This window comes from Streptomyces sp. NPDC033216, assembly GCF_055577115.1.
The window spans coordinates 1-162,478 of record NZ_JBVIQK010000017.1; the positions used below are offsets into that span (position 1 = coordinate 1).

Consider the following 162,478-nt stretch of genomic DNA (forward strand, 5'->3'; position numbering starts at 1 on the left):
GACCAGTGGGGCGTGGAGCTGGGCAAGGTCCTCGCCAAGCGCGTCGAACCCGCCCTGACCGAGGGCGCCGACGTCCCCGGCCTGGACGCCTCCACGAAGGCCCTCGTCGCGGCGTACCGGGAGCTGCGCGGCCGGTCGTGACCACTCGCCGTGGGACGGGGCTCGGCCGCCCCGTCCCGCCGCGGCCGAGCCCGGCGCTCTCAGGTCACCGCGCTCAACGTGTCCGCGAGTCGCCGGCGGGCGGCGCGGGTCGCCGGTACCGCGGCGACGGCGGTCGCGCCCAGTACCGCCGCGGTGCCGAACAGCAGCAGCAGGACGGGTGAGGGAGCGTGGGCGATCCCGGCGCCGATGCCGCTCGACCTGCCCTGGGCGTCGATCAGCCAGTGCGCGAGAGGCATGCCCAGGGCCGTGCCGACGAGCACCGCGGCCAGCGCGGTACAGCCGGTGGCCGTGACCGTGATGGCGGTGATCTGGCGCGGGGACAGGCCGATGGCCTTCAGCGCGAGCAGATCCCGTTCACCCTCGCGCACGGTGCCGCCGATCGTGGTCAGCAGCTCGATGAGCCCGATCAGGGCGAGGACCGCGATCAGACCGACGAACACCCCGCGCAGCGGGGACAGCCCCTCGGCCGGGTTCGTCACGGCGTGCACGTCCAGACGCCCCTGCCCGGCCGTGGCCAGCCGCCCGGCCACCGTGTCGGGGTCGGCTCCCGGGCGCAGCCGTAGCTGGTACAGCGTCGGGCCGAGCCCGGGGTCGTTCTCGCGGAGGGTGTCGAGCGAGGTGGAGATGACCCGCCCGGCGTTCGCCGGCTCGATGCTGCGGCCCACGATGTGCAGGATCTGCGGCTGCTCGCCCACCGTCATCCGCACCCAGTCGCCGACGCGCACGTCGAGAAGGTCGAGCAGTCCCTGGCCGGCCACGGCCTCGTCCGGGCCGCGCGCGGGACGGCCGTCGGCCAGGGTGTACGGGTAGGGGTCCCGGCGGGTACCGAGGCCGCGCAGGGCGATCGTGGCCGTCTGGCCGGGCACCAGGGCGGCCACCTCGACGCCTGGGTAGGCGGCGGCGACCTGCGGGTCGCGCTCCAGCAGGGCGCGGGTGTCCCGGTCGGACAGGCCGGCGTCGGCGTGGACGGTGAGCGCGGTCGGCAGGCCGGTCTCCTCGGGGCTGCCGCGGAAGCGGTCGATGGTGGTCCAGGCGCTCAGGGCGACCACTATCAGCAGCAGCGGCAGTGCCAGCCGGGCCACGGTCGCCACCGAGCGCGGCCGCCGGGTGAACGCCGTGTGCCAGCCCAGGACCAGCGCGGGCGGCAGCCGCAGCCCCAGCGCCCGGCGCGCCACGCCCGACAGCCTTCCGCCCGCCGGAGCGGCGGGCCGGGGCACCGGCACCGGAGGCACCCGCCCCGCCCGCCAGGCGGCGAGCCCGGTGGTCGCGCCGATGAACAGCACCACCGCCACCGGCACCGAGACCAGCGCCACCGCGTGTCCGGGCAGCCCCTGCCACACGCCGACGGCGTCGCCCAGCCGCCCCAGGATCCGGCTGCCCAGTGCCTGGACGAGCGCCGCCGCGGCCGTGGCCCCCAGCAGGGCGTAGGCGATGTGCTGGAGCAGGAAGATCCGCACGACCTGGCCGGGCGTGAAGCCGATCGCCTTCAGCACCGAGATGTCCCGCAGATGCCCGCGGATACGGGTACCGATGGCGCCGTGCACGGCGAGGCCGGCGGCGACCAGGGCGCCCAGGCCGAACAGTGCCAGCACCTGCCCGAGCAGCCGGTTGTCGCCCTGGGCCTCGGCGCGGGCCTGCTGCCAGGTGGAGACCTCGCTGACCGCGCCGGCGCCCAGGACGGTGACGGCCCGCTGGACGGCGTAGTCGGTGTCGACGGGATCGGTCAGTCGCAGTCCGGTCACCTGGCCGTCCGGGTCCGGCACGGCGGAGGGCAGTGCCCAGACGAGGCCGGGCCGGTCGCCGGGGCGGTACCGCGGTTCGGCGCTGTCGGCGATGCCGAGGACGGACAGTCTCCGCGTGGTGCCGGGCAGGGTGAGGGTGTCGCCGGGTTCGGCCACCAGGGAGCGGGCGAGACGGCCGTCCAGTACGACCCCGTCGGGGGTCGCCGGGTCCAGCCACCGACCGGCGGTGAGGAGGGGACGGCCCACCGCGGGCGGCTCGGGGGTGCCGCGCAGTTCGACGGAGGCGCGGGCGCCGCGGGAGGTGACGGTGACGGAGGCGACCGGGTAGGGACCGGCGACGGACTCGACGCCGTCCAGTGCCACGAGTCTGTCGGCGGCGGCCGTCGGACCGGTGTGGAGCCACACGTGCGCGCCGCGCGCCTGTGTGAACACCCGCTGCCAGGGGTTGGTGGCGTACCCGAACAGGGCCGTGGCCAGCAGCAGGGAGGCGACGATGCCCGCCGTGGCGAGTACGAGGAACAGCGCCTCGCCGCGGTGGGTGCGCAGATCGGAGTGGGCCCAGCGCAGGGTGGCTCGCACCGGCTCAGCCCTTCCGGGGATCGTGGTACGCCCGCATGTCAGTCCTTCAGCTCCAGTACGCCGGATATGCCGGTGGCGCGCGACGGCGTGCCGTCGAGTTCCGCGTCGTCGGCTATCCGGCCGTCGAAGAAACTGATCACCCGGTCCGCGGCGCTGGCGAGCCGTGCGTCATGGGTGACCAGCACGATCGTCTGCCCGCGCTGGTGGAAGCGGGACAGCAGCCGCATCACCTCGCGGGTGCCCTTGCTGTCGAGGCTGCCCGCGGGCTCGTCGGCGAGGAGCAGGGGCGGACGGTTGACCAGGGCGCGGGCCAGCGCGACCCGCTGCTGTTCGCCGCCGGACAGCTCGCCCGGCATGCTCCGGCCCTTGCCGGCGAGCCCCAGCTCGGCCAGCAGTCCCTCCCGCTCGGCACGCGCCTGCCGGGGGGAGGCACCGGCGAGCAGGGCGGGCAGTTCGACGTTGTCGGCGACCGACAGGTTGGAGACCAGGTTGAAGAACTGGAAGACGATGCCGATGCGCTTCCTGCGCTCGACCGCCCAGCGTGCCTCGCCGTAGGCGTCGGTGCGTTCGCCGTCCAGCCAGAGGCTGCCGCTGTCGGGCCGCTGGAGTCCGCCCAGCAGGTGCAGCAGGGTCGACTTCCCGGCACCGGAGGGGCCGGTGATCGCCACGAACTCGCCCCGGCGTACACGCAGGTCGACGCCGCGCACCGCGTGTGCCGGGGCGCCCTCGCCGTGGTGCGTCTTGACCAGGCCCTCGGCGCGCAGCACGGGAACGGGGCTGTCGCTCACTGCGGCTCCTCCAGCTCTTCCTGGCACCGCTCCAGCCAGTCGAGGTCGGCCTGTAGGTGCAGCATCGCGCCCTCGATCAGCAGCTGGGAGATGCGGTTGTTCCGGTTCTCGGCGGCCGCCAGCTTCGACAGGCTGCGCATGGTGTTGAGGTACTGGCGCCGCTGCTTGTTGATGAGGGCGATCTGGTCGGCGAGTCCGGTCTGCGGGGCGAGCGCCAGCTTCATGAAGAACTCGTCCCGCACGCGCGGCTCGTCCGCCGTCTCCTCGTACCAGGCGCGCAGCTCGTCCCGTCCGGCGTCGGTGAGGTGGTAGATCTTCTTGTTGGGCCGGCTCGACTGCTCGACCTCTTCGCCCTCGATCAGGCCCGTTCTCTCCAGGCGGCCGAGGGTGACATAGATCTGGCCGACGTTCGGCTGAGGGTACGCGGAGCCCAGCAGTTGCTCAAGGTCCTGTTTGAGCTCGTAGCCGTGGGCCGGGCCGCGCGCGAGAAGAGCCAGGAGGGGCAGGCGCACTCGTGCTGTCCTCCTAGTCCTCGTAAATTGTTCCAGGCCCTAGTATCGCGCATACCTAACGGGTATACATGGCCTCTGACCGGGCGAGGACGCCCGTGCCGGTGTACAGGGAGGAACCTATGCGGTGGATACACGCCGCCGGTAGGGGCCTCCTCGTCCTTGTCGTGATCCTCACCGGCCACGTCGCCTCGGGCGCCGGTGCGCACCAGGCGAGCACGGGCGGCCGGGGGCCGCTGACCCTCGCCACGGCCGGAGACCTCACCGGCTATCTGGGCCCGCTGCTGGAGGGCTGGAACCGCACCCACCCCGGTGAGCGGGTCACGCTCGTCGAGCTGCCGGACTCCGCCGACGAGACCCACGCGCAGATGACCACCGACCTGCGCGGCGGCGACCGCGGCCGCTTCGACGTCCTCAACATCGACGTGAACTGGACGCCGGAGTTCGCCGCGGCGGGCTGGATCCGTCCGCTGCCCCGCGACCGCTTCCCCCTGAGGACCTTCCTGCCGCCCGTCGTGGACACGGCCACCTACGACGGACGGCTCTACGCCGTCCCGTACGTCACGAACGCCGGGCTCCTCCTCTACCGCAAGGACGTGCTGGACGAGGAGGGCGTCGCGCCGCCGCGCACCTGGGCCGAACTGGAACGGGCCGCGAGGACCATCGCCCCGAGGCACGGGCTCGACGGCTACGCCGGGCAGTTCCTGCCGTACGAGGGCCTCACCGTCAACGCGGCCGAGGCGGTCTACTCGGCGGGCGGCACCATCCTCGGCGACGAGGGGACCCGCGTCACCGTGAACTCGGCCGGCGCCCGCGAGGGCATCGCGTTCCTCGCCCGCGGCGTGCGCGAGGGCTGGATACCCAAGGAGGCGCTGACGTACAAGGAGGAGGAGTCCAAGCGGGCCTTCCAGGACGGCCGGCTCCTCTTCCTGCGCAACTGGCCGTACGCCTATGTCGCCGCCTCGGCCGAGGGCTCGCCGGTCGCCGGGCGGATCGGCGCCCTGCCGCTGCCGGGTCCGGACGGTCCGGGGACCAGCGTCCTCGGCGGCTCCAACCTGGCCGTCAACACGCATGCCCGGCACTCCGACTCGGCCGCCCGGCTGATCGCCTACCTCACCAGCGAGCCGGTCCAGCGCCAGGTCCTCACCCGCGGCGCCCTGCCGCCCGTGCGGGCCGCGCTCTACGAGGACCCCGCGCTGATCCGGGACTTCCCCTACCTGCCGACCCTGCGCGAGAGCGTCCTCGCCGCCGCGCCGCGCCCCAAGAGCGCGCGCTACGACCAGGTGAGCCTGGTGGTGCAGGCGGTGGTGCACGACGCGATGACCGGGCACGAGAGGCCCGAGGCCGCGGTGCGGCGACTGGCGCGAGAACTCGCGGCCGTTTCGTCCCGATAGGGGCGAGCACCCCGCCCCGCTCTACTTACGTGTTAGGTAACACACCGGTCTCACCTGACCTCTCTGTGCCCACTTAGGTCCCTGTTTGTCTGGCCAACTTCTGGGAAGTTTCTGCCTACTCGTTGACACCTTCGCGACGCTGCTACCTAACATGCATGCATAACGTCAGCTCGCACAGACAGGTCAACGGGGTGACTCTCCAGCGCATCGAGGCCCACCACTGGTGGCGCGACGCAGTGATCTACCAGGTGTACGTCCGCAGCTTCCTGGACAGCACCGGCGACGGCGTCGGCGACCTCGCCGGCGTCCGGGCCGGACTGCCGTACCTCAAGAAGCTCGGTGTGGACGGGATCTGGCTGAGCCCCTTCTACCCCTCCCCGCAGCACGACCACGGCTACGACGTGGCCGACTACTGCGACGTGGACCCGGTCTTCGGCGACCTCGCCGAGTTCGACCTGCTGGTGACGGCCGCCCGCCGGCTCGGCGTCAAGGTGCTCCTCGACATCGTGCCGAACCACTGCTCCAGCGAGCACCCCTGGTTCCGTGAGGCCCTCACCGCCGAGCCCGGCAGCCCGGCCCGCGCCCGCTTCCACTTCGCCGACGGCCGCGGCCCCGACGGCTCCGAGCCGCCCAACAACTGGCACGCCATGTTCGGCGGCCCGGCCTGGAGCCGGGTCACCGAGCCCGACGGCCGCCCCGGTCAGTGGTACCTGCACATGTTCACCCCCGAGCAGCCCGACTGGAACTGGCGCACCCCCAAGGTGCCCGCCGAGTTCGACCGGGTCCTCCGTTTCTGGCTGGACCGGGGCGTCGACGGCTTCCGCATCGACGTCGCCGCCGGTCTGTTCAAGCACCCGGACCTGCCCGACTCCCCGGACCCCGAGGCCGACGCCCGCACCCGCGACTCGGTCAACCCGCTCGCCTGGAACCAGCCCGAGGTGCACGACGTGTGGCGGCACTGGCGGGCGGTCTGCGAGGAGTACACGGCACGCGACGGCCGCGAACGCCTCCTCGTCGGCGAGGTCTCGGTCCCCACCGCACGTGAACACGCCCGCTACGTCCGCCCGGACGAGCTGCACCAGGCCTTCTTCTTCGACCTGCTGAGCGCGCCCTGGAGCGCCGACGCCTTCCGCAAGGTCGTCTCCGAGGCCATGCAGGACATCGCCGGCACGGGCTCGACGGTCACCTGGGTCCTCAACAACCACGACCAGGTCCGCACCGTCACCCGCTACGGCGAGCCCGCCGGGGGCAGCGGACTCGGTACCGCCCGCGCCCGCGCCGCCGCTCTGCTGATGCTGGCGCTGCCCGGCGCCGCGTACATCTACCAGGGCGAGGAACTGGGACTGCCCGAGGTCGTGGACCTGCCCGACGACGTGCTCACCGACCCCATCTTCCGGCGCACCGGCAGCCGCGCCCGGATCCGCGACGGCTGCCGTGTCCCGCTGCCGTGGTCCGGACAGGCGTCGCCGTTCGGCTTCACCTCCGGCACCGAGGGCGCCAAACCGTGGCTGCCGCAGCCGGACTACTTCGCCGAGTACGCCACCGACCGTGCTCTCGCGGACACCCGGTCCTTCTGGCACCTGTACCGCGACGGCCTCCAACTCCGTTCAGCACTACCGCAATTGGGCGAGGGAACGCTGCGCTGGCTGGACTCCCCGCCCGGCGTCCTCGCCTTCGCCCGCGGCGACGGACTCGTCTGCGCCGTCAACTTCGGTACGGCGCCCACCCCGGCGCCGGTCTCCGGCACACCCCTGCTGTCCAGCGGTCCCTGCCCGGCCGGCGTCCTGCCCGGCTCCACCTCGGCCTGGTGGCTCAGCGACCTCTGACTGCCGTCGACTTCCCACTCTCCGAGAGGACATCAACGATGATGCGACGACGTACGACCCTCCTCACCGGCTGCACCGCCCTCGCCCTGACGTTCGGCGCCACCGCCTGCGGCTCGGGTGACCCGGTCGCGGCGGGCGGCGGTGACAAGGCCCTCGGCGGCCAGACCGTCACCGTCGCCGGCGTCTGGTCCGGGAGCGAGCAGAAGAACTTCCAGAAGGTGCTGGACGCGTTCGCCGAGAAGACCGGCGCGAAGACCCAGTTCGTGTCCACCGGCGACAACGTCTCCACCGTCGTCGGCAGCAAGATCGAGGGCGGCAACGCCCCCGACGTGGTGATGGTCCCGCAGGTGGGCGTGCTCCAGCAGTTCGCCGGGAACGGCTGGCTCAGGCCGCTGTCCGGCACCACCGAGAAGGCGGTCGACACGAACTTCGCCCCCGTCTGGAAGACGTACGGCAGCGTCGACGGCACCCTCTACGGCCTCTACTTCAAGGCCGCCCACAAGTCGACCGTGTGGTACAGCCCTGACGCCCTCGCCCAGGCGGGGGTCGAGCCGCCGACCACCTACGACGACCTGCTGAAGGCCGGACACACCGTCTCCGACTCCGGGCTGGCCGCCTTCTCGGTCGCCGGGCAGGACGGTTGGACCCTCACCGACTGGTTCGAGAACATCTACCTCTCCCAGGCCGGACCCGAGAAGTACGACGCCCTCGCCGCCCACGAGCTGAAGTGGACCGACCCCTCCGTGGTGCAGGCGCTCACCACCCTCGGCAAGCTGTTCAAGGACAAGCAGCTGCTGGCGGGCGGCCAGAAGGGCGCCCTGAACACCGACTTCCCGGGCTCCGTGGAGAAGGTGTTCGGACCGAAGCCCGAAGCGGGCATGGTCTACGAGGGCGACTTCGTCGCCGGCGTCGCCAAGGACCAGTTCGGCAGGGCGATCGGCAAGGACGCCGACTTCTTCCCGTTCCCGGCGGTCGGCGGCGGCGAGGCGCCCGTCGTCAGCGGCGGCGACGCGGCGGTCGTCCTCAAGGACGGCAAGAACGCCAAGGGGGGCATGGCCCTCCTGGAGTACCTGGCCACCCCCGAGGCCGCCGCCGTGTGGGCGAAGGCGGGCGGCTTCCTGTCCCCGAACAAGAAGCTCGACCTCGCCTCCTACGGCGACGACGTCACGCGCGCCACCGCCAAGTCCCTCGTCGACGCCGGGGACTCGGTCCGCTTCGACATGTCCGACCAGGCGCCGGCCGCGTTCGGCGGCACGAAGGGCGCGGGGGAGTGGAAACTGCTCCAGGACTTCCTGCGCGACCCGTCCGACCCGAAGGCGACGGCGGCCGCGCTGGAGACCGCGGCGGCCAAGGCCTACAAGGGCTGACCGGCGATGACCGCGACCCTGGTCAAAGAGGCGGCCGCACCGCCCGTCGGCGTCGCCGACCGCGCGCGGCGCCTGCGCCGGCGGGGAAGGATCGTCGCCCTGCTGTTCGCCCTCCCCGCGCTGCTCCTGCTGGGCGCCCTCGTCGTCTACCCGGTGCTGTTCTCGATCGGCCGCAGCTTCTTCGACGCGTCCGGTACCCGGTTCGTCGGCGGCGAGAACTACACCGAGATGTTCCGCGACCCCGCCACCGTCAGGGCCGTACGCAACACGGCGATCTGGGTCGTCGTGGCGCCCGCCCTGCTCACCGGCCTCGGCCTGATCCTCGCCGTGCTGGTGGAGAAGGTGCGCTGGGCCACCGCCTTCAAGCTGCTGTTGTTCATGCCGATGGCGGTGTCCTTTCTCGCGGCCGGCATCATCTTCCGCCTCGCCTACGACGAGGACCCCGACAAGGGCGTCCTGAACGCCGCCGCCGTCTCCGTCCACGACGTCTTCGAGGACACGTCCGCGTACCCGACGGCGCGGGCCCGCGACGGCCAGGGCCTCACCCGGGCGGCGGACGGTTCGTACCGGACCGACGCGAGCGCCTCTCCGGGCGACCTGGTGACGCTCCCTCTGGTCGGCGTCCCGCCGAAGGACCTGCCCGACGGCACCCGGCCCGCGTACCAGGCCGCCGGCCGCACGGCCGCGCCGGACGAACTGCGGGGCGTCGTCTACCTCGACTTCACGCCCGGCGGGGGAGGAAAGGCCGGCGAGATCGACCGGCGGGAGAGCGGGCTGCCGCGGATGAAGGTCGAGGCGGTCCGCGACGGACGCACGGCCGCGACCACCACCACGGCCTCCGACGGCTCCTTCCGCTTCACCGGACTCGACGCGGGCTCGTACGCCATGCGCCTCCCGGCGTCCAACTTCGCGCCGCCCTACGACGGGATCTCCTGGCTCGGGCCCGCGCTGGTCACCCCCGCGATCATCGGGGCGTACCTGTGGATCTGGACCGGCTTCGCCATGGTGCTGATCGGCGCCGGGCTCTCCACACTGCCGCGGGACGCGCTGGAGGCGGCCCGCATGGACGGCGCCAACGAGTGGCAGATCTTCCGCCGGATCACCGTCCCGCTGCTGGCGCCCGTCCTCACCGTCGTCTTCGTGACCCTGGTGATCAACGTGATGAAGGTCTTCGACCTCGTCTACATCATCGCGCCCGGACCGGTGCAGCAGGACGCCACCGTTCTGGCGACACAGATGTGGCTGGTGTCGTTCGGCGGCGGCAACAACCAGGGGCTCGGCAGCGCCCTCGGCGTACTGCTCCTGCTGCTCGTCGTCCCGGCGATGGTCTTCAACGTCCGCCGCTTCCGAAGGAGTCAGCGATGAACGCGGTACGACGCGGCCTCGGCAACGGCCTCGTGCAGGCCGTCCTCGTGGTGATCGGGCTCGTCTGGGTCACCCCGCTCGCCGGACTCTTCCTGTCCTCGCTGCGGTCGGCCGAGGACACCGCCCAGGGCGGCTGGTGGACGGTCTTCGCCAGTCCCGGCCAACTGTCCTTCGACAACTACTCCGAATTGCTGGGGAACGCCGGGATGACCCAGGCGTTCTGGAACACCGTCCTGATCTCGGTCCCGACCACCGTCCTGGTCGTGGTCCTCGCGGCGCTCGCCGGATACGCCTTCGCCTGGCTCGACTTCCCCGGACGCGAGGCCGTCTTCCTGGGCGTGGTCGCGCTGTTGGTGGTGCCCGTGCAGATCGGGCTGCTGCCGGTCGCCAAACTCTTCGGCCGGCTCGGCCTGTTCGGGACGATCCCGGGCGTCGTCCTCTTCCACGTGGCGTACGGCCTGCCGTTCGCGGTCTTCCTGCTGCGCAACTACTTCGTCGAGATACCGAAGGAGATGCTGGAGGCGGCCCGGATGGACGGCGGCAGCGAATGGCGGATCTTCACCCGCCTGGTCCTCCCGGTGGGCAGGCCGGCCCTCGCCAGCCTGGCCATCTTCCAGTTCCTGTGGGTGTGGAACGACATGCTGGTCGCGCTGCTCTTCGCCGACGGCTCCTCACAGCCACTGACCGTGCAACTCCAGTCGCAGATACGCCAGTTCGGAAGCAACATCGACGTACTGGCGCCGGGGGCCTTCCTGTCCCTGGTGGTGCCGGTGGCCGTGTTCTTCGCGTTCCAGCGGCACTTCGTGCAGGGGGTGATGGCCGGCTCGGTGAAGTGAGCGGCCCACGAGCGAGGACGGCGGGCCGGGAAGCCCGCCGCCCTCGCTCGTCTCACGGCGAAGCCGGCGGATACAGCGAGCGCGGCAGCTGCGACGCCGCCGCCGAGTCCAGCAGCCACAGGGTGCGGGAGCGGCCCCGGGCACCCGCGGCCGGGGCCTGGATCTCGCCCGCCCCGGACAGGGCGATGGCCGCCGCCTGCGCCTTGTCCTCGCCGGCCGCCAGCAGCCACACCTCACGTGCCGCCCGGATCGCCGGGAGGGTGAGGGTGGTGCGGGTCGGCGGCGGCTTGGGCGCGCCACGCACGCCGACCACCGTTCGCTCGGTCTCCCGGACGGCCGGCAACTCGGGGAAGAGCGAGGCCACATGCGTGTCCGGACCGACGCCCAGCATCAGGACGTCGAAGGTGGGCACGAACGCGCCCGCGGCGTCAGCCGCTGACTTCATCGTCTCCGGACCGGCCGCTCGTGCCAGCTCCTCCGCGTAGCCGGCCGCGGCCGCCTCGACGTCGGAGCCGTAGGGGCCGTCCGACGCGGGCATGGCGTGCACGCGCTTCGGGTCCAGGGGCACGGAGTCCAGCAGGGCCTCGCGGGCCTGCGTGACATTGCGGTCCGGGTCGCCCTCCGGCAGGAACCGCTCGTCGCCCCACCACAGGTCGAGCCGGCCCCAGTCCACGGCGTCGCGGGCGGGCGCCGCCGCCAGCGCGGCCAGCAGACCGTTGCCGTTGCGGCCACCCGTCAGGACCACGGACGCATGACCCTGGGAGGCCTGCGCGTCCACGATCTTCGTGATGAGACGGGCCGCGGCGGCCTGGGCCATCAGGTCCTTGTCCCGGTGCACGACGAGCTGAGGCGTACTCACTTCGCGGCCGCCTTCTTCACCGGGGCCTGCGCCGTCGATTCCTTCGCGGGAGCTTTCGCAGCCGCTTCGACGGGAGTGGGAACCGCGACCGGTTCTCCTTCGGCTTCTCCTTTGGCCACGGCTTCCGGAGCGTCGGTCGAAGCCCGCGGAGCGTCGGCGGAGCCCTGACCGCTCCTGCCGGCCGAGGAGTTCAAGCGCTCCACCCCGAACCGCAGCGCCGAGGCGTACGTGTCGTCCGGGTCGAGCCGCCGCAGCTCCTCCGCGATCAGCTCCGCCGTCTCGCGGCGCTTGAGCGCCACCGCACGATCGGGCTGGCCCTCGATGGACAGCGTGGCCAGCGAGCCGTCGGCCCGGTCCAGCACGATCGGGCCGCAGTCCGTGGACAGCCGGACCGCCGTGAGACCCGGCCCGCCGGACAGCGAGCGCTGGACGGGCACACCCAGCCGGTCGCCGAGCCACATCGCCAGCAGCTCGCAGCTCGGGTTGAACTCCTCGCCCTCCACCTCGACCGACTCGACCTCGCAGGTGACCTGGTCGAGGGCCGCGGCCAGCATCGAACGCCAAGGGGTGATGCGGGTCCACGACAGGTCGGTGTCGCCGGGGGTGTAGGTCTCGGAGCGGGCCGTGAGATCCCGTACCGGCTGCTCGGCGGCGTAGGTGTCGGTGACGCGGCGCTGGGCCAGCGCGCCGAGCGGGTCGGCGGCCGGGTCGAGCGGGGCGTTCACCGGCCACCAGACGACGACGGGGGCGTCCGGCAGCAGCAGCGGCAGCACCACCGACTGCGCGTGGTCGGCCACCTCGCCGTACAGCCGCAGCACGACCGTCTCGCCGGTGCCCGCGTCCGCGCCCACCCGCACCTCGGCGTCCAGGCGGGACTGGGTCCGGTCGCGCGGGGAGCGGGAGACGCGCTTGACGACCACGAGCGTGCGCGAGGGGTGCTCGCGCGAGGCGTCGCCCGCGGCCTTCAGCGCGTCGTACGCGTTCTCCTCGTCCGTGACGATGACCAGGGTGAGCACCATGCCCACGGCCGGCGTGCCGATGGCCCGGCGGGCCATCACCAGCGCCTTGTTGATCTTGCTGGACGTGGTGTCCGTCAGGTCTGTCTTCATGGCCGGCGCCAGCTCCGTCCGTCTCGCTCGAGCATCTCGTCCGCCTCGACGGGTCCCCACGTACCGGACTGGTACTGGGCGGGCTTGCCGTGCGCGTCCCAGTACTGCTCGATCGGGTCGAGGATCTTCCAGGACAGCTCGACCTCCTCGGTGCGCGGGAAGAGGTTCGAGTCGCCGAGCAGCACGTCCAGGAGAAGGCGCTCGTACGCCTCCGGGCTGGACTCCGTGAAGGACTCGCCGTACGCGAAGTCCATCGACACGTCCCGGATCTCCATGGAGGTGCCGGGAACCTTGGAGCCGAAGCGGACGGTGACGCCCTCGTCGGGCTGGACCCGGATGACGATCGCGTTCTTGCCCAGCTCCTCCGTCGCCGTGTGGTCGAAGGGCGAGTGCGGGGCGCCCTGGAAGACGACCGCGATCTCGGTGACGCGGCGGCCGAGGCGCTTGCCCGCGCGCAGGTAGAAGGGGACGCCCGCCCAGCGGCGGTTGTCCACCTCCAGCTTGATGGCCGCGTAGGTGTCGGTCTTCGACGCGGGGTCGATGCCCTCCTCCTGGAGGTAGCCGACCGCCTTCTCGCCGCCCTGCCAGCCGGCCCCGTACTGAGCGCGCACGGTGTCGCGCCCCAGGTCCTTCGGCAGCCGGACGGCACCGAGCACCTTGGTCTTCTCCGCGGCGAGCGCGTCCGCGTCGAAGGAGGCGGGCTCCTCCATCGCGGTCAGCGCCATCAGCTGGAGGAGGTGGTTCTGGATCACGTCACGGGCGGCGCCGATGCCGTCGTAGTAGCCGGCCCGGCCGCCGATGCCGATGTCCTCGGCCATCGTGATCTGGACGTGGTCCACGAAGGACCGGTTCCAGATCGGCTCGAACATCGTGTTGGCGAAGCGCAGCGCCAGGATGTTCTGGACGGTCTCCTTGCCCAGGTAGTGGTCGATGCGGAAGACCTGGTCCGGGGCGAAGACCTCCTCGACCGTCGCGTTCAGCTCCTCGGCCGACTTCAGGTCGTGGCCGAACGGCTTCTCGATGACCGCGCGCCGCCACGACCCCTTGGACTGGTCGGCCAGCTGGTGCTTCTTCAGCTGCTGGATGACCACGGGGAAGGCGCCCGGGGGCACCGACAGGTAGAAGGCGAAATTGCCGCCCGTTCCCTGTGCCTTGTCGAGTTCCTCGATCGTCGAGCGCAGCCGCTCGAAGGCGTCGTCGTCGTCGAAGGTGCCCTGCACGAAGCGCATGCCCTGGATGAGCTGCTGCCAGACCTCCTCGCGGAAGGGGGTGCGGGCGTGCTCCTTCACCGCGTCGTGGACCTCCTGCGCGAAGTCCTCGTTGGCCCATTCACGGCGCGCGAACCCGACCAGCGCGAAGCCCGGCGGCAACAGGCCCCGGTTGGCGAGGTCGTACACCGCGGGCATCAGCTTTTTACGTGACAAATCGCCCGTGACACCAAAGATGACCAGGCCCGACGGCCCCGCGATACGCGGGAGCCGTCGGTCTGCGGGGTCACGCAGCGGATTGCTGCTCGACAAGTTCTCAGCCCTCCGAAGGGGCGAGGCGCTGGAGTTCCGCCTCGGTCGACTTGAGCAGGTCGTTCCAGGACGCCTCGAACTTCTCGACGCCCTCGTCTTCCAGCAGCTGCACCACGTCGTCGTACGAGATCCCGAGCTTCTCGACGGCGTCGAGGTCGGCGCGGGCCTGCTCGTAGGTGCCGGCCACGGCGTTGCCGGTGACCTCGCCGTGGTCCTCGGTGGCGAACAGGGTCGCCTCCGGCATGGTGTTCACCGTGTTCGGCGCCACCAGGTCGACGACGTACATCGTGTCCCGGTACGCCGGGTCCTTCACGCCGGTGGAGGCCCACAGCGGACGCTGCTTGTTGGCACCCGCCTTCTCCAGCGCGCTCCAGCGGTCACCCGCGAAGACCTCCTCGTACGCCTGGTAGGCGAGCCGGGCGTTGGCGACGCCGGCCTTGCCGCGGGCGGCCTTGGCCTCGTCGGTGCCGAGCGCGTCGAGCCGCTTGTCGATCTCGGTGTCCACGCGCGACACGAAGAAGGACGCCACGGAGTGGATCTTCGACAGGTCCAGGCCGCGCTCCTTGGCCTTCTCCAGTCCGGCCAGGTAGGCGTCCATGACCTGGCGGTAACGCTCGAGGGAGAAGATCAGCGTGACGTTGACGCTGATGCCGAGGCCGATGACCTCGGTGATGGCCGGCAGGCCGCCCATCGTGGCCGGGATCTTGATCAGCGTGTTGGGGCGGTCGACCAGCCAGGCCAGCTGCTTGGCCTCGGCGACCGTCGCCTTGGTGTCGTGGGCCAGCCGCGGGTCGACCTCGATGGACACCCGGCCGTCCTGACCGCCGGTGGCGTCGAAGACCGGGCGCAGGATGTCGGCGGCGTCGCGGACGTCCGCCGTCGTGATCATGCGGATGGCCTCTTCGACGGTGACCTTGCGGGCGGCGAGGTCGGAGACCTGCTGGTCGTAGCCGTCGCCCTGCGAGATCGCCTTCTGGAAGATCGACGGGTTGGTGGTGACGCCCACGACGTGCTGCTGGTCGATCAGTTCGGTGAGGTTGCCGGACGTGATCCGCTTGCGCGACAGGTCGTCCAGCCAGATCGCGACGCCCTCCTCGGAGAGGCGCTTGAGTGCGTCTGTCATGGAATTACATCTCCTACGTGTCGTATATGGGCGTCAGCGCTGGGCGGCCGCGAGGGATTCCCGGGCCTTGTCGGCCACGTTCTCGGCGGTGAAGCCGAACTCGCGGAAGAGGACCTTGCCGTCCGCCGAAGCACCGAAGTGCTCCAGGGAAACGATGCGGCCGGCGTCCCCCACGTACTTGTGCCAGGTGAGACCGATGCCCGCCTCGACGGCGACCCGGGCCTTCACCGAGGGCGGCAGCACGCTGTCCCGGTACCCCTGGTCCTGCTCCTCGAACCATTCCACGGAGGGCATCGACACGACCCGCGTCGGCACCCCGTCGGCCTCCAGCTGCTCGCGCGCCTCGACGGCCACGTGCACTTCGGAACCGGTCGCGAGGAGGATCACCTCGGGCGTCCCTGTGGAGGCCTCGAACAGGACGTAGCCGCCCTTGGCCGCGTCCTCGCTGGGCGCGTACGTCGGCACGCCCTGACGGGTGAGGACCAGACCGTGCGGGGCACCCTTGCCGAAGACCTTGGTGTAGCGCTTGAGGATCTCCCGCCAGGCGATCGCGGTCTCGTTGGCGTCCGCGGGACGGACGACGTTCAGGCCGGGGATCGCGCGCAGCGCGGCCAGGTGCTCGACCGGCTGGTGCGTCGGGCCGTCCTCGCCGAGACCGATGGAGTCGTGCGTCCACACGTACGTCACCGGCAGGTGCATCAGGGCCGACAGCCGCACCGCGTTGCGCATGTAGTCGGAGAAGACGAGGAAGGTGCCGCCGTAGACACGGGTGTTGCCGTGCAGCGCGATGCCGTTCATCTCCGCGGCCATGGAGTGCTCGCGGATGCCGAAGTGCACCGTGCGGCCGTAGGGGCTCGCTTCCGGCAGCGGGTTGTCCGCCGGGAGGAACGACGACGTCTTGTCGATCGTCGTGTTGTTGGAGCCCGCCAGGTCGGCCGACCCGCCCCACAGCTCGGGGATGACCGCGCCGAGCGCCTGGAGCACCTTGCCGGACGCGGCACGGGTGGCGACACCCTTGCCCGTCTCGAAGACCGGGATCTTCTCCTCCCAGCCCGCCGGCAGCTCGGTCGCGGCGACGCGGTCGAACTCGGCCGCGCGCTCGGGGTTGTCGTCCCGCCACAGCTGGAAGGACTTCTCCCACTCCGCCTTCGCCTGGGCACCGCGCTCCAGGGCCCGCCGGGTGTGGGTGATGACCTCGTCGGAGACCTCGAAGGACTGCTCCGGGTCGAAGCCCAGGACGCGCTTGGTGGCCGCCACCTCCTCGTCGCCGAGCGCCGAGCCGTGCGCGGCCTCGGTGTTCTGCGCGTTCGGGGCGGGCCAGGCGATGATCGAGCGCATCGCGATGAAGGACGGCCGGTCCGTGACCTGCTTGGCGGCCTCGATCGCGTCGTACAGGGCGTGCGGGTCGAGGTCGCCGTCCGGCTTCGGGGCGACGCGCTGCACGTGCCAGCCGTACGCCTCGTACCGCTTGACGGTGTCCTCGGAGACGGCGGTCTCGGTGTCGCCCTCGATCGAGATGTGGTTGTCGTCCCACAGCAGCACGAGGTTGCCGAGCTTCTGGTGACCGGCCAGCGAGGACGCCTCGGCGGAGATGCCCTCCTGGAGGCAGCCGTCACCGGCGATGCAGAAGACGAAGTGGTCGAAGGGGGACTCGCCCTGCGGGGCCTCCGGGTCGAACAGACCGCGCTCGTAGCGGGCGGCCATCGCCATGCCCACCGCGTTGGCGACACCCTGGCCCAGCGGACCGGTGGTGGTCTCGACACCCACGGTGTGCCCGTACTCCGGGTGACCGGGGGTCTTCGAGCCCCACGTCCTGAAGGACTTCAGATCGTCCAGCTCCAGGCCGAAACCGGCGAGGTACAACTGGGTGTAGAGCGTCAGGGAAGAGTGGCCCGCGGACAGCACGAAGCGGTCGCGGCCGACCCAGTCGGCGTCGGCGGGGTCGTGGCGCATCACCTTCTGGAAGAGGGTGTACGCGGCAGGAGCCAGGCTCATCGCCGTACCGGGATGGCCGTTGCCGACCTTCTGTACGGCGTCGGCGGCCAGGACGCGGGCGGTGTCCACGGCCCGCTGGTCCAACTCGGTCCACTCGAGGTCTGTGGTGGTCGGCTTGGTGCTCACCCTGGGTCAGGGCTCCTCTCCACATGTCGAATACCGGTTGCTTCGGGCGCGCGCCCACCGGCTGCCGGTGACGGGAAAACCACCGGCCGTCGTCGAGCCTACCCCCGTGAGGACGTGCGTTTATTCGAGTCATTCCAGACTGCCGGGCCATCCGGGGATCCGCCTCCCGACCGGCCGAAGTCGCATTCGGCACATGAATACGGAGCCGCTCATCTGACTGCTCAATCGAGCCTCAGTACGAGGAATGAGCGCACCCCCGCAGGAGCGCCGAACGGCCGCTGGGCGACCCCTCCCAACACGACCCCACCCCCGCTGAGGCCGGGGTATGGGCAACGTCTACAGTGGCGTGGTACGCGCGAGCCTTTACCCCGACTTCACACGGGGAGGCTTGCTGGGATGTCTCTGTCAGGGGTGTGCGTGACGGCCGTTGAATCCCGTCCAGCGGGGGCTATCGGGACGAGCCGGAGCCCGAGCCGGCGGCCGGTGGTGGCCCGCGTCATGGCGTTCGTGGCGCTGACCAAGCCGCGGATCATCGAGCTGCTGCTCATCACCACCGTTCCGGTGATGTTCTTGGCGCAGCAAGGAGTGCCGGACCTCGGCCTGGTGCTGCTCACCTGCCTGGGCGGCTACCTCTCCGCGGGCGGCGCCAACGCGCTGAACATGTACATCGACCGCGACATCGACGCTCTGATGGACCGCACCTCGCAGCGTCCGCTGGTCACCGGAATGGTCAGCCCCCGCGAGTGCCTCGCCTTCGGCATCACCCTCGCGATCGCCTCGACGCTCCTGTTCGGCCTGACCGTGAACTGGCTGTCCGCCTGGCTCGCCCTCGGCGCGCTCCTCTTCTACGTCGTCGTCTACACGATGATCCTCAAGCGCCGTACCTCGCAGAACATCGTCTGGGGCGGAATCGCCGGCTGCATGCCGGTCCTCATCGGCTGGTCCGCCGTCACCGACTCCCTCTCGTGGGCGCCGGTCGTCCTCTTCCTCGTCATGTTCTTCTGGACTCCGCCGCACTACTGGCCGCTGTCCATGAAGGTGCGCGAGGACTACGCGCGCGTGGGCGTGCCGATGCTGCCGGTCATCGCCTCCAACAAGGTGGTCGCCAAGCAGATCGTCATCTACAGCTGGGTGATGGTCGTCGTCTCGCTGCTGCTGACCCCGCTCGGCTACACCGGCTGGTTCTACACCACGGTCGCCCTCGCGGCCGGCGGCTGGTGGCTGTGGGAGGCGCACGCCCTCCAGAACCGGGCGAAGGCGGAGGCTGCCGGCGGGAAGCTCAAGGAGATGCGGCTGTTCCACTGGTCCATCACCTACGTCTCGCTGCTGTTCGTGGCGGTCGCGGTGGACCCCTTCCTGCGGTAGCCGACTCCCGGGGCGGCCGGGGTGCGTGGTCAAGGCCACGCACCCCGGCCGTCGCCGTTTGATCTACCCGTCGGTAGCATCCTGGGCATGGCAGACACCAAGCAGGTTGACGAGACCGCGGACGCCAAGCGGGCCGCCAAGGCCGAGCGCACGGCGGCCCGCCTCGCCAAGCGGATCGGCACCTTCTCCAAGGCACACGGCGGCGCCGAGGGCCAGGTCGCCCACCTCGGGGAGCGTGGCGCCCGGATCGTGCTCGTCGGCGAGGACGGCGGCTGGGGCGACCTCGTGGCGCCCAGCGTGGAGATCGCCGCCAAGGCGGTCGAGAAGTCCGGGATCACCGTCCACGAGGACTTCGACGGCGAGTTCGCCGCCAAGGTGACGACCGGGCCCTACGAGTGGAGCCGGATGGCCGGCATCCAGGTCGGCGGACCGCGCAACACCTGAGCAACACCTGACGCCGGGTTCACCCGTTAGGACGTGTGAGGAGTACACCGAGCACACGGTCCAGCCGCGGGAGTCCCGGATGATCGAAACACCGTCCCTGGTGGACCAGTACTGCCACGGCGTCCTGAGAACGGAGCTGGGCCTCGGCACCTTCGAGGCCCAGCTGGCCCGCACCGAGGGCCCGCCCGCGCCCGGCACCACCCTCTTCGACACCCAGACCGGCTTCGCGGTACGCCGCTGGTGCCCCCCGCTGCTCGGCCTGGAACCGCACTGCCCGCCCGCCCGCTATCTCGCCCGGCGCCGCGAACTCGGCGTACCGGAGGCGGGCCGCCGGCTGCTGCGCGGCAGTGGCATCACCACCTACCTCGTCGACACGGGCCTGCCCGGCGACCTCACGGGCCCCGCCGAGATCGCCGCCGCGGGTGACGCCGAGGCCCGCGAGATCGTGCGGCTCGAACTCCTGGCCGAACAGGTCGCCGACACCTCCGGCACCGTGGAGTCCTTCCTCGCCAACCTCGCGGAAGCCGTGCACAGCGCGGCGGTGACCGCCGTGGCCTTCACGTCCGTGGCCGGCGTGCGCCACGGCCTCGCCCTCGCTCCCGAGCCGCCCGGACCGGGGGAGGTCCGCGGCGCGGCGGGCCGCTGGCTCGCCGGGCGCAGGGCCGGCGGGGAACTGAGCGATCCGGTGCTGCTGCGACACCTGCTGTGGATCGCCGTCGCCTCCGGGCGGCCCCTGCAACTGCACGCCGGTCTCGGCGAGCCCGGCCTGCGCGTCGACCGAACCGACCCCGTCCTGCTGACCGACTTCGTCCGCGCCACGGCCGGCCTCGGCACCGACCTGGTCCTGCTGCACGGCTATCCGTACCACCGGCACGCCGCCCACCTCGCGGGCGTCTTCCCGCACGTGTACGCCGACTGCGGTGCCGCCCTCGTCCGCACCGGTGCCCGCGCGGCGACGGTCCTCGCGGAGATCCTGGAGCTGGCCCCCTTCGGCAAGATCCTCTTCTCCAGCGGGGCCCGCGGCCTGCCCGAGCTGCACGTCGTGGGGGCCCAGCTGTTCCGCGAGGCCCTGGGACGGGTGCTGGGCGGCTGGGTGGCGGAGGACGCGTGGTCGCTCACGGACGCCCAGCGGGTCGCGGGGCTGGTCGCGGCGGGGAACGCGCGGCGGGTCTACGGGCTGGAATGAGCGATTCACCCACCCGGTCGGAGCGGGCGGCACCAGACTGGGCGGATGCAGACCGACGTCCTGCTCGACCGCTTCCTCGGCGCCCTGGCGCCCCTCGATCCGCTCGCCGTCTGGGCGCACGGCTCGCTCGCCGGGGGCGACTACCAGGAGGGCCGCAGCGATCTCGACCTGATCGCCGTGCTGCCCGGACCCGTGCGCCCCGGCACGACGTGGCGGGTGGCCGTTCTGCACCAGGGGCTGCGTGCCCATCCGCTCGCGGCCGGCCTGCACTGCACCTACCTGACCCCGGCCACCGCCGCGGACCCCGACCGCCGGCATCCGACCTGGGCGCACCAGCAACTGATGCGCCGCCCGGTCACCCCCGTCACCCGTCGCGAACTGCACGAGTTCGGACGGGTCCTGCGCGGCCGCGCTCCCGACGAGCTGCTGCCCGAGGTCCGCGATCGTGAGCTGGCCGAGTTCGTCGTGTCCGACCAGCGGGACTTCTGGCGGACCGCCGTGAACGAGGCGCACCTGTGGACCCGGGACGTCTGGGTCGACATGGGGCTGGTGACCTTCGCACGGGCGACGGTCACGCTGCGGGAGGGGCGGCTGATCTCCAAGCGCGAGGCACTGGCGGAGCTGCCCGGCCTCGGGGCGCCCGCCGAGATCGTCGAGGACATCCGACGGCGCCGCTACGGCGGGCCCGCTTCCGCACCCTCCTCCGGGTCGGAGGAGGGATGGCGGATGCGCAGGGCCGAGCTGGCGCGCGGCTGGCTGGGACCGGCGATCGACGGCCTGGTGGCGGCATACGCCTGAGTCGGGGGCGTATGCGAGGAGGGTGCGGACGGGTGCCCGGAGCGGAGCGTCAGGCGCGGGTGCCGACCGTCGCCTCCGTCGCGGGGCCCGGCAGGCCGATGCCCGGTTCGGGCCGCTCGCGCAGCGCCAGCAGCACGCGGAGCACCGCGATCCACACCAGCGCCGACCCGAGCATGTGCAGGCCGACCAGGAGCTCCGGAAGGTCCGTGAAGTACTGGACGTACCCGATGACGCCCTGCGCGAGCAGGACCAGGAACAGGTCGCGGGTCCGGTGAAGCGGGCCTTCGGGGGAGTCGACCGCCTTGAGGACGAACCACAGGGCGAAGGTCAACGTCACCACGATCCAGGCCAGCACGGCGTGCGCCTTGCTGACGGTCTCCCAGTCCAGCGGCATCCGTTCGACCTCGCTGGAGTCGCCCGCATGCGGGCCCGCGCCGGTCACCACCGTGCCCACCAGGATCAGCAGGACCGTGGCCGCGACCAGGGCCCAGACGAGCTGCCGGACGGACCCGCCGACCAGCGGGCGGGCCTCCGTGTCGGCCTCCCGCGCGCGCTGCCACATGACCACGGCGATCGCGATCAGCGCCGACGTCGCCACGAAGTGCGCCGCGACCGTGTACGGGTTGAGGCCGACCAGGACCACAATGCCGCCCAGCACGGCGTTGCTCATGACCACCCAGAACTGGGCCCAGCCCAGGCGGGTGAGGCCGCGCCGGTACGGCTTCTGCGAGCGGGCGGCGATGATCGCCCAGCCCACCGCGGCGCACAGCACGTACGTCAGCATGCGGTTGCCGAACTCGATGGCGCCGTGGAAGCCCATCGCGCCGGTCGTGGTGAGCGAGTCGTCGGTGCACTTCGGCCAGGTCGGGCAGCCGAGACCGGAGCCGGTGAGGCGTACGGCACCGCCGGTGACCACGATGACCACGGCCATCACGAGCGCGGTGAGGGCCGCCCGCTGAACCGTCCGAGGGGCGGGGGTCCAGCGTTCGGCGATGAAGGCGAGGGGGTTGCGCACGGCTGCTACGGCGTCGGCGCGGGTCACGTTCGGCACGCCGTCCATCGTAAGGGCCCGCTTGTGCACGCTTTCACGAGGGTCCCGGGACCGGGTCATTCCCAGCGGAAGAAACGGCCGGCGGCGGCCAGAGCGGCCACTGCCCACACGGTGAGGATCCCCAGGTCGCCCCACGGCATCCCGGACCCGTGCTGGAGCACGTCCCGCAGGCCGTCCGACAGCGCGGAGATCGGCAGCAGCCCGAGCACGTCCTGGACGCCCGAGGGGAACTCGTCCAGCGGCACGATCACCCCGCCGCCCACCAGCAGCAGCAGGAACACCAGGTTGGCGGCGCCCAGCGTGGCCTCCGCCTTCAGCGTGCCCGCCATCAGCAGACCGAGCCCCGAGAAGGCGGCCGTGCCGAGGACCAGCAGAAGCAGCACGGCGAACGGGTTGCCGTGCGGCGACCAGCCCAGCGCGAAGGCGATCGCCGTCAGCAGGACGACCTGGAGGACCTCCGTGACCAGCACGGCGAGCGTTTTCGCGGTCATCAGTGCCCAGCGGGGGAGCGGGGAGGCCGCCAGCCGCTTGAGGACGCCGTAACGACGCTCGAAGCCCGTCGCGATGGCCTGCCCCGTGAACGCCGTCGACATCACGGCGAGCGCGAGGATGCCCGGGGTCAGGAAGTCGACCGCCGCACCGGCGCCGGTGTCGATGATGTCCACCGAGCTGAACAGCGCCAGCAGCAGGGTCGGGATCGCGACGGTGAGCAGCAACTGCTCACCGTTGCGCAGGAGCATCCTCGTCTCCAGCGCCGCCTGAGCCCGGATCATGCGGGGCAGAGGCGCGGCCCCCGGCTTCGGCGTGTACGTGCCGGTCGTCGTCATGGGCGCGGCTCCTTGCCTGTCGGTTCGAGGCTGTGTCGTTCCGGGGGGCGACCCCCGGACCGCCGGCCGACCTCGCGGCGTGCTGGGGTCATGAGCGCAGCTCCTTGCCCGTCAGCTCGAGGCTGTGTCGTTCCGGGGGGCGACCCCCGGACCCCCGGCCGATCTCACGGCGTGCTGGGGTCATGAGCGCAGCTCCTTGCCCGTCAGCTCGAGGAAGACGTCCTCGAGGGTGTGCCGCTCCACCGAGATCCGGTCCGGCATCACCCCGTGCTGCGCGCACCACGAGGTCACCGTCGCCAGCATCTGCGGGTCGACCTTGCCGGCGATCCGGTACGAGCCCGGCGTCAGTTCGGCGGCCACGCTGTCTGCGGGCAGCGCCTTGAGCAGGGAGGCCACGTCGAGGCCGGGGCGGCCGCTGAAACGGAGCGTGTTCTCGGCGCCGCCGCGGCACAGCTCCTCGGGGGAGCCCTGGGCGACGACCCTGCCCGCGTCGATGATCGCGACGTCGTCGGCGAGCTGCTCGGCCTCGTCCATGTGGTGGGTGGTCAGGATGACCGAGACCCCGTCCGTGCGCAGGTCCCGGACCAGGTCCCAGGTGGCCCGACGGGCCTGCGGGTCGAGACCGGCGGTCGGCTCGTCGAGGAACACCAGCTCCGGGCGTCCCACCACGGCCATCGCGAGCGCGAGGCGCTGCTGCTGGCCCCCGGACAGGCGCCGGTACGTCGTCCGGCCGCAACCGCCCAGCCCCAGCCGCTCGACGAGCGCGTCCACGTCCAGCGGATGCGCGTGCAGCCTGGCGACGTGCCGGAGCATCTCTTCGGCCCGCGCGCCCGAGTAGACACCTCCGGACTGAAGCATCACACCGATTCGGGGGCGCAGGTCGGCGGCCTGACCCACCGGGTCGAGGCCCAGGACGCGGACGGTGCCGGAGTCCGGCTCCCGGTACCCCTCACACGTCTCGACGGTGGTCGTCTTGCCCGCGCCGTTGGGGCCGAGCACGGCTGTCACGCCGGCCCTGGCCACCAGGTCGAGGCCGTCCACCGCGGTCTTCGTGCCGTACCGCTTCACCAGGGCCTGGACCTGGACCACGGGCTCGCTTCGCATGGGTCCAGAGTCTAGGTTCGCCCGCGGGCGCCCGGACGGGCGGGGGCGAGAAGCGGCCGCCGGCTGGACGGGCCTCAGAGCTCGTCCTCGCGCGAGCGGTGCACCGACAGCCACCGCTGCGCGTAGGCCACCGCGTCCGCCACCGGGAACAGCCGGGCCTCGGCCGCTCCCACCCCCCCCCCGCGCAGGACGGGACGGTCACGTTCGAAGTCGTGGCCCAGCTCGTCGAAGCGGTGCGCGTCGATCGACACCTCCGTCACCACCTCCCAGCCCGCCGGCCCCGGCCGCCCCACCCGCACCAGCGGCGCCGCTACGCGGTACTCGGCCAGGTGGAAGCTGGTGCACGTGTCGTAACCGGCGCCCAGCAGGAGCACCCGGGCGCCGAGGGCCTCCAGGCGGGCCAGCGGGCTCCGCTCGCCGAGCCGGCAGTCTCGGGCATGTCCCCCGGTCACCTCCGCCGCGCGCGGGCCGAGCGCGGCGAACGAGGTCCGGGGGTGGGCGCTGCGCAGGGCGCCCGGCCAGGTCCTTACGGTCTCCGGGAACCACGCCGACCCCGTGGGTGGGGGTGACGAGGGGGTCGTAGGCGGGCAGGGCGGCCCGGATGGTGTCCCACCAGGCCTGGGGTACGGGCGGGTCTGCCCAGTCGGCCGGGTCAGAGAGGTCGCCGGACTGGGCGGGGACCACCAGGGTGCCGTCCGGGCCGAGCGTGTCGAGCAGTCCTCGCGCCACCGCGACGGCCCCTCGCGCACCCAGCCGAGAGAGCTGAGGGAGGAGTGGACGAGGACGATTTCGCCGGGTTCGACCCCTGGCGCGCGCGGCTCGGTCGCAAGGGTGTTCCGGGTGGCAAGTGGGCCGATGGGAGGGGGTGCGGGCATGGTCCGGGAGTCTCGCGGATCGGCCCTGCCGACGTGATCGGGTTGATCGATCAAAGATCGTTCGCGCAGGTCAGATTAGGTATACCTAAGTGACGCAGGGCACCGAGCGGTGATCTGGGCGCGGCTTGCCTGCTCCTGCGGAATTACGCAACAATGGCGTTGTGAAAAACGTCGGCGAGGCTCGGGTGACCCCCGCGGGGTCCCCCCAGGAAGAGCTGGCGACCGGTGAGCGCTCCACGCGCAACCGCGTCGCGCGCTCCATCCTGGACCACGGGCCGTCGACCGTCGCCGAGCTGGCCGGACGGCTGGGGCTCACCCAGGCGGCCGTACGCCGGCATCTGGACGCACTGGTCGCCGACGCCGTCGTGGCGGCACGCGAGCAGCGGGTGTACGGGGCGCGGACGCGCGGACGTCCCGCGAAGGTCTTCGCCCTCACCGACTGCGGCCGCGACGCCTTCGACCAGTCCTACGACAAGCTCGCCGCGGACGCCCTGCGCTTCATTCAGGAGCGGTTCGGCGGGAACGAGGCCGTCGTCGCCTTCGCGCGCGCCCGGATCGCCGAACAGGCCGCCGGGTACCGTGAGGCGATCGAGGCCGCCGCCCCCGAACAGCGCACCCAAGCCCTGGCCAAGGCCCTGAGCGCCGACGGGTACGCTGCTACGGCGCGCAGCGCACCGGTCGGCGAGCAACTGTGCCAGCACCACTGCCCCGTCGCCCACGTCGCGGAGAAGTTCCCTCAGCTCTGCGAAGCGGAGACCGAGATCTTCTCCCAGCTGCTCGGAACGCACGTCCAGCGACTGGCGACCATCGCGCACGGTGACGGCGTCTGCACGACGTTCATCCCCAAGGTTTCCCACAACACCGATATGGCATCTGCAAGCACGGCCGGGAGGAACCCCGCATGACTCTCCCCACGGAGACTGCCCACCCCGAACTCGAGGGCCTGGGTAAGTACGAATACGGCTGGGCCGACTCCGACACGGCCGGCGCCTCTGCCAAGCGCGGCATCAACGAGGACGTCGTCCGCGACATCTCGGCGAAGAAGAACGAGCCGGAGTGGATGACTAAGCTCCGTCTCAAGGGCCTGCGCCTGTTCGAGAAGAAGCCCATGCCGAACTGGGGCTCGGACCTGTCGGGCATCGACTTCGACAACATCAAGTACTTCGTGCGTTCCACGGAGAAGCAGGCGGAGTCCTGGGAGGACCTGCCCGAGGACATCAAGAACACGTACGACAAGCTCGGCATCCCCGAGGCGGAGAAGCAGCGCCTCGTCGCCGGTGTCGCGGCCCAGTACGAGTCCGAGGTCGTCTACCACCAGATCCGCGAGGACCTGGAGGAGCAGGGCGTCATCTTCCTCGACACCGACACCGCGCTGAAGGAGCACCCGGAGCTCTTCAAGGAGTACTTCGGCACCGTCATCCCGGTCGGTGACAACAAGTTCGCCTCCCTGAACACCGCCGTCTGGTCGGGCGGCTCCTTCATCTACGTGCCGCCGGGCGTGCACGTCGAGATCCCGCTCCAGGCCTACTTCCGCATCAACACGGAGAACATGGGTCAGTTCGAGCGGACGCTGATCATCGTCGACGAGGGTGCCTACGTGCACTACGTCGAGGGATGCACGGCGCCGATCTACAAGTCGGACTCCCTGCACTCCGCGGTCGTCGAGATCATCGTCAAGAAGAACGCCCGCTGCCGTTACACGACCATCCAGAACTGGTCGAACAACGTCTACAACCTGGTCACCAAGCGCGCCGTCGCCTACGAGGGCGCGACCATGGAGTGGATCGACGGCAACATCGGCTCCAAGGTGACGATGAAGTACCCGGCCGTCTACCTGATGGGCGAGCACGCCAAGGGCGAGACCCTGTCCATCGCCTTCGCGGGCGAGGGCCAGCACCAGGACGCCGGCTCCAAGATGGTCCACATGGCGCCGAACACCTCGTCCAACATCGTGTCGAAGTCCGTCGCCCGCGGTGGCGGCCGTACCTCCTACCGTGGTCTGGTGGAGATCGGCGAGGGCGCCCACGGCTCCAAGTCCAACGTGCTGTGCGACGCGCTGCTCGTGGACACGATCTCCCGCTCCGACACGTACCCGTACGTGGACGTCCGCGAGGACGACGTGTCCATGGGGCACGAGGCGACCGTCTCCAAGGTCTCCGAGGACCAGCTCTTCTATCTGATGAGCCGTGGTCTGAGCGAGTTCGAGGCGATGGCCATGATCGTGCGCGGCTTCGTGGAGCCCATCGCCAAGGAGCTCCCGATGGAGTACGCGCTGGAACTCAACCGGCTGATCGAGCTGCAGATGGAAGGCGCGGTCGGTTAAGACCGCCCCCGGACAGCCAGCGAATTTCTGACGTAGGAAGAGAGCAGACCGACAGCCATGGCTGAGGCTCAGAACGCCCCCACCCTCAACTCCATCCAGGCGGGGGGTCGCCCACCCGCGGGCTCCACCACCGCCGGCCAGATCGCGGTGGCCGCCGAGTCCACCGTCGCCACGCGCATGAGCGCACCCGCGTCCTTCGACGTGGCGGACTTCCCGGTCCCGCACGGCCGCGAGGAGGAGTGGCGGTTCACCCCGCTGGAGCGGCTGCGCGGTCTGCACGACGGCACCGCGGTCGCCACCGGCGACGGTGTGAGGATCGACATCCAGGCCCCCGAGGGCGTCGCCGTCGAGACCGTCGGCCGCGACGACGCGCGCCTCGGCAGGGCGGGCACCCCGGTGGACCGTGTGGCCGCCCAGGCCTACTCGGCGTTCGAGAAGGCCGGTGTCGTCACCGTCCCCAAGGAGACGGTCCTCACCGAACCGATCCGCATCGCCGTGCACGGCGAGGGCGGGGTCTCCTTCGGCCATCAGGTGATCGAGCTGGGCGCCTTCGCCGAGGCGGTCGTCGTCATCGACCACACCGGTGACGCCGTGCTGGCCGCCAACGTCGACTACATCCTCGGGGACGGCGCCAAGCTGACCGTCGTCTCCGTGCAGGACTGGGACGACAAGGCCGTGCACGTGGCCCAGCACAACGCGCTGATCGGCCGCGACGCCACCTTCAAGTCGTTCGTGGTGACCTTCGGCGGGGACCTCGTACGGCTGCACCCGCGCGTCGCCTACGCCGGCACCGGCGGCGAGGCCGAGCTGTTCGGCCTGTACTTCACCGACGCGGGCCAGCACCAGGAGCACCGTCTCCTCGTCGACCACAACACCCCGCACTGCAAGTCGAACGTCGCCTACAAGGGAGCCCTCCAGGGCGACGGCGCGCACGCGGTGTGGATCGGCGACGTGCTGATCGAGGCCAAGGCCGAGGGCACCGACACCTACGAGATGAACCGCAACCTGGTTCTCACCGACGGCGCCCGCGTCGACTCCGTGCCCAACCTCGAGATCGAGACCGGTGAGATCGTCGGCGCCGGGCACGCCTCGGCGACCGGCCGCTTCGACGACGAGCAGCTGTTCTACCTGATGGCCCGCGGCATCCCCGCCGACGACGCCCGCCGTCTGGTGGTCCGCGGCTTCTTCGCCGAGCTGGTGCAGCAGATCGGTGTCGACGACATCGAAGAGCGTCTCCTCGTGAAGATCGACGAAGAGCTGGAGGCCACGGTCTGATGGCCTTCGTACGCGCCTGTGGGCTGAGTGAGCTGGAGGAGGACACCCCGAAGCGGGTGGAACTCGACGGCACGCCGGTCTCGGTCGTGCAGACCGAGGGGGAGGTGTTCGCCATCCACGACATCTGCTCCCACGCGAACGTCTCGCTCTCGGAGGGCGAGGTGGAGGACTGCCAGATCGAGTGCTGGCTGCACGGCTCCGCGTTCGACCTCCGCACCGGCAAGCCGTCCGGTCTTCCCGCGACGCGCCCCGTCCCCGTATACCCCGTAAAGATCGAAGGGGACGACGTGCTCGTCTCCCTCACCCAGGAGTCCTGAGGCACCCATGGCAACGCTTGAAATCCGAGACCTGCACGTCACCGTCGAGGCCGACAACGCCACGAAGGAGATCCTCAAGGGTGTCGACCTGACCGTGAAGCAGGGCGAGACGCACGCCATCATGGGCCCCAACGGCTCGGGCAAGTCCACCCTCGCCTACTCGCTCGCGGGTCACCCCAAGTACACGATCACCGGGGGCACCGTCACCCTCGACGGCGAGGACGTCCTGGAGATGTCCGTCGACGAGCGGGCCCGCGCCGGCCTGTTCCTCGCGATGCAGTACCCCGTCGAGGTCCCCGGCGTCTCGGTCTCCAACTTCCTGCGCACCTCCGCCACCGCCATCCGCGGCGAGGCCCCCAAGCTGCGCACCTGGGTGAAGGAGGTCCGGGAGGCCATGGAGCGCCTCCACATGGACCCGGCCTTCGCCGAGCGCAACGTCAACGAGGGTTTCTCCGGCGGTGAGAAGAAGCGCCACGAGATCCTCCAGCTGGAGCTGCTCAGGCCGAAGGTCGCGATCCTCGACGAGACGGACTCCGGCCTGGACGTCGACGCCCTGCGCGTCGTCTCCGAGGGGGTGAACCGCGTCCGCGAGAGCGGTGAGGTCGGCACCCTGCTGATCACGCACTACACGCGCATCCTGCGCTACATCAAGCCCGACTACGTGCATGTCTTCTCCGGCGGCCGGATCGTCGAGTCCGGCGGCGCCGAGCTGGCCGACAAGCTGGAGAACGAGGGCTACGAGGTCTACGCGAAGCACGACGGAGCCGACACGAAGGGTGGCGCATCAGCGTGACGCAGCTGCCGGGCCTCCTCGACACCGAGGCGATCCGCAAGGACTTCCCCATCCTGGACCGTGTGGTCCACGACGACCGGAAGCTCGTGTACCTGGACAACGCGGCGACCTCGCAGAAGCCGCGCCAGGTGCTGGACGCCCTCAACGAGTACTACGAGCGGTACAACGCCAACGTCCACCGCGGTGTGCATGTGCTCGCCGAGGAGGCCACGGCGCTGTACGAGGGCGCGCGTGACAAGGTGGCCGAGTTCATCAACGCGCCCAGCCGTGACGAGGTGATCTTCACCAAGAACGCCTCGGAGTCGCTGAACCTGGTCGCGAACATGCTGGGCTGGGCCGACGAGCCCTACCGCGTGGACTCCGAGACCGAGATCGTCATCACCGAGATGGAGCACCACTCCAACATCGTGCCGTGGCAGCTGCTGTCGCAGCGCACCGGCGCGAAGCTGAAGTGGTTCGGTCTCACCGACGACGGCCGCCTCGACCTGTCCAACATCGACGAGATCATCACCGAGAAGACGAAGATCGTCTCCTTCGTGCTGGTGTCGAACATCCTGGGCACGGTCAACCCGGTCGAGGCGATCGTGCGCCGCGCCCAGGAGGTCGGCGCGCTGGTGTGCATCGACGCCTCGCAGGCCGCGCCGCACATGCCGATGGACGTCCAGGCCCTCCAGGCCGACTTCGTGGCCTTCACCGGTCACAAGATGTGCGGTCCGACCGGCATCGGCGTCCTGTGGGGCCGCCAGGAGCTGCTGGAGGACCTGCCCCCGTTCCTGGGCGGCGGCGAGATGATCGAGACGGTGTCGATGCACTCCTCGACCTACGCGCCCGCCCCCCACAAGTTCGAGGCGGGTACCCCGCCGGTCGCGCAGGCGGTCGGTCTGGGCGCGGCGATCGACTACCTGTCCGCGATCGGCATGGACAAGATCCTCGCCCATGAGCACGCCATCACCGAGTACGCGGTGAAGCGGCTCGGCGAGGTCCCCGACCTGCGGATCATCGGCCCGGCCACGGCCGAGGACCGCGGCGCCGCGATCTCCTTCACGCTCGGCGACATCCACCCGCACGACGTGGGCCAGGTCCTCGACGAGCAGGGCATCGCGGTCCGTGTCGGACACCACTGCGCGCGCCCGGTCTGCCTGCGCTACGGAATTCCCGCGACCACGCGAGCGTCGTTCTATCTGTACTCCACGCCTGCCGAGATCGACGCGTTGGTCGAGGGCCTGGAGCACGTACGGAACTTCTTCGGCTGAGGGGCGTGCTGACAAGGTGAAACTGGACTCCATGTACCAGGAAGTCATCCTGGACCACTACAAGAACCCGCACGGGCGGGGCTTGCGGGATGGCGACGCCGAGGTGCACCACGTCAATCCGACGTGCGGCGACGAGATCACCCTGCGTGTGAAGTACGACGGCACGACCGTCTCGGACGTGTCGTACGAGGGCCAGGGCTGCTCCATCAGCCAGGCCTCGGCCTCCGTACTGAACGAGCTCCTCGTCGGCAAGAGCCTGTCCGAGGCGCAGCGGATCCAGGAGACCTTCCTGGAACTGATGCAGTCCAAGGGCCAGGTCGAGCCGGACGACGTGATGGAGGAGGTGCTGGAGGACGCGGTCGCGTTCGCCGGTGTCTCCAAGTACCCGGCACGGGTCAAGTGCGCCCTCCTCAGCTGGATGGCGTGGAAGGACGCGACGGCCCAGGCGCTGGGCGCCGAGGCCGAAAGGAAGACGGCATGAGCGAGACCGTTGAGATGAAGCCGGCCTCCGAGGAGGAAGTGCGCGAGGCGCTGTACGACGTCGTCGACCCCGAGCTGGGCATCGACGTCGTCAACCTCGGGCTGATCTACGGCATCCACATCGACGACGCGAACATCGCGACGATCGACATGACCCTGACCTCCGCGGCCTGCCCGCTGACGGACGTCATCGAGGACCAGGCGAAGTCCGCCACGGACGGCCTGGTCAACGAGTTGCGCATCAACTGGGTCTGGATGCCGCCGTGGGGCCCCGACAAGATCACGGACGACGGGCGCGAGCAGCTTCGCGCGCTCGGCTTCAACGTCTGAGCCCCGACAGGCACCGCAGCACCCCCGTGCGGGAAACGGCGACGTCCGCGAGGACGCCGCCGTTTCCCGTTCTGTCTTCCGCTACTTCCGAGCCAGCCCGTCCACGAGCCGGAAGGCGAAGTCGCCGGCGTACCGGCCGCCGTGCTGATACCGCTCCAGCTTCACCTGGAAGCTCTGGTGGCGCAGGAAGTGCCCCGGATAGTTCACCGACTCCAGCACGACCGCGCCGGAGCCGGCGCCGCGGGGGCAGAAGGTGGCGTCCTGCCGGAACAGCGGGGAGCCGTCGTCACGTTCCGCGCGCAGTACGAAGTCGCGGTGGCGCAGGTGGGTCCCGTCGGAGGCGCGGAACGAGTAGCACGAGCCGCCCGCCAGACCGGTCACCATGGTGAAGGTGGCGTCCTCGCGGAACTCCGGGCCCCCCGCCCCTTCGAGCCGCACCTGTCCGCCGCCCACCCGCCAGTAGCGGTCGGGGTAGTTGACGGACTGCACCGACCGCCGCACGGTCACGGGCTCCGGATCGGAACCGCCCCCGGCAGCCGGGGCCGAGGGAGAGGGCACGGCGGAACCGCGCGGCGAGGGGCTGCCGTCGGGCGACGGCGAGGAAGAGGCGGAGGCCGACGTGGACGGCGAAGCGCTCACCTTCGTGGCCGACGCCGAGGGCGGGCCGCTCACCGAGGGCGAGGCGAACGAGATGAGCCCCGGCGAGGTCTCCCTGTCGGAGACGGTCAGCCCTTCCCGGACGGCTGACCTGTCGTCAGAATGGTTGCCGGTGAGCGAGATGGTGGCGACGCAGGCCACGACGGTGGCGACGGCGAGGGCGCCGGCCAGCCACAGCCGTCGCGTTCCGGGCGCCCGGGAGGTGTCCGGTGCCCAGCCGTTCTCCCAGGGACGCTCCTGGAGAGGCCGGGACTTGTTGTCTGGCATGCGCTGTTCCTCCAGCGGCGCCCGAGTGGGCGAACACGGCTGCGACGGCCCGGTATGTGAACGGTGAAACAGTAGTGGAACGGGTGACTCCCGAGCAGCCGTTTGAGTGAGCGGTTTCTATAACGGTTTCCCAGTGCTGCGCGGGGACCGGAGCGGCCGGCCGCGATCGACCGGGACGGGCCGGGAGCGGACCCCCTCGGGCCCTCGCCCACCCCCCTTCACCGTGCACCCGACCGCCCCTCGCCCGCCCTCTCACCGCCCACGCTTCCACCCTTCTCCGCCCACGCGTCCACCCCCGCACCGCACACTCGACCGTCCCCAGCCCGCCACCTGAGACACCACCCCGCGGGTTAGCCTCCACCCGCCCCCGCCGGTTAGGTTTCCCTCATGACCGACACGACTCGCACCACCGGCGCCGCGGCCGCCGGCCTCGCCACCCTCGCCGCCGACGGCACCGTTCTCGACACCTGGTTCCCCGCCCCCCGGCTCACCGACGAGGCCGGCCCGTCCGGCACCGAGCGCCTGTCCGCCGAGAAGGCCGCGGAACTGCTCGGCGAGGGAGCGGCCCGGGCGATCGGCCCGGACGTCCGCCGGGGCGTCGAGGTGGTCGCGGTGCGCACGGTCATCAGTTCCCTCGACGACAAGCCGATCGACACGCACGACGCCTACCTGCGCCTGCACCTGCTCTCCCACCGCCTGGTCAGGCCGCACGGCCAGAGCCTGGACGGCATCTTCGGCCTGCTCGCCAACGTCGCCTGGACCTCCCTCGGCCCGGTCGCCGTGGACGACATCGAGAAGGTCCGGCTGAACGCCCGCGCCGAGGGCCTGCACCTCCAGGTGACGTCGATCGACAAGTTCCCGCGCATGACGGACTACGTGGCCCCCAAGGGCGTCCGGATCGCCGACGCGGACCGGGTCCGCCTGGGCGCGCACCTGGCCGAGGGCACGACGGTCATGCACGAGGGCTTCGTCAACTTCAACGCCGGCACGCTCGGCACGTCGATGGTCGAGGGCCGTATCTCGGCGGGCGTCGTCGTGGGCGACGGCTCGGACATCGGCGGCGGTGCCTCCACGATGGGCACGCTTTCCGGCGGCGGCAACGTGATCATCGCCATCGGTGAGCGCTGCCTGATCGGCGCCGAGGCCGGTGTGGGCATCGCCCTGGGCGACGAATGCGTGGTGGAGGCCGGCCTCTACGTCACGGCGGGCACCCGCGTGACGATGCCCGACGGCCAGATCGTCAAGGCCCGCGAACTCTCCGGCGCCTCCAACATCCTGTTCCGCCGCAACTCGGTGACCGGCACGGTGGAGGCCCGCCCGAACAACGCGGTGTGGGGCGGCCTGAACGAGATCCTGCACAGCCACAACTGATCTCGACGCCGGCCCCGGTACCTCTATCCGCCCACGCACGCCGTGTACGCCGCCAGCAGCCCGTCGACCGTGTCGCGGTCGGCGGGCCGCAGCGGTGCCCGGACGGGACCGGCGGGCAGGCCGAGTTCGCCCAGCAGTGCCTTCGCGGTGACGGCGCCGGGAAGCCCCGAGGCCATCATCGACTCGATGAGGTCCATGGCGCGTCGCTGCCGGAGTGCGGCCCCGCCCGTGTCGCCGGTGTCGAACGTGTCGAGGACGGCGCGGAGCCGGCGGGGGACGACGTTCGCGACCGTACTGATGTAGCCGGCCGCACCCACCGCGTACAGCGCGAGGATCTGCTCGTCGCAGCCGGCGTAGTAGGCCAACTCGGTGTTTGACAGCACCTTCTGGGTGCCGAGGAGGTCGTAGGAGCAGTCCTTGACGCCCACGATCCGGGGGTGGTCCGCGAGCCGGATCAGCGTCTCCGGCTCGATGCGGGTGCCGGTGCGGCCCGGGATGTCGTAGAGCAGGACCGGCAGCCCGCAGGCGTCGGCGACCTCGCGGAAGTGGGCCTCCAGGGCATCCTGCGGGGGGCGGCTGTAGTACGGACTGACCACCAGCACCCCGTCGGCACCCGCCTTCTCGGCGGCGAGGGCCAGTTCGACGGTGTGCCGGGTGTCGGCGGTGCCCACGCCCGCCACCAGGGGGACCCGGTCCCCGACCGCCGCCCGCACGGCCCGCACCAGCTCCGCCTTCTCGGCGTCCGTTGTGGTCGGCGACTCGCCCGTCGTACCGGACAGCACGAGCCCGTCGCAGCCCTCCGCCACCAGGTGCGCGGCGAGCCGCTGCGCACCGTCGGGGTCGAGCGCCCCGGACGCGGTGAAGGGCGTGACCATCGCGCAGAGCGCGCGGCCGAAGGGGGCGGCGGAGCAGGCTGCGTTCGTCATGGCAGCAGTGTCGGCCCCGTGATCGTGAAGCTCCACTTAAATCTTCTACGAGGTACGGGTAAGCACCGCTGCGTCGTCGTGCGAGTCCCGCCGCACCGGCGGGGGGTAGGTGTCGGTCGTGCGGGTACTCGTGTCGTCCGAACCGAGAGGAGGCGGAACACGTGACCGGGACCACGCAGACCCGGCCCGTCCATGACGGGCACCGCACGGTCGGAGAACTGGTCGGACAGGCGAGCGAACAGCTCTCCCGGCTCGTCCGGCAGGAGATGGCCCTCGCCAAGCAGGAGCTGGCCGAGAAGGGCCGCCGCGCCGGCCGCGGCGGCGGCATGCTCGGGGCCGCGGGCGCGTTCGCGTACGCCGGCCTGCTCGCCCTCGCCGGGACCGGCGTCGCCGCCCTCTCACTGGTGCTGCCGGTGTGGGCCGCCGCGTTGATCGTGACAGCGGTGCTGTTCGTGATCGCGGCCGTGCTGGGCGTGACCGGCCGCAGCCAGCTGCGGAAGGCGACGCCGCCTACCCCCGAGGCGGCTCTCGGCAGCGTCAAGGCCGATGTCGAGGAGATCAGGGAAAGGGCGCACCGATGACGCACAGGGCGACCGCGGACGGCGCCGCGGAGCTGCGCAGCCAGATTGCGCAGACCAGGAGCCAGCTCGGCATCACGATCGAGGAACTGGCGGCGAAGACGGACCTCCGCGGTCGGGCCAAGGCCCGCGCGGCGGACCTCAAGGACCGCGCGGGCGCGATGACGGTCCAGCTCCGCAGCACGGCGGCCCAGGCGGGCCAGACGGTCCAGGAACGGGCCGGCCGCGCGGGCCACACGGTCCAGGAGAAGGCGAAGGGCGCCGGACACACCGTCCAGGACAAGGGCGCGCACCTCGCGACCGGAGTGCAGGACACGGCGTCCCGCGTGGAACGAAGCGTCCCCGCGTCGCTGCGCCCACCGGTCCGGTTCGTCATGCGGCACCCGTGGCCGGTGCTGATCGTGGCGGCGGCGGGCACGGGGCTCGTGACCGCCGGAGTACTCGGCCGCCGACGAGCCGCACGCTGAGGTGAGGGCCCGGTACCCCCTGCGGGTGTCGGGTCCTTCTCTGTCCGCACCGGGGCCCGACCACGGCGCGACCACCGGACACCCGCTCCGCCCGGACGAAGAAATGTGCGGCCGAGTGCCGGGACGGCGGCCGCCGCGCCCCGGTGGGGGAGGTGCACAGCGGCATCCTCACCGCGACGGGACCATCGGTACGACGGCCCGAACAGGCACACACATTTCTCTCTGCAACCGTGCGCGGGACCAGACGCACTTCGCGCCGCGCCCGGAGGCCTTCAACAGCCGTCGAGGGGCCCGAGGAGTCCAAGAGGCCCCGGACGCGTTCGACGCCGTGGGTGGAGCGCTCGCTCTGGCCGACGATCACCCCCGCCGGCGAGCGGGTGGCGGTCCCCGGCCCCGAGCGGCAACTCGGCGACGCCGTGACGGGCTTGCGCAACGTCCCCTTCGCCGGGCTGCGCACGGACGAGGCGCTCATCCGCTTCCTCGGGCAACCACCGGGTTGCGCCGTCCTCGGCATCGGCGTCCACGACTTCGCCCCGGACGCCGGTGCCGACGACCTGCCCTGACGGCAAGCGCCTACACGGTCACGGCTTGAACCGCAGCACCTGCGGGTCGTGGTCGCTGATCTGGTCGTGGAACTCCGAGTTGATGTGCACGCTGTCGTACTCGAAGTCGCAGCCGCGCCGGATCGACGGGCTGACCAGGATCTGATCGAGGACCTGGCTGTTGCCCTGGTAGACGTACGAGTAACGCTCGCTCCTGGGCAGCGACTTGACCGCCGACCACAGCTCGCCGTCACCCTCGAGAAGCTTCGCGGTGTCGGAGAACTCGAAGTCGTTGATGTCGCCGAGCGCGATGACGTCCGCGTTCTTCTGGGTGTCGAGGATGTCCTTGACGAAGGCGTTGACCAGCGTCGCCTGCTGGTGGCGCTGGATCTCCGAGCTGCGCGGCACCGGCTGGTACTGCGCGGTCAGCCCCTGGTCGCCGCCCTTGGAGTTGAAGTGGTTGGCGATCACGAAGACCGTGCGGCCACGGAAGACGAACTCGCCGACCAGCGGCTTCCGGCTGGAGTTCCAGGCCGCGTTCCCCGGGTCGATCCGGCCCGGGGAGACGGTCAGGGCCGCCTTGCCGCGCACCTCGGTGACGTCGGCCGCGGTGGTGGCGTCGCCGCCCGCGCGGTCGGTGAAGGAGACCCGCTGCGGGTTGAACAGGAACACCTGGCGGATGTTTCCGCCCGGCTCACCGCCGTCGGTGTTGTTCGCCGGGTCGATCGAGCGCCAGTCGTAGCGGGGGCCGCCCGCCGCGACGATCGCGTCGATCAGCTTGGTCACCGTCAGGTCGGCGGCCACCGTGCCGTCGTTCGTCGCACCGTTGTTGTCCTGGATCTCCTCCAGGGACACGATGTCGGGCGACTTCAGGTTGTTCACGATCGCGGCGGCGTGCTCGGCGAAGGTGGCGTCGGACGGGTCGAGGTTCTCGACGTTGTACGTCGCGACCGCCAGCTCGCCGTTCTTCTGCCTCTCCGTCGTCTCCCGCTCCACACCGGCGCTCTCGAGCGCGCCGATCTGGTTGGCGACGACGGTGTAACCGCCGAACTGGTTGTAGTCCAGCGGGCCCGCCGTGGCGCCGGTCAGCTTGTCGCCGACGTTCGCCGCCGGGAAGTCGGCGACCTTGCCGAGCGACTGGATCTGGAGCCGGCCGGTGTTCTGGGCGTCGTAGGAGCCGTAGACCGTGCCGCCGCGGCGGTTGCGGTTCTCCCACGGCTTCACCGTGACCCACAGCTCGGTGTACGGGTCGGAGGCGCCGACCACCCGGACATCGGAGACCTGGACGTTCATGCCCTCCAGGGACTCGTAGTGGTCGAGGGCGTAGGTGCCGGGCCGCAGGGGGAGGGCGTTGATCGAGTTGTTCGCGGCGGCGTCGCCGGCCGGGGCGTACGCCGCCGGCACCGACTTGGCGTCGACGACCGTCGCCGCCGGGACCGCGTTGCCGCCGGAGACCACGGTCACCGTCGGACGGACGATCTCCGTCACGGCCTGGTTGCCGGACGAAGTGCCGCCCGGGACGAACTCCGAGACCGTGCCGGAGACGCTGACCGCGTCCCCGACGGCCACCTTCGGGACCGAGCTGGTGAAGACGAAGACACCCTCACTGGTGGCCGGGTCGGCGTCCGGGTTCGGATCCTGCATCCAGAAGCCTCTGGACGAGCCGTAGGCGCGCACGCCGGTGACGATTCCGGTCACGTCCGTGACCTGCTTGCCGGCGTACGGCGAGACGCGGGTGGTGCCCTGGATGTCGTGGATGCGCGCCGAGTCCGCGTGCGCGGGCGAGGCGACGGCGACGGCCGACGCGGCGGAGCAGACGGCGGCGACGGTGAGCGCGGCGAGGCGCGCGGAAGACCTGCTGGGCAAGGGGTTCCCTCCGGGGACGTGCGTGAGCGCCGGGACGAGGGTGGGACCTGGGGCGCGGATGACGCGCGTAGAAACCAGTGAACACCTGTCCCCCCAACTTCTACGCGCGTCAATCTCCTGCCTGGCCAACCCGGTTGTCAAGGTTTCGGCCATGGACGAGACCTGACCGGAAGATGAACCGGGCGGCATGGGTCGAAACCCGTCTAGGCTGAGTGACCGAGTGGCACCACGCGTCCGAGGAGAACAGCCGATGTCAGACAGCTCCCCCCTGCCGCCGGTGCGGCTGCACCCCGAAGCGGAGCTGGCGCGCGACGCGCTGTCCACGCCGTTGCTCTCCCGGGCCGTCCGCCTCGCCCGCTGGGCCAGACCCGACACCCGCGTCGACGCCGGCGGCGGACTCGTCGACGAGCAGCTGCCGGCCGCAGCCGAACTCCTCGGACTCACCGGCGACGACGCCGCCGCCCACGCCGGCGAGGCCTGGCGGGTCGCCGTGGACACGGGGCTCGTCGAGGTCACCGACGAGGAGGCCGGCACCGTCACCGCGGGCGCGGACCTGCCCCTGCTCACGGGCGGCTCCCCGCACGACGTGCTCGCCGTCTGGCTCGCCGCGCTGGAGGCCGTCCTCGCCGACGCGACCGTGCCCGACCTCGACGACCTGGCCGACGCCCTGGACGAGGGCGGCGAGATCGACTTCTCCCAGCTGGACTGGGACCCGGAGGGCGAGGCCGCCTTCCTCGACGGCGTGCTGGGCAACCTCTACCTGCTCACCGTCACCGAGGACGGCCCCGGCGACGGCCCCGTCCCACTGCCCGCCCTCGCCGCCTCCATGATCGTCCCCGGCGACCTGGGCGAGCCCACCAACGACATGCTGGAGCAGATCTCCGACGCGATGATGCGTCTCGACGATCAGTTCCGACTCCTGGAGCCCATCGGACTGGTCGCCTACCAGCCCGTCGACGAGGCGCTGATGGGCGACCCCGACGAGGAGCCCGCCGCCCCCCTCGACGACACCGACGTCACCCGCTACGGCATGGTCCGCCTCACCCCGCTCGGCCTCTACGGGCTCCGCGCCCGGCTGCTGGAGGCCGGCTTCGACGCTCCCGCCGTCGGCGACCTCGTCGACAAGGGCGCCGACGCCCTCCTCGACGGCAGCGCCGGCTACGGACCGCACGCCGCCCGCGCCGAGACCGAGCAGTGGCTCGACCGGCGCGAGCCCCTCGCCGCCGCCCGCGAACTGCTCGCCGCCGCCCGCGGCTCGGACGAGGGCGCGCCACTGCGACGGCTGCGCTGCCAGCAGGCGTTGTCCCTCGTCGGCGCGCAGGCCGAACCCGCCGTACGGGAAGTCCTCGACGACCCCGAACTCGGCGGGCTCGCCCGGGTCTGGCTGAGTGAGCTGGGCGCCGCCGACGTACCGCCGCCCTCCGAGGACCTGATCTACTGGCTCACCATCGACACCCTCGCCGCCCAGCTGGCCGCCGAGGGCAACTCCGAGGAACTCCAGGCCCTCGTCGAGGGACTCGCGCAGCAGCACGACGGGTTCTTCGCGGCGGCCTGGCGGGTCGGGCACCCGGCCACGGCCGACGTCCTGGAGGCCATGGGACGCCTGCACCCGGACAAGCGCATCGCCAAGGAGGCCCGAAAGGCCGCGTTCAAGGCGCGCTCGCAGCAGGGGGGATGAGACCGGGGGAGCCGTGCGGGCGGGTGCGCGGTCCCTCTGGCCGTTGGGTGGGTGTCTTCCTGGTCGGTCGTGCGTTGAGGCGGGACGGTAGTTCGCCGGGCGCCTGACCGGGCGCCGCTCCCTGTTCAGCCGGTGTTCAGGGGCGGGGGGGACGGTTGCGCCGACCGAGGTCCGCCACCCTCCACGGCACACCAGCGTCTCAGGAGACAACATGTCGCTCACCCGCAGGGACTTCGCCAGAAAATCCGCGGTAACCGGTGCCGGTGTCGCGCTGGCGGGCAGCGTCGGCGCGCTCGCCAGCGCGCCGAACGCCCTCGCGTCCACCGACACCGACAGCGTGGACACCGCGAGCGCGGGGCAGGAGTCGGCGGCGCACCACGGCGGAATCGGCTACGGACCGCTGCTTTCCGACCCGGACGGCATCCTCGCCCTGCCCGCCGGCTTCGACTACCGGATCATCACCTACAGCGGCAGGACCAGGCTGGAGTCGGGCGAGACCACCCCCTCCAACCACGACGGCACGGCCGCCTTCGACGGCCCGCGCGGCACCACCCTGCTCGTCAACAACCACGAGCTGAAGGGCCCGCGCGCCAACTGGAAGTACCCCGTGCCGCTCACCGAGGGCCTCGTGTACGACCCGGCCGCCTCGGGCGGCTGCACGGTCGTCGAGGTCCGTCCCGGCGGCCAGGTCGCCGAGTGGGTGGGCATCGCCGGCACCTCCACCAACTGCGCGGGCGGCAGCACTCCGTGGGGCACCTGGTTGACCTGCGAGGAGAACTCCGACCGGGCCGGTACCAACGGCATGACCAAGGACCACGGCTACGTCTTCGAGGTCGACCCCCGCGACCGGCGCGCCAACCGGGACCCCAAGCCGCTGAAGTTCTTCGGCCGTTACGATCACGAGGCCGTCGTCATCGACCCCAGGCGCGGCCACGCGTACCTCACCGAGGACGCCGCGAACCCCAACGGCCTGTTCTTCCGCTGGACCCCGCCGCGTGGCTTCGAGCACGGCCGCGGCAAGTTCCGCACCCTCGCCGACGACGCCGGCGTCCTCCAGGCGCCCAGGTGCTTCGACTCCGGCGGCCAGTTCGTCGACGACCTCTCCCGCGCCACCAGGACCGGCACGGTGTACGGCGTCGACTGGGTGGACGTACCCGACCGCGACGCCAGGACGGTCGCGGTGCGCAAGCAGTTCGGCGCCGACGCGATCACCCGCGCCCGCAAGCTGGAGGGCATGTGGTGGGGTGACGGCGGCGCGTACATCGTCTCCTCGTACGCCCGTGCCGAGAGCCCCGTCCAGCACGACGGCCAGGTGTGGTTCTACGACCCCAAGCGCCGCACTCTCACCCTGAAGGTCCTCCTCGGCGTCAACCCCGACCCGTCGGCCGACGGCGCCTTCGACGGTCCCGACAACATCACCGTCTCCCCGTACGGCGGCCTGGTCATCGCCGAGGACGGCGAGGGCGTCTCCCACCTGTTCGGCGCCACCGACAGCGGCCGCACCTATCCGATCGCCCGCAACGACCTGAACATCGGCACCGAAGAGGCGCCCGAGTACAGCGAGTTCACCGGCGTCACCTTCTCTCCCGACGGAAAGACCCTGTTCGCCAACATCCAGCAGCCGGGCATCATGCTGGCGATCACGGGGCCGTGGAAGCGGCAGAAGCGCGGCTGATCGGCCGACCGGTCGGCTCGCATCACGCGTGCGGCGCCTCCTGCGGTGGGATTCTCCTGATCCCGAGTGAAACGGTGGAGCATGCGGGCGGCACGAGCCGCCCGCAGAGGTGAGCGGGGATGGTCTCCGTTCGGCCCTCGGTAACATGCGGAGAGAGTCCCCGGTTCGCAAGGAGTTACCAGATGACGCGGGTCAGGCCCATGCGTGCGGACGCTCGCCGCAACTACGAACGGTTGCTGAAGGCGGCGGCGGAGGCCTTCGCCGAGCATGGGGAGGGCGCGTCCCTCGACGACATCGCCAAGCGGGCGGGGGTGGGCTCCGGCACGCTGTACCGGCACTTCCCCACCCGTCGGGCGCTGTTGGAGGCGGCGTACGTCGACCGGATCGAGGCCCTCGCCGTGCGCGCCGACGAACTCGCCGCGCGACTGCCGCCCGGCGAAGCACTGGTGGAGTGGCTGAACGAGCTGTGCGCCGGCACCATCCAGGTGCGCGGCATGAAGGCACTGCTGGGGTCCGCCGTCACCGACAGCAGTATCGCCGCGGTCACCACCTGCGGTACGACCGTGCAGGGCGCGGCGGCCCGGCTGGTGGAGGCGGCGCAGCGGGAGGGGACCCTGCGAGCGGACATCGAGCCCGTGGAGGTGCTGCGGCTGGCGCACGGGGTGTCGACGGCGGCGGAGCTGGCCGACGGGGACGGCGGCAGCATCCGCCGGTACGTGTCGCTGCTGACGGAGGGCTTGAGCGCCGTGCGGTGAGCCGGGAGGGCCGGCGGTCGGCGGTGGGCGCCCCTGTCGTAGGGGCGCCCGCGCGCGTCGAGAGCCGGGCCGACCCGCAGGTCAGAGTGACTGCGCCGCCGGCTTCACCATGTTGCGCACCGTGCGGGCCTTGACGAACTCGCCCATGGCCGTCATCTCCCACTCGCCGGTGAACTGGCGGATCAGTTTGGCCATCATCACGCCGGTCTGCGGCTCGGCGCTGGTCAGGTCGAAGCGGACCAGCTCCTCACCGGTCGCGGCGTCCAGGAGCCGGCAGTACGCCTTGGCGACCTCGGTGAACTTCTGACCCGAGAACGAGTTGACGGTGAAGACCAGGCCGGTGACCTCCTGCGGCAGACGGCCCAGGTCGACCGTGATCACCTCGTCGTCGCCGCCGCCCTCACCGGTGAGGTTGTCGCCGGAGTGCTTGATCGCGCCGTTGACGATCGAGAGCTTGCCGAAGTAGCAGCTGTCGATGTGGTTGCGCTGAGGACCGTAGGCGATCACCGAGGCGTCCAGGTCGATGTCCTTGCCCCGGTACGCCGGCTCCCAGCCGAGCCCCATCTTGACCTGCGACAGCAGCGGGCTGCCGCCCTTCACCAGGGAGACGGTCTGGTTCTTCTGGAGGCTGACCCGGCCCTTGTCCAGGTTGATCTTCCCGGCGCCGGGGGCCGGGGGAGCGGGCGGGGCGGCCATCGGCGGAGCGGACGGGGTGACCGGGGGCTGCGTCGTGGGCATGGGCGGGGCGACCGGCTGGGCCGGGGCGGCGGCCGCGGGCTCCTCCACCGAGACGCCGAAGTCGGTGGCGATGCCGGCCAGCCCGTCGGCGTACCCCTGGCCGACCGCGCGGGCCTTCCAGGCGCCGTTGCGCAGGTAGATCTCCACGACGACCAGGGCCGTCTCGCCGCCCAGCCGCGGAGGCGTGAACGTGGCCAGCACGGTGTTGTCGTCCGCGCCGCGGATCGTGGCCGTCGGCTCGATGCCCTGGAAGGTCTGGCCGGCCGCGTCCGGGCTCGCGGTCACGACGATCTTCTCGATACCCGGGGGCAGCGCGGAGGTGTCGACGATGATCGCGTCCGGGGCTGTGCCGCCGCCGGAGCGGTAGGTCACGCCGGGGCCGGCCGGCTGGTTGTAGAAGATGAAGTCGTCGTCGGAGCGCACCTTGCCGTCGGCGGTGAGCAGCAGGCCCGAAACGTCGAGGCGCACGGGGGCGGCGACGTCCACCGCCACTCGGGCGACGGGGAGAGGGATGTTCGAGCCGGGGGTCATAGCTGTCATGTCGGGTGAACGAGCGAGGCCGTTTTGCCGTTCCCTTACTTTCGCCATTCGAGGAACCCTTACGGCACCACCACGATCTTGCGGCCCACACCGGCCGCGAACTGGTCCAGGGCCTCGGGGTAGCGGGCCAGGGGCAGGCGGTCGCTGATGAAGACCCCGGGGTCGAGCACACCGTTCGCGAACAGCTCCGCCGCGCGCTCGAAGCTGTGCAGCACCGCCATCGACCCCGTGATGGTGATCTCCTGGTTGTAGACGCGGTACGGATCGATGCTCACCCGCGTCGCGTAGTCGGCCACCCCGAACTGGAGGAACGTACCGGCCTTGGCCACCCGCTCCAGTCCGTCCTGGATCGCCGCCGCGTTCCCGGTGGCGTCCACCACCACGTCCCAGCCCTGAGGCCGCTCCAGCTCGTCCGCGTTCGCCGCCGACCCCGAGACCCCCAGCCGACGGGCGGTCTCCAGCCGGTCCGGGTTGACGTCGACCATGTCCACGCTCGCCGCACCCGTGCGCTTGGCCAGCTCCAGCATCATCAGGCCCATCGTCCCCGAGCCGTAGATCAGCACGTGCGCGCCCAGCCTGGAGCGCAGGACGTCGTAACCGCGCACGGCGCACGACAGGGGCTCCACCAGGGCCGCGTCCTCGGTGCGGACGTGCTCGGGCAGCTTGACGCAGTTCGCCGCCGGCGCCACCGCGTACTGGGCCGCGCCGCCGGCCGTCGTCACGCCGATCGCCGCCCAGCGCTCGCAGAGGTTGTTGTGGCCGGCACGGCAGTAACGGCACTCGTAGCAGTACAGGGACGGGTCGACGGCCACCCGGTCTCCCACCGCCACCTCGGTGACCCGGGTGCCGGTCCCTACCACCGTGCCGGCGAACTCGTGGCCCGGCACCACCGGCAGCTCGGGGGCGAACTCGCCCTGGAGGATGTGCAGATCGGTGCCGCACAGTCCGCAGGCGGCGACCTCGACGACGACCTCGCGGGGACCGGGCGTCGGATCCGGGACCTCGGTGACGACGGCGCGGCCCACGGACTCGATGACGGCGGCCTTCATTTCACTGCTCCCAGGGACAGGCCCTGGACCAGTTTGTCCTGGGCGGCGAACCCCGCGGCGAGCACCGGCAGGGAGACGACGAGCGACGCGGCGCACACCTTGGCCAGGAACAGGCCCTGGCTGGTGATGAACCCGGTCAGGAAGACGGGGGCGGTCTCGGCGACGACCCCCGTGAGGACCCGGGCGAACAGCAGCTCGTTCCAGCTGAAGATGAGGCAGATGAGTGCCGTCGCGGCGATGCCGGGCAGGGCGATCGGGGCCACCACGCGGGTGAGGACGGTGGGCAGACGCGCCCCGTCCACCCGTGCCGCCTCGATGACCGCCACCGGCACCTCGGCGAGGAACGACTGCATCATCCACACCGCGATCGGCAGGTTCATCGAGGTGTGGAGCACGACCAGCAGCCAGATGTTGTCGAGCAGGCCGGTGTTCTTCGCGAAGAGGTAGATCGGCAGCAGCCCCGCCACGGCCGGGAGCATCTTCGTCGACAGGAAGAAGAACAGGACGTCCGTCCACTTGCGCACCGGGCGGATCGAGAGGGCGTAGGCAGCCGGGAGGGCCAGCAGCAGCACCAGCAGGGTGGACGCCACCGAGGCCACCGTCGAGTTGATCAGCGCCGGCCAGGGGCTCGCGCCGCCCCCCGTACCGAAGAACTCGCGGTAGCCGTCCACGGTCAGCGAGGCGGTGAGGGAGGGCGGGTTGGTCGCCGCGTCCTCCTCCGAGTGGAAGGAGGTCAGCGCCATCCACGCGATCGGCAGGAAGAAGACGACGCCGGCCAGCCAGGCCAGCAGGCCGAGGCCGGTGCCCTTGCGCCGGGCCGCTACGGTCGGTGCGCTCATGCGCGCGACACCTCCTCCTGGAACAGGGACGACACCACGCGCAGCGCGAAGGTGGCGATGACGATCGAGCCGACGACCACCAGGACGCCCGCGGCCGAGGCCAGGCCGTTCTCGTGGGCCTGGTAGAAGCTCTGGTACACCGTGTAGGGCAGGTTCGCGGTGCCCAGGCCGCCCGACGTGAGGGTGAAGACCGCGTCGAAGTTCTGCACGATGTGGACGGAGCCGAGCAGGGCGCCCAGTTCGAGGTAGCGGCGCAGATGCGGGAGCGTCAGGTGGCGGAAGATCTGCCAGTCGTTCGCCCCGTCCACCCGCGCGGCCTCCGTCTGCTGCTGGTCCCGGCTCTGTAGACCGGCCAGCAGGATCAGCATCATGAACGGTGTCCACTGCCAGACGAGCGAGGCCTCCACCGCGAGCAGCGGGGTGGCGGAGATCCAGTCGGGCTGCGGGCCGCCGACGTAGTGCAACAGGCCGTTCAGCAGGCCGTACTCGGGGTTGTAGAGGACGTGTTTCCACAGCAGGGCCGCCGCCACCGGGACCACCAGGAAGGGCGCGATGAGCAGGGTGCGGACCACGCCCCGGCCGCGGAACCGCCGGTCCAGGAGCAGGGCGAGGGCCAGGCCCAGGACCAGGCTGGCCAGCACGACCGCGACGGTCAGCAGGACCGTCGTCCACACCGAACGGCGCAGGTCGGCGTCGGTCAGCACGTGCCGGTAGTTGTCGAGGCCGGTGAAGCTGCGGGCGTCGGGGTAGAGGGCGTTCCAGTCGAAGAAGGAGATCACCAGCGTGGCCACGAACGGCAGCTGGGTCACGGCGATCATGAAGATCAGAGCGGGCAGCAGCGGGGCACGGGTGGCCCAGGCGCGCAGCCGGGCGGAGGGCCGGCGCCCGGTCCGTACGGGTGGGGTGGCCACGGGGGCCGCGGTCGTGGCGGTCATCGTCCCTCGTACTCCTCGGAGACGCGCTCGGCCAGCTGCTGGGACTTCCTCAGGGCCGACTCGACGGACTGGCGTCCGGCGATGGCCGCGCTGATCTCCTGGGAGACCTTGGTGCCGAGGTCGGTGAACTCGGGGATGCCGACGAACTGGATGCCGGGCGCGGGCCGCGGCTGCACGCCGGGGTCGTGGGGGCGGGCGCCCTCGATGGCCTCCTTCGTCCTGGCCTGGAAGGCGGACGCCTCGGCGCGGTAGGCGGCGTTGGCGTACGTCGAGGCGCGCTTGCCGGCGGGGACGTTCGACCAGCCGATCCGCTCGCCGACCAGTTCCTCGTACTCCTTGCCGGAGGCCCAGGAGACGAACTGCCAGGCCTTGTCGGCGTTGCGGGAGGCCTTCTGGATGCCCCAGGCCCAGGTGTACAGCCAGCCGGAGGTGTCGGTCTTCTCGACGGGGGCGGGGGCGTAGCCGATCCTTCCCTTGACCGGGGAGTTCGCCGCCTCCAGGGAACCGGCGGCGGAGGTGGCGTCGTACCACATGGCGACCTTGCCCTGGGTCATGTTGTTCAGGCACTCGGCGAAGCCGGACTGGGCGGCGCCGGACTGGCCGTGCTCGCGGACCAGGTCGACGTAGAACTCGGTCGCCCTCTCGAACTCGGGGGAGTCGAGGCGTGCCTTCCAGTCCTTGTCGAACCAGGTGCCGCCGAAGGTGTTGACGACGGTGGTGAGGGGGGCCATGACCTCGCCCCAGCCGGGCAGTCCGCGCAGGCAGATGCCCCTCATGCCGGGCTCGGCCCCGTCGGCCTTCGCGGCGAGATCGGCGACCTGGGTCCACGTGGGGCGCTCCGGCATCGTCAGCCCGGCCTTCGCGAAGACGTCCTTGCGGTACATCAGGAAGGACGACTCGCCGTAGAAGGGCTGGCCGTAGAGCCTGCCGTCGTCGGCGGTGAGCGATGCGCGCATCGGGGCGAGGATGTCCCGCTCGTCGTAGGCCGGGTCTTTCGCGACGTAGGAGTCCATCTCGTGCAGCCAGCCGTTGCGGGCGTAGATCGGTATCTCGTAGTTGGACAGGGACGCCACGTCGTACTGGCCCGCCTGGTTGGCGAAGTCCTGGCTGATCTTGTCGCGGACGTCGTTCTCGGGCAGGACGGTGAAGTTGACCTCGATGCCGGTGTCCTTGGTGAAATGGGCGGCGGTGGGTTTCCGCAGCTCGGTCATCTGGGGGTTGTTGACCATGAGGACGTTGAGGGAATCGCCGCCTGATCCGGCCCCGCCGGCTCCGGCCCAGCAGCCGGAGAGCAACGGGGCGACCAGCGTCCCTGCGACGGCCAGGGCGAGCGGGGCTCGCGGCAGCCGTCGTCGGCTCGGGATTCGCATGGATCACTCCTGGACGTATGGGGAGATAGGGGGCGCGTGAGGGTAGAGGGTGCCCTCGGCGGGGCAGTGGGCCGATTCCTCAGACGCGGATGACCTGTGGACCCAGCAAGGAGTAGCGGTGGGCCTCGGGGGCCGGCAGCAGCGTGCTCGTCACGATCGCCTCCAGCGTGCCGACCTCGGCGAACCGGCAGAAGCCGACCGCGCCGAACTTGGTGTGCACGCCGACGAAGACCGTGCGGCGCGCGGCCCGTACCGCCTGCGCCTTGACCTCTCCGACGGCCGGGTCGGGGGTGGTCAGGCCGTGTTCGCGGGAGATGCCGTTGGCGCCGATGTAGGCGAGGTCGACGACGAAGCCGGCGAGCATCTTCGTCGTCCAGTGGTCCACCGTCGCCAGCGTGCCGGGCCGGACCCGGCCGCCCAGCAGCAGGACGGACACGTTGCCCGCCTCCGCGAGGGCGCCCGCGACCGGAAGGGACGCGGTGACCACGGTCAGCGGCCGGTCGCGGGGCAGCGCCTCGGCGATGAGCTGCGGGGTGAAGCCCTCGTCGACGAAGACCGTCTCGGCGTCCCCGAGGAGTCCGGCCGCCGCTCTGGCGATCCGGCGTTTCTCGGGCACGTGACTGGTGGCGCGGAAGGCGAGGGTCGTCTCGAAACCGGCGCTCTCCACCGGGTAGGCGCCGCCGTGCGTGCGCCGCACCAGACCGTGGTCCTCCAGGACGCGCAGATCCCGCCGTACGGTCTCCTTGGCCACGCCCAGTGCGGTGGCGAGCGCGGCCACGTCGACCGAGCCGGTGGCGCGCGCGGCCCGCACGATCTCCCGCCGGCGCTCCTCCGCCGTCCTCGGGATCAACGCCGTCACCTCGCTTCCTGCCCGTTCGGGCCCGGTGGGGCCCATGGGGGAAGTTCTACAGCGGCGGTCGGGCGGTGACCAGGCCTGTCGCGGGCCCCATCCGGCCCGCCTGTGCCCGTTTCCCGTGGGCGCCGCCCGCCGCGGACCTGCGCGGCCGCGACGCCGGGCGGCGGAACGGGCGGCGCGGGTGCCCGGACACGGCTGCGGGCGGGCCCGTTCGGTGCCCGCCCGCCCCCGTCGTGCTCCGCGCGGGTGTCAGTACGGCCAGATCGGCGGGTCGCTGACGAAGTGGCCGCCGAGGTGGGCGTGCGCGATGTTCTCGGGATCCAGCTCTCCCTGCTCGGCGATCAGCTTCTCGGCGTACGGCTCGGAGTCGTCCTGCGGTTCGTAGCCGAGCGCCCGCGCGCTGGTCAGGTCCCACCACAGCCGGGTGTTGGCGGAGGAGCCGTGGACGACCGTGTGGCCGACGTCCTCGGCGGTGAGGGCGGCGTGGAGGAGGCGGGCGCCGTCGGCCGGGCTCATCCACACCGACAGCATCCGCACACTGGTCGGCTCGGGGAAGCAGGAGCCGATACGCACGGACACGGTCTCCAGGCCGTGCTTGTCCCAGTAGAACTGGGCGAGGTCCTCGCCGAAGGCCTTGGACAGGCCGTAGAAGGTGTCCGGGCGGTGCGGGGTCTCGACGGGGATGAGGGGGTCGTCGCCCCGGGGACGGGGGGTGAAGCCCACCGCGTGGTTGGAGGAGGCGAAGACGATGCGTCGCACGCCCTCCTCACGGGCCGCCTCGTACAGGTGGTAGGTGCCGACGATGTTGGCGTCGAGGATCTTGTCGAAGGGGGCTTCCAGGGAGATGCCCGCCAGGTGGATGATCGCGTCGACGCCCCGCACGGCCTCCCGTACGGCGTCCCGGTCGGCGAGGTCGGCGACGATCGCGTCCGGCTCGCCCTCGATCGGGCGCAGGTCCAGCAGGCGCAGTTCGTAGCCGTACGCGGGGAGCAGGTCGCGCATCAGGGTGCCGAGGCCTCCGGCGGCGCCGGTGAGCAGGACGGTGCGCGGAGCGGGCATCCTCGGGTCTCCTTGGGTCGACGGGTGTGGCGAACGAGGTCCATGGCCGTATGTATGGACGTTATTCACATGCGTGGACACGCTAAGGATGTCCCGACGGTTGCGTCAAGTCTCTCGCGGAGCCGGAGAATCCGCCCTTGTCTGGAGGTTTGCGCGCTTGACCGGGGCTCGATGGCCTTCATAGGGTGAGCTTGTTCATGAATGTGGACATCAATCAGAAGAACGTACGCGTCGTCCCCAGGGAGAGCCCGTGACGCCAGCCCCGCTCGCCGCACGTCTGCGCGTCCCCACCGGACCGCTGTTCTTCCCCGTCACCGCCTACGGCCCCGACGGCTCCCTCGACCTCGACACCTTCCGCGCGCACGTCCGCAGGGGGATCGAGGCCGGGGCGGCGGCGGTCTTCGCCTGCTGCGGCACCGGGGAGTTCCACGCGCTCGCCCCCGAGGAGTTCGAGACGTGCGTGCGCGCGGCGGTGGACGAGACGGCGGGACGCGTGCCCGTCGTCGCGGGCGCCGGCTACGGGACCGCGCTCGCGGTGCGTTACGCGCGCCTGGCCCGGGCCGCGGGCGCGGACGGGCTGCTCGCCATGCCGCCGTACCTGGTCGTCGCCGGCCAGGAGGGACTGCTGCGGCACTACCGGGAGGTGGCCGCCGCGACCCCGCTCCCGGTGATCGTCTACCAGCGCGACAACGCCGTCTTCACCCCCGAGACGGTCGTCGAACTGGCACGCACGGACGGGATCATCGGGCTGAAGGACGGGCTCGGTGACCTCGACCTCATGCAGCGCATCGTCAGTGCCGTCCGCACCGAGACCTCCGGCGACTTCCTCTACTTCAACGGCCTGCCGACCGCCGAACAGACCCAGCTCGCCTACGCCGCCATCGGCGTCACCCTCTACTCGTCCGCCGTGTTCTGCTTCGCCCCCGAGATCGCCCTCGCCTTCCACCGGGCGCTCGCCACCGGCGACGAGGCCACCGCGCACCGCCTGCTGGACGGCTTCTACCGCCCCTTCGTCGAACTGCGCGCGCGGGGCCGCGGCTACGCCGTCTCGCTCGTCAAGGCAGGCGTACGGCTGCGCGGTCTCGACGTGGGCGAGGTGCGGCCTCCGCTGCACGAGCCCGGCGCGGACCACGTCAAGCAGCTCGCGCAGCTGATCGAGCGCGGGTACGCGGTGCTGGAGGAGGGCGAGTGAAGGCGTCGGCGTTCGTCTACCCCTGGGACGTCAACGGCGACCCGCGGGCCCCGGGCCGCATCGCCGCCCTCGGCGTCGGGCAGGTCACCCTGGCCGCCGCCTACCACTCCACCCGCGCGCTGACCCCGCGCCACCCCCGCCATCGCATCGTCACCGCCGAACACGCGGCCGTGCTGTACCCGGTGGACGGCCGCTGGGACGGCCGCGCCCTGCGCCCCTGCCCGGCGGGCGACTGGGCCCCTGGCGACGCCTACGGCGAGGCCGCCGCCGCGCTCACGGAGGCCGGTCTGGAGGTGCACAGCTGGGTCGTCCTCGCGCACAACTCCCGCCTGGGCGCCGAGCACCCGGAGACCTCCGTCGTCAACGCGTACGGCGACCGCTACCCGTGGGCCCCGTGCATCGCGCAGCCCGCCACGCGCGCGTATCTCGTCGACCTGGCCGCCGAGGCCGCGGTACGGCCCGGCACGGCCGGCACCGAACTGGAGTCCCTCGGCTGGTACGGCCTCCAGCATCTGCACGCCCACGACAAGACCGGCGGGGTCGGCCTCGGCGAGGCCGGGCAGTACCTGATGTCGCTCTGCTTCTGCCCCTGGTGCCGGACCGGGTACGACAGCCTGGGCCTGGACGCCGAGGGGCTGGCCGCGGCCGTTCGGACCGCGCTGCACCCGGTGTGGCAGGGGCTGCCGGAGGACGGGGGCTGGGCCGGGGTGGAGAAGCTGCTCGGCGCGGAGCCCGCGGCGGCCACACGGGTGTGGCGTGACGCGACCGCCCGCTCGCTCCAGGAGGCGGCGGTCGCGGCCGTCCGCGCCGCGGCACCCGCGGGCTTCCAGGTACTGCTGCACGCCGACCCGGTGTCCTACCACGTGGGCGCCAACCCGGGCGTCGACCCCGCGCACATCCTGTCCGTCGCCGACGGCGTGGTCGTGCCCTGCACGGGCGGCCCCGCCCTGCTGACACCCTTCGCCGAACAGCGCCGCGAGGCGGCCGTGATCGCGGCCAACCTCACCGTCGTCTCCGGCATGGGCGGCAGTCCCGGCACGCTCGGCACGGACGCGGCACGCGCGCGTGAACTGGGCGCCACGGAGATCCGGCTCTATCACGCGGGGCTGGCGTCGGACGCCGACCTGGAGGCGGTCCGCGAGGGACTCGGGGCGCTCTGAGCCGTCAGGACCCCGGATCCGGCGTCGAGCCGGCCCCGCCGCGCCGCTTCCTTGCCGTGCTCGTCCACATGGTCCCCCTCCTCGGCATGTGCCTCCCGCGCGCACTGCGCGCACCGCACCGGCGCCGCCCGCCCCGGCGGGAGGGGGACTACGGACGGCGGAGCTCTTCCGGCGGGCGGAAAGACATCGCACGTCGCCCCGCGATGATGCGGCGCCGCCCCGCCGGTCTCTCCTTCCGGCACGGACGGACGAAATCCGGGCGCGGTGCGCCGACGGCGGTCCGTATTCTTCCCCCATGCCTCTGACCCTCACCGTCCTCGGTACCGCCTCTCCGCACCCCGGGCCGGGGCGGCCCTGTTCCGGGTACCTGGTGCGGGGCGGGGATGCCGAGGTGTGGGTGGACGCGGGGCCCGGGACCTTCGCGGAGTTGCGCAGGCACACCGATCCGCGTCGGCTCGCCGCGATCTGGATCTCCCATCTGCACGCCGATCACAGCGCCGATCTCCTCGCCGCCGCCTACGCCTTCGCCTACGGCGGCATGACTCCGCCGGTTCCGGTCCCGGTGTACGCGCCGCGCGACTGCGCCCGCCGCCTGGCGGGCTTCCTCGGGCGGCCGGACCCACGGTTCCTGGACGGAATCCTCGATTTCAGGCCGCTGTACGACGGTCACACCGTCCGGCACCGGAACCTGCGGCTCACCTCCCGCGCGGTGGTCCACGACACCGAGGCGTACGGGCTGCGTGCGGAGTGCCGGGGCAGCGTCCTCGCCTACTCGGGGGACAGCGGACCGTGCGACGCCCTCACCGAACTCGCGCGGGGCGCGGACCTGTTCCTGTGCGAGGCCGACATCGACGCACATCGCGAAGGCGAACAGCGCGTGCACCTCACCCCGGAGGACGCGGGAGCCTGCGCGAAGGGCGCGCGGGAACTGCTCATCACCCACGTGGGACCCACGCTCACCCGTGAGGCCGCGGCCGGCCGCGCCGCCCTGGTCTTCGGCGGACGGACCGCCGCCGCGCGCGAGGGCGACACGGTCACGATCTGAGAAGCGGTCTCCGCTTCCTTTGTCAGAGGCATTGACGAAACACAGGGCCCCTCCTACGTTCATCCCGTCGTACTTCGTACGTCATATATGAGACGCGATACGCGAGATCAGATACGCGACACCGAGAGGCGCGCATGACCTCTGTGCCCACGCCGATCCCCTCCCGCACGCAGTACGTGCTGGAGGAGATCAAACGCCGCATCCTCACCGGGCGGCTTTCGCCAGGTCAGGCGCTGGTGGAGACCGAGCTGGCCGCGCAGTTCGGGGTCTCCAAGACCCCGGTGCGCGAGGCGCTCAAGACCCTGGCCGGTACCGGACTGGTCGTCATGAGCCAGTACAAGGGCGTCACGGTGCGCATGGTGGACGCGGACATGGCGCGCGAGGTATACGACGTGCGACTGCTCCTCGAACCCGAGGCGCTGAAGCGGGCCGTGAGGCGCGGCGCCTCCCTGGACGCCGCCCGCGCGGCGCTGACCATGGCCGACGAGGCGACCGACACCGCCGAACGCTCCCTGGCCAACCGGGAGTTCCACCGCGCCCTGTATCTGCCGTGCGGCAACCCGCTGCTGGGCCGGATGCTCGACGAGGTCCGTGACCAGGCCGCCCTGGTCTCGGCCGTCGCCTGGGCCGCCTCGCCCTCGTGGGAACGGGAGGCGGGCGAGCACCGCGAGATCCTGCGGCTCGCCCTGGACGGCGACGCCGACGGCGCTGCCCGCGCCCTGCACGCCCACATCGCGTCGTTCGTGCGCAGAGCGTTCCCCGACGCCCAGGCAGAGGAAGGTCAGGAATGAGCAGCGTGGCGTTCGAGACCCAACGTGCGGCGCTGGCCGACGTCGTGGCCATCCCGGTGACCCCCTACGCCGAGGACGGCTCCGTCGACCAGGACGTCCACCGGGCTCTGTCGCGCCGTCTGCTCGACGCCGGGATCAGGACCCTCACCCCCAACGGCAACACCGGCGAGTTCTACGCCCTCACCCCCGAGGAGCGCCGTCTCGTCACGGAGTTGACGATCGACGAGAGCGCGGACCGCGCGGTGATCCTGGTCGGCGTCGGACACGACGTGCCCACCGCCGTCGCCTCCGCCCGGCACGCCCGTGAGCTGGGCGCGGGGATGGTGATGGTCCACCAGCCCGTCCACCCCTATGTCTCGCAGAGCGGCTGGGTCGACTACCACCGTGCCATCGCCGAGTCGGTGCCCGAGCTGGGTGTCGTCCCCTACATCCGCAACGCGCAGCTCGCCGGCGCCCGCCTCGCCGAACTCGCCGACGTCTGCCCGAACGTGATCGGCGTGAAGTACGCCGTCCCCGACGCCGCCCGCTTCGCCGCGTTCGCCCGTGACGCGGGGCTGGAACGGTTCGTCTGGGTGGCCGGGCTCGCCGAACCGTACGCCCCCTCCTACTTCTCCGCGGGGGCCACCGGCTTCACCTCGGGGCTGGTGAACGTCGCCCCGGCCGTCTCCCTGAACATGATCGAGGCGCTCCGGTCCGGCGACTACCCGGCCGCGATGAAGGTCTGGGAGCAGATCCGCCGCTTCGAGGAGCTGCGTGCGGCCAACGGCTCCGCCAACAACGTCACCGTCGTCAAGGAGGCCCTCGCCTCCCTCGGACTGTGCCGCCGCGAGGTCCGCCCGCCGAGCCGTCCGCTGCCCGAGGCGGAGCGCGCCGAGGTCGCCGCCATCGCCGCGGGGTGGTCCATATGACCGAGCCCGTCCGCAGGCGCCCGGAGGACCTGCGCAGCCACCAGTGGTACGGCACGGACGGCCTGCGTTCCTTCAGCCACCGCGCCCGCACCCGCCAGCTCGGCTACCTCCCCGAGGAGCACCTCGGCAAGCCGGTCGTCGCGATCCTCAACACCTGGTCGGACATCAACCCCTGCCATGTGCACCTGCGTGACCGGGCGCAGGCGGTCAAGCGGGGCGTGTGGCAGGCGGGCGGTTTCCCGCTGGAGTTCCCGGTCTCCACCCTGAGCGAGACATTCCAGAAGCCGACCCCCATGCTCTACCGCAACCTGCTGGCGATGGAGACCGAGGAGCTGCTGCGGTCGTACCCGGTGGACGGAGCCGTCCTGATGGGCGGCTGTGACAAGACCACCCCCGCCCTCCTCATGGGCGCCGCCAGCGTCGACCTGCCGGCGGTCTTCGTGCCGGCCGGCCCGATGCTGCCGGGTCACTGGCGCGACGAGGTCCTCGGCTCCGGCACCGACATGTGGAAGTACTGGGACGACAAGCGGGCCGGCCTGATCGGCGACTGCGAGATGGCCGAGCTGGAGAACGGACTCGCCCGCTCGCCCGGTCACTGCATGACGATGGGTACGGCCTCCACGCTGACGGCGGCCGCCGAGGCGCTCGGTGTCACCGTCCCCGGTGCCTCCAGCATCCCGGCGGTGGACTCCGGGCACGACCGGATGGCGGCCAGGGCCGGCATGACGATCGTCGACCTGGTCCACCGGGACCGCAGGCTGTCGGGCATCCTCACGCGCGACGCCTTCGAGGACGCGGTGACGACCGTCCTCGGCCTCGGCGGCTCCACCAACGCGGTCATCCACCTGATCGCCATGGCGGGCCGGGCGGGTGTCGCCCTCACGCTGGACGACTTCGACCGCATCGCCCGCACGGTGCCGGTGCTCGCCAACGTGCGGCCCGGCGGACAGACCTACCTGATGGAGGACTTCCACTTCGCCGGCGGGCTGCCCGGGTTCCTCTCCCGGATCCCCGACCTGCTCCACCTGGAGCGGCCGACCGTGTCGTACGACACGATGCGCGAGCAGCTCACCGGTGCGCGGGTGCACAACGACGACGTCATCCGGCTCCGGGACGACCCGGTCGCCGACGAGGGCGGGGTCGCCGTCCTGCGCGGCAACCTCTGCCCGGACGGCGCGGTCATCAAGCACATCTCCGCCGAGCCGCACCTGCTCAAGCACACCGGCCCCGCGGTCGTCTTCGACGACTACCGGACCATGCAGCGCACCATCAACGACCCGGGCCTCGGCATCACCGCCGACAGTGTCCTGGTCCTGCGCAACGCCGGCCCGAAGGGCGGGCCGGGCATGCCGGAGTACGGCATGCTGCCCATCCCCGACCACCTGCTCCGGCAGGGCGTGCGGGACATGGTCCGTATCTCCGACGCCCGGATGAGCGGGACGAGTTACGGCGCCTGCGTGCTGCACGTGGCGCCCGAGTCGTACGTCGGCGGACCCCTCGCCCTGGTTCGTACGGGCGACTCGATCACCCTCGACGTCGAGGCCCGTGCCCTTCAGCTCAACGTGGACGACGAGGAGTTGGAGCGGCGCCGGGCCGAGTGGACGCCACCGCCCAACCGGTTCGAGCGGGGCTACGGCGCGCTCTACAACCAACAGATCACCCAGGCCGACACCGGCTGCGACTTCGAGTTCCTGGCCCGCCCGGGCACCGTGCGGGACCCGTACGCGGGCTGACCCGCACAGCAGAACCACCCCGCAGACCCCTGCCCGGGGAGAAAGCGCTTCCTGTACGACGCGGGCAAGACCCGAGCACCACGCCAGCACGACGTACGACGACGTACCCAGAAACGGAGAACAGTCATGGCCCAAGCCGCAGCCGTGGCGAAACCGCCCGCGCAAGCCCGGCGGCGCCGTGCCTCCGCCACGCCGCGCAGGCTGCCGTACCTGCTGATCGCGCCGGCGGCCCTGCTCATGCTGGGCTTCATCGCCTACCCGGTCATCAGCGTCTTCTACTACAGCCTTCAGAACTACAACCCCACCAAACCGTGGCGCAACGGCTACGCGGGCTTCGACAACTTCGTCCACGCCTTCACCGACGACCCGGTGTTCTGGGACACGCTGACCTTCAGCGCCAAGTGGGTCTTCGTCGAGGTCGGGCTCCAGCTGCTGTTCGGCCTGGCACTGGCACTCATCGTCAACCAGACCTTCGTTGGCCGCTCGCTCGGCCGCGCCCTGGTCTTCTCCCCGTGGGCCGTCTCCGGCGTGCTGACCTCCGCGATCTGGGTGCTGCTCTACAACTCCCAGACCGGCATCACCCGCTACCTCGCGGACCTGGGCATCGGCAGCTACGGCACCAGCTGGCTGTCGGACACCTCCACGGTGTTCCCGGCCGCGATCGTCGCCGACCTGTGGCGCGGTGTCCCCTTCTTCGCGATCCTCATCCTCGCCGACCTCCAGTCCGTGTCGAAGGACCTGTACGAGGCGGCCGAGGTCGACGGTGCCGGCAAGATCAAGCAGTTCTGGCACATCACACTGCCCCATCTGAAGGACGCGATCGTCCTGTCCACGCTGCTGCGCGCGGTGTGGGAGTTCAACAACGTCGACCTGCTGTACACGCTGACCGGCGGCGGACCCGCGGGCGAGACCACGACGCTCCCCCTCTACATCGCCAACACCTCCGTGGACGCCCACAACTTCGGCTACGCGTCCGCGCTGACCACCGTCGCGTTCGTGATCCTGCTCTTCTGCTCGATGGTCTATCTGCGGCTGAGCAAGTTCGGAAGTGAGGCCAAGTGATCACCAAGGAGGCCACCGAGGTGGCGCCCACGCCCGTGAGCGCCCCCACCGGGTCCGAGCAGCGCCCGCGCCGCGGCGAGAACCGCGCCTGGGACGAGGCCCCGCGCTGGCAGATCTATCTGCCCCTGTCGATCTACCTCGTCTTCACGCTGATCCCCTTCTACTGGATCCTGCTGTTCGCGCTGCGCCCGGCCGGCTCCACCTCACTCGTGCCCTGGCCGATCACCTTCGACCACTTCGAGAAGGTCTGGACGGACCGAAGCTTCGGCACCTACTTCCAGAACAGCCTGCTCGTCGGCGTCGCCACGCTGCTGATGACGACCCTCGTCGCACTGGCCGGCGGCTACGCCCTGGCCCGCTTCGACTTCAAGGTCAAGCGCGCCTTCATGCTGGCCCTGCTCTGTTCCCAGTTCGTGCCCGGCGCGCTGCTCCTGGTCCCGCTGTTCGAGATCTTCGCCGAACTCCAGATGATCAACTCGCTGACCAGTGTGATCATCGCAGAGACGGTGTTCCAGCTGCCGCTGTCGATGATCCTGATCAGCAACTTCATCAAGAACGTGCCGTACTCCCTGGAGGAGGCGGCCTGGGTCGACGGCTGCAACCGCCTGACGGCCTTCCGCATCGTCGTGCTGCCGCTGCTGCGGCCCGGCCTGATCGCCGTCGGTTCCTTCGCCTTCGTGCACTCCTGGAACCACTTCCTGTTCGCCCTGATGTTCCTCAACAACCAGGGCAAGCAGACGATCCCGGTCGGCCTCAACACCCTGATGAGCGCGGACAGCGTCGACCTCGGCGCGCTCGCCGCCGGCGGCATCATCGCGGCCGTCCCGGTGGTGCTGGTGTTCGCCTTCATCCAGAAGTGGCTGATCACCGGTTTCAGCGCGGGGGCGGTGAAGGGATGAGACTCCGTCACATCACCGTCTCCTGGAGCCGGTTCACCGGCCACGACAAGGCGATCCTCATCGGCAACGGCGACACCGTCGCGGGCGACCGCGGCAGGCTGCGGGTCACCCTGCACCACAACGCGTTCGAGTCCATCGTCCAGCGCGCGCCCCGTGTCCGCTTCGGACAGGTGCACCTCTACAACAACCGGTACGAGGTCACCGACGGCCACCGGTACTCCCTCGGCGTGTCGACCGAGTCCGGCATCCACGCCGAGAACAACGCCTTCCACGCCCCCGGCCACATCGAGGTCGCCGACCTGGTCAAGAGCTGGAACGGCACCGCCCTGCACCAGACCGGCACCCTGTTCAACGGGTACCCCGTCGACCTCCTCGCGATCCACAACGCCTACAACGGCGGCAGCGAACGCGACCTCACGGCGGACGTCGGCTGGACACCTACCCTGCACACAGAGATCGACAGCGCCGCGGCGGCCGACCGCGAGGTGGCACGCGGCGCGGGCGCAGGGAGGATCCCGTGAACACCCCCGAACCGGTGAACACCCCCGGACCGATGAGCACCGGCGCCCCCGCGAGCACCGGCCTCCCCGTCGTCCTCGCCGGCGCGCGAGGCCACGGCCGCTGGCACCTGGACAACATCCGCCGGCTCCAGGACCAGGGCATCGTCCACCTCGCGGGCATCTGCGAGCTGACGCCGCTCACCCCCAACGAGATCCCGGAGGGCCTCGGCGCGCCCGAGCAGTCCGCCGACTTCGGCGCGCTGCTGGACTCCACCGGCGCCCGGATCGCCGTCGTCTGCACCCCGATCCCCACCCACACCGACCTGGCCCTGACCGCGGCCCGCAAGGGCGTGCACCTGCTGCTGGAGAAGCCGCCGGCGCCGTCGTACGCGGAGTTCCGCCGGATGGCCGACGGCGTCGCCGAGGCGGGCGTCGTCTGCCAGATCGGTTTCCAGTCGCTGGGCTCGCACGCCGTGCCCGCGGTCCGCCGGATGATCGGCGACGGGGTGATCGGCGAGGTCGCCGGGGTCGGCGGAGCCGGCGCCTGGGCGCGCCCGGAGGCCTACTTCCGGCGCGCGCCCTGGGCCGGGAAGCGGCGGCTGAACGGCGTCGACGTGATCGACGGCGCCCTCACCAACCCGCTCGCCCACGCCGTCGCCACCGCCCTCGCGCTGGCCGGCGTCACCCGCGCCGAGGACGTCACCGGCATCGAGACGGAGCTGGCGCACGCCAACGCCATCGAGTCCGACGACACCTCCTGCGTCCGGGTGACCACCGCCGCCGGACGCCCGGTCGTCGTCGCCGCCACCCTGTGCGCCGAGGACCCCGGCGACCCGTACGTCGTCGTCCACGGCAGCCAGGGCCGGATCACCTTCTGGTACAAGCAGGACCGCGTCCTGCTCCAGCGCGCCGGCCACGGCCCCGAGGAGTTCGAGTACGGCCGCACCGACCTGTTGGAGAACCTCGTCGAGCACCTCGCCCACGGCGCCGACCTGCTGGTCCCGCCGGCCGCCACCGAGGCGTTCATGCGGGTCGTCGAGGCGATCCGGGTCGCCCCCGACCCGCTCGAGCTGCCCGACGAGGCCTGGCACCGGCTTCCCGGCGAGGACCGCCGGGTCGTCCCCGGTGTCGACGATCTGGTCGCGTCCGCCGCCGACACCCTCGCCCTCTTCTCCGAACTGGGCGCCGCCTGGGCGTCCCCGACCGCGCATCCGAAAGAGGTGAGCACCTGATGGCACAGGCACCCGACGCCCCCGTCGCGCTGCGTGTCGCGGGCCGCCCGGTCGGCCGCTACGTCACCCGGCCCGAGCTGCCCGCCCGGCTCTCCCCGCGCCCCTTCCTGCACCCTGTCACCACCCTGGCCGGTACGGCGGTCACCGAACTGAGCCCCGCCGACCACACCCACCACCTCGGCGTCGGTGTCGCCGTTCCCGACGTCGAGGGACACAACTTCTGGGGCGGCCGCACCTACGTCCGCGACCAGGGTCCGACCGAACTCGACAACCACGGCACCCAGCGGCACACCGGCTTCGCACTGTGCGACCCCGACGGGTTCGTGGAGGAGCTTCGCTGGACGGCCGCCGGAACCGAGCTGCTGCGCGAGCGCCGTACGGTCGCGGCCACCGCACTCACCGGCACCGCCTGGGCGCTGGACTTCACCTTCTCCCTCACCAACGCCAGCGCGGACCCGGTGACCATCGGCAGCCCGGCGACGAACGGGCGCCCCGGCGCGGCCTACGGCGGCTTCTTCTGGCGTGCCCGCAAGGAGGACCGTGCCCCCGACGTGTTCACCGCCGACGCCGAGGGCGAGGCGGAGGTGCACGGCGGGCGCGCCGACTGGCTCGCTCTGACCGGCACCGGATGGAGCCTGGTGTTCGCGGGCGCCACGGACGCCACCCGTCGCGACCCCTGGTTCGTGCGTACCACCGAGTACCCGGGCGTCGGTTCCTCGCTCGCGTCCGCCGAGCGGCTCACGATCGCGCCGGGCGACACCGCCGTGCGCCGCGTCGTCACCGTCGTCGCCGACGGCCGTCTCGGCCGCGACGAGGCGGCCACCCTCGTCCGGAAGGCGGTCACCCAGTGACACCAGGCGGAGCAGCGACCGACGAAGCAGTGACCGAGGAAACGTACGAGAACCCGATCCTGGACGCCGACTGGTCCGACCCGGACGTGGTGCGCGTCGGCGACGACTTCTACCTCACCGCCTCCAGCTTCGGGCGCGCCCCCGGCCTGCCGCTGCTGCACTCACGCGACCTGGTCAACTGGACCCTGGTCGGGCACGCCCTCGAACGCCTGGAACCGGTGGCGGAGTTCCGGTCCCCTCGGCACGACTGCGGGGTCTGGGCGCCCTCGCTGCGCCACCACGACGACCGCTTCTGGATCTTCTGGGGCGATCCCGACCAGGGCATATTCCAGGTCAACGCTCCCGAGATCAGAGGCCCCTGGACGCGTCCGCACCTGGTGAAGGGGGGCAAGGGCCTGATCGACCCCTGCCCCCTGTGGGACGAGGAGACCGGCGAGGCCTACCTGGTCCACGCCTGGGCGAAGTCCCGCTCCGGGGTGAAGAACCGCCTCACCGGCCACCGCATGCACCCCGACGGCACCTCGCTCCTCGACGACGGCAAGCTGATCGTCGACGGGGACCGCATCCCCGGCTGGTTCACCCTCGAGGGTCCCAAGCTGTACAAGCACGACGGCTGGTTCTGGATCCTCGCCCCGGCCGGGGGAGTGGACACCGGCTGGCAGGGCGCCTTCCGCGCCCGGGACTTCTTCGGCCCCTACGAGGAGAAGATCGTCCTGGAGCAGAAGGACACCGACGTCAACGGCCCCCACCAGGGCGGCTGGGTGCGCACCCCGTCGGGGGAGGACTGGTTCCTGCACTTCCAGCAGCGCGGCGCCTACGGCAGGGTCGTGCACCTCCAGCCCATGCGCTGGGGTGATGAGGGCACTTCCCGCTCGGGCGAAGCCGGGAGCGGGGGAGGCTGGCCGGTGATCGGAGACCAGGGTGCTCCCGTCGCCGTGCACCGCAGGCCCGATCTGCCGCCGCAGCCGGCCGCGGCGCCCGCCACCGACGACGACTTCCCCGGCGGGCGCTTCGGAAGGCAATGGCAGTGGACGGCCAACCCGCAGGACGGCTGGGCCACCCAGCACGCCGGCGACGGACTGCGCCTCGCCTGCGTCCGCACGGCCGACGCGCACGACCTGCGCAAGCTGCCCCACGTGCTCACCCAGCGGCTGCCCGGTATCCCGTCGGCCGTCGAGGTGGAGCTGGAGCTGCACGGTGAGGAGCCCGGCGCGCGGGCCGGACTCGCGGTGCTCGGGGACGCCTTCGCCTGGATCGGACTGCAACGCGGCACCGACGGCACGGTCCACCTCGTGCACCGCTTCGCCGAGGCCGTCGCCGAGGGGGAACGGGACGCCGCCCACCCACGGCCCGCCCCGCACGGCAGGGTCCGCCTGCGCGTCGAGATCGGTGCCGGCGCCCGCTGCCGTTTCGCCCACGACCTCGGCGACGGCCCGCGGTACTCGGGCCCCGTCTTCGCCGCCACCCCCTGGCGCTGGGTCGGCGCACTGCTCGGCCTGTTCGCCCTCGCCCCCGACGGGCCGGGAAGGGCCGGGGCGGCCACGTTCACCCGCTTCAGGATCAGCACCCTCTAACCCACCCCCGTCATGAGCCTGTTGGGAGCCGCAATGACGCACTTCCCTAGCAAGCGCTTGTCGAGACCCGGCGTCGTCCTGGCCGCCGTGTCCGGCCTGGTCGCCGCGCTGGGCCTCGGCGCGGTCGGCGAGGCGCACTCCGCGTCGGCCACGGCCACGGCCACCGCCGCCGAGCCCCGCTGGTCCGACCGGGCCCACGGCTTCGCCTCCCTGGCCGGAGGCACCACCGGCGGGGCCGGCGGCAAGGTCGTCACGGTCACCGACCAGGCCTCCCTCGCCGCGTACGCCGCGGCGGAGGAGCCGTACGTCATCCGGATCGCCGGATCGATCGCGGTCGATCCGTTCGGCGCGGACATCGCCGTCGCCTCCGACAAGACACTGATCGGCGTCGGTGACACCGGCGAGGTCGTGCACGGGGAACTGCACCTGGCTCCCGGCACCCACAACGTGATCATCCGCAACCTGACGATCCGCGACTCCGCGGTCGAGGGCGACTGGGACTGCAAGGACACCGACTTCGACGGCATCCAGATGGACACCGTCGACCACGTGTGGGTGGACCACAACCGCTTCTCGAACATCTGCGACGGACAGCTCGACGTCCGCAAGGACAGCGAGTACATCACCGTCTCCTACAACCGGTTCGAGAACAACAACAAGACGTTCGGACTCGGCTGGACCACCGACGTCAGGACGCAGATCACCGTCGACCACAACCTGTTCGCCAACACCAAACAGCGCAACCCGTCCGTCGACAACGCCGCCTACGCCCACCTCTACAACAACTACCTGACGGCGCAGGCCGATCCGGGCGACCCGGTGTGGACGTACGGGAACTGGTCACGGGGCCGGACGAGGATGGTCATCGAGAACAGCTACTACCGGGACGTCCAGCACCCCTACCAGGCGGACGCCACCGCCCAGTTGGTGCAGCGCGGGTCGATCCTGAGGAACACCTCGGGCCGGCACGACGAGTGGGGCGCCGCCTTCGAGCCGCGTGGCTTCTACGCCTACCGGCTGGACCCGGCGGCGGCCGTGCCCGCGCTGGTCACGAGGTTCTCCGGACCGCAGAAGCGGGTCGGCGGCGCGGTGACGCTCCGCGTGCCGGGTGACTACCCGACCGTCCAGGCGGCCGTGGACGCCGTGCCCGAGGGCAACTCCGTCCCCGTCACCGTCGCCGTCGCTCCGGGCACCTACCGCGAGAAGGTGTTCATCCCGGCGGGCAGGCCGAACATCTTGTTGCAGGGCACTGGACAGGACCGCTCCGACACCGTCATCGTCTACGACACGCCTGCGGCGTACGGGGGTTCGACGGGCAGCGCCACGGTCCGGATCGCGGCCCACGACGTCACCGCCCGTCACCTCACGTTCAGCAACGACTTCGACGAGGCCGCGCACGAGCTGAACGGCGAGCAGGCGCTGGCGGTGAAGACGACCGGCGACCGGATCGTCTTCGAGGACACGGCCTTCCTGGGCAACCAGGACACGCTGATGACGGACAGCCCCAAGCTGGACGTGACCAGCCGGGTCTACATCCGTGACTCCTACATCGAGGGCGACGTCGACTTCGTCTACGGACGGGCGACCACCGTCGTCGAGCGGTCCGTGATCCGGGCCCTCAGCCGCGGGTCGGACACCAACAACGGCTACATCACGGCCGCCTCCACCTGGACGGGCAACCCGTACGGGTTCCTGATCACCGGGTCCAGGATCGTGAGCGACGCGCCGGCCGGGACCTTCCACCTCGGACGGCCCTGGCACCCGGGCGGTGAACCCGCCGCGGTCGCCCAGGTGTTGATCCGCGACACCGCGCTGCCCGCCGCGGTCAAGGCCGCCCCGTGGACCGACATGAGCGGCTTCTCGTGGCGGGACGCGCGGTTCGCCGAGTACCGGAACCACGGACCGGGTGCGGCGGTGACCGCGGACCGGCCGCAGATGAGCGACACCGAGGCGCGGACACACACCGTCGCCGACTACCTCAGGGGCACCGACGACTGGGCTCCCCACGCCCGCCGCTGACCTCGCGCCCCCCACAGACCCGCACAGTCCGTTGGATCCAGAAGAGAAGAAGAAGAGAGCCGACCAATGAAGATCAGCATCCACAGAAGCAGGCGCGCCGCCACGGCCGTAGCCCTGGGGGCCGCGCTCGCCCTGACCGCCACCGCCTGCGGTGACGACGGCAGCGGCGCCGGCGGGGACAAGGGGTCCGACGGCAGCGGCAAGGGCAAGATCGTCTTCTGGGACAACAACGGCGGTGTCCGCACCGACATCTGGAAGGAGGTCATCGCCGACTTCGAGAAGGCCAACCCGGACATCGACGTCGAGTACGTCGGCATCGCCTCCACCGAGTACGGGTCCAAGGTCGACACCGCCATCCAGGGCGGCGGCCTGCCGGACGTCGGCGGTGTCGGCGCGTCGATGGCGGCCGGGATCGCGGCGCAGGACGCGTTGGAGCCCCTGGACGACCGTCTCGCCAAGTCCTCCCTCAACGGCAAGCTCAACGCGTCCATGGTCGAGTCGCTGAAGTCCGCCGGCGGCGGCGACGCGCTGTACTCGATCCCCACCTCCGCCAACAACGGTGTCCTCTATTACCGCACCGACCTGTTCAAGGCGGCGGGGCTGGCCGAGCCGACCACCTGGGACGCGTTCTACACGGCGGCGGAGAAGCTGACGGACACGGGCAAGAACCAGTTCGGGTACACCATCCGCGGTGGCGCCGGATCCATCGCGCAGGCCCTGGACGCGATGTACGGGCAGAGCGGGATCACCTCGTTCTGGGACGGTGACAAGACCACCGTCAACGACCCGAAGAACGTCGAGGCGCTGGAGAAGTACGCCGCCCTCTACAAGAAGGTCACCCCCGCCGCCGACCTCAACAACGACTTCACCAAGATGGTCGCCCAGTGGGACTCGGGCACCATCGGCATGCTGAACCACAACCTTGGCTCCTACCAGGACCACGTGAAGGCGCTCGGCGTCGACAAGTTCCGGGGTGTTCCGCAGCCGATCGGCTCCTCCGGCAAGCGGGTCCAGGTGTCCAACCCGGTCGACGGGCTCGGCCTGTTCAAGAGCTCGAAGAACAAGGACGCCGCCTGGAAGTTCATCGAGTTCGCCACCTCGCAGGCGGAGAACTCGAAGTTCAACGAGTCGGCGGGGCAGGTGCCGTCGAACATCGGGGCGGCGAAGGACGCGTGGATCTCCAAGGCCGAGCCGACGAAGCTGGCCGCCCAGGCACTGTCCGACGGGTCCACGACGATCGTGCAGCTGCCGTACTACCTCCCGGACTGGGGCACCATCTCCAAGTCCGACAACGAGCCCAACTTCCAGAAGGTCCTGCTGGGCAAGCTCAGCGCGAAGGACTTCCTGGACACCTTCGCGGAGCAGCTGAACACGGCGCAGGCGGAGTGGAAGGAACAGAAGGGCTAGGACCTCGGATCGTGGCGGCCGGCCGCGCGCTCTCGCGCGGCCGGCCGTGATCCTCGCGGCCGAGCCGCATCCGTGTACCGCCCCGCGCCCCTGAAGGGGCGCGGCCCCCCTCCCTGGTGAAAGGTGCACCCCCGTGTCCCTTACCCGCAGACAGGTCACGTCCGCGGCCCTCGCCGCTCTCCCTCTCGCCGCCGCGGCCACCGGAACCGCTCAGGCCGCGCGGCGACCCCGCACCCTGTACCTCGCCGGTGACTCCACCGCCGCCCAGAAGTTCGCCGACGCCGCGCCCGAGACAGGGTGGGGGATGGCACTGCCGTTCTTCCTGCACAAGGACCGGCCGGTCGCCAACCACGCGGTCAACGGCCGGAGTTCCAAGAGCTTCGTCGACGAGGGACGGCTCGACGTCATCCTCGCCTCGATCCGGCCGGGCGACTTCCTCCTGATCCAGTTCGCGCACAACGACGAGAAGGCCACCGACCCGGCCCGCTACACCGAGCCGTGGACGACGTACCGGGACTACCTGCGGCTGTACGTCGACGGAGCGCGCGCCCGCGGGGCGCGGCCCGTGCTGGCGACGGCCGTGGAGCGGCGCCGGTTCGACGCGGGCGGCAACGCCCTGCCCACACACGGCGACTATCCGGCGGCGATGCGCGCCCTCGCCGCGGAGGAGGACGTGGCGCTGCTCGACCTCCAGGCCCTGTCACTCGCCCTGTGGCAGAAGCTCGGGGCCGAGGAGACCAAGGCCTACTTCAACTGGACCGGTACCGAACAGGACAACACCCACTTCAACCCGCCGGGCGCCATCGCCGTGGCCCGGCTCGTCGCCGCCGAGCTGCTGCGCCGCCGGGTGCTGTCGGCACGGGACGTGCGCCGGCTCGACGCGGAGATCCCGGCGTCCTGGGTCAGCTGGCCCCCGGCCACCGTGTAACCACCTTCTTCCCTGGAAAGAGAGCCGCACAGTGAACGCACAGCAATGGCATGGGCATGCCACTAAGGTCGCCGTCGTGGTCGGTTGCACCGCTCTCGCCCTGACGGTCACCGGCACCACCGCCCAGGCACACTCCGCCCGTGACGTCGCCCGGCAGACCCTGCCGGCCGACGACGGCTGGGCGGCGTACGGGACCGGCACCACCGGCGGTGCCGCCGCCGACACCGAGCACGTGTACACCGTCACCACCTGGGCGCAGTTCAGGGCCGCCCTGGAGAGCGGCGGAAGCGCCCCGAAGATCATCAAGGTCAAGGGCGTGATCGACGCGGTCTCCGAAGGGTGCGACGCCTTCGCCGCACGCGGATACGACTTCGACGCCTACCTCGCCGCGTACGCGCCCGAGGTCTGGGGCCTCGACACCGACCTGAGCGCCGAGCCCGCCGACAGTCCCGAGGGCCTGCGGCGCACCTCCGCCGCCAACCAGGACAAGGCGATCAAGGTGAACGTCCCCGCCAACACCACCGTCATCGGCGTGGGCAGGAACGCGGGCATCAAGGGTGCCAGCCTCCAGATCAAGGCCGTCGACAACGTGATCATCCGCAACCTCGCCTTCGAGAGCCCCGTCGACTGCTTCCCGCAGTGGGACCCCACCGACGGTTCCAAGGGCAACTGGAACTCCGAGTACGACACCGCCGTCGTCTACGGGTCCACGCATGTGTGGCTGGACCACAACACCTTCACCGACGGCTCCCACCCCGACAGCGCGGCGCCGACCTACTTCGGCATGCTCTACCAGCAGCACGACGGCGAACTGGACGTCGTACGCGGCTCGAACTACGTCACCGCCTCCTGGAACGTCTTCACCGAGCACGACAAGACGATCCTCATCGGCAACAGCGACAGCGAGTCCACCGCCGTGGGCGACCGGGGGAAGCTGAAGGTCACCTTCCACCACAACCTGTTCTCCAAGCTCGTCGAGCGCGCGCCCCGCGTCCGGTTCGGGCAGGTCGACTCCTACAACAACCACTTCGTCGCCGACACCTCCTACGCGTACAGCTTCGGCATCGGCAAGGAGTCCCAGCTGGTCGCCCAGCACAACGCGTTCACGCTTCCCGCCGGCGTCAGCGCGGCGAAGGCGCTGAAGAAGTGGAGCGAGGCCCCGGTCACGGCCGACGGCAACTACGTCAACGGCAGGCCCGTCGACCTGATCGCCGTGCACAACGCGGAGATCCCCGCCGAGACCCTCCAGTCCGGTGCGGGCTGGACGCCCACCCTGCGCACCAAGGTCGACCCCGCCAAGGCCGTCCCCGGCATCGTCACCGGCCGGGCCGGCGCCGGAAAGATCTGCTGACGTCCGCACCGCACGGGCCGGGGCCCCGCGCCCCGGCCCGCACCCACCAGCCGAGGTCCCCTCCCGCGAACCGTCCCTGAAGGAGCCCCGCATGCCCTCGCCCCGCGTCCGACTCCCGCTGTCCAGAAGGGGTTTCCTCACGGCGAGTGCCGGTGCGGGCGCCGCGCTCGGTCTGTCGGCCGGCCCGGTCCGGGCCGGCACCCGCCGGCCGTTCGGCCGCTTCGGTTCCCCGTCCGCCCGCCTCACCCCGGCGACCCTGTACGTCGACGCGCGCGGACGCGGTGACCACACCTGCGTCCGGGACGCCGTGGCCGCCGCCACCGGCACCGGCCGCACCCTCGTCATCGCACCCGGCACCTACCGGGAGACCCTCGCGGTCGACATCACCCGCACCGAGGCGACCTGGATCGGCGCCTCGGAGAACCCCCGCGACGTCGTGATCGTGTACGACAACGCGGCCGGCACCCCCAAGCCCGGCGGCGGCACCTACGGCACCACCGGCTCGGCCACCACCACCGTGCAGGCCGACGGCTTCACCGCCCGCTGGATCACCTTCGCCAACGACTGGCTGCGGGCCGACCACCCCGGCGTCACCGGCACCCAGGCCGTCGCGATCAAGGTCCAGGGCGACCGCTCCGCCTTCCACCACTGCCGCTTCCTCGGCCATCAGGACACGCTCTACGCCGACTCCACGGCCCTCGGCACCTTCGCCCGGCAGTACTTCTCCCACTGCTACGCCGAAGGAGACGTCGACTTCGTCTTCGGGCGGGCCACCGCCGTCTTCCAGCACTGCCACTTCCGCACGCTGAACCGCACGGACCTGACCAGCGCCCCCTACGGCTTCGTCTTCGCCCCCTCCACGGCCGGCGCCAACCCGCGTGGTTACCTCGTGACCGGCAGCCGTGTCACGAGCGAAGCCCCGGACTCCTTCTACAAGCTGGCCCGCCCCTGGGTGCCCAGCTCCGACACCACCGCCCGCCCCATGCTCACCGTCCGCGACACCCACCTCGCCGCCGGCATCGACGCGGTCGCGCCCTACACCAACATGTCGGCCTCCTTCCCCTGGCAGGGCCAGCGGTTCGCCGAGTACCGCAACTACGGACCCGGTGCGGTGATCACCGTCCCGGAGAACCGGCCCCAACTCACCCCTCGGCAGGCCGGGTCGGCGACCCGCTCCGCACACCTCGGCGGCTGGGAGCCGTGGAAGGAGGCCTGTTGACATGCGCAGACGCACCCTCCTGATCGGCCCCGCCGCGGGCCCGGCGGCCACCGCCGCCCCCGCCGTCGCGGCCGGCCCTGGCACCCTGGGCCGCCGGTTCCCGCACGACACGACCACGGGAGGGGTCACGCCGCGGCCGGCGGCCGGACCCTGATCAGCACGTCCGCCCCGGCGGCTCCGTCCCGGGCCGCGGTGGACGCGGTCCGCGCCGGTCGTGCGGGGACAGTTGGATCCGCCCCGGCGGCGACGCGGTCGGACCGTACAACGACACGGAGGCCCACCCCTGGCGGACCATGCGCTTCCGTGAGCACGGCAACTCGGGCCCCGGCGCGGTGATCTCCCGGCCGGAGACCGGCCGCGGCCGACGCCGGCGGAGGCGCGAGCGGCGCGGGGGACCGCCGCCGCCCGTACGAGTGGTCCGCCGGCGACAACCGGGAGTCCGGTGCACGGCGACGCCCGCGTTCCGGTCCACGGACGCGTACGGCACGCGGCACCCCGGCCTGCGGGACGACGGAGGCGACGGCGTACGGCGCCCGCAAGGCGGACGGGTCGCCGCCCGCGGCGAGTTCAAGACCACCGGGGCCGCCGCGTCCCGCTCCGCCATGAAGCGGCCGGACAGCCGAACGCCCCCGCCGGTGACCGCCGACGGGGGCGTTCTTCCCGGCCGGCCCGAGAGGGGCTCGGGCCGGCAGGTCCATGCGGTCCGACGGCGGGCCCGGACGCAGGTCAGGTGTCACGCGCGAGCGGTCGGGACCGGGCCGACCCGCTCACTTGTACGTGATGTCGGACGATGAGAACCTGCACGTCTTGCCGTCCGCGCCGGTGCCCAGCTCGGTGGGCTCCTTGCCGGTGTCGTTGCCCTTGAAGCGGACGCAGGTCTTCGTCTTCTTCTTGGTGTCGCCCTGGATGCGGATCTTCGACAGGGTCGCGGTGTCGCCGAAGTTGGCGTTGACGCCGACGATGGCCTTCAGGGGCGCCACGATGTCGATGTCGTTCAGCACGATCGTGCGCTTGTACTGCGTCTTGCAGTTGCCGCAGGAGCGGACCAGCTTGCCGGAGTTCTCCACCCGGAAGCCGGTCACGGTCAGCGTGCCGGCGCCGTTGAACTGGAGCACCTTGTCGGCGCCGTTCTTCGCGCCGCCGCCGATGACCTTGTACACCGACGAGGCGGACTTGCCCTTGAAGCTCGCGGCGTCCTCGCCGACGTCCAGCCACCACACGTTCTGGAGCGTGCAGGAGCCCTTGCAGTGGACGCCGTCGGCACCCGGCGTGCCGATGATCACGTTCTTCAGGACGGCGCCGTCGGCCAGTTCGAAGATCGGGTCCTGGCCCTCGTCCTGGCCGCTGCCGCCCAGCTCACCGGCACCGGAGAACTTCGTCAGCTTGCCGTCGTACGTGCCCGTGACCTTGATCGTCGACGACACGGCCTTGTTGCCGGTGGCCGTGGGCCAGGTCGACGCGGCGCCCGCCGACGAGAGCATCGCGGTGGTGACGATCGCCGCTCCGGAGATGGCGAAGGCGGCGGACCCCGCGATCAGCGCACGCCGCTTGGTGACCTTGCGGCGGTGCCGGACGCGCGGTTCTGCTGGTGCAGTCATGTACCGATTCCTCGAGTGGGTGGTGACTCTTGCGCCTTGTGGTCGTCACCGGTGAGGAAAGGGTTGCCGAGTCGTCGAAACTTTTCTTTCCACGAGATTCCTACGGCGCCCTCGGCGTCCGCGGCTTCTACGAGTCGCCCTCGTCGTCGTCCTCGGCCGCGAAGCCGCCGCCCACGGAACCCGTCCGGCCGTCCGCCGCGCCCGCGATCACGTAACCGTCGTCCTTGGCGTCCCGGCCGCCGCGGTCATGGTCGTACTGCCCGGCGAACACCCATTCGCCCTTGGGGACCGTACGGCCCTCCTTGAGCACCCACGTGTAGACCAGGAAGCCGTCCTTCTCCTCGACCGTGAACGTGAAGTCGCCCTCCGGCAGCGAGCGCCAGGCACCCGCCGAGGACACTCCGCCGGTCTGTGCGACCTTCAACTGCACCGTCAGATCCGTGAGTTGCGCGGAGGTCTTGAGCGTCACATTGCTCTGTGCCCAGAAGTCGTTGCTGTGCGGGTCCACCGAGCCGTCCGACCACAGCGGACCGTCCTCGGTGTCGTCGACGCCCGGCAGCAGGCGCGGCGCGGAGGCGGAAGGCTTCGCCTCCGCCGACTTCGTCGGCGAACCGCTCGGCCCGGCCACGTCCTTACCGCCGCCTCCCGAACCGGGCGTCGCCTTCGGCGAGGCCGGCGGGCGGCTCGTCGCGTCCGGGGACTCCACCGGTGGCGGGGAGACGGCGACCGTCTGCCGCGGCGCCGGGTCGTCCTTCACCGCGGACGCCACCGCGTAGCCGCCGGCCGCGAGCATGCCCGCGACCGCGGCGGTGGCGCTCACGATCCGCGTCCAGCCCCACAGGGCGGGCCGGGTCGCCCGGTGACCGCCGGGCCGTTCCTGCTCCACCATGCCGCGCTCGATCCGGGCGAGGATCCGCTCGCGGTTCGGCTCGTACGCCTCGGCCGCCTCGTGCAACCGGGCGCGCAACTCGCCGTGCACGTCCCGCTGCGTCGTCATCGGTCCCTCCCTCCGGCCTCACCTGTGCGCGCCGCCATCGCGGCGTGCACCCTCCGCGGACCCGCTGTGGCACCGAGCAGCCTCTGCAACTCGGCCATTCCCTTCGAGGTCTGGCTCTTCACCGTACCCACCGAGACTCCCAGGGCGAGCGCGGTGTCCTTCTCCGAGAGGTCGAAGGCGTGCCGGAGCACCACGCAGGCCCGTTTGCGGAACGGGAGTCTACGCAGCGCGGACTGGACGTCCACCACGCCCGCGACGTCCGGATTCTCCGCCGTCTCCTCGCGCTGCGACCAGAACAGGGCGATCCTTCGGCGTTCGCGGACCGCGCTGCGGATCCGGGTACGGGCCAGGTTGGCGACGACGCCACGCGCGTACGCCACCGGGTGATCGGCCGCGCGGACCCGGTCCCAGCGGTGCCACAGCGCGAGCAGCGCGTCGGCCGCCAGATCGTCGGCCGCGTCCGCCTCGCCGGTCAACAGGTGGGCGAGCCGAGCCAGTTCGGCATGGTGGCGTTCGAAGAAGGCATGGAACTCCACGGAGGCGGCGTCGTCGACGACTGTGCCCACGGGTGACCTCTTCTCGGTGCGGATTCTGCACCCCGGCGGGGGGTGGATGCTGTGCGTGTCATGTGAATGACATGGGGATGCCCCGGGGAGGTGGTCGAGGCGAGATCCGGAAGCGTAGCAGTGGACAACTGCCTGATCGGTACAGGGGTTCGAACGCGGTCTGACGGACCGAACCCTCGATTCCGTAACACGGTGAAAACCTCGAGTGGGTTCGACGAGGGAACGATCCAGCCAGCCTCCGCACCCAGATCACCAGGTCAAGAGGAGTGCCGGTCATGTCCGAAACACAGAGGGCGGCCGCTCGGCCGAGTTCCCGCCCCCGGCGGTGAACAGCTACGACCGGTTCTTCACGATCTCCGAACGGGGGTCGACGTGCGGCCGGGAGACACGCGGCGGCTTCGCCACGTGAACGGGCCGCGACCGACTGCTCCACGACCACCGCCACCGGCACTCTCGGCGGGTGGCCGATCCTCGTCTTCTGTCTCGGCGTGCTGCTGACGGTCGGACTGCTCGCCCGCAAGGTCGTGTACTTCGCCATCGACCCGATCGAGCAGGTGCTGGGCGCCAGGTGACGTGCGGCGCGTGACCGGTCCGCGGCTCCGTCGCGGCCGGTCGCGCCCACGCGGCCAGGCTGCGTGTCCGGTACGGCCACGCCCCTTCACGTGTCCCGGCTGAGCGCCGCCCGCATCATCGCCGCCGCCAACGGTGCCGCCGAGCGTCGTCCCGGAGGTCAGCCCTCCAGCACCATGACGACCTCGTCGATCTCCGCACCCCGCGCGTGGGCGTAGCCCGTGGCGCGCGCGATCAGCCGGAAGCCGCACTTCTCCAGGACGCGCCGGGACCCGGAGTTGTCTTCGGCCGCGCGCGCGTACAGCGGGCGTTCGGACACCTCGGTGAGGAGCGCCGTCAGCGCGGCCGTGGCGATGCCGCGCCCCCAGTGGGCGCGGTCGACCCAGTAGGTGACCTCGCGCTCACCCGGTTCGCCGTAGACCGACGCGCTGCCCACCACGTCCCCGTCGGCCAGGATCGTGCGCACCACGTGGGCGGAGGCGCGGATCCGTTTCCAGCGGGCGTCGAAGGCGTCCCGGTCGGCCGGTGCCTCCGGGGTGAACGCGGCCATCCGCAGGGACTCGGGGTCGTTCGTCTGCCGGTAGAACACCGGCAGATCGCTGTCGTGGACCGGGCGCAGGGCGATCTGCATGCCTCAGAGCCTACGGGTCGCCAGGGTCAGCCGGTCACGCGCGTCGAACAGCGCGTCCTTCACCATCTGTTCGTGCGCGGGCGTGAGCCTCGCCACCGGCACCGAGCAGCTGATCGCGTCCCGCGCGGGGGTGCGGTAGGGGATCGCGACGCCGAAGCAGCGCAGGCCCAGTGTGTTCTCCTCGCGGTCCACCGCGAAGCCCTGCTCACGGACCTGGTGCAGTTCCTCGATGAGCTTCTCGCGGTCGGTGATGGTGTGCTCGGTCAGCGCGGGCAGCGTCTCCGGGAGCAGCTTGCGGACCTGCTCGTCCGTGTAGGTGCTCAGCAGCGCCTTGCCGAGGGAGGTGGAGTGGGCCGGCAGCCGGCGCCCGACACGGGTGAAGGGGCGCAGGTAGTGCTGCGACTGGCGGGTGGCGAGGTAGACCACGTTGGTGCCGTCCAGCCGCGCCAGGTGGATGGTCTCGGTGGTGTCGTCCGACAGCCGGTCCAGCGTGGGACGGGCGGCCGCGACCACCTCGTCGCCGTCGATGTAGGAGGTGCCCACCAACAGGGCCCGTACGCCGATGCCGTACCGCGTGCCCGTCGCGTCCGTCTCGACCCAGCCCAGCTCCACCAGCGTGCGCAGCAGCATGTAGAGGCTGGACTTGGGGTATCCGACGGCCTCCTGGACCGACGCGAGGGAGTGCATTCCGGGGCGGCCGGCGAAGTACTCGAGCAGCTCAACCGTCCGCACCGCGGACTTGACCTGCGCCCCGCCCCCCGTCTCGCCAGCCGACATCGCCCTTGACCCCTTCGTTCGACGGGAAATAGTCTCCACAGCATATTCATCATCAGAGACAGCGTTCAGTATATCGAACATCCCTGGTGGTGAGGTCAAGACAGCGGCATTGCGATGCGGCGACGAACGTGGAGGGACCCGCGGTGGCAGCAGCACCAGTCTGGAGTGTCGACCCCCGAACCGGGAAGCAGCGTGAACAGGTCGCGGTGGAGGCCACGGCCCAGGAGGTGGACTCCGTCGTCCGCGCCGCGCACGGCACGCGCGCGGCCCTCGCCGACCGCGCCGTCCGCACGGCCTTCCTGCGTGCCGCCGCGGACCGGCTGGAGGCGGCCCGCGACCAGCTCGTCGAGGTGGCCGACGCCGAGACCGCCCTCGGTCCGGTCCGGCTGACCGGCGAACTCGCCCGCACCTGCTACCAGCTGCGCGCCTTCGCCGACATCGTCGAGGAGGGTGCCTTCCTCGACGTCGTGATCAACCACCCCGACGACACCGCGACCCCGCCCGTGCCCGACCTGCGCCGCTACAAGGTGCCGCTGGGCGTCGTCGCCGTCTACTCGGCGTCCAACTTCCCCTTCGCGTTCTCCGTCGCCGGCGGCGACACCGCGAGCGCGCTCGCCGCGGGCAACCCGGTCGTCGTCAAGTCCCACCCCGACCATCCCGGCCTGTCCGAGCTGGTCGCCAAGGTGGTCCGCCGGGCCGCCGCCGAGCACGGCATCCCCGACGACGTGCTCGGTCTGGTGCACGGCTTCGAGGCGGGCGTCGAGCTGATCAAGCACCCGCTGATCGCCGCCGCCGGCTTCACCGGGTCCATCCGGGGCGGCCGCGCGCTGTTCGACGCGGCGGCCGCGCGGCCCGTGCCGATCCCCTTCCACGGCGAGCTGGGCTCGCTCAACCCGGTCGTCGTGACCGAGGCCGCCGCCGCCGAGCGCGCGGAGACCATCGGAACCGGCCTGGCCGGCTCGATGACGCTGGGCGTCGGACAGTTCTGCGTGAAGCCGGGCCTGGTCCTCGTGCCGTCCGGCGCGGCCGGTGACGGCCTCGTCAAGTCGCTGACCGACGCGGTCAGCGACACCGACGCGGGCGTCCTCCTCGACCACCGCATGCGCGACAACTTCCTCGCCGGTGTGGCCGAGCGGGCGCAGCTGCCCGAGGTCGAGACGCCGGTCACCCCCGGAGCGGGCGGCGAGCACACCGTGAGCGCGGGCTTCCTGACGGTTCCGGCGGACAAGCTCACCGACGAGGGGGCGTACGACCTGCTCCTCGAGGAGTGCTTCGGCCCGGTGACCGTGGTGGCGCGCTACGACGACGACGAGCAGGCGCGGTCCGTCCTCTCGCGGCTGCCCGGCAACCTCACCGCCACCGTGCACCTGTCGACGCAGGAGGCCGCCGGCGAGGGCCGCGGAGCCGAGATCCTCGCCGAACTCACCCCGCTCGCGGGCCGCGTGCTGGTGAACGGCTGGCCGACCGGCGTCGCCGTGGCCCCCGCACAGCACCACGGCGGCCCCTACCCGGCGACCACCTCCACCTCCACCTCGGTGGGCGGCACGGCCATCGAGCGCTGGCTGCGCCCGGTCGCCTACCAGAACACCCCCGAGGCCCTGCTGCCGCCCGAGCTGCGCGACGACAACCCCCTCGGCCTGCCCCGTCGCTTCAACAACCACCTCGAACGCTGACGGGCGCCGGACGGCGGAAGGAATCTGGAAGACTTCGGGTATGGACCTCGAACTCGCCGAACTCCCCTTCACCTTGCGCACCTACGGGCCCGACGGGCACTGGAGCTACGAGAACGGGGTCCTCACCGGCTGGGCCGGTCCCCGCCAGGACCGGTTCGTGTCACCCACCGCGGAGGCGCTGGACCCGGCCGGTGACGCACCCCGGCTGCTCGGGGCACCGGAGGGCGACTTCCAGTTCATCGCCCGGGTGACCGTCGGTTTCAACAGCGGCTTCGACGCGGGGGTGTTGTACGTCCACGTCGGCGAACGGGCCTGGGCCAAGCTCTGCCTGGAGTACTCCCCGGACGTGCCCACCGTCTGCACGGTGGTCACCCGAGGCCACTCCGACGACGCCAATTCCTTCACTGTGGACGGCAGTTCGGTCTGGCTCCGGGTGAGCCGGACCGGCCGTGCCTTCGCCTTCCACGCCTCCCGCGACGGCAAGCGCTGGATCTTCGTCCGGCTGTTCACGCTGGGCGACGAGAGGGAGACGGGCGCGGCCCTCGTCGGTTTCATGGCGCAGGCGCCGATGGGGGAGGGGTGCGTCGTCACCTACGACCACCTGGAGTTCCGGCCGAGCTGGCCGGACGACCTCCGCGACGGCAGCTGACCGGGGCCGTCCGTGCCCGCCTCGCACGGCCCGGCTCCTCGAAGGAACCGGACCGGCGGGCGGGCACGTCCTCCGTGGCGTGACGAGGGCTCGAGTTTCCGGGGCGGGCGTGACGACGGCGCGAGGGATCCGTACCGGTTCTCGGTGAGCGGGGAATGAGTCCGAGCGTTTGAACGTTCACATATTCGCCGGAGGGAGTCTCCGCACCCGCACGACCTGGAGAGAGCCGAGACATGCGCGTCGAGATCTGGAGCGACATCGCCTGCCCGTGGTGCTACGTGGGCAAGGCCCGCTTCGAGAAGGCGCTCGACGCCTTCCCGCACCGTGACCAGGTCGAGGTCGTGCACCGCTCCTTCGAGCTGGACCCCGGCCGCGCCAAGGACGACGTCCAGCCCGTGCTGGCCATGCTGACCAAGAAGTACGGCATGAGCGAGGCCCAGGCGCAGGCCGGCGAGGACGACCTCGGCGCCCAGGCCGCCGCCGAGGGCCTCGCCTACCGCACCCGCGACCGCGACCACGGCAACACCTTCGACATGCACCGCCTGCTGCACTTCGCCAAGGAGCGGGACCGCCAGGACGAACTGATCCAGCTCCTGTACCGGGCCAACTTCGCCGAGGAGCGGTCCCTGTTCGGCGAGGGCGACGAGCGGCTCGTGGAACTGGCCGTCGAGGCCGGTCTCGACGCCGACGCGGTGCGCGGGGTGCTCGCCGACCCGGCCGCCTACGCCGACGAGGTCCGCGCCGACGAGCGCGAGGCCGCCCAGCTCGGTGCGAACGGCGTCCCCTTCTTCGTCCTGGACCGCAAGTACGGCGTCTCCGGCGCCCAGCCCACCGAGGTCTTCGCCCAGGCGCTCACCCGGGCCTGGGGCGAGCGCTCCCCGCTCCGGCTCGTCGGCCAGGACGATGCCGAGGTCTGCGGCCCGGACGGATGCGCGGTACCGCAGCACTGAAACACCGCGGCATTCGACCGCGACGCCAGGACAAAACGCAGGTGAGAGCGCATCTATAAGCGTTCCTTGGTAAAGTCGCTTAGAAATTCGCGATGGACTTCTACTTGGCCGCGCCGCACAGTGGAGCCATGGAGACCTTCGAGACCCTCGTCCACGCCGAGTTCGCCCCGAAGAGCACGTACCTCAACACCGCGAGCAACGGTCTGCTGCCCGCCCGTACCGTCGCCGCCCTGCACGAGGCGGCGCTGTTGCGGGCCGAGGGCAGCCCGCTGACCTCGCTGTACGAGGACGTGGAGGCGAGCCGCGCGGCCTACGCCCGGCTCGCCGGCGTCCCGGTCACCCGGGTCGCGACCGGCGCGTCCGTCGCCGCGCACACCGGTGTCATCGCCGCCTCACTGCCGGCGGGCGCCGAGGTCCTCACCGCGGAGGGCGACTTCACCTCGGTGCTGAACCCGTTCCACGTCCGCGGCGACCTCAAGGTCCGCGCGGTCCCGCTGGAGCGGATCGCGGAGGCCGTGCGCCCCGGCACCGCGCTCGTCGCGGTCGGCGCAGCCCAGTCCGCCGACGGACGGATCGCGGACCTGCCCGCCCTGCGCGAGGCCGCCCGCACCCACGGCGCACGCACCTACGTCGACTTCTCCCAGTCCGCCGGCTGGCTGCCGATGGACGCCGACGCGTACGACTACTCCGTCTCCGTCTCCTTCAAGTGGCTGCTGGGCCCGCACGGGGCCGCCTTCCTGGTCGTCCCGGAGGACTTCGGCGGGCTCACGCCGGTCCTGGCCGGCTGGGTCGCCGCCGAGAGGCCGTGGGACAGCTGTTACGGCCCCGTCGCCGAACTCGCCCACTCCGCACGGCGGTTCGACCTCAGCCACGCCCTGTTCACCTACGCCGGGCTGCGCCGCTCCCTCGATCTGATCGAGGAACTCGGTGTCGCCGCCGTGCGCGAACACGATCTGGCCCTCGCCGACCGGTTCCGGGCCGGGCTCGCGGCACTCGGCCACGAACCCGTGCCCGCACCCGGCTCGGCGATCGTCTCGGTGCCCGGACTCGGTGCCCGGCAGCCGGAGTTGAGCCGCGCGGGCATCGAGGTCTCCAACCGCGCGGGCAACCTGCGCGCCGCCTTCCACCTGTTCAACACGACGGCGGACGTGGACCGGCTGCTGGACGTGCTGTCCGGCTGAGCGCCTCCCGTGCGGTGGGACGGGAGCCCGTCAGCGCATCGGGGTGGGCGTGCCCACCGGCGTGAGCCCGTCAACGCAGGGGAGTGGGCGTGCTCAGCGCACCGGTGTGAAGTCGCGGGCGCCGACGAACTCCGGCCGCCGCACGGGTGCCGCGAACGGCTCCACCGCCGCGTTCTCCACGCTGTCGAACACGATGAAGACGTTGCTGCGCGGGAACGGCGTGATGTTGTCGCCGGACCCGTGCATGCAGTTGCAGTCGAACCAAATCGCCGAACCGGCCCGGCCCGTGAACAGCTTGATGCCGTACGCGGACGCCATGTCGGTCAGCGCCTCGTCGGAGGGTGTGCCCGCGTCCTGCATCTGGAGCGACTGCTTGTAGTTGTCCTTCGGCGTGGCGCCGGCGCAGCCCAGGAACGTCTTGTGCGAACCCGGCCTGATCATCAGGCCGCCGTCGGTACGCCGACTTCGTCGTCCGTGAGGAGTCGGTCGACCGTGGCGAAGCCGTCCCGCTCGAACGCGTAGAGGTCGAGCGGCTCGAACGGGCCGGGCGCGTCCGGGGCGCCCCAGACGACCGGGTCCTGGCGGGGGACGCTCACCTCGGCGGCGCCGCGGCTGGGGTAGAGATCGGTGACGTGGGTGCCGGTGACGGTGGTCATGGTGTGGTCACACCTCCTCTGGCTCGGTGAGCAGGGGGTAGACGCCGTTCTCGTCGTGGTCCTCCCGTCCGGTGACGGGCGGGTTGAACACGCAGATGCAGCGGAAGTCCTCCTTGACGCGGAGCGTGTGCCGCTCGTGCCCGTCGAGGAGGTACATGGTCCCGGGCGTGACGGTGTGCGTCGTCCCGGTCTCGTGGTCGGTGAGTTCGGCCTCGCCCTCCACGCAGACCACGGCCTCGACGTGGTTCGCGTACCACATCGACGTCTCCGTGCCGGCGTACAGGATCGTCTCGTGCAGCGAGAATCCGACCCTTTCCTTGGCGAGGACGATGCGCTTGCTCTCCCAGGTGCCGGACGCGGACCTCACATGCCGGTCGGTGCCCTCGATGTCCTTGAACGAACGGACTATCACGGTGTCGCGATGCCTCCTAGACAGGTGGTGCCCGAGTGGGTCAGGCGGTCTCCCGTACGGCGCGGGCGAGGACGCTCATGCCCTCGTCCAGCTCCTCGGGCGTGACGGTGAGTGCCGGCAGCAACTTGACGACCTCGCTCTCCGGCCCGGACGTCTCGATCAGCAACCCGAGTTCGAAGGCGCGGTGCGCCACCCTCGCGGCCCGCCCCTTGTCGTGGAACTCCAGGCCCCAGACCAGACCCCTGCCCCGGTACTCCTTGATGTCGGCGAGGTTCTCCTCGGTGATCGAGATCAGCTCCTGCTCGACCTGTTCGCCGCGTCGGCGGGTCTGCTTCTCCATCGCCGACCCGTCGGCCCAGTACGTCTCCAGGGCGGCGGTGGCCGTGACGAACGCCGGGTTGTTGCCGCGGAAGGTGCCGTTGTGCTCGCCCGGCTCCCACACGTCCAGCTCGGGCTTGAAAAGGCACAGCGACATGGGCAGGCCGTAGCCGCTGATGGACTTGGACACGGTGACGATGTCCGGCGTGATGCCCGCCTCCTCGAAGGAGAAGAAGGCACCGGTGCGCCCGCACCCCATCTGGATGTCGTCGACGATCAGCAGCATGTCCTGCCGTTCGCACAGCTCCGCCAGCGCCCGCAGCCACTCCGGACGCGCCACGTTGATGCCGCCCTCGCCCTGCACCGTCTCGACGATCACGGCGGCCGGCTTGTTGAGCCCGGAGCCGTGGTCCTCGAGCAGCCGCTCGAACCACAGGAAGTCCGGGACCTGGCCGGCGAAGTAGTTGTCGAACGGCATCGGGGTGCCGTGCACCAGCGGGATGCCCGCACCGGCCCGCTTGAAGGCGTTTCCGGTGACGGCGAGGGAGCCCAGCGACATCCCGTGGAAGGCGTTGGTGAACGACACGATCGCTTCGCGTCCCTTCACCTTCCGCGCCAGCTTCAGCGCGGACTCCACGGCGTTGGTGCCGGTCGGACCCGGGAACATGACCTTGTACGGCAGGTCACGGGGGCGCAGCACCAGGTCCTGGAAGGTCTGGAGGAAGGTCCGCTTGGCGACGGTGGACATGTCGAGGCCGTGGGTGACGCCGTCGCGCATCAGGTAGTCGATCAGCGCCCGTTTCAGTACCGGGTTGTTGTGCCCGTAGTTCAACGACCCGGCACCGGCGAAGAAGTCGAGGTACTGGTGTCCGTCCTCGTCGTGCATCCGGCTGCCCCGCGCCCGGTCGAAGACGACGGGCCAGCCGCGGCAGTAGCTGCGCACCTCGGACTCCAGGGTCTCGAACACGCTGAGGTCGGGCTGGGTGATGGTCACGGCGAAAACGCTCCTCGTTGCGGTGGGGGGAGTCGTGCGGAGATCGGCGACGGGGGAGTCGCGGAAGTGGCCGGGGTGCTGCCTCAGCCGATGGTCAAGGGGCCGATGCGGTACAGGACCTCGGGGTCGTGCGGGCTGTCCGGGAACAGGTCCGTGCCGAACAGGACCTCACGGGTGACGTCCGCGCCGTGCCGGGCGGCGTAGGACGTGAAAAGCCGCTCCGAGGCGGTGTTGCCCGGCGTGATCGTGGTCTCGACGGTGGCGAGGGGGCGCTCGGCGGCGACCCGGGCGGTCAGCGCGTCGAGCAGCGCGGCGGCCAGACCGCGGCCGCGGTACGCGCCGTCGACCGCCACCTGCCAGACAAGCAGCGTCTCGGGCGTTTCCGGGCGGACGTAGCCGGTGACGAAGCCGACCGGTACGCCGTCCTCGGCGCGCGCCACCGCCGAGGTGCCGGCGAAGTCCCGGCACCACAGCAGATAGCTGTAGGAGGAGTTCAGATCAAGGGTCCCGGATTCCTTCGCGATTCGCCAGAGAGCGGCCCCGTCCGCCACCGAAGGGCGGTCGATCCGCAGGTCTGCTTGTGTGGCAGTCATGCGGATTGAACTTACCGAGCGCAATTAGAAAATGCATGGAGAGCCGGCGACGGTTTGGTGATGCCGCCGCGACCTGGTGACCTTATGTACCTTTTGGGCCGTACGAAAACGGATGAATCGACCTTGCTGTGGAATGCGTCACGCATTCTCGACGCGCTCGGCAAATTCTCGCGTTTGCGTCCGGGGGATCCGGGCAGGAGAGCGAGGGGAAAGCTATCCAGGCAATAGGTGCGGGAAAGGGCGGGGGAAAGAAGAAGCGGAATTGCCTGGAATTCAGGCTCCGGTGAATCCGTCGATACGCTCCCGCAGGATGTCCGCGTGGCCGTTGTGCCGCGCGTACTCCTCGATGAGGTGGATCAGCACCCAGCGCAGACTGACCTGCGCCCCGGCCGCCGGCCCGTCGGCGATCCGCCCGGTGTCCTCGAGGGAGCGTCCCGCGGTCAGCTCGCGCCCCCGCGAGCCGGCTGTCGAGCATGGCCCGCTCGTCACCGGTCATCAGGGGGACGGGGCGGCCGTCGGGAAGAGTGGTCATGCCGCGAGCATGGCAGCCACCACCGACAGGCCGGGGCGGGTGCGCGGACCGTCGGCCCGCCCGGTCACCTCCGCCCGACGGCCCTCACCGCCAGGCCTGCTCCGCCGCGCGCAGCGCGCCCGTCAGGTCCACGTCCAGACCCCTCTCCGCGAGAACCGCGCCCAGTGCCGTCAGGCTTGCGCGGACCGCGCCCGGCGTCGCGTCCGCCCCGTAGTGGTTGACCCGGATCATCTCCGTGGCCAGCGCACCCCCGCCCGCTGCCAGCGGCAACGCCGGGTCGCTCGCCAGCGCCCGGGCCACGAGTTCCGAGGCGACGGCACCCGCCGGCGCCCTCAGCGTCGTGGCGACGGGCGCCGCCTCGCGCGCCTCGTGGACGTACGGTTCCAGCCCGCCCCCCAACGCCACCGCGCCCGCGCGGGTCGCGGCGGCGGCACACGCGTGCCGGGCCATCACCGTCTCCAGCCCCTCCGCCTCGATGCGCTCCAGGCACGCCTCGAGCGCCAGCATCTCCAGCTGGGCCGGAGCGTGCGGCAGTGCCTTGCGGCCGGCGTCGACCCACCGCTCCTTCCAGTCCAGCAGCGACAGGTAGGAACGGCGCGGCGCCTTCGGGTTCGCCGCCATCCGGGCCCACGCCCGTTCGCTCACCGACACCGCCGAAACGCCCGCCGGCCCGCCCATCGCCTTCTGCGCGCCGATCACGCACAGGTCGACGCCCCAGGCGTCCGGCAGCACCGGCTCGGCGGCCACGGAGGCCACCGCGTCCAGGTAGAACAGGGCGCCGTGCTCCCTGACCACCTCGCCGATCTCCGCGACCGGGTTGGTGTTGCCGGTGGCCGCCTCGGCGTGCACCAGCGACACGAAGTCGATCTCCGGGTGCTCGGCGAAGGCCGCGCGGACCTGCTCGGTGGTGACCGCCGTACGGAAGGGCACCGCCAGATCGATCACCGTGGCGCCGCAGTCGCGCAGCCAGTCCCCGAAGGTCTGCCCGTAGGGGCCCGTGATCACGTTCAACGCGGTGGTGCCCGGCCCGGCCGTCCCGCGGATCGCCCCCTCGAGCGGCAGCAGTGCCTCGCCCTGCGTGATCACGACGTCCTGCCGGGTGTCCAGCAGCCGTGCCACCCGGTCCTCGACGGAGGCGAACCGGGCGGCGGTCAGCGGAGCGAGATCAAGGAAGGGGTGCGTCACAGCGGTGCTCTCTTCACTCACGGGGTAATGGTGACGAGAGTAACCGGCGGGGCTCCCGCCCTCCGGACCGGCGACTTCTCAGGCGGAAGGACCCGGCTGTCAACGGTTTGTTTTGAGAGCCTCAAACTTCTCCTTATAATCGGAAGCTACAGTTCCCCCACAGGAAGGCCCGCCGTGAACACGCTCCTCGGGCGTCGCACCCGTGTCCTGGCCGCCACCACCGCTACGGCCGGGCTCATGCTCGTGGCCGCCTGTACCTCCAGCGACGACGGCGGCAGCGGCTCCAAGACCGCGGCGGGCGGTGTGGAGCTGGTCAAGGCGGGTCAGCTCACCACCTGCACCCACCTGCCCTACCCGCCGTTCCAGTCGGAGATCGACGGCAAGGTGCAGGGCTTCGACGTCTCCCTGATTGACCTGGTCGCGAAGGACCTGGGCGTGAAACAGGAGATCCGCGACACGCCGTTCGAGAACTTCAAGACCGGCGCCTTCCTGAACTCCGGCGAGTGCGACCTGGCCGCGGCCGGCATGACCATCACCGACGAGCGCAAGAAGAACGTGGACTTCTCCGACCCGTACTTCGACGCCACGCAGGCCGTCCTGGTCGACAAGAACGCCGGCGTGAACTCCCTCGCCGACGTCAAGTCCAAGAACGTCAAGATCGGCGCGCAGGCGCAGACCACCGGCGAGGACTACGTGACCAAGCAGGGCTTCGACCCGGTCTCCTTCGAGTCCTCCGACGCCGTCCTCAACGGCCTGCGCACCGGCCAGGTCAAGGCCGTCGTCATCGACTACCCGGTCGTCCAGGGCTGGCTGAAGGACAAGGCCAACGCGGACGCCTTCAAGGTCGTCGACAACCTCAACACCGGTGAGCAGTACGGCTTCACGGTGAAGAAGGGCAACACCAAGCTGGTCGAGGCCATCAACAAGGCGATCGCCGACGCCAGGGCCGACGGCACGTACAAGAAGCTCTACGAGCAGTGGATCGGCCCGTACGACGCGTCCGCGGCCTCCCCGTCCGCCTCATGAGCGACACCACCAAGCTGGAGGTCCCGCCCCGCAGGAAAGGCCTGACGAGGAGTCAGAAGCGCAGGCTGTCGCGTGCGATCCAGTACGTCGTCTTCGCCGCCGCCCTGATCGCGTTCGCGGTCTCGGCGGACTGGGACCGGCTCCAGAACCAGTTCGCGCAGGCGGACATCGCCGAGCGGATGTTCCCGGACGTCATCACGCTGGCGCTGAAGAACACCGTGCTGTACACCCTGTCCGGCTTCCTCGTCGGCCTGGCCCTCGGCATGGTCATCGCCCTGATGCGGCTGTCCTCCGTCGGCCCCTACCGCTGGCTCGCCGGCATCTACATCGAGATCTTCCGCGGCCTTCCCGCGCTGCTGATCTTCATCTTCATCGGCGTCGCCGTGCCGCTCGCCTTCCCCGGCACGGAGATCGTCGGCGGCACGTACGGCAAGGTCGCCCTGGCCCTCGGCCTGGTCGCGGCGGCGTACATGGCGGAGACCATCCGCGCGGGCATCCAGGCGGTTCCCAAGGGGCAGATGGAGGCGGCCCGCTCACTGGGATTCTCCCCCGCCCGCGCCATGATCTCGATCATCATCCCGCAGGCCTTCCGCATCATCCTCCCGCCGCTCACCAACGAGCTGGTGCTCCTGTTCAAGGACTCCTCGCTGGTGCTGTTCCTCGGCGTCACCCTGGAGGAGCGCGAACTGTCCAAGTACGGCCGTGACCTGGCCAGTACCACCGCCAACTCCACACCGATCCTCGTCGCCGGCCTGTGCTACCTGCTGGTGACGATCCCGCTCGGCTTCGTCGTGCGCCGTATGGAGGCCAAGGCCCAGGAGGCCGTGAAATGAGCCGACCGGAGATCGAAGTCCGCGGCCTGCGCAAGTCGTTCGGCGAGAACGAGGTGCTGCGCGGCATCGACCTGGAGATCGGCCAGGGCGACGTCGTCTGCGTCATCGGCCCCTCCGGCTCGGGCAAGTCGACCCTGCTGCGCTGTGTGAACCTCCTGGAGGAGCCCACCGAGGGCCAGGTGGTCGTCGGCGGCATCGAACTGACCGACCCCGACGTCGACATCGACGCCGTCCGCCGCCGTATCGGCATGGTCTTCCAGCAGTTCAACCTCTTCCCGCACCTGACGGTCACCGAGAACCTGACGCTGCCGCAGCGCAGGGTGCTCGGGCGCGGCAAGGCGGAGGCGGCCAGGGTCGCCGCCGAGAACCTGGAGCGGGTGGGGCTGTCGGAGAAGGCGGCCGCCTACCCGTCCTCCCTCTCCGGCGGCCAGCAGCAGCGCGTGGCGATCGCCCGCGCGCTGGCGATGGGCCCCCAGGTGATGCTCTTCGACGAGCCCACCTCGGCACTCGACCCCGAGCTGGTCGGTGACGTCCTCGCGGTCATGCGCATGCTCGCCAACGAGGGCATGACCATGATGGTCGTCACCCATGAGATGACCTTCGCCCGCGAGGTCGCCGACCGGGTCGTCTTCATGGACGGCGGAGTGATCGTCGAGGACGGCACCCCCGCGCAGGTGATCGGCGCCCCCCGCCACGAACGCACCCGCCACTTCCTCGCCCGCCTCCTCGACCCCGCGATGGCCGAGGTGGAGGAGGGGACCTCGGACCGGGCCGGCGGCGACGCCTGACTAAGGTGCCGTGCATGAGCGACGACACGGTGCTGCACGTGAAGGGCAGGGTCCTCGCCGGACCGGACGAGGACCAGGTCCGCGACGAGCTGTGGGTGATCGACGGACGCGTCTCCTACGACCGTCCCGCCGGCGCGCGTGACATCCGCACGGTGACGGGCTGGGCGCTGCCCGGCCTGGTCGACGCCCACTGCCATGTCGGCCTCGGCGCCCACGGGCCGGTCGACGCCGACGTCGCCGAGAAGCAGGCGCTCACCGACCGCGACGCCGGGACCCTGCTGATCCGCGACGCCGGCTCGCCCTCCGACACCCGCTGGGTCGACGACCGCGAGGACCTCCCGAAGATCATCAGGGCGGGCCGGCACATCGCCCGCGCGCGCCGCTACATCCGCGGCTACGCCCACGAGATCGAGCCGGACGACCTCGTCGCGTACGTCGCCCGGGAGGCCCGGCGCGGCGACGGCTGGGTGAAACTGGTCGGCGACTGGATCGACCGCGAGGCCGGCGACCTGACGGCCTGCTGGCCGCGCGACGCGGTGGAGGCGGCGATCACCGAGGCCCACCGTCTGGGCGCCCGGGTGACGGCCCACTGCTTCGCCGAGTCCTCCCTCCGCGACCTCGTCGAAGCGGGCATCGACTGCATCGAGCACGCCACGGGCCTCACCGACGACCTGATCCCCCTGTTCGCCTCCCGCGGCGTCGCGATCGTCCCGACCCTGGTGAACATCGCGACGTTCCCGCAGCTCGCGGACGCCGGCGAGACCAAGTACCCCCTCTGGTCCAGCCACATGCGCCGCCTCCACGCCCGCCGCTACGACACCGTCCGCAACGCCTACGACGCCGGCATCCCGGTCTTCGTCGGCACCGACGCGGGCGGGACCCTGCCCCACGGCCTGGTCGCCGCGGAGGTCGCGGAACTGGTGAAGGCGGGCATCCCCCCGGTTCAGGCCCTGGCCGCGACGACCTGGTCCGCCCGCACCTGGCTGGGCCGGCCCAACCTGACCGAGGGCGCCCCGGCCGACCTGGTGGTCTACGAACAGGATCCCCGGGCGGACGTACGGGTACTGGCGGCACCGTCACGACTGGTCCTGAACGGGCGGATCGTGGGCTGAACCGGCCGAAGGGGGGTGCGGGTGCGCCGCGTCGGGTGGACCCGGGCCGGGGCGCCCCGCCGAACGCACGGCGGCGCGACACCCCTCGGGGCTTCCCCTCCCCGGACGGGCCCGTGCCCCTTCACCGCGGGGCGGCGTTCGAGGACGGGGCGCGAAGCGCCGGCAGCGAGGGCCCGGCGGCGCGGCCCGCAGGGACGGGAAGGGGGCGGCGGGGGCGAGAAACACCCCCGGAGTCATCCCGCGCCCACCACCACCTCCACCGCCCGCAGGAACCCGTCCACCGTTCCCCGGTCCCGCACGGCGACCCGCAGCCACTCCTCCCCGAGCCCGGGAAACGTGTCCCCACGCCGCACGGCGTATCCGAGGGCACGCAGCTCACGCCGTACCGCCACCGCCCGCGGCAGCCGCACCAGCACGAACGGCCCTTCCGCCGGCCCGACCACCCGCACCCCCGCGAACTCCCCGAGGCCGGCCACCAGATGCGCCCGGTCGGCGGCGACACGGTGCGCCGCGTGCGCCGCCTCCGCCAGCGCCCGCGGCGACACGCACGCCTGCGCCGCCGCCAGCGCGGGCGTGGACACCGGCCACAGCGGCTGGGCCCGCTCCAGCTCCCGGATGATCTCCGGCGCGGCGAGGACGTACCCGACGCGCAGCCCCGCCAGTCCCCACGTCTTCGTCAAGCTGCGCAGCACGACCAGTCCGGGCACGTCCGTCCGCCCGGCCAGGGCCTCCCGCTCGCCCGGCACCGCGTCCATGAACGCCTCGTCGACGACCAGCGTCCGCCCGTTCCGGGCGAGCCCGGCGACCGTCTCGGCGGGATGCAGCACCGACGTCGGGTTCGTCGGGTTGCCGATCACCACCAGGTCGGCGTCCTCGGGCACGGCCGCCGGACCGAGCCGGAAGCCGTCCTCCTCCCGCAGCAGCACCCGGTCGACGCTGTGCCCGGCGTCCCGCAGCGCGGCCTCGGGTTCCGTGAACTGGGGGTGCACCACGACGGGTCGACGGACCTTCAGGGCGCGGGCCAGCAGCACGAACGCCTCCGCCGCGCCCGCCGTCAGCAGCACCCGTTCGACGGGCAGCCCGTGCCGCGCCGCCACCGCCGCCCGCGCCGCCCGCCCGTCGGGGTAGGCGGCGAGGCCGGTGAGGGAAGCGGCCACGTGCTCGCGCAGCCACGCGGGCGGTGTGTCCGCGCGGACGTTGACGGCGAGGTCGACCAGCGCCGAGCCGTCGTCGCGTACCTCCGCGTCACCGTGGTGGCGCAGGTCGTGCCCGTCAGTGTGCATGCGAATGCGAGTGCCCTCCGTGATGGTGATGCCCGTGACCGTGGTCGTGCCCCTCGTCGTCGGGGTGGAAGTGCGGCTGCTGCGGCAGCCCCACCTTGTCCTCGAAGCCGGGCAGCGCGACGCGGTACACGCACGAGTCGCAGTTCATCCGCAGATCGCCCTTGACGGCCTCCTCGTACCGTTCCATCACGAGGTCCAGCAGCTCCGGCTCGGGCCCGATGACGTCCGCCGACCGCACCTCGACCTCCGGGTGGGCGGCCGCCCAGTCCTGCGTCTGGTGCCGTACCCGGTCCGGCAGGATCCCGGTGAACAGGAAGTAGGGCAGCACGACGATCCGCCGCGCGCCGAGCCTGACGCACCGGTCGAGGCCGCTGGGCACGTCCGGCGCCGCCAGCGACACGAACGCGGTCTCCACACCCGCGTACCCGCGCCCCTCCCACAGCAGCCGGGCCGCCTTGTACACCTCCGCGTTGGCGTCCGGGTCCGTCGACCCGCGCCCGACCAGCAGCACGGTCACCTCGGCCAGGTCCGCGGGCGTGCGCCCCACCGTGCCCAGCGCCTCGTCCAGCCGCCGCTCCAGCACGTTCAGCAGCGCCGGGTGCGGGCCCAGCGGACGGCCGTACGTGTAGGAGATCCCGGGGTGCCGCTCCTTCTCGCGGGCCAGCGCAGCCGGGATGTCGCCCTTGGCGTGACCGGCGGACACCAGCATCAGCGGTACGGCCGCGAACCGGCGCACGCCGCGCTCCACCAGTTCCGTCACCGCCTCGCCCAGCGGCGGCGGGGACAGCTCGATGAAACCGCCCGCGACGGGCAGTTCGGGGTGGCGGCGGCCCAACTCCCGGACGAAGTCACGGAACGCCTCGGCTCCGGCATCGTCCCGGGTGCCATGGCCGGCGATGAGCAGGGCGGGCGGCGGGGTGGTCACTGTTTCTCCTCGGAGTGCGAAAGGGGGGTGTACAGCAGGGCGTTGAGCGCGGCGGCGGCGACCGCCGAGCCGCCCTTCTCGGACACGTTGCTCACGGCCGGCAGGCCGCTCTCGCGCAGCGCGGCCTTGGACTCGGCCGCGCCGACGAAACCGACGGGCAGGCCGATGACGAGCGCGGGGGAGGCGTCGAGGGTGAGCAGTTCCTCCAGGGCGGTCGGCGCACAGCCGATCACCCAGAGTGCACCGGGCCCGACCTGCTCGTACGCCAGCCGGACCGCGTGCGCCGAACGCGTCAGTCCGGAACCGGGGACGGCGTCCCTGAGCCGGCAGACGGTCTCCCGCCGGGTGATGCCGGCGGCCACCATCTCCACGTCCACGACCACCGGCGCCCCGGCGTGCAGCGCGGCGTGCGCCTTCTCCAACGCGTCCTCGTCCATGACGAGGTCGCTCGCGTACTCCAGGTCGGCGGCGGAGTGGATGACCCGCTCCACCACGGCCCGTGTCAGCGGCGGAAAGTGCGAGGTGTCCAGACGGGCGCGCAGCCGCCGGAACGACTCCTGCTCGATCGGGTGGACCACACGGTTCACTTCGGATCCTCCTGCCAGCGGTAGCCGCGCGGCGTCACCATGCGGCCCGCGATGTCCCGGGTCGCCGTGTTGCCCACCGTCACGACCGTCATCATGTCCACCGTCGCCGGGTCGAGCAGCGCGAGCGTCGTCACCCGCGCGGTCCCGTCCGGCCGTGAGGCGTTGCGCACGACACCCACCGGCGTCGTCGGCTCCCGGTGCCCGGCGAGGATCGCGAGCGCCTTCGGCAGCTGCCAGTCGCGGCCCCGGCTGCGCGGGTTGTAGAACGTCACGACGAGGTCCGCCTCGGCCGCCGCCCGCACCCGCCGCTCGATGATCTCCCACGGGGTGTGCAGGTCGGACAGGCTGATCGACACGTGGTCGTGGCCCAGCGGCGCGCCCAGGATCGCGGCGGCGGCCAGCGCGGCGGTCACCCCCGGCACGCCGACCACGTCGATGTCGTCGGACGCCTCGGCGAGCGCGGGCGAGGCCATGGCGTACACGCCGGCGTCCCCGCTGCCGATCAGCGCGACGGCGTGCCCGCGCCGCGCCTCGGCGACGGCGGTGCGCGCCCGCTCCTCCTCGGCGCCGAGCCCGGACTCCAGGATGCGCGTGCCGGGTCGCAGCAGGTCGCGGATCTGGTCGACGTACTGGTCGAGCCCGACGAGCACCGAGGCGCGCCGCAGTTCGGCCTTCGCGCGCGGCGTGAGCAGGTCGCGGGCGCCGGGCCCGAGCCCGACCACCGCCAGCCGACCGCGTCCGGGCCGCCGTACGACGGCACAGGTCGCCGTCGCCGGGACGTCGGCCGACTTGCGCTTGGGCACGAGGAGTTCGCCGCCGCCGACCAGCGCGGCGGCCTCGGCGACCGAGGGCGTACCCACGGCGGCGAGCGGCGCGGCGGACGGGTTCGGCACCTCCACGGCGGCCAGTTCCTGGGCGGAGTACGTCACGACGGGCACCCCGAGCCGCGCGGCGGCCCGCACGATGCCGGGCTCGTCCGCCTTCGCCTCGACGGTGGCCAGTTCGGCGACGCTGCGAGGGGACAGGCCCGCGTCCCGCAGGGCGCCCTCGATCACGCCGAGGACCTCCTCGACCGGCGCGCCCCTGGAGGCGCCGACGCCGACGACCAGGGACGGCGGACGCAGCAGCACCTCGCGGTCGGCGGGCTCGACGGCCCGGTCCGTGAGGCGCACCGTGCAGGCGCCCCGCCCGGCGAACGGGACCGGCGGCAACGGCCACACCACCTCCGCGTCCAGCGCGACCGGCTCACCGTCCAGGAGCGCCCGCGTCACGCCCGCGACATCGCCCTCCACCGGCAGCCCGAGGGTGTCGAGACCGGGGATGCCGACGGCGTCCGTGGCCGTCGTCACCACGGGCACCGCGTCCAGCAAGTCGGCTACCTCGCGGGCGAGTTCGTTGGCGCCGCCCGCGTGTCCGCCGACCAGCGGGACCGCGAACCGGCCTGCCTCGTCGACGCACACCACACCCGGATCGGACGCCTTGTCGGACAGCAGGGGCGCGACGAGCCGTACGACCGCGCCCGTCGCCAGGAAGCACACGAGCTGCTCGCACTCCGCGAACGCCCGCCGGACGGCGTCCCCGACGGGCCCGTCGTACACGCGCGTGCGGTCCGGCCACGCCGCGGCCAGCCGGTCGCGCGCCGCCGCCCCCGCCGCGGTGGCGGAAATGAGGCCGATCACTGAGCAACTCCTTCTTCAGGGACGGGGGTTCTGGACCCCCACAGCAGGAATACGGGGTTGGTCGCCGCCAGCCGGGTCACGTCCCCGGGCAGCGGTGCCAGTCGCGAGGACTGGAGCAGTACGCCGTCGACGTCGAACCCGGCGTCCGTGAGCGCGGCCCGCGTCGCCGGCACCCGGTCCAGCGCGGCCATCGCGACGACCACGCTCCGCCGGGCCCGACGCGCGCACGCGCCGACGATGCCGGCCAGCTCGCGCCCGCCGCCGCCGACGAAGACCGCGTCGGGGTCGTCGAGCCCGTCGAGTGCCTCCGGCGCGCTGCCGTGCACCACATGGACGTCGACCTCGTGCGCGGCGGCGTTGGCGCGGATCCGGCCGACACCGTCCGCGGTCCTCTCCACGGCACTGACGGCGGCGCCCAGCCGCGCGCACTCCACGGCCACCGACCCCGAACCGGCGCCCACGTCCCAGACCAGGTCGCCGGGGCGCGGCCCGAGCCGGGCCAGGGCCAGCGCCCGCACCTCGAACTTGGTGATCATCGAGTCGCGGTGGGCGAAGTCGCCCTCGCCCAGGGCCCACCCGGCGGGCCGGCGCACCGGCCCCGCGAGCGTGCGCACGGGACCGAGCGCACGCGCCTCGTCCAGGCACAGCACGACACTCACCGCCGGCCCCCAGTCGCGGACCGCCGCCTCGGCGGGCGTCACCCGCTCCACGCGTTCACGCGCCGGGTCGCCCAGCGCGGAGGCGACGACGAGAGCCCGGCCGGGGGCGGTCCGGGCCAACGCGGCGCCCAGCTCCGCGGGACCGGTGCCGGGCCCGGTGAGGACCGCGACCTTCGGATACGCCCGGCACACCTGGACGGCCGTCCGTGGCTCCCGCCCGTGCGCGCTGACGACGACGGCGTCCTCCCAGGTCAGCCCGAGCCGCGCGAAGGCCGCGGCGACGGAGGACACCCCCGGCACGACCTCCAGCCGATCCGCGCCGAACCGCTCGGCGAGCGCCCGCACGATCCCGAAGAACCCGGGGTCACCCGACGCCAGCACCACCACCCGCCGCTCCCCGGCGACGTACCGCTCGATGGCGTCGAGAGCGGGCGCCAGCGGCCCGAGCACGATCCGCTCGACGCCCTCCGGCAGCGCTGCGGCGTCCAGATGCCGCCGCCCGCCGACGACGAGTTCCGCTCCCGCCGTCAGCTCCGCGGGGACGGGCGCCCCGGTTCCCGTGCCGACGACGGTGATCGCACGGCTCACGTACTGGCACCCCGCTCGCGCAGGGCCCTGCGGGCCTCGGGGTCGGCCTTGCGGTAGCCGTGGAAGTGACCGGGGTGGTACAGGTGCGAGCGGGTGCCGTGCGCGGCGAGCGCCGGGCCGACCAGGAACAGCGTGTGCTTCCACAGCTTGTGCTCCTTGACCGTCTCCTCCAGCGTGGCGATCGTGCACCGCACGACCAGTTCCTCCGGCCAGGTCGCCTGATAGGCGATGACGACGGGCGTCGAGGTGGGGTAGCCGCCTTCCAGCAGCTCCCGTACCAGCTGCCCGCTGCGCGCGGCCGACAGGAAGACCGCCATGGTCGTGCCGTGCTTGGCGAACTCCCGCACCTCCTCACCGGGAGGCATCGGTGTCTTGCCGCCGCCGAGCCGGGTGAGGATCACGGACTGCGCGACCTCCGGAATCGTCAGCTCGCGCCGGGCGAGCGCGGCGACGGCGGAGAAGGAGGACACTCCGGGCACGATCTCGGTGTCGATGCCGATCTCGTCGCAGCGGTCCACCTGCTCCTGCGTACCACCCCAGAGGGCGGGGTCGCCGGAGTGGATCCTGGCCACCTTGACGCCCTCCCGGTGGGCCCGCTCGTAGACGGCGACGACGTCCTCCAGGGACATGGTCGCCGAGTCGAGGATCTCCGCGTCCTCGCGCGCGTGCTCCAGGACCTCCGCCTGGACCAGGCTCGCGGCCCAGATCACGACGTCGGCCTCGGCGATGGCACGCGCGGCACGGAACGTCAGCAGGTCGGCGGCGCCGGGACCGGCGCCTACGAAGGTCACCTTGCCGGTGGGGGCGTCGGCCATGGGTTCGGGTCCTCTCATGACGGGGTGGTGTGGGGGACGGGACACGGGTGGTGGTGAAGGTGCGTGGCCCTGGCCCGATCGGATACGAAGGGCACATGGCGGTGTTCGTCGCGCTCGGCGCGTTCCTGATGACGTTGGCCGGCGGCTGGACGGCACAGCGCGTGACCGACCGCCGCCACCTGGTACTGGGCCTGGCCGGAGGCCTGATGCTGGGCGTGGTCGGCCTGGACCTGCTGCCGGAGGCACTGGAGGCGGCCGGCTGGGAGGTCTTCGGCGTCCCCGCCGCCCTGCTGCTGTTCGTGGCGGGCTTTCTGCTGGCCCATCTGGTGGAACGTCTGCTGGCCCATCGGCAGGCCTCCCACGGCGGCGCCGAACACGACGGCCGCAGCCCCGAGGTGGGTCTCACGGCGGCCGCGGCGATGGTCGGTCACAGCGCCATGGACGGCGTCGCGATCGGCGCCGCCTTCCAGGTCGGCGGCGGCATGGGTACGGCCGTCGCGCTGGCCGTCATCGCCCACGACTTCGCGGACGGCTTCAACACGTACACCATCACGAGCCTGTACGGAAACGCCCGTCGCAGAGCCCTGACCATGCTGTTCGCGGACGCCGTCGCACCGGTCGCCGGCGCCGCCTCGACCGCGTTCGTCACCATCCCCGAGCCGCTCCTCGGGGGCTACCTCGGCTTCTTCGCCGGCGCACTCCTCTACCTGGCAGCGGCCGAGATCCTCCCCGAGGCCCACCACGAACACCCCGCCCGCTCGACGGTCCTGTGCACGATCGCGGGCGCGTCCTTCATCTGGCTGGTGGTGGGCCTGGCGGAGTGAGCAGCCGACGGCCCGGAGAAGGGCGGCGAGGGGCGAGGGGGCGGCCTGGGTACGGGTGCCGACACGCGAGGGGGCGGCGGGCTGGTGTCGGGCGTCGACGGGCGAGGGCGATGCCGGCCGACGGCGGGCGTCGACCACCGAGCCCACGGCGGGCCGATGACGGGTGTGGACGGGTTCGCGCACGGCCGCCCGCCGGCGGGGCCGGGTGGCCCAGCCAGCGGTCGATGGCCGGCCGGGCTCGGTGTCCGAGTACCCGGTCGACCGGTGGCCGGGCTCGGTGGCCGGCCACCGCGTCGCGGACCGTCTCACAGCTTGCCGCCTCGTCCGCCGTCGCGGCGGGCCGGGGCGATGAGCGTGGAGAGGTAGGGGAGGGGCTCCCCGTCCAGCTCGGCGGCGGGGCGGATGGACTCCTCCGTGAGGCCGAGCGCCGACCCCCACACCGCGTCCTCCAGCCGCCCGGTCTCGCGCAGCGCCTCGGCGACCTCGGCGGCCTGCCTGCCGAACTTGTAGGCGACGACGGTGCCGGGACCGGCCAGCGCGTCCTTCAGCACGGCCGACCCCGCCGTCACGGGCACGAGCGTCAACGGCTCGGTCCCCTCCGTCAGTACGGCGCCCGACCGCGCCGCGAGATCCTGCATGGCGGTGATGCCGGGCACGGTCTCCACGACGGTGCCGGGCACCAGCTCCCCGACGGTCTGGGCGAGATACGTGAACGTCGAGTACACGTTCGGGTCGCCGATGGTGGCGAAGGCGACGCTGTCGTACTGCGCGAGCAGCTGCGCCACCCGCTCCCCGGCGGCGTCCCACGCGGCCTCCCGCCGGCCCCGGTCGGTCCGCTCGTTCAGCGCGAAAACCACCCGGACGACCTTCTCCTCGGGCACGTAGTGGAGCACCGTCGCCTCGGCGCGCCCCCGCTCCCCGCTCGCTGTTCCATCGGGCGCGGCCATCACCGGTACGACGACCACGTCGGCGGCCCGCAGAGCGTTGACGCCCTTCACGGTCACCAGCTCCGGATCCCCGGGGCCGACCCCGATCCCGATCAGCCTGCTGCTCATGACGTCCGGCACCTCTCCACGAACCGACGGGCCACACCGGGCGACGACGCCCAGTGCGTGTGCAGGTAACTCGCGTGCACACCGCGTTCCACAAAGCCCTCGAGCCGCTTCGCGGGAGCGAGGACCCCCCAGGCGGGAGCCGCCCCGGCGCCCGGTTCGACGACGGTCCGGTGGAACTCGTGTCCCCGCGTCCGCGTCCCCGCCTCCGCGAGCACGCTGTCGCTCACGGCGACGGCGTCCCGGTACCCGAGGGTGAGCCGCCCGGTCATGCGGGCACCGGCGTCGAGCACCCCGCACATGGGTCGCCCGTCCAGCTCACGGCACAGATAGAGCAGGCCCGCACACTCGGCGGCGACGGGCGCACCGCTCTCCGCGAGCGCGGCGACCTCCTTGCGGAGCACCTCGTTCGCGGACAACTCGGCGGCGTACACCTCGGGAAACCCGCCTCCGACGACCAGTCCGCCCGTCCCCGGCGGGAGGTGCTCGTCCCGCAGCGGATCGAAGGTCACGACCTCGGCCCCGGCGGCGGCGAGCAGCTCACCGTGCTCGGCGTAGGAGAACGTGAACGCGGCCCCACCGGCGACGGCGATCGTGGGCGCCGGCGTCCCGGCAGACCGAGCCGGGCTGTCGCCGGCGGGCGACGCCGCGGCCTCAGCCGCGTCCCAGGCCGCGCCCGACAACGCGCCGGCCCCCCGCGCCAACGCCACCAGCCCCTCCAGATCACAACCCTCGGAGACCTGCGCGGCCATCGCCGCGACCGCCGCCACCGCGGCGGCCCCCCGCTCCGCCACCGGCACCAGCCCCAGGTGCCGTGACGGCGTCTCCACCGGCGCGGCCCGCCGCAGCGCGCCCAGCACCGGCACCCCCACCGACTCCAATGCCTCCCGCAGCAACGCCTCGTGCCGGTCCGAGGCGACCTTGTTCAGGATCACGCCCCCGATCCGCACCTGCGGGTCCCAGGAAACGAACCCGTGCACCAGCGCCGCCACCGACCGCGACTGCGAGGACGCGTCCACGACCAGCACCACCGGCGCCCGCAACGCCTTCGCCACCTGCGCCGTGGACGCCAGTTCACCCTGCCCCGCGGCCCCGTCGTACAGCCCCATCACACCCTCGACGACGGCGATGTCACACCCCCGCGCCCCGTGCAGGAACAGCGGAGCGAGCAGCTCCGGTCCGCACAGATACGCGTCGAGGTTCCGTCCCACCCGCCCGGTCGCGAGCGCGTGGTACCCGGGATCGATGTAGTCCGGCCCGACCTTGTGCGGGGACACGGCGAGCCCCCGCGCGGCGAACGCGGCCATCAGCCCCGTGGCCACGGTGGTCTTGCCGCTGCCCGACGAGGGCGCGGCGATGACCAGCCGTGGGACGGAGGACGTCACCACTCGATGCCCCTCTGCCCCTTCTGCCCCACGTCCATGGGGTGTTTGACCTTGGACATGTCGGTCACCAGGTCGGCGAACTCCACCAGCCGCTCCGGCGCGTTCCGCCCGGTGATCACGACGTGCTGGTTCCCCGGCCGCTCCCGCAGCACGGACACGACCTCGTCGGTGTCGATCCACCCCCAGTGCAGGGGGTAGGCGAACTCGTCCAGCACATACAGCTGGTACGTCTGCGCGGCGAGGTCCCGCTTGACCTGCTCCCAGCCCTCGCGGGCCTTCTCCTCGTTGTCCATCTGGGAGTCCCGCTGCACCCAGGACCATCCTTCGCCCATCTTGTGCCAGGCGACCGACCCGCCCTCGCCGGAGTCCCCGAGCACCCGCAGCGCCCGTTCCTCGCCGACCTTCCACTTCGCCGACTTGACGAACTGGAACACCCCGATGGGCCAACCCTGGTTCCAGGCGCGCAGGGCGAGCCCGAACGCGGCGGTCGACTTCCCCTTGCCGACCCCGGTGTGCACGACGACGAGCGGACGGTTCCGCCGCTGGCGTGTCGTCAGTCCGTCGTCCGGTACGACACTCGGCTGCCCCTGCGGCATTACGCGGCCCTCCTCGAAGTTCCCTGCACGTTCCTGACCAGCCCGGCGATCGAGTCCGCCCGCAGCTCGTCGAGCGTGACGGCGCTGCCGCCCAGCTCGCCCGCGAGCTGCCCGGCGAGCCCCAGCCGTACGGGCCCCGACTCGCAGTCCACGACCACGGACGCGACCCCGTCGGCCGCGAACAGCCGGGCCGCCCGCCCGGCGAGGGCGACGGGCTCGGGCCCGCCGGTCGCCCGGCCGTCCGTCACCACGACGACCAGCGCCCGACGGGCGGGGTCCCGCAGCCGCTCCACCCGCAGCACGTCGTGCGCCCGGAGCAGCCCGGCCGCGAGCGGTGTCCGCCCTCCGGTCGGCAGCGACTCCAGCCGTACGGCCGCCGCGTCCACGGACGAGGTCGGCGGCAGTGCCACGTCGGCGGCCGACCCGCGGAACGTCACCAGCCCCACCTTGTCCCGCCGCTGATAGGCGTCGAGGAGCAGCGACAGCACGGCACCCTTCACCGCGCCCATCCGCTGCCGGGCCGCCATGGACCCGGACGCGTCGACGACGAACAGCACCAGATTGCCCTCACGCCCCTCCCGCGTCGCCTGGCGCAGATCGTCTCGGCGTACGACGAGTCCGCGCCCGGAGCGCCCGCGCGCCCGCTGGTGCGGCGCCGCCGCCTGCACGGTCGCCGCCAGGTGCAGCTTGGTCAGCGTCCCGCGGGGCCGCCGGGCCCCGGTGGTCCGCCCGTGCTCGGTCCGCGCCCGCGACCGCCGCCCGGCGGCACCCTCGCCGATTCCGGGCACGCTCAGCACCTTCGTCCGGAAGGGCTCGGCGGCACGCGCGGGCTGCCGCTCACCGGCGCCGCCCCCAGGGGTCTGCGGCTCCCCGCTCTCCCCGGCCTCGGGACGCGCCCCCGTGTCCCCGCCCTCCGGCCCCTCCGACGGCGGCTGCCCGCCACCCCCGCCGGGCCCGTCCGGGCCGGGATCGGGATCGGGGTCCCCGTCGTCGGAGCCGCCGAACTCCTCCAGCGTCTCGTCGAGCTTGTCCTCGTCGAGTCCGGGCGCGTCGAAGGGATTGCGGCGGCGCCGGTGCGGCAGCGCGAGCAGCGCCGCCTGCCGGACGTCCTCCGCGAGCACCTCGGTCCGCCCGGCCCAGGCCGCCAGCGCCGTCGCCGTCCGCGCCATCACGATGTCGGCCCGCATGCCGTCCACCTCGAACGCGGCACACGTCGCCGCGATCTGCCGCAACGCCCCGTCGCCCAGCCGCACCGACGGCAGCAGCGCGCGGGCCGCCACGATCCGCGCCCGTACGGAGGCCTCCTCGTCCGCCCACCGCTCGGCGAAGCCGGCCGGGTCGTCGTCGTAGGCGAGCCGCCGCCGTACGACCTCCACGCGCTGGTCGGGCTCGCGCGAGGCGGCGACCTCGACGGTCAGCCCGAACCGGTCGAGCAACTGCGGGCGCAGCTCGCCCTCCTCGGGGTTCATGGTCCCGACGAGCAGGAACTTCGACGCGTGCCGGACGGAGACTCCCTCGCGTTCGACGTACGAGGCGCCCATCGCCGCCGCGTCCAGCAGCAGGTCCACCAGGTGGTCGTGGAGGAGGTTGACCTCGTCGACGTAGAGGATCCCGCGGTGCGCGTCGGCGAGCAGACCGGGCTCGAAGGCCTTCACGCCCTCCGAGAGCGCCCGCTCGATGTCCAGCGCCCCCACGAGGCGGTCCTCGGAGGCGCCGACGGGCAACTCCACCATCCGCGCGGGCCGTTCGGCCCCTGCCCCCGGCTCGTGCGGCCCGTCCGGGCACGCGGGGTCCGGACGGTCGGGATCACAGGAGAAACGGCATCCGGGAACCACCGAGACCGCCGGCAGCAGCACCGAGAGGGCGCGCACCGCCGTCGACTTGGCGGTGCCCTTCTCGCCGCGCACCAGCACCCCGCCGACCGCCGGCGACACGGCGTTCAGCAACAGCGCGAGCCGCAGGTCGTCCTGGCCGACGACGGCCGTGAACGGGAACGGGGTACTCACTGGTCGTCGCCCTCCAAGTCGCCTTCCAGCTCCAGGTAGGTGGCCCGGAGCCGCTCGATCGTGTCCGCGTCGGGCTCGGCCCACAGCCCGCGCTCGGCGGCCTCCAGAAGCCGCTCGGTGATGCCGCGCAGCGCCCACGGGTTGGACTTCTTCATGAAGTCCCGGTTCTCCGCGTCGAAGACGTACTCGGCGCTGAGCTTCTCGTACATCCAGTCGTCGACCACGCCCGCCGTGGCGTCGTAGCCGAAGAGGTAGTCGACGGTCGCCGCCATCTCGAAGGCGCCCTTGTAGCCGTGCCGCCGCATCGCCGCCATCCAGCGCGGGTTCACCACCCGCGCGCGGAACACGCGGTGGGTCTCCTCGCCGAGCGTGCGGGTCTTCACCTGGTCGGGGGTGGCCGAGTCGCCGACGTACGCCTCGGGGGAGGCGCCCGTCAGGTGGCGGACCATGGCGACCATGCCGCCGTGGTACTGGAAGTAGTCGTCGGCGTCGACGAGGTCGTGCTCGCGCGTGTCCACGTTCTTCGCGGCGACGGCGATCCGCTTGAACGCGGTCTCCATGTCCCCGCGCGCCGCCCGCCCGTCGAGCCCGCGCCCGTAGGCGTACCCGCCCCACACGGCGTACACCTCGGCGAGGTCGGCGTCCGAGCGCCAGTTTCGGGCGTCGATCAGCGGCAGCAGACCGGCACCGTACGCGCCGGGCTTGGAGCCGAAGACACGGGCCGTCGCCCGGCGCCGGTCGCCGTGCCCGGCGGTGTCCTCGTCGGCGTGCGCCTTCACGTAGTTCACGTCGGCCGGCTCGTCCAGCTCGGCCACCGCCCGTACCGCGTCGTCGATCAGCCCGACGACGTGCGGGAACGCGTCCCGGAAGAACCCGGAGATGCGGACCGTGACGTCGATGCGGGGCCGACCCAGCTCGGCCGCGGGCACGACCTCGAAGCCGGTCACCCGGCGCGAGGCGTCGTCCCACACCGGGCGGCAGCCCAGCAGCGCGAGGATCTCCGCGATGTCGTCACCCTGGGTGCGCATGGCGGACGTTCCCCACACCGTGAGGCCGACCGACTTCGGGTACTCGCCGGTGTCCTGGAGGTACCGCTGCACGAGCGAGTCCGCGAGGGCCTGCCCGACCTCCCAGCTCAGCCGGGACGGAATGGCCTTGGGGTCGACCGAGTAGAAGTTGCGCCCGGTCGGCAGGACGTTGACCAGGCCGCGCGTCGGCGAACCGGACGGACCGGCCGGGACGTACCCACCGTCCAGGGCCTTGAGGATGTGCCCGATCTCGTCGGTGGTCCTCTCCAGCCGGGGCACGACCTCCGCGCAGGCGAACTCCACCACCGCGACCGCGTCGGGGAGTTCGGTGCCCAGGACCTCCCGGACGAGCGCACGGCTCTCGCCGACCGCCCATCCCCGTGCTTCCATACCCTCCGCGATCCGCCGGCACAGCTGCTCCAGCAGGTCGATCGCGTCGGCGGCCGAGCGGGACGGCCCCGTCACGAGGTCCGTCAGCTCCACCGGGACCTTGACCGGCGCCCCCGGCTCGGCGAGCAACTCCTTCTCGACCAGCCCGAAGTGCTCCGCGAGGCAGGCCCGCAGGCCGGGCAGCGCGTTGGCCCGCCCGCCCCACACCTGTGAGGCCCGCAGCACGGCCAGCACCAGGTTGACGCGCGGCTCGCCTACCGGACCGCCGCCGAGGATGTGGAGGCCGTCGCGGATCTGCACGTCCTTGATCTCGCACAGATAGCCGTCGATGTGCATGACGAACTCGTCGAACGCCTCGTCGTCGGGCTGGTCGTCGACATGCAGGTCGTGGTGCAGCTCGGCCGCCTTCACCAGCGTCCAGATCTGCGCGCGCACGGCCGGCGCCTTCGTCGGGTCCAGGTCGGAGACGAGCGCGTACTCGTCGAGGAGCTGCTCCAGCTTGGCCAGGTCGCCGTAGGTGTCGGCCCGCGCCATCGGCGGCACCAGATGATCGACGACCGTGGCGTGCCCGCGCCGCTTGGCCTGCGTGCCCTCGCCGGGATCGTTCACGATGAACGGGTAGATCAGCGGGAGTTCACCGAGTACGGCGTCGGGGGCGCAGCCGCCGCTGAGCCCCAGCCCCTTGCCCGGCAGCCACTCCATCGTGCCGTGCTTGCCCATGTGGACGATCGCGTCGGCACCGAAACCGTTCTCCAGCCACCGGTACGCCGCCATGTAGTGGTGCGACGGCGGCATGTCCGGGTCGTGGTAGATCGCGATCGGGTTCTCACCGAAGCCGCGCGGCGGCTGGATCATCACGACGACGTTGCCGAACTGGAGCGAGGCCAGCACGATGTCGTCGCCGTCGACGTAGAGACCGCCCGGCGGCTCCCCCCACGCGTCCAGCATGCCCTGCCTGAGGTCGGGATCGAGCCGGTCGAACCAGGCCCGGTAGTCCGCCAGCGGCACCCGCGCGGGCGCGGCGGCGAGCTGCTCCTCGGTGAGCCATTCGACGTCGTGGCCGCCGGCGTCGATCAGCCGGTGGATCAACTCGTCGCCGTTGTCGGGGTACTCGGTGAGCGAGTAGCCGGCCGCCTTGAGGGCGTCCAGGACCTGGACGGCCGAGGCGGGCGTGTCGAGGCCGACCGCGTTGCCGACCCGCGAGTGCTTGGTCGGGTAGGCGGTGAAGACGAGCGCGAGCTTCTTGTCGGCGTTCGCCTTGTGCCTCAGCCGGGCGTGCCGTACGGCGATTCCGGCGACGCGCGCGGCCCGCTCGGGGTCGGCGACGTACACGGGGACGTCGTCCGGCCCCTGCTCCTTGAAGGAGAACGGGACCGTGATCAGCCGCCCGTCGAACTCCGGGATCGCGACCTGCATCGCCGCGTCCATGGGGGAGAGGGCGGCGTCGGAGGCGTCCCAGGCCGCCTTCGACGAGGTCAGGCAGAGTCCTTGCAGGACAGGAACATCGAGGTCCTTCAGCGCTCCGATGTCCCAGGCCTCCTCGTCGCCGCCGGCCGAGGCCTGCGAGGCGTGCGTGCCGCCCGCGGCGAGGACGGTGGCGACCAGGGTGTCCGCCGAGCCGAGGATCTCGTACAGACCGGGATCGGCGTCGCGCAGCGAACCGCAGTACACCGGCAGGGCGTTGGAGCCCGTCGCCTCGATCGCGTCGCACAGCGTGTCCACGAAGGCGGTGTTGCCGCTCAGCTCATGCGCGCGGTAGAAGAGCACGCCTACGGTCGGACGGCCGTCCCGGAGCACCCGGTCCCCGTGGACGCCGTACTCGGGCATCTTCCGCGGCTCCTCGAACCCCTCGCCCGTCAGGAGCACGGTGTCGGAGAGGAACCGCGCCAGCTCGGTGAGGTTGGCCGGCCCGCCCTCGACGAGATACCTGAGCGCCTCCGCCACCACGCCGGCGGGCACGGACGACTCGGCCATCAACTCCGCGTCGGGCACGGCCTCCCCGCCCAGCAGCACCGTGGGGATGCCCGACGCCCTGAGCGCGGCGAGCCCGTCCTCCCAGGCGCGCTTCCCGCCGAGCAGCCGCACGACGGCGACGTCCGAGCCCTCGATCAGGCCGGGAAGTTCCTCCGCGACGTCCACGCGGGTCGGGTTGCCGATCCGGTAGGAGGCACCGCCGGCGGCGCGGGCCGCCAGCAGATCGGTGTCGGCGGTCGACAACAACAACACTGTGCTCATGCGGGCGCTCCCGGTGGAATGAAAGGCAGTCCTTGCGGCGCGCCCGACTCGATGAGCCGCCACAGCGCGTCGGTGTCCGCGTGCTGTTCGATGAGGTCGCCGAGCCGGTCGAGCTGCTCCTCGCGCAGCGCGGCGAAGGAGGTGTCGGCGGCCGGCACGAAACGGCGGCCCGCGGCGGCCGCCACCTCCCGCAGGAACGCCCGGCGGAAACCGTCCGACTCCAGTGAGCCGTGCCAGTGCGTGCCCCAGGTCTGTCCGACCCGGCAGCCGTCCAGGAAGGGTTCACCGCCACTGATCTCGGCGATCCCGTGATGGATCTCGTACCCCTCGACCGGTTCGCCGAGGGCTTCTCCCACCGGCCGGGTGAGCGTCTTCTCGTGGGCGAACCGCACCCGGACCGGCAGCACCCCGAGGCCGTCGACATGGCCTCGCCGGCTCTCGACGTCGTCCTCGATGTGCTCACCGAGGATCTGGAAGCCGCCGCAGACGCCGAGGACGGGCCGGCCTTCGGCGACTCTGCGCCCGATGGCCTGGGCGAGCCCCCGCTCCCGCAGCCACTCCAGCGCCCGCACCGTCCCCCGGGTCCCGGGGATCACCACGAGGTCGGCGTCGGCCAGCTCCTCCGGCCGGTCCACGAACCGCACGACGACGCCCGGTTCGGCGGCCAGCGCGTCCACGTCGGTGAAGTTGGACATGAGCGGAATCGCGCAGACGGCGATCCGCAGCACGTCCTCGCCCACGGGCGGGGAGACGTTCGACTCCCGGACGGTGCCCCGCAGGGAGACCCGCAGTCCGTCCTCCTCGTCGATCCCGAGCCCGTGCCGGAACGGCAGCACGCCGTACGTCCGCCGCCCGGTGAGCCCGTGCAGCATGTCCAGGCCCGGCTCCAGCAGCGAGACGTCACCGCGGAACTTGTTCACGAGGAACCCCGCGACCAGCTCCTGGTCCTCCGGCGAGAGCAGCGCGACGGTCCCGAAGAAGGAGGCGAAGACGCCGCCGCGGTCGATGTCGCCGACGACGAGCACGGGGAGCCGGGCGTTGCGGGCGATCCCCATGTTCACGATGTCGGTCCGCCGCAGGTTGATCTCGGCTGGGCTTCCCGCCCCCTCACAGATCACCGCGTCATACGTGCCCCGCAACTCGGCGAGACAGTCGAGAACGGTTCCGAGGAGCCTCTCCTGCCGGCCCCCGTGGTAACCGCGAGCGCTCAACTCGCCGACGGGTTTGCCGAGCAGCACGACCTGGCTGCTCCGCTCGCCGCCCGGCTTGAGCAGCACCGGATTCATCAGCGCCGTCGGCTCCACCCGGCAGGCCTGCGCCTGCATGGCCTGCGCCCGCCCGATCTCGGCGCCCTCGCGGGTCACGAACGAATTGAGGGACATGTTCTGCGCCTTGAACGGCGCGACCTTGACCCCCTGCCGCACGAGCCACCGGCAGATCCCGGCCGTGACGACGCTCTTGCCGGCGTCGGAGGTGGTGCCGGCGACGAGGAGACCCCCGCTCATGACGTACGCCCCTTCGCTCCCGCGGCGACGAGGCGCGCGGTGATGACGCGCGCGGCGACCGTGGCGCCGAGCGCGAGCAGGCCGACACGGCGGGAGAGCCGCGCGGCACGTTCGATGTCGTGGGGCACGACGGGCCGTCCCCGCTCCCCGTTCAGCACGGGCCGGTGCTCGACCCGCCCGCCGTACGACAGCGTCCCGCCCAGCCGCACCCCGAGGGCGCCGGCGAACGACGCCTCCACGGGACCGGCGTTGGGGCTGGGGTGCCTGTGAGCGTCGGCCCGCCAGGCCCGCACCGCACCCCGCGGATCGTCCCCGGCCACGGCGGCGAGTACGGCGGTCAGCCGCGCCCCCGGCCAGCCGGCGACGTCGTCCAGCCGGGCCGAGGCCCACCCGAACCGGCGGTGGCGCGGCGACCGGTGGCCCACCATGGCGTCCAGGGTGTTGACGGCCCGGAACCCGAGCAGCCCCGGCACTCCGCCGACGGCCCCCCACACCAGGGCTCCCACGACCGCGTCGGAGGTGTTCTCGGCGACGGACTCGACGACCGCGCGGGCGATGCCGTCGGCGTCCAGGGTCTGCGGGTCCCGTCCGCACAGATGCGGCAGCCGGGCCCGCGCGCCCTCGACGTCCCCCGCTTCCAGGGCCCGCCCGACGGTCCGGGCCTCCCGCACCAGCGAGGTCCCGCCGACGACGGCCCAGGCGGCGGCACCGGTCAACGCGACGGAGGCGGCGGGGGAGCGGCGTACGGCATGCGTGGCGGCGGCCCCGAGGGCCACGGCGCCACCGGCGCACACGGCGGCGTGCAACGCGCCCCACCCTCGGTGGTCCCGCCACAGCACGCGCTCCACGCCGGCCGCGGCCCGTCCGAAGACGGCGACCGGATGCCCCCGGCGCGGATCGCCGAGGATCAGGTCCCCCAGGAGGCCGGCGGCGGCACCGTACGCGTAGCGGCGATCGGCACCCATCGGCTCAGCCGGCCGACGGGTCGGGGAACGACCTGGTGCTGAACCTCGAACGGCAGCCGAGCATGGCGTTATGTCCTCACTCAGGGTGTCCACGCCCTGGTTCGACGAGACCGGCGACGAGAGTTCCTGGCTCCCGGGGCTTTCTACCCCGGTGACAGTGGCGGGACCGCGCCGGATTCACACCGGCTTCCTCTTCTGTCGCCGTACATGGCCCCGGCAGTCCACCACGGTCCCCGAACGGCCGTCAACTCACCCTTGACCTGCGGCGGGTCAGTGTGCAGAACCCCACATGCCCTGGGTCACGGCCGTCACGCACGCGTGGGGCGCGGGACGGTGACCCGTCCCGCGCCCCACGCGTGCGCGTGCCGTCCGTCAGACGACGATCAGCGAGATGCCGTACGCCACCGCCGCGGCGCACGCCGCGAAGCACGCGTACGCGCCGGTGACCGCCAGGGTGGCGGAGTCGCCCTGGGCCGCCGCCCGCTCGCGGCGGGAGAGGCCCATGATGCCGAGGGTGAACAGGGCCACGAGGGCCACGGTCACCAAGAGGCTGACACCGAAGACGGATCCGAGAGCCGCCCAGTCGATCTTCATGCTGCTTCTTCCTTCGTACCGGTGGGGGCGGGGCTCAGACGGTGGTGACGGTGGGGGCGACCGGCGGGGCGGGTTCCGCCACGGGGGCGGGGATGGTGGCCGTCAGGTCCTCGGTGACCGTACCCGCCGGGGGCGGGGTCACGGCGGCGATCGCGGCGGTCACCACGCCGGCCGGCTCCTCGTCCTCCTCGACGACGTTGGTGTGGTCGATGACCTCGCGGCGCGAGATCTTCCAGATCGCGGCGCTGGAGGCGATGAGGAACACCGCGACGAGCGCCGTACCCCAGCTGCCGAAGCCGGTCACGTACTCGGCCAGGGCGCCGACCAGGGCCGCGGCCGGCAGCGTCAGGCCCCAGGCGACGAACATCCGGGTGGCGGTCGACCAGCGGACGACCCCGCCCTTGCGGCCCAGGCCCGCGCCCATCACCGAGCCGGAGACGGAGTGCGTGGTGGAGAGCGAGAAGCCGAGGTGGGAGGAGGCCAGGATGACGGTGGCCGCGCTCGTCTGGGCGGCGAAGCCCTGCTGCGGCTGAAGGTCGGTCAGACCCTTGCCCATGGTGCGGATGATGCGCCAGCCGCCGAGGTAGGTGCCGAGCGCGATCGCCAGACCCGCGGACAGGATGACCCACAGCGGCGGGTCGGAGTCGGGAGCGACGGCGCCGCCGGCGACCAGGGCGAGGGTGATGATGCCCATCGTCTTCTGCGCGTCGTTGGTGCCGTGGGCCAGTGAGACCAGGCCCGCGGAGGCGATCTGGCCGGTGCGGTAGCCCTTCGCGGCGGCCTTGCCGTCGGCCTTCTTGCCCAGCGTGTAGGACAGCCGGGTCGCGAGCATCGCGGCGACGCCCGCCACGATCGGCGCGGCGATCGCCGGGATCAGGACCTTGGTGACCAGTACGTCACCGTGGACCGCGCCGACACCGGCCGAGGCGATGGTGGCACCGATGAGACCGCCCATCAGGGCGTGGGAGGAGCTGGAGGGGAGCCCGACCAGCCAGGTCAGCAGATTCCAGAGGATCGCGCCGACCAGGGCGGCGAAGATGACCTCGGGACGGATGCCGGTCTCGTCGACGAGACCCTTGGAGATCGTGTTGGCGACCTCCACGGAGAGAAAGGCGCCTACAAGGTTCAGTACGGCGGACATGGCCACCGCGACCTTGGGCTTGAGCGCACCGGTCGAGATGGTGGTGGCCATCGCGTTGGCGGTGTCGTGGAAACCGTTCGTGAAATCGAACGCGAGTGCGGTTACTACCACAATCGCGAGGATCAGCGAGAAGCTTTCCATTTACCCAGGCAATCGTTCGAGGTCATTGGCAGGATGAACGTAGGTAACCCGAGTGAACGGAAGGTGAACTGGGACGGGCTTCATGGTGTCCACAATCGGCGGCATGCGTTCCGCTCCGTCGTGACGCCCCAGGCGCCGCACGGGCCGGGGTCCCGGGCCCGCTTCTCCGGGGGTCCCGAGGGGCCCTGAAAGAGACATTGGTCACCTGGCAGGATCACGGCATGACCGACCAGCGACACGACACCGGTGACAGCGCCCACGACCTCCGCGCCGAGGAGGTCGAGCACGCCTGGGAACAGCTCGTGGCGACGGCCCGCCGCACCGTCGCGGACCGGCTCGTCGTCGGCACCTCGGGCAACGTCTCCGTCCGGGTCGGAGACCTCGTCCTGGTCACGCCCTCGGGCGTCCCCTACGACCGCCTCACCCCGGACGACGTCACCGGCGTCGACCTCGACGGCCGACAGGTCCTCGGCGTCCTCACCCCGACCAGCGAGCTGCCCATGCACCTCGCCGTCCACCGCACCACCGACGCCCGCGCCGTCGTCCACACCCACGCCGTGCACGCCACCGCCGTCTCGACCCTCGTGACCGAACTCCCGCCCGTCCACTACATGACGGGCGCCCTCGGCGGCCCCGTCCGCGTCGCCCCCTACGCGACCTACGGCACCGAGGAACTCGCCCGCAACCTCCTCCGCGCCCTCACCGACCGCACGGCCTGCCTCCTCCAGAACCACGGCACCCTCACCTACGGCACCACCCTCGACGAGGCCTACGACCGCACGGCCCAGCTCGAATGGATGTGCCACCTGTGGCTGACCGCGTCCTCGGTCCCGGGCCGCACCCCGAACCTCCTGACGGAGGCGCAGCTGAGGGAGGCGGGCGAGAAGCTGAGTGGATACGGCCAGAAGGACGTGAGGTGAGCCCTTCACGGCGGACGGGGCTGTGGCGCTGCACGACCGCGCCGCGTCTCGCGCGACCAGCCGCACCGGCTCGCGGCCCCCGCAGAAGCGAAGGCGCTCGGGGACACAGCCACTCACCCGCCCCGCCCGCGACCCCACGCCGCAGGGGGCACAGCCACTGACCCGCGGCCCTCACGCGGCGGAGGCGGAGGTGCCCTGGACGACCGGCCCGCCGCCCACGCGGCAGAGACGACCCGCCCGCGGCCCCACGCGGCAGAGGAGAAGGCGCCCCCAGGCACAACACGCACCCGCCCCCGACACGGCCCCCACCACTGGCCGCGATCACGATCGGCCAGGACACTGGACACGTGCGCCCCGTCACCGCAACCGCCGTCACCGCAGTCGCAGCCCTCGCCGCCGGCGCGGCGAGCGTGGCCGCAGGCCGCCTCGCCAGCGACGCGGCGCTGAAGGCGTCGCCCGGCCGCCCCCTGCCCACCGAACCCCGGCTCACCGTGCACGGCACGGCCGCCGGCCAGGTGACCCTCACCCGCCACCTCGCCGCCCTGCGCCCCGGTACCTACGGCCTCGCGGGCGACGGCTCCCACGCGGTCGTCGGCCCCGTCCTGGCCAACGCCCCGCACTCCGCCGACACCGTCGTACGCCGTCTGGAGCGCGTCACCCACGGCACGCTCAGCGCCGGCGACGCGGTGTGGCTCACCCCGAACCTGTTCGTCGGCAACCCGAGCACCGCGCTCGGCCTCGACCACGCCGACGTGGACGTGCCCGGCGAGCTGGGCCCGCTGCCTGCCTGGTTAGTCCCCGGCGCTCGCCGCACCTGGGTGATCGCGGTGCACGGCCTGGGCACCACCCGCGAGCACACCCTGAACCTGACCGGCTTCCTGCACCGCCGCCGCTTCCCCGTCCTCGCCCTCGCCCACCGTGGCGACCTGGGCGCGCCCCCCTCCCCGGACGGCCTCAACCACCTCGGCGAGACCGAGTGGCGCGACCTGGACGCGGCCATGCGCTACGCCGTCCGCCAGGGCGCCGAACGCCTCGTCCTGCTCGGCTGGTCCACCGGCGCCACCATGGCCCTGCGCGCCGCCGCCCGCTCGGGGCTGCGCGACCGCGTGTCGGGTCTGGTGCTGGACTCCCCGGTGCTCGACTGGCAGGCCACCCTGAGGGCCCTCGCCTCCGCCCGGCACACCCCCGGCGCGCTTCTGCCACTGGCCGTCCGCGCGGCCGAGGGCCGCGCCGGCCTGAGCGCCGACGGGGCCGCCGACCCGGCCGCGCCCGCCGTGCCCACCCTCGTCCTCCACGGACCCGACGACACCGTGGCCCCCTGGGAGGCCTCCCGTCGCTTCGCCGCCGGCCGCCCCGGCCTGGTCACCCTTCACCCCGTCCCGCACGCCCCGCACGCCGCCATGTGGAACCCCGACCCGGCCGCCTACGAGGAAGCCCTGCGCCGCTTCCTCACGCCCCTCATGTGAGGCACCGGAGCGGTCCCGACGGTTCCGTTTAGCGCTGTACCGCTGGCCTGAACACGCCTGCTCACCCGTCTCCGGACCCCGTGCCTTGGCCAGTCCCACACCCGGCCGTGACATTCCGTTTGGGATTTCGGACCGTCAACCGGAAGACTGCACCCGTGACGTCCCGTATTCCGCGCGACTCCAGGCTTCGACTCGTCCGCCCACGACCCCTGGCCGCCGCCCCCTCAGCTGTGAACCAGCGGCGCCCACGCCGCCCCGCGCCCCGCCCGCCGGAGGGCACCCCCGCCCCGGCGGAGCTGGCCAGAATGGCGCGCTCCGGTCTGGCCGCCGCGGCCTGTGTCGCCCGCTGGGCCGACAACGCCCTCGGCCCCGGCCGGGACGCGGCCACCGACGACGGCAAGGCCACGCTCTCCGAGGCGACTGCCGAACGCGCGGCGGCCGACCTGGGTCTGACCGCGGCTCAGGTCCGCGCGGACTGGGACACCGCCCGCCTCGCCGGCCTCGTCGAGGTGCACGGCGACAGCGCCCGCCCCGGTTGGCGGCTGCGCGCCTGGAACCGTGACGACAGCGCCGTCCTGCGCGGCTGGGTCGCCCTCTTCGACGCCTGGTCGCTGGCCACTGCGGAACCCGCCGGCCAGGAGCCCGGCGCCGTCGCCGAGGTCGTCTCGGCCATGCCGCAGGTGCTCTCCTTCCTCCAACTGTCCGCCGGCCCCGTCCCCGTGGACCAGCTCCTCGACCTGCTCCGCCAGCGCGTCACCGAACTGCGCACCGAGCGCTGCGAGGTCTCCTACGGCGGACCCGAGGACGCCGACACCGCGGGCCCCAGACCACCCCGCCCCTCCGCGGACGCCGACCCGGCGGAGCCCGCCCGCGCCGGCGAACTCGCCCCCCTCCTCGACTGGGCCCTGCACGCCCTCGCCTCGGTGGGCGCTCTCACCTACGGTGACGGCCACGCCACGCTCACCCCGCTCGGCAGCTGGGCGGTCTGGGTCAAGCTGGAGCAGATCTGCGTCGCCGCGCAGAGCCCCGCCGGCAACATCGAGGTCGCAGCCGAGGAGATGCTCCGGGGCTGCGCCCAGCTCCGCCCGAACGCCGCCCGCGCCGAGTACCGCGCCTGGCTCGCCGCCCGCACCGTCGGCAGCGCCGTCGGCGAACTGCTCGCCGCCGCCCGCGGCGAGGACGCCCTGCTGCGCGGCCTCGCCTTCGAGGCGCTGCGCGTCGTCGGCGCCCCCGCCGAGCCCGACGTGCGCGCCGTCGTCGAGGAGCCCGCCCTGCGGCCGTACGCCCTGCTGTGGCTGGCCGAGCACGACGGGGTGGACCCGGAGGACGCCCACGAGGTGCTCACCCGCGAGGAGGCCACCTGGCTGTGGGTCGACACCGCCGCGGCCGTCGCCGACCACGGTGAGGCTTCGATGCTGGTGCGGCACCTGGAGTCCGCGCTCCAGCCGACCGTGCCCGCGCTGCTGGCCGAGGTCCGCTCCGTCGGGCACCCGCGTACCGTGCAGGTCCTGGTGGCGCTCGCCGCCGCGCACCCCGACCCGGCCCTGGCCAAGGCCGTCCGCCGGGCCGCCTTCCAGGTCCACACCGGGCGCTGAACCCGGCGCCGGGCGTCAGCCCTGGATCTCGGGCGCGTACGTGCCGAAGCTCCAGATGTTGCCCTCGACGTCCCGGGCCATGTAGTCCCGCGAGCCGTACTCCTGGTCCGTCGGGGGCATCAGGATCTCCGCGCCGTGCTCCACGGCCCGCCGGTGGTGGGCGTCGACGTCGTCCACGACGACGTACACCCCGGCCGGGCCGGCGTCCCTCATCGCCGCGTCGAAGGGACCGCCGCGGCCCTTCGACCCGAGCATCACCGCGCCGTTGCCCTGCACCAGCTCGGCGTGCAGCACCGAGCCGTCCTCGCCCTCGAACACCGACAGCTCGGAGAAGCCGAAGGCCTCCGTGAGCTGCCGGATCGCCGCTTTGGCATCCCGGTACAACACCGTCGGAAAGATGCTGGGGCGCCCGCCGCTCGTGCCTGCCATGCCGATCACTCCCTTGGGATCCCAGCGCGATCCCTGCCGGAAATCTCCCTCACGGCCCAGTCTGGCAGCGACCGCCGACCATGCCTCCGGAGCGGATCCCGCGCCCGTCAGCGGAAGGTGTCGCACCGCGTCATGTCCCCGCTCCGGTACCCCACGTCGAACCACTGCTGCCGCTGCGCCGCCGACCCGTGCGTCCACGTGTCCGGCGTCACCCGCCCCTGGTAGCGCTCCTGGATCCGGTCGTCGCCCACGGCCGCCGCCGCGTCCAGTCCGTCGGCGATGTCCGCGGCGGTGAGGCTGGTGATCAGCGGCCGCCCGGTCGACTCGTCCGGTGTCGTGGTCGCGTGGTGGGCCCACACGCCCGCGTAGCAGTCCGCCTGGAGTTCCACGCTCACCGAGGCGCTGTCCGCGCCGGTCCGCCCGTCCTGGGAGCGGCTCAGCGTGCCCATGAGGTCCTGCACGTGGTGCCCGTACTCGTGCGCCATGACGTACGCCTGCGCGAAGGGCCCGCCGGTGGCGCCGAAATCCGACCGCAGCTCGTCGAAGAAACCCAGGTCCAGGTAGACGGTCCGGTCGCCCGGACAGTAGAACGGCCCGACCGCCGAGGTCGCCGTCCCGCACGCCGTTCCCACACGCTGGCTGAAGAACACCGTGGAAGAGCGCGTGTAGGTCCCGTGCCGCCGCTGCAACTCCTCGTCCCAGAAGTCCTGCACGCTGTTGACCACCGCCACCGCCCGGCAGTCGTCCCGCGTGTTCGCGTCCCGCCCGGTACGGCAGCTCCGCTGCACCTGCGCGAGCCCCGACGCGGTCGCCGCGGGCTCGTCGCCGCCCGAGGAGAGCCCGAGCTGGTCCGGCCCGACCCCGAGGAACAGCGCCAGCAGCAGCGCGATCAGTCCGCCGATCCCACCGCCCACGGTGGCGCGCCCGCCCGGAATCCGGCTGCCGCGCACATCCCGCACCTCGGACGTGTCCAGCCGGGCGTCATCGTCGAACTGCACGGGGCCACCACCTCCGTCTACGGCGGCCCCCTGGCCGCCATCCTCACCCGCCACCCGCCCCACGCCCGCGAGCCGGCCGACCGCCCCGCGCCCGCAGAACCGGACACCGCGCACCTTCCCGCAGCGACGCCCCGTACGCATGGTGGGCCGACCCCCACTTGCCCACCCACCAGCGGAACCCACCTGCCGCGGAACCTCGTCCGCCCGCTACGCCCGCGGAACCGCACACCCCCCTCGGCCCGCGGGGACCGGCCCCGTGGGGACGCCCGGCCCGGCGCCCACGCCGCCGGGCCCGAGGCGGGCCGTGTGTGGTCCGGTCACGCCCGTCGGCGGCCCGCGCGCAGCGCCTCGCGCGGAGATCGACGGGCTCGCCAGAAAAAGTGCTTGCACGCCCCCGTTAGAATGGCGGCATGGCCATTCTCCTCGCGCATTAGACGGCGGGAACGTCCTCAGCCGTCCATCCCGCCCCCACCCGCTCTGGAGTCTGTCCGTGATCTCCGCCTCCGGCATCGAGCTGCGCGCCGGTGCCCGCATCCTCATCGAGAACGCCTCCTTCCGTATCGCCAAGGGCGACCGCATCGGCCTGGTCGGGCGCAACGGCGCCGGCAAGACCACGCTGACCAAGGTCCTCGCCGGTGAGGGCATCCCCGCCGCGGGCCAGGTCACCCGTTCCGGCGAGGTCGGCTACCTCCCGCAGGACCCCCGCACCGGAGACCTCGACGTCCTCGCCCGCGACCGCATCCTCTCCGCCCGCGGTCTCGACGTACTCATCCGCAAGATGCGCGACAACGAGCAGCGCATCGCCAACGGCCAGGGCGCCACCCGCGAGAAGGCCATGAGGCAGTACGAGCGCCACGAGACGGAGTTCCTCACCAAGGGCGGGTACGCCGCCGAGGCCGAGGCCGCCACCATCGCCGCAGCGCTGAACCTGCCCGACCGCGTGCTCGGCCAGCCCCTGCACACCCTGTCCGGCGGTCAGCGACGCCGTGTCGAGCTGGCCCGGATCCTGTTCTCCGACGCGGACACCCTGCTCCTCGACGAGCCGACGAACCACCTGGACGCCGACTCGATCGTCTGGCTGCGGGACTACCTCAAGACCTACCGCGGCGGTTTCATCGTCATCTCCCACGACGTCGACCTGGTCGAGACGGTGGTCAACAAGGTGTTCTACCTGGACGCCAACCGCTCCCAGATCGACGTGTACAACATGGGCTGGAAGCTCTACCAGCAACAGCGCGAGGCCGACGAGAAGCGTCGCAAGCGCGAGCGGCAGAACGCCGAGAAGAAGGCCGCCGCACTGCACACGCAGGCCGACAAGATGCGCGCCAAGGCCACCAAGACGGTCGCCGCGCAGAACATGGCCAAGCGGGCCGACCGGCTGCTCGCCGGGCTCGAGGCGGTGCGGGCCTCCGACAAGGTCGCCAAGCTGCGCTTCCCGGAGCCCGCGCCCTGCGGCAAGACCCCGCTGATGGCGGAGGGCCTGTCGAAGTCGTACGGCTCGCTGGAGATCTTCACGGACGTCGACCTGGCCATCGACAAGGGCTCCCGCGTCGTCATCCTCGGCCTCAACGGCGCCGGCAAGACCACCCTGCTCCGCCTGCTCGGCGGCGTGGAGACCCCCGACACCGGCGAGGTGCGCCCCGGCCACGGACTCAAGCTCGGCTACTACGCGCAGGAGCACGAGACCCTCGATCCCGAGCGCTCGGTCCTGGAGAACATGCGCTCCGCCGCCCCCGACCTGGACCTCGTGGAGGTCCGCAAGGTGCTCGGGTCGTTCCTGTTCTCCGGCGACGACGTCGACAAGCCGGCCGGCGTCCTGTCCGGCGGTGAGAAGACCCGGCTGGCCCTGGCCACGCTCGTGGTCTCCTCGGCCAACGTGCTGCTGCTCGACGAGCCCACCAACAACCTCGACCCGGCCAGCCGCGAGGAGATCCTGGGCGCGCTGCGCACCTACAAGGGCGCGGTCGTCCTCGTCACCCACGACGAGGGCGCCGTGCAGGCGCTCCAGCCCGAGCGGATCATCCTGCTGCCCGACGGCGTCGAGGACCTGTGGGGCTCCGACTACGCGGACCTCGTCGCCCTGGCTTGATCGAATGCGTGATCCACGGCGTATGGATCATTCGGCCCACCGGTGATCCCTCATCTGTGTGAGATGGCCTCGTACCGAGGTGTGTCCTACACCGATTTCGCGGCCGACCCCTTTGACACCAGGGGGTCGGCCGTCGTGCGTCCCTGACCTGGCACTTCGCGGAAGGACCCGTTCGGGCGTACGAACATCCGCCACTGGAATGACAGGTTCCGTTCGTGGGTACGCGCTCCTGTCGTCAAAACCCTGTCGCACGGACCTTGCCGAATGGGTGGCCATCGGGCCCCGGAGGGGTGATCATGAGGGGACCAGAGCGCACTTCCCATGAGGAGGCACGGGTGGCCGAGACTCTGAAGAAGGGCAGCCGGGTGACCGGCGCCGCGCGCGACAAGCTCGCGGCAGACCTGAAGAAGAAGTACGACTCCGGTGCGAGCATCCGGGCACTGGCCGAGGAGACCGGCCGCTCGTATGGCTTCGTGCACCGGATGCTCAGCGAGTCGGGCGTCACGCTTCGTGGGCGTGGCGGAGCGACGCGCGGCAAGAAGGCCGCCTCGTCCTGATCCGGGCGGCCCATCGGCTTCGATGGTGGCCACCCGGTCGGTCTTCCGATCGGCCGGGTGGTTACTGTGCAGTCACTTAGCTGACCGCTAGCTGACCGCACCCACCGGAGGCGCCCCATGGCCACGCCCGACCAGGAACTCGTTCCCCTGCTCGACAAGGACGGCGTACGGCTCACCGTCGACGACGCACTCGCCACGGTGACGCTGACCCATCCGGCCAAGCGCAACGCGCAGAGCCCTGCGATGTGGCGCGCGCTGGCCGAAGCGGGCCGGAACCTGCCGGGCTCCGTCCGCGTGGTCGTGCTGCGCGGCGAGGGCAAGTCCTTCTCCGCCGGTCTCGACCGGCAGATGTTCACGCCCGAGGGGATCGAGGGGGAGCCGTCCTTCGTCGATCTCGCACGCAGTGGCGACGCCGAACTCGACGCTGCCATCGCCGAGTTCCAGGAGGGCTTCACCTGGTGGCGGCGCAACGACCTCGTGTCGATCGCCGCCGTTCAGGGCCACGCCATCGGCGCGGGCTTCCAACTGGCCCTCGCCTGTGATCTGCGCGTCGTCGCCGACGACGTGCAGTTCGCCATGCGCGAGACCGGACTCGGCCTGGTACCGGACCTCACCGGCACACACCCCCTCGTCTCCCTCGTGGGGTACGGCCGTGCCGTCGAGATCTGCCTGACCGGCCGCTTCGTACACGCCCAGGAAGCGGTCGCCACCGGCCTCGCCAACGTCTCCGTGCCGGCCGCCGAGCTGGACGCGACGGTCCGGGAACTGGCCGCGGCGATCCTGGCCGCGCCGCGCGACGCCGTCGTCGAGACGAAGACGCTGCTGCGCGGCGCCGGCGACCGGACGTACGACGAGCAGCGGGCGGCCGAGCGCGCCTCCCAGGCCCGCCGCCTGCGGGACCTGGCCGGCCTCGGAGAGTGAGCGCGGCGGGCCAGGTGGGCGGGGTGGGCGTTCAGCCCGCCCACGTCACCAGCACCGCCACCGTCGGCTGATCCGGCAGCGCGTCCGACACCGCCGCGCGGACCTCCCGGGCCACGTCCAACGCCCGGTGGTCCACCCGCACGGCGATCTCCACGCGCGCGTGGAGGCGCGGCAGGACGGCCGTCCCGTCCCGCCGCTCCTCCAGGCGCACCGCCCGCCCGAGCACGTCCGTCAGCGCGGACACCCCCGGCACCGAGGCGACGGCCTCGGCGACGCGCGCCTCGGCGCCCTCCCGCGCCACCGCGGCCGACCGGGGCGGCCGCTCCGCCTCCGGCACGGGCTCCGGCCGCTCTTCCTCCTCGTCGAGCAGGCCCGTCACCCGCAGATCCACCTCGGCCACCACCAGCCCGAGCCGCTCCGTGGCCGCCACCGCCAGCGCCGTACGCAGCCGGGACGCGGTCGTGGGCAGGGGTTCGGAGGCCGTCGCCGCGAAGTCCGCCGTCACCCGCAACGGCCCCGGCGGCAGCGCGCTCGGTGGCGCCGGGACCACCGGCTCGTACGTCATCTCGGGGTCCGCGACCGCGATCCGCAACAGGCCCAGGCGCACGCCGGGCAGCTCCCGTGCCACCCCGCGCAGCACCGCCTCCGCCGCGTCCTCCGCGATCCACGCGCCGTCCCGCGGCCCGCCCAGGGGGAGCAACCGGCCCATCGAGAGCTGTTCGCGCACCGTGTGCGTCCATCTGTCCGCCGTCATTCCCCCAGCCTGCCGTATCCCTGGGGCGAAGACGGTGAACCGCGCTTACGGTGGCAGAAGGACGACGACCGAAAAGGACGTACGGTGATGAGCGAGACGACGGAACAGAGCAGGACGCACCTCCCGGACGGCGGCAGCGAGACGGTGTCGACCCGAAAGGCGGCGCGGCGCGGCGGCGGAGACCCGGCGTCCCGCGGACGCACCACCATCGCCGACGGCGTCGTGGAGAAGATCGCCGGATTGGCGGCCCGTGACGTGGTCGGCGTGCACGCCATGGGCAGCGGGATGAGCCGCACCTTCGGAGCGGTGCGCGACCGGGTGCCCGGTGGCACGAAGTCCGTCACCCGAGGCGTCAAGGCCGAGGTCGGTGAGGTGCAGACGGCGCTCGACCTGGAGATCGTGGTCGACTACGGCGTGTCCATCACCGAGGTCTCCGGGGACGTGCGCGAGAACGTCATCGCGGCCGTCGAGCGGATGACCGGCCTAGAGGTGGTCGAGGTCAACATCGCGGTCAGCGACGTCAAGCTTCCCGAGGAAGAGGACGAGGAGCCGGAGTCCCGGCTCCAGTGACACACCGGCCACCGGGCGACCGGGCCGCTGAGGGGAGTGCACCGTGAATCTGGCCGTGGTGGGCATGATCGCCGGCATGGCACTGGGCTTCGCCGGATACTTCGGCGGGTTCGGGGCCTTCCTGCTGGTGGCGGCGCTGGGCGCCGTCGGGTTCGTCGTGGGCCGGTTCCTGGAAGGGGACCTGGAACTCGGCGACTTCTTCCGCGCGCGCGACGGCCGGCGCCGGTGACGTCCGTGGGACAGGGGACCGGGGCGCCCGGCACCCGTGCGGTGGTTCCGCCGGGAGAACGGGGCGCCACCCGGATCACCGACCGGGTCGTGGCCAAGGTCGCCGCGCAGGCCGCGCGCGAGGCGGTGGGGCCGCTGCCGCCCGGCGCCGCCCGTCCGCACGCCGGCGTGGTCGTCCATCACGACGCCGCTCACATCCGCGTCCACCTCGAACTCGGCTATCCGACCGACATCGGTCCGCGCTGCCAGGCGGTGCGTCGTCATGTCACCGAGCGGGTGGGCGCACTGGTGGGAATGGAGGTGCGGGAAGTCGCCGTCCAGGTCGAACGCCTGCACCTGGCGGCGGAACACGGCCTGGCACACGGGAGGACGCCATGAGCGAGCCCCTGGGCTCCGAGGGCACCACACGACGACTGCCGGTCCTCGAGAAGACCGACGGCGACGTACCCGAGCCCGAACCCGCCCCCGCGCCGAGCAGCGGACGCTTCTGGTCGGCCCGCCGCGTCCCGGCGGCCGTCGTCGCGCTGCTCCTCGCCGCCCTCGCGGGCGTGCTCCTCTACGACGTCGCCGCCGTACGTGCCGACCGACCCGCCCTGCACGTGCGCCGGGAGCTGGCGCGACAGCTCGCCGACCGGCCCCTGGACGACACCTGGGTCCTGGTCGGCGCGGGCGTCGCCGCGGCCCTCGGCCTGTGGCTGGTCCTCCTCGCCGTCACGCCCGGACTGCGTGATGTCCTGCCCATGCGGCGCCCCCACCCCGATGTCCGAGCCGGGCTTCACCGGGGTGCCGCCGGGCTGGTGCTGCGCGACCGGGCCATGGAGGTCGCCGGTGTGCAGTCGGCGCACGTCCGCGCCGGGCGCCGCCGGGCCGATGTGCGGGCGGTCGCCCACTTCCGCGACCTGGACGAGGTGCGCGCCGACCTGGACGAGGTGCTCGGCGACGCCGTCCGCGGGCTGGGGCTCGTCCGGCCACCCAGGCTGTCCGTGCACGTGCGCCGGCCCGGACGGAAGGGATGAGAACGATGCTGAGGACCGTCAACCGCGTGGGCCTGGGACTCGTCGGCCTCGTCCTGCTGGCCGTCGGCGGTGCCGTCCTCGCCGTCGGTCTGGGCGCGAACCCGCCCTCCTGGTGGATCCACGACGGCAGGCACGACGTCCTGCTCAGCACCGCCGAGCGCACCCGCTGGCGGCGGGAGGACTGGTGGTGGCCGACCGTCCTCGCCGTACTGACGGTGCTCGTCCTGCTCGCGCTGTGGTGGCTGGTCGCCGTCCTGCGCCGACGCCGCCTCGGCGAGGTCCTCGTCGACACCGGCGACGGCGCGGGCGCGGTGCTGCGCGGCCGGGCCCTGGAGGGCGTCCTGGCCGGCGACGCGGCCCGCCTGGACGGCGTGTCCGACAGCCACGCCCACCTCACGGGCCGCCGGGACGCCCCCGAGGCCCACGTACGGCTCCGGCTGGAACCGCACGTGGACCCGGCCGTGGCCCTGGACCATGTGACGAACGAGTCCCTGGCCCACGTGCGGGACTCGGCGGCGCTGACCTCGCTCCCGGCGGAGGTCCGCCTGAGGACGGCCAAGCACAAGGCGGAACGGGTGAGTTGACGCCGGCCCCAGGCGGGGCTGTCGGGCTGAGGGGCCAGTGGGCTGCCGTCGGGCTGAGGTGGGGCCGGCGCGCTGCCGCAGGGGCGAGGTGGGGCTCGCGCCGCCGGCGCGCGGCCGGGTTCGGCGACCCCTCAGAACCCGTGTCGCATCCCGCCGTCCACGGGAACCATGATGCCGGTCAGATAGGACGCGGCCGGCGACAGCAGAAAGGCCGCCACCCGGCCGAACTCCTCCGGAGTCCCGTACCGCCGCAGCGGGATACGGGACTCGTTCGCGGTCCGGGTCGCCTTCGGATCCGCCGACAGTGCGTCCAGCTCGCGTACGCGGTCCGTGTCGATCCGCGCGGGCAGCAGCCCCACGACCCGGATCCCACGCGGCCCCAGCTCGTCGGCGAGCGACTTGGCGAACCCGGCCAGTCCCGGCCGCAGCCCGTTGGAGATCGTCAGCCCCGGAACCGGCTCGTGCACCGATCCGGACAGCACGAACCCGACGACACCCCCGGCCTCCAGTTCGGCGGCGGCCGCGCGCGCCAGCCGCACGGCGCCGAGGAACACCGACTCGAACGCTGTCCGCCACTGTTCGTCGGTGGTGTCGGCGGCGAACCCGGGCGGCGGCCCGCCCACGCTCACCAGTACACCGTCGAAGCGGCCGAAGGACTCCCGCGCGGCCCCGATCAGCCGTGCGGGCGCCTCGGGGTCGGCGTTGTCGACGGCGAGGCCGACCGCGTCCGGCCCCAGCGCCCTCGCCGCCTCGGCGGCGCGCTCCTCGTCCCGCCCCGTGACGACCACCTTCGCGCCGTCCGCGACCAGCTCGCGCGCGGCGGCGTTGCCGAGGCCGCGGGTGGCCCCGGTGACGACGTACACCCGGTCCTTCAGTCCAAGATCCATGGCCCCTATCCTGCCTGCTCGCCGCCGTACAGCGTGAGGGCGGTGTTGACGAGGCCGATATGACTGAACGCCTGCGGGTAGTTCCCCAGGTGGCGGCAGGCCTTCGGGTCGTACTCCTCCGCCAGCAGCCCCACGTCGTTGGCCAGGGCCACCAGGCGGTCGAACAACTCCCGCGCCTCCTGGGTCCGGCCCGTCATGTGGAGGGCGTCCGCGAGCCAGAAGGAGCACGCCAGGAAGACGCCCTCGTCGCCGGGCAGGCCGTCCACGGCCTGCCCGGCGGTGCTGTAGCGGCGCAGCAGGCCGTTGTGCCCGAGTTCCTCGCGGACGGCGTCGACGGTGCCGATCACCCGCGGGTCGTCGGGCGGCAGGAAGCCGACGCGCGGGATGAGGAGCAGGGAGGCGTCCAGGTCTTGCGAGCCGTAGAACTGCGTGAAGGTGTTGCGTTCGGGGTCGTAACCCTTCTCGCAGACCTCGCGGTGCACCTCGTCGCGCAGCGCACGCCATGCGTCCACGTCGCCGTTGAGCCGTGGGTACCGCTCCACCGCGCGGACGGCGCGGTCGGCGGCCACCCACACCATCACCTTCGAGTGCACGAACTGACGGCGGCCGCCGCGCACCTCCCACAGCCCCTCGTCGGGCTGCCGCCAGTTCTCGCACAGCCAGTTCATCAACGCGCACTGGAGCGACCACATGTGCGGCTTGGGCGACATCCCCGAGAGGCGGGCCAGTGACAGCGAGTCCATCACCTCGCCGTAGACGTCCAGCTGAAGCTGGCTCACGGCACCGTTGCCGATGCGTACGGGGCGGGAGCCGCCGTAGCCGGACAGCCACGGCAGCTCGCACTCGGGCAGTCGGCGCTCACCCGCCAGCCCGTACATGATCTGGAGGTCCGCCGGGTCGCCCGCGACGGCACGCAGCAGCCAGTCCCGCCAGGCCTCGGCCTCCTCCTCGTATCCGGCCGCCAGCAGGGCGCCGAGGGTGAGGGTGGAGTCGCGCAGCCAGCAGTAGCGGTAGTCCCAGTTGCGGATCCCGCCCATCTCCTCGGGCAGGGACGTGGTGAGCGCGGCGGCGATACCGCCCGTGGGCACGTAGGTGAGGGCCTTCAGGGTGATGAGGGAGCGGACCACGGCGTCCCGGTGGGGCCCGTCGTAGCGGCAGCGCCCCGCCCACGCCTGCCAGTCCGCGACGCTCACCCGCAGCGCCTCGTACGGATCGACGAGCGGCGGGCGGGCGTGGTGCGAGGGATGCCACGTCAGCACGAAAGCGACCGTCTCGCCCGCGGCGACGGTGAACTCCGAGTGGGTGCCGAAGTCCTCGCCCCACGTGCGCACCTCCGGCTCGCTGCGGAACCACACCGCGTCCGGCCCGGCGACCGCCACCCGGTGGCCGTCGACCCGGCGCATCCACGGGACGACCCAGCCGTAGTCGAAGCGCAGCCGCAGAGCGCTGTGGACGGTGACACGCCCGCGCAGTCCCTCGACGATGCGTACGACGTCGGGGGCTCTGTCGCGCTGCGGCATCAGGTCGGTGACACGGATCGCGCCCTCGTCCGTCTCCCACTCGGTGTCCAGCACGAGCGTGTCGGGGCGGTAGGCGCGGCGGGTGCAGTACTTCCCGTCGGCGCCCTTGGGCGCGATGCGCCAGTGGCCGTTCTCCTCGTCGCCCAGGAGCCGGGCGAAGCAGGCCCCGGAGTCGAAGCGGGGCAGGCACAACCAGTCGACCGAGCCGTCCATGCCGACCAGGGCCGCGGTCTGTTCGTCGCCGATGACGGCGTAGTCCTCGATACGGGGGTGCACGGGGTGCGGGTTCCCGGCGAGGGGGCAGGGCAACCCGGGCGGGGGCCGCGCGGGTGACCGGGGTCCCGGGCGGCTCACATTTTCGGTGGCACCCCCTACCCCCCGGGGTATCTGCGTGGAGGGATCCGCCCGGCCACGGTCCCACCGCGCGGCCGGGCGGAACCGGGGCGCACCGGCCCCGGAGACGCGCCCGAGGCGCTCAGACGGCCGCCGGCTGCGCCTGTGCCGTCCCCTGCGAGGCGGCGGCCTCCCGGCGGTCGCGCAGCTCCCGCCGGACCAGGACCACCCAGCCGATCGGTACACCCGCGGAGAACAGCCACCACTGGATCGCGTAGGCGTAGTTGAGCGCGGCGTCCTCGTGGCCCGGCCTGCCGATCAGCTCCGGGGTGCCCCTCTCGGGCTCGGGCGCCGTCTGCGCGATGTAGCCGCCGAGGACCTGCGCGCCGAGGCGCCGCGCCTCCTGTTCGCTGTTGATCAGCATGACCTGCCGGTCCGGCAGCCCCTTGAGGTTCTTGATACCGCTCGCGGCCGTCGTCTCGTCGGGCATCAGCCGCCCCGTCACGGTGACCTGCCCGGCGGGCGGCGCCGGGACCTCGGGGAACGTGGTCTGGCTGGGGGCGTCGGCGGGGATCCAGCCGCGGTTGACGAGCAGTACCCTGCCGTCCGTCAGGACGAACGGGGTGAGGACGTGGAAGCCGACCTCCTCGTCGCCGTTGACCCGCCGCCGTACGACGACCTCCCGCCCGGTGTCGAAGTGGCCCACGGCGGTCACGGAGCGGTACCGCTGGCCGGTGCTCACGGTGTGGCCCGGGGAGGTCATCTTCTCCACCGGCACGGGGGCGGCGGTGAGCGCGTCGGAGACCAGCTGATTGCGGGCGGTGCGCTCGTCGTAGCGGTGCATCTGCCAGATGCCCAGCCTGATCATCGTGGGGATCAGGAGGAGGGCGACGAGCGTGATGATCACCCACTGCCGGGACAACAGGAAGCGGTACACCCCACGACCGTACCTCCCGGTCGTGGGGTGTCCTCGGGTGGGGGCCGCTTCAGACCCGGTCGACGATGCCCGCCTTTCCCTCCGCGCGGGCGCAGTGGGCGCCGCAGAACCACTGCCCCTCGACCTCCACGCCCTGGCCGATGATCTGCACCCGGCAGTGCTCGCAGATCGGGGCCATGCGGTGGATCGCACAGGAGAAGCAGTCGAAGACGTGCACCGCGCCCTGCGCGTGCACCTCGAAGGTCATTCCGTAGTTGTTGCCGCAAACTTCGCATGTCGCCATGCGCCACAGGGTGAGCCGTCGGCACGGCGCGGGCGAGACGGCGCCGGGCGAGTCGCCCGCCAATCACCCGTCCGTACGGTCACTGGCGCACAGCCGGCTCGACATCGCGCAGCAATTGGCCGAACGCCGCCTCGTCCACCACCGGCGTGCCGAACTGGCGGGCCTTGACCACCTTGGAGGTGCCCGAGTCCGGATCGTTGGTGACGAGCAGGCTGGTCAGCCGGGAGACCGACGTGGCGACATGCAGCCCGGCCTCGGTCGCGCGGTCCTCCAGCAGCTCGCGCTCGACCGACGTGTCCCCGGAGAACGCGATCCGCATGCCCTGCTTGAGACGTTTGCCGTCTTCGTACCGCCCCGGATTGGGGTAGGGGCACGCGGGTCGCTTACGGGCCGGACGCCAACTGGTCGGCCGGGGGCCGCCGGGGCCGCTCGCCTGCCGGCCGATCCACGGCGCGGGCCGGTCCTGCCACTCCGTCAGCGGCCGGCACTCGTGCAGCGGCAGCCGTACGCCGCCCGCCGCCGCGGCCCGCAGGCTCGGCCGGAACGCCTCCGCCAGCACGCGCGCGTCGTCCAGCGCGTGGTGCGCCCGCCGCTGGACGACACCGAAATGCGCGGCCAGCGACTCCAGCTTGTGGTTGGGCAGCGGCAGGGCCAGCTCCTTGGAGAGCGCGATGGTGCACAGCCGCTGCCGCACCGGGGCCTCGCGCTTCGCGCGCGCGTATTCGCGGGCGATCATCTGCCAGTCGAACACCGCGTTGTGCGCGACCAGGACCCGGCCGTCCAGCCGGTCCGCGAACTCCTGGGCCACGTCCTGGAAGAGGGGCGCGCCCTCCAGCGCCTCGCTCGTCAGGCCGTGGATCCACACCGGGCCGGGGTCGCGCTCCGGGTTGACCAGGGTGTACCAGTGGTCCTCGACCTCACCGCGCGCGTCCAGCCGGTAGACGGCGGCGGAGATGATCCGGTCGTCGCGGGCCAGGCCGGTGGTCTCCACGTCAACGACCGCGTATCCCTGGGGATACGCGGCCGGCCACTCCGTGGGGGAGGACGCTGTGAGCGTACGGTCTTCGAGCATGGTCAATGAGGATACGGGCCGCCACTGACAGCGGAAGCACGCCTGCGCCCCACCGCCCGGCACCTCCACACACGCGTGCGAGACGAAGCCGGACGGAAGACGCCCGCGGCGTGGGGGAGTTCGGCACCAGGCCGGGGCGGGGCGGGGGCGGCTTCGGTCACCGCCTTCGCAGCGGGCGCCGATCCCCGTCCCGGCAGGCCCGATTCGCGTACGCGTGCGTGGAGCGGTGGAGCGGCGGTCCGAGGCCCCGCCGTCCTGGACGCGATGTGTCCCCGTGCGACGGGGCCGACCGGCGACGAGGCGAACGCCGGGTCCCCCGGGCTCCGGCTCCACCACGGGGACCGGCTCAGCCGTCGGCCCCGTTCCGCACCCAGCGCGCCGGGTCCGCTCCCCACGGGCCCGGCGGTCGCGCCCAGTCGCCCGGCCCGCCGTCGAAGGACACCGGTGGCAGGGCGTACCGCAGCCGTCCGACCGGACTGACGGTCTCGGCGAGCCAGGACCGCGGCGGGTCGCCGCCGATGCCTCCCTCACCCGGCGTCGTGCCGCCCGTGAGCCATGCCGCCGTCCGCGCCAACGCCAGCCGCACGACACGGCCGTAGCCCTCGGACGACTGCTCGGTGAGAGCCCGCAGGACCGCCGCCGCCAGGAGGTGGCCGGTGCCGTGGTCGAGCACCTGGGCCGGCAGCGCGCCGGGCCGTTCGGCGGTCCCCTCGATGACCGCGATGCCGGTCGCGGCCTGCACCAGGCTGTCGAACCCGCGTCGCTCGGCCCAGGGTCCGTACGCGCCCCACGCCGACAACTGCGCCACGACCAGCCCCGGCCGGCGCGCGGTCAGTTCCTCCGCCGAGAGCCCGAACCGGTCCAGGGCGCCGGGCCGGTATCCCGTGACGACGACGTCCGCCGCGGTCAGCAACTCCTCGAACGTCCGCCGGTCGACGGCGAGATCGAGCGTCGCCGACCGCTTTCCGAAGCCGGTGTCGGCGTGCTGACCGGGCAGTTCGGGCGAGCCGGGGGCGTCGAGGCGGAGCACGTCCGCGCCCAGCAGGGCGAGGGTGCGGGTGGCGACCGGACCGGCGATCACGCGGGTGAGGTCCAGGACGCGCAGCCCGGCGGCAGGCAGCAGGGGAGTGCCGGTGAGCGACGGGAGCACGCGCGCGCGTGCGGTGTCGAGGCGCTCGGTCTCGACGAGGGGCCGCCGGGCGACCGCCGCCGCCTGCTCGTGCGCGGCCCACTGGGCGGGCGTACGCGTCGCGACGGCCAGGCCCCCGGCGGCGCACACCGTCTCCTCCACCTCCAGGGCGGACCGCTCGGCGAGGGCCTCCTCGACGGCGGCCGGGTCCTCGGACAGGTCCAGCGCCCGCAGCAGCCGTTCCCGGTGGTGCGGATAGTTGGCGTGCGTGCGCACCCAGCCGTCGGCCGTCCGCCAGAACCGTGACAGCGGCGCGAACGTGACCGGCGCCCGCCCGTCGATCAGCAGGTGCCGCTCACTGGTGAACGAGGTGGCCACCGCTGCGTCGTCCAGACGCACCCGCGGCACCGCGGCGAGCCCGGCCCGCCGTGCCCCCAGTTCGGCCGCGGCCAGCGCGCACACCCCGACCGAGGCCCGTGCCACCTCCCGTACCGGAAGCCGGGCCGGGAGCGTGCCCTGCCGCACGACGGTCGACACGCGCGCGAGGAGGGCGGGATCGCCGCCCAGCCGGGACCAGGCGAACTCGATGTCGGTCATGACTGGATGCATGACTGAACTATGCATGATTGATCGGATCAATATATGGGGTCGACTGGTGGGTCGTCCGGCCCGCCGCGGGTACCGGGACGGCTCCGGCGTCCGGAGATGCCGCGAGGCCGGGCGGATCCGCTCCGCCCGGCCTCCTGGGAACCGCCGGCTACTTCACCGCGCGCAGGGCGTTCACCACGCCGAAGCCGAAGAAGCCGTTGACGCGCTTGCCGCCCTCGCAGGTCGCGTCCACCACCCCGTCACCATTGCCGTCGTACGGCTCGGCCGGGCAGCCCGGGTTGTCGGCCTGCGCCTTGAGCAGCGCCTGGAGCGCCGCCGGAGAGGCCCACGGGTGGGTGGACTTCAGCAGCGCGGCCACACCGGCGACGTGCGGGGACGCCATCGAGGTGCCCTGGAGGAAGCCGTACGCGTTGTTCGGCATCGTCGACAGGATCCGGCCGTTGGCCGACGGGGTCTCCGGGATCTGGTACCGGTCGCCACCCGGCGCGGCCACGTCGACGACGCCCAGACCGTACGTGGAGTAGTACGACTTGGCGCCCTTGACGCCCGTCGCGCTCACCGTGACGACCCCCGGCAGCTGGGTCGGCACGTCGAAGCACTCGTGCGGGTCGATCGTCCGCGTGACCGGAGTGGAGTCGTCCGGGCTGGAGGAGTCGACGATCGCGTCGGAGTCCAGGTCGTGGTTGGAGTTGCCGGCCGAGGCGACGTTGAGCGTGCCCTTCTTCTGGGCGTACAGCTGCGCCCTGTTGACCGCGTCGACGATGGCCTTCTGGTCGGGGTCGTCCATGCAGTTGTACAGCCACGGGTCCACGTAGTAGCTGTTGTTCGTGATCTCGACCCCGTGGTCGGCGGCGAACACGAAGGCGCAGACGACGTTCTCCGGGTAGAAGAGGCCGTCCTTCGGGTCGCTCACCTTGATGCCGGCGACCTTCACGCCGGGCGCGACACCGGCCACGCCGATGCCGTTGCGGGCCGCCGCGATCTCACCGGCGACGTGCGTGCCGTGGTAGTCGTCGGTCGGGTTGTACGGCCGCCAGGCGCCCTCGCTGGTGTCGGCGACGCCGCCGACGCAGTTCGCCGACTGGGACGCGGAGAAGTTCGGGGCCAGGTCCGGGTGCGTGTCGTCCACACCGGTGTCGATGACGGCGACGGTCACCTTGCTGCTGCCCGGATTGATCTCGGCGGCCTTGTCGGCGCCGATGGCGCGCAGGTCCCACTGGTCGGCCTCGAGGGGCTCGCTCGCGCCCGCAGCGGCGGACGCGCTCGCCGTCCTCGCGGCCTCGGCCGCGGACATCAGCTTGGCGGCGCCCTCGTCGGTCGTCCCCGCCGGACTCAGCGGCGCGGTGCGGGTCGCGCCCGCCGACTGCACCCCGCGCACCGCTCGTATCCGCGCGCCGAAGTCGGGGTTCGCCGAGTGCACGACGATGACGCCGATCTTCGCGTAGGTCGCGACGACCGTGCCGTCGGCCGCGGCGATCGCCTTCTTCACCGACTCGATCGTGCGGTGGTCCACCTTGGTGTTGACGACGTACGCCAGCGTTGCGGCGTCGGCCGTCCGGGTGGCCGGAGCCGCGACCGGAGCCGCCGAGGCCGCCGTCGGCAGGAAGCCGAGGGAGGCGGTCAGTGACAGCACGACGGGCACCGCGAGGGCGAGGCGGCGTCTGGAAGGCAGATGAGCCATGGGGTCTCCACATCATCCGGAAGCGAGACCTGCCCCGGCACGGATCGTGCCTGAACAGGTACATGACGGGTGGTGCTCGCCCGAAGCTATCTCCCCGACTCACCGGCCAGCAATGACCTACGGGAGCCGAGTTCACCGGGCATCACCCACGGGCGCCGGTCCCCGGGCATGACCTACGGCGGCCGCCGCTCGTTGCCCAGGAGCCGCCGAGGCCACTTCGGAAACCCGTGCGAGGTGTTGAACCCGTCGCCGTGCGCCGCCGTGACCTTGGGCAGGGACGGGCGAGGACCCTCGCCCGCCCCTTTACCCACCGCATCCGCAACGCGAGGAGACTCCGTGGCCACCGAGACACCGCCCCCCTCGAAACCCCCAGCCCGACTCCCCTCCACCGAGGAGTTCGTCGCGGTGCAGGAGAGCGCGGAGTTCGGTGAACTGCGCCGCTCCTACCGCGGCTTCGCCTTCCCGCTGACCTTCGCCTTCATCGCCTGGTACCTGCTGTACGTCCTGCTGTCCAGCTACGCGGGCGACTTCATGGGGACCAAGCTGTTCGGCAACTTCAACGTCGCCATGACGCTGGGTCTCGCCCAGTTCCTCACCACGTTCCTCATCGCCTGGTGGTACGCGCGCGTGGCCGCCGACAAGTTCGATCCCAAGGCCGACGCCATCAAGTCCCGGATGGAGGGCGGCGCATGAGCACCGCGCACACGTTCCTCGCCGCCGGCGAGGCCGGCGAGCACCGCACGCTGATCATCACTCTGTTCGCCGTCTTCGTCGCCGCGACCCTCGTCATCACCGTGTGGGCGGGCCGTCAGACGAAGGACGCCGCCGACTTCTACGCGGGCGGCCGCCAGTTCACCGGTTTCCAGAACGGTCTCGCCGTCTCCGGCGACTACATGTCGGCCGCTTCCTTCCTCGGCATCGCCGGCGCGATCGCCCTCTTCGGCTACGACGGCTTCCTGTACTCCATCGGCTTCCTGGTCGCCTGGCTGGTCGCCCTGCTCCTGGTCGCCGAACCGCTGCGCAACTCGGGCCGCTACACCATGGGCGACGTCCTCGCGTACCGCATGCGCCAGCGCCCGGTCCGTACGGCGGCCGGCACCTCCACGATCGTCGTGTCGATCTTCTACCTGCTGGCCCAGATGGCGGGCGCGGGCGTCCTCGTCTCCCTGCTCCTCGGCATCACCAGCGACGGCGGCAAGATCGGCATCGTCGCCCTCGTGGGCGTCCTGATGATCGTCTACGTCACCATCGGCGGCATGAAGGGCACCACCTGGGTCCAGATGGTCAAGGCCGTCCTGCTGATCGCCGGCGCCCTGCTGCTCACCTTCCTGGTGCTGCTGAAGTTCGACTTCAACGTCTCCGACCTGCTGGGCTCGGCCGCCGACAACAGCGGCAAGGGCGCCGCCTTCCTGGAGCCGGGCCTGAAATACGGCGTCACCGGCACCACGAAGCTGGACTTCATCTCCCTCGGCATCGCCCTGGTCCTCGGCACCGCCGGCCTGCCGCACATCCTGATCCGCTTCTACACCGTCCCCACCGCGAAGGCCGCCCGTAAGTCGGTCCTGTGGGCCATCGGCCTCATCGGCTCCTTCTACCTGATGACCCTCGCCCTCGGCTTCGGCGCCGCCGCGCTCATCGAGCCGGACGAGGTCACCGCCTCCAACAAGGCGGGCAACACGGCCGCCCCCCTGCTGGCGCTCCATCTCGGCGGCGTCGACTCCAACTGGGGCGCCATCCTGCTCGCCACCATCTCCGCCGTCGCCTTCGCCACGATCCTCGCGGTCGTCGCGGGCCTGACCCTGGCCTCCTCCTCCTCGTTCGCCCACGACATCTACGCGAACGTCATCAAGAGGGGCACGGCCACCGAGAAGCAGGAGATCAACGCGGCCCGGTACGCCACGGTGGGCATCGGCGCCGTCTCCATCCTGCTGGGCGCCCTCGCCAGGGATTTGAACGTCGCCGGACTGGTCGCCCTGGCCTTCGCGGTCGCCGCCTCCGCAAACCTGCCGACCATCCTCTACAGCCTGTTCTGGAAGCGGTTCACCACCGCCGGAGCCCTGTGGTCCATCTACGGCGGGCTGGTCGCCGCCGTCGGTCTCGTGCTGTTCTCCCCGGTCGTCTCGGGCAAGCCCACCTCGATGTTCCCCGACGTCGACTTCCACTGGTTCCCGCTGGAGAACCCCGGCATCATCTCGATCCCCGTGGGCTTCCTGCTCGGCTGGCTCGGCACGGTCATCTCCAAGGAGGAGCCCGACACCGGAAAGTACGCGGAGCTGGAGGTGCGGTCCATGACCGGCACCGGCGCTCACTGATACGCCCTCCCTCGAAGGGGCCGCGTCGCGGGTGATCCGTAGATCCCTACGACGCGGCCCCTTCGTACCTCGAGGAGATCGGGCCCCCTCGTTTGTCGGCGGTGTCACGTAGGCTCACAGGTGACGGAACACCTTCGATCCGCTACGAGGGAGGGGGCCCGCGTGCTCATCGACACCTACGGCCGGGTGGCCACCGACCTGCGCGTCTCGCTGACCGACCGGTGCAATCTGCGCTGCACGTACTGCATGCCCGAAGAGGGCTTGCAGTGGCTGGCCAAGCCGGACCTGCTCACGGACGACGAGATCGTCCGCCTGATCGACATCGCCGTCACCTCCCTCGGCATCGAGGAGGTCCGTTTCACCGGCGGAGAGCCCCTGCTGCGCCCCGGCCTGGTCGGCATCGTCGAGCGGGTCGCTGCCCTGAGCCGGCGCCCCCAGATGTCGCTGACCACCAACGGCATCGGCCTCAGGCGCACGGCGCCGGCCCTCAAGGCCGCGGGCCTGGACCGGGTCAACGTCTCCCTCGACACCCTGCGCCCGGACGTCTTCAAGACCCTCACCCGCCGCGACCGCCACAAGGACGTCCTCGAAGGCCTCCAGGCCGCCCGGGACGCGGGCCTGACCCCGGTCAAGGTGAACTCGGTCCTGATGCCGGGCCTCAACGCCGACGAGGCCCCCGACCTCCTCGCCTGGGCCGTCGAGAACGACTACGAACTGCGGTTCATCGAGCAGATGCCCCTGGACGCCCAGCACGGCTGGAAGCGCGACGGCATGGTCACGGCGGGCGACATCCTCGCCTCCCTGCGCGCCCGCTTCGACCTCACCGAGGAGGGTGCGCAGGAGCGCGGCTCGGCTCCGGCCGAACGCTGGATCGTCGACGGCGGCCCGCACCGCGTCGGCGTCATCGCCTCCGTCACCCGTCCGTTCTGCGCGGCCTGCGACCGCACCCGCCTCACGGCGGACGGCCAGGTCCGCACCTGCCTCTTCGCCCGCGAGGAGACCGACCTGCGCACCGCCCTGCGCTCCGACGCCTCCGACGCGGAGATCGCGCGCATCTGGCGCCTGGCGATGTGGGGCAAGAAGGCGGGCGCGGGCCTGGACGACCCGGCCTTCGTCCAGCCGGACCGGCCGATGTCGGCGATCGGCGGCTAGGAATCGGCGCCAGGCGGCCGGTGGCCGGGATTCCCCCGCGCGGAGCCCCCGCTGGATTCCGCGGGGGCCTCGGCCACCTCGGGGGAGTGCCACTCCGTCAGCAGGACCACGTCCTTCAGGAAGCCGCGCACCCCGAGGAACCGGGACAGGTGCTCCCGGTGCTCCTCGCACGCCAGCCACGTCTTGCGGCGCTCCGGCGTGTGGATCGTGGGGTTGTTCCACGCCAGCACCCACACGGCGTCGGCGCGGCAGCCCTTCGCGGAACAGACCGGGGTCTCGTCACTCACAGGTTCGTCTCACAAGTGCGCTGAAAAGGCGACGCCGAGCAGCCACGGGGGGAGCTGCCCGGCGTCGGTCCGTCGCTCCGACGGGGGATGCGGAGCGCGTACGAAGTATGTCACGGCGACCCGGCGCCACGGCACTGGAACAACAGCTTTTTGTTGGGCTCGGCGCACAGTCGGCTCATGACCGCCGCTCGGTCGGACCGGCCTCCACGTCCCCCGACAGTGGCGCGGACTCCCCGCGCGCGGACTCCGGTTCCGCCCGGGCGGATTCCGGGGCGGGCTCCTCCTGCGGCGCCCGCTCCGCCGCCTGTTCCTCCGCGTGCCCAGGAGCGATCATCGGCGGCAGCGGAGCGGTCACGAACGTCGACGGGAGTCCCGGCGCGTTCTCCCGCCCCGCGTTGGCGATCACCACCGCGACGTACGGCAGGACCAGGCCCAGGACCAGCGCCACTATCGCGACATGCCGTTCCACGTTCCACAGTGTCGCCCCGAGAATCACCGCCACGGTACGGACCGACATCGAGATCACGTACCGCCGTTGCCGGCCCCGCACATCGTCCTGGAGCCCTTGACGTGCCCCGGTGATCCGGAACACCTGGACGTCGCCGCCGCCGTGCCGCTTCCGCATCACATTCCACCATCCGACCACTAGAACTCTCCCCGTCCACCACGGTACGCCGCGGCCGGGCCGCCCTGGAGACCGGGTCGGCGCCGGTCCGGGGTGAAGTGGTGCGCCGTAGCGCGTACGGCGTCACCCGACATGCGGCGTACCGCGGTCGGGCCGACACTGAGGTCAATGCTGGCGTAGAGCCGTACGAGGAGGCAGCCATGGGCTGGTTGTGGGCGATCATCGTGGGATTCGTGCTGGGCCTGATCGCGAAGGCGATCATCCCGGGCAAGCAGCACAGCCCACTGTGGCTGACCACCATCTTCGGCATCCTGGGCGCGGTCGTCGGCAATGCCGTCGCCCGCGGCTTCGGAGTCGACGAGACCCCCGGCATCGACTGGAGCCGGCACATCTTCCAGCTGGTCGCCGCGGTCGTCATCGTGGCCTTCGGCGACATGCTCTACATGGCGACGCTGGGCAAGCGCAAGCACCGCGCCTGAACGAGCGCAGCGCCGCGGGCCACGGCGACCGGCCGGCGAAACCACCGACCGGTCACGGAACCCGACACCGACACCCTGGTCGGCGGGCCGCAGGGCGCCGCAGCCCGCGCCCCCTGCGGCGCCTTACGCTCCCGTCACCTCGACGGCGGCAAGGTTCTTCTTGCCGCGCCGCAGCACCAGCCAGCGACCGTGCAGCAGGTCGTCCGCCGTCGGGACGGCGTCCTCGGCGGCGACCTTGACGTTGTTCACGTAGGCCCCGCCCTCCTTCACCGTCCGCCGGGCCGCGGACTTGCTGGCCACCAGGCCGACCTCGGCGAAGAGGTCGACGACCGGCGCCGGCTCGGCGACCCGGATGTGCGGCACCTCGGAGAGGGCCGCGGCCAGGGTCCGCTCGTCGAGCTCCGCCAGTTCGCCCTGCCCGAACAGCGCCTTTGACGCGGCGATCACGGCGGTCGTCTGCTCAGCGCCGTGCACCAGCGTCGTCAGCTCCTCGGCCAGCGCCCGCTGCGCGGCCCGCGCCTGCGGCCGCTCCTCGGTCTGCCGCTCCAGCTCCTCGATCTCCTCGCGCGACCTGAAGCTGAAGATGCGCAGGAACTTGGAGGCGTCCCGGTCGTCCGCGTTCAGCCAGAACTGGTAGAAGGCGTACGGCGTGGTCATCTCGGGGTCGAGCCAGACCGTGCCGGACTCCGTCTTGCCGAACTTGGTGCCGTCGGCCTTGGTGATCAGCGGCGTGCCCAGCGCGTGCACCACGGCGTCGGGCTCGACCTTGTGGATCAGCTCGGTGCCCGAGGTGAGGTTGCCCCACTGGTCGCTGCCGCCGGTCTGTAGCGTGCAGCCGTACCGCCGGTACAGCTCCAGGAAGTCCATGCCCTGGAGGATCTGGTAGCTGAACTCGGTGTAGCTGATGCCCGCGTCGGAGTTGAGCCGCCGGGCGACGGCCTCCTTCGCGATCATCTTGTTGACCCGGAAGTACTTGCCGACGTCCCGCAGGAACTCGATGGCCGACAGGCCCTGCGTCCAGTCCAGGTTGTCGACCATGACCGCCGCGTTCGGGCCCTCGAAGTCCAGCAGCGGGGCGATCTGCGCGCGCAGCCGCTCGACCCACTGGGCGACGACCTCGGGCGCGTTCAGCGAGCGCTCGGAGTTCGGCTTCGGGTCACCGATCAGACCGGTGGCGCCCCCGACCAGGCCCAGCGGACGGTTGCCCGCCAGCTGGATCCGGCGCATCGTGAGGATCTGCACGAGGTTGCCGAGATGCAGGCTGGGCGCGGTCGGGTCGAAGCCGCAATAGAACGTGACAGGACCGTCCGCGAACGCCTTGCGCAACGCGTCCTCGTCGGTGGAGAGGGCGATCAGCCCGCGCCACTTCAGCTCGTCGACGATGTCCGTCACTGTTCTCGTATCTCCTTGATGGTCCTCGGGCGGTCGAGCGACCACCGGCTACGAGGTTATACGCCCTGACTGACAGAGCTCATGTTGAAGTCCGGCACCCGCAGCGCGGGCATCGCGGACCTGGTGAACCAGTCGCTCCACTCCCTGGGCAGCGTCTTCTCCGTGCGCCCGGCCTCGGTGGCCCGGCCCAGCAGCCCGACCGGGGACTCGTTGAACCGGAAGTTGGTGACCTCGCCGACGACCTCGCCGTCCTCGACGAGGTAGACGCCGTCCCGGGTCAGCCCGGTCAGCAGCAAGGTCGCCGGGTCCACCTCGCGGATGTACCACAGGCAGGTCAGCAGCAGGCCCCGCCCGGTGCTCGCGACCATGTCCTCCAGGGACCGGTCGGACCCGCCGTCCAGGATCAGGTTGTCGGCTCCGGGAGCCACCGGCAGGCCGGTCAGGGCCGCGCTGTGCCGACTGGTGGTGAGCTGCTTCAGCTCGCCGCCGCTGATCCACTCGGTGGCCCGGATCGGCAGCCCGTTGTCGAACACCGACTGGTCGCCGCCCGAGGAGTGCGCCACGACGAACGGCGCCGACTCCAGGCCCGGCTCGTTCGGGTCGCTGCGCAGGGTCAGCGGCAGTTCGGTCAGCCTCTCGCCGAGCCGGGTGCCGCCGCCCGGCTTGGAGAACACCGTCCGCCCCTCGGCCGCGTCCCGGCCCGACGCCGACCACAGCTGGTAGATCATCAGGTCCGCGACCGCGGTCGGCGGCAGCAGGGTCTCGTACCGGCCCGCCGGCAGGTCGATCCGCCGCTCGGCCCAGCCGAGCCGCACGGCCAGCTCGGCGTCGAGCGCCGCCGGGTCGACGTCCTCGAAGTCCCGCGTCGAGCGGCCCGCCCACGCCGAACGCGTACGGTCCGGCGACTTGGCGTTCAACTCCAGGGTTCCGGTGGGCTGGTCGTGTCGCAGCCGCAGCCCCGTCGACGTGCCCAGGTAGGTCGAGACCAGCTCGTGGTTGGCGAAGCCGTACAGCTCGCGGCCGCCCGCACGCGCGCGGGCGAACGCCTCGCCCAGCGCCGGCGCGAAGTCGGCGAACACCGCGGACGAGGTCTCGACGGGCGCCTCGGTGAACTCGGGGGACTGCGCCCCGCCCGTCACCAGCGGCTGCGCGTCCTCGGCGGGCGCGGCACCGCGCGCGGCGTCCTCGGCGGCCCGCACCAGCGGCTCCAGCTCGTCGGCGGTCACCGCCGACCGCGAGACGACGCCGGAGGCGGTGCCCTCCTTGCCGTCCACCGTCGCGATCACGGTGAGGGTGCGCCCGCGCGTGACGCCGTTGGTGGTCAGCGCGTTGCCCGCCCAGCGCAGGTTGGCGGTCGACCGCTCGTCGGCGATCACGACACAGCCGTCGGCCCGCGACAGCTCCAGCGCGCGCTCGACGACCTCGTGCGGCTTGTCGGTACGGGCGCTCATCGGCCGGCCTCCTGCGTCGTGTCGAGACTGTGCTTTCCCGGGGGGCGACCCCCGGACCCCCGGCCGATGCCTGCCCTGGCGCTCATCGGCCGGCCTCCTGCGTCGTGTTGAGGATGTTGACACCCTTGAACAGGGCGGACGGGCAGCCGTGCGACACGGCCGCGACCTGGCCCGGCTGTGCCTTGCCGCAGTTGAAGGCTCCGCCCAGGACGTACGTCTGCGGCCCGCCGACGGCCGCCATGGAGCCCCAGAAGTCGGTGGTCGTCGCCTGGTAGGCCACGTCCCGCAACTGCCCGGTGATCCGCCCGTTCTCGATCCGGAAGAACCGCTGCCCGGTGAACTGGAAGTTGTAGCGCTGCATGTCGATCGACCAGGACCGGTCCCCGACGACGTAGATCCCGCGGTCCACGCTCCCGATCAGTCCCTCGGTGGACATTCCCGCCGGATCCGGCTGCAACGACACGTTGGCCATGCGCTGCACCGGCACGTGCGCGGGGGAGTCGGCGAACGCGCACCCGTTGGAGCGCTCGAACCCGGTCAGCTTCGCGATCCGGCGGTCCAGCTGGTAGCCGACGAGCGTGCCGTCCTTGACCAGGTCCCAGGACTGCGCCTCGACGCCCTCGTCGTCGAAGCCGACGGTCGCCAGGCCGTGCTCGGCGGTGCGGTCGCCGGTCACGTTCATCAGGTGCGAGCCGTAGCGCAGCTCGCCGAGCTGGTCGAAGGTGGCGAAGGAGGTGCCCGCGTAGGCGGCCTCGTAGCCGAGCGCCCGGTCCAGCTCGGTGGCGTGCCCGATGGACTCGTGGATGGTCAGCCAGAGGTTGGACGGGTCGACCACCAGGTCGTACAGCCCCGGCTCGACACTGGGCGCCCGCATCTTCTCGGCGAGCAGCTCCGGGATCCGCTCCAGCTCCTCGTCCCAGTCCCAGCCGGTGCCGGTGAGGTACTCCCAGCCGCGCCCGGCCGGCGGCGCGATCGTCCGCATCGAGTCGAACTCACCACTGGACTCGTCGACCGACACCGCCGTCAGCGCCGGGTGCAGCCGTACCCGCTGCTGGGTGGTCACCGTCCCCGCGGTGTCGGCGTAGAACTTGTTCTCGTGGACGGTGAGCAGCGAGGCGTCGACATGGTTGATCCCGTCGGTCGCCAGCAGCCGCGCGCTCCAGTCCGCCAGCAGCGCCGCCTTCTCCTCGTCGGGCACCGTGAACGGATCGATCTCGTACGACGAGATCCACGTGCGGTCGGCGTGCACGGGTTCGTCGGCCAGCTCCACCCTCTCCTCGGACCCGGCCGCCCTGATCACCTGCGCGGACAGCTTCGCCATCGCCACCGCCTGCGAGGCGACCTTGGCGGCGGCGTCCATCGTCAGATCCACACCGGAGGCGAACCCCCAGGTCCCACCGTGCACCACCCGCACCGCGTATCCGAGGTCGGTGGTGTCCGAGGACCCGGAAGGCCTGGCGTCCCGGAGCCGCCAGGACGCGCTGCGCACCCGCTCGAACCGGAAGTCCGCATGGTCCGCGCCGAGCGCACGCGCGCGTGCCAGGGCGGCGTCCGCGAGGGCCCGCAGGGGTAGTGCCAGAAATGCCTGGTCGATTTCATGGGGCACGGGTGCGATCCCTCCGACTGCTCGCCTGTGATGTACGCCGCAAGCAGTGAATCATGGCGCACCGCGCCCTTTCGCCGGAGATGCACGCGACGGTTCCCGCCGGTACGGCGAGGAACGAGAGCCCTGTGGCAAGCGCACCGTCGCCGCGCGACGACCTGACCGCGCCGGTGACGTACACGACCGCACGACCGCAGGATCCTCGAGACGGCACGCGCCGAAGGCCTGCCCGCTCATGCCCCGTAATGGCGGACCGCTCTGGCGTCCGACTGTAGAAACCCGACAGTCCCCTGTGCGAGCGACTGTCGGTGCCCGATTCCTTGTCCACGGGCCCGGACCGATAGGTTTCGAGGGAAGCCGCCTGCCCGTCAGGTCTCGGGCGGTGTGTCAGGACCCCTACGGAAAGGGTGATTCGTTGAGCCGCTCGGTTCTCGTCACCGGAGGTAACCGGGGCATCGGCCTCGCCATCGCCCGCGCGTTCGCCGACACCGGCGACAAGGTCGCGATCACGTACCGGTCGGGGGAGCCGCCGGCCGCCCTCGTCGAACTCGGCTGCCTCGCCGTCAGGTGCGACATCACCGACCCCGAGCAGGTGGAGCAGGCCTACAAGGAGATCGAGGCCGAGCACGGCCCGGTCGAGGTCCTGGTCGCCAACGCCGGCGTCACCAAGGACCAGCTGCTGATGCGCATGTCCGAGGAGGACTTCACCTCGGTCGTCGACACCAACCTCACCGGCACCTTCCGGGTCGTCAAGCGCGCCAACCGCGGCATGCTGCGCGCCCGCAAGGGCCGTGTCGTGCTCATCTCGTCGGTGGTCGGGCTGCTCGGCTCCGCGGGGCAGGCGAACTACGCCGCCTCCAAGGCCGGCCTCGTCGGCTTCGCGCGTTCCCTGGCCCGTGAGCTGGGCTCGCGCAACATCACCTTCAACGTCGTCGCGCCGGGCTTCGTCGACACCGACATGACGCAGGCGCTGACCGACGAGCAGCGCGCGAACATCGTCTCGCAGGTGCCGCTCGGCCGTTACGCGCAGCCCGACGAGATCGCCGCGACCGTGCGGTTCCTCGCCTCGGACGACGCCTCGTACATCACTGGAGCCGTCATCCCCGTAGACGGCGGACTGGGAATGGGTCACTGATCACCATGAGCGGAATTCTCGAGGGCAAGCGCGTCCTGATCACCGGTGTGCTGACGGAGGCCTCCATCGCCTTCCACGCTGCCAGGCTGGCCCAGGAGCAGGGTGCCGAGATCATCCTGACCGCGTTCCCGCGGCCCACGCTGACCGAGCGCATCGCCAAGAAGCTCCCGAAGCCCACCCGGGTCATCGAGCTGGACGTCACCAACGACGAGCACCTCGGTCGGCTGGCCGACGTCGTCGGTGAGGAGCTGGGCGGCCTGGACGGCGTCGTGCACTCCATCGGCTTCGCGCCGCAGGACGCGCTCGGCGGCAACTTCCTCAACACGCCGTTCGAGTCCGTGGCCACGGCCATGCACGTCTCGGCGTTCTCCCTGAAGTCGCTCACCATGGCCTGCCTGCCGCTGATGCAGAACGGCGGCTCCGTCGTCGGCCTCACCTTCGACGCGCAGTACGCCTGGCCGCAGTACGACTGGATGGGCCCGGCCAAGGCCGCCCTGGAGGCCACCAGCCGTTACATGGCCCGCGACCTGGGCAAGCAGAACATCCGCTGCAACCTCATCTCCGCGGGCCCGCTCGGCTCGATGGCCGCCAAGTCCATCCCGGGCTTCGGTGACCTGGCCGCCGTGTGGGACAGCCGCTCCCCGCTGGAGTGGGACCTCAAGGACCCCGAGCCGGCCGGCAAGGGTGTCGTCGCCCTGCTGAGCGACTGGTTCCCGAAGACCACCGGCGAGATCATCCACGTGGACGGCGGCCTGCACGCCATCGGCGCCTGATCCTCCGGCACCCGGTCGACGCCCCGCCGCCCGCATCGCGCGGGAAGCGGGGCGTCACCCGTTCGGCGCACCCGGCCGGGCGCCGGAGCACCCGCGCGAGGCACTCTGAAGTACGCGTCCGTCAAGCGCTTCCCTCCCCAGCCCGGCCGAGGAGGTTCCCTTGTGCGCCTGTTCCGCAGCGTGGCCCCAGTGATCGTCGCCGTCTGCCTCGTCGTGTCCCTGCCGCACGACGCGCTGCCCCACGCGCGCGTGGGGGAACGGCGTGCCGCCGCCGCGACCGAGGACCCGTTCGGCGCGGAGTGCCGGACCAGCGTCGACGGGTCGCGGGTGACCGCCTACTGCCACAACCCCTACGCCGCCACCGACCGGGTGCGCCTGCACATCGAGTGCGCGCGCTGGTGGGACCTCGACAGCGACGGCGCCGCCGCCGACGTGGGACCCGCGGTGACCGTACGGCTCACCGGGCGCTGCTGGAAGGAGGTCGGCACGGCCTGGGTCAGCCACCAGCGGGCGTGAACCGTCCGGGCCGGCACCGGAAGGGGTAGCTCGCCGCCTCGACGGCCGCCAGCTCCGCGTCGCCCGCGCGGATCGCGTCGACCAGCCGCGTGTGGTCCATGTGCGTCTCCGGCGTCAGCTCCTCGCCGACGTCGTCGCGCAGCCAGTCCCGCAGGACCTCGCCCAGGTCGGCGTACATGGCCGTCATCGCGTCGTTGTGGGAGGCGGCCACCACCGCCAGGTGGAAGGTCGCGTCCGCCGTCACGAAGGCCTCGGCGTCACCCGACTCCCACGCCCGCTCGCGGCGCAGCAGCAGCGTGTCGAGCTGCCTGAGGTCCTTCTCCGTGCGCCGCTCGGCTGCCAGCCGTGCCGCGCCCGACTCCAGGGTCGCGCGCAGTTCCGCGATGTGCCGCGGGTCGGCGTCCGCGAAGCGGCGGTGCATCACTCCCGCCAGTTCGCTCGTCGCCACCACATAGGTGCCCGAGCCCTGCCGGATGTCCAGCAGGCCGTTGTGCGCGAGCGCGCGGACGGCCTCGCGCACGGTGTTGCGCGCGACGCCCAACTGCCCGACCAGTTCGGGCTCCGTCGGAATGCGCGAGCCCACCGGCCACTCGCCCGACGTGATCTGGGTGCGCAGCGCGGCGATGACCTGTTCGGACAGTGCCGAGCGGCGGGGCTGGCTCAGGGGCATGGCACACCTTCGCACGGGCGGGGCCGGTGACGGACAGCCGGAGATGGACAACCAATCATCCCATGATTCTATGATGGTCCGCATGGCGAGCAAGGACACCACGAGCATGCGCGAGACGGCCCCCACGACCGACGGACACCCCCGGCCGTCGGCCCCGCGCGCGTGGACGACGCGCCTGGTCGTCGTCGGCATCGTGCTGGCCGCCCTCAACCTCCGTCCCGCCATCACCAGCCTCGGGGCCCTCCTCGAAGAGGTCCGCGACGGCCTCGGCATGAGCGGCAGCGTGGCCGGCCTCCTCACCTCCGTGCCCCCGCTCTGCTTCGCCGTCTTCGGGGTCATGGCGCCCCGCCTCGCCCGCCGCTTCGGCGCCGGCGCGGTGGTCTGCGCCGGCATGGCCGCCATCACCGCGGGCCTGCTGCTGCGGCCCTACGCGGGCGGTACGGCGGGCTTCCTCGCCGCCAGCGCCCTCGCCCTCATGGGCATCGCGGTCGGCAACGTGCTGATGCCGGTCATCGTCAAGCGCTGGTTCCCCGACCGCGTCGGCTCCATGACCGGCCTCTACTCGATGGCCCTCGCCCTCGGCACCTCGACCGCCGCCGCCGTCACCGTGCCCATGACCGACGCGCTCGGCGGCAGCTGGCAGTCCGGGCTGGCGGTCTGGGCGGTCCTCGCGGCAGCGGCCGTAGTGCCGTGGCTGCCGCTGGCCCGGGAACGCGGGGCGACGACCCCCGCGCAGGCCTCCGCGCGCCCGGAGGCACCCGCCGCACTGCGCATCACCCGCAGCCGCACCGCCTGGGCACTCGCCGTCTTCTTCGGGCTCCAGGCCACCGCCGCCTACATCACCATGGGCTGGATGCCGCAGATCTTCCGCGACGCGGGCGTGCCCGCGGGCACGGCCGGACTGCTCCTGGCCGTCACCATGGTCATGGGGGTGCCGCTGGCCTTCGTCATCCCGCGCGTCGCGACACGGCTGCCGCACCAGGGCCCGATCGTCGTCGTACTCGGTCTGTGCGGCCTCGCCGGGTACGCGGGCCTGCATTTCGCCCCCGCCGCCGGCGCCTGGGCCTGGGCCCTGCTGCTCGGCGTCTCCAACTGCGCCTTCCCGCTGGCGCTGACCATGGTCGGGATGCGGGCCCGGACCGGCGGGGGAGTGGCCCAGCTGTCGGCCTTCGCGCAGAGCGCCGGCTACCTGCTGTCGATCCCGGGCCCGCTGCTGGTGGGCGTGCTCTACCAGCACAGCGGCGGCTGGGGTCTGCCCCTCGCGCTGATGGCGGCGCTCATGGTCCCGCAGATGGCCGTGGGTGTCCTCGCCGGCCGTGACCGCACGGTGGAGGACGAGGCCGCCCGCTGACACCGCTGCCCCTTGCCCCTGCCCCTTGCCCTTCGCGGTCCCGGGCCCGGTGTCCCTGGGTTTCTCGGGAGCCTGCCGCCCCTCCCTCCGCTGCCCCCGGCGCTCCGAGCCCGTTCCCCCTGCGACCCTCACAGCCCGCTGACCCCGCGGAGACCGCCCCGTGCGCCGGGTGCGAGACTGGGCCCATGCCAGTGCTCGACCCGAACCCTGAGAACGGCCAGAAGAAGATGCTGATCGTCTTCGGCTCGTTCCTCCTCATTTTTGTGATCATCGCGATCATCGCCTCCATCGCCTCCCCCTGACGCGACGCGCCCCGGCCGGCGACAGGGGGGTAACCCCCCTGACCCCTAGGGGGTGAGGGTCAGGGTCAGGTGGGTGGATCACCGGATGGGACGGCCGCCGCCGGTTCCGTACCTTCGAGATGTGGCCGCGCGACGCGGCCGGGACCCCTCGGAGACCAGCGGAGGCACCCATGTCCGCCCCTACGCACACCCGGCCCCACCCGGCCGCCCAGGGCAGGGGCGTCGGCACCCGGCTGCCCTGGTGGGCGCTGGCCCTGCCGACCCTCGCCTTCGTGGCCCTCCTCGCGCTGATACTGAACCCGTCCGACGCCCAGGCGGCATCGGGCGACCCGGCGTTCACCGACCTCGTCGACCGCGTACGGCAGCTCGTCGCGCGCTAGCGCTGTCGATCACGCCCCGGGCGCACGCTTCACACCCCGAGCCCAGGTGGAGGCGCACGTCAACTCCCTGCGCCCCGTGGCCTGTTTCATGCGAAGCTGGGAGTCATGAGCGTCGCAGAATTCCGCAGGATCATCCTCTTCCGGCATGCGAAAGCCGACTGGCCACAGGTGACCGACCACGAGCGACCGCTCGCTGAGCGGGGCCGCCAGGACGCAGCCGTCGCCGGACGCAAGCTGACCGACACCGGAATCCCCGTCGACCTGGCCCTGTGCTCCACAGCGACCCGCACCCGCGAGACGTGGAAGCTCGCCGTCCACGAGTTCCCGCACCGGCCGAAGACGGTGTACGAGGAGCGGATCTACGAGGCCTCCCCGGGCGAGCTGATCGCCCTGCTCAACGAAGCCCCGGACGACGTGCACAACGTCCTCCTGGTCGGCCACAATCCGGGGATCCAGGGACTGGCCGAGATCCTCTCCGGTACCGCCGAGGGCGACGCACGCGAGCGGATGACCCGCCGCGGTTTCCCCGCCGCCGCCTTCGCCGTCGTGTCCTTCGACGGATCCTGGAAATCCCTGGAGCCGGGTGTGGCCACGCTCGTCGACTACTGGGCGCCCTCCGAGTGAGGTCGGCACGGCCTACGTGGGGCCCGGTGGCACGCCGGCCCCACGGGGCGGCCGCGGCCGCTATCCCTCGTCGTTCGTGTCCGCCGCCTCGACCTCTTCGCGGGTGACGCCCAGCAGATACAGGACGGTGTCCAGGAACGGCACGTTGACCGCCGCGTGCGCGGCCTCGCGCACCACCGGTTTGGCATTGAAGGCGACCCCGAGACCCGCCGCGTTCAGCATGTCCAGATCGTTCGCGCCGTCACCGATCGCCACCGTCTGCGACAGCGGTACCCCCGCCTCCGCGGCGAACCTGCGCAGCAGCCGCGCCTTGCCCGCGCGGTCCACGATCTCCCCGATGACGCGGCCGGTCAGTTTCCCGTCGACGATCTCCAGGGTGTTGGCCTGCGCGAAATCCAGTCCCAGCCGTTCCTTCAGGTCGTCGGTGACCTGGGTGAAGCCGCCGGAGACGACACCCACCTGGTAACCCAGCCGCTTCAGGGTGCGGATCAGCGTGCGCGCGCCCGGCGTCAGCCGCACCTCGGCACGCACCTTGTCCACGACCGAGGAGTCGAGGCCCTCCAGGAGCGCCACGCGCGCGTGCAGGGACTGCTCGAAGTCCAGCTCGCCGCGCATCGCGGCCGCCGTCACCTCGGCGACCTCGTCCTCGCAGCCGGCGTGACCCGCGAAGAGTTCGATCACCTCGTCCTGGATGAGTGTGGAGTCGACGTCCATGACGACCAGCCGCTGGGCGCGCCGGTGCAGACCCGCGGCCACTACGGCGACGTCGACACCCAGTGCCGCCGCGTCGGTGACCAGCGCGGTGCGCAGCGTCGCGGTCTCCACCCCGGAGACCGCGAACTCGACGGCCGTGACCGGATACTTGGCCAGCCGGAAGATACGGTCGATGTTGCCGCCGGACTTGGTGATCTTAGCGGCGACGGAGGCCGTGGCCTCCGCGGTGAGCGGATGCCCGAGCACGGTGACCAGCGACCGCCCGAGACCGCGCGGCCGGTTGTCCCCGAGGCCCGAGATGATCTCCGCCTGCATCTTCATGGACTCCGCCCAGCTGTGGACGGTCGACCGCAGATCCCCCTCCAGCCCGCGCGGCGGCTCGGTCACGAGCGCGCACAGCACCATGCGGCCACGGGTGACGACCTGCTCGATGTCGACCACGTCGACGGAGTAGGCGGCGAGGGTGTCGAAGAGGCCGGCCGTGATGCCCGGCCTGTCCTTGCCGAAGACCTTGACAAGGAGGGTCGGGACATCGGAGGACGAGGTCGGCGAGGTCTGCGAAGCGCTCATGGTGTGACCACCGTATCCGGCACCCGGTGCCTCCCGCCGCCTAGGTCCGCCCTGCGGACACGGAACGGCGTCGGCGCGGCCGTACCGGCGCCGCCGTACTTCGCCCAGGCGTTCGCCGTTCCGCGGGTCACGCTGCTGGGGCCTGCGGCCGGGGGCCCCGCAGCCGCACCGGCCGTGTCCCTCTGCCTCGACCGCTCCCCCATGGGGCTCACCGGCCGCCGCCCGGCCGGCCCGGTGGCGGGGGAGGCGGTGGCGGGGGTGGTGGCGTGGGGCCGTCGTCCGGTGACCGCTCCCTGGTGCGGCGGGACCCGGACGGACGCCGCGGTGGTCGGGCGGGGGGCTCGATGGGGCCCGCCATCGTCGGTGCGTCGAAAGGATCGTCTCCGGACCGCGTGACCTCGGGTTCCCTCCGCCCTCCCGGCATCCGCAGATACGGGTTGGTCGCCGGGTCGGGCGGGCGGTACGGCGTACCCGGCGCGTACGGCCCGGAGCGGCCGCCTGCCCCCTCCGGGGTTCCGGCCGGCTCGGCCGTCCTCCCCGGAGCGTGCCCGCAGGAGTGCGGCCCTGCGCGCCCGGGTGCCCCGGCCGCCCGCTCACCAGCCGGCCTCGCCGCCTTGTCACGCGCCGTCGACGTCCCCCGCTCACCAGCCGGCCTCGCCGCCATGTCACGCGGTACCGGCGCCGCCGCGCGTGTTCCCGCCGCCCCGGTCGCCCGGGCGAGCAGCGCGCCCGCCGCGCCGGCCCCGGCGCCCCAGGCAGCCCCGAGCAGCAAGGCCATGCCGAGACGCCCGTGCAGGTCCAGGCCCGCGCCGAAGGCGTCGAACCCGAGCACGGACAGGGAGGCGTTCACGGAGACGTCCGTCAGCAGGGCGAGCAGCGGCAGGGCCGGCGCGGTCACGATCCCCAGCCGCACCGCGCACCGCCCGGCGAACCCGGCCACCTCCGCACCCCGTACCGCACCGGAACCGGAACCGGAGGCCACGGCGACCGCCCTCGGACCCGCCACAGGGCTGCGCACCGCCGTCAGCACCCCCGCCAGCAGCATCATCACCGCCGCCGCGACCGCCAACAGCCACACCCGCCCGTCCAGTTCGGCAAGCCGGCCCAGTGTCACCGACCGATCGGTGCCGCTGCCCAGCAGGTCGTCGAGCGGAGCGGGCAGCACCCGCGTCAGGACACCCGTCGCCCCGCCGTCCCACGGCACGAACAGACCGACGTCCACCCCGAGCCACACCCCGTTGGGCGCGCCGAGCAGTGCCGCGCCCGCGATCCGCTTCGGGTGGTCGTCACCTGTCGCCGCGTACACGGCCGCCGCGAACCCGGCGGCCACCGCGACCAGCAGTACCGTGACGAGGGCGGACACGGCGGGCCGTACCACCCGGCCCACGCCGTCCCAACCGTGCGGAAGTGGCGTACGGCGGGAGGCCAGCAGGGCGATCAGCAGTACGGCGGCCGACCAGACGAGCCCGCCGAGGAGCGTCGCGGACCTGTCGACGGTGAACCCGACCGCGGCCTGCGCGTCCACCAGGCCTGCGAGCCGGTCGGGCAGCAGAGCGCCGACGTCCCCGAGGTCGCCCGGCCCGGGGACGACGCCGCCCCCGCCGGGCAGGCCGTCCAGCCCCAGCGCCCCGCCGTCGACCGTGACGACGTCGTGCGCGGCCCAGGCCAGGCCGCCCAGCACGGCCACGAAGACCGCGACCACCGTGCCCGCACGCGCGAGGAGTTCGGCCGGCGCGACCACGACGCCGGCCGCGCGCAGGGACCTCAGGAAGAACCACGACAGGAGCACCGCTCCGGCCAGGCTCACACCCAGTGGCGTGATCTCGATGGCGGTGTACGCCTCCGCGCCCGTCAGCCCGAAGGTGGACACATCGCCCGACGGCGTCACGGAACCGCCCGCGCCGAGTGCCACGACAGCCACCGTCATCGACCCCAGCGAACCCGCGGTGTCCGCCCCCAGCAGATGCAGGCCGAGCGCCGCCGTCCCCGCCATCCCGATCAACGCCCAGCTCACCGCGGCGATCGCGGACACCAGCACGTCCGGCCACGGCACACCCTTGCCGTACGCCGCGCTCGCGCCGTTCCCGACACTCGTGCCGGCACTCATGCAGACCCCCCGATCCGCGGTGCGGAGCGGTGAAGATCACCGCTTCCGTCCCCCTCGCGTGCGTTTACCACTCTCCGGCCCGGTTTCGACCCCCGTCAATGCGAAGGGCCGATGAGACCGCGTGAGCCCGCGCGGCCCCTTCGCAAGGCCCGACTTTCGGTCAGGGGGCCGGGCCTGAAATAGTTCCCGACGATGTTCGACATCCCTAGACTCCCTGCGACGGGGGTAACTCGGGGGACTACTCAGTGGGGCATGGAGTGCCGGAACTCGTACTGGAATTGAACGGACGCACCTGGACGCTCGATCCGTCCAGGTCCTACACCCTCGGACGGGATCCGCAGGGGGACGTCGTCCTCGACGACGCCAGGGTCTCGTGGCGTCACGCCACGGTCAGCTTCAACGGCCGCGGCTGGATACTGGAGGACCACGGCAGCACGAACGGAACGTTCGTACAGGGGCGGCGCGTCCACCAGGTGGACATAGGGCCCGGCGCGGCGGTCCACCTGGGCAACGCGACCGACGGACCGCGCCTGAACCTCTCCGCCGCGCAGGCGGCGGTCGCGCGGCCGCAGCAGCCGTACGCCGCTCAGGCCGCGAACCCCGGCTGGGCGCAGCAGGCTCCGCCCCAGCAGCCGATGCCGCAGCAGCAGGTGTCGCCGCCCGGATGGGAGCCGCCGCAGAAGGTCTCCGCGCCCATCCCGCAGCAGCAGGGCCCCGGCGTCGGCGCGGGGGCGCCGCCGGTCCACGGCGACCGCAGCCCGACCACGTTCCACCAGTTCTCCCTCGGCCGCGTCATGCGCATCGGTCGTGCCCTGGAGAACGACCTGGTCGTCTCCGACCTCCAGGTCTCGCGCAACCACGCCGAGTTCCACTCGATGCCCGACGGGCGCATGGAGATCCGCGACCTCGGGTCGCACAACGGCACGTACGTCAACGGCCAGCCCATGGCCAAGGGCGGCTCGCAACTGCTCGGTCCCACCGACGTCGTGGGCGTCGGTCACTCGACGTTCCGGATCGTCGGCGACCGGCTCGAGGAGTTCGTCGACACCGGTGAGGTCTCCTTCTCCGCACGTCATCTGACCGTGACGGTCGACGGCGGCAAGCAGATCCTGAAGGACGTCTCCTTCGGTGTTCCGGAGAAGTCGTTGATCGCCGTCATCGGCCCGTCCGGCTCCGGCAAGTCCACCCTGCTCAAGGCCCTCACCGGCTACCGGCCCGCCAATGAGGGCGACGTCCTCTACGACAACCGGAACCTCTACAAGCAGTTCGCCGAGCTGCGCCAGCGCATCGGTCTGGTCCCGCAGGACGACATCCTGCACAAGGAACTGACCGTCAAGAAGGCCCTCAAGTACGCGGCCAAGCTCCGCTTCCCCGCCGACACCACGGCCGCCGAGCGCGACGCCCGCATCGACGAGGTGCTGCGCGAGCTGAAGCTGGACATCCACAAGGAGAAGAAGGTCACCTCCCTCTCCGGCGGCCAGCGCAAGCGCGTGTCGGTCGCCCTGGAGCTGCTGACCAAGCCGTCCTTGATCTTCCTCGACGAGCCCACCTCCGGTCTCGACCCGGGCATGGACCGCGATGTCATGCAGCTGCTGCGCGGTCTCGCCGACGACGGCCGCACGGTCCTCGTGGTCACGCACTCGGTGGCCGAACTCGCGATCTGCGACAAGCTGCTCGTGATGGCGCCCGGCGGCAGCGTCGCCTACTTCGGTCCGCCCGAGGAGGCGCTGAACTTCTTCGGCTACGACACCTGGGCCGACGTCTTCTCCGCCTTCGAGAACTACCGCGACTACGACTGGGCGGGCCGCTGGAAGGGCTCCCAGCACTACCAGATGTACGCCGCGGACATCGACGCCATCGCGCCGCAGTCCGTGTCGATGACGCCCATGCAGGCGATGAAGCCGCCGAAGCCGCAGGGCTGGATGTCCCAGTTGGTCACGCTGGTGCGCCGTTATGTCTCGGTGATCGCCTCCGACAAGGGCTTCCTGGCCCTGACGGTGATCCTGCCGGCCGTTCTCGGCGCGGTGAGCCTGCTCATCGACTCCGGCAACAGCCTGCTGCCCAACCCGGTCAACCCGAAGACCGGCCGGATCATCCCCAACGGCACCGCCACCACCGTCCTGCTGATCCTCGCGGTCGGTGCCTGCTTCGCCGGCGCGGCCAACTCCGTCCGTGAGCTGATCAAGGAACGGGTCATCTACGAGCGGGAACGCGCCACCGGCCTGTCCCGCTCCGCGTACCTGATGTCCAAGGTGTTCGTGCTCGGCGTCATCACCGTGCTCCAGGGCCTGCTGGTCGGCGTCATCGGCTTCGCGAGCCGGGAGATCCCGACGGAGGGCCTGGTTCTCGGCAGCGCAACGATGATCGAGCTGTCCATCCCGATCATGGCGCTGGGCTTCACTTCGATGATGTTCGGCCTGGTCATCTCGTCGTTGGTGAAGACGGCCGAGAAGACCATGCCGTTGCTGGTCATGTTCGCGATCATCCAGGTCGTGTTCACCGGCTGCCTGTTCACTCTGAACGGCGCGGTCGGCGTCAACGAGTTCTCGTACCTCATGCCCTCGCGCTGGGCGGTCGCCGCCGCGGGCGCCACGCTGGACTTCAACAGGATCAGCCCGCCCAAGGACGGCGGCGGGACGGACCCGCTGTGGGAGCACACCGCCGGCGCCTGGGGCATGGACATGGCGGCCCTGATCGTCCTCGGCGTGGTCTGCGGCTTCTTCGTGGCCCGCTTCCTGCGCCGCCACGAGCCCGAGGTCATGCGCAAGTAGTCGCGAGCGGTCGTACGACAACGCCGAAGGGCGGCCCCCCGGTCGGGGTGCCGCCCTTCGGCGCGTGGTGCCCGGCGACGACTCGGGACGCTCAGTACGCGCTGTTGACGTTGTCGATCGTGCCGTACCGGTCGGCCGCGTAGTTGGCGGCGGCGGTGATGTTGGCGACCGGGTCGTAGATGTTCCAGGACGTGCCCGGGACGTGGTACGCCTTGAAGGTCGGCGGGATCACCTGGAGCAGACCCTTCGACGGGACGCCGTTGATGGCGTTGATGTCCCAGTCGTTGATGGCCTTCGGGTTGCCCGAGGACTCCCGGATGATGTTCTTGTGCAGCCCGTGGTAGGAGCCCGGGATGCCCTTCTTCTTCATGATGGCGAGAGACTCGCGGATCCAGCCGTCGAGGTTGTTCGGGTAGCTCTTGACGACGACGTGCTTGACCACGGGACGCTTGGCGGCCCGGCTCGCGGTGGCCTTGGCCTTGGCCTTGGCCTTGCGCGCGGCGGCGGCCTTCTTCGCGGCGGCAGCGGCGGCCGCCTTCTTCTTCGCCGCGGCGGTGGCGGCTGCCTTCTTCGCGGCCACCTCGTCGGCGGCGGCCTTCTTCTTGGCCTCGATGGCCTCGACCTTCAGGCTGGCGCCGGCCAGCTGGTCGGTCACGCCGGCCTTGACGTCACGCACCTGCTCGGAGCTGTAGGCCACACGGGACGAGGAAAGGGAGTCCGTCGTGGTCGTCTGACCGTCGGCCGGAACCACGGTGAAGGCGATGGCGGCGGCGCCGAGGGTGGCGACACCAGCGATCGCGATCTTGTGAGTGTTCTTGGGCATGGCGGAAGGACCTCTTCGAATAGCGCGGAGGCCGCTCTCTTCGTCCGGCGGCGGGTGCTTTCGGCACGAACGCCGCGGGGAGAAACCCGCGGCGCTGAGCGACGAGAGCCATTGTTAGCGGCCGCAAAATGCCCAGGCAAAGGTGTGACGTACTATCCCCGGTAGTGGATCGGGGAAGGGCAAAACGGGACAGATCAGACCATCTGTCCCGTTCAGGTGGGTCCCTTTTGACTCCTATCGCCTTTCGTACGTGATGTGCGCCCTATGTGCGGGCTCACAGGGCCGAGGAGGTTTTGTCACCAACAGTTGCTCACGCAATGCTCAGTGTGAGCAGGCTCCTCCGGTAGGAGGAGATGAACGTCCCCGAACTCGTGCCACAGGTAGAAACCCCGCAACGCCGCCTCGTAACCCCGGTCGATCGCGTCCCGCCCGGCCACCGCCTCCAGCATCAGCAGATGCGAGGCCTGCGGCTCGTGCAGCCCCGTCAGCATCCCGTCCACCACCCGCACCCCACGCTGGGGCGTGACGACGAGGTCCGTCCACCCCGCATGCGCGCGTACGACCCCGTCGGCTCCCGCCGCCGACTCCACGGCCCGCACGGCGGTCGTCCCCACGGCGATGACCCGGCCCGCTCCCGCCCGCGCCGCGTTGATCAGCCGGGCGGACGCCTCCGGCACCGCGAACCGCTCCGGATACGGCGGCTCGTGCGCCTCCGCCGACGCCACCCCGGTGTGCAACGTGACGGGTGCGAACTGCACCCCCCGGCTCACCAGCTCCACCACCAGCCGTGCCGTGAACGGCCGCGCCGCGCTCGGCATCTCCGCGCTGCCCGCCCCGTCGGCCGACGGCAGCGCGAACACCGTCTGGTACGCCGACAGCGGCTGATCCTGTTCCGTGTAGGAGTAACGGATGGGCCGCCCGTGCTCGCGCAGCAGACCCGGCACCGCCCCCTCGGCCACCCGCGCCCACCACAACCGCCCGCCAGGCCCGCTCAGCGCCTCCTCCAGCACCAGCCGCACCCCGGCGGGCAGCCGCACCTCCGCCCCGGCCGGACCACCCGCCCGCGGACGCGTGGTGCCCCGCCCGTCGGGTTCCCGCAGCTCGACCGCCCACCGACCGTCGTCCCCCAGCGTGGAGAAGTGCACCACCACGCGCGCGTGCCCGATGCGCCCGTCCACGGCGGCTGCCAGCGTGGGCGAGGTGTTCACCACGAGCAGATCCCCGGCCCGCAGCAGGTCCGGCAGCTCCCCGAACACGTGATGCGCCGGCTCACTCCCACGCGACACCAGCAGCCGTACGCAGTCCCGGTCGCGGCCGGGCCCGCGCTGCTCCGCCGGGATCCGCGCCGACAGCTCCTCGGGCACCCTCCCCCACTCCCGGCCGCGTTCGAGCGGGGGGACCCCCGCGGCCGCCGTCATCGCCGTCCCTCCAGCAGGGCCGGTGCCGCGTAGCGCCCGCTCGGCGGCCGCTCGTCCAGCAACCGCAGAAAGGCCGGCACCACACTGTCGGGCTCCGGCCGCGCCCCGCCGTCCTCCGGTACGGCCGCCGCGTACAGGTCCGTCGCCATGTCCCCGGGGTCCACCGCCCACACCCGCAGCTCCGGCTCCTCCTCGCCGAACACCGCGGCGAGCTGGTCGAGGGCCGCCTTCGACGCCCCGTACCCGCCCCACGTCCCGTACGCCTCCGCCGCCGCGTCCGAACTGACCGTGACCACCGCGCCGTCCGGCCCCCCGCGCAACAGTGGCAGCGCCTCCTGGACCAGGCCCAGCGCGGCCACCACGTTCACCTCAAGGGCCCGCCGCAGCCCGTCCAGGGGCAGCTCCGCCAGCCGAAGCAGCGGCTCGGCGCCCAGCGCGCTCGCGTTGTTCACCAGCAGCCGGCACCCCCCGAGCTGCCGGGCGGCGGCCACCAGCGCGGCCCGGTGCACGGGATCGGTCACGTCCCCCGCGAGTGCCTCTACCCTCGTCCCGTGCTCCGCGAGCGCGGCCGCCGCCTCCTTCAGCACCTCCGCCGTCCTGGCGTCCAGCACCAGGTCCCAGCCCCTCACGGCCAGGGCCTCGGCGAGTGCCCGTCCCAGCCCCTTCGAAGCCCCCGTGATGATCGCAACCGGCATGACAACCGTCCCCTCGTCGACCCGCCGCTCGGCGGTGATCTCACCGTAGGAACGCGACCGTCCCGCCCGCCTCGGACGCGGGACGGGGTCCACCGGGGTCCTTCGGCGTACGCCTCGGGCACCGGGGACGCCGGGCCTAGGACTTGCGGCCTACCCCGCCGCGTCACAGGTCCGATGCCTCCGGTCGCACCCCGCCGGTACCGTGAGGGCATGAGTCAAGGCCCCCGGTCCGGCCTCGCCGCGGTCAGTTCCGCGCTGCTGGCCATGAGCAGGCACCTCGAGGTGCGCGACGTGCTCAAGACGATCGTCGCCTCGGCCCGCGAGCTGCTCGACGCGCAGTACGCCGCGCTCGGCGTCCCGGACGATCACGGAGGTTTCGCCCAGTTCGTCGTCGACGGGATCGACGAGGAGCAGTGGAAGGCCATCGGCCCGCTCCCCAGGCAGCACGGCATCCTCGCGGCGATGCTGCACGAGGCCAAGCCCGAGCGTCTCGCCGACGTGCGCGAGGACCCGCGCTTCGAGGGCTGGCCGTCCGCTCACCCGGACATGTCCGACTTCCTGGGCCTGCCCGTCCGCGACGGCGACGAGGTCATCGGCGCCCTCTTCCTCGCGAACAAGCTGTGCCCTGCGGGAGGAAACCCCCCACAGCCCCCGCGCCCCGGGCCCCGGGGCGGTTGCGGTTTCACCGAGGACGACGAGGAGCTGCTCTCGATCCTCGCCCAGCACGCCGCGATCGCCCTCACCAACGCCCGCCTGTACGAGCGCAGCCGCGAGCTCACCATCGCCGAGGAGCGCTCCCGGCTCGCCCACGAACTGCACGACGCCGTCAGCCAGAAGCTGTTCTCCCTGCGCCTGACCGCCCAGGCCGCCGCCACCCTCGTCGACCGGGACCCCTCCCGCGCCAAGGGCGAACTCCAGCAGGTCGCCGCCCTCGCCGCCGAGGCCGCCGACGAACTGCGTGCCGCCGTCGTCGAGTTGCGCCCCGCCGCGCTCGACGAGGACGGCCTGGTGGCCACCCTCCGCACCCACATCCAGGTCCTGGACCGCGCCCACTCCGCGCGCGTGACCTTCACCGGCCACGGCGTCCGCGCCCTCCCCGCCGCACAGGAGGAGGCATTCCTGCGCGTAGCCCAGGAGGCGCTGCACAACGCGCTGCGCCACTCCGGCGCCGAGCACGTCGACGTGACCCTCCACAGGCGCGGCCCGGACACGGTCCTGCGCGTCACGGACGACGGCAGCGGATTCGACCCCACGACGGTCCGCAGGGCCGGCCGCCATCTCGGCCTGGTGTCCATGCGGGACCGGGCGGGCGGGATCGGCGGCAGCCTGACGGTGGAATCGGCGCCCGGCAAGGGCACCACGATAGAGATGGAGGCTCCCGGTGGCTGACGCGATCAAGGTGCTGCTCGTCGACGACCACCAGGTCGTCCGCCGGGGCCTGCGCACCTTCCTGGAGGTGCAGGACGACATCGAGGTCGTCGGAGAGGCGTCCGACGGCGCCGAGGGAGTCGCCCGTGCCGAGGAGTTGAAGCCCGACGTCGTCCTGATGGACGTCAAGATGCCGGGCATGGACGGCGTGGAAGCCCTCCGCAGACTCCGCGAACTGGCCAACCCCGCGCGCGTGCTCATCGTCACCAGCTTCACCGAGCAGCGCACGGTGGTCCCCGCCCTGCGCGCGGGCGCCGCCGGGTACGTCTACAAGGACGTGGACCCCGACGCCCTGGCCGGCGCCATCCGCTCGGTGCACGCCGGCCACATCCTGCTCCAGCCCGAGGTCGCCGGTGCCCTGCTCTCCCAGGAGGAGGCCCACTCGGGCCAGGGCCGGGGCGGATCCCTCACGGAACGGGAGCGCGAGGTGCTCGGCCTGATAGCGGACGGCCGCTCCAACCGCGAGATCGCCCGCGCCCTCGTCCTCTCCGAGAAGACCGTCAAGACCCACGTCTCGAACATCCTCATGAAGCTCGACCTCGCCGACCGCACCCAGGCCGCCCTGTGGGCCGTGCGCCACGGTATGGCCGGCTGACCGACAGCACAACGGACGCCATCCGGATGCGTCGCCTCCGGTCCGAGATTCATACCGTCGTGGGAATGTCCCCCAAATGGCGCACCCTCCGCCGGTTCCCGGCGTTCTCCAGTGCGTGCCGCGGCGATTGCCGCGGCAATCGCCAGGAGGGGTCAGAAGTGAAGAACCTGAAGAAGGCAGCGGCCGTGACGATGGTGGCCGGTGGGCTGGTGGCCGCGGGCGCCGGGATGGCCTCCGCCACCGGCGGCGCGTCGGCCGACGGCGTGGCCGAGCGCTCGCCGGGCGTCGTCTCGGGCAACGTCATCCAGGCCCCGGTACACATCCCGGTCAACGCCGTCGGCAACAGCGTCAACGTCATCGGAGTGCTGAACCCGGCCTTCGGCAACCTGGGCGCCAACCACTGAGGCACCAGTGAGGGACCATCTCGTCCCTTCCGGCCTCTCCCGGCCCCACTCCGGGGGAGGCCGGTCCGCGTTGTCGCCCGACGGCCCGAAGGGGGAGACCGGCGCCGGGCTCAGTACCCCGCGCGGCCCTTCCACATGGATCAGCACACCGCGGGCGCCCACGCAAGATGAGGAGGAACCCTCCTCATGAACACCGCTCCCGCCGCCCGCTCCGGCGCTCACCGTCGCCGGTGTCGCGGCCGGTGCCCCAGCCGGTGCCACTGTCGCCGACGCGGGCGCCGGGGGAGCACGGCCGTGAAGTCCGCCCGGCGTCGTCTCGGGCGACACCGTCCAGGCCTCGGTGAACATCCCGGTCAACGTCGTCGGCAACAGCGTCGACGTCATCGGAGTGCTTCAGCTCACGCTCACCCGCCTCCCGCGGCAGGCCCCGGCGGCCACCCCCGCACACCCACCGACCGCGCGACCCACCCTCACCGCACCCCCCGCTCCCGCTCCTCCACATACGCGTTGTACGCGGCCACCTGCGCCCGCCGCCCCGTCCGCTCCACCGGCCGCAGGGCGGCAACCCGAGCCCCCATCTCCGAAGCACTCACCGCACCCCCATGCCCGTTCTCGTACGCCAGCGACACCAACAACCCCACCCGCTGCGCAAGCTCCAGCACCCGCACCGCCCGCGGCGGATACCCCGGCGCCAACACCTCCCGCCCCCGCTCCGCCCGAGCCCGGTACGCCTCGACCGCCGCCTCCGCCACCGGCCCCGAGCCGGCCACGTCCAACCGTGCCAGCACAGCCGTGGCGTCGCGCAGCGCCTCCGCCAGCTCCCGCTCGGCCTCACCCAGCGACGGCACGTCCGCCGGCGGAGCCTCCCGCACCGGGAGGCAGTGCCACACCACTTCCGCGTGCACATCGCCGTCGGGCCCGGCCTCGTGCACCTCGGGCACCAGCCCCAGCGCGGCACCGTGACAGACCACCGCCTCCTCGGCCTCCAGCGCCCGCGCGTTGAACTCCGGCGGCCCGCTCAGCCCCAGCGGATGCCCCGGCGCCGGCAGCGCCACCCGCAGCCCGGTCACCCCGAGCGCCCGCAGCCGCCCCAGCGCGAGCGTGAGTCCGACGGGCGCGGACTCGCCGGGGAGCCCGTCCACCCGGTGCACGGCGTCCGACCCGACGATGGCGAGGACGGCGTCGTCGGGAGAGACGAGTCCGGCCAAAAGGGCATTTCCCCAAGCGGCAAGGCGACCAGAGCGCGGTTCCGAAAGCATGCCCCCAGCCTAAGGACCGGACCGATGGAACGGCCCACCCGGCCGGTGGCGTAGATTTTCCTGGAGGGCCGCGCCCACCCGCGCGCGGCGGTCCGAGCCACTGGCGTACGACAACCGAGACCGGCCACACTGCAAGGGGAGACAACGCGCTCATGAGCGATGTTCTGGAGCTTCAGGACGTATCCGTGGTCCGTGAGGGCCGGGCTCTGGTGGACCAGGTCTCCTGGTCGGTCAAGGAAGGCGAGCGCTGGGTCATCCTCGGCCCCAACGGAGCCGGCAAGACGACCCTGCTGAACGTCGCGTCCAGCTACCTCTACCCCAGCAACGGCACCGCCACCATCCTCGGCGAGACCCTCGGCAAGCCCGGCACCGACGTCTTCGAACTGCGCCCCCGCATCGGGATGGCCGGCATCGCCATGGCCGACAAGCTCCCCAAGCGTCAGACCGTGCTCCAGACCGTCCTGACCGCCGCGTACGGCATGACGGCCAGCTGGCAGGAGGCCTACGAGGAGATCGACGAGCAGCGCGCCCGCGCCTTCCTCGACCGCCTCGGCATGACCGACTACCTGGACCGCAGGTTCGGCACCCTCTCCGAGGGCGAGCGCAAGCGCACACTCATCGCCCGTGCCCTGATGACCGACCCCGAACTGCTGCTGCTGGACGAGCCGGCCGCCGGCCTCGACCTCGGCGGCCGCGAGGACCTCGTCCGCCGCCTCGGCCGCCTCGCCCGCGACCCGATCGCCCCCTCGATGATCATGGTCACGCACCATGTCGAGGAGATCGCCCCCGGCTTCACGCACGTCCTCATGATCCGTCAGGGCAAGGTCCTCGCCGCCGGTCCGGTCGAACTCGAACTGACCTCCCGCAACCTCTCCCTCTGCTTCGGCCTCCCCCTCGTCGTGGAACAGGTCGGTGACCGCTGGACGGCCCAGGGACTGCCGCTCGCCTGACCGCCCCCGTCCGCGCCCTGTCGGCGGCACACCCGCCGGACCTACCATGAACGCGTGAACGACATCGACGCGTGGGTGTGGTGGCTCGTAGGCGCGGCAGCGCTCGGAATCCCGCTGGTGGTCACCGCGATGCCGGAGTTCGGCATGCTCGCGGTCGGCGCGGTGGCGGCGGCCATCGCGGCCGGGCTCGGCTTCGACGTGGTCGCCCAGGTACTCGTCTTCGTGGTCATCTCCGTCGCCCTCATCGCCGTCGTACGTCCCATCGCGGCCCGGCACAGCGCGCAGCGACCCCAATTCGCCAGCGGCGTGGACGGGTTGAAGGGAAAGAGAGCCGTCGTACTGGAACGGGTCGACGGCGCGGGCGGACGCATCAAGCTCGCCGGGGAAGTCTGGTCGGCGCGCGCTCTCGACACCGACCGCGCCTACGAGGTGGGGCAGGAGGTCGATGTCGTGGACATCGAGGGGGCCACGGCGATCGTCATCTGACCTTGTCAACTCCCGCACCGTACAAGTGAACCGAACACCCCACGAACCGGACGACGGTCTGTCACACTCGACCAGCAAGATCTTCAACAAGCCTAAGATCTTCCGAAAGCGCCGAGGCGGAGAAGGGTACGGGGAGCACGATGGAACCGGTCATCATCGTCTTGATCATCCTGGTGGTGTTGGTCTTCATCGCCCTGATCAAGACGATCCAGGTCATCCCACAGGCGAGCGCCGCGATCGTGGAGCGGTTCGGCCGCTACACACGGACGCTCAACGCGGGCCTCAACATCGTCGTTCCGTTCATCGACACCATCCGCAACCGCATCGACCTCCGCGAACAGGTCGTGCCGTTCCCGCCGCAGCCGGTGATCACCCAGGACAACCTGGTCGTCAACATCGACACCGTCATCTACTACCAGGTGACCGACGCCCGCGCCGCGACCTACGAAGTCGCCAGCTACATCCAGGCGATCGAGCAGCTCACCGTCACCACCCTGCGCAACATCATCGGTGGCATGGACCTGGAGCGCACCCTCACCTCCCGCGAGGAGATCAACGCGGCCCTGCGCGGAGTCCTCGACGAGGCCACCGGCAAGTGGGGGATCCGCGTCAACCGCGTGGAGTTGAAGGCGATCGAGCCGCCGACCTCCATCCAGGACTCGATGGAGAAGCAGATGCGCGCCGACCGCGACAAGCGCGCCGCGATCCTCACCGCCGAAGGTACGCGCCAGGCCGCGATCCTCACTGCCGAGGGTGAGAAGCAGTCGGCCATCCTCAAAGCCGAGGGCGAGGCCAAGGCCGCCGCCCTGCGCGCCGAGGGCGAGGCCCAGGCCGTCCGCACGGTGTTCGAGGCGATCCACGCAGGCGACGCGGACCAGAAACTGCTCTCCTACCAGTACCTCCAGATGCTTCCGAAGATCGCCGAGGGCGACGCGAACAAGCTCTGGATCGTCCCCAGCGAAATCGGCGACGCCCTCAAGGGCCTGTCCGGTGCCATGGGCAACTTCGGCCCCATGGGCGGCGGTTCGGGCTCCAACGGCGGCGGCTCGGACAGTCCGAAGGAACGCCGCGAGAAGCCGTCGATCGACTGACGCAACCCCCGGTGACGAACAGTTCCCCGCGCCTCCTCCGTCAGGAGACGCGGGGAACCGCGCGTCCAGCCCCGTCGGACGACCCGCGAACGGGCCGCGAACGACGGCGAGTCCGTCAGGCCGCGTCCGAGGTCAGCCACTCCGGCAGCGCCGCCAGATCCTCCTGCCCCAGGGCAAGCAGCATCGCGTCCTGCGGGGTCGGCTCGAACGGCTGCCGCAGCAACGGCATCCCCGCCTGGTCCGGAGTCCGGTCCGCCTTACGGTGGTTGTCCTCCGCGCACGAGGCGACCGTGTTGAGCCAGGAGTCCTGACCCCCCTGAGCCCGCGGCACGACGTGGTCCACCGTGGTCGCCCGGCGACCGCAGTAGGCGCACCGGTGCCGGTCCCTGACCAGCACACCCCGCCTCGACCACGGAGCTTGTCTTCGGAACGGCACGCGTACGTACCTGCACAGCCGGATGACCCGGGGCGCCGGTATGTCCACCTCGGCTCCCCTCATCCGCAGTTCGGGGTGGGCCTGCTCGACGACGGCCTTGTCCTGGAGCACCAGAACGACGGCACGGTTCAACGTCACCGTCGACAGCGGCTCGAAGCTCGCGTTCAGCACCAGCGTGTCCCGCATACCAGCCCACCTCCTGTGTGCACCGGCCCACCCCCTGGCGGGCTGGATCAACTCTGGCCGGGCACGCCGAGATGGACAACGCAATATCTGCTGCTCCCACGGGGGGTGCCCCCCCCGCGCCCCCGGCAACAAAATGCCCGCCCCTGATCACTTCCAAGACCAGGGACGGGCAAAACGTTGGAGGAACGAGGAGCGGACTCAGCCGAGGGCAGCCTCAGCCCGCCGCCGGGTTCTCGTACTCACCGATCAGCTGGGCCCGCGCGATCGTGTGGAACCGCAGGTTGAACCCGACGGCGGCGGGCGAGGCGTCGGAATCCGGACCGAGTTTCTCCTGGTCCACCGCGTACACCGTGAAGACGTACCGGTGCGGACCGTCCCCGGGCGGCGGCGCGGCTCCACCGAAGTCCTTCGTCCCGTAGTCGTTGCGCGCGTGGACGGTACCTTCGGGCAGGCCTTCGAACTTGCCGCCGCCGGCACCCGCCGGCAGCTCGGTCACCGAGGCGGGGATGTCGAACAGGACCCAGTGCCAGAACCCGCTGCCGGTGGGCGCGTCCGGGTCGTAACAGGTCACCGCGAAGCTCTTGGTCTCCGGCGGGAAACCCTCCCACCGCAGGTGCGGCGAGGTGTTCCCGCCCGCCTGGACCTGGTCGTTCCTGAGGGTCGCGCCCTCCTCGACGTCCTCACTCGTCACCGTGAACGACGGCACGGATGGATGGAAGTCGTGGGGGAGCGGCCGCCGCTTGAGCTCGGTCACCTCGGTACCTCCTGCATCGGTTCTGGAGTCAGTGGTTCCGAGCCTAGAACCAGTTGCGCTTGCTGCCGACCTCGGACAGCCACTGGTTGAGGTACGCCGCCCAGTCGGTCCCCTGGAAGTCGTTCAGCCCGACCTGGAACGAGCGGAAGGTGTCGCTGCTCTCGCTGAACAGCCCCGGCTTCTTGTCCATCTCCAGTACGACGTCCATCGTGTGCTCGTCGGCGACGAAGCTCAGCTCGACCTGGTTGAGCCCCCGGTACTGCGCCGGCGGGAAGAACTCGATCTCCTGGTAGAACGGCAGCTTCTGCCGCGTGCCCCGGATGTGACCGCGCTCCAGGTCCGCGTTCTTGAAGCGGAAGCCCAGCTGGAGGAAGGCGTCCAGGATCGCCTTCTGCGCCGGCAGCGGGTGCACGTTGACCGGGTCCAGGTCACCGGAGTCCACGGCCCGCGCGATCTCCAGCTCGGTGGTCACCCCGATGTTCATCCCGCGCAGGGCCTGCCCGTCGATCATGGTGATCGGCGTCTCCCACGGGATCTCCAGACCGAACGGCACGGCGTGCACGGCGTTCGCCTGGAGCTCGAAGGCTCCGCCCAGACGCTGCTTGACGAACTCGATGTCCTGCTTGTACTCCTCGTCACCGCTCTCGACCTCGACCTTGGCCTGAAGCCCGACCGACAGTCCCTCGATCTGCTGGTTGACGGACCCGCCCTGGATCCGCACCTCGCCCTGCACCACGCCACCCGGAACGACGTTGACCTCGGTCAGCACCGTCTCGACCGAGGCCCCACCGGCTCCCAGGCTCGCGAGCAGCTTCTTGAACGCCATGACTCTCCTTCTCGACTACGACGGGGATCCTTGATCCCTACAAACGCGATCCGGACGGAGCCGGTTCCGCGCTCCACCCTGGCAAGCCGAGTACCGACTGACCACCCCGGCACACCGACCGTCTCCACTACGCTCGGAGGCCATGATCGCGACCCCCGACCGTACGCCCCTGCCCAGGACCTTCTTCGAGCGCCCTGTCCTGGAGGTCGCCCCCGACCTCCTCGGCCGCCTCGTCGTGCGCACCACCCCCGACGGTCCGATCACCCTGCGCCTCACAGAGGTCGAGGCCTACGACGGCCCCAACGACCCGGGATCACACGCCTTCCGTGGACGCACGGCCCGCAACAGCGTGATGTTCGGCCCGCCCGGACACGTGTACGTCTACTTCACCTATGGCATGTGGCACTGCATGAACCTGGTCTGCGGCCCGGAGGGGGATGCGAGCGGTGTCCTTCTTCGGGCCGGCGAGGTGATCGAAGGCGCCGAGCAGGCCCGCAGCCGTCGGCTCTCGGCCCGAAGCGACAAGGAACTGGCCAAGGGCCCCGCCCGCCTGGCCACGGCCCTGGACGTCGACCGGGCTCTGGACGGCACGGACGCCTGCACCCCCGGCGACACCCCGCTCCGCGTCCTCGCGGGCACCCCGGTCCCCGCCGACCAGGTACGCAACGGTCCACGTACGGGAGTCGCCGGCGACGGCGCCGTCCACCCCTGGCGGTACTGGATCGCCGAGGACCCGACCGTGAGCCCCTATCGGGCCCATGTGCCCCGACGCCGCCGTAGTTGACTCTCCTTGGGCATAGGCGTAACGTAGCCCGAGCCGCTTGACCCGGGTACGGCGTTCGCCTGCAGCCGGAAGCGGCCAACCCACTACCTACGATGCCCCTCAGCGGGGTCGAATTCGACGTGTCCGCATGTCTGAATTCGAACTCGAGAAGCTCGATTATGAGCTGCCGAGGGAATCGGCTAACGTAGTGAATGTCGAAAGGCCGACAGGCGAAAGCCGGGAGCCGAAGACAAATCCCGCCGACAGGGAATCGGGCCGGAAACGGTCTGATAGAGTCGGAAACGCAAGACCGAAGGGAAGCGCCCGGAGGAAAGCCTGAGAGAGTCTCTCGGGTGAGTACAAAGGAAGCGTC

The 162,478-nt window shown here is 71.9% G+C and carries 150 protein-coding genes, 6 pseudogenes and 1 riboswitch; of the genes and pseudogenes, 83 read left to right on the forward strand and 73 right to left on the reverse strand.

Features of this window, described 5'->3' with window-relative positions; genetic code table 11:
* The coding region (locus ACZ5Y0_RS26300; RefSeq protein ID WP_469131290.1) for a hypothetical protein at window positions 1-141 on the forward strand (141 nt) is incomplete at its 5' end.
* Between the two features lie 59 nt (window positions 142-200).
* Here ACZ5Y0_RS26300 and ACZ5Y0_RS26305 read toward each other — a convergent pair.
* The 3 genes from ACZ5Y0_RS26305 to ACZ5Y0_RS26315 are packed head-to-tail and all read right to left on the reverse strand — an operon-like array spanning window position 201 to window position 3,783.
* Window positions 201-2,483 carry an ABC transporter permease gene (locus tag ACZ5Y0_RS26305; protein WP_469131154.1) on the reverse strand — a complete coding sequence of 761 codons (2,283 nt, stop codon included), beginning with the start codon at window positions 2,481-2,483 and terminating at the stop codon, window positions 201-203.
* Between the two features lie 38 nt (window positions 2,484-2,521).
* The gene (locus tag ACZ5Y0_RS26310) at window positions 2,522-3,271 is read right to left on the reverse strand and encodes an ABC transporter ATP-binding protein (protein WP_469131155.1); all 750 of its coding nucleotides are present in this window, start codon (window positions 3,269-3,271) and stop codon (window positions 2,522-2,524) included.
* Entirely contained in the window at window positions 3,268-3,783 is a 516-nt protein-coding gene (locus ACZ5Y0_RS26315) for a PadR family transcriptional regulator (RefSeq protein WP_469131156.1), read from the reverse strand. The genes ACZ5Y0_RS26310 and ACZ5Y0_RS26315 overlap by 4 nt, the downstream gene beginning before the upstream one ends.
* 119 nt (window positions 3,784-3,902) lie before the next feature.
* On the opposite strand from ACZ5Y0_RS26315, the gene ACZ5Y0_RS26320 reads away from it, so the two are divergent.
* The 5 genes from ACZ5Y0_RS26320 (at window position 3,903) to ACZ5Y0_RS26340 (ending at window position 10,568) form a co-directional block, all read left to right on the forward strand.
* Window positions 3,903-5,174: an ABC transporter substrate-binding protein gene (locus ACZ5Y0_RS26320; protein WP_469131157.1), complete on the forward strand. Its 1,272-nt coding sequence runs from the start codon at window positions 3,903-3,905 to the stop codon at window positions 5,172-5,174.
* 155 nt (window positions 5,175-5,329) lie between these two features.
* Complete coding sequence (locus tag ACZ5Y0_RS26325) at window positions 5,330-7,000, forward strand: glycoside hydrolase family 13 protein (RefSeq protein WP_469131158.1); 1,671 nt, start codon at window positions 5,330-5,332, stop codon at window positions 6,998-7,000.
* Window positions 7,001-7,038: 38 nt separating this feature from the next.
* Window positions 7,039-8,367 (forward strand): ABC transporter substrate-binding protein, encoded by a 1,329-nt coding sequence (locus ACZ5Y0_RS26330; protein WP_469131159.1) that lies wholly within the window; start codon window positions 7,039-7,041, stop codon window positions 8,365-8,367.
* A 6-nt stretch (window positions 8,368-8,373) separates the two neighbouring features.
* A complete protein-coding gene (locus ACZ5Y0_RS26335; protein ID WP_469131160.1) occupies window positions 8,374-9,732 on the forward strand; it encodes a carbohydrate ABC transporter permease in 1,359 nt (452 codons plus the stop codon).
* Entirely contained in the window at window positions 9,729-10,568 is an 840-nt protein-coding gene (locus tag ACZ5Y0_RS26340) for a carbohydrate ABC transporter permease (RefSeq protein WP_469131161.1), read from the forward strand. Before ACZ5Y0_RS26335 ends, ACZ5Y0_RS26340 begins: the two co-directional genes overlap by 4 nt.
* 52 nt (window positions 10,569-10,620) lie before the next feature.
* Here ACZ5Y0_RS26340 and pgl read toward each other — a convergent pair whose 3' ends face one another.
* From pgl to tkt, 5 genes are read right to left on the reverse strand one after another with little or no spacing between them, the layout of a single operon-like run.
* A complete protein-coding gene (gene pgl / locus ACZ5Y0_RS26345; RefSeq protein ID WP_469131162.1) occupies window positions 10,621-11,427 on the reverse strand; it encodes a 6-phosphogluconolactonase in 807 nt (268 codons plus the stop codon).
* Window positions 11,424-12,536 (reverse strand): glucose-6-phosphate dehydrogenase assembly protein OpcA, encoded by a 1,113-nt coding sequence (gene opcA, locus ACZ5Y0_RS26350; protein ID WP_469131163.1) that lies wholly within the window; start codon window positions 12,534-12,536, stop codon window positions 11,424-11,426. Before opcA ends, pgl begins: the two co-directional genes overlap by 4 nt.
* Window positions 12,533-14,056, reverse strand: coding sequence for a glucose-6-phosphate dehydrogenase (gene zwf, locus ACZ5Y0_RS26355; protein ID WP_469131164.1), 1,524 nt, complete (start codon window positions 14,054-14,056; stop codon window positions 12,533-12,535). Before zwf ends, opcA begins: the two co-directional genes overlap by 4 nt.
* Window positions 14,057-14,060: 4 nt before the next feature.
* Window positions 14,061-15,179, reverse strand: a complete 1,119-nt coding sequence (gene tal / locus ACZ5Y0_RS26360; protein WP_469131165.1) for a transaldolase — start codon at window positions 15,177-15,179, stop codon at window positions 14,061-14,063.
* A gap of 33 nt (window positions 15,180-15,212) precedes the next feature.
* Window positions 15,213-17,300: a transketolase gene (gene tkt, locus ACZ5Y0_RS26365; RefSeq protein WP_469131166.1), complete on the reverse strand. Its 2,088-nt coding sequence runs from the start codon at window positions 17,298-17,300 to the stop codon at window positions 15,213-15,215.
* 411 nt (window positions 17,301-17,711) lie between these two features.
* Here tkt and ACZ5Y0_RS26370 point away from each other — a divergent pair, with 411 nt between their 5' ends.
* From ACZ5Y0_RS26370 to ACZ5Y0_RS26385, 4 genes are all read left to right on the forward strand, one after another.
* Window positions 17,712-18,665, forward strand: a complete 954-nt coding sequence (locus tag ACZ5Y0_RS26370) for a heme o synthase (protein ID WP_469131291.1) — start codon at window positions 17,712-17,714, stop codon at window positions 18,663-18,665.
* Window positions 18,666-18,752: 87 nt separating this feature from the next.
* A complete protein-coding gene (locus ACZ5Y0_RS26375) occupies window positions 18,753-19,109 on the forward strand; it encodes a hypothetical protein (protein WP_469131167.1) in 357 nt (118 codons plus the stop codon).
* Between the two features lie 79 nt (window positions 19,110-19,188).
* Entirely contained in the window at window positions 19,189-20,295 is a 1,107-nt protein-coding gene (locus tag ACZ5Y0_RS26380) for an amidohydrolase family protein (RefSeq protein WP_469131168.1), read from the forward strand.
* A 45-nt stretch (window positions 20,296-20,340) separates the two neighbouring features.
* Window positions 20,341-21,093, forward strand: a complete 753-nt coding sequence (locus tag ACZ5Y0_RS26385; protein ID WP_469131169.1) for a nucleotidyltransferase — start codon at window positions 20,341-20,343, stop codon at window positions 21,091-21,093.
* Between the two features lie 49 nt (window positions 21,094-21,142).
* Here the strand turns inward: ACZ5Y0_RS26385 and ACZ5Y0_RS26390 are convergent, their stop codons facing one another.
* The 4 genes and pseudogenes from ACZ5Y0_RS26390 to ACZ5Y0_RS26405 form a co-directional block, all read right to left on the reverse strand.
* Window positions 21,143-22,153 carry a COX15/CtaA family protein gene (locus ACZ5Y0_RS26390; protein WP_469131170.1) on the reverse strand — a complete coding sequence of 337 codons (1,011 nt, stop codon included), beginning with the start codon at window positions 22,151-22,153 and terminating at the stop codon, window positions 21,143-21,145.
* A 47-nt stretch (window positions 22,154-22,200) separates the two neighbouring features.
* Window positions 22,201-22,971 carry an ABC transporter permease gene (locus ACZ5Y0_RS26395; protein WP_469131171.1) on the reverse strand — a complete coding sequence of 257 codons (771 nt, stop codon included), beginning with the start codon at window positions 22,969-22,971 and terminating at the stop codon, window positions 22,201-22,203.
* 180 nt (window positions 22,972-23,151) lie between these two features.
* Entirely contained in the window at window positions 23,152-24,075 is a 924-nt protein-coding gene (locus ACZ5Y0_RS26400; RefSeq protein WP_469131172.1) for an ABC transporter ATP-binding protein, read from the reverse strand.
* A gap of 74 nt (window positions 24,076-24,149) precedes the next feature.
* Window positions 24,150-24,950 (reverse strand): annotated as a pseudogene (locus tag ACZ5Y0_RS26405) (AAC(3) family N-acetyltransferase).
* A gap of 161 nt (window positions 24,951-25,111) precedes the next feature.
* On the opposite strand from ACZ5Y0_RS26405, the gene ACZ5Y0_RS26410 reads away from it, so the two are divergent.
* The 8 genes from ACZ5Y0_RS26410 to ACZ5Y0_RS26445 are packed head-to-tail and all read left to right on the forward strand — an operon-like array spanning window position 25,112 to window position 31,721.
* The gene (locus ACZ5Y0_RS26410) at window positions 25,112-25,855 is read left to right on the forward strand and encodes a helix-turn-helix transcriptional regulator (RefSeq protein ID WP_469131173.1); all 744 of its coding nucleotides are present in this window, start codon (window positions 25,112-25,114) and stop codon (window positions 25,853-25,855) included.
* On the forward strand, window positions 25,852-27,273 hold the full coding sequence (gene sufB / locus ACZ5Y0_RS26415; RefSeq protein ID WP_363091184.1) for a Fe-S cluster assembly protein SufB: 1,422 nt from the start codon (window positions 25,852-25,854) through the stop codon (window positions 27,271-27,273). Before ACZ5Y0_RS26410 ends, sufB begins: the two co-directional genes overlap by 4 nt.
* Window positions 27,274-27,330: 57 nt before the next feature.
* On the forward strand, window positions 27,331-28,548 hold the full coding sequence (sufD, locus tag ACZ5Y0_RS26420) for a Fe-S cluster assembly protein SufD (protein ID WP_469131174.1): 1,218 nt from the start codon (window positions 27,331-27,333) through the stop codon (window positions 28,546-28,548).
* A complete protein-coding gene (locus ACZ5Y0_RS26425) occupies window positions 28,548-28,865 on the forward strand; it encodes a non-heme iron oxygenase ferredoxin subunit (RefSeq protein ID WP_030948995.1) in 318 nt (105 codons plus the stop codon). Before sufD ends, ACZ5Y0_RS26425 begins: the two co-directional genes overlap by 1 nt.
* A gap of 7 nt (window positions 28,866-28,872) precedes the next feature.
* Entirely contained in the window at window positions 28,873-29,658 is a 786-nt protein-coding gene (sufC, locus tag ACZ5Y0_RS26430) for a Fe-S cluster assembly ATPase SufC (RefSeq protein WP_469131175.1), read from the forward strand.
* The gene (locus tag ACZ5Y0_RS26435) at window positions 29,655-30,911 is read left to right on the forward strand and encodes a cysteine desulfurase (protein ID WP_469131176.1); all 1,257 of its coding nucleotides are present in this window, start codon (window positions 29,655-29,657) and stop codon (window positions 30,909-30,911) included. Before sufC ends, ACZ5Y0_RS26435 begins: the two co-directional genes overlap by 4 nt.
* 16 nt (window positions 30,912-30,927) lie before the next feature.
* A complete protein-coding gene (sufU, locus tag ACZ5Y0_RS26440) occupies window positions 30,928-31,392 on the forward strand; it encodes a Fe-S cluster assembly sulfur transfer protein SufU (RefSeq protein ID WP_469131177.1) in 465 nt (154 codons plus the stop codon).
* Window positions 31,389-31,721: a metal-sulfur cluster assembly factor gene (locus ACZ5Y0_RS26445; protein ID WP_073494514.1), complete on the forward strand. Its 333-nt coding sequence runs from the start codon at window positions 31,389-31,391 to the stop codon at window positions 31,719-31,721. Before sufU ends, ACZ5Y0_RS26445 begins: the two co-directional genes overlap by 4 nt.
* A gap of 81 nt (window positions 31,722-31,802) precedes the next feature.
* Here the strand turns inward: ACZ5Y0_RS26445 and ACZ5Y0_RS26450 are convergent, their stop codons facing one another.
* Window positions 31,803-32,645: an AbfB domain-containing protein gene (locus tag ACZ5Y0_RS26450; protein ID WP_469131178.1), complete on the reverse strand. Its 843-nt coding sequence runs from the start codon at window positions 32,643-32,645 to the stop codon at window positions 31,803-31,805.
* 387 nt (window positions 32,646-33,032) lie between these two features.
* Between ACZ5Y0_RS26450 and dapD the strand changes: the two genes are divergently transcribed.
* Window positions 33,033-34,016, forward strand: a complete 984-nt coding sequence (gene dapD / locus ACZ5Y0_RS26455; protein WP_469131179.1) for a 2,3,4,5-tetrahydropyridine-2,6-dicarboxylate N-succinyltransferase — start codon at window positions 33,033-33,035, stop codon at window positions 34,014-34,016.
* A gap of 23 nt (window positions 34,017-34,039) precedes the next feature.
* Here dapD and dapA read toward each other — a convergent pair whose 3' ends face one another.
* Window positions 34,040-34,942: a 4-hydroxy-tetrahydrodipicolinate synthase gene (gene dapA / locus ACZ5Y0_RS26460; RefSeq protein WP_469131180.1), complete on the reverse strand. Its 903-nt coding sequence runs from the start codon at window positions 34,940-34,942 to the stop codon at window positions 34,040-34,042.
* Between the two features lie 161 nt (window positions 34,943-35,103).
* Here dapA and ACZ5Y0_RS26465 point away from each other — a divergent pair, with 161 nt between their 5' ends.
* The 3 genes from ACZ5Y0_RS26465 (at window position 35,104) to ACZ5Y0_RS26475 (ending at window position 36,550) form a co-directional block, all read left to right on the forward strand.
* Complete coding sequence (locus tag ACZ5Y0_RS26465) at window positions 35,104-35,523, forward strand: phage holin family protein (protein WP_469131181.1); 420 nt, start codon at window positions 35,104-35,106, stop codon at window positions 35,521-35,523.
* Window positions 35,520-35,987 carry a DUF3618 domain-containing protein gene (locus tag ACZ5Y0_RS26470; protein WP_469131182.1) on the forward strand — a complete coding sequence of 156 codons (468 nt, stop codon included), beginning with the start codon at window positions 35,520-35,522 and terminating at the stop codon, window positions 35,985-35,987. The genes ACZ5Y0_RS26465 and ACZ5Y0_RS26470 overlap by 4 nt, the downstream gene beginning before the upstream one ends.
* 332 nt (window positions 35,988-36,319) lie before the next feature.
* Entirely contained in the window at window positions 36,320-36,550 is a 231-nt protein-coding gene (locus tag ACZ5Y0_RS26475) for a hypothetical protein (protein WP_469131183.1), read from the forward strand.
* Between the two features lie 18 nt (window positions 36,551-36,568).
* On the opposite strand, the gene ACZ5Y0_RS26480 is transcribed toward ACZ5Y0_RS26475, so the two are convergent.
* A complete protein-coding gene (locus ACZ5Y0_RS26480; protein WP_469131184.1) occupies window positions 36,569-38,395 on the reverse strand; it encodes an endonuclease/exonuclease/phosphatase family protein in 1,827 nt (608 codons plus the stop codon).
* A 250-nt stretch (window positions 38,396-38,645) separates the two neighbouring features.
* On the opposite strand from ACZ5Y0_RS26480, the gene ACZ5Y0_RS26485 reads away from it, so the two are divergent.
* From ACZ5Y0_RS26485 to ACZ5Y0_RS26495, 3 genes are all read left to right on the forward strand, one after another.
* Window positions 38,646-40,073, forward strand: a complete 1,428-nt coding sequence (locus tag ACZ5Y0_RS26485; RefSeq protein WP_469131185.1) for a hypothetical protein — start codon at window positions 38,646-38,648, stop codon at window positions 40,071-40,073.
* A 211-nt stretch (window positions 40,074-40,284) separates the two neighbouring features.
* A complete protein-coding gene (locus tag ACZ5Y0_RS26490) occupies window positions 40,285-41,748 on the forward strand; it encodes an alkaline phosphatase PhoX (protein ID WP_469131186.1) in 1,464 nt (487 codons plus the stop codon).
* A 182-nt stretch (window positions 41,749-41,930) separates the two neighbouring features.
* The gene (locus tag ACZ5Y0_RS26495; RefSeq protein ID WP_469131187.1) at window positions 41,931-42,503 is read left to right on the forward strand and encodes a TetR/AcrR family transcriptional regulator; all 573 of its coding nucleotides are present in this window, start codon (window positions 41,931-41,933) and stop codon (window positions 42,501-42,503) included.
* A gap of 81 nt (window positions 42,504-42,584) precedes the next feature.
* On the opposite strand, the gene ACZ5Y0_RS26500 is transcribed toward ACZ5Y0_RS26495, so the two are convergent.
* The 7 genes from ACZ5Y0_RS26500 to ACZ5Y0_RS26530 form a co-directional block, all read right to left on the reverse strand.
* Complete coding sequence (locus ACZ5Y0_RS26500) at window positions 42,585-43,772, reverse strand: TerD family protein (protein ID WP_469131292.1); 1,188 nt, start codon at window positions 43,770-43,772, stop codon at window positions 42,585-42,587.
* Window positions 43,773-43,840: 68 nt separating this feature from the next.
* The gene (locus ACZ5Y0_RS26505; RefSeq protein ID WP_469131188.1) at window positions 43,841-44,830 is read right to left on the reverse strand and encodes a zinc-dependent alcohol dehydrogenase family protein; all 990 of its coding nucleotides are present in this window, start codon (window positions 44,828-44,830) and stop codon (window positions 43,841-43,843) included.
* Complete coding sequence (locus ACZ5Y0_RS26510; RefSeq protein ID WP_469131189.1) at window positions 44,827-45,669, reverse strand: carbohydrate ABC transporter permease; 843 nt, start codon at window positions 45,667-45,669, stop codon at window positions 44,827-44,829. Before ACZ5Y0_RS26510 ends, ACZ5Y0_RS26505 begins: the two co-directional genes overlap by 4 nt.
* Entirely contained in the window at window positions 45,666-46,604 is a 939-nt protein-coding gene (locus tag ACZ5Y0_RS26515) for a carbohydrate ABC transporter permease (RefSeq protein ID WP_469131190.1), read from the reverse strand. Before ACZ5Y0_RS26515 ends, ACZ5Y0_RS26510 begins: the two co-directional genes overlap by 4 nt.
* Window positions 46,601-47,974: an ABC transporter substrate-binding protein gene (locus ACZ5Y0_RS26520; protein WP_469131191.1), complete on the reverse strand. Its 1,374-nt coding sequence runs from the start codon at window positions 47,972-47,974 to the stop codon at window positions 46,601-46,603. The genes ACZ5Y0_RS26515 and ACZ5Y0_RS26520 overlap by 4 nt, the downstream gene beginning before the upstream one ends.
* A 79-nt stretch (window positions 47,975-48,053) precedes the next feature.
* Window positions 48,054-48,869 (reverse strand): DeoR/GlpR family DNA-binding transcription regulator, encoded by an 816-nt coding sequence (locus tag ACZ5Y0_RS26525; RefSeq protein WP_469131192.1) that lies wholly within the window; start codon window positions 48,867-48,869, stop codon window positions 48,054-48,056.
* A 210-nt stretch (window positions 48,870-49,079) separates the two neighbouring features.
* On the reverse strand, window positions 49,080-49,889 hold the full coding sequence (locus ACZ5Y0_RS26530; RefSeq protein WP_469131193.1) for an NAD-dependent epimerase/dehydratase family protein: 810 nt from the start codon (window positions 49,887-49,889) through the stop codon (window positions 49,080-49,082).
* Between the two features lie 250 nt (window positions 49,890-50,139).
* Here ACZ5Y0_RS26530 and ACZ5Y0_RS26535 point away from each other — a divergent pair, with 250 nt between their 5' ends.
* The 18 genes and pseudogenes from ACZ5Y0_RS26535 (at window position 50,140) to ACZ5Y0_RS26620 (ending at window position 69,914) form a co-directional block, all read left to right on the forward strand.
* Entirely contained in the window at window positions 50,140-51,081 is a 942-nt protein-coding gene (locus tag ACZ5Y0_RS26535) for a 5-dehydro-4-deoxyglucarate dehydratase (RefSeq protein ID WP_469131194.1), read from the forward strand.
* Window positions 51,078-52,241: a hypothetical protein gene (locus ACZ5Y0_RS26540; RefSeq protein WP_469131195.1), complete on the forward strand. Its 1,164-nt coding sequence runs from the start codon at window positions 51,078-51,080 to the stop codon at window positions 52,239-52,241. Before ACZ5Y0_RS26535 ends, ACZ5Y0_RS26540 begins: the two co-directional genes overlap by 4 nt.
* A gap of 295 nt (window positions 52,242-52,536) precedes the next feature.
* Window positions 52,537-53,286 (forward strand): MBL fold metallo-hydrolase, encoded by a 750-nt coding sequence (locus ACZ5Y0_RS26545; protein ID WP_469131196.1) that lies wholly within the window; start codon window positions 52,537-52,539, stop codon window positions 53,284-53,286.
* A 134-nt stretch (window positions 53,287-53,420) separates the two neighbouring features.
* Complete coding sequence (locus ACZ5Y0_RS26550) at window positions 53,421-54,077, forward strand: GntR family transcriptional regulator (protein ID WP_469131197.1); 657 nt, start codon at window positions 53,421-53,423, stop codon at window positions 54,075-54,077.
* Window positions 54,074-54,985, forward strand: a complete 912-nt coding sequence (locus tag ACZ5Y0_RS26555; RefSeq protein ID WP_469131198.1) for a dihydrodipicolinate synthase family protein — start codon at window positions 54,074-54,076, stop codon at window positions 54,983-54,985. The genes ACZ5Y0_RS26550 and ACZ5Y0_RS26555 overlap by 4 nt, the downstream gene beginning before the upstream one ends.
* Complete coding sequence (gene araD, locus ACZ5Y0_RS26560; protein WP_469131199.1) at window positions 54,982-56,718, forward strand: L-arabinonate dehydratase; 1,737 nt, start codon at window positions 54,982-54,984, stop codon at window positions 56,716-56,718. Before ACZ5Y0_RS26555 ends, araD begins: the two co-directional genes overlap by 4 nt.
* 126 nt (window positions 56,719-56,844) lie before the next feature.
* Complete coding sequence (locus ACZ5Y0_RS26565) at window positions 56,845-57,780, forward strand: carbohydrate ABC transporter permease (protein WP_469131200.1); 936 nt, start codon at window positions 56,845-56,847, stop codon at window positions 57,778-57,780.
* Window positions 57,777-58,679 carry a carbohydrate ABC transporter permease gene (locus tag ACZ5Y0_RS26570; RefSeq protein WP_469131201.1) on the forward strand — a complete coding sequence of 301 codons (903 nt, stop codon included), beginning with the start codon at window positions 57,777-57,779 and terminating at the stop codon, window positions 58,677-58,679. Before ACZ5Y0_RS26565 ends, ACZ5Y0_RS26570 begins: the two co-directional genes overlap by 4 nt.
* Before the next feature lie 11 nt (window positions 58,680-58,690).
* Window positions 58,691-59,200 (forward strand): annotated as a pseudogene (locus tag ACZ5Y0_RS26575) (pectate lyase family protein); the annotation flags it as partial.
* A gap of 32 nt (window positions 59,201-59,232) precedes the next feature.
* Window positions 59,233-60,411, forward strand: a complete 1,179-nt coding sequence (locus ACZ5Y0_RS26580; RefSeq protein WP_469131293.1) for a Gfo/Idh/MocA family protein — start codon at window positions 59,233-59,235, stop codon at window positions 60,409-60,411.
* Window positions 60,411-61,262, forward strand: a complete 852-nt coding sequence (locus ACZ5Y0_RS26585) for a DUF6807 domain-containing protein (protein WP_469131202.1) — start codon at window positions 60,411-60,413, stop codon at window positions 61,260-61,262. The genes ACZ5Y0_RS26580 and ACZ5Y0_RS26585 overlap by 1 nt, the downstream gene beginning before the upstream one ends.
* A 29-nt stretch (window positions 61,263-61,291) precedes the next feature.
* A complete protein-coding gene (locus ACZ5Y0_RS26590) occupies window positions 61,292-62,836 on the forward strand; it encodes a glycoside hydrolase family 43 protein (RefSeq protein ID WP_469131203.1) in 1,545 nt (514 codons plus the stop codon).
* Window positions 62,837-62,869: 33 nt separating this feature from the next.
* A complete protein-coding gene (locus tag ACZ5Y0_RS26595) occupies window positions 62,870-64,855 on the forward strand; it encodes a pectinesterase family protein (protein WP_469131204.1) in 1,986 nt (661 codons plus the stop codon).
* A gap of 66 nt (window positions 64,856-64,921) precedes the next feature.
* On the forward strand, window positions 64,922-66,262 hold the full coding sequence (locus ACZ5Y0_RS26600; RefSeq protein WP_469131205.1) for an ABC transporter substrate-binding protein: 1,341 nt from the start codon (window positions 64,922-64,924) through the stop codon (window positions 66,260-66,262).
* 133 nt (window positions 66,263-66,395) lie between these two features.
* Window positions 66,396-67,190 carry a rhamnogalacturonan acetylesterase gene (locus tag ACZ5Y0_RS26605; RefSeq protein ID WP_469131206.1) on the forward strand — a complete coding sequence of 265 codons (795 nt, stop codon included), beginning with the start codon at window positions 66,396-66,398 and terminating at the stop codon, window positions 67,188-67,190.
* A 31-nt stretch (window positions 67,191-67,221) separates the two neighbouring features.
* Window positions 67,222-68,541 carry a pectate lyase family protein gene (locus ACZ5Y0_RS26610; RefSeq protein ID WP_469131207.1) on the forward strand — a complete coding sequence of 440 codons (1,320 nt, stop codon included), beginning with the start codon at window positions 67,222-67,224 and terminating at the stop codon, window positions 68,539-68,541.
* 91 nt (window positions 68,542-68,632) lie between these two features.
* On the forward strand, window positions 68,633-69,760 hold the full coding sequence (locus tag ACZ5Y0_RS26615; protein WP_469131208.1) for a pectinesterase family protein: 1,128 nt from the start codon (window positions 68,633-68,635) through the stop codon (window positions 69,758-69,760).
* A 1-nt stretch (window position 69,761) separates the two neighbouring features.
* Window positions 69,762-69,914, forward strand: coding sequence for a hypothetical protein (locus ACZ5Y0_RS26620; RefSeq protein ID WP_469131209.1), 153 nt, complete (start codon window positions 69,762-69,764; stop codon window positions 69,912-69,914).
* A gap of 613 nt (window positions 69,915-70,527) precedes the next feature.
* Here ACZ5Y0_RS26620 and ACZ5Y0_RS26625 read toward each other — a convergent pair.
* The 5 genes from ACZ5Y0_RS26625 to ACZ5Y0_RS26645 form a co-directional block, all read right to left on the reverse strand.
* The gene (locus tag ACZ5Y0_RS26625) at window positions 70,528-71,358 is read right to left on the reverse strand and encodes a pectate lyase (protein WP_469131210.1); all 831 of its coding nucleotides are present in this window, start codon (window positions 71,356-71,358) and stop codon (window positions 70,528-70,530) included.
* Between the two features lie 127 nt (window positions 71,359-71,485).
* On the reverse strand, window positions 71,486-72,355 hold the full coding sequence (locus tag ACZ5Y0_RS26630; RefSeq protein WP_469131211.1) for a hypothetical protein: 870 nt from the start codon (window positions 72,353-72,355) through the stop codon (window positions 71,486-71,488).
* Window positions 72,352-72,921 (reverse strand): SigE family RNA polymerase sigma factor, encoded by a 570-nt coding sequence (locus ACZ5Y0_RS26635; protein WP_469131212.1) that lies wholly within the window; start codon window positions 72,919-72,921, stop codon window positions 72,352-72,354. The genes ACZ5Y0_RS26630 and ACZ5Y0_RS26635 overlap by 4 nt, the downstream gene beginning before the upstream one ends.
* 730 nt (window positions 72,922-73,651) lie before the next feature.
* Window positions 73,652-74,122, reverse strand: coding sequence for a GNAT family N-acetyltransferase (locus tag ACZ5Y0_RS26640; protein WP_469131213.1), 471 nt, complete (start codon window positions 74,120-74,122; stop codon window positions 73,652-73,654).
* 3 nt (window positions 74,123-74,125) lie between these two features.
* A complete protein-coding gene (locus tag ACZ5Y0_RS26645; RefSeq protein ID WP_365462636.1) occupies window positions 74,126-74,899 on the reverse strand; it encodes an IclR family transcriptional regulator in 774 nt (257 codons plus the stop codon).
* A gap of 143 nt (window positions 74,900-75,042) precedes the next feature.
* Here ACZ5Y0_RS26645 and ACZ5Y0_RS26650 point away from each other — a divergent pair, with 143 nt between their 5' ends.
* The 4 genes from ACZ5Y0_RS26650 to ACZ5Y0_RS26665 all read left to right on the forward strand — a co-directional run bounded on the left by ACZ5Y0_RS26650 (window position 75,043) and on the right by ACZ5Y0_RS26665 (window position 79,352).
* Window positions 75,043-76,572, forward strand: a complete 1,530-nt coding sequence (locus ACZ5Y0_RS26650; RefSeq protein WP_469131214.1) for an aldehyde dehydrogenase (NADP(+)) — start codon at window positions 75,043-75,045, stop codon at window positions 76,570-76,572.
* A 40-nt stretch (window positions 76,573-76,612) separates the two neighbouring features.
* On the forward strand, window positions 76,613-77,221 hold the full coding sequence (locus ACZ5Y0_RS26655) for a DUF1349 domain-containing protein (protein ID WP_469131215.1): 609 nt from the start codon (window positions 76,613-76,615) through the stop codon (window positions 77,219-77,221).
* A 233-nt stretch (window positions 77,222-77,454) separates the two neighbouring features.
* Entirely contained in the window at window positions 77,455-78,171 is a 717-nt protein-coding gene (locus ACZ5Y0_RS26660; protein ID WP_469131216.1) for a DsbA family oxidoreductase, read from the forward strand.
* Between the two features lie 128 nt (window positions 78,172-78,299).
* Window positions 78,300-79,352 carry an aminotransferase class V-fold PLP-dependent enzyme gene (locus ACZ5Y0_RS26665; protein ID WP_469131294.1) on the forward strand — a complete coding sequence of 351 codons (1,053 nt, stop codon included), beginning with the start codon at window positions 78,300-78,302 and terminating at the stop codon, window positions 79,350-79,352.
* 93 nt (window positions 79,353-79,445) lie between these two features.
* Here ACZ5Y0_RS26665 and ACZ5Y0_RS26670 read toward each other — a convergent pair.
* The 6 genes and pseudogenes from ACZ5Y0_RS26670 to ACZ5Y0_RS26695 form a co-directional block, all read right to left on the reverse strand.
* Window positions 79,446-80,008, reverse strand: a pseudogene (locus ACZ5Y0_RS26670) (phytanoyl-CoA dioxygenase family protein).
* Between the two features lie 7 nt (window positions 80,009-80,015).
* Window positions 80,016-80,420: an ectoine synthase gene (locus ACZ5Y0_RS26675; RefSeq protein ID WP_469131217.1), complete on the reverse strand. Its 405-nt coding sequence runs from the start codon at window positions 80,418-80,420 to the stop codon at window positions 80,016-80,018.
* 40 nt (window positions 80,421-80,460) lie between these two features.
* The gene (gene ectB / locus ACZ5Y0_RS26680) at window positions 80,461-81,732 is read right to left on the reverse strand and encodes a diaminobutyrate--2-oxoglutarate transaminase (RefSeq protein WP_469131218.1); all 1,272 of its coding nucleotides are present in this window, start codon (window positions 81,730-81,732) and stop codon (window positions 80,461-80,463) included.
* Window positions 81,733-81,815: 83 nt separating this feature from the next.
* A complete protein-coding gene (gene ectA / locus ACZ5Y0_RS26685; RefSeq protein WP_469131219.1) occupies window positions 81,816-82,325 on the reverse strand; it encodes a diaminobutyrate acetyltransferase in 510 nt (169 codons plus the stop codon).
* Between the two features lie 273 nt (window positions 82,326-82,598).
* Window positions 82,599-82,784: pseudogene (locus tag ACZ5Y0_RS26690) on the reverse strand (mycothiol transferase); the annotation flags it as partial.
* A gap of 157 nt (window positions 82,785-82,941) precedes the next feature.
* Complete coding sequence (locus ACZ5Y0_RS26695; protein WP_469131295.1) at window positions 82,942-84,042, reverse strand: pyridoxal-phosphate-dependent aminotransferase family protein; 1,101 nt, start codon at window positions 84,040-84,042, stop codon at window positions 82,942-82,944.
* A 174-nt stretch (window positions 84,043-84,216) separates the two neighbouring features.
* Between ACZ5Y0_RS26695 and ACZ5Y0_RS26700 the strand changes: the two genes are divergently transcribed.
* From ACZ5Y0_RS26700 to ACZ5Y0_RS26715, 4 genes are read left to right on the forward strand one after another with little or no spacing between them, the layout of a single operon-like run.
* Entirely contained in the window at window positions 84,217-85,068 is an 852-nt protein-coding gene (locus ACZ5Y0_RS26700; RefSeq protein ID WP_469131220.1) for a transporter substrate-binding domain-containing protein, read from the forward strand.
* Window positions 85,065-85,901 carry an amino acid ABC transporter permease gene (locus ACZ5Y0_RS26705; RefSeq protein WP_469131221.1) on the forward strand — a complete coding sequence of 279 codons (837 nt, stop codon included), beginning with the start codon at window positions 85,065-85,067 and terminating at the stop codon, window positions 85,899-85,901. Before ACZ5Y0_RS26700 ends, ACZ5Y0_RS26705 begins: the two co-directional genes overlap by 4 nt.
* Window positions 85,898-86,689 (forward strand): amino acid ABC transporter ATP-binding protein, encoded by a 792-nt coding sequence (locus ACZ5Y0_RS26710; protein ID WP_469131222.1) that lies wholly within the window; start codon window positions 85,898-85,900, stop codon window positions 86,687-86,689. Before ACZ5Y0_RS26705 ends, ACZ5Y0_RS26710 begins: the two co-directional genes overlap by 4 nt.
* Window positions 86,690-86,703: 14 nt before the next feature.
* Window positions 86,704-87,801 (forward strand): amidohydrolase family protein, encoded by a 1,098-nt coding sequence (locus tag ACZ5Y0_RS26715; RefSeq protein WP_469131223.1) that lies wholly within the window; start codon window positions 86,704-86,706, stop codon window positions 87,799-87,801.
* A 233-nt stretch (window positions 87,802-88,034) separates the two neighbouring features.
* Here ACZ5Y0_RS26715 and cobC read toward each other — a convergent pair whose 3' ends face one another.
* From cobC to cobM, 6 genes are read right to left on the reverse strand one after another with little or no spacing between them, the layout of a single operon-like run.
* Entirely contained in the window at window positions 88,035-89,084 is a 1,050-nt protein-coding gene (cobC, locus tag ACZ5Y0_RS26720) for an Rv2231c family pyridoxal phosphate-dependent protein CobC (protein ID WP_469131224.1), read from the reverse strand.
* The gene (locus ACZ5Y0_RS26725) at window positions 89,074-90,009 is read right to left on the reverse strand and encodes a sirohydrochlorin chelatase (RefSeq protein ID WP_469131225.1); all 936 of its coding nucleotides are present in this window, start codon (window positions 90,007-90,009) and stop codon (window positions 89,074-89,076) included. The genes cobC and ACZ5Y0_RS26725 overlap by 11 nt, the downstream gene beginning before the upstream one ends.
* Entirely contained in the window at window positions 90,006-90,596 is a 591-nt protein-coding gene (locus ACZ5Y0_RS26730; protein WP_469131226.1) for a precorrin-8X methylmutase, read from the reverse strand. The genes ACZ5Y0_RS26725 and ACZ5Y0_RS26730 overlap by 4 nt, the downstream gene beginning before the upstream one ends.
* Complete coding sequence (cobJ, locus tag ACZ5Y0_RS26735; RefSeq protein WP_469131227.1) at window positions 90,593-92,275, reverse strand: precorrin-3B C(17)-methyltransferase; 1,683 nt, start codon at window positions 92,273-92,275, stop codon at window positions 90,593-90,595. The genes ACZ5Y0_RS26730 and cobJ overlap by 4 nt, the downstream gene beginning before the upstream one ends.
* A complete protein-coding gene (gene cbiE / locus ACZ5Y0_RS26740) occupies window positions 92,272-93,522 on the reverse strand; it encodes a precorrin-6y C5,15-methyltransferase (decarboxylating) subunit CbiE (protein ID WP_469131228.1) in 1,251 nt (416 codons plus the stop codon). Before cbiE ends, cobJ begins: the two co-directional genes overlap by 4 nt.
* Complete coding sequence (gene cobM / locus ACZ5Y0_RS26745) at window positions 93,519-94,337, reverse strand: precorrin-4 C(11)-methyltransferase (RefSeq protein WP_469131229.1); 819 nt, start codon at window positions 94,335-94,337, stop codon at window positions 93,519-93,521. Before cobM ends, cbiE begins: the two co-directional genes overlap by 4 nt.
* A gap of 95 nt (window positions 94,338-94,432) precedes the next feature.
* Between cobM and ACZ5Y0_RS26750 the strand changes: the two genes are divergently transcribed.
* Window positions 94,433-95,161: a ZIP family metal transporter gene (locus tag ACZ5Y0_RS26750; RefSeq protein ID WP_469131230.1), complete on the forward strand. Its 729-nt coding sequence runs from the start codon at window positions 94,433-94,435 to the stop codon at window positions 95,159-95,161.
* A 305-nt stretch (window positions 95,162-95,466) separates the two neighbouring features.
* On the opposite strand, the gene cobI is transcribed toward ACZ5Y0_RS26750, so the two are convergent.
* The 9 genes from cobI to ACZ5Y0_RS26795 all read right to left on the reverse strand — a co-directional run bounded on the left by cobI (window position 95,467) and on the right by ACZ5Y0_RS26795 (window position 108,199).
* Window positions 95,467-96,216 carry a precorrin-2 C(20)-methyltransferase gene (gene cobI / locus ACZ5Y0_RS26755; RefSeq protein ID WP_469131231.1) on the reverse strand — a complete coding sequence of 250 codons (750 nt, stop codon included), beginning with the start codon at window positions 96,214-96,216 and terminating at the stop codon, window positions 95,467-95,469.
* Window positions 96,213-97,598 carry a cobyrinate a,c-diamide synthase gene (locus ACZ5Y0_RS26760; protein WP_469131232.1) on the reverse strand — a complete coding sequence of 462 codons (1,386 nt, stop codon included), beginning with the start codon at window positions 97,596-97,598 and terminating at the stop codon, window positions 96,213-96,215. Before ACZ5Y0_RS26760 ends, cobI begins: the two co-directional genes overlap by 4 nt.
* Entirely contained in the window at window positions 97,595-98,194 is a 600-nt protein-coding gene (gene cobO, locus ACZ5Y0_RS26765) for a cob(I)yrinic acid a,c-diamide adenosyltransferase (protein ID WP_469131233.1), read from the reverse strand. The genes ACZ5Y0_RS26760 and cobO overlap by 4 nt, the downstream gene beginning before the upstream one ends.
* On the reverse strand, window positions 98,194-100,200 hold the full coding sequence (locus tag ACZ5Y0_RS26770; RefSeq protein ID WP_469131234.1) for a putative cobaltochelatase: 2,007 nt from the start codon (window positions 100,198-100,200) through the stop codon (window positions 98,194-98,196). Before ACZ5Y0_RS26770 ends, cobO begins: the two co-directional genes overlap by 1 nt.
* Complete coding sequence (gene cobN / locus ACZ5Y0_RS26775) at window positions 100,197-103,853, reverse strand: cobaltochelatase subunit CobN (protein ID WP_469131235.1); 3,657 nt, start codon at window positions 103,851-103,853, stop codon at window positions 100,197-100,199. Before cobN ends, ACZ5Y0_RS26770 begins: the two co-directional genes overlap by 4 nt.
* Window positions 103,850-105,358, reverse strand: coding sequence for a cobyric acid synthase (locus ACZ5Y0_RS26780; protein WP_469131236.1), 1,509 nt, complete (start codon window positions 105,356-105,358; stop codon window positions 103,850-103,852). Before ACZ5Y0_RS26780 ends, cobN begins: the two co-directional genes overlap by 4 nt.
* Window positions 105,355-106,323, reverse strand: coding sequence for a cobalamin biosynthesis protein (locus ACZ5Y0_RS26785; RefSeq protein ID WP_469131237.1), 969 nt, complete (start codon window positions 106,321-106,323; stop codon window positions 105,355-105,357). Before ACZ5Y0_RS26785 ends, ACZ5Y0_RS26780 begins: the two co-directional genes overlap by 4 nt.
* A gap of 101 nt (window positions 106,324-106,424) precedes the next feature.
* Window positions 106,425-106,564, reverse strand: a riboswitch (cobalamin riboswitch).
* A 131-nt stretch (window positions 106,565-106,695) separates the two neighbouring features.
* Complete coding sequence (locus ACZ5Y0_RS26790) at window positions 106,696-106,917, reverse strand: hypothetical protein (protein ID WP_469131238.1); 222 nt, start codon at window positions 106,915-106,917, stop codon at window positions 106,696-106,698.
* A gap of 34 nt (window positions 106,918-106,951) precedes the next feature.
* Entirely contained in the window at window positions 106,952-108,199 is a 1,248-nt protein-coding gene (locus ACZ5Y0_RS26795; RefSeq protein ID WP_469131239.1) for an inorganic phosphate transporter, read from the reverse strand.
* Between the two features lie 221 nt (window positions 108,200-108,420).
* On the opposite strand from ACZ5Y0_RS26795, the gene ACZ5Y0_RS26800 reads away from it, so the two are divergent.
* From ACZ5Y0_RS26800 to ACZ5Y0_RS26810, 3 genes are all read left to right on the forward strand, one after another.
* Window positions 108,421-109,119, forward strand: a complete 699-nt coding sequence (locus ACZ5Y0_RS26800; RefSeq protein ID WP_469131240.1) for a class II aldolase/adducin family protein — start codon at window positions 108,421-108,423, stop codon at window positions 109,117-109,119.
* A gap of 347 nt (window positions 109,120-109,466) precedes the next feature.
* On the forward strand, window positions 109,467-110,585 hold the full coding sequence (locus tag ACZ5Y0_RS26805) for an alpha/beta hydrolase (RefSeq protein WP_469131241.1): 1,119 nt from the start codon (window positions 109,467-109,469) through the stop codon (window positions 110,583-110,585).
* A 155-nt stretch (window positions 110,586-110,740) separates the two neighbouring features.
* A complete protein-coding gene (locus ACZ5Y0_RS26810) occupies window positions 110,741-112,180 on the forward strand; it encodes a hypothetical protein (protein ID WP_469131242.1) in 1,440 nt (479 codons plus the stop codon).
* Window positions 112,181-112,195: 15 nt separating this feature from the next.
* Here ACZ5Y0_RS26810 and ACZ5Y0_RS26815 read toward each other — a convergent pair whose 3' ends face one another.
* Window positions 112,196-112,609, reverse strand: coding sequence for a VOC family protein (locus ACZ5Y0_RS26815; protein WP_469131243.1), 414 nt, complete (start codon window positions 112,607-112,609; stop codon window positions 112,196-112,198).
* Window positions 112,610-112,716: 107 nt separating this feature from the next.
* Window positions 112,717-113,607 (reverse strand): KPN_02809 family neutral zinc metallopeptidase, encoded by an 891-nt coding sequence (gene ypfJ / locus ACZ5Y0_RS26820; protein ID WP_469131244.1) that lies wholly within the window; start codon window positions 113,605-113,607, stop codon window positions 112,717-112,719.
* Between the two features lie 490 nt (window positions 113,608-114,097).
* Between ypfJ and ACZ5Y0_RS26825 the strand changes: the two genes are divergently transcribed.
* The 3 genes from ACZ5Y0_RS26825 to ACZ5Y0_RS26835 all read left to right on the forward strand — a co-directional run bounded on the left by ACZ5Y0_RS26825 (window position 114,098) and on the right by ACZ5Y0_RS26835 (window position 117,174).
* A complete protein-coding gene (locus ACZ5Y0_RS26825; protein WP_469131245.1) occupies window positions 114,098-115,696 on the forward strand; it encodes an ABC-F family ATP-binding cassette domain-containing protein in 1,599 nt (532 codons plus the stop codon).
* A gap of 335 nt (window positions 115,697-116,031) precedes the next feature.
* Window positions 116,032-116,253 (forward strand): helix-turn-helix domain-containing protein, encoded by a 222-nt coding sequence (locus tag ACZ5Y0_RS26830; protein ID WP_004002281.1) that lies wholly within the window; start codon window positions 116,032-116,034, stop codon window positions 116,251-116,253.
* 117 nt (window positions 116,254-116,370) lie between these two features.
* Window positions 116,371-117,174, forward strand: a complete 804-nt coding sequence (locus tag ACZ5Y0_RS26835) for an enoyl-CoA hydratase/isomerase family protein (RefSeq protein ID WP_469131246.1) — start codon at window positions 116,371-116,373, stop codon at window positions 117,172-117,174.
* A 31-nt stretch (window positions 117,175-117,205) separates the two neighbouring features.
* Here ACZ5Y0_RS26835 and ACZ5Y0_RS26840 read toward each other — a convergent pair whose 3' ends face one another.
* On the reverse strand, window positions 117,206-117,928 hold the full coding sequence (locus tag ACZ5Y0_RS26840) for a nucleopolyhedrovirus P10 family protein (RefSeq protein ID WP_469131247.1): 723 nt from the start codon (window positions 117,926-117,928) through the stop codon (window positions 117,206-117,208).
* Between the two features lie 87 nt (window positions 117,929-118,015).
* Here ACZ5Y0_RS26840 and ACZ5Y0_RS26845 point away from each other — a divergent pair, with 87 nt between their 5' ends.
* The 5 genes from ACZ5Y0_RS26845 to amaP are packed head-to-tail and all read left to right on the forward strand — an operon-like array spanning window position 118,016 to window position 120,326.
* Window positions 118,016-118,498 carry an Asp23/Gls24 family envelope stress response protein gene (locus ACZ5Y0_RS26845; RefSeq protein WP_469131248.1) on the forward strand — a complete coding sequence of 161 codons (483 nt, stop codon included), beginning with the start codon at window positions 118,016-118,018 and terminating at the stop codon, window positions 118,496-118,498.
* Window positions 118,499-118,541: 43 nt separating this feature from the next.
* Window positions 118,542-118,727 (forward strand): hypothetical protein, encoded by a 186-nt coding sequence (locus tag ACZ5Y0_RS26850; protein ID WP_469131249.1) that lies wholly within the window; start codon window positions 118,542-118,544, stop codon window positions 118,725-118,727.
* On the forward strand, window positions 118,724-119,104 hold the full coding sequence (locus ACZ5Y0_RS26855) for an Asp23/Gls24 family envelope stress response protein (protein ID WP_469131250.1): 381 nt from the start codon (window positions 118,724-118,726) through the stop codon (window positions 119,102-119,104). Before ACZ5Y0_RS26850 ends, ACZ5Y0_RS26855 begins: the two co-directional genes overlap by 4 nt.
* Window positions 119,101-119,742, forward strand: a complete 642-nt coding sequence (locus tag ACZ5Y0_RS26860) for a DUF6286 domain-containing protein (RefSeq protein WP_469131251.1) — start codon at window positions 119,101-119,103, stop codon at window positions 119,740-119,742. Before ACZ5Y0_RS26855 ends, ACZ5Y0_RS26860 begins: the two co-directional genes overlap by 4 nt.
* Window positions 119,739-120,326: an alkaline shock response membrane anchor protein AmaP gene (gene amaP / locus ACZ5Y0_RS26865; protein ID WP_469131252.1), complete on the forward strand. Its 588-nt coding sequence runs from the start codon at window positions 119,739-119,741 to the stop codon at window positions 120,324-120,326. Before ACZ5Y0_RS26860 ends, amaP begins: the two co-directional genes overlap by 4 nt.
* Window positions 120,327-120,457: 131 nt before the next feature.
* On the opposite strand, the gene ACZ5Y0_RS26870 is transcribed toward amaP, so the two are convergent.
* The 7 genes from ACZ5Y0_RS26870 to ACZ5Y0_RS26900 all read right to left on the reverse strand — a co-directional run bounded on the left by ACZ5Y0_RS26870 (window position 120,458) and on the right by ACZ5Y0_RS26900 (window position 128,777).
* Window positions 120,458-121,213, reverse strand: a complete 756-nt coding sequence (locus ACZ5Y0_RS26870; protein ID WP_469131253.1) for an SDR family oxidoreductase — start codon at window positions 121,211-121,213, stop codon at window positions 120,458-120,460.
* Between the two features lie 5 nt (window positions 121,214-121,218).
* Window positions 121,219-123,009, reverse strand: a complete 1,791-nt coding sequence (locus ACZ5Y0_RS26875; RefSeq protein ID WP_469131254.1) for a glycoside hydrolase family 15 protein — start codon at window positions 123,007-123,009, stop codon at window positions 121,219-121,221.
* 199 nt (window positions 123,010-123,208) lie between these two features.
* The gene (locus ACZ5Y0_RS26880) at window positions 123,209-124,003 is read right to left on the reverse strand and encodes an SURF1 family cytochrome oxidase biogenesis protein (protein ID WP_469131255.1); all 795 of its coding nucleotides are present in this window, start codon (window positions 124,001-124,003) and stop codon (window positions 123,209-123,211) included.
* 49 nt (window positions 124,004-124,052) lie between these two features.
* Complete coding sequence (locus ACZ5Y0_RS26885; RefSeq protein WP_073496546.1) at window positions 124,053-124,286, reverse strand: hypothetical protein; 234 nt, start codon at window positions 124,284-124,286, stop codon at window positions 124,053-124,055.
* Window positions 124,287-124,365: 79 nt separating this feature from the next.
* Complete coding sequence (locus ACZ5Y0_RS26890) at window positions 124,366-125,358, reverse strand: DEDDh family exonuclease (protein ID WP_469131256.1); 993 nt, start codon at window positions 125,356-125,358, stop codon at window positions 124,366-124,368.
* A 346-nt stretch (window positions 125,359-125,704) separates the two neighbouring features.
* A complete protein-coding gene (locus ACZ5Y0_RS26895; RefSeq protein ID WP_469131296.1) occupies window positions 125,705-127,084 on the reverse strand; it encodes a CoA transferase in 1,380 nt (459 codons plus the stop codon).
* Between the two features lie 160 nt (window positions 127,085-127,244).
* The gene (locus ACZ5Y0_RS26900) at window positions 127,245-128,777 is read right to left on the reverse strand and encodes a S8 family serine peptidase (protein WP_469131257.1); all 1,533 of its coding nucleotides are present in this window, start codon (window positions 128,775-128,777) and stop codon (window positions 127,245-127,247) included.
* 336 nt (window positions 128,778-129,113) lie between these two features.
* Between ACZ5Y0_RS26900 and ACZ5Y0_RS26905 the strand changes: the two genes are divergently transcribed.
* From ACZ5Y0_RS26905 to moaA, 3 genes are all read left to right on the forward strand, one after another.
* Complete coding sequence (locus ACZ5Y0_RS26905) at window positions 129,114-129,470, forward strand: DUF485 domain-containing protein (RefSeq protein WP_469131258.1); 357 nt, start codon at window positions 129,114-129,116, stop codon at window positions 129,468-129,470.
* Complete coding sequence (locus tag ACZ5Y0_RS26910; RefSeq protein ID WP_469131259.1) at window positions 129,467-131,089, forward strand: solute symporter family protein; 1,623 nt, start codon at window positions 129,467-129,469, stop codon at window positions 131,087-131,089. Before ACZ5Y0_RS26905 ends, ACZ5Y0_RS26910 begins: the two co-directional genes overlap by 4 nt.
* A 162-nt stretch (window positions 131,090-131,251) precedes the next feature.
* Window positions 131,252-132,241 carry a GTP 3',8-cyclase MoaA gene (moaA, locus tag ACZ5Y0_RS26915; protein WP_469131260.1) on the forward strand — a complete coding sequence of 330 codons (990 nt, stop codon included), beginning with the start codon at window positions 131,252-131,254 and terminating at the stop codon, window positions 132,239-132,241.
* Window positions 132,242-132,312: 71 nt separating this feature from the next.
* On the opposite strand, the pseudogene ACZ5Y0_RS26920 reads toward moaA, so the two are convergent.
* Window positions 132,313-132,528: pseudogene (locus tag ACZ5Y0_RS26920) on the reverse strand (hypothetical protein); the annotation flags it as partial.
* A 175-nt stretch (window positions 132,529-132,703) separates the two neighbouring features.
* Window positions 132,704-133,153, reverse strand: coding sequence for a DUF3099 domain-containing protein (locus tag ACZ5Y0_RS26925; RefSeq protein ID WP_469131261.1), 450 nt, complete (start codon window positions 133,151-133,153; stop codon window positions 132,704-132,706).
* Between the two features lie 200 nt (window positions 133,154-133,353).
* Between ACZ5Y0_RS26925 and ACZ5Y0_RS26930 the strand changes: the two genes are divergently transcribed.
* Window positions 133,354-133,632: a GlsB/YeaQ/YmgE family stress response membrane protein gene (locus ACZ5Y0_RS26930; RefSeq protein ID WP_469131262.1), complete on the forward strand. Its 279-nt coding sequence runs from the start codon at window positions 133,354-133,356 to the stop codon at window positions 133,630-133,632.
* Window positions 133,633-133,755: 123 nt separating this feature from the next.
* On the opposite strand, the gene tyrS is transcribed toward ACZ5Y0_RS26930, so the two are convergent.
* From tyrS to ACZ5Y0_RS26945, 3 genes are all read right to left on the reverse strand, one after another.
* The gene (gene tyrS, locus ACZ5Y0_RS26935) at window positions 133,756-135,024 is read right to left on the reverse strand and encodes a tyrosine--tRNA ligase (protein ID WP_469131263.1); all 1,269 of its coding nucleotides are present in this window, start codon (window positions 135,022-135,024) and stop codon (window positions 133,756-133,758) included.
* A gap of 56 nt (window positions 135,025-135,080) precedes the next feature.
* Window positions 135,081-136,475, reverse strand: coding sequence for a metallopeptidase TldD-related protein (locus ACZ5Y0_RS26940; protein WP_469131264.1), 1,395 nt, complete (start codon window positions 136,473-136,475; stop codon window positions 135,081-135,083).
* Between the two features lie 82 nt (window positions 136,476-136,557).
* Entirely contained in the window at window positions 136,558-138,081 is a 1,524-nt protein-coding gene (locus tag ACZ5Y0_RS26945) for a TldD/PmbA family protein (RefSeq protein WP_469131265.1), read from the reverse strand.
* 412 nt (window positions 138,082-138,493) lie between these two features.
* Between ACZ5Y0_RS26945 and fabG the strand changes: the two genes are divergently transcribed.
* The 3 genes from fabG (at window position 138,494) to ACZ5Y0_RS26960 (ending at window position 140,502) form a co-directional block, all read left to right on the forward strand.
* A complete protein-coding gene (gene fabG / locus ACZ5Y0_RS26950; RefSeq protein WP_469131266.1) occupies window positions 138,494-139,213 on the forward strand; it encodes a 3-oxoacyl-[acyl-carrier-protein] reductase in 720 nt (239 codons plus the stop codon).
* Between the two features lie 5 nt (window positions 139,214-139,218).
* Complete coding sequence (gene fabI / locus ACZ5Y0_RS26955; RefSeq protein WP_469131267.1) at window positions 139,219-139,986, forward strand: enoyl-ACP reductase FabI; 768 nt, start codon at window positions 139,219-139,221, stop codon at window positions 139,984-139,986.
* A 162-nt stretch (window positions 139,987-140,148) separates the two neighbouring features.
* Complete coding sequence (locus ACZ5Y0_RS26960) at window positions 140,149-140,502, forward strand: hypothetical protein (protein WP_469131268.1); 354 nt, start codon at window positions 140,149-140,151, stop codon at window positions 140,500-140,502.
* Here the strand turns inward: ACZ5Y0_RS26960 and ACZ5Y0_RS26965 are convergent.
* On the reverse strand, window positions 140,483-141,172 hold the full coding sequence (locus tag ACZ5Y0_RS26965; RefSeq protein ID WP_469131269.1) for a FadR/GntR family transcriptional regulator: 690 nt from the start codon (window positions 141,170-141,172) through the stop codon (window positions 140,483-140,485). The two genes, ACZ5Y0_RS26960 and ACZ5Y0_RS26965, sit on opposite strands and share 20 nt — an antisense overlap.
* Before the next feature lie 82 nt (window positions 141,173-141,254).
* Between ACZ5Y0_RS26965 and ACZ5Y0_RS26970 the strand changes: the two genes are divergently transcribed.
* The 4 genes from ACZ5Y0_RS26970 (at window position 141,255) to ACZ5Y0_RS26985 (ending at window position 143,829) form a co-directional block, all read left to right on the forward strand.
* Complete coding sequence (locus ACZ5Y0_RS26970) at window positions 141,255-142,523, forward strand: CynX/NimT family MFS transporter (RefSeq protein WP_469131270.1); 1,269 nt, start codon at window positions 141,255-141,257, stop codon at window positions 142,521-142,523.
* Window positions 142,524-142,708: 185 nt separating this feature from the next.
* Window positions 142,709-142,825 carry an SGM_5486 family transporter-associated protein gene (locus tag ACZ5Y0_RS26975; RefSeq protein ID WP_469131271.1) on the forward strand — a complete coding sequence of 39 codons (117 nt, stop codon included), beginning with the start codon at window positions 142,709-142,711 and terminating at the stop codon, window positions 142,823-142,825.
* A 170-nt stretch (window positions 142,826-142,995) separates the two neighbouring features.
* Window positions 142,996-143,205 carry a hypothetical protein gene (locus ACZ5Y0_RS26980; protein ID WP_469131272.1) on the forward strand — a complete coding sequence of 70 codons (210 nt, stop codon included), beginning with the start codon at window positions 142,996-142,998 and terminating at the stop codon, window positions 143,203-143,205.
* Between the two features lie 105 nt (window positions 143,206-143,310).
* Window positions 143,311-143,829: a SixA phosphatase family protein gene (locus ACZ5Y0_RS26985; protein WP_469131273.1), complete on the forward strand. Its 519-nt coding sequence runs from the start codon at window positions 143,311-143,313 to the stop codon at window positions 143,827-143,829.
* A gap of 60 nt (window positions 143,830-143,889) precedes the next feature.
* Here ACZ5Y0_RS26985 and serB read toward each other — a convergent pair whose 3' ends face one another.
* Together serB and ACZ5Y0_RS26995 are read right to left on the reverse strand one after the other, a co-directional pair.
* Window positions 143,890-145,113 (reverse strand): phosphoserine phosphatase SerB, encoded by a 1,224-nt coding sequence (gene serB / locus ACZ5Y0_RS26990; RefSeq protein WP_469131274.1) that lies wholly within the window; start codon window positions 145,111-145,113, stop codon window positions 143,890-143,892.
* Between the two features lie 208 nt (window positions 145,114-145,321).
* Window positions 145,322-147,220 carry a streptophobe family protein gene (locus tag ACZ5Y0_RS26995; protein ID WP_469131275.1) on the reverse strand — a complete coding sequence of 633 codons (1,899 nt, stop codon included), beginning with the start codon at window positions 147,218-147,220 and terminating at the stop codon, window positions 145,322-145,324.
* A 257-nt stretch (window positions 147,221-147,477) separates the two neighbouring features.
* On the opposite strand from ACZ5Y0_RS26995, the gene ACZ5Y0_RS27000 reads away from it, so the two are divergent.
* Window positions 147,478-149,991 carry an ABC transporter ATP-binding protein/permease gene (locus ACZ5Y0_RS27000; protein WP_469131276.1) on the forward strand — a complete coding sequence of 838 codons (2,514 nt, stop codon included), beginning with the start codon at window positions 147,478-147,480 and terminating at the stop codon, window positions 149,989-149,991.
* 91 nt (window positions 149,992-150,082) lie between these two features.
* Here the strand turns inward: ACZ5Y0_RS27000 and ACZ5Y0_RS27005 are convergent, their stop codons facing one another.
* From ACZ5Y0_RS27005 to ACZ5Y0_RS27015, 3 genes are all read right to left on the reverse strand, one after another.
* On the reverse strand, window positions 150,083-150,814 hold the full coding sequence (locus ACZ5Y0_RS27005; protein WP_469131277.1) for a transglycosylase SLT domain-containing protein: 732 nt from the start codon (window positions 150,812-150,814) through the stop codon (window positions 150,083-150,085).
* Window positions 150,815-151,110: 296 nt separating this feature from the next.
* Entirely contained in the window at window positions 151,111-152,232 is a 1,122-nt protein-coding gene (locus tag ACZ5Y0_RS27010) for an S-adenosylmethionine:tRNA ribosyltransferase-isomerase (RefSeq protein ID WP_469131278.1), read from the reverse strand.
* Window positions 152,229-152,927: an SDR family NAD(P)-dependent oxidoreductase gene (locus tag ACZ5Y0_RS27015; protein WP_469131279.1), complete on the reverse strand. Its 699-nt coding sequence runs from the start codon at window positions 152,925-152,927 to the stop codon at window positions 152,229-152,231. The genes ACZ5Y0_RS27010 and ACZ5Y0_RS27015 overlap by 4 nt, the downstream gene beginning before the upstream one ends.
* Window positions 152,928-153,137: 210 nt before the next feature.
* Between ACZ5Y0_RS27015 and ACZ5Y0_RS27020 the strand changes: the two genes are divergently transcribed.
* From ACZ5Y0_RS27020 to ACZ5Y0_RS27035, 4 genes and pseudogenes are all read left to right on the forward strand, one after another.
* Complete coding sequence (locus ACZ5Y0_RS27020; protein ID WP_469131280.1) at window positions 153,138-154,316, forward strand: GAF domain-containing sensor histidine kinase; 1,179 nt, start codon at window positions 153,138-153,140, stop codon at window positions 154,314-154,316.
* Window positions 154,309-154,950 (forward strand): response regulator, encoded by a 642-nt coding sequence (locus ACZ5Y0_RS27025; protein WP_469131281.1) that lies wholly within the window; start codon window positions 154,309-154,311, stop codon window positions 154,948-154,950. Before ACZ5Y0_RS27020 ends, ACZ5Y0_RS27025 begins: the two co-directional genes overlap by 8 nt.
* Before the next feature lie 158 nt (window positions 154,951-155,108).
* Window positions 155,109-155,354 carry a chaplin ChpE gene (gene chpE / locus ACZ5Y0_RS27030; protein WP_469131282.1) on the forward strand — a complete coding sequence of 82 codons (246 nt, stop codon included), beginning with the start codon at window positions 155,109-155,111 and terminating at the stop codon, window positions 155,352-155,354.
* Between the two features lie 316 nt (window positions 155,355-155,670).
* Window positions 155,671-155,739 (forward strand): annotated as a pseudogene (locus ACZ5Y0_RS27035) (chaplin family protein); the annotation flags it as partial.
* An 85-nt stretch (window positions 155,740-155,824) separates the two neighbouring features.
* Here ACZ5Y0_RS27035 and ACZ5Y0_RS27040 read toward each other — a convergent pair.
* Window positions 155,825-156,613 carry a hypothetical protein gene (locus tag ACZ5Y0_RS27040; protein ID WP_469131283.1) on the reverse strand — a complete coding sequence of 263 codons (789 nt, stop codon included), beginning with the start codon at window positions 156,611-156,613 and terminating at the stop codon, window positions 155,825-155,827.
* Window positions 156,614-156,765: 152 nt separating this feature from the next.
* Between ACZ5Y0_RS27040 and ACZ5Y0_RS27045 the strand changes: the two genes are divergently transcribed.
* The 3 genes from ACZ5Y0_RS27045 (at window position 156,766) to ACZ5Y0_RS27055 (ending at window position 159,140) form a co-directional block, all read left to right on the forward strand.
* On the forward strand, window positions 156,766-157,563 hold the full coding sequence (locus tag ACZ5Y0_RS27045; protein WP_469131284.1) for an ABC transporter ATP-binding protein: 798 nt from the start codon (window positions 156,766-156,768) through the stop codon (window positions 157,561-157,563).
* 54 nt (window positions 157,564-157,617) lie between these two features.
* Complete coding sequence (locus tag ACZ5Y0_RS27050; RefSeq protein ID WP_469131285.1) at window positions 157,618-158,049, forward strand: NfeD family protein; 432 nt, start codon at window positions 157,618-157,620, stop codon at window positions 158,047-158,049.
* A gap of 140 nt (window positions 158,050-158,189) precedes the next feature.
* Window positions 158,190-159,140, forward strand: coding sequence for an SPFH domain-containing protein (locus ACZ5Y0_RS27055; protein ID WP_356568281.1), 951 nt, complete (start codon window positions 158,190-158,192; stop codon window positions 159,138-159,140).
* Between the two features lie 115 nt (window positions 159,141-159,255).
* On the opposite strand, the gene ACZ5Y0_RS27060 is transcribed toward ACZ5Y0_RS27055, so the two are convergent.
* From ACZ5Y0_RS27060 to ACZ5Y0_RS27070, 3 genes are all read right to left on the reverse strand, one after another.
* Window positions 159,256-159,762, reverse strand: coding sequence for an HNH endonuclease (locus tag ACZ5Y0_RS27060; protein ID WP_469131286.1), 507 nt, complete (start codon window positions 159,760-159,762; stop codon window positions 159,256-159,258).
* Window positions 159,763-159,976: 214 nt separating this feature from the next.
* Window positions 159,977-160,516, reverse strand: a complete 540-nt coding sequence (locus ACZ5Y0_RS27065) for a YbhB/YbcL family Raf kinase inhibitor-like protein (protein WP_469131287.1) — start codon at window positions 160,514-160,516, stop codon at window positions 159,977-159,979.
* 43 nt (window positions 160,517-160,559) lie between these two features.
* Entirely contained in the window at window positions 160,560-161,342 is a 783-nt protein-coding gene (locus ACZ5Y0_RS27070) for a sporulation protein (protein WP_469131288.1), read from the reverse strand.
* Window positions 161,343-161,484: 142 nt separating this feature from the next.
* Between ACZ5Y0_RS27070 and ACZ5Y0_RS27075 the strand changes: the two genes are divergently transcribed.
* Window positions 161,485-162,126: a DNA-3-methyladenine glycosylase gene (locus ACZ5Y0_RS27075; RefSeq protein ID WP_469131289.1), complete on the forward strand. Its 642-nt coding sequence runs from the start codon at window positions 161,485-161,487 to the stop codon at window positions 162,124-162,126.
* The last annotated feature ends 352 nt before the right edge of the window (window positions 162,127-162,478 follow it).

Excerpts from the sequence above, each read along its gene's own strand:
- ACZ5Y0_RS26320 (WP_469131157.1), top strand. The coding sequence starts at position 3,903 with ATGCGGTGGATACACGCCGCCGGTAGGGGCCTCCTCGTCCTTGTCGTG.
- ACZ5Y0_RS26325 (WP_469131158.1), top strand. The coding sequence starts at position 5,330 with ATGCATAACGTCAGCTCGCACAGACAGGTCAACGGGGTGACTCTCCAG.
- ACZ5Y0_RS26330 (WP_469131159.1), top strand. The coding sequence starts at position 7,039 with ATGATGCGACGACGTACGACCCTCCTCACCGGCTGCACCGCCCTCGCC.
- ACZ5Y0_RS26335 (WP_469131160.1), top strand. The coding sequence starts at position 8,374 with ATGACCGCGACCCTGGTCAAAGAGGCGGCCGCACCGCCCGTCGGCGTC.
- ACZ5Y0_RS26340 (WP_469131161.1), top strand. The coding sequence starts at position 9,729 with ATGAACGCGGTACGACGCGGCCTCGGCAACGGCCTCGTGCAGGCCGTC.
- opcA (WP_469131163.1), bottom strand. The coding sequence starts at position 12,536 with ATGAAGACAGACCTGACGGACACCACGTCCAGCAAGATCAACAAGGCG.
- tal (WP_469131165.1), bottom strand. The coding sequence starts at position 15,179 with ATGACAGACGCACTCAAGCGCCTCTCCGAGGAGGGCGTCGCGATCTGG.
- ACZ5Y0_RS26375 (WP_469131167.1), top strand. The coding sequence starts at position 18,753 with ATGGCAGACACCAAGCAGGTTGACGAGACCGCGGACGCCAAGCGGGCC.
- ACZ5Y0_RS26380 (WP_469131168.1), top strand. The coding sequence starts at position 19,189 with ATGATCGAAACACCGTCCCTGGTGGACCAGTACTGCCACGGCGTCCTG.
- ACZ5Y0_RS26385 (WP_469131169.1), top strand. The coding sequence starts at position 20,341 with ATGCAGACCGACGTCCTGCTCGACCGCTTCCTCGGCGCCCTGGCGCCC.
- ACZ5Y0_RS26390 (WP_469131170.1), bottom strand. The coding sequence starts at position 22,153 with ATGGACGGCGTGCCGAACGTGACCCGCGCCGACGCCGTAGCAGCCGTG.
- ACZ5Y0_RS26395 (WP_469131171.1), bottom strand. The coding sequence starts at position 22,971 with ATGACGACGACCGGCACGTACACGCCGAAGCCGGGGGCCGCGCCTCTG.
- ACZ5Y0_RS26400 (WP_469131172.1), bottom strand. The coding sequence starts at position 24,075 with ATGCGAAGCGAGCCCGTGGTCCAGGTCCAGGCCCTGGTGAAGCGGTAC.
- sufB (WP_363091184.1), top strand. The coding sequence starts at position 25,852 with ATGACTCTCCCCACGGAGACTGCCCACCCCGAACTCGAGGGCCTGGGT.
- sufD (WP_469131174.1), top strand. The coding sequence starts at position 27,331 with ATGGCTGAGGCTCAGAACGCCCCCACCCTCAACTCCATCCAGGCGGGG.
- ACZ5Y0_RS26425 (WP_030948995.1), top strand. The coding sequence starts at position 28,548 with ATGGCCTTCGTACGCGCCTGTGGGCTGAGTGAGCTGGAGGAGGACACC.
- sufC (WP_469131175.1), top strand. The coding sequence starts at position 28,873 with ATGGCAACGCTTGAAATCCGAGACCTGCACGTCACCGTCGAGGCCGAC.
- ACZ5Y0_RS26445 (WP_073494514.1), top strand. The coding sequence starts at position 31,389 with ATGAGCGAGACCGTTGAGATGAAGCCGGCCTCCGAGGAGGAAGTGCGC.
- ACZ5Y0_RS26450 (WP_469131178.1), bottom strand. The coding sequence starts at position 32,645 with ATGCCAGACAACAAGTCCCGGCCTCTCCAGGAGCGTCCCTGGGAGAAC.
- dapD (WP_469131179.1), top strand. The coding sequence starts at position 33,033 with ATGACCGACACGACTCGCACCACCGGCGCCGCGGCCGCCGGCCTCGCC.
- dapA (WP_469131180.1), bottom strand. The coding sequence starts at position 34,942 with ATGACGAACGCAGCCTGCTCCGCCGCCCCCTTCGGCCGCGCGCTCTGC.
- ACZ5Y0_RS26470 (WP_469131182.1), top strand. The coding sequence starts at position 35,520 with ATGACGCACAGGGCGACCGCGGACGGCGCCGCGGAGCTGCGCAGCCAG.
- ACZ5Y0_RS26485 (WP_469131185.1), top strand. The coding sequence starts at position 38,646 with ATGTCAGACAGCTCCCCCCTGCCGCCGGTGCGGCTGCACCCCGAAGCG.
- ACZ5Y0_RS26490 (WP_469131186.1), top strand. The coding sequence starts at position 40,285 with ATGTCGCTCACCCGCAGGGACTTCGCCAGAAAATCCGCGGTAACCGGT.
- ACZ5Y0_RS26495 (WP_469131187.1), top strand. The coding sequence starts at position 41,931 with ATGACGCGGGTCAGGCCCATGCGTGCGGACGCTCGCCGCAACTACGAA.
- ACZ5Y0_RS26500 (WP_469131292.1), bottom strand. The coding sequence starts at position 43,772 with ATGACCCCCGGCTCGAACATCCCTCTCCCCGTCGCCCGAGTGGCGGTG.
- ACZ5Y0_RS26505 (WP_469131188.1), bottom strand. The coding sequence starts at position 44,830 with ATGAAGGCCGCCGTCATCGAGTCCGTGGGCCGCGCCGTCGTCACCGAG.
- ACZ5Y0_RS26510 (WP_469131189.1), bottom strand. The coding sequence starts at position 45,669 with ATGAGCGCACCGACCGTAGCGGCCCGGCGCAAGGGCACCGGCCTCGGC.
- ACZ5Y0_RS26515 (WP_469131190.1), bottom strand. The coding sequence starts at position 46,604 with ATGACCGCCACGACCGCGGCCCCCGTGGCCACCCCACCCGTACGGACC.
- ACZ5Y0_RS26520 (WP_469131191.1), bottom strand. The coding sequence starts at position 47,974 with ATGCGAATCCCGAGCCGACGACGGCTGCCGCGAGCCCCGCTCGCCCTG.
- ACZ5Y0_RS26525 (WP_469131192.1), bottom strand. The coding sequence starts at position 48,869 with ATGGGCCCCACCGGGCCCGAACGGGCAGGAAGCGAGGTGACGGCGTTG.
- ACZ5Y0_RS26530 (WP_469131193.1), bottom strand. The coding sequence starts at position 49,889 with ATGCCCGCTCCGCGCACCGTCCTGCTCACCGGCGCCGCCGGAGGCCTC.
- ACZ5Y0_RS26545 (WP_469131196.1), top strand. The coding sequence starts at position 52,537 with ATGCCTCTGACCCTCACCGTCCTCGGTACCGCCTCTCCGCACCCCGGG.
- ACZ5Y0_RS26550 (WP_469131197.1), top strand. The coding sequence starts at position 53,421 with ATGACCTCTGTGCCCACGCCGATCCCCTCCCGCACGCAGTACGTGCTG.
- ACZ5Y0_RS26555 (WP_469131198.1), top strand. The coding sequence starts at position 54,074 with ATGAGCAGCGTGGCGTTCGAGACCCAACGTGCGGCGCTGGCCGACGTC.
- araD (WP_469131199.1), top strand. The coding sequence starts at position 54,982 with ATGACCGAGCCCGTCCGCAGGCGCCCGGAGGACCTGCGCAGCCACCAG.
- ACZ5Y0_RS26565 (WP_469131200.1), top strand. The coding sequence starts at position 56,845 with ATGGCCCAAGCCGCAGCCGTGGCGAAACCGCCCGCGCAAGCCCGGCGG.
- ACZ5Y0_RS26580 (WP_469131293.1), top strand. The coding sequence starts at position 59,233 with ATGAGCACCGGCGCCCCCGCGAGCACCGGCCTCCCCGTCGTCCTCGCC.
- ACZ5Y0_RS26585 (WP_469131202.1), top strand. The coding sequence starts at position 60,411 with ATGGCACAGGCACCCGACGCCCCCGTCGCGCTGCGTGTCGCGGGCCGC.
- ACZ5Y0_RS26595 (WP_469131204.1), top strand. The coding sequence starts at position 62,870 with ATGACGCACTTCCCTAGCAAGCGCTTGTCGAGACCCGGCGTCGTCCTG.
- ACZ5Y0_RS26600 (WP_469131205.1), top strand. The coding sequence starts at position 64,922 with ATGAAGATCAGCATCCACAGAAGCAGGCGCGCCGCCACGGCCGTAGCC.
- ACZ5Y0_RS26615 (WP_469131208.1), top strand. The coding sequence starts at position 68,633 with ATGCCCTCGCCCCGCGTCCGACTCCCGCTGTCCAGAAGGGGTTTCCTC.
- ACZ5Y0_RS26620 (WP_469131209.1), top strand. The coding sequence starts at position 69,762 with ATGCGCAGACGCACCCTCCTGATCGGCCCCGCCGCGGGCCCGGCGGCC.
- ACZ5Y0_RS26625 (WP_469131210.1), bottom strand. The coding sequence starts at position 71,358 with ATGACTGCACCAGCAGAACCGCGCGTCCGGCACCGCCGCAAGGTCACC.
- ACZ5Y0_RS26630 (WP_469131211.1), bottom strand. The coding sequence starts at position 72,355 with ATGACGACGCAGCGGGACGTGCACGGCGAGTTGCGCGCCCGGTTGCAC.
- ACZ5Y0_RS26640 (WP_469131213.1), bottom strand. The coding sequence starts at position 74,122 with ATGCAGATCGCCCTGCGCCCGGTCCACGACAGCGATCTGCCGGTGTTC.
- ACZ5Y0_RS26645 (WP_365462636.1), bottom strand. The coding sequence starts at position 74,899 with ATGTCGGCTGGCGAGACGGGGGGCGGGGCGCAGGTCAAGTCCGCGGTG.
- ACZ5Y0_RS26655 (WP_469131215.1), top strand. The coding sequence starts at position 76,613 with ATGGACCTCGAACTCGCCGAACTCCCCTTCACCTTGCGCACCTACGGG.
- ACZ5Y0_RS26660 (WP_469131216.1), top strand. The coding sequence starts at position 77,455 with ATGCGCGTCGAGATCTGGAGCGACATCGCCTGCCCGTGGTGCTACGTG.
- ACZ5Y0_RS26665 (WP_469131294.1), top strand. The coding sequence starts at position 78,300 with ATGGAGACCTTCGAGACCCTCGTCCACGCCGAGTTCGCCCCGAAGAGC.
- ectA (WP_469131219.1), bottom strand. The coding sequence starts at position 82,325 with ATGACTGCCACACAAGCAGACCTGCGGATCGACCGCCCTTCGGTGGCG.
- ACZ5Y0_RS26705 (WP_469131221.1), top strand. The coding sequence starts at position 85,065 with ATGAGCGACACCACCAAGCTGGAGGTCCCGCCCCGCAGGAAAGGCCTG.
- ACZ5Y0_RS26710 (WP_469131222.1), top strand. The coding sequence starts at position 85,898 with ATGAGCCGACCGGAGATCGAAGTCCGCGGCCTGCGCAAGTCGTTCGGC.
- ACZ5Y0_RS26715 (WP_469131223.1), top strand. The coding sequence starts at position 86,704 with ATGAGCGACGACACGGTGCTGCACGTGAAGGGCAGGGTCCTCGCCGGA.
- cobC (WP_469131224.1), bottom strand. The coding sequence starts at position 89,084 with ATGCACACTGACGGGCACGACCTGCGCCACCACGGTGACGCGGAGGTA.
- cobM (WP_469131229.1), bottom strand. The coding sequence starts at position 94,337 with ATGGCCGACGCCCCCACCGGCAAGGTGACCTTCGTAGGCGCCGGTCCC.
- ACZ5Y0_RS26750 (WP_469131230.1), top strand. The coding sequence starts at position 94,433 with ATGGCGGTGTTCGTCGCGCTCGGCGCGTTCCTGATGACGTTGGCCGGC.
- cobI (WP_469131231.1), bottom strand. The coding sequence starts at position 96,216 with ATGAGCAGCAGGCTGATCGGGATCGGGGTCGGCCCCGGGGATCCGGAG.
- cobO (WP_469131233.1), bottom strand. The coding sequence starts at position 98,194 with ATGCCGCAGGGGCAGCCGAGTGTCGTACCGGACGACGGACTGACGACA.
- cobN (WP_469131235.1), bottom strand. The coding sequence starts at position 103,853 with ATGAGCACAGTGTTGTTGTTGTCGACCGCCGACACCGATCTGCTGGCG.
- ACZ5Y0_RS26780 (WP_469131236.1), bottom strand. The coding sequence starts at position 105,358 with ATGAGCGGGGGTCTCCTCGTCGCCGGCACCACCTCCGACGCCGGCAAG.
- ACZ5Y0_RS26785 (WP_469131237.1), bottom strand. The coding sequence starts at position 106,323 with ATGGGTGCCGATCGCCGCTACGCGTACGGTGCCGCCGCCGGCCTCCTG.
- ACZ5Y0_RS26790 (WP_469131238.1), bottom strand. The coding sequence starts at position 106,917 with ATGAAGATCGACTGGGCGGCTCTCGGATCCGTCTTCGGTGTCAGCCTC.
- ACZ5Y0_RS26795 (WP_469131239.1), bottom strand. The coding sequence starts at position 108,199 with ATGGAAAGCTTCTCGCTGATCCTCGCGATTGTGGTAGTAACCGCACTC.
- ACZ5Y0_RS26800 (WP_469131240.1), top strand. The coding sequence starts at position 108,421 with ATGACCGACCAGCGACACGACACCGGTGACAGCGCCCACGACCTCCGC.
- ACZ5Y0_RS26815 (WP_469131243.1), bottom strand. The coding sequence starts at position 112,609 with ATGGCAGGCACGAGCGGCGGGCGCCCCAGCATCTTTCCGACGGTGTTG.
- ACZ5Y0_RS26835 (WP_469131246.1), top strand. The coding sequence starts at position 116,371 with ATGGCCACGCCCGACCAGGAACTCGTTCCCCTGCTCGACAAGGACGGC.
- ACZ5Y0_RS26840 (WP_469131247.1), bottom strand. The coding sequence starts at position 117,928 with ATGACGGCGGACAGATGGACGCACACGGTGCGCGAACAGCTCTCGATG.
- ACZ5Y0_RS26845 (WP_469131248.1), top strand. The coding sequence starts at position 118,016 with ATGAGCGAGACGACGGAACAGAGCAGGACGCACCTCCCGGACGGCGGC.
- ACZ5Y0_RS26860 (WP_469131251.1), top strand. The coding sequence starts at position 119,101 with ATGAGCGAGCCCCTGGGCTCCGAGGGCACCACACGACGACTGCCGGTC.
- amaP (WP_469131252.1), top strand. The coding sequence starts at position 119,739 with ATGAGAACGATGCTGAGGACCGTCAACCGCGTGGGCCTGGGACTCGTC.
- ACZ5Y0_RS26870 (WP_469131253.1), bottom strand. The coding sequence starts at position 121,213 with ATGGATCTTGGACTGAAGGACCGGGTGTACGTCGTCACCGGGGCCACC.
- ACZ5Y0_RS26885 (WP_073496546.1), bottom strand. The coding sequence starts at position 124,286 with ATGGCGACATGCGAAGTTTGCGGCAACAACTACGGAATGACCTTCGAG.
- ACZ5Y0_RS26890 (WP_469131256.1), bottom strand. The coding sequence starts at position 125,358 with ATGCTCGAAGACCGTACGCTCACAGCGTCCTCCCCCACGGAGTGGCCG.
- ACZ5Y0_RS26895 (WP_469131296.1), bottom strand. The coding sequence starts at position 127,084 with ATGACCGACATCGAGTTCGCCTGGTCCCGGCTGGGCGGCGATCCCGCC.
- ACZ5Y0_RS26900 (WP_469131257.1), bottom strand. The coding sequence starts at position 128,777 with ATGGCTCATCTGCCTTCCAGACGCCGCCTCGCCCTCGCGGTGCCCGTC.
- ACZ5Y0_RS26910 (WP_469131259.1), top strand. The coding sequence starts at position 129,467 with ATGAGCACCGCGCACACGTTCCTCGCCGCCGGCGAGGCCGGCGAGCAC.
- ACZ5Y0_RS26925 (WP_469131261.1), bottom strand. The coding sequence starts at position 133,153 with ATGCGGAAGCGGCACGGCGGCGGCGACGTCCAGGTGTTCCGGATCACC.
- ACZ5Y0_RS26930 (WP_469131262.1), top strand. The coding sequence starts at position 133,354 with ATGGGCTGGTTGTGGGCGATCATCGTGGGATTCGTGCTGGGCCTGATC.
- ACZ5Y0_RS26940 (WP_469131264.1), bottom strand. The coding sequence starts at position 136,475 with ATGAGCGCCCGTACCGACAAGCCGCACGAGGTCGTCGAGCGCGCGCTG.
- fabI (WP_469131267.1), top strand. The coding sequence starts at position 139,219 with ATGAGCGGAATTCTCGAGGGCAAGCGCGTCCTGATCACCGGTGTGCTG.
- ACZ5Y0_RS26965 (WP_469131269.1), bottom strand. The coding sequence starts at position 141,172 with ATGCCCCTGAGCCAGCCCCGCCGCTCGGCACTGTCCGAACAGGTCATC.
- ACZ5Y0_RS26970 (WP_469131270.1), top strand. The coding sequence starts at position 141,255 with ATGGCGAGCAAGGACACCACGAGCATGCGCGAGACGGCCCCCACGACC.
- ACZ5Y0_RS26975 (WP_469131271.1), top strand. The coding sequence starts at position 142,709 with ATGCCAGTGCTCGACCCGAACCCTGAGAACGGCCAGAAGAAGATGCTG.
- ACZ5Y0_RS26980 (WP_469131272.1), top strand. The coding sequence starts at position 142,996 with ATGTCCGCCCCTACGCACACCCGGCCCCACCCGGCCGCCCAGGGCAGG.
- ACZ5Y0_RS26985 (WP_469131273.1), top strand. The coding sequence starts at position 143,311 with ATGAGCGTCGCAGAATTCCGCAGGATCATCCTCTTCCGGCATGCGAAA.
- serB (WP_469131274.1), bottom strand. The coding sequence starts at position 145,113 with ATGAGCGCTTCGCAGACCTCGCCGACCTCGTCCTCCGATGTCCCGACC.
- ACZ5Y0_RS26995 (WP_469131275.1), bottom strand. The coding sequence starts at position 147,220 with ATGAGTGCCGGCACGAGTGTCGGGAACGGCGCGAGCGCGGCGTACGGC.
- ACZ5Y0_RS27005 (WP_469131277.1), bottom strand. The coding sequence starts at position 150,814 with ATGCCCAAGAACACTCACAAGATCGCGATCGCTGGTGTCGCCACCCTC.
- ACZ5Y0_RS27010 (WP_469131278.1), bottom strand. The coding sequence starts at position 152,232 with ATGACGGCGGCCGCGGGGGTCCCCCCGCTCGAACGCGGCCGGGAGTGG.
- ACZ5Y0_RS27015 (WP_469131279.1), bottom strand. The coding sequence starts at position 152,927 with ATGCCGGTTGCGATCATCACGGGGGCTTCGAAGGGGCTGGGACGGGCA.
- ACZ5Y0_RS27020 (WP_469131280.1), top strand. The coding sequence starts at position 153,138 with ATGAGTCAAGGCCCCCGGTCCGGCCTCGCCGCGGTCAGTTCCGCGCTG.
- ACZ5Y0_RS27040 (WP_469131283.1), bottom strand. The coding sequence starts at position 156,613 with ATGCTTTCGGAACCGCGCTCTGGTCGCCTTGCCGCTTGGGGAAATGCC.
- ACZ5Y0_RS27045 (WP_469131284.1), top strand. The coding sequence starts at position 156,766 with ATGAGCGATGTTCTGGAGCTTCAGGACGTATCCGTGGTCCGTGAGGGC.
- ACZ5Y0_RS27055 (WP_356568281.1), top strand. The coding sequence starts at position 158,190 with ATGGAACCGGTCATCATCGTCTTGATCATCCTGGTGGTGTTGGTCTTC.
- ACZ5Y0_RS27060 (WP_469131286.1), bottom strand. The coding sequence starts at position 159,762 with ATGCGGGACACGCTGGTGCTGAACGCGAGCTTCGAGCCGCTGTCGACG.
- ACZ5Y0_RS27070 (WP_469131288.1), bottom strand. The coding sequence starts at position 161,342 with ATGGCGTTCAAGAAGCTGCTCGCGAGCCTGGGAGCCGGTGGGGCCTCG.
- ACZ5Y0_RS27075 (WP_469131289.1), top strand. The coding sequence starts at position 161,485 with ATGATCGCGACCCCCGACCGTACGCCCCTGCCCAGGACCTTCTTCGAG.